This is a genomic window from Bacillus sp. EB600, assembly GCF_024494385.1.
Taxonomy (GTDB): domain Bacteria; phylum Bacillota; class Bacilli; order Bacillales; family Cytobacillaceae; genus JAEVLT01.
The window spans coordinates 57,672-273,167 of sequence record NZ_JAEVLT010000004.1 but is presented as its reverse complement, the minus strand read 5'-3'; the positions used below and the strand labels follow the sequence as shown (position 1 = coordinate 273,167).

General features: G+C 38.4%; 217 protein-coding genes, 1 other RNA gene, 2 pseudogenes and 5 riboswitches (1 of these 225 cut by a window edge). Of the genes and pseudogenes, 180 read left to right on the top strand and 40 right to left on the bottom strand.

Features of this window, described 5'->3' with window-relative positions; genetic code table 11:
* Positions 1–176: 176 nt before the first annotated feature.
* Positions 177–1,106, bottom strand: coding sequence for a nuclease-related domain-containing protein (locus JN080_RS07240; protein WP_256235255.1), 930 nt, complete (start codon positions 1,104–1,106; stop codon positions 177–179).
* 152 nt (positions 1,107–1,258) lie between these two features.
* On the opposite strand from JN080_RS07240, the gene JN080_RS07235 reads away from it, so the two are divergent.
* From JN080_RS07235 to JN080_RS07170, 14 genes and pseudogenes are all read left to right on the top strand, one after another.
* Positions 1,259–2,011 carry an alpha/beta hydrolase gene (locus tag JN080_RS07235; RefSeq protein ID WP_256235253.1) on the top strand — a complete coding sequence of 251 codons (753 nt, stop codon included), beginning with the start codon at positions 1,259–1,261 and terminating at the stop codon, positions 2,009–2,011.
* Between the two features lie 57 nt (positions 2,012–2,068).
* Positions 2,069–4,372, top strand: coding sequence for a ribonuclease R (rnr, locus tag JN080_RS07230; RefSeq protein WP_375141599.1), 2,304 nt, complete (start codon positions 2,069–2,071; stop codon positions 4,370–4,372).
* Between the two features lie 141 nt (positions 4,373–4,513).
* Positions 4,514–4,981, top strand: coding sequence for an SsrA-binding protein SmpB (smpB, locus tag JN080_RS07225; RefSeq protein ID WP_256235251.1), 468 nt, complete (start codon positions 4,514–4,516; stop codon positions 4,979–4,981).
* Positions 4,982–5,136: 155 nt separating this feature from the next.
* Positions 5,137–5,496, top strand: a transfer-messenger RNA (tmRNA) gene (gene ssrA, locus JN080_RS07220).
* A gap of 196 nt (positions 5,497–5,692) precedes the next feature.
* Complete coding sequence (locus JN080_RS07215) at positions 5,693–8,014, top strand: helix-turn-helix domain-containing protein (RefSeq protein ID WP_256235250.1); 2,322 nt, start codon at positions 5,693–5,695, stop codon at positions 8,012–8,014.
* A 307-nt stretch (positions 8,015–8,321) separates the two neighbouring features.
* Positions 8,322–9,512: a glycine C-acetyltransferase gene (locus tag JN080_RS07210; protein WP_256235249.1), complete on the top strand. Its 1,191-nt coding sequence runs from the start codon at positions 8,322–8,324 to the stop codon at positions 9,510–9,512.
* Between the two features lie 102 nt (positions 9,513–9,614).
* Complete coding sequence (locus JN080_RS07205) at positions 9,615–10,604, top strand: L-threonine 3-dehydrogenase (RefSeq protein WP_256235248.1); 990 nt, start codon at positions 9,615–9,617, stop codon at positions 10,602–10,604.
* 384 nt (positions 10,605–10,988) lie between these two features.
* A complete protein-coding gene (locus JN080_RS07200; RefSeq protein WP_256235247.1) occupies positions 10,989–12,371 on the top strand; it encodes an amino acid permease in 1,383 nt (460 codons plus the stop codon).
* Positions 12,372–13,074: 703 nt separating this feature from the next.
* Positions 13,075–14,640: an L-serine ammonia-lyase, iron-sulfur-dependent, subunit alpha gene (sdaAA, locus tag JN080_RS29620; RefSeq protein ID WP_309144664.1), complete on the top strand. Its 1,566-nt coding sequence runs from the start codon at positions 13,075–13,077 to the stop codon at positions 14,638–14,640.
* A 173-nt stretch (positions 14,641–14,813) separates the two neighbouring features.
* A pseudogene (locus JN080_RS29795) lies at positions 14,814–15,011 on the top strand (EAL domain-containing protein); the annotation flags it as partial.
* Positions 15,012–15,578: 567 nt separating this feature from the next.
* The gene (locus tag JN080_RS07185) at positions 15,579–17,057 is read left to right on the top strand and encodes an ATP-binding protein (protein ID WP_256235246.1); all 1,479 of its coding nucleotides are present in this window, start codon (positions 15,579–15,581) and stop codon (positions 17,055–17,057) included.
* Between the two features lie 139 nt (positions 17,058–17,196).
* Positions 17,197–18,201 carry an AI-2E family transporter gene (locus tag JN080_RS07180; protein ID WP_256235245.1) on the top strand — a complete coding sequence of 335 codons (1,005 nt, stop codon included), beginning with the start codon at positions 17,197–17,199 and terminating at the stop codon, positions 18,199–18,201.
* 34 nt (positions 18,202–18,235) lie between these two features.
* A complete protein-coding gene (locus JN080_RS07175) occupies positions 18,236–18,469 on the top strand; it encodes a group-specific protein (protein ID WP_256235244.1) in 234 nt (77 codons plus the stop codon).
* A gap of 204 nt (positions 18,470–18,673) precedes the next feature.
* A complete protein-coding gene (locus JN080_RS07170) occupies positions 18,674–19,828 on the top strand; it encodes a serine hydrolase domain-containing protein (protein WP_256235243.1) in 1,155 nt (384 codons plus the stop codon).
* On the opposite strand, the gene JN080_RS07165 is transcribed toward JN080_RS07170, so the two are convergent.
* A complete protein-coding gene (locus tag JN080_RS07165; RefSeq protein WP_375141598.1) occupies positions 19,798–20,325 on the bottom strand; it encodes an acyl-CoA thioesterase in 528 nt (175 codons plus the stop codon). The two genes, JN080_RS07170 and JN080_RS07165, sit on opposite strands and share 31 nt — an antisense overlap.
* A 100-nt stretch (positions 20,326–20,425) precedes the next feature.
* A complete protein-coding gene (locus tag JN080_RS07160) occupies positions 20,426–20,635 on the bottom strand; it encodes a spore germination protein (protein ID WP_256235241.1) in 210 nt (69 codons plus the stop codon).
* Positions 20,636–20,838: 203 nt separating this feature from the next.
* On the opposite strand from JN080_RS07160, the gene nadE reads away from it, so the two are divergent.
* From nadE to JN080_RS07140, 4 genes are all read left to right on the top strand, one after another.
* Complete coding sequence (gene nadE, locus JN080_RS07155) at positions 20,839–21,660, top strand: ammonia-dependent NAD(+) synthetase (RefSeq protein WP_256235240.1); 822 nt, start codon at positions 20,839–20,841, stop codon at positions 21,658–21,660.
* Between the two features lie 136 nt (positions 21,661–21,796).
* The gene (locus tag JN080_RS07150; protein ID WP_256235239.1) at positions 21,797–23,008 is read left to right on the top strand and encodes a membrane-associated sensor domain-containing protein; all 1,212 of its coding nucleotides are present in this window, start codon (positions 21,797–21,799) and stop codon (positions 23,006–23,008) included.
* A 358-nt stretch (positions 23,009–23,366) separates the two neighbouring features.
* Positions 23,367–24,080, top strand: coding sequence for a response regulator transcription factor (locus tag JN080_RS07145; protein ID WP_256235238.1), 714 nt, complete (start codon positions 23,367–23,369; stop codon positions 24,078–24,080).
* Positions 24,058–25,437: a HAMP domain-containing sensor histidine kinase gene (locus JN080_RS07140; RefSeq protein WP_256235237.1), complete on the top strand. Its 1,380-nt coding sequence runs from the start codon at positions 24,058–24,060 to the stop codon at positions 25,435–25,437. The genes JN080_RS07145 and JN080_RS07140 overlap by 23 nt, the downstream gene beginning before the upstream one ends.
* A 109-nt stretch (positions 25,438–25,546) precedes the next feature.
* On the opposite strand, the gene JN080_RS07135 is transcribed toward JN080_RS07140, so the two are convergent.
* The gene (locus tag JN080_RS07135; protein ID WP_256235236.1) at positions 25,547–26,422 is read right to left on the bottom strand and encodes a LysR family transcriptional regulator; all 876 of its coding nucleotides are present in this window, start codon (positions 26,420–26,422) and stop codon (positions 25,547–25,549) included.
* Between the two features lie 222 nt (positions 26,423–26,644).
* Between JN080_RS07135 and JN080_RS07130 the strand changes: the two genes are divergently transcribed.
* Positions 26,645–27,886 (top strand): MFS transporter, encoded by a 1,242-nt coding sequence (locus tag JN080_RS07130; RefSeq protein WP_256235235.1) that lies wholly within the window; start codon positions 26,645–26,647, stop codon positions 27,884–27,886.
* A 397-nt stretch (positions 27,887–28,283) separates the two neighbouring features.
* Here JN080_RS07130 and JN080_RS07125 read toward each other — a convergent pair whose 3' ends face one another.
* The gene (locus JN080_RS07125; RefSeq protein ID WP_256235234.1) at positions 28,284–29,066 is read right to left on the bottom strand and encodes an undecaprenyl-diphosphate phosphatase; all 783 of its coding nucleotides are present in this window, start codon (positions 29,064–29,066) and stop codon (positions 28,284–28,286) included.
* 193 nt (positions 29,067–29,259) lie between these two features.
* Here JN080_RS07125 and JN080_RS07120 point away from each other — a divergent pair, with 193 nt between their 5' ends.
* The 4 genes from JN080_RS07120 to JN080_RS07105 all read left to right on the top strand — a co-directional run bounded on the left by JN080_RS07120 (position 29,260) and on the right by JN080_RS07105 (position 32,797).
* Positions 29,260–30,048, top strand: coding sequence for a DUF4931 domain-containing protein (locus JN080_RS07120; protein WP_256235233.1), 789 nt, complete (start codon positions 29,260–29,262; stop codon positions 30,046–30,048).
* 102 nt (positions 30,049–30,150) lie between these two features.
* Positions 30,151–31,323, top strand: a complete 1,173-nt coding sequence (rodA, locus tag JN080_RS07115; RefSeq protein ID WP_256235232.1) for a rod shape-determining protein RodA — start codon at positions 30,151–30,153, stop codon at positions 31,321–31,323.
* A 44-nt stretch (positions 31,324–31,367) separates the two neighbouring features.
* Positions 31,368–31,619 carry a DUF2573 family protein gene (locus JN080_RS07110; RefSeq protein WP_256235231.1) on the top strand — a complete coding sequence of 84 codons (252 nt, stop codon included), beginning with the start codon at positions 31,368–31,370 and terminating at the stop codon, positions 31,617–31,619.
* Between the two features lie 260 nt (positions 31,620–31,879).
* Positions 31,880–32,797, top strand: a complete 918-nt coding sequence (locus JN080_RS07105; RefSeq protein WP_256235230.1) for a proline dehydrogenase family protein — start codon at positions 31,880–31,882, stop codon at positions 32,795–32,797.
* 79 nt (positions 32,798–32,876) lie between these two features.
* Here the strand turns inward: JN080_RS07105 and JN080_RS07100 are convergent, their stop codons facing one another.
* Positions 32,877–33,011, bottom strand: a complete 135-nt coding sequence (locus JN080_RS07100; protein ID WP_256235229.1) for a YuzL family protein — start codon at positions 33,009–33,011, stop codon at positions 32,877–32,879.
* A gap of 202 nt (positions 33,012–33,213) precedes the next feature.
* On the opposite strand from JN080_RS07100, the gene JN080_RS07095 reads away from it, so the two are divergent.
* The 25 genes from JN080_RS07095 to yunB all read left to right on the top strand — a co-directional run bounded on the left by JN080_RS07095 (position 33,214) and on the right by yunB (position 57,274).
* Complete coding sequence (locus JN080_RS07095; RefSeq protein WP_256235268.1) at positions 33,214–35,595, top strand: 3-hydroxyacyl-CoA dehydrogenase/enoyl-CoA hydratase family protein; 2,382 nt, start codon at positions 33,214–33,216, stop codon at positions 35,593–35,595.
* Between the two features lie 273 nt (positions 35,596–35,868).
* On the top strand, positions 35,869–37,044 hold the full coding sequence (locus JN080_RS07090; RefSeq protein ID WP_256235228.1) for an acetyl-CoA C-acetyltransferase: 1,176 nt from the start codon (positions 35,869–35,871) through the stop codon (positions 37,042–37,044).
* A gap of 120 nt (positions 37,045–37,164) precedes the next feature.
* Positions 37,165–38,946, top strand: coding sequence for an acyl-CoA dehydrogenase family protein (locus tag JN080_RS07085; RefSeq protein WP_305473797.1), 1,782 nt, complete (start codon positions 37,165–37,167; stop codon positions 38,944–38,946).
* A 245-nt stretch (positions 38,947–39,191) separates the two neighbouring features.
* Positions 39,192–39,548, top strand: a complete 357-nt coding sequence (locus JN080_RS07080; RefSeq protein ID WP_256235226.1) for an arsenate reductase family protein — start codon at positions 39,192–39,194, stop codon at positions 39,546–39,548.
* Positions 39,549–39,711: 163 nt separating this feature from the next.
* Positions 39,712–40,095: a glycine cleavage system protein GcvH gene (gcvH, locus tag JN080_RS07075; protein ID WP_256235225.1), complete on the top strand. Its 384-nt coding sequence runs from the start codon at positions 39,712–39,714 to the stop codon at positions 40,093–40,095.
* Between the two features lie 68 nt (positions 40,096–40,163).
* Positions 40,164–40,550 carry a glycine cleavage system protein GcvH gene (gene gcvH / locus JN080_RS07070; RefSeq protein WP_256235267.1) on the top strand — a complete coding sequence of 129 codons (387 nt, stop codon included), beginning with the start codon at positions 40,164–40,166 and terminating at the stop codon, positions 40,548–40,550.
* Between the two features lie 190 nt (positions 40,551–40,740).
* A complete protein-coding gene (locus JN080_RS07065; protein ID WP_256235224.1) occupies positions 40,741–41,220 on the top strand; it encodes a DUF2231 domain-containing protein in 480 nt (159 codons plus the stop codon).
* A 117-nt stretch (positions 41,221–41,337) separates the two neighbouring features.
* Positions 41,338–41,577, top strand: coding sequence for a YusG family protein (locus JN080_RS07060; RefSeq protein ID WP_256235223.1), 240 nt, complete (start codon positions 41,338–41,340; stop codon positions 41,575–41,577).
* A 153-nt stretch (positions 41,578–41,730) separates the two neighbouring features.
* The gene (locus JN080_RS07055) at positions 41,731–42,087 is read left to right on the top strand and encodes a toprim domain-containing protein (protein ID WP_256235222.1); all 357 of its coding nucleotides are present in this window, start codon (positions 41,731–41,733) and stop codon (positions 42,085–42,087) included.
* Between the two features lie 4 nt (positions 42,088–42,091).
* Entirely contained in the window at positions 42,092–42,433 is a 342-nt protein-coding gene (locus tag JN080_RS07050) for a thioredoxin family protein (RefSeq protein ID WP_256235221.1), read from the top strand.
* 101 nt (positions 42,434–42,534) lie between these two features.
* Positions 42,535–42,888 (top strand): SCP2 sterol-binding domain-containing protein, encoded by a 354-nt coding sequence (locus JN080_RS07045; RefSeq protein WP_256235220.1) that lies wholly within the window; start codon positions 42,535–42,537, stop codon positions 42,886–42,888.
* Between the two features lie 76 nt (positions 42,889–42,964).
* Positions 42,965–43,066: riboswitch (SAM riboswitch) on the top strand.
* Between the two features lie 66 nt (positions 43,067–43,132).
* The gene (locus JN080_RS07040) at positions 43,133–44,449 is read left to right on the top strand and encodes an O-acetylhomoserine aminocarboxypropyltransferase/cysteine synthase family protein (RefSeq protein ID WP_256235219.1); all 1,317 of its coding nucleotides are present in this window, start codon (positions 43,133–43,135) and stop codon (positions 44,447–44,449) included.
* Positions 44,450–44,574: 125 nt separating this feature from the next.
* Positions 44,575–44,679: riboswitch (SAM riboswitch) on the top strand.
* Between the two features lie 159 nt (positions 44,680–44,838).
* Complete coding sequence (locus JN080_RS07035) at positions 44,839–45,864, top strand: methionine ABC transporter ATP-binding protein (protein ID WP_256235218.1); 1,026 nt, start codon at positions 44,839–44,841, stop codon at positions 45,862–45,864.
* A complete protein-coding gene (locus JN080_RS07030) occupies positions 45,857–46,528 on the top strand; it encodes a methionine ABC transporter permease (RefSeq protein ID WP_256235217.1) in 672 nt (223 codons plus the stop codon). Before JN080_RS07035 ends, JN080_RS07030 begins: the two co-directional genes overlap by 8 nt.
* Positions 46,529–46,598: 70 nt before the next feature.
* On the top strand, positions 46,599–47,447 hold the full coding sequence (locus JN080_RS07025; RefSeq protein WP_256235216.1) for a MetQ/NlpA family ABC transporter substrate-binding protein: 849 nt from the start codon (positions 46,599–46,601) through the stop codon (positions 47,445–47,447).
* 199 nt (positions 47,448–47,646) lie between these two features.
* On the top strand, positions 47,647–48,012 hold the full coding sequence (locus JN080_RS07020; protein ID WP_256235215.1) for a carboxymuconolactone decarboxylase family protein: 366 nt from the start codon (positions 47,647–47,649) through the stop codon (positions 48,010–48,012).
* Between the two features lie 427 nt (positions 48,013–48,439).
* Complete coding sequence (gene sufC, locus JN080_RS07015; protein WP_256235214.1) at positions 48,440–49,225, top strand: Fe-S cluster assembly ATPase SufC; 786 nt, start codon at positions 48,440–48,442, stop codon at positions 49,223–49,225.
* Positions 49,226–49,242: 17 nt separating this feature from the next.
* Positions 49,243–50,550: a Fe-S cluster assembly protein SufD gene (gene sufD / locus JN080_RS07010; RefSeq protein ID WP_256235213.1), complete on the top strand. Its 1,308-nt coding sequence runs from the start codon at positions 49,243–49,245 to the stop codon at positions 50,548–50,550.
* The gene (locus JN080_RS07005; RefSeq protein WP_256235212.1) at positions 50,550–51,779 is read left to right on the top strand and encodes a cysteine desulfurase; all 1,230 of its coding nucleotides are present in this window, start codon (positions 50,550–50,552) and stop codon (positions 51,777–51,779) included. The genes sufD and JN080_RS07005 overlap by 1 nt, the downstream gene beginning before the upstream one ends.
* Positions 51,769–52,203, top strand: a complete 435-nt coding sequence (gene sufU / locus JN080_RS07000) for a Fe-S cluster assembly sulfur transfer protein SufU (protein ID WP_256235211.1) — start codon at positions 51,769–51,771, stop codon at positions 52,201–52,203. Before JN080_RS07005 ends, sufU begins: the two co-directional genes overlap by 11 nt.
* Before the next feature lie 53 nt (positions 52,204–52,256).
* Positions 52,257–53,654, top strand: coding sequence for a Fe-S cluster assembly protein SufB (gene sufB / locus JN080_RS06995; RefSeq protein ID WP_256235210.1), 1,398 nt, complete (start codon positions 52,257–52,259; stop codon positions 53,652–53,654).
* A 209-nt stretch (positions 53,655–53,863) separates the two neighbouring features.
* Complete coding sequence (locus JN080_RS06990; RefSeq protein ID WP_256235209.1) at positions 53,864–54,685, top strand: sulfite exporter TauE/SafE family protein; 822 nt, start codon at positions 53,864–53,866, stop codon at positions 54,683–54,685.
* An 18-nt stretch (positions 54,686–54,703) separates the two neighbouring features.
* Positions 54,704–56,077 (top strand): bifunctional metallophosphatase/5'-nucleotidase, encoded by a 1,374-nt coding sequence (locus tag JN080_RS06985; RefSeq protein WP_256235208.1) that lies wholly within the window; start codon positions 54,704–54,706, stop codon positions 56,075–56,077.
* Positions 56,078–56,104: 27 nt separating this feature from the next.
* Entirely contained in the window at positions 56,105–56,407 is a 303-nt protein-coding gene (locus JN080_RS06980) for a YunC family protein (protein WP_256235207.1), read from the top strand.
* A 114-nt stretch (positions 56,408–56,521) separates the two neighbouring features.
* On the top strand, positions 56,522–57,274 hold the full coding sequence (gene yunB / locus JN080_RS06975; protein ID WP_256235206.1) for a sporulation protein YunB: 753 nt from the start codon (positions 56,522–56,524) through the stop codon (positions 57,272–57,274).
* A 47-nt stretch (positions 57,275–57,321) separates the two neighbouring features.
* Here yunB and JN080_RS06970 read toward each other — a convergent pair whose 3' ends face one another.
* Positions 57,322–58,254, bottom strand: coding sequence for a M23 family metallopeptidase (locus JN080_RS06970; protein WP_256235266.1), 933 nt, complete (start codon positions 58,252–58,254; stop codon positions 57,322–57,324).
* A 239-nt stretch (positions 58,255–58,493) separates the two neighbouring features.
* Between JN080_RS06970 and lipA the strand changes: the two genes are divergently transcribed.
* Positions 58,494–59,408, top strand: coding sequence for a lipoyl synthase (gene lipA, locus JN080_RS06965; protein WP_256235205.1), 915 nt, complete (start codon positions 58,494–58,496; stop codon positions 59,406–59,408).
* Positions 59,409–59,495: 87 nt separating this feature from the next.
* Here the strand turns inward: lipA and JN080_RS06960 are convergent, their stop codons facing one another.
* Positions 59,496–60,125 (bottom strand): YhcN/YlaJ family sporulation lipoprotein, encoded by a 630-nt coding sequence (locus JN080_RS06960; protein WP_256235204.1) that lies wholly within the window; start codon positions 60,123–60,125, stop codon positions 59,496–59,498.
* Between the two features lie 117 nt (positions 60,126–60,242).
* Between JN080_RS06960 and JN080_RS06955 the strand changes: the two genes are divergently transcribed.
* The 11 genes from JN080_RS06955 (at position 60,243) to JN080_RS06905 (ending at position 69,930) form a co-directional block, all read left to right on the top strand.
* Positions 60,243–60,518 carry a YutD family protein gene (locus JN080_RS06955; RefSeq protein ID WP_256235265.1) on the top strand — a complete coding sequence of 92 codons (276 nt, stop codon included), beginning with the start codon at positions 60,243–60,245 and terminating at the stop codon, positions 60,516–60,518.
* Between the two features lie 358 nt (positions 60,519–60,876).
* On the top strand, positions 60,877–61,791 hold the full coding sequence (locus JN080_RS06950) for a catechol 2,3-dioxygenase (RefSeq protein WP_256235203.1): 915 nt from the start codon (positions 60,877–60,879) through the stop codon (positions 61,789–61,791).
* A gap of 46 nt (positions 61,792–61,837) precedes the next feature.
* Positions 61,838–62,959 (top strand): ferritin family protein, encoded by a 1,122-nt coding sequence (locus tag JN080_RS06945; protein WP_256235202.1) that lies wholly within the window; start codon positions 61,838–61,840, stop codon positions 62,957–62,959.
* Between the two features lie 18 nt (positions 62,960–62,977).
* Positions 62,978–63,274: an MmoB/DmpM family protein gene (locus JN080_RS06940; protein ID WP_256235201.1), complete on the top strand. Its 297-nt coding sequence runs from the start codon at positions 62,978–62,980 to the stop codon at positions 63,272–63,274.
* 15 nt (positions 63,275–63,289) lie between these two features.
* A complete protein-coding gene (locus JN080_RS06935) occupies positions 63,290–64,795 on the top strand; it encodes a YHS domain-containing protein (RefSeq protein ID WP_256235200.1) in 1,506 nt (501 codons plus the stop codon).
* A 26-nt stretch (positions 64,796–64,821) separates the two neighbouring features.
* Positions 64,822–65,106 carry a hypothetical protein gene (locus JN080_RS06930; RefSeq protein ID WP_256235199.1) on the top strand — a complete coding sequence of 95 codons (285 nt, stop codon included), beginning with the start codon at positions 64,822–64,824 and terminating at the stop codon, positions 65,104–65,106.
* Positions 65,107–65,276: 170 nt separating this feature from the next.
* Positions 65,277–66,302: an NADH:ubiquinone reductase (Na(+)-transporting) subunit F gene (locus JN080_RS06925; RefSeq protein ID WP_256235198.1), complete on the top strand. Its 1,026-nt coding sequence runs from the start codon at positions 65,277–65,279 to the stop codon at positions 66,300–66,302.
* A gap of 47 nt (positions 66,303–66,349) precedes the next feature.
* Complete coding sequence (locus JN080_RS06920) at positions 66,350–67,180, top strand: alpha/beta fold hydrolase (RefSeq protein ID WP_256235197.1); 831 nt, start codon at positions 66,350–66,352, stop codon at positions 67,178–67,180.
* Between the two features lie 102 nt (positions 67,181–67,282).
* Positions 67,283–67,567: a 2Fe-2S iron-sulfur cluster-binding protein gene (locus JN080_RS06915; protein WP_256235196.1), complete on the top strand. Its 285-nt coding sequence runs from the start codon at positions 67,283–67,285 to the stop codon at positions 67,565–67,567.
* 29 nt (positions 67,568–67,596) lie between these two features.
* Positions 67,597–69,474 (top strand): XylR N-terminal domain-containing protein, encoded by a 1,878-nt coding sequence (locus JN080_RS06910; protein WP_256235195.1) that lies wholly within the window; start codon positions 67,597–67,599, stop codon positions 69,472–69,474.
* Between the two features lie 15 nt (positions 69,475–69,489).
* The gene (locus JN080_RS06905) at positions 69,490–69,930 is read left to right on the top strand and encodes a GlcG/HbpS family heme-binding protein (RefSeq protein WP_256235194.1); all 441 of its coding nucleotides are present in this window, start codon (positions 69,490–69,492) and stop codon (positions 69,928–69,930) included.
* A 218-nt stretch (positions 69,931–70,148) separates the two neighbouring features.
* Here JN080_RS06905 and JN080_RS06900 read toward each other — a convergent pair whose 3' ends face one another.
* Positions 70,149–70,439 (bottom strand): cytosolic protein, encoded by a 291-nt coding sequence (locus JN080_RS06900; protein WP_256235193.1) that lies wholly within the window; start codon positions 70,437–70,439, stop codon positions 70,149–70,151.
* Positions 70,440–70,511: 72 nt separating this feature from the next.
* Positions 70,512–70,784, bottom strand: coding sequence for a DUF3055 domain-containing protein (locus tag JN080_RS06895; protein ID WP_256235192.1), 273 nt, complete (start codon positions 70,782–70,784; stop codon positions 70,512–70,514).
* Positions 70,785–71,086: 302 nt separating this feature from the next.
* Here JN080_RS06895 and JN080_RS06890 point away from each other — a divergent pair, with 302 nt between their 5' ends.
* Positions 71,087–71,524, top strand: a complete 438-nt coding sequence (locus JN080_RS06890) for a DUF86 domain-containing protein (protein ID WP_256235191.1) — start codon at positions 71,087–71,089, stop codon at positions 71,522–71,524.
* Between the two features lie 63 nt (positions 71,525–71,587).
* Positions 71,588–72,352, top strand: coding sequence for a TIGR01457 family HAD-type hydrolase (locus JN080_RS06885; RefSeq protein WP_256235190.1), 765 nt, complete (start codon positions 71,588–71,590; stop codon positions 72,350–72,352).
* Positions 72,353–72,468: 116 nt separating this feature from the next.
* Here the strand turns inward: JN080_RS06885 and JN080_RS06880 are convergent, their stop codons facing one another.
* Positions 72,469–72,975 carry a phosphatidylglycerophosphatase A family protein gene (locus JN080_RS06880; protein WP_256235189.1) on the bottom strand — a complete coding sequence of 169 codons (507 nt, stop codon included), beginning with the start codon at positions 72,973–72,975 and terminating at the stop codon, positions 72,469–72,471.
* Positions 72,976–73,162: 187 nt separating this feature from the next.
* Between JN080_RS06880 and yutH the strand changes: the two genes are divergently transcribed.
* Positions 73,163–74,167 carry a spore coat putative kinase YutH gene (gene yutH, locus JN080_RS06875; protein ID WP_256235188.1) on the top strand — a complete coding sequence of 335 codons (1,005 nt, stop codon included), beginning with the start codon at positions 73,163–73,165 and terminating at the stop codon, positions 74,165–74,167.
* Positions 74,168–74,251: 84 nt separating this feature from the next.
* The gene (locus JN080_RS06870; RefSeq protein ID WP_256235187.1) at positions 74,252–75,241 is read left to right on the top strand and encodes a 2-hydroxyacid dehydrogenase; all 990 of its coding nucleotides are present in this window, start codon (positions 74,252–74,254) and stop codon (positions 75,239–75,241) included.
* Positions 75,242–75,281: 40 nt separating this feature from the next.
* On the opposite strand, the gene JN080_RS06865 is transcribed toward JN080_RS06870, so the two are convergent.
* A complete protein-coding gene (locus JN080_RS06865) occupies positions 75,282–75,503 on the bottom strand; it encodes a NifU family protein (RefSeq protein WP_256235264.1) in 222 nt (73 codons plus the stop codon).
* 170 nt (positions 75,504–75,673) lie between these two features.
* Between JN080_RS06865 and JN080_RS06860 the strand changes: the two genes are divergently transcribed.
* Both JN080_RS06860 and JN080_RS06855 read left to right on the top strand, forming a co-directional pair.
* Complete coding sequence (locus JN080_RS06860) at positions 75,674–75,997, top strand: YuzD family protein (protein WP_256235186.1); 324 nt, start codon at positions 75,674–75,676, stop codon at positions 75,995–75,997.
* Positions 75,998–76,414: 417 nt separating this feature from the next.
* A complete protein-coding gene (locus JN080_RS06855; RefSeq protein ID WP_256235185.1) occupies positions 76,415–76,654 on the top strand; it encodes a YuzB family protein in 240 nt (79 codons plus the stop codon).
* A 286-nt stretch (positions 76,655–76,940) separates the two neighbouring features.
* On the opposite strand, the gene JN080_RS06850 is transcribed toward JN080_RS06855, so the two are convergent.
* Entirely contained in the window at positions 76,941–77,615 is a 675-nt protein-coding gene (locus JN080_RS06850) for a DUF2225 domain-containing protein (RefSeq protein WP_256235184.1), read from the bottom strand.
* Between the two features lie 170 nt (positions 77,616–77,785).
* Between JN080_RS06850 and JN080_RS06845 the strand changes: the two genes are divergently transcribed.
* The gene (locus tag JN080_RS06845; protein ID WP_256235183.1) at positions 77,786–78,151 is read left to right on the top strand and encodes a HesB/IscA family protein; all 366 of its coding nucleotides are present in this window, start codon (positions 77,786–77,788) and stop codon (positions 78,149–78,151) included.
* Positions 78,152–78,358: 207 nt separating this feature from the next.
* Here JN080_RS06845 and JN080_RS06840 read toward each other — a convergent pair whose 3' ends face one another.
* Positions 78,359–79,357, bottom strand: a complete 999-nt coding sequence (locus JN080_RS06840) for an NAD(P)/FAD-dependent oxidoreductase (RefSeq protein WP_256235182.1) — start codon at positions 79,355–79,357, stop codon at positions 78,359–78,361.
* 461 nt (positions 79,358–79,818) lie between these two features.
* Here JN080_RS06840 and JN080_RS06835 point away from each other — a divergent pair, with 461 nt between their 5' ends.
* The 6 genes from JN080_RS06835 to JN080_RS06810 all read left to right on the top strand — a co-directional run bounded on the left by JN080_RS06835 (position 79,819) and on the right by JN080_RS06810 (position 85,046).
* Entirely contained in the window at positions 79,819–81,036 is a 1,218-nt protein-coding gene (locus tag JN080_RS06835) for an NAD(P)/FAD-dependent oxidoreductase (RefSeq protein ID WP_256235181.1), read from the top strand.
* A 280-nt stretch (positions 81,037–81,316) separates the two neighbouring features.
* Complete coding sequence (locus JN080_RS06830) at positions 81,317–81,640, top strand: YuiB family protein (RefSeq protein ID WP_256235180.1); 324 nt, start codon at positions 81,317–81,319, stop codon at positions 81,638–81,640.
* A 209-nt stretch (positions 81,641–81,849) separates the two neighbouring features.
* Complete coding sequence (locus tag JN080_RS06825) at positions 81,850–82,572, top strand: 3D domain-containing protein (protein ID WP_256235179.1); 723 nt, start codon at positions 81,850–81,852, stop codon at positions 82,570–82,572.
* Between the two features lie 154 nt (positions 82,573–82,726).
* The gene (locus tag JN080_RS06820) at positions 82,727–83,107 is read left to right on the top strand and encodes a DUF309 domain-containing protein (protein WP_256235178.1); all 381 of its coding nucleotides are present in this window, start codon (positions 82,727–82,729) and stop codon (positions 83,105–83,107) included.
* Between the two features lie 34 nt (positions 83,108–83,141).
* The gene (locus tag JN080_RS06815; RefSeq protein ID WP_256235177.1) at positions 83,142–84,650 is read left to right on the top strand and encodes a leucyl aminopeptidase; all 1,509 of its coding nucleotides are present in this window, start codon (positions 83,142–83,144) and stop codon (positions 84,648–84,650) included.
* A gap of 156 nt (positions 84,651–84,806) precedes the next feature.
* A complete protein-coding gene (locus JN080_RS06810; protein WP_256235176.1) occupies positions 84,807–85,046 on the top strand; it encodes a hypothetical protein in 240 nt (79 codons plus the stop codon).
* A 95-nt stretch (positions 85,047–85,141) separates the two neighbouring features.
* Here the strand turns inward: JN080_RS06810 and JN080_RS06805 are convergent, their stop codons facing one another.
* A complete protein-coding gene (locus JN080_RS06805) occupies positions 85,142–85,321 on the bottom strand; it encodes an asparagine synthase (RefSeq protein ID WP_256235175.1) in 180 nt (59 codons plus the stop codon).
* A 108-nt stretch (positions 85,322–85,429) separates the two neighbouring features.
* Here JN080_RS06805 and JN080_RS06800 point away from each other — a divergent pair, with 108 nt between their 5' ends.
* The gene (locus tag JN080_RS06800; RefSeq protein ID WP_256235174.1) at positions 85,430–85,819 is read left to right on the top strand and encodes a hotdog fold thioesterase; all 390 of its coding nucleotides are present in this window, start codon (positions 85,430–85,432) and stop codon (positions 85,817–85,819) included.
* 140 nt (positions 85,820–85,959) lie between these two features.
* The gene (gene kapD / locus JN080_RS06795) at positions 85,960–86,580 is read left to right on the top strand and encodes a 3'-5' exonuclease KapD (protein ID WP_256235263.1); all 621 of its coding nucleotides are present in this window, start codon (positions 85,960–85,962) and stop codon (positions 86,578–86,580) included.
* Positions 86,581–86,859: 279 nt separating this feature from the next.
* On the opposite strand, the gene kapB is transcribed toward kapD, so the two are convergent.
* Positions 86,860–87,240 carry a kinase-associated lipoprotein KapB gene (kapB, locus tag JN080_RS06790; protein WP_256235173.1) on the bottom strand — a complete coding sequence of 127 codons (381 nt, stop codon included), beginning with the start codon at positions 87,238–87,240 and terminating at the stop codon, positions 86,860–86,862.
* Positions 87,241–87,502: 262 nt separating this feature from the next.
* Here kapB and JN080_RS06785 point away from each other — a divergent pair, with 262 nt between their 5' ends.
* The 6 genes from JN080_RS06785 to gndA all read left to right on the top strand — a co-directional run bounded on the left by JN080_RS06785 (position 87,503) and on the right by gndA (position 92,617).
* Positions 87,503–88,099 (top strand): peptidylprolyl isomerase, encoded by a 597-nt coding sequence (locus JN080_RS06785; protein WP_256235172.1) that lies wholly within the window; start codon positions 87,503–87,505, stop codon positions 88,097–88,099.
* A 91-nt stretch (positions 88,100–88,190) separates the two neighbouring features.
* The gene (locus JN080_RS06780; RefSeq protein ID WP_256235171.1) at positions 88,191–88,397 is read left to right on the top strand and encodes a hypothetical protein; all 207 of its coding nucleotides are present in this window, start codon (positions 88,191–88,193) and stop codon (positions 88,395–88,397) included.
* Positions 88,398–88,642: 245 nt separating this feature from the next.
* Positions 88,643–89,194 carry a superoxide dismutase family protein gene (locus JN080_RS06775; RefSeq protein ID WP_256235170.1) on the top strand — a complete coding sequence of 184 codons (552 nt, stop codon included), beginning with the start codon at positions 88,643–88,645 and terminating at the stop codon, positions 89,192–89,194.
* 145 nt (positions 89,195–89,339) lie between these two features.
* A complete protein-coding gene (locus JN080_RS29430; RefSeq protein ID WP_305473782.1) occupies positions 89,340–89,687 on the top strand; it encodes a hypothetical protein in 348 nt (115 codons plus the stop codon).
* A 160-nt stretch (positions 89,688–89,847) separates the two neighbouring features.
* On the top strand, positions 89,848–91,062 hold the full coding sequence (locus JN080_RS06765; RefSeq protein WP_256235169.1) for an alanyl-tRNA editing protein: 1,215 nt from the start codon (positions 89,848–89,850) through the stop codon (positions 91,060–91,062).
* Positions 91,063–91,204: 142 nt separating this feature from the next.
* On the top strand, positions 91,205–92,617 hold the full coding sequence (gndA, locus tag JN080_RS06760) for an NADP-dependent phosphogluconate dehydrogenase (RefSeq protein ID WP_256235168.1): 1,413 nt from the start codon (positions 91,205–91,207) through the stop codon (positions 92,615–92,617).
* 381 nt (positions 92,618–92,998) lie between these two features.
* Here the strand turns inward: gndA and JN080_RS06755 are convergent, their stop codons facing one another.
* Positions 92,999–93,205 carry a helix-turn-helix domain-containing protein gene (locus tag JN080_RS06755; protein ID WP_256235167.1) on the bottom strand — a complete coding sequence of 69 codons (207 nt, stop codon included), beginning with the start codon at positions 93,203–93,205 and terminating at the stop codon, positions 92,999–93,001.
* 206 nt (positions 93,206–93,411) lie between these two features.
* On the opposite strand from JN080_RS06755, the gene yugI reads away from it, so the two are divergent.
* The gene (gene yugI, locus JN080_RS06750; RefSeq protein WP_256235166.1) at positions 93,412–93,813 is read left to right on the top strand and encodes a S1 domain-containing post-transcriptional regulator GSP13; all 402 of its coding nucleotides are present in this window, start codon (positions 93,412–93,414) and stop codon (positions 93,811–93,813) included.
* A gap of 352 nt (positions 93,814–94,165) precedes the next feature.
* Here the strand turns inward: yugI and JN080_RS06745 are convergent, their stop codons facing one another.
* The gene (locus JN080_RS06745; protein ID WP_256235165.1) at positions 94,166–94,399 is read right to left on the bottom strand and encodes a DUF378 domain-containing protein; all 234 of its coding nucleotides are present in this window, start codon (positions 94,397–94,399) and stop codon (positions 94,166–94,168) included.
* Between the two features lie 176 nt (positions 94,400–94,575).
* On the opposite strand from JN080_RS06745, the gene JN080_RS06740 reads away from it, so the two are divergent.
* The 3 genes from JN080_RS06740 (at position 94,576) to JN080_RS06730 (ending at position 97,965) form a co-directional block, all read left to right on the top strand.
* The gene (locus JN080_RS06740; protein ID WP_256235164.1) at positions 94,576–95,739 is read left to right on the top strand and encodes an iron-containing alcohol dehydrogenase; all 1,164 of its coding nucleotides are present in this window, start codon (positions 94,576–94,578) and stop codon (positions 95,737–95,739) included.
* 153 nt (positions 95,740–95,892) lie between these two features.
* Positions 95,893–97,245: a glucose-6-phosphate isomerase gene (locus JN080_RS06735; RefSeq protein WP_256235163.1), complete on the top strand. Its 1,353-nt coding sequence runs from the start codon at positions 95,893–95,895 to the stop codon at positions 97,243–97,245.
* A gap of 309 nt (positions 97,246–97,554) precedes the next feature.
* Entirely contained in the window at positions 97,555–97,965 is a 411-nt protein-coding gene (locus tag JN080_RS06730; RefSeq protein WP_256235162.1) for a YugN-like family protein, read from the top strand.
* Positions 97,966–98,002: 37 nt separating this feature from the next.
* On the opposite strand, the gene JN080_RS06725 is transcribed toward JN080_RS06730, so the two are convergent.
* Positions 98,003–98,995: a potassium channel family protein gene (locus JN080_RS06725; protein ID WP_309144662.1), complete on the bottom strand. Its 993-nt coding sequence runs from the start codon at positions 98,993–98,995 to the stop codon at positions 98,003–98,005.
* A gap of 209 nt (positions 98,996–99,204) precedes the next feature.
* Between JN080_RS06725 and JN080_RS06720 the strand changes: the two genes are divergently transcribed.
* The 4 genes from JN080_RS06720 to JN080_RS06705 all read left to right on the top strand — a co-directional run bounded on the left by JN080_RS06720 (position 99,205) and on the right by JN080_RS06705 (position 103,016).
* Complete coding sequence (locus JN080_RS06720) at positions 99,205–99,366, top strand: aspartyl-phosphate phosphatase Spo0E family protein (protein ID WP_256235160.1); 162 nt, start codon at positions 99,205–99,207, stop codon at positions 99,364–99,366.
* 170 nt (positions 99,367–99,536) lie between these two features.
* Positions 99,537–101,210, top strand: coding sequence for a DUF6044 family protein (locus JN080_RS06715; RefSeq protein WP_256235159.1), 1,674 nt, complete (start codon positions 99,537–99,539; stop codon positions 101,208–101,210).
* Positions 101,211–101,230: 20 nt separating this feature from the next.
* Positions 101,231–102,271 (top strand): glycosyltransferase family 2 protein, encoded by a 1,041-nt coding sequence (locus tag JN080_RS06710; RefSeq protein ID WP_256235158.1) that lies wholly within the window; start codon positions 101,231–101,233, stop codon positions 102,269–102,271.
* A 118-nt stretch (positions 102,272–102,389) separates the two neighbouring features.
* Positions 102,390–103,016 carry a LysE family transporter gene (locus tag JN080_RS06705; RefSeq protein ID WP_256235157.1) on the top strand — a complete coding sequence of 209 codons (627 nt, stop codon included), beginning with the start codon at positions 102,390–102,392 and terminating at the stop codon, positions 103,014–103,016.
* Positions 103,017–103,049: 33 nt separating this feature from the next.
* On the opposite strand, the gene JN080_RS06700 is transcribed toward JN080_RS06705, so the two are convergent.
* Positions 103,050–103,220, bottom strand: a complete 171-nt coding sequence (locus JN080_RS06700) for a hypothetical protein (RefSeq protein WP_256235156.1) — start codon at positions 103,218–103,220, stop codon at positions 103,050–103,052.
* A gap of 229 nt (positions 103,221–103,449) precedes the next feature.
* Here JN080_RS06700 and JN080_RS06695 point away from each other — a divergent pair, with 229 nt between their 5' ends.
* Entirely contained in the window at positions 103,450–104,202 is a 753-nt protein-coding gene (locus tag JN080_RS06695; RefSeq protein ID WP_256235155.1) for a TraR/DksA C4-type zinc finger protein, read from the top strand.
* A 47-nt stretch (positions 104,203–104,249) separates the two neighbouring features.
* Here the strand turns inward: JN080_RS06695 and JN080_RS06690 are convergent, their stop codons facing one another.
* Positions 104,250–104,462, bottom strand: coding sequence for a YozQ family protein (locus JN080_RS06690; RefSeq protein WP_256235154.1), 213 nt, complete (start codon positions 104,460–104,462; stop codon positions 104,250–104,252).
* A gap of 95 nt (positions 104,463–104,557) precedes the next feature.
* Here JN080_RS06690 and JN080_RS06685 point away from each other — a divergent pair, with 95 nt between their 5' ends.
* The 7 genes from JN080_RS06685 to JN080_RS06655 all read left to right on the top strand — a co-directional run bounded on the left by JN080_RS06685 (position 104,558) and on the right by JN080_RS06655 (position 109,208).
* Positions 104,558–104,701, top strand: a complete 144-nt coding sequence (locus JN080_RS06685) for a hypothetical protein (RefSeq protein ID WP_256235153.1) — start codon at positions 104,558–104,560, stop codon at positions 104,699–104,701.
* Between the two features lie 101 nt (positions 104,702–104,802).
* A complete protein-coding gene (locus JN080_RS06680; RefSeq protein WP_305473779.1) occupies positions 104,803–105,696 on the top strand; it encodes a cation diffusion facilitator family transporter in 894 nt (297 codons plus the stop codon).
* A gap of 263 nt (positions 105,697–105,959) precedes the next feature.
* On the top strand, positions 105,960–106,898 hold the full coding sequence (locus JN080_RS06675) for a magnesium transporter CorA family protein (protein WP_256235152.1): 939 nt from the start codon (positions 105,960–105,962) through the stop codon (positions 106,896–106,898).
* Between the two features lie 244 nt (positions 106,899–107,142).
* Positions 107,143–107,319: a hypothetical protein gene (locus JN080_RS06670; protein WP_256235151.1), complete on the top strand. Its 177-nt coding sequence runs from the start codon at positions 107,143–107,145 to the stop codon at positions 107,317–107,319.
* Between the two features lie 134 nt (positions 107,320–107,453).
* Positions 107,454–107,861 (top strand): cytosolic protein, encoded by a 408-nt coding sequence (locus JN080_RS06665; protein WP_256235150.1) that lies wholly within the window; start codon positions 107,454–107,456, stop codon positions 107,859–107,861.
* A gap of 136 nt (positions 107,862–107,997) precedes the next feature.
* Positions 107,998–108,714 carry a VC0807 family protein gene (locus JN080_RS06660; RefSeq protein ID WP_256235149.1) on the top strand — a complete coding sequence of 239 codons (717 nt, stop codon included), beginning with the start codon at positions 107,998–108,000 and terminating at the stop codon, positions 108,712–108,714.
* Between the two features lie 362 nt (positions 108,715–109,076).
* On the top strand, positions 109,077–109,208 hold the full coding sequence (locus tag JN080_RS06655; RefSeq protein WP_256235148.1) for a DUF4023 domain-containing protein: 132 nt from the start codon (positions 109,077–109,079) through the stop codon (positions 109,206–109,208).
* A gap of 216 nt (positions 109,209–109,424) precedes the next feature.
* On the opposite strand, the gene JN080_RS06650 is transcribed toward JN080_RS06655, so the two are convergent.
* From JN080_RS06650 to JN080_RS06620, 7 genes are all read right to left on the bottom strand, one after another.
* On the bottom strand, positions 109,425–109,988 hold the full coding sequence (locus tag JN080_RS06650; RefSeq protein WP_256235147.1) for an FAD-dependent oxidoreductase: 564 nt from the start codon (positions 109,986–109,988) through the stop codon (positions 109,425–109,427).
* Between the two features lie 203 nt (positions 109,989–110,191).
* Positions 110,192–111,418: an MFS transporter gene (locus JN080_RS06645; RefSeq protein ID WP_256235146.1), complete on the bottom strand. Its 1,227-nt coding sequence runs from the start codon at positions 111,416–111,418 to the stop codon at positions 110,192–110,194.
* Positions 111,419–111,434: 16 nt separating this feature from the next.
* Positions 111,435–111,848, bottom strand: coding sequence for a MarR family winged helix-turn-helix transcriptional regulator (locus JN080_RS06640; RefSeq protein ID WP_256235145.1), 414 nt, complete (start codon positions 111,846–111,848; stop codon positions 111,435–111,437).
* Between the two features lie 203 nt (positions 111,849–112,051).
* The gene (gene metH / locus JN080_RS06635; protein WP_256235144.1) at positions 112,052–115,501 is read right to left on the bottom strand and encodes a methionine synthase; all 3,450 of its coding nucleotides are present in this window, start codon (positions 115,499–115,501) and stop codon (positions 112,052–112,054) included.
* Complete coding sequence (locus tag JN080_RS06630) at positions 115,479–117,341, bottom strand: bifunctional homocysteine S-methyltransferase/methylenetetrahydrofolate reductase (protein WP_256235143.1); 1,863 nt, start codon at positions 117,339–117,341, stop codon at positions 115,479–115,481. The genes metH and JN080_RS06630 overlap by 23 nt, the downstream gene beginning before the upstream one ends.
* Before the next feature lie 10 nt (positions 117,342–117,351).
* On the bottom strand, positions 117,352–118,524 hold the full coding sequence (metC, locus tag JN080_RS06625; protein ID WP_256235142.1) for a cystathionine beta-lyase: 1,173 nt from the start codon (positions 118,522–118,524) through the stop codon (positions 117,352–117,354).
* Complete coding sequence (locus JN080_RS06620) at positions 118,524–119,636, bottom strand: methionine biosynthesis PLP-dependent protein (protein WP_256235141.1); 1,113 nt, start codon at positions 119,634–119,636, stop codon at positions 118,524–118,526. The genes metC and JN080_RS06620 overlap by 1 nt, the downstream gene beginning before the upstream one ends.
* 110 nt (positions 119,637–119,746) lie before the next feature.
* Positions 119,747–119,862, bottom strand: a riboswitch (SAM riboswitch).
* Positions 119,863–120,261: 399 nt separating this feature from the next.
* Here JN080_RS06620 and JN080_RS06615 point away from each other — a divergent pair.
* The 34 genes and pseudogenes from JN080_RS06615 (at position 120,262) to JN080_RS06450 (ending at position 155,538) form a co-directional block, all read left to right on the top strand.
* A complete protein-coding gene (locus tag JN080_RS06615; protein WP_256235140.1) occupies positions 120,262–122,196 on the top strand; it encodes a lasso peptide isopeptide bond-forming cyclase in 1,935 nt (644 codons plus the stop codon).
* Between the two features lie 18 nt (positions 122,197–122,214).
* Positions 122,215–122,340 carry a paeninodin family lasso peptide gene (locus tag JN080_RS06610; RefSeq protein ID WP_256235139.1) on the top strand — a complete coding sequence of 42 codons (126 nt, stop codon included), beginning with the start codon at positions 122,215–122,217 and terminating at the stop codon, positions 122,338–122,340.
* Positions 122,341–122,433: 93 nt separating this feature from the next.
* The gene (locus tag JN080_RS06605; RefSeq protein WP_256235261.1) at positions 122,434–123,372 is read left to right on the top strand and encodes an aldolase; all 939 of its coding nucleotides are present in this window, start codon (positions 122,434–122,436) and stop codon (positions 123,370–123,372) included.
* Complete coding sequence (locus JN080_RS06600) at positions 123,366–123,671, top strand: lasso peptide biosynthesis PqqD family chaperone (protein WP_256235138.1); 306 nt, start codon at positions 123,366–123,368, stop codon at positions 123,669–123,671. The genes JN080_RS06605 and JN080_RS06600 overlap by 7 nt, the downstream gene beginning before the upstream one ends.
* Positions 123,672–123,689: 18 nt before the next feature.
* Positions 123,690–124,160, top strand: coding sequence for a lasso peptide biosynthesis B2 protein (locus tag JN080_RS06595; protein WP_256235137.1), 471 nt, complete (start codon positions 123,690–123,692; stop codon positions 124,158–124,160).
* A 1-nt stretch (position 124,161) separates the two neighbouring features.
* A complete protein-coding gene (locus JN080_RS06590) occupies positions 124,162–125,370 on the top strand; it encodes a nucleotidyltransferase domain-containing protein (RefSeq protein WP_256235136.1) in 1,209 nt (402 codons plus the stop codon).
* Positions 125,367–127,172 (top strand): ABC transporter ATP-binding protein, encoded by a 1,806-nt coding sequence (locus JN080_RS06585; RefSeq protein WP_256235134.1) that lies wholly within the window; start codon positions 125,367–125,369, stop codon positions 127,170–127,172. The genes JN080_RS06590 and JN080_RS06585 overlap by 4 nt, the downstream gene beginning before the upstream one ends.
* Before the next feature lie 209 nt (positions 127,173–127,381).
* Positions 127,382–128,110 carry a YveK family protein gene (locus JN080_RS06580; RefSeq protein ID WP_256235133.1) on the top strand — a complete coding sequence of 243 codons (729 nt, stop codon included), beginning with the start codon at positions 127,382–127,384 and terminating at the stop codon, positions 128,108–128,110.
* The gene (locus tag JN080_RS06575; protein WP_256235132.1) at positions 128,100–128,756 is read left to right on the top strand and encodes a CpsD/CapB family tyrosine-protein kinase; all 657 of its coding nucleotides are present in this window, start codon (positions 128,100–128,102) and stop codon (positions 128,754–128,756) included. The genes JN080_RS06580 and JN080_RS06575 overlap by 11 nt, the downstream gene beginning before the upstream one ends.
* A 251-nt stretch (positions 128,757–129,007) precedes the next feature.
* Positions 129,008–129,148, top strand: a complete 141-nt coding sequence (locus tag JN080_RS06570) for a hypothetical protein (protein WP_256235131.1) — start codon at positions 129,008–129,010, stop codon at positions 129,146–129,148.
* A gap of 45 nt (positions 129,149–129,193) precedes the next feature.
* A complete protein-coding gene (locus tag JN080_RS06565) occupies positions 129,194–131,020 on the top strand; it encodes a polysaccharide biosynthesis protein (protein ID WP_256235130.1) in 1,827 nt (608 codons plus the stop codon).
* Between the two features lie 11 nt (positions 131,021–131,031).
* Positions 131,032–132,198, top strand: a complete 1,167-nt coding sequence (locus JN080_RS06560) for a glycosyltransferase family 4 protein (RefSeq protein WP_256235129.1) — start codon at positions 131,032–131,034, stop codon at positions 132,196–132,198.
* Positions 132,161–133,228, top strand: a complete 1,068-nt coding sequence (locus JN080_RS06555; RefSeq protein ID WP_256235127.1) for a glycosyltransferase family 2 protein — start codon at positions 132,161–132,163, stop codon at positions 133,226–133,228. The genes JN080_RS06560 and JN080_RS06555 overlap by 38 nt, the downstream gene beginning before the upstream one ends.
* 12 nt (positions 133,229–133,240) lie before the next feature.
* Entirely contained in the window at positions 133,241–134,374 is a 1,134-nt protein-coding gene (locus tag JN080_RS06550; RefSeq protein ID WP_256235125.1) for a glycosyltransferase family 1 protein, read from the top strand.
* Positions 134,375–134,383: 9 nt separating this feature from the next.
* Positions 134,384–135,298, top strand: a complete 915-nt coding sequence (locus JN080_RS06545) for a glycosyltransferase family 2 protein (protein ID WP_256235124.1) — start codon at positions 134,384–134,386, stop codon at positions 135,296–135,298.
* Positions 135,299–135,326: 28 nt separating this feature from the next.
* Positions 135,327–136,394: an EpsG family protein gene (locus JN080_RS06540; protein ID WP_256235123.1), complete on the top strand. Its 1,068-nt coding sequence runs from the start codon at positions 135,327–135,329 to the stop codon at positions 136,392–136,394.
* Positions 136,395–136,469: 75 nt separating this feature from the next.
* Positions 136,470–137,624 carry a glycosyltransferase family 1 protein gene (locus JN080_RS06535; RefSeq protein ID WP_256235122.1) on the top strand — a complete coding sequence of 385 codons (1,155 nt, stop codon included), beginning with the start codon at positions 136,470–136,472 and terminating at the stop codon, positions 137,622–137,624.
* Between the two features lie 4 nt (positions 137,625–137,628).
* Positions 137,629–138,825, top strand: a complete 1,197-nt coding sequence (locus JN080_RS06530; protein WP_256235121.1) for a glycosyltransferase — start codon at positions 137,629–137,631, stop codon at positions 138,823–138,825.
* Positions 138,826–138,858: 33 nt separating this feature from the next.
* A complete protein-coding gene (gene galE / locus JN080_RS06525; RefSeq protein WP_256235120.1) occupies positions 138,859–139,932 on the top strand; it encodes a UDP-glucose 4-epimerase GalE in 1,074 nt (357 codons plus the stop codon).
* A 22-nt stretch (positions 139,933–139,954) separates the two neighbouring features.
* A complete protein-coding gene (locus JN080_RS06520; RefSeq protein ID WP_256235119.1) occupies positions 139,955–140,098 on the top strand; it encodes a YwzD family small protein in 144 nt (47 codons plus the stop codon).
* On the top strand, positions 140,095–140,703 hold the full coding sequence (locus tag JN080_RS06515; protein ID WP_256235118.1) for a sugar transferase: 609 nt from the start codon (positions 140,095–140,097) through the stop codon (positions 140,701–140,703). Before JN080_RS06520 ends, JN080_RS06515 begins: the two co-directional genes overlap by 4 nt.
* On the top strand, positions 140,690–141,694 hold the full coding sequence (locus tag JN080_RS06510) for an ATP-grasp domain-containing protein (RefSeq protein WP_256235117.1): 1,005 nt from the start codon (positions 140,690–140,692) through the stop codon (positions 141,692–141,694). Before JN080_RS06515 ends, JN080_RS06510 begins: the two co-directional genes overlap by 14 nt.
* Positions 141,669–142,400: an HAD family hydrolase gene (locus JN080_RS06505; RefSeq protein ID WP_256235116.1), complete on the top strand. Its 732-nt coding sequence runs from the start codon at positions 141,669–141,671 to the stop codon at positions 142,398–142,400. The genes JN080_RS06510 and JN080_RS06505 overlap by 26 nt, the downstream gene beginning before the upstream one ends.
* Positions 142,387–143,565 carry an aminotransferase class I/II-fold pyridoxal phosphate-dependent enzyme gene (locus JN080_RS06500; RefSeq protein WP_256235115.1) on the top strand — a complete coding sequence of 393 codons (1,179 nt, stop codon included), beginning with the start codon at positions 142,387–142,389 and terminating at the stop codon, positions 143,563–143,565. The genes JN080_RS06505 and JN080_RS06500 overlap by 14 nt, the downstream gene beginning before the upstream one ends.
* 35 nt (positions 143,566–143,600) lie before the next feature.
* The gene (locus JN080_RS06495) at positions 143,601–143,939 is read left to right on the top strand and encodes an XRE family transcriptional regulator (protein WP_256235114.1); all 339 of its coding nucleotides are present in this window, start codon (positions 143,601–143,603) and stop codon (positions 143,937–143,939) included.
* A 322-nt stretch (positions 143,940–144,261) separates the two neighbouring features.
* Positions 144,262–145,625, top strand: a pseudogene (locus tag JN080_RS06490) (IS4 family transposase).
* 134 nt (positions 145,626–145,759) lie between these two features.
* Positions 145,760–146,797, top strand: coding sequence for a glycosyltransferase family 2 protein (locus JN080_RS06485; protein WP_256235113.1), 1,038 nt, complete (start codon positions 145,760–145,762; stop codon positions 146,795–146,797).
* On the top strand, positions 146,794–147,978 hold the full coding sequence (locus JN080_RS06480) for a glycosyltransferase (RefSeq protein ID WP_256235112.1): 1,185 nt from the start codon (positions 146,794–146,796) through the stop codon (positions 147,976–147,978). The genes JN080_RS06485 and JN080_RS06480 overlap by 4 nt, the downstream gene beginning before the upstream one ends.
* Positions 147,979–148,004: 26 nt before the next feature.
* A complete protein-coding gene (locus tag JN080_RS06475; RefSeq protein WP_256235111.1) occupies positions 148,005–149,126 on the top strand; it encodes a polysaccharide pyruvyl transferase family protein in 1,122 nt (373 codons plus the stop codon).
* Positions 149,123–150,316 (top strand): glycosyltransferase, encoded by a 1,194-nt coding sequence (locus tag JN080_RS06470; protein ID WP_256235110.1) that lies wholly within the window; start codon positions 149,123–149,125, stop codon positions 150,314–150,316. Before JN080_RS06475 ends, JN080_RS06470 begins: the two co-directional genes overlap by 4 nt.
* Before the next feature lie 4 nt (positions 150,317–150,320).
* Positions 150,321–151,856: an oligosaccharide flippase family protein gene (locus JN080_RS06465; protein WP_256235109.1), complete on the top strand. Its 1,536-nt coding sequence runs from the start codon at positions 150,321–150,323 to the stop codon at positions 151,854–151,856.
* A 100-nt stretch (positions 151,857–151,956) separates the two neighbouring features.
* Positions 151,957–153,045, top strand: coding sequence for an acyltransferase family protein (locus JN080_RS06460; protein WP_256235107.1), 1,089 nt, complete (start codon positions 151,957–151,959; stop codon positions 153,043–153,045).
* An 84-nt stretch (positions 153,046–153,129) separates the two neighbouring features.
* Positions 153,130–154,206, top strand: coding sequence for an acyltransferase family protein (locus JN080_RS06455; RefSeq protein ID WP_256235105.1), 1,077 nt, complete (start codon positions 153,130–153,132; stop codon positions 154,204–154,206).
* Positions 154,207–154,482: 276 nt separating this feature from the next.
* Positions 154,483–155,538 carry a glycosyltransferase family 2 protein gene (locus JN080_RS06450; protein WP_256235104.1) on the top strand — a complete coding sequence of 352 codons (1,056 nt, stop codon included), beginning with the start codon at positions 154,483–154,485 and terminating at the stop codon, positions 155,536–155,538.
* Between the two features lie 327 nt (positions 155,539–155,865).
* Here the strand turns inward: JN080_RS06450 and JN080_RS06445 are convergent, their stop codons facing one another.
* A complete protein-coding gene (locus JN080_RS06445; protein ID WP_256235103.1) occupies positions 155,866–158,298 on the bottom strand; it encodes a right-handed parallel beta-helix repeat-containing protein in 2,433 nt (810 codons plus the stop codon).
* Positions 158,299–158,599: 301 nt separating this feature from the next.
* On the opposite strand from JN080_RS06445, the gene JN080_RS06440 reads away from it, so the two are divergent.
* From JN080_RS06440 to JN080_RS06410, 7 genes are all read left to right on the top strand, one after another.
* Positions 158,600–159,316 carry a metallophosphoesterase family protein gene (locus tag JN080_RS06440; protein WP_256235102.1) on the top strand — a complete coding sequence of 239 codons (717 nt, stop codon included), beginning with the start codon at positions 158,600–158,602 and terminating at the stop codon, positions 159,314–159,316.
* A gap of 222 nt (positions 159,317–159,538) precedes the next feature.
* Complete coding sequence (locus JN080_RS06435; RefSeq protein WP_256235101.1) at positions 159,539–159,790, top strand: hypothetical protein; 252 nt, start codon at positions 159,539–159,541, stop codon at positions 159,788–159,790.
* Between the two features lie 84 nt (positions 159,791–159,874).
* Positions 159,875–160,660: a hypothetical protein gene (locus tag JN080_RS06430; protein WP_256235100.1), complete on the top strand. Its 786-nt coding sequence runs from the start codon at positions 159,875–159,877 to the stop codon at positions 160,658–160,660.
* Positions 160,657–160,932 carry a PqqD family protein gene (locus tag JN080_RS06425; protein WP_256235099.1) on the top strand — a complete coding sequence of 92 codons (276 nt, stop codon included), beginning with the start codon at positions 160,657–160,659 and terminating at the stop codon, positions 160,930–160,932. The genes JN080_RS06430 and JN080_RS06425 overlap by 4 nt, the downstream gene beginning before the upstream one ends.
* Entirely contained in the window at positions 160,922–161,377 is a 456-nt protein-coding gene (locus tag JN080_RS06420; protein ID WP_256235098.1) for a signal peptidase I, read from the top strand. The genes JN080_RS06425 and JN080_RS06420 overlap by 11 nt, the downstream gene beginning before the upstream one ends.
* Positions 161,378–161,396: 19 nt before the next feature.
* Positions 161,397–163,202, top strand: a complete 1,806-nt coding sequence (locus tag JN080_RS06415) for an ABC transporter ATP-binding protein (protein ID WP_256235097.1) — start codon at positions 161,397–161,399, stop codon at positions 163,200–163,202.
* Positions 163,203–163,220: 18 nt separating this feature from the next.
* A complete protein-coding gene (locus JN080_RS06410) occupies positions 163,221–164,303 on the top strand; it encodes a nucleotidyltransferase family protein (RefSeq protein ID WP_256235096.1) in 1,083 nt (360 codons plus the stop codon).
* Positions 164,304–164,358: 55 nt separating this feature from the next.
* Here JN080_RS06410 and JN080_RS06405 read toward each other — a convergent pair whose 3' ends face one another.
* The gene (locus JN080_RS06405) at positions 164,359–165,225 is read right to left on the bottom strand and encodes a metallophosphoesterase (RefSeq protein ID WP_256235095.1); all 867 of its coding nucleotides are present in this window, start codon (positions 165,223–165,225) and stop codon (positions 164,359–164,361) included.
* 396 nt (positions 165,226–165,621) lie between these two features.
* Positions 165,622–165,705, top strand: a riboswitch (cyclic di-GMP riboswitch).
* A 31-nt stretch (positions 165,706–165,736) separates the two neighbouring features.
* Between JN080_RS06405 and JN080_RS06400 the strand changes: the two genes are divergently transcribed.
* Positions 165,737–165,850: an anti-repressor SinI family protein gene (locus tag JN080_RS06400; protein WP_309144661.1), complete on the top strand. Its 114-nt coding sequence runs from the start codon at positions 165,737–165,739 to the stop codon at positions 165,848–165,850.
* Positions 165,851–166,169: 319 nt separating this feature from the next.
* On the top strand, positions 166,170–167,069 hold the full coding sequence (locus JN080_RS06395) for a chemotaxis protein (RefSeq protein WP_256235094.1): 900 nt from the start codon (positions 166,170–166,172) through the stop codon (positions 167,067–167,069).
* An 824-nt stretch (positions 167,070–167,893) separates the two neighbouring features.
* Here JN080_RS06395 and JN080_RS06390 read toward each other — a convergent pair.
* Both JN080_RS06390 and JN080_RS06385 read right to left on the bottom strand, forming a co-directional pair.
* On the bottom strand, positions 167,894–168,952 hold the full coding sequence (locus tag JN080_RS06390) for a lactonase family protein (protein WP_256235093.1): 1,059 nt from the start codon (positions 168,950–168,952) through the stop codon (positions 167,894–167,896).
* Positions 168,953–169,339: 387 nt separating this feature from the next.
* Positions 169,340–169,798 carry a PaaI family thioesterase gene (locus JN080_RS06385; RefSeq protein ID WP_256235092.1) on the bottom strand — a complete coding sequence of 153 codons (459 nt, stop codon included), beginning with the start codon at positions 169,796–169,798 and terminating at the stop codon, positions 169,340–169,342.
* 334 nt (positions 169,799–170,132) lie between these two features.
* On the opposite strand from JN080_RS06385, the gene JN080_RS06380 reads away from it, so the two are divergent.
* From JN080_RS06380 to JN080_RS06310, 15 genes are all read left to right on the top strand, one after another.
* Positions 170,133–171,461, top strand: coding sequence for a phenylacetate--CoA ligase family protein (locus JN080_RS06380; RefSeq protein WP_256235091.1), 1,329 nt, complete (start codon positions 170,133–170,135; stop codon positions 171,459–171,461).
* A 228-nt stretch (positions 171,462–171,689) separates the two neighbouring features.
* A complete protein-coding gene (gene paaA / locus JN080_RS06375; protein ID WP_256235090.1) occupies positions 171,690–172,646 on the top strand; it encodes a 1,2-phenylacetyl-CoA epoxidase subunit PaaA in 957 nt (318 codons plus the stop codon).
* A gap of 18 nt (positions 172,647–172,664) precedes the next feature.
* Complete coding sequence (paaB, locus tag JN080_RS06370; protein WP_256235089.1) at positions 172,665–173,015, top strand: 1,2-phenylacetyl-CoA epoxidase subunit PaaB; 351 nt, start codon at positions 172,665–172,667, stop codon at positions 173,013–173,015.
* Entirely contained in the window at positions 173,012–173,824 is an 813-nt protein-coding gene (gene paaC, locus JN080_RS06365; RefSeq protein WP_256235088.1) for a 1,2-phenylacetyl-CoA epoxidase subunit PaaC, read from the top strand. The genes paaB and paaC overlap by 4 nt, the downstream gene beginning before the upstream one ends.
* 27 nt (positions 173,825–173,851) lie before the next feature.
* Positions 173,852–174,352 (top strand): 1,2-phenylacetyl-CoA epoxidase subunit PaaD, encoded by a 501-nt coding sequence (gene paaD, locus JN080_RS06360; protein WP_256235087.1) that lies wholly within the window; start codon positions 173,852–173,854, stop codon positions 174,350–174,352.
* A gap of 17 nt (positions 174,353–174,369) precedes the next feature.
* Positions 174,370–174,672 (top strand): EthD family reductase, encoded by a 303-nt coding sequence (locus JN080_RS06355; protein ID WP_256235086.1) that lies wholly within the window; start codon positions 174,370–174,372, stop codon positions 174,670–174,672.
* Positions 174,672–175,448 carry an enoyl-CoA hydratase/isomerase family protein gene (locus JN080_RS06350; protein WP_256235085.1) on the top strand — a complete coding sequence of 259 codons (777 nt, stop codon included), beginning with the start codon at positions 174,672–174,674 and terminating at the stop codon, positions 175,446–175,448. Before JN080_RS06355 ends, JN080_RS06350 begins: the two co-directional genes overlap by 1 nt.
* 5 nt (positions 175,449–175,453) lie before the next feature.
* Positions 175,454–176,227, top strand: a complete 774-nt coding sequence (locus tag JN080_RS06345) for an enoyl-CoA hydratase-related protein (protein WP_256235084.1) — start codon at positions 175,454–175,456, stop codon at positions 176,225–176,227.
* 14 nt (positions 176,228–176,241) lie between these two features.
* The gene (locus JN080_RS06340; protein WP_256235083.1) at positions 176,242–177,753 is read left to right on the top strand and encodes an aldehyde dehydrogenase family protein; all 1,512 of its coding nucleotides are present in this window, start codon (positions 176,242–176,244) and stop codon (positions 177,751–177,753) included.
* Positions 177,754–177,824: 71 nt separating this feature from the next.
* Entirely contained in the window at positions 177,825–178,694 is an 870-nt protein-coding gene (locus tag JN080_RS06335) for a 3-hydroxyacyl-CoA dehydrogenase (RefSeq protein ID WP_256235082.1), read from the top strand.
* The gene (locus tag JN080_RS06330; RefSeq protein WP_256235081.1) at positions 178,691–179,896 is read left to right on the top strand and encodes an acetyl-CoA C-acyltransferase; all 1,206 of its coding nucleotides are present in this window, start codon (positions 178,691–178,693) and stop codon (positions 179,894–179,896) included. Before JN080_RS06335 ends, JN080_RS06330 begins: the two co-directional genes overlap by 4 nt.
* Positions 179,897–179,966: 70 nt before the next feature.
* Entirely contained in the window at positions 179,967–180,743 is a 777-nt protein-coding gene (locus tag JN080_RS06325; protein ID WP_256235080.1) for an enoyl-CoA hydratase-related protein, read from the top strand.
* Between the two features lie 87 nt (positions 180,744–180,830).
* Entirely contained in the window at positions 180,831–181,712 is an 882-nt protein-coding gene (gene paaX, locus JN080_RS06320; protein WP_256235079.1) for a phenylacetic acid degradation operon negative regulatory protein PaaX, read from the top strand.
* A 118-nt stretch (positions 181,713–181,830) separates the two neighbouring features.
* A complete protein-coding gene (locus JN080_RS06315) occupies positions 181,831–182,784 on the top strand; it encodes an NAD(P)H-dependent flavin oxidoreductase (protein ID WP_256235260.1) in 954 nt (317 codons plus the stop codon).
* Between the two features lie 48 nt (positions 182,785–182,832).
* Complete coding sequence (locus tag JN080_RS06310; protein WP_256235078.1) at positions 182,833–183,255, top strand: PaaI family thioesterase; 423 nt, start codon at positions 182,833–182,835, stop codon at positions 183,253–183,255.
* Positions 183,256–183,326: 71 nt separating this feature from the next.
* Here JN080_RS06310 and JN080_RS06305 read toward each other — a convergent pair whose 3' ends face one another.
* Positions 183,327–184,316, bottom strand: coding sequence for an MBL fold metallo-hydrolase (locus tag JN080_RS06305; protein ID WP_256235077.1), 990 nt, complete (start codon positions 184,314–184,316; stop codon positions 183,327–183,329).
* Between the two features lie 361 nt (positions 184,317–184,677).
* On the opposite strand from JN080_RS06305, the gene JN080_RS06300 reads away from it, so the two are divergent.
* The 6 genes from JN080_RS06300 to JN080_RS06275 all read left to right on the top strand — a co-directional run bounded on the left by JN080_RS06300 (position 184,678) and on the right by JN080_RS06275 (position 190,770).
* Positions 184,678–185,562: a cation diffusion facilitator family transporter gene (locus tag JN080_RS06300; protein WP_256235076.1), complete on the top strand. Its 885-nt coding sequence runs from the start codon at positions 184,678–184,680 to the stop codon at positions 185,560–185,562.
* Positions 185,563–185,648: 86 nt separating this feature from the next.
* Positions 185,649–186,353 carry a DsbA family protein gene (locus JN080_RS06295; protein WP_256235075.1) on the top strand — a complete coding sequence of 235 codons (705 nt, stop codon included), beginning with the start codon at positions 185,649–185,651 and terminating at the stop codon, positions 186,351–186,353.
* A 1-nt stretch (position 186,354) separates the two neighbouring features.
* Positions 186,355–186,765 carry a disulfide oxidoreductase gene (locus JN080_RS06290; RefSeq protein WP_256235074.1) on the top strand — a complete coding sequence of 137 codons (411 nt, stop codon included), beginning with the start codon at positions 186,355–186,357 and terminating at the stop codon, positions 186,763–186,765.
* A gap of 160 nt (positions 186,766–186,925) precedes the next feature.
* Complete coding sequence (locus JN080_RS06285) at positions 186,926–188,566, top strand: copper resistance protein CopC (protein WP_256235073.1); 1,641 nt, start codon at positions 186,926–186,928, stop codon at positions 188,564–188,566.
* A 225-nt stretch (positions 188,567–188,791) separates the two neighbouring features.
* Positions 188,792–189,394, top strand: a complete 603-nt coding sequence (locus JN080_RS06280; protein WP_256235072.1) for a cell wall hydrolase — start codon at positions 188,792–188,794, stop codon at positions 189,392–189,394.
* Between the two features lie 233 nt (positions 189,395–189,627).
* Complete coding sequence (locus tag JN080_RS06275; protein WP_256235071.1) at positions 189,628–190,770, top strand: HAD family hydrolase; 1,143 nt, start codon at positions 189,628–189,630, stop codon at positions 190,768–190,770.
* A 73-nt stretch (positions 190,771–190,843) separates the two neighbouring features.
* On the opposite strand, the gene serA is transcribed toward JN080_RS06275, so the two are convergent.
* Entirely contained in the window at positions 190,844–192,454 is a 1,611-nt protein-coding gene (gene serA / locus JN080_RS06270) for a phosphoglycerate dehydrogenase (protein ID WP_256235070.1), read from the bottom strand.
* Between the two features lie 371 nt (positions 192,455–192,825).
* Here serA and JN080_RS06265 point away from each other — a divergent pair, with 371 nt between their 5' ends.
* The 15 genes from JN080_RS06265 to JN080_RS06195 all read left to right on the top strand — a co-directional run bounded on the left by JN080_RS06265 (position 192,826) and on the right by JN080_RS06195 (position 209,265).
* Positions 192,826–194,124, top strand: a complete 1,299-nt coding sequence (locus JN080_RS06265; protein ID WP_256235069.1) for a homoserine dehydrogenase — start codon at positions 192,826–192,828, stop codon at positions 194,122–194,124.
* 86 nt (positions 194,125–194,210) lie between these two features.
* Positions 194,211–195,125: a homoserine kinase gene (gene thrB, locus JN080_RS06260; protein ID WP_256235068.1), complete on the top strand. Its 915-nt coding sequence runs from the start codon at positions 194,211–194,213 to the stop codon at positions 195,123–195,125.
* Positions 195,126–195,293: 168 nt separating this feature from the next.
* Positions 195,294–198,545, top strand: a complete 3,252-nt coding sequence (locus JN080_RS06255) for a winged helix-turn-helix domain-containing protein (RefSeq protein WP_256235067.1) — start codon at positions 195,294–195,296, stop codon at positions 198,543–198,545.
* 157 nt (positions 198,546–198,702) lie between these two features.
* Positions 198,703–199,941, top strand: coding sequence for a substrate-binding domain-containing protein (locus JN080_RS06250; RefSeq protein WP_256235066.1), 1,239 nt, complete (start codon positions 198,703–198,705; stop codon positions 199,939–199,941).
* Positions 199,942–200,154: 213 nt separating this feature from the next.
* Entirely contained in the window at positions 200,155–200,913 is a 759-nt protein-coding gene (locus JN080_RS06245; RefSeq protein WP_256235065.1) for an ABC transporter ATP-binding protein, read from the top strand.
* On the top strand, positions 200,906–201,613 hold the full coding sequence (locus JN080_RS06240; RefSeq protein WP_256235064.1) for an ABC transporter ATP-binding protein: 708 nt from the start codon (positions 200,906–200,908) through the stop codon (positions 201,611–201,613). The genes JN080_RS06245 and JN080_RS06240 overlap by 8 nt, the downstream gene beginning before the upstream one ends.
* A gap of 16 nt (positions 201,614–201,629) precedes the next feature.
* Complete coding sequence (locus JN080_RS06235) at positions 201,630–202,490, top strand: branched-chain amino acid ABC transporter permease (RefSeq protein ID WP_256235063.1); 861 nt, start codon at positions 201,630–201,632, stop codon at positions 202,488–202,490.
* Positions 202,491–202,497: 7 nt separating this feature from the next.
* A complete protein-coding gene (locus JN080_RS06230; RefSeq protein WP_256235062.1) occupies positions 202,498–203,499 on the top strand; it encodes a branched-chain amino acid ABC transporter permease in 1,002 nt (333 codons plus the stop codon).
* A 12-nt stretch (positions 203,500–203,511) separates the two neighbouring features.
* Positions 203,512–203,691 (top strand): hypothetical protein, encoded by a 180-nt coding sequence (locus JN080_RS06225; protein WP_256235061.1) that lies wholly within the window; start codon positions 203,512–203,514, stop codon positions 203,689–203,691.
* A gap of 96 nt (positions 203,692–203,787) precedes the next feature.
* Positions 203,788–204,690 (top strand): intracellular short-chain-length polyhydroxyalkanoate depolymerase, encoded by a 903-nt coding sequence (gene phaZ, locus JN080_RS06220; protein ID WP_256235060.1) that lies wholly within the window; start codon positions 203,788–203,790, stop codon positions 204,688–204,690.
* Entirely contained in the window at positions 204,687–205,427 is a 741-nt protein-coding gene (gene fabG, locus JN080_RS06215; RefSeq protein ID WP_256235059.1) for a 3-oxoacyl-ACP reductase FabG, read from the top strand. Before phaZ ends, fabG begins: the two co-directional genes overlap by 4 nt.
* Positions 205,428–205,665: 238 nt before the next feature.
* Positions 205,666–206,166, top strand: a complete 501-nt coding sequence (locus JN080_RS06210) for an Lrp/AsnC family transcriptional regulator (protein WP_256235058.1) — start codon at positions 205,666–205,668, stop codon at positions 206,164–206,166.
* Positions 206,163–207,329, top strand: coding sequence for an aminotransferase (locus JN080_RS06205; RefSeq protein ID WP_256235057.1), 1,167 nt, complete (start codon positions 206,163–206,165; stop codon positions 207,327–207,329). Before JN080_RS06210 ends, JN080_RS06205 begins: the two co-directional genes overlap by 4 nt.
* A 221-nt stretch (positions 207,330–207,550) precedes the next feature.
* On the top strand, positions 207,551–208,723 hold the full coding sequence (locus tag JN080_RS06200; RefSeq protein WP_256235056.1) for an LL-diaminopimelate aminotransferase: 1,173 nt from the start codon (positions 207,551–207,553) through the stop codon (positions 208,721–208,723).
* 86 nt (positions 208,724–208,809) lie between these two features.
* The gene (locus JN080_RS06195) at positions 208,810–209,265 is read left to right on the top strand and encodes an SRPBCC family protein (protein WP_256235055.1); all 456 of its coding nucleotides are present in this window, start codon (positions 208,810–208,812) and stop codon (positions 209,263–209,265) included.
* 234 nt (positions 209,266–209,499) lie between these two features.
* Here the strand turns inward: JN080_RS06195 and JN080_RS06190 are convergent, their stop codons facing one another.
* From JN080_RS06190 to JN080_RS06175, 4 genes are all read right to left on the bottom strand, one after another.
* Positions 209,500–210,861 carry a PFL family protein gene (locus JN080_RS06190; RefSeq protein WP_256235054.1) on the bottom strand — a complete coding sequence of 454 codons (1,362 nt, stop codon included), beginning with the start codon at positions 210,859–210,861 and terminating at the stop codon, positions 209,500–209,502.
* A 17-nt stretch (positions 210,862–210,878) separates the two neighbouring features.
* Positions 210,879–211,154, bottom strand: coding sequence for an ACT domain-containing protein (locus tag JN080_RS06185; protein WP_256235053.1), 276 nt, complete (start codon positions 211,152–211,154; stop codon positions 210,879–210,881).
* A gap of 84 nt (positions 211,155–211,238) precedes the next feature.
* Positions 211,239–211,316: riboswitch (glycine riboswitch) on the bottom strand.
* Positions 211,317–211,502: 186 nt separating this feature from the next.
* Positions 211,503–211,802: a spore coat protein gene (locus tag JN080_RS06180; RefSeq protein WP_256235052.1), complete on the bottom strand. Its 300-nt coding sequence runs from the start codon at positions 211,800–211,802 to the stop codon at positions 211,503–211,505.
* Positions 211,799–212,005, bottom strand: coding sequence for a hypothetical protein (locus JN080_RS06175; protein WP_256235051.1), 207 nt, complete (start codon positions 212,003–212,005; stop codon positions 211,799–211,801). The genes JN080_RS06180 and JN080_RS06175 overlap by 4 nt, the downstream gene beginning before the upstream one ends.
* A 130-nt stretch (positions 212,006–212,135) precedes the next feature.
* Between JN080_RS06175 and JN080_RS06170 the strand changes: the two genes are divergently transcribed.
* The 3 genes from JN080_RS06170 to JN080_RS06160 are packed head-to-tail and all read left to right on the top strand — an operon-like array spanning position 212,136 to position 213,871.
* The gene (locus tag JN080_RS06170; RefSeq protein ID WP_256235050.1) at positions 212,136–212,345 is read left to right on the top strand and encodes a spore coat protein; all 210 of its coding nucleotides are present in this window, start codon (positions 212,136–212,138) and stop codon (positions 212,343–212,345) included.
* A gap of 11 nt (positions 212,346–212,356) precedes the next feature.
* Positions 212,357–212,716 (top strand): spore coat protein, encoded by a 360-nt coding sequence (locus JN080_RS06165; RefSeq protein ID WP_256235049.1) that lies wholly within the window; start codon positions 212,357–212,359, stop codon positions 212,714–212,716.
* A gap of 18 nt (positions 212,717–212,734) precedes the next feature.
* A complete protein-coding gene (locus JN080_RS06160) occupies positions 212,735–213,871 on the top strand; it encodes a zinc-dependent alcohol dehydrogenase (RefSeq protein ID WP_256235048.1) in 1,137 nt (378 codons plus the stop codon).
* A 65-nt stretch (positions 213,872–213,936) separates the two neighbouring features.
* Here the strand turns inward: JN080_RS06160 and JN080_RS06155 are convergent, their stop codons facing one another.
* Positions 213,937–214,518, bottom strand: a complete 582-nt coding sequence (locus tag JN080_RS06155; protein WP_256235047.1) for an RBBP9/YdeN family alpha/beta hydrolase — start codon at positions 214,516–214,518, stop codon at positions 213,937–213,939.
* A gap of 207 nt (positions 214,519–214,725) precedes the next feature.
* On the bottom strand, positions 214,726–214,911 hold the full coding sequence (locus JN080_RS06150; protein WP_256235046.1) for a DUF3896 family protein: 186 nt from the start codon (positions 214,909–214,911) through the stop codon (positions 214,726–214,728).
* Between the two features lie 460 nt (positions 214,912–215,371).
* Here JN080_RS06150 and JN080_RS06145 point away from each other — a divergent pair, with 460 nt between their 5' ends.
* Positions 215,372–215,496, top strand: the 5' portion of a protein-coding gene (locus JN080_RS06145; protein ID WP_256235045.1) for a shikimate kinase. The gene runs 424 nt beyond the window's last position; the window shows 125 of its 549 coding nt (coding positions 1–125); its start codon is at positions 215,372–215,374; the stop codon falls past the right edge of the window.

The window sequence follows — 215,496 nt, the reverse complement described above, 5'->3', positions numbered from 1 at the left end:
CATGCGAACTCATGCGAAAAAGAGAAGAACGGGAAACAAAGCAGCAGTATGATTCCCGAACTCATGCAAAAAAGAGAAGAACGGGAAACAAAGCAGCAGTATGATTCCCGAACTCATGCGAAAAAGAGAAGAACGGGAAACAAAGTAGCAGTATGATTCCTATACTCATAAAAAGTTTAATTAAATTTACTAACTAAATCTACGAAATGAGCTGTTTTCCCATGCCCCTGATACTTGAAATTCTTCGCAAGAATCCTCCAGATTGTTTTTTTAGGAATAATCTTACACCATTTATATATAGAATTCGTAGTAATCTTCTGATCCGGAAACAGCAGTCTAAATACTGCTACATTCCGTAAAATGGCAGACTCCACATCTTCATGGCAACCGCACTCGTTACAGACTAATGTATGTTTATTGTAGGTATTCATAAATGCTTTCCCGGTTCGACATGCAATCCCTTTTTCCAATTGCTCATACCGAAACTCAGGTACCCTGCTAAAAACTGACGTCTGTTTATTCAAAGAAACTAATTTGTGCGCTACTTTAAATTGGCGCCCATCTAATTTGCCTGACTTCATTTTTAATTGGTTCATAAAGCGATTCAGCTGTGGAAAAAAGATCATCTGTGTACTCAGAGGAGCATGATAGAGATAAAATTCGGGGTTAATGAACACAAGGCGGGATTCGATCGGAAGAGTAAAACCAAGATGATGGAGCAAACGTCTGAGCAACGACTCACATCTTTTTAATTGATCCAATGGATCGCTGACTTCATTTCCGGAAACTGTAAACCATTTACCATCTTTGATAATAAAGTCACCATCATAATTTTTCACATCATTTACAAAAATAATCCCATAACCAATCAGCAAAGAATCAATCTGAAAAATCGTGTTGTTGCATTCAAGCAGCAAATCATTGATAGCCAGCCAATCATCGGGCAACTGTGACTCCACCAGCTGATCAAATTGACATTCACCCTCATATCCTTTCTCTAAATTAGAATAATAATATGCATCATTTCTAGTTAATTCCATCCGCAAGTTCAAACTGCGAAACATCAATAATTCTTCTGATTCACAACGCGCCTTCACAACAATCATCGTCCACCTCCAATTTATCTTCATTCTATGAAAAATTACCTATTTTAACAAGAATCGAAATAGTGAACTTTTCCGGAACTAAGCCTTTTTTCTGGAATGTTGCCCCATTCTTTGCTTAAACTAAGAGAAGTGAATAGGAAAAGAGGATTACAATGAAAGTAAAGATCACAAAGCCGTTTACGTTTGAAGCTGGAAAAAGAGCGGTACTTTTATTACATGGATTTACAGGGAATTCTGCCGATGTGCGGATGCTGGGGCGTTTTTTAGAAAAGAAAGGCTATACATGCCATGCCCCACATTATAAAGGCCATGGTGTTCCGCCGGAGGAGCTCGTCCATACAGGCCCTGAGGATTGGTGGAAAGATGTCATAAATGGGTATGAATTTTTAAAAAAGAAGGGCCATAATGAAATAGCGGTAGCCGGACTGTCACTTGGCGGGGTATTTTCTTTAAAATTAGGTTACACTGTTCCTATAAAGGGTATTATTCCTATGTGTGCGCCAATGTATATAAAAAGTGAAGAGGTCATGTATAAAGGTATTCTTGATTATGCCCGGGAATATAAGAAACATGAAGGAAAAACCATTGAGCAAATTGAAGTAGAAATGAGAGACTTTGAAAAGACACCAATGCAAACATTAACAGCACTACAAGCATTAATTGCAGATGTCCGGGACCATGTGGATTTGGTTTATGCTCCGACATTTGTTGTCCAGGCCCGGCAGGATCGGATGATTAACACTGATAGTGCGAACATTATTTACAATCGAGTAGAATCTGATTTTAAAGAAATAAAATGGTATGAACAGTCAGGACATGTTATTACGCTTGATAAAGAACGTGCGCAGCTTCATGAAGATGTTTATGCCTTTTTAGAAAAACTAGATTGGAATGATGACTTATAAGGAGGAATTTATTTGGAAGATGCTATTGAAAAGCATGTTGAAAAGCTTTTACATTATATGAAGGATGAGGCCTATAAACCATTAACTGTTCAAGAGCTTGAACAGGCGTTTGGGATTGAAGACTCCAGTGATTTTAAGGAGTTTGTCAAGGCGCTTGTCCATATGGAGGAAAAAGGGCTTGTTGTTCGGACTAGGAGTAATCGTTACGGCTTACCGGAAAAAATGAATCTAGTACGCGGCAGGCTGATCGGGCATGCGAAAGGATTTGCGTTTGTAGCCCCTGATGAGCCGGGGATGGATGATATTTTTATCCCACCGACGGAAACCAATAATGCGATGCATGGCGATACCGTTATGGTCCGTGTGTCCGGGGAAAGCAATGGGCAGCGCCGTGAAGGAAGCGTGATCCGGATCCTTGAGAGAGGCATCCAGCAAATCGTTGGAACGTATTCAGAAAGCAAGCATTTTGGCTTTGTCATTCCTGATGATAAAAAATTTGCCAGCGATATTTTTATACCAAAATCGGCTTCAAAGGGTGCGGTCGAGGGACATAAGGTTGTAGTTAAGCTGACGACCTACCCGGAAGGGCGAAAAAGTGCAGAAGGCGAAATTGTTGAAATACTAGGCCATAAAAATGATCCTGGCGTAGACATCCTGTCCGTTATTCATAAGCACGGCTTGCCGCTTGGATTCGAGGATGAAGTGCTCAAACAAGCAGAAGACACGCCTGATACGATTGATGAAAGTGAATTGGCTAATCGCCGTGATCTTAGAAATGAGGTCATTGTCACGATTGATGGCGCCGATGCAAAGGATCTCGATGATGCCGTAACGGTGACAAAGCTTGAAAATGGCAATTATAAATTAGGCGTCCATATTGCCGATGTCAGCCATTATGTTAAAGAAGGATCGCCAATCGATCGGGAAGCAGAAGAACGTGGAACAAGCGTTTATTTGGTCGACAGGGTTATTCCGATGATCCCGCACCGACTATCCAACGGAATATGTTCGTTAAATCCAAAGGTGGATCGGTTAACATTGTCTTGCAGCATGGAAATAGATGCTGAAGGTGTCGTGGTTGATCATGATATTTTTCAAAGTGTCATTAAAACGACGGAGCGGATGACTTATTCTGATGTGAATCGAATCCTTGTTGATCACGATGAGGAGACGCGGAATCGCTATGAAGCGATTGTGCCAATGTTTGAATTGATGGAAGAGCTCGCAGCAATTTTACGAAATAAACGGATGAATCGCGGTGCAATTGATTTTGATTTTAAAGAATCGAAGGTACTTGTCGATGAGGATGGGAAACCGACAGATGTCGTACTGCGTGAACGTTCAGTTGCGGAGAAATTGATTGAAGAATTCATGTTGGCCGCCAATGAAACGGTTGCCGAACATTTTCATTGGATGGAGGTACCGTTCATCTACCGAATTCACGAGGAACCAAAGGAAGATAAGCTGCGGAGATTTTTCGAGTTTATCACAAACTTTGGCTATATTGTGAAAGGCACAGCAAATGACGTTCATCCAAGAGCCCTGCAGGAGATCATTGAAGAGGTGCAAGGCAAGCCAGAAGAAATGGTCGTATCAACCGTCATGCTGCGCTCGATGCAGCAGGCAAAGTATTATCCTGAGTGCCTTGGTCATTTTGGATTATCAACAAAGTTTTATACCCACTTTACATCGCCAATCCGCCGTTATCCGGATACGATTGTTCATCGCTTAATTCGGACGTATCTAATCGAAGGAAAGCTTGATGAAACAACGCGGGAAAAATGGAATGCCCGCCTGCCAGAAATCGCTGACCATACATCGAAAATGGAACGCCGCGCTGTCGAGGCTGAGCGTGAAACAGATGAATTGAAGAAAACGGAATACATGGAAGACAAAATTGGCGAAGAATATGACGGGATTATCAGCTCGGTCACCAATTTCGGTCTGTTTGTTGAACTGGCAAATACGATTGAAGGCCTTGTCCATGTCAGTTACATGACTGATGATTACTACCGCTACGATGAACGTCACTATGCGATGATTGGTGAACGGACAGGCAATGTGTTCCGCATTGGAGACGAAATTACGATTCGTGTCGTTAAGGTTAACAAAGATGAAAGAGCCATAGATTTTGAAATCGTTGGGATGAAGGGGACACCTCGCAGAGATCGTCCCACAGTTCCGAAGGTCTTTAAAACAGGCAGCAATGAGAAAAAACCGCGGCGCGGAAAAACGGATGACAACCGGAATAAGCAAGGGGGAACGGCAACGGCCGGTCAAGACGGCAAGCCGAAAAAGAAACGAAAGTATTATGATAATGTTCCAAAAGCAAAAAGCACAAAACGGAAGAAGAAACGTTAAAAGTAATGAAAGAGAGTGACAACGGTCCATCAAAAGATTCGTTTGTTGCCCAACGATGATGTGTGAGAGCCTTATAGTAAGGCTCTCTTTCGGTTTTGACTAAAGTCTGTTAAAATAGAGAGACATAAAAGAGGTGAGATTATGCCAAAGGGTGAAGGAAAGGTTGTTTCACAGAATAAAAAGGCCTACCATGATTATTTTATTGAGGAAACGTATGAAGCGGGGATTGTTTTGCAGGGCACGGAAATAAAGTCAATTCGGGCTGGCAAATGTAATTTAAAAGACTCTTATGCACGAATCCAAAATGGTGAGGCATGGTTATATAGTATGCACATTAGTCCATATGAGCAGGGAAACCGGTTTAACCATGATCCATTGAGGCCGCGGAAACTTTTGCTCCATAACAAGGAAATTGCTAAGCTGTATGGTGAAGCAAAAGAAGCAGGTTTTGCGCTTATACCACTAAAGGTTTATTTGAAGAATGGCTTTGCAAAAGTATTGCTTGGCTTAGCAAAAGGTAAAAAGAATTACGATAAACGTGAGACGTTGAAGAAAAAAGAAGCAAATCGTGAAATTGAGCGTGCGTTTCGTGACCGTCAGAAGATATAGATTCTAGTTAACTTACAAATACTTACAATTGCAATTTACTGTGACTATGTTATAATTACTTATGTCGCAAGGGATTGCGGCGATAACTTAAAGCTCAGCACATCTGAGTTTCCTGAACGTCAAACTTGCCTAATCGGCGGTTGACCATTTTATATGGGGACGCTACGGATTCGACAGGGGTAGTTCGAGCTTAGGTTGCGAGTCGAGGGGATCGGCCTCGTTAAAACGTCAAAGCCAATAACTGGCAAAACACAAAACTCTTTCGCTTTAGCAGCTTAATAGCGCTTTAGCGGTTCCTCCCTCCATTGCCCATGTGGTAGGGTAAGGGACTCACTCTTAGTGGGCTACGCCGGATTCCACCGCCTGAGGATGAAGGAAGAGAACAACCAGGCTAGCTGACCGGCCGCCTGTCGGCAGGCAAAAGGATCAGCGAAGCGCCAATATGTCGACTACACTCGTAGAAGCTTAAGTGCCGATATCTTTGGACGTGGGTTCGATTCCCACCGTCTCCACCAATACATAGGTGGAACAAAATTAATATTCAATAGTGACTTAAAGCATAAGTTTTCCAAAATGGAAGACTTATGCTTTATTTTATTTTAGGATTTATATGGTATAAATAATAAAATACTAATTGAAAAGGGATGTATGGCCTGAAAAAAATTAACAATAATTATCGTATTATAAGTACTCAGTTTGAGGTGAATGTTCATGTATCAACCAGCAAAAGAGGATTCATATGAAATCAGTTTACAAAACATTCAATATTATTCACAGCACATTCATTTAGGTATAGAAATTCTCCTCGTAATAAAAGGAGAAATTAAGGTGACGGTTAATCAAAATTCATACCATTTGGCTGAAAATGACCTTCTGCTTATAAATGCAAATCATGTTCATTCATTTAAAGGGGATAAAGAAAATGTCGTTTTAACATTAAAAATTCCTTTTAGTCTTATCGAGCAGCATTATCAAAATATTCATGACTGTTATTTTGACCTCAATTCATCCAAAGCAGATAACGGACTTTATCTGCTTTTTGATCAAATCCGCCAACTATTGGCAGAAATCTTGATTGCTTATTATCAAAAGAGGGATGGAAGGGAAATCGAGATCTACAGCTTGATATATCAATTTTTGACACTGTTAATCCGTAACTTTAAAACAACCCATTTCGGACGGGATAAGTTGGCTGACACTGAGGATGAAAGAATTTCGGAGATTCTTACGTTTATCGAAAAAAATTACCGCAAACCGATCTCATTAGAGGAAATCGCCAAGCGGCAATATTTATCTTTATACTATTTATCTCGTTATTTCAAGCAGGCCGTTGGCGTCAGTTTTTCACAATACTTAAAACAAGTACGTTTGCGATCAGCTGTCCATGAGCTAATTTACACGAATCATAACATTATGCAAGTTGCGCTAAATAACGGTTTTCCTAATGTAAAAGCCTTTAACAAAGCATTCAAGGATATGTACAATCAAACTCCTGTTGAATACCGCAGCATTCACAAAAATGAGGTGACGGGTCTGCAGGAAATTAATAGTGTTAGTGAACAATTTACATTAGTGAATTCACCCCATTTTTTAATTGAACTAAGTAAGTATATATCGCCGCAAAACCGAAGTTTAACGATAAAAGAATCAGCGACTTCAGCGTTAAACATTGATCTTAAGCAAGATCCAATTCTTATGATGGAAAACACAAATCGCATTCTAGTGATTGGCCGGCTGGACTATTCCCTGAGCGAAGAAGTCCAAGCAGAACTGAAGCTCATCCAGGATTCACTTCAGTTTGACTATATCTATTTCAAGGACTTGTTTTCGATCACGATTGCAAAACCAACACCGCTTTTGCAAAATAATGGGCTATTTTATTTGATTGACGGGTTATTTAGCCGGTTTCAAAAGCTGGGATTAGTTCCATTTATCAGTGTGGAGTTTGAAAAAGAAGTAGCGGGTAACCCTGATTACTTTGTGAAGTTAAATGAGTTTTTGCAGCATAGTGTCAGTTATTTTGGCAAGGAATACGTCGGGAAATGGCAGTTTGAATGGGTATGCTCAGATTGGAATCAAACAGCCGCCTATCACCTTTTTTACGAAACAGTAAAGAAATGGGTTTCCCCTGCAAAAGTCGGTCTTCATCTGCCTTTTTCTTTGGAAAAAGGCTTACCTATTTCTGTTACTGATTTTTTAAAAAATACCACAATGGAATGTGACCATATCTGTTTTACCTGTAATCCCAATGAACAGCTGGATTTTACCGATATGAATAACAGCTCCTTTGAAAGTGTAAAGAATTATGTAAAGAAATCATGTGCGAAATTGAAAGCAGCGCTGCAGATAGCAGGCATGGCAGGAATTCCGATCTATCTGACGAATTGGAATACGCTTTACGGAAATACATTAAATTTAAGTGGAAGTTTTTTTCGTTCAGCTCTTATTTTTAAAGATATGCTGGATGCAATGAAGGAAATTTCAGGTTTGGGATTCTGGATCGATACTGACTGTTTAGAAAAAAATAATGGCGATCATGAAATGATTGGAATGAATGGAATTTCCCTTCTTTATTATTATCAACTGAAACGCCCGGCTTTTTTCAACATTCAATTTGCTACAAAGATAGGCTCAAAAATAATGGCTGAAGGAGAAGACTTTTTACTAACCAGCAGTGAACATGGATACCAATTAGCTATCTATAACAGCGCCTATGTAAATCCTTCGTACTCAGTCGAGAATTTCTTTTTGCGCTCCTTAACAAAGGAAAAGAAAATCGTGATTTCAGGGTTGCCGTCCGGTCATTATCAGATTCGCAGGCATATCCTTGACCGAGATAACGGTGCAATCTTTTTTAATTGGTTAAATTTTGACAACCAGGATATTTATGACGAAGAAATTATTACTTATCTAAAGCAGCGAACCTGCCCTGATTTGCAGATTTATAGGGAAAAAATTGAGTCAGAGCTCTTTTTACAATCTACCCTGACGATAAATGCGGTTCATCTCTTTGAAATTCAGCCATTAAGTTAAAAATTAATGGCCCTTTTTTGTTGTATGATCTGGTAGAAAAATGAAAGTGGGCAAATGAAGAGACGTCTTTCGACAATATTTGCACTTCCCTTTTCACCAAAAAAATTTATAATAAAGTAGGAAAACGTTTTCAAAAAACATTTTTCATGAAGGGAGCCTTTATTTGTCTGTTTCGTTTAAAAGTATAAATGAGTAACGATTGCAGAAAAAATTTTACAAAAACTTGAAAGCGATTACAATGGTTACTAATTTATACCGGAAGATTTTTAAAGGAAAAATACTTGTATAAAAAAGGAGGAAGTTAGTTTTGGGCAATAAGGTTTTAGAGGATTTTTTAACGCCACGGTTAAATGAACTACGGGAACAAGGCCTTTACAATGTGATTGATACACTTGAAGGACCAAATGGCCCTAAAGTAAAGATCAACGGCAAATCACTCATCAACATGTCTTCCAATAACTATCTCGGTCTGGCAAATCATGAAAGACTGAAACAAAAGGCAATGGAAGCCATTCAGCAGTATGGTGTTGGTGCCGGTGCAGTTCGTACCATTAATGGAACCATTAACATTCATAATGAATTAGAAAAAAGAATAGCTGATTTAAAACATACAGAAGCAGCTATCGCTTTCCAATCCGGATTTAATTGTAATATGGGTGCTATTTCAGCTGTTATGACAAAGAAAGACGCAATTATATCGGATGAATTGAATCATGCTTCCATTATTGATGGCTGCCGCTTATCTGGTGCAAAAATTCTTCGTGCGAAGCATCAGGATATGGACGATTTACGCCGCGTAGCGAAAGAAGCAACAGAAAGTGGAAACTATGAAAAAGTAATGTATATCACAGATGGTGTCTTTTCAATGGATGGGGATGTGGCAAAGCTTCCTGAAATCGTTGAGATTGCTGAAGAGTTTGGATTAATTACCTATGTAGATGATGCGCATGGATCTGGTGTAATGGGTAAAGGTGCAGGTACAGTTAAACATTTTGGTCTTTCAGACAAGATCGATTTCCAGATTGGGACTCTTTCTAAAGCCATTGGTGTAGTTGGCGGATATGTTGCCGGTACACAGCAATTGATTGATTGGTTAAAAGTTCGTGCTCGTCCATTCCTTTTTTCAACATCCATGACACCAGGTGATGCCGCCGCATGTATTGAAGCAATCGGTATGATGATGGAATCAACAGATTTAGTTGAAAAACTTTGGGAAAACGGAAAATATCTTAAAGAAGGCTTGAAAAACTTAGGCTTTAATATTGGACATTCTGAAACACCTATTACGCCGTGTATCATTGGTGAGGAAAATTTAACACAACAATTCTCGCGCCGTCTAATGGAAGAAGGTGTCTATGCCAAATCGATCACTTTCCCTACCGTACCAAAAGGAACCGGAAGAGTGAGGAATATGCCAACTGCAGCCCATACAAAAGAAATGTTGGATGAAGCTCTGTTGATTTATGGAAAAATAGGCAAAGAATTAGAGATTATCTAAACTATGAAAGTAGTATTTCCATAGTTTTAAAAAAACATCCTTTTAAAAGGTTTAGTCTTCTACAGAACTTGTTAACAACGAACCTAGGAGGTATTAGGCGGAATGAAAAAAATACTTATAACGGGTTGTTTGGGCCAAATTGGTTCCGAATTAACTATGCGTCTTAGAGAAATCTACGGAACAGAGAACGTAATTGCAACAGATATTCGCCATGTAGAAAAGAACATTGTAATTGAAAGCGGTCCATTTGAAATATTAGACGTAATGGATTATGAATCCATGTTGGGACTCGCAAAAAAATATGAAGTAGATACATTCATTCATTTAGCAGCTTTATTGTCAGCTGTAGCAGAAAAGAAAACAAAGTTGGCATGGGATTTAAATATGGGCGGCTTGGTGAATGCACTTGAGGTAGCACGTGAACTAAATCTAAAATTTTTCACACCTAGCTCAATCGGTTCTTTTGGACCTAGCACACCGGCCAATTTTACTCCACAAGACACAATTCAACGACCTGCAACAATGTATGGTGTTACCAAAGTAGCCGGTGAATTACTGTGCGACTACTATTTCACAAAATTTGGCGTCGATACTCGCGGAGTTCGCTTCCCGGGACTGATTTCGTATAAAACTCTGCCAGGCGGCGGAACAACGGATTACGCAGTTGATATCTATTATGAAGCACTAAAAAACAAAAAGTATACGTCATTCATTGGAAAGGGCACTTACATGGATATGATGTATATGCCTGATGCAATCGAAGCGATCATTAAATTAATGGAAGCCGACCCTTCGAGATTGAAACATCGTAACGCATTTAACATTACTGCCATGAGTTTTGAACCTGAGGAAATAGCTGCTTCTATCAGAAAGTTTATTCCGGAGTTCGAAATGGACTATGATGTTGATCCTATACGTCAAAGTATAGCCGACTCTTGGCCAAACAGCTTGGACGCATCTGCTGCGTATCAAGAATGGGATTTTGACCCAAAATATGATTTAGACAGCATGACTAAAGATATGTTAGAAAATTTATCAGAGAAATTAGGAATTCCTTTCAGAGAACTTGCCCTGGCCATAGAACAAGACTGAAGAGAATCCCTCATGTGACAACAAGCTCCATTACGGATAACCATTTAGAGGATGGTTTCGTAATTGAACTAAATTGATGAAATTGGAAATTCAATACAGACGCTTACCTGATATAGCGGGTAAGTGTCTGGAACAGGGCCTAACTGAATAGACCTATTTTTATAAGACAAAATTCCTATTTAATTCTAATAATCAAATAAAGGAATCTTTACCTCTAACTCTATCTCTATTATAATAGTTCCGTGCGAAAAAAACAATTGTATTTTTAAGGAGGACTACACCATTGTAAATGCTTGAAATTTCATGCCTCATTTTGTACATGCCCTCATTAACTTTTATTAGTTCTACCATTAACTGTTTCGATTTCAAGAGGAGGAAATATATATGCCAAAAGAAGAATTGAAAAGAGGCTTGTCGAGCCGTCATATACAAATGATAGCCGTAGGCGGTACGATAGGCGTAGGTTTATTCATGGGTTCAAAAAGCACAATTTCCTGGACGGGCCCATCAGTTATGTTGGCTTATGCAATCGTAGGTGTCTTTATCTTTTTAATTATGCGTGCCATGGGAGAAATGCTATATGTAGAGCCGAGCACAGGTTCCTTTGCAACATTTGGTAACAAATATATTCACCCATTAGCGGGGTATTTAACTGCATGGAGTAACTGGTTCCAATGGGTAATTGTTGGTATGTCTGAAATTATTGCTGTTGGTACGTACATGCAATACTGGTTCCCGCATCTTCCTACTTGGATTCCAGGTTTAGTTGCAATGGTTATACTTGCAGCAGCGAATTTAGTTTCTGTTAAATCATTTGGTGAATTTGAATTTTGGTTTGCACTTATTAAAATTGTTACGATTGGATTAATGATTGTTGCTGGATTTGGTCTGATTTTCTTCGGATTGGGCAACGGCCATGCAATCGGTTTATCAAACCTCTGGAAAAACGGCGGTTTCTTTACAGGTGGTTTTAAAGGCTTCTTCTTTGCCCTGGCACTGGTTATTGGGGCTTACCAAGGGGTTGAGCTAGTTGGGATTACAGCAGGAGAAGCAAAAGATCCGCAAACAACCTTAGTAAAAGCAATTCAAAGTCTGATCGGCCGTATTTTGATTTTCTATATTGGAGCAATTTTTGTTATTGTAACTGTTTATCCTTGGGATCAATTGGGAGATATCGGAAGCCCGTTTGTAGCCACTTTTGCGAAAATTGGAATTACAGCAGCAGCCGGTATTATTAACTTCGTTGTTATCACAGCTGCCCTTTCTGGGTGTAATAGCGGAATTTACAGTGCAGGACGTATGCTTTATACATTGGGAGCAAATGGACAAGGTCCAAAGTTTTTTGCAAAAATAACAAAAAATGGCGTACCGCTGGTTGGTACTCTTGGTGTGGTAGTTGGTCTTTTATTAGGAGTAATTTTAAGTTACCTTGCACCTAAAAATTTATTCGTATATGTATATGCTGCAAGTGTACTCCCTGGTATGATTCCTTGGTTTGTAATTCTGATCAGCCATTTCCAATTCAGAAAGACTCAAGGATCTGCAATGGATAGCCATCCGTTCAAAATGCCTTTTGCCCCGGTTTCAAACTATTTGACAATCGGTTTCCTAGTGATGGTTTTAGTTGGTATGTGGTTTAACGATGACACTCGTGTATCTCTTATTGCGGGGATTGTTTTCTTAGGTCTGATGACAGTAAGCTATTATGCATTTGGAATCAACAAGCGCATCCCGACAGATGCCGAAAAGGACAAAGAAATAGCCTAATACAAAAATCCAAAAATAGGGATAAAACTTAGTTTATCCCTATTTTTTTATGTTGAAGCCAAGGGGACGGTTCTCTTGCTTCCAAATGTAATATGAAAAAGTTTAATTTTTATCCTACGTGGGCACTATCTTGATTTTAATAAAAGGATTTAGTTGACTTTAATGAAGTCAATTATATGACAACTATTTTACCGCGGCGTATAATTAATATCAGCCATGTAGTATCCATGAAAGACAAAGGCGATACGGCGATTATTGTCATCGAGGTCGATGGAAAATTTTATGATTACAAAATAGAAGAGTAGTTCTTTCTATTTCCCCGAAAAGAGTAAGGAGATTAGGGGGAGGGAGGCTTCCCATAAATTGAATTACAGCTTTGGAAATTGCCTTTTTTCTATGTTTGGGATCGTATTTGATGGATTGAATAAATCGGTTAAAAATTAATGGTTATTTTTTGTTGTTTGTATGCAAGGAAAAGTGGAAGTAAGCAAATGAAAGGAAAACTTTCAACAATGATTGGGATGCTGTCTCCATTTCAAAAATTTATAATGATGGTAGAAAATATTTTCAGAAGAAATGGCGGAAGGAGCCTTAGTCAGTTTCCGTGTTTCTAAAAATACCTGAATGGATATAATACGGAGGGCGGTTTGCATGCATGCATAGATGTATGTATGCGAACTTCCGTGTGAAGGGAGTAATGAGCATGTCTTTTACGAGTTTACAGGGACTAATTGAACTTGCAGAAAAAGAAAATACAAAGATTTTTGAGTTGATGATAAAAACAGAAACAGAACAAAGGGGTTATTCGAGGCAGATACTCCTTGATAAAATGGCTGAGCAATTTACGGTAATGGAGGAAGCAGTCCGCAAAGGGACAAGCAGCGATGTTATGTCCCGTACCGGCTTAACTGGAGGAGATGGACACCGTCTTTACCAATACGCCCAAACGGGGAATTCTTTTGTCAATCCAACATCATTGATGGTTACGGCAAATGCGCTCGCTGTATCAGAAGTAAACGCAGCAATGGGGCGGATTGTTGCAACACCAACAGCCGGGTCTGCAGGTATTTTACCTGCTGTTCTTGTGCACGCCCTTGACAGTGGAAGATTTACAAGGGAACAGATTGTGCAGTCAATGTTCACTGCTTCAGCTCTTGGCTTGGTGATTGCGAATAAGGCATCTATTTCAGGCGCTGCCGGCGGCTGCCAAGCCGAAGTCGGATCAGCGACAGCGATGGCGGCAGGCACTCTTGTGGAGCTTGCCGGTGGAACACCAATGCAGGTAGGAAATGCAGTCGGTATCGCGTTAAAAAATTCACTGGGCTTGGTTTGTGACCCGGTTGCCGGACTGGTTGAAATTCCATGTATCATTCGTAACGGATTACATGCGCTTACTGCTCAAGCGGCAGCAGACATGGCTCTAGCTGGAGTAAATAGCATCATTCCACCAGATGAAGTCATTCAGGTGATGCATGAAGTTGGACAGCAAATGCCCGAATCACTAAGAGAAACAGGAACGGGCGGCCTAGCTGGAACCCCGACTGGCAAAAAAATAAAAGAAAAGATTTTTGGCGGAGTGGGCAGCAATGCCTGTGCACCGGCAAAATATCAAAGTGCATATGAAATTATCGGTCCAGTAATGGTGGGGCCTTCCAGCTCCCATACAGCAGGAGCGGTAAGAATTGGCAATATCGCCCGCCAGCTTTTAAACGAAAAACCACTCTTTGCGAAATTCTCGCTGATGGGCTCTTTTGCCGAAACCTATCAGGGGCACGGAACAGACTTAGCTCTGTTAGCAGGTGTTCTTGGGTTAGCCACAATGGATGACAATATTCCGAACGCGAAAAAAGTAGCAGAAGAAACTGGGTTACAATATGAATTTACGAAGCGGGTTCTTGGAAGCTACCACCCGAATACGGTTCTGATTGAACTGGCAGGGGAAACGAAAAGAATTAAAGTGTTAGCCAGCTCTTTAGGTGGTGGTAAAGTAGAGGTCCAGGAATTTGAGGATTATCCATTAAAATTTAGCGGTGAACGTCCAACCATTGTTATCCGCCATACAGACCGAAAAGGGGTCATTGCTGAATTATCGGAGATTCTCCAGGAAAATGGATTAAACATCGCCCGAATGGCAAATGAGCGTTCAAAAATCAATGGTCCAGCAATCACGGTTTTTGAAGTTGACAATCAAATCGAAGAAAATCTCTTAGACTTGCTAAAAAAAGAGATTCCAATTATTGATGAAATTCTTTTGGTGCAAACCATTTAAGCATTTTTCAATGGCAGGATCTAGCCGCTTCGTTACTATCTGAAAGACCAGCAGAAAAATTGCTGGTCTTTTTTTAAAAAAAAAATCAGCATTTTTTTTATATTATTCCTACGACTATTATTGTATTAAAAAAGGGTGGTAAAGCCGACAAAGGTTAGAATAATCAAGACGCAGCGATCATCGATTCAATTATTTCCTTAGCACATTCTTTAGATTTTCGGGTTGTCGCGGAAGGTGTTGTGGATGAAAGACAGTTGCAAATTTTAACAAGTAAAAATTGTGATGAGATTCAGGGCTTTTGCTTAGCTAAACCAATGTCATCTAGTTATTTCCCACAATTTTTGGATGAGATAACTGAAAGGGGTCACTAAATTTGTTAGCGACTCCTTTCATTTTAATGTGTGTGGATGTATGCAAAAAAAAAAGAACCAGCCAAGGGCCGGTCCAAAAAGGGGTCTTAAAAAAGGGGGGTTAGTTAGTTAGGATTACAACTGAACCTGTTTTTAGTCTAATAGATGGATATTAACAAAATATGAATAAAGAATGAAGTTTGTAGTAAAAGTATTAGAATTTAGAGCTCTGAACATAGATCACGGTCTTACTTCGACGCACAGGAAGTGTGCTTTCACTTTTCTAATTTTGGGCTATTTTTTAAGGTTTCTGTCATCATGCAGGTAAGAAACGAAATAAGTATAAAAAAAGTACCGGCCATCTGTACGGCCGGTAAAGATTATATTTATGGGGGTCAAGTTAATAGGCTTGCAACCTACGATTATCATACATAACAGATATGAACAAACTATGAATAAAATGAAAAATTTCATAAATTATTTGCAATCACATTCAGGAAATTCTAGTTGGAATTTGGATTTAACAATAGCGAAAGCAAAGATTTAAAGTATAATGATAGTAGAATATTTAAGGGGGTGTGGGTTCTTGTGAGTCATCCACTACAAAACTTGGGTAATACTTTTAATTTAGACCATTTAGTAACAATATTTAACTACTTAGAGGATATGGTTTTTTTAATAGATGTGGAAGAAAATGATAAATTCCGATGTCTTGAGGTCAATCCCGCTTATCTTAAAGGGACCGGATTACAGTTACATCAAATAAAGAATAAACGAATTGAAGAAATATTTTGTGCTGATGAAGCAGCGGGAGTTAATGAAAATTATCTCAAAGCTATTTTTAATAAACAATCATTAACATTTGAAGAGAATTTGATTATTAATCACATCGATAAAACATTTGAAACAACAATTATCCCAATTTTTATAGAGGATCAACAGGATTGTCGATACATATTAGGTGTTTCAAGAGATATTAGCGATCGGAAAACATACGAAAGAACACTTCTTGAGGCAAAAAGTGAACTGGAATCGATTATCAAGCAGCAGCAGGCTCTTATTCTTAGGATTGAAAAAGAAAATGAAGACTTTTATCATACCTTAAGTGAAGGGCGATTATTCAATCAACTGGGACTCACTTCTAATGATTTAATTGGAAAACGTCCAGAGGACATGTTTCCCAAAGAAATTGCTGCTATTGTCACCCATCATTATCAGCTTTGTTGGGAGTCACAGGAAAAGGTAATCTTTGAATTTTTCGATCCAACCAAACAGTATGAGGTCTATTGGCTGACTGTGGTTAGTCCGATTATTGAAAACGGGCAGACAACCTCCTTACTGGTTTATGCGGTTGATATTCTTGACCGTAAAAAATCGGAAGAATCGATGATGCAAACTGAAAAGCTGGCTTTGATTGGGGAATTAGCTGCCGGGATTGGTCATGAGCTTCGTAACCCACTTACAGCAATAAAGGGCTTCATCCAATTGATGAGGGAAAATAAACAGACAGTCAAGGATGAATTTCTGGATGTCATTGATGCAGAGCTAGAAAGCTTAAACCATATAGCTGGTGAGTTAATGATTTTAGCAAAACCTCAAGTCCAGAATTTCAGTGAATTAAATGTGATCCAGTTATTAAATGAAGTTGTGTTTTTACTGGAGCCAGAGGCCTTTAGACAAGGTATAAAAGTAACAAAGAAATTTGAGTCCCAATTCGCGCCAGTTTATGGAGAAAAGTACCAGCTGAAACAGGTGTTTATTAATCTCATCAAAAATGCGCTGGATGCCCTTAATGGCCGATCAAATGAAGAAATTACTATTAAATGTGAGCTATTAACAACTGAGACAATCGTGACGATCTCTGATAATGGCTGTGGTATTCCAAAAGAAATTCTTGATAAAATCGGAGAACCATTTTATACAACAAAGGAAAAGGGGAATGGATTAGGCCTGCTCGTATCCTATCGGATTATAAAGAATCATAATGGAACGATCGAATGCACAAGCGAAGAGGGAAATGGCACTTCATTTATCATCCATTTTCCGAATAGTTCTGAAAATACCTAAAAGCAGTATAAAGAAGGAACTTTTCAAACGGATGGTTCTTTCTTTGCTTTGGATATAATTGAGAATAGAAATTGTAAAAAGTCAGTTAGGTTTGTTTTATATTGATACAAATTGAAAATAATGAGGTTGATAATACTATATGATTAATAAAATCCTCCAAAGCAGTGGGTTTAAACGAATTGTCATATTTGCTTTAATGATTCTTGTTTTATATCTGCTTAGAGATATGATCAACTTGATTTTGCTTACGTTTATTTTTACGTTTCTCATGGACCGGTTAGTGAAATTTGTTTCGGAGCGTATTCCATTAAATCGAAGGCTAGTTGTTGTTATTCTATATGCTGTCATAGTTGGTTTGTTTTCGTGGGCAATGGTCAATTATTTACCAATGATTATTAGAGAAATCAAAGACTTAATTAAACAGCTTTCCGCTTTTTACACAGCTAAACATGATAATATCATTTTGACCTATATCTTCAATCGGATTGCAAAAATCCAAGTACAAACTTACTTTGAACAGGGTTTCACCTATGTCATCAGATACTTTACTGATATTAGTCGGATCGGATTGCAAATTCTGCTTGCGTTACTTCTAAGCTTATTTTGTTTGTTGGAAAAACCGAGCTTGATCAAGTTTACGAGGAAGTTTAAAACGAGTAAGGTTGCCTCTATTTACAATGAACTTGAATTTTTTGCACAGAAATTTGCCGGAACGTTTGGTAAGGTAATTGAAGCACAATTGATTATTGCGCTTGTCAACTGCACACTGACAACCATTTCATTGTGGATATTAGGATTTCCGCAGCTGGGCGGGTTATCAATCATGATTTTCCTATTGGGGCTCATCCCAGTGGCAGGTGTTATCTTATCGTTAATTCCGTTGGCGGTTATTGCTTACAGTATCGGCGGCTTTATAAAGGTTCTATATATCGGGATTGCCATTTTAATTATTCACGGAATTGAAGCCTATATTCTGAACCCAAATTTAATGTCATCGAAAACAAACCTGCCTGTTTTTTACACGTTCATTATTTTGATTTTTTCAGAGCACTTTTTTGGTGTGTGGGGATTGATTGTCGGCATACCGATTTTTGTTTTTCTTTTAGATGTTTTAGAAGTAACCGAGCATAAGAAAAAGGAGTAGTTAACTTAATAGAAAAACCAATGGAGGTACTACGATGGGCGAATGCAAGCTAAATCATTCACAAGAAGATGTCCAAAATAAATATGAAGCACAGTCTGAGTTCTTACCTGACGATTTAAAGGAATTATTCACAGCGTTTTTTCAAAAACAACATACGCAGGATTTGTTAAATGAGATCTTTCATCTATTAAAAAAATATGATCTAGCTTCAGGTGAAGAACAAAAAGAAAGAAATAACCGAATGTATCTTCTTCTTCAAAATATATAATAAAAAGGCAGCCTTGTGGATTGGAGGGCTGCCTTTCTTGATTCATAAAATTACCCAACCTTGGTAAAAATACTAAGGGATATTTCCTAAAAACGATCTCTGAAAAAAAGTTATTAATGGTATGATTGAATTTGGTGAAGAAGATGATTGTCGGGGAGACAAGTTGTCGTGTCCCTTTAAAAACAAGGTAAGGTGAAGGACTAGATGATATACAAACGTATTATCGGCTATCTGTTTCTCTCCCTTTTATTAGTGGGTCAAGCCGGTTGTCAGCCTAAAGTGGGCCCGATAAAAACGAAGCAGGCCGTTTCTGCACATTTTGAACAAGCATCTGTAAAGGAATCCGTCCAAGCTAAAATAAAAAACTATTTGCTTGCCAAGAATATTAATGGAAATATCGCTATTATAAAGGATGGGAAAGTGATTTTTAACGAAGGAGTCGGGTATGCCAATTTTCAAACGGGTCAGTTAAATAAAAAATTAACGACCTATCCAATTGGCTCGATCACAAAGTCGATTGTGGCGACATCTATTATGCAACTGCAGGAAAAAGGCATGCTGAACATTCAAGATCCTGTTGCAAAATATCTGCCCGGCTTTCCAAATGGAAATAATATTAAGCTAGTTCATTTATTAAATCACACATCAGGGATTCGTTCTCCTCTTTTCCATTTTCAGAAGAAGACACCTGAAGCTTTCATAAAGGGGGTTGAAAATCGCTCTGTCCAGTTTCCTGCAGGAACCAAATGGAATTATAAGGACGCGAACTATGTCATCCTTGGCTCAATTGTTGAAAAGGTAACAGGGATATCCCTGCATCAGTATATTCAAAAGAACATTTTTGCAAAAGCAGGGATGCAACATTCAGGATTTATTACAAAAAAGAATCCCGTTCCATATACGTCTGTGGGCTATATACGGAATAAGGACCAGAAGCTTTCAATCAAGGGGATTAAGGGAATTAAAAGCCAAACCTTATTTGGGTATGCCGATATTTACTCAACAGCATATGATCTTTGTATGTATGATACGGCATTAATGAACGGGAAGCTGGTTTCTAAGAAAAGCTTGCAACAAATCCTAACACCAGGTTCCGAGTCAGGCTATGGGCTGGGACTTTACAATTTTGATTACGCTGTGCACAGCCGTGGTGTCATTGGCGGCTGGGAATCTCTCCATGTTTATTATAAGGATAAAACAACGATTACTGTCCTGTTAAATGTTCGTGATAAAAGCATGGACATTCATCAGGTTAGTAAGGATCTGTTTCAGATATTAGATGCAGACACAGCAAATCCCCGCTTTCATAAAGTGGGGATTGGAGACGCTTATTCCCAAGGTCTGCTGGTTGTAAGATAACTAGCCAATTCTTTACTGCTTTTTCGATGCAATTTCCTGTACTCAGCCCGGTCTTTTCCAGTTTCATGCAGTTTCTTTTCTTCTACCGTTTCCGGAATGATTTTCGGTACTTTTGTCGGCTTTCCATCATCATCCAGGGCTACAAAGGTTAAAAAAGCTGTCGCAGCAATCCTCCGGAGACCGGTTCTCATATTTTCAGCAATGATTTTGACGAAGACCTCCATTGATGAGGATCCGGTCCAGGTCACAAATGATTCACAGCATACAGAATCCTGTGGTGTGATCGGGCAAAGAAAATCAACTGAGTCCGTTGAGGCGGTAACCACCTCTGCCCTTGAATGTCTTTGTGCTGAAATGGATGCAATGATATCCATATCACTCATTAATTTACCGCCAAACATTGTGTTATGGTTATTTACATCATTAGGAAATATTCTGCTCGTCCGAATGACTCTTGATTCCTTACATGTTTTTGCTTCCAACTGTAATCCCTCCATACTTAAAGAATAGCCTATGATGATGAAAAACCGCAAATATTTCTCCTATTTTGAGCTTTAAATTGGAAAGCTAAACAGACTGGAATAATGTGAGCGAAAATTAATTGTCCTCATTACCGTTGGTATCATCTGGAGGACATTGATTGGTCTGGGTACACGAAAAAGAGGAATTGTCTCCAAAGTTAAAACAGCCGCCGCAGAATTTTGAATTGGCAGTATGACTGTTTTGAAGAGTTGCTTCAAAATTAATATTGGCATTGTTTGAGAGTGAGTTTACAGTAAAATGACCAATATTGATGGAGTATTCCATAAAAAACACCTTCCTTCGTATATTTTATTAGTGTCATTGGTTTCGGATATGGTCTATCACCTAACCAGCAATGATTTGGGCAGGATAGCCCTGCTTTTGGCATAAAATAGCCTGAATACGAGTAGAATAGCGGTAGAATTAAAGCGCTTGCCCCGAGTTTGTGGTACATTACATATAGGTAAGTGAGACGGGAGGTTTGCATAATGAGTCTGCAAAAACAGATTATGGAAGACTTACATATTAACCCTGAGATTAACCCGAAAGATGAAATTCGGAAACGCATTGATTTTTTGAAAGGTTACCTTTTAAAAACAAATGCAAAAGGCTTTGTATTGGGAATTAGCGGCGGACAAGATTCTTCTTTGGCAGGCAGACTTGCTCAGCTGGCAGTTGAAGAGTTGCGCGGGGATAGTCATGATGTGTTATTTATCGCTGTCCGGCTTCCTTATGGTGTCCAACATGATGAAGAGGATGCGCAAGCGTCATTAGCCTTTATTAAAGCGGACCGGGAATACATTTATAATGTAAAGGAACCTGTTGATGCGGTTCAAAACGAATATAATCGCATTGCCCAAGGGGAACCGTTACGCGATTATCATAAAGGGAATGTGAAGGCAAGAATGCGAATGATTGCCCAGTATGCAATCGGCGGAATGGAAGGTCTTCTCGTAGTCGGAACTGATCACGCTGCTGAAGCGGTTACCGGATTTTATACCAAGTACGGTGATGGCGGAGCGGATATTCTGCCATTGTCCGGCTTAACGAAACGGCAGGGAAAAGCTCTTCTTAAAGAGCTAGGTGCAGAAGACCGGATTTATTTAAAGATTCCAACTGCTGATTTGCTTGATCAAAAGCCCGGTCAGGCAGACGAAACAGAGCTGGGCATTTCCTATGATGTTCTTGATGACTATCTTGAAGGGAAAGCTGTTCCAGCAGAAGCGGCTGCAAAAATTGAGCAGCGGTATCTAGCAACTGAACATAAGCGGAGAATGCCGGCGACGGTGTTTGACAGCTGGTGGAAATAATGGTTCGTTTAACGAGGAGGCATGGCCTTCCTCGTTTTTTTTTGTTAGAAAGTATTCACAACATTTAGATAAAAAAGATAGGATTTTTAGCTATAATTGGAAAAAAGACAATGAATCTGAAAAGGAGGGGAAGAAAGTGAAAACCTCATTAACGGAAGGGAAATTTTTGATGCTTACAGTTGGAGCAATCTTTTTGTTAATGGCGCTTTACATTTTCCAACCTCAATTATACCAGTACTATAATCCGAAAGATTTTTTAGGAATTCATATGATCTTAGAGTTTTTTAGTATTTCAATCTCGGCGACAATCTTTTTATATGGTTTAAAAAGCTTTGGTACGACGAGATCAAGCAAAATGCTCTACCTTTCGTTTATTTTCTTCCTCATTGGTACAATCGACTTGCTGCATACACTTTCCTTTAAAGGTATGCCTCACTTTATCACGGATAGCTCGATTGCAAAAGCGACATGGTTTTGGGTGATTGCCAGAGTAATGGAGTCTGTTTTTATGCTGGTATTAATCATTTTCCCTAATCGAAAACTGAAAAGAGATTATCGGGGATTGGTGTTTGTGTCCGCAGTCACCCTTGCATTCCTTGCAGCAACCTTCGTTTTTCACTATGAAAAGAGTCTCCCCCTGCTTGTAATCGAAGGAACGGGAACCACTTTTCTGAAAAATGTGATTGAGTATAGTGTTAGTTTTCTGCAATTCCTCTCGATCATCATCATGCTCTATCAATATTTCATCGAAAAAGAAGGAGAAAAACTGTCGATAACGTTAGCTTTTGTCTTTTTGTTGTTCTCAGAGCTGATTTTTACAACCTATCAAAGTGTTTATGATCTTGAAAACCTCACAGGCCACCTTTTTAAAGCAATCGGCTACTATTTTATTCTAAAAAGTTTTTACTTTACTGAACCAATATCTGAAATTGATAAATTAACGCAATTGGTCTCCGAACACCCCGGCTTTATTTTTAAATTAGAGGTAAGGAGAAATGACTGTATTTGTACCTTTTGTGAAGGAGAACTTTTAGCTAATCTTGGTTACGCTTCGAAGGAGGTAATCCCGAATGCACCGCAAAAAGATATTTTTAAAATCTTAGGTCATTCTGTTGAGGATTATTGTTTATCGAAAGGAACCACGCAGGATCATAAAATATTCAAGATCAATTACAAGAATAAAACCTTGCTCGTATCCGTTAAACGATTGTCTGCATCTGAAGGGATACGGACGATAATAGGAACTGTTATGGAACTGCATTCTATTCAAAACACAGAAGCGTATGTAATCGAAACCAAACAAGCTGACAGTATTAGAACAGAAAACATATCACAATTTCTTTATTAACATACGAAAAACCTATCAGTTGTCTGATAGGTTTTTCAAATCGTACCTAATGCGATATACATAGTGGGAATCCGATTGTTTTTCCAAAAAAAATGAGTGCCAATTGTCCTAGGCACTCGTAAAATATATTATTATGGAGGTTAATTAAGGGTTGAGCAAGATCATCAAACCTTATACTACAAAAATGAAATGAGTAGATAGTGAGTGAGTTTTCACTTCGTTTATCTCCTCGTTTGTTCCTACATTTATATCCTACGGAAAAAGATTGAAGATGTTATGAAGAACTTGTGGGGAATTTGTGAAGACGAAAACAGAACATAGGTTGGAATGGTATAGTAATGGTGAGGGGTGGTCAAAAATGCAGAAAATTTTAATCGTTGATGATGAAAAAAGGATAACTGAAGTCCTTGAGGCCTACCTTGTAAGAGAAGGATATGAAATACATACTGCTGATAATGGGATTGATGCTTTGAAAAAAGCGAAGTCGTTAAGCCCCGATTTAATGATTCTTGACTTAATGCTGCCGGATATTTCCGGGGAGGAAGTATGCCGTTTGGTTAGAAAGGATTCAGATCTTCCTATCCTAATGCTGACCGCTAAATCTTCAGAGGATGATCGAATCAATGGAATCGTAATGGGTGCCGACGATTATGTTACAAAACCATTTAGTCCGCGCGAAGTGGTTGTCCGTGTCCAAGCCATTTTAAGACGAGTAAAGAAGTCAGAAAAAATTGACCGCCTAGAATTTAATGAAAAACAATTGGTCGTTGATTTAGATAAAAAGGAAGTAACTGTCAACGGACAGTATGTAAATTTAACGCCCATTGAGTATAAGCTGTTAACCAATATGGCGACAAATCCTGGACGAGTATACAGCAGGATGGATTTACTTGAAAAAATCCAGAATGAAGGGATGTTCTATGAAGGGTACGAAAGAAGCGTTGATACCCATATAAAAAACCTTCGTAAAAAAATCGAGATTGATCCAAAACAGCCTTCCATTATCCTGACAGTCTTTGGGATGGGTTATAAATTTGGAGGGGTCTTGAATGCTGCAAACACTCCGGTCTAGAATTTTATTTTACTTTTTAATCGTATCTTTAATTGGGATTTTGTCATTAAGCATATTTATCCAATATGGATTTAATTCCAGCTTTAAAAGCTACTTAGACCATAATCGGGAGAAGAAGATTGAACGGGTTATCGGTGAAGTCCAAAAGGATTATAAGCAGAACGGTCTTTTCTCAAGTGACCCAATCTACGGGATCTTGCACGAGTATGCGATGTCCGATCAGCTTTATTTTCAGCTTTTTGATCAGATGGATCATCTGCAAATGGATTCATCAAGAATCAGAGGGATGATGAATAGCCTCGGATTAACGGAGCCTGTTACAAAAGGGGAGCAGTGGCTCTCCAAAACATATATTCTAAAGGTGGATAACATAGTCATTGGTAAATTAACGGCAATCTACCCTGAAGGATTGATTGACGATGAATATACGTTTTTACAAACCATTCAATTATACATTTATGCCTCTGTTTGTTTGACGATTGTGCTGGCAGTTATCTTCAGTTTGATTTTTTCAAAAAAGCTAACCTCAGGGCTAAAAAAGCTCTCCTTTGCAACAAAAGAATTAAGACAGCATAACTTGAACATCCGGATTCCGTTATCAGGTCTGCCAACAGAAGTGAAGGAGTTGGCAATATCCTTTAATAAATTAGCTGAATCGTTGGCAAAGGAAGAAATGCTTAGAAAGCAATTTACGGGTGATTTAGCCCATGAGCTGCGGACACCGCTTGCTACATTAAGAAGCCAAATTGAAGCCTTTCAGGACGAGATTTGGGAACCAACACCGCAGCGGCTCCAGCAATGTCATGAAGAATTAATGCGGCTTGTTCGGTTCGTTAATGAAATGGAAAAGCTGTTAGCTGCAGAGAATCCACAAATTAGGCTTGAAAAGGTGGACTTAGAAGCAGGGGGTGTTGTTACAGCTTTATGGGAAATGTTTATACCCCTATGTAAGCAGAAGGGCGTTGATTTATTGTTACGGGAGCCGCTTCAGGAGGAGTGGTTTAAAGCTGATAAAGACCGCTTAATGCAAGTTCTAACAAATGTTCTTAATAATGCATTGAAATATACACCCGAAGGGAAAAGTGTGACACTGTCCGTTTTGTCGGAAGAGGATGATTATGTTGGGTTTATGATTGAAGATGAGGGACCTGGAATCAGTGAAGATGATATTCCCCATATTTTCGAGCGCTTTTACCGCGGTGACAAGTCGCGTGATCGTAAAACGGGTGGAGTCGGCATCGGTCTATCCATTGTAAAAGCCTTAATGGATGCCCATAATGGTGTTATCAAGGTAAAAAGTAAGCTAAACAAAGGAACCAGCATGATTCTGTGGTTCCCAAAAGAAGAGAGTATTTAAATAGTTTCATAGTGTATTAAAGGAAAACTGCGGCTCAAAATCGGGCCGCATTTTTTCAGTATTCTTATGTTGTCAAGAGAACATCGGTTTCTTAACCGGTAAGCCCTCATCATTTGAAATAATCAATGACAAATTCTTTAAACTGTTTTACTGCGGGTGACAGGTACCTTCCTTCAACCCACGCGATCCCAATTGCCCGTTCACATTTAGGCCAACGTACACGAATTCGAGCTATTTTACTGCGGTCTAAATCTTTGATATCAGGTATTATGGAAACACCAAGCCCGGAAGCGACGAGCCCGGCTATAGTATGCAGTTCTTCTCCTTCAAACACAATTCTGGGAACAATGTCAGCTTTAAGGAATAATTGGTCAGTAATTTGCCGAAGGGCATTTCTTTTTTTTACTAAGATAAAGCTCTCATCCCTAATCTCATCTAACATAATGCTTTCACGGTGTTCTAACGGGTGTCCGGCTGGTACGATCACAAAGAGTTCCTCACTCCATAGTTTGACCCACTGAACCTCCAACTTTGTTTCAGGAGGTGTAATCAAACACAGATCAAATTCCCCCAACTCGATCTGTTTAATTAGCATGTAAGAGTTATTTTGATTAAGTTGAAATTTCATTTTTGGATAGTGACTGCGAAAAGCTCCAATTAAATTTGGTATGATTTCCGGGCCAAGCGTATGCAGGAATCCAAGTGATACCACACCATATTCCGGATCAAGCAAATCTTTCAGTTCCTGTTTTCCTTCTTGGAATTCTTTTATCATGCGATTGACCCGATTTAAAAAAAGCTGGCCATAGTGATTTAAGATAATCGATCGACCTCGCCTTTCAAATAAAGGGACACCTAGTTCGGCTTCCAATCGGGCAATAGACCGGCTTAGAGCGGGTTGCGAGATAGACAAGATCTCTGCAGCATGTGTCATGTGCTGTACACGGGCAACGGTTTGAAAATATTCTAATTGATTCCACTCCACCTTCGGACACTCCTTGTTTGCCTTGACTGTGATTCATAACTGTCATGCATGAAAATGATGAAAATAATAAATTGGACACATCTGTTTGTTAGCCTTTATGATAAACCATGAAGATATTTTTGAAAATATGTGGTTTGATAAAACACTGGATTTACGAAGATTTATTTGAAAAACTTTGACCAAATCACCATGTATAAAATTCATCATCGGAGTGATCAAAATATGAATTATATCAAAAAAGGTACACCTGCCTTCCGCAAAACAAATATTGCTTTAATTGCGGCTGGTTTCAGTACATTTGCTAACTTATATTGTGTACAGCCATTGCTGCCGGCATTTTCCAAGGAATTCCATATTTCCCCAGCAACGTCAAGTTTGTCATTGTCTTTGACTACGATCACTTTAGCTGTTAGTATGCTGATTATTGGGTCTTTGTCGGAGTCATGGGGGCGTAAACCCGTTATGACATTTTCTATGTTTTCCGTTTCTGTGCTGGCTGTCGTGGCTGCATTTGTTCCAAATTTTCATTTACTATTGGTCTCAAGGATTCTCGAAGGTATCGTTTTTGCAGGGTTGCCTGCGATTGCAATGGCTTATCTTGGTGAAGAGATTGACCCGACCAGCCTGGGAGTGGCAATGGGTTTGTATATTAGCGGAAATACGTTTGGCGGTTTAGGCGGCAGGGTCATTGTCGGGATGATCAGCGACTACTTTAATTGGCGAGTTGCGATCGCTGGCATTGGCGTTTTAAGCGTAATATCCAGCTTGATATTTTGGTTTAGTCTTCCGCCTTCGCAAAACTTTAAACCGCGCAAACTGGAATTAGGGAAGCTGATGAAGTCGATGATCAGTCATCTTAAAGACCCGGGGCTGCTTTGCTTATATGGCATTGGCTTTTTGCTAATGGGCAGTTTTGTTACATTATACAATTATATCGGCTTTCAATTGATTGCACCGCCCTATTCCCTCAGCCAGACGTTGGTTGGCTGGATCTTTGTCATTTATCTTGTTGGGACGTTCAGCTCTACCTGGTTTGGAAGTTTAGCGGATAAATACGGCCGGCGTACAATGCTGTTGATTGCAATTTTCATTATGTTTATAGGTGCAGTTATCACCTTGAATGCGAACCTGCTGATTAAAATTGTTGGGATTGGAATCTTTACCTTTGGTTTTTTTGGCGGTCATTCCATTGCCTCAAGCTGGGTTGGACGCCGTGTTACACATGATAAAGCACAAGCCTCGTCGCTTTATCTGTTTTTCTACTACTTCGGTTCAAGCGTGGGTGGCACGGCTGGAGGGGTGTTTTGGACGAATTTTGGCTGGACGGGTGTTGTTAGTATGATTATCGGTTTCTTGGCACTATCCCTTGTCCTCTCGGTCTGTCTGTACATGATTTCATTGCATGCAGCGGTGAAGGATCAAAAGTATACCGTACAAATTACGAATAGGCATAGGCATATCTAACTGAGAAAATCCCTGCTGACACATTCATTCAGCAGGGATTTTTTCAGTATATTAGAATAAAACTTCGAACATAGACAATTGTCTAGCTCCAGCGTCCAACGCCTAGTAGACCTCGCCCACCTCCCTACGATAAGTCAAGCACGAATGCGCTAACGCTTTTCGTGTTTCCTTTGCCGCGTATTAACGGGCAGTAGATTCTCAACTGCCCGTAAAAACCCGATTGGCTCAACTAACAATCAGCGAGAAAAGCACTCGCTGATTGAAGGTTCGCCTTATCTCAGTCGGTGTGCTCCAGTCCATACGGACTTGCACAGGATGTGCTGACGTCGACGTTCGCCACAGGACGTGGCGGGTTTTAGTCGACGTTCCTTAATTCGGACGCTTCCGCTTTTCGTTTTTAAAATTTTCCTGTAGACTGGAAAAGGAGAACCACCAGCCCTAAAACCCAAACGTAAACAGCGAAGGGCTTTAAGGAGTGCTTTTTCAAATAATTGACCATCCATTTGACAGCAACATAACCGAAGACCGCAGAGGAGACAATTCCTACTAGTAAAGCAGATAAGGTAATTTCCTCACCTTTGCCACCAGCTAAGTCGAGCGATTGAAGGACAACAGCGCCGGCAATGGCTGGTGTTGACAGCAGGAAGGAAAAATAAGCGGCCGTTTCCCTGTCTAACTTTCTCCACAGGGCTGCTACGATTGTTAAACCTGAGCGTGAAATCGCCGGGAAGATCGCCGCTGCCTGAAAGGTCCCAATAATAAAGGCATCCTTATAGCTGATTTGATCCATTTTTTTATAGCCATTTTTAATAGAATCTGCAAACCAGAGGAAAATCCCCGTAACTAAGAATTCCCAGCCAATCGTTACTCCTGTTTTAGAAATCTCATCGAAAAAATCTTTAAAGAGGAGCCCAATTACCACAGCAGGAATCGTCCCGACGATTAATAAATACGTTAATTTGCTGAAGGGCTTTTTAATAATTTCAACAAATTCATCCTTATAAAAAACAAAAACAGCCACAAGTGTGCCAAGATGGAGCATCGTGTCTAGCATCAGACCAGCTTCCTGCAAACCAAATAAATTTCTTCCCAAATAGAGATGGCCTGTACTACTGATTGGCAAAAACTCTGTTAAACCTTGAATCATCCCCAAAATCAAAGCCTCTAATTTTGTAAGCATGGAATACCTCTTTCTTTTTAAGTTATCACTGTTATATAGTATATAAGCTTGTATGAAGTAGCATTCTAACTTATTTTTCGAAATGTCATATAATTGCGATAATTATTTTCTAAGGAAAAGTAGATCAAATTAGTGTAAAAGAAATAGAACTTGCCATAAAATAGTAGTATTACAAAGGAAGAGGGGGAGCAGTTTGAAGAATCGGCATTTGCACTTTAATACATCGATTGGTGTTCAAAAACCGGAAAATATCCGAAATAAAGAGCAGGCATGTCCTTTTTGTGCCAGAGAGCAGCTGACAGATATTCTAGCGGTAGAAGGCCCGATCATTTTTTTGAAAAATAAATACCCTGTCCTTGAGAATGCTTATCAAACAGTCCTCATTGAAACAGATGACTGTCATGCTGAATTGTCTACTTATCCTGCTGATCATTTACATAAATTACTGAAATTTGGCTTGAAGAATTGGTTGGAAATGGAGAATAGCGGCCGCTATGAATCGGTGATTTTTTTCAAAAATTATGGTCCGTTTTCAGGGGGAACAATTGCCCATCCACATATGCAAATTATTGGATTATACGATCTTGATTATAAAGAGAATATCGATGAAGAAGCTTTTAAAGGTATAGTGATTAAGAAAAGTAATGGGGTTTGTTTTAGTTTATCGACAAGGCCGAGAATTGGTTTTTATGAATTTAACGTTCAAATGAATGAAATCGGATACGCAGAAGAGTTTGGGGAATATATCCAAACGGCAGCCCATTATATCCTTCATCATTTTCCATTCAAATCAACAAGCTATAATGTATTTTTCTATCATTTCAATGAAAATGTCTATGCAAAGATTGTCCCGCGTTTTGTTACAACCCCGATCTACATTGGGTACGGTCTGCCACAGGTGCCGAATAACCTTGAGTGGATGGCGGAGCAAGTAAGTAGTATTTATTTTGAAACAAGTACTGCAGGGGAAATTTTAGGATAATAAACCAATGAATAAAAGTTGTGCTTTACGCTCATAAAAAATATAATGAATGAATGTACAGATTCCTTTTCCAGGTTCTGATTCAAAGGAGAATGAATGAGCATGACTTCAAATAGAAATACAACTTCAAAGCTTGATTATAATCTTGTTTTCACCTTATTATTGCTATTTCTAATCAGTTGTTTGGCCATCTACAGTGCTCAAACGACCGGACAATATAAAGAGAACTTCTTACTTAAGCAGATTATTTGGTATGCGGTGGGAACTGGGATTATTGCCGGTGTGATCACGTTGGATTCAGATCAATTAAAAAAACTCACATGGTATGTCTATGGATTTGGCCTATTTCTGCTTATTTTGGTTAGAGTAGCACCAGAGAGTATCGCCCCGCACATCAATGGTGCAAAAAGCTGGTTTAAGGTGCCTGCATTGGGTTCCCTGCAGCCGTCTGAATTTGTTAAAATTTTTCTTATACTGGCTCTTGCTAAAGTAATAGAAGATCACCACCAAAAAAATCCGGTAAAAACGGTTCAAACAGATTTTTGGCTACTTATTAAAATGGCAATCTTCACCATTGTACCTGTCATGTTGATTATGTTGCAGCCTGACCTTGGGACCGCACTTGTTTTTTTGGCGATTTTACTTGGAATGATTTTTATTTCCGGAATTTCATGGAAAATTTTGGTTCCGTTGTTTGTCGGAGGTGCCGTGCTAATTGGGATCATTTTTTACTTTGTATTAGTCCAGCCGAATCTGCTGGAAAAATATTTACATGTGAAGCAATACCAATTTGGGCGTATTTATTCATGGCTCGATCCCTATAACTATCAAAGCTCTGAAGGATATCAGCTGACCCAGTCGCTATTGTCAATTGGTTCCGGACAGACGTCAGGAAAAGGCTATGGAAATCGTGATATTTACATGCCTGAGAGCCAAACCGATTTTATTTTTAGTATTGTCGGTGAGGAATTTGGTTTTATTGGAGCAAGTGTCTTGATTAGTATATTTTTCTTGTTAATTTACCATATTACAAAGGTTGGCATGGAAACGAAAAATAACTTTTATACCTATCTTTGTGTAGGCGTCATCAGCATGATTACCTTCCACGTTTTCCAAAATATTGGCATGACAATCGGACTTTTGCCAATAACCGGGATACCGCTGCCGTTTATCAGCTACGGAGGAAGCTCGTTGATGGGAAATATGCTTGGCCTGGGTTTGATTTTTTCGATCCGCTATCATTATAAAAAATATATGTTTTCCACAGATGCATAATAGGTTGGCAACTCCAGCCGCGCTTTTGAAGGACGGTGCTTATAATGGAAAAAGAATTTCTTCAACAATTTGATGCATTAGTAGAAAAGTATAGTGAGCTTCTCGTTGGTAACAGCCAGGAGGCTGTGAAGGAAAAAGTAAAGATCTATTCACTCTACAGCCATATTGCGAAATCGATGCCGGCGCTCGCTAAGCACTGGAACGGATTGTACCCCGACGCAAAGAATGAAATCATCGAGATTATGAATGAAGTTAAATCACTAAACGAACAGCATCGGAAATCAAAGTTGAAATAGAAAAGCTTGCCGACTAAAAGCGCCGCCGTCCTGGCGGCAACGCCGGCACTAGCACTTTCTGTGCGTCGAAGCTAGACAGTTATCAAAGTTAAAAGATAGAAACTCTTATAGAAAAGCGGGAGCCAATAGGCTTCCGCTTTTCTATTTAAGGTATTATTCAAACAACAGTAATGGTGATAAAGTGAATGTAAGGACAAAGTTAATCCATTAGAAAATAGGCATATAGTAAACTAGGAACGTTTACAAAAGGGGGAAGCAGGATGGAGCAGACGATGAAGAACCTTTTCCTTTTTTTATCAAAAAATAAAATGTTGACGAACCTTGCGAAGAAATATGGATTGCGATTTGGAGCATCAAGATTTGTAGCCGGTGAGACAATTGACCAGGCTGTTGCGGTCATTAAAGACCTTAATCGGGAGGGCTTGGATGTCACACTTGATTATTTAGGCGAGTTTGTTGAGAGTGAGCAGGAGGCAAACCTGCGAACGGAGCATTCGATTGAAGTCATTAAGAGGCTAGGCGCTGAAGGGCTTACTTCACAGCTTTCCTTAAAATTGACAGCTGTAGGACTAGATATTTCTGATGAGCTTGTCATGAAAAATATGCGCCTGATCCTCACTGCAGCAAAAGAAAACAACGTGTTTGTCACGATTGATATGGAGGATTTTACGCGCTGCCAAAAAACGTTGGATCTCTTTAAAACGTTAAGAATAGAATACGATAATATCGGCACTGTGCTGCAGGCATATCTCTTCCGAGTAATGAGCGATATTGAGGATTTAAATGATTATAATGCCTGCCTGCGTCTTGTAAAAGGTGCCTATATGGAATCAGTAGAGGTTGCTTTCCCTGAAAAAAAGGATGTTAATGAAAATTACAAAAAGATCATCGAGAGACATTTACTAAATGGAAATTATACAGCGGTTGCATCCCATGATGAAGCGATTATCGAGTATACAAAGGAACTCGTGAAAAAACATCAGATTTTGAATGATCAATTTGAATTTCAAATGCTCTACGGGATTCGTCCCGAAAGGCAGCTAGAATTAGTAAAAGAAGGCTATAAGATGAGGGTGTACGTTCCGTTCGGTACAGATTGGTTTGGTTATTTTATGCGCCGTCTGGCAGAACGGCCTGCAAATGTGGCTTTTGCATTAAAAGGGATCTTCAAAAAATAGAAATGGCAGACCCCTCTAGCTAGAATGAGGGGTCAAAGGTTTGAGTTTATGTTCCTTCATTTGGTTGCTTTTAGCTTTTCTATTTTCTTTTATATTGGTTATTCTGGCTGTTTCTTTTTCCGCCGCCATCGCCCTCAACGGTTGGGCCGGCATTACCTTTTACACTTGCAGCACTTACGCCTGCTGTGGAGGGGTCTTTTTTCACTCTCGCCATTTTTCATCACCTCGAACATTAGAATACCCAGGTAAGGAAATTCATATGACAAACACAATAAATGATTTTTTAGTTTTAAAAATTTTCAATTGCACAAATATTACAAATCTTTTATAGTAATAATAGCAAGCAACCATAGATCTTTTTGTTAGCAGAAAATGAATGAGTATTCATTCAATACAACGAAGGAGGAGAAAATTTGATCCAATCCATTCGAAAAGCTGCTGTTTTGGGATCTGGAGTAATGGGCTCAGGAATTGCTGCCCATCTAGCAAATGTGGGAATCCCAACATTATTATTGGATATCGTCCCTAAGGAATTAACCGAAGAAGAGAAAGCAATGGGGTTAACACTTACTGACAAACAAGTACGCAATCGGATCAGTACAATGTCATTACAAAGGCTTTTAAAACAAAAGCCGGCCCCACTTACAGTAAAAGGAAACATTGCACTCGTTGAAGCGGGAAATTTGGAGGATGATTTAAATAGATTAAAGGACGTTGACTGGGTAATTGAAGTGGTTGTTGAAAATCTAGCTGTCAAAAAACAAATCTTTGAGAAGGTGGATCAATACCGCAAGCCAGGCAGTATTGTCAGCTCAAATACCTCGGGTATTTCAGTAGAGGCTATGGTGGAGGGAAGATCAGCGGATTTTCAAAAGCATTTTCTTGGGACTCATTTTTTCAATCCGCCGCGCTATCTTAAATTGCTTGAAGTAATTCCCACGCAATATACAGCCTCTGAGGTACTTTCCTTTATAAGGAAATTCGGTGAAGATATTCTCGGTAAAGGTGTAGTGGTTGCTAAAGACACGCCGAACTTTATTGCCAACCGGATAGGTACTTATGGTCTGTTAGTGACACTTCGGGAAATGATCAAAGGTGGGTTCAGTGTTGGCGAGGTTGATTCAGTTACCGGCCCGCTGATTGGCCGCCCAAAAAGTGCCACGTTCCGGACGCTTGACGTCGTAGGGCTCGATACCTTTATCCATGTAGCCGGTAATGTATATGAACAGGTTGAGGGTCACGAAAAAGAAATCTTTGAGGTTCCGGCCTTTATGAAAACAATGCTTGAAAAAGGCTGGCTGGGCAGTAAAGCTGGTCAAGGCTTCTTTATAAAAAAGGGGAAAGAAATTCTTGAACTTGATCCACATACATTAGAATATGGGCCGCGTAAAAAGCTGAAATCTCCAGCAATTGAGGCCAGCAAGCAGGAAAAGGGTCTTGCCAATAAAATGAAAGCGCTGATTTATGCGGATGACAGGGCAGGCAATCTGCTTTGGAAGATTTTCAGTCCGGTTCTCCTTTATTCCGCCGGACTTTTAGGAACAATTGCGGATGATTTGGTTGCGATTGACCGTGCCATGAAATGGGGCTTCGGCTGGGAAATGGGGCCATTTGAAGCATGGGATGCGCTTGGCTTAGAACGGACTGTACAAAGAATGACGGAAGAGGGGGAGGAAATCCCGGCCTGGATTTCGGATATGCAGTGTAAAGGGTTTACTTCCTTCTATAAAGAAGAGCAGGGTCAGCTTTATTTTTACAAAAATGGAGAATATAAACCGGTTGAAGTAAATCCAAAGGTTATCAATATCAACCAATTGAAGAACCAAAAAGGTGTAATTAAAAAGAACAGCGGTGCCAGCTTACTTGATCTTGGCGATGGGGTAGCGCTCTTAGAATTTCATTCACCGAATAATGCGATTGGCTTAGATATTATTCAAATGATTAACTTTGCGGTTGATGAAGTTGAAAAAAATTTCAAAGGGCTCGTGATTGGGAATCAGGGGAAAAACTTCTGTGTCGGTGCAAATCTTGCGCTCATTTTAATGGAGGCACAGGACGATAATATTTTTGAGCTTGAGCTCGTTGTCCGTCATTTTCAGCAGGCCATGATGAAAATAAAATACAGTTCAAAACCGATTGTAGCAGCACCATTTGCAATGACGCTAGGCGGCGGTGCGGAGGTTTGCCTTCCAGCTGCCTATGTGCAGGCGGCCTCAGAAACCTATATGGGGCTTGTAGAAACGGGTGTTGGCGTTATTCCAGGCGGCGGTGGAAATAAAGAGCTTTATTGTAGGCATATTGAGAGGATAGCTAACGGTGTCGAGGTTGATCTTCAAAAGGTCGCAAATAAGGTATTTGAAACGATCGCGCTGGCAAAGGTTTCTGGGTCAGGTGATGAGGCTCGTGAAAATAATTTTCTGGGAGCTGCTGATGGAATCAGCGTGAATGGTGATCACCTCTTGTACGATGCCAAGCAAGCTGTTCTTGCCTTACATGAAAAGGGCTATAAGCCAAGGGTTCGTAAAAAAATCCCTGTTGTTGGGGATACAGGCTATGCAACGTTGTTACTGGGTGCGGAAGCGATGTTTCTATCCGGCTATATTTCCGAATATGATTTAAAGATTGCAAAAAAACTTGCCTTTGTGCTTGCAGGCGGGAATGTTCCATATGGAACAGAAGTCGATGAACAATACTTGTTAGATTTAGAGAGAGAAGCATTTTTAAGCCTTGTTGCTGAACCTAAAACACAGCAACGTATGCAGCATATGCTTGTGAAAGGCAAGCCGCTTCGTAATTAGAGATTTGGTTGCAAGCGAGATCAGCAAGGAGATCAAATTTAGTCGTTGGCGGAATAAACTTTAGTTTTGGCGGAATAATCGTGAATTTGGCGAAATAAATTTCTGTTTGGCGCAATTAATGGTTAGTTTGGCGGTATTATCATCGATATTGGCGGAATCATTCCAAAAGCATCGGAGTCAGCTTGCACTTCTTCAAAAATAAATGTAAAAATCGATGAAATAAAATTGAAATCACGCCATTTACTAAATTGATAGAGAAAGAGAGGGAACGAAATGAGAGAAGCTGTCATTGTCGCAGGTGCCAGAACCCCTGTCGGGAAAGCAAAAAAGGGTACACTTGCCCACATGCGCCCAGATGACTTAGGGGCAATAGCAGTAAAGGAAACACTGAGGCGAGCGGGGAACTACGAAGGAAATATTGATGATTTAATCTTTGGCTGCGCGATGCCGGAAGCTGAGCAGGGGATGAACATGGCTCGCAACATTGGGGCTTTGTCCGGTCTGCCCTATACAGTTCCGGCAATTACCATTAATCGCTACTGTTCTTCCGGTCTTCAATCAATCGCCTACGCGGCACAGGGAATTATCACTGGGCAAATGGATACTGCAATCGCCGGCGGGGCTGAATCAATGAGCCTTGTGCCAATGATGGGTCATGTCGTTCGGCCAAACATCAAATTAGCGGAAAGTGCGCCTCAGTATTATATGAGTATGGGGCATACAGCTGAACAAGTGGCCAAAAAATACGGCATTTCCCGAGAAGACCAGGATGCGTTTGCCGTCCGCAGTCATCAGCGAGCTGCAAAGGCTATTCAGGAAGGAAAATTTGTTGATGAAATTGTTCCTGTAGACGTAACAAACCGTACCATCGGAAAAGACAATAAAGTAGTGGAAAGAACAATTCGATTTTCTGAGGATGAAGGGGTCCGTCCAGACACAAATCCGCAGACGCTCGCTAAGCTCCGTCCGGCATTTTCAGTGACGGGCAGTGTGACTGCCGGCAACGCTTCGCAAACAAGTGATGGTGCTGCCGCAGTAATGGTCATGGACCGGGAAAAAGCGGAATCGCTTGGTCTTGCGCCAATGGCAAAATTCAGGTCGTTTGCTGTCGGAGGAGTGCCACCGGAAATTATGGGCGTTGGTCCAGTCGTTGCTGTTCCCAAGGCGTTAAAGCAGGCAGGTTTAGACATTTCGGATATCGGCTTATTTGAACTCAATGAAGCCTTTGCATCACAATCGATCCAAGTAATCCGTGAGCTAGGGCTTGATGAGGAAAAAGTCAATGTCAATGGCGGCGCAATTGCCCTTGGGCACCCACTTGGCTGCACCGGTACAAAGCTGACCTTAACCTTGCTGCATGAAATGAAACGCCGCAATGTGCAATTTGGTGTCGTGACGATGTGTATCGGCGGTGGGATGGGGGCCGCCGGAGTATTTGAACTTCTGTAAGTAAGCAAAAGCAGGGAAAAATTCCCTTGGTGTCTAGCTCCAGCACCCAGCGACTAGTAAACGTCGCTAAACGGTACGCTTTTTGTTGTTTATTTTTGAAAAATGATCGGAGGAAAGGTCATGAAGCAAACTGAAAACGTCATTAAAGGCGGAAGCTTTTTAATCGAGGATATTTCCTATCAACAAATGTTCACTCCTGAAGATTATACGGATGAGCAAAAAATGATTGCAAAGCTGACTGAGGATTTTATTGAAAAAGAAGTTATGCCTCAGGTTGAGTACATTGAAAATCATGAATTTGATCGTTCGGTAAAACTATTAAAACAAGCAGGTGAGCTTGGTTTATTATGTGCTGATGTGCCTGAAGAGTATGGCGGTTTAGGTTTAGATAAAATCAGCTCTGCCTTAATTACTGAAAAAATGGCCCGCGCCGGAGGCTTCTCGATTACACACGGAGCACATGTTGGAATCGGTTCACTGCCGATCATTTTATTTGGCACTGAACAGCAGAAGCAAAAGTATTTACCCTTTTTAGCTACAGGAGAAAAAATAGCTGCTTATGCGCTTACTGAACCAGGTTCCGGGTCGGATGCATTAGGAGCAAAGGCCACAGCAAAGCTAAATGCCGAGGGAACACATTATCTATTAAATGGTGAAAAACAGTGGATTACGAATTCGGGGTTTGCAGATATATTTATTGTGTACGCAAAAATTGATGGCCAGCATTTTTCTACATTTATTGTTGAGAGGGAATGTAAAGGGGTTTCCACCGGAGCAGAAGAAAAGAAAATGGGGCTTAAGGGTTCGTCGACAAGAACGTTGGTTCTCGAAGATGTTCCCGTACCTGTTGAAAATCTTCTTGGTGAAGCTGGGCGGGGGCATGTTATTGCCTTTAATATTTTAAATATCGGCCGCTATAAACTGGGGGTAGGCGCCGTTGGGGCAGCTAAATATGCTTTTGATTTAACTGTAAAATATGCCAACGTCCGGCAGCAATTTAACACCCCAATTTCCCAATTTAATTTAACAAAAGAAAAATTAGCAACAATGGCTGCAAAAATTTATGCAACTGAAAGTTCCGTTTATCGTACCGTTGGATTATTCGAAGACCGGATGAGCCGGCTTACCGATGAAGATCTCAAAAACCGCAAGGAAGTGGCGAATTCGATTGCAGAATATGCCATTGAATGTTCGTTGAATAAGTTTTTTGCTTCGGAGACGCTTGATTATGTGGTTGATGAGGGAGTACAAATTCATGGCGGTTATGGCTATATGGAGGACTACGCGATAGAAAGAGCCTACCGCGATTCCCGAATTAATCGTATTTTTGAAGGGACGAATGAAATTAACCGTCTGCTTGTGCCTGGCACCTATATTCGTAAAGCATTAAAGGGTGAGCTCCCATTACTCCAAAAAGCGCAAAGCCTGCAGGAGGAACTGATGATGCTGATACCGGAGGATCCCAGTGATGAGCCTTTGGCACAAGAAAAGCACCTTGTCAGGAATGCAAAGAAGATTGGCTTATTGGCATTGGGCTTAGCAGTCCAAAAATATGGTAAAGCACTTGATCAGGAACAGGAAATTTTGGCGAATATTGCTGATATTGTCTCCAACGCTTATGCAATGGAATCGGTGGTAGTGCGGACGGAAAAAGCGATTAAAAAAGCAGGCTTTGAAAAGAGTAAACAAAAGCTTCTTTATACGCAAATTTTTTGCCAGGAGTCTTTCAATGAAATTGAACAGCATGCAAAAGAAACGCTGGTGGCTACAGAACAAGGAGATACGTTAAGAATGCTACTCTCTGCGCTTCGTAAATTTACCCGACACACTCCAATTAATGTTATTGCAAAGAAAAGAGAGGCTGCCAATCAACTTATTGCTGCCGAACGCTTTATAGGATAAATTTAAAAGAGGATATAAACAGGGTCTAAACTCCGAAAGCAATGAGCAAATCAATTGCTAAGGGGGGTAGATCCTTTCTTTTTAAATTTTTCGATGAGAAAGAAGGAATTTGCACTAAAAAGGTCGAAAGTTTTTTCTATGTGGTTTTTCATTATTGTTTAAGACACTGCATGTTAGGAAAAAATTTCTAGTACGGTACTATTTCTTTGAAATGCTAGATAGTGGGAGTGAAGGTGATAAAAGGGATGAAAGTAACGTTTTATTGGTATCCTAAATGTGGTACCTGCCGAAAAGCGAAAAAATGGCTGGATGAACATCAGGTTTCTTATCAAGAAATACATATTGTTGAAAATCCTCCGTCTCGGGAGGAACTTGAGAATTTTCACCAAAAGAGCGGGCTCAGTCTAAATAAATTTTTTAATACAAGTGGTCAAAAGTATCGGGAGCTGGGATTAAAGGATAAAATGAAGACTGCTTCAGAGCAGGAGCTGCTTGACTTGCTTGCAAGTGATGGCATGTTAATGAAAAGACCTATTTTGACGGATGGTGAAAAAGTTACCGTCGGTTTTAACGAGGAAAGCTTCGAAAAAATGTGGTTGTAAACTTGAATTTGTATTTAGATTAAGATAATGTGAAACTACTGGCAGTAAGATCTTTTGCCGCCTTAGTTGATCTTATCGGGGGCGCTGTTTGAATCTTCATGATCGCTGCTGGATAGGATACATACAGAGTGGAATTACTAATTTACTATTGGAGGGATTTTTAATGAACACACCAAAAGATTTAAAGTATACTGAAGAACATGAATGGGTAAAAGTCGAAGGAGAAAAGGTTCGTGTCGGGATCACTCATTTTGCTCAGCATGAATTAGGAGATATCGTTTTTGTTGAGCTTCCGGAAGTAGGCACTGAAGTAACAATTGACCAGCCGTTTGGCAGTGTAGAATCAGTTAAAACTGTTTCAGAGCTTTATGCTCCTGTAAGCGGAAAAGTGGTTGAAATAAATGAAGATTTAAATGACAACCCGGAATCTGTCAATGAGTCTCCATATGAAAAGGCTTGGATGATTGCCATTGAATTAACAGATTCCAGCGAGGTGGATAAACTTTTAACACCTGAACAATATGATGACATAATAAAAGAAGATTAGTTACTAGCTATTTCCACAGGAATAATTATAGATAAGCGGTAAGTTTTTACGGGGGATTGATTGTGATGATATCAACAGATTTGCGGTACTCCGATAAGCATGTATGGGTAAAAGTTGAAGGGGAAAAGATTCGAGTTGGGATCACCAATTTTGCTCAAGCAAAGTTAGGAGATATCGTTTTTGTTGAGCTTCCTGAGCCTGGCGACGAAGTAACCGCGGATGAACAGTTTGGAGAAATTGAAACTGATAAACGGGATTTAAAGATTTTGAAGCTTATTGCTCCAGTCGGTGGCAAGATTGCCGATGTAAACGGGGATTTTTATGACCACCCGGAATTTGTCAATGAGTCACCCTATGAAAAGGGGTGGCTGGTTGTCATTGAACCATTAGATCATAGTAGGATAGAGAAATTACTGACCGCAGAACAATATGAAGCAATAATCAACAAAGACTAGGAAGAATTCAAAAACCACATCTGAAGAGCAGCAGTTTAGCTGTTCTTTTTTTTGCAGGATAAAGGAGTATTTCAGATAGGTTTCAGACTTATAAACTAGAATAACTTTGTTTTTAAAGAATTTTTAAAAGTTCAATGGTATTGTTACTGTGGAGTAAGCAGAACAAGCTTTTAAGAAGGAGTGTCCATTTATGTTTCAAGAGGTTTTCTCACACATCCATCCAATTATGGTCCATTTTCCGATTGCACTGATCATCATTGCCACCTGCTACGACATCATTTTAATGATCACAAAACGAAAGGTATCGCCAAAACAGGGGCTGTGGCTCTGGATCCTTGCCTTTTTGAGTGCGTGGATTGCCGTTGGGACAGGCCCTGAGGAGGATGCAAGAGGTAACACTAATGTACTTCATTATCATTCACAATTAGCAGATGTTACGACATTAATTGCTTTTCTCGTCGTGGCAGTAAGAGTATTCTTCATGGTTAAGAAGAAAGAGCTCGTCCGTTTCTCATTGATAGTCTATTGTATCCTTGCGTTGCTATGTACGGTTAGCGTTTTGTCTGTCGGATATTTTGGCGGAAAAATGGTTTATGATCAGGGCGTTGGCGTAAAAATGGATGGAAAATATGTGAACCCTCCAAAAGCAGGATTCCACGAACACGATTAATTTTTTAAAACGTCTCGACCAGGTCAGGGCGTTTTCTTTTTCCTTGCTTTTCCTAATTTTTTAAGTCTGTCGATGGATAAACTATGAAAAATACTAGTAAAGAAAGGCTGAAAAGAAATGACATTAACGCAAAAGAAAATTGATGTAACCGACCGTGTCATTGGTAAATTAAAAAATGGGGAGATTGAACTGTTTTTGGGAAATTCACCGATTGGAAAAATAACACTCCCTGAAGGTAGCAAATATACGCTTGAACATCATTTTGAAGCAGATCAGCAGAAAATATATCAAAGTGTCTCTGTTCCTGACAAAACAGACCCCCGCTATACAGACTGTGATGAAGGCGGCTGGTGCTGAGTATTGGTCAAAAATCCGAAAAATTATGAGCAATCACCAACTTGTTTACACAGAAATGATGGTATAGTTATTTTTATACAGTAGGACACGTTATTGTCCGAAAGGGAATATGATAATTTAGAACCATCAACTTACTTTAATAGGTGATTTTGCATGAATGATGTATACGCTGATAAGGTCATTATTGTCGAGGGAAAATCGGATAAGAAAAAGGTAGAGACTATTATTAGGGAACCTGTTGAAATCATTTGTACAAATGGAACAATCAGCATCACTAAACTCGATGAGTTAGTGGAGCTGCTTGAAAATAAACAGGTTTATATTCTCGCTGATGCTGATGCGGCCGGAGAAAAGCTGCGCAGGCATTTTAAAAGGGAACTGCCGGAAGCAGAGCATTTATATATCGATAAAATGTACCGGGAAGTAGCAACAGCACCGAAAAAGCATCTGGCTACTGTCTTGCTTAGTGCAAATATTGATGTCCATAAAGAGTATTTAGAGAAGAGCTGAGTGAATGATGAGGGAATGGAATCACGACGAGCTGTTAGCTTTCTTGACAGCAAAAGCTACAGGGATTGTTTATATTTATACTCCATTATGCGGTACCTGTCAGGTCGCTTCCAAGATGATGCGGGTTGTAGCGGAAATGAGCGATTTGGATATGGGAATGATGAATCTAAATTTCTATCCTGAGCTTGCTGTTAACATGGCAGTGGAAAGTGTTCCATGCCTGCTGCTGATAAAAGAGGGCATCGTTGTCGATAAAATTTATGCTTTTCACTCGGTTCCTTTTTTGCTTGAAAAAATAAATGAACTAAAGCTTACAGTCGATATAGACCCTGCTTCGACAATTTAGATAACAACAGCAAAAAAATAAAATGTCGAAAGGTTCTAAAAGGATTTTTGAACTGGTTTACGGAATATATGGGTAAAGCCATATAGACCGGAGTGATGAAGATGATCGAAACGGTTCAAGCCTTTATTCAGTCGGTAAGCAACCGGCCGCATGTATTGCTGCTAATCGAAAACGTTGAGTTAACGATTGATTTTATCATGAAGGAAGAAAGTATCACCCTCTTATTGAAAAACGGAGAGATTTTTCTTGCTGATAATGGAAATCAAAACAGTAATAAGTACAGTATGCGGGGAGAACCTGGCTCTCTAAAAGACTTAGTTGAAGGAAGAGAAAAGCTAAGAACACTTATCATTAGAGGAGAACTGCAATTTTCAGCTCCAATTCGGACCCTCTTATTACTGGAGGCGTTTTTTTATCTCGGAAAAACAGAGCCGTTATTTGCGAAAATAAGTTAAATCCTATTGACTCGATAAAATTAATAGGATAAACTTTTTTTATAAATATTTTATTAATAATGACAATTCGATAAATTTCTTATCAAGAGTGGTGGAGGGACTGGCCCTGTGAAACCCAGCAACCGGAGATCAGCACGGTGCTAATTCCAGCAGAACAATATGTTCTGAAAGATAAGAAGAGAACCCCCTCTTCTTAGAATAGGGGGTTTTATTTCATTGTCGATAATAGGAGGAGAGAAGTGTAATGGGAGAAAAGAAAAAGAACTACCGTATTGAAACATTAAGTGTTCATGGAGGTTTGAACGCTGATCCTCTTACAGGTGCCCGGGCCGTGCCGATTTATCAAAACAATGCCTATCAGTTTAAAAGTACAGAGCATGCCGCAAACCTGTTTGGACTAAAGGAAGCAGGATACATATATACACGGATTGGCAATCCAACTGTTGCCGTTTTTGAGGAGCGTGTGTCCCTGCTTGAAGGTGGGATCGGGGCTTTAGCAACTGCCAGTGGGATGGCTGCGATTACTTTAGCAATCCTAAATATTGCTCAAGCTGGCGATGAAATTGTCTCAGCCTCAACACTTTATGGTGGAACATATAATTTATTTGCAGTTACTCTCCCTAAATATGGAATCAACGTAAAGTTTGTTGACCCGACAGATCCCGAAAACTTCCGTCAGGCTATCACGGATAAGACAAAAGCAGTTTTTGCAGAAACACTTGGTAATCCAGCCTTAAACGTATTAGATATTGAAAAAGTAGCTAACATTGCTCACGAGGCAGGGGTTCCCTTACTTATTGATAATACATTTGCGACTCCGTATTTGTGCAGACCAATCGAATTTGGTGCTGATATTGTGATTCACTCTGCAACAAAATGGCTGCTCGGCAATGGAACAACAATGGGCGGAATCATTGTTGACGGAGGGAAATTTGATTGGAATTCTCCTAAGTTCCCTGGATTTACCGAACCTGACGCAAGCTACCATGACATTGTCTACTCAAGAGATATCGGGGCTGCTGCGTTTATTACCAAGGCACGTGTTCAGTTGCTTCGTGATCTTGGACCGGCCCTTAGCCCGCAAAGTGCATTCCAATTTACCTTAGGGCTTGAAACATTGCATGTCAGGATGAAAGAGCATGTTGCCAATGCCAAAAAGGTTGTAGACTATTTAGTGAAGCATCCTGCAGTCGCTTGGGTTACCTACCCAGGACATGAGTCGCATCCTGATTACGAATTAGCTAAGAAATATTTGCCAAAGGGTGCCGGTTCAATGGTGATCTTTGGTATTAAAGGCGGCAGAGAAGCTGGTGCTAAACTGATTGATTCGATTCAATTATGGGCGCACGTTGCCAATGTTGGAGACTCAAGAAGCTTAATTATCCATCCTGCAAGCACCACCCATCAGCAGTTAGATGAAGAAGGATTAAAGGCATCTGGCGTTTCTGAGGATTTAATTCGTCTTTCAATTGGGATTGAGAACGTTGATGATATTATCGAGGAACTCGAAGCAGCAATTAAAGCGGCTACAGACTTAACTTCTCTGACTCTTGAAGCGTAAACTTTTCCTATTTAAAATTTTACTGCAATAACGTTGACACCTGTTTTTTTCCGTGATACGATTGCTTTTGTAATTTAAGTTTACCGATTTTTGAAAATTAAATTTAATATAGGTTTTGCTTGATATGCCTATCAAGAGAGGTGGAGGGATGTGCCCGATGAAGCCCGGCAACCGTCAATTTATTGATATGGTGCCAATTCACACAAAGCGATTGCTTTGGGAGATGGGAGAGAGGGATTAAATCATTATGCCTTTCTGCCATTTTGGCAGAAGGGCTTTTTCTTTTATCCTTAAAAGAATGTTTTTGCTATACCTTTCAAATCCTATAGATAAGAATTTGATGGCTGGTACTCTACAAATGAAATTTTGGATAAAAAGCAGGTGATGAAATGATTTCAATTAAAAATGTCCAAAAGATCTTCCCTACCAAACAAGGAAAATTAACAGCTGTTGATGATGTTAACCTTGAAATCAACGATGGGGAAATTTTTGGAGTGATTGGCTATAGCGGTGCTGGAAAAAGTACCTTGATCCGTATGCTGAATGGGCTCGAGCTCCCTACTGAAGGGTCAATTACCGTTGCTGGAAGGGTCGTTTCGAAGATCAGAGGCAGTGAGCTTCGGAAAGCACGTCAGGAAATCAGCATGATTTTTCAACATTTTAATTTACTTTGGTCTAGAACAGTGAGTGAAAATATTGCTTTTCCATTAGAGATTGCCGGAGTAAAAGGATCGGAAAAAGCAAAAAAGGTAAATGAGCTGATCAAGCTGGTTGGCCTTGAAGGGCGGGAAACTGCTTATCCCTCTCAACTGAGCGGCGGCCAGAAGCAGCGGGTTGGGATTGCAAGAGCACTTGCCAACAACCCTAAGGTGCTTCTTTGCGATGAAGCAACATCAGCACTTGATCCGCAAACAACGGATTCGATTCTAGATTTATTGGTGGATATCAATAAGCGATTAGGATTAACAATTGTGTTAATCACACATGAAATGCATGTGATCCGGAAAATCTGTCATCGGGTCGCTGTTATGGAGAGCGGTCACATCGTTGAACTGGGGCCTGTACTGGATGTCTTTAAAAACCCGCAGCAGAAGATTACAAAGCGATTTGTCCAGCAGGTAACCGAGCCTGAAGATACAAAGGAAACGATCGGGCATTTACTGGAGCGCTATCCTTCCGGGAAAATTGTTCAATTGACGTTTATTGGTGAATCAGCCGAACAGCCTGTCATCACAGAGCTGATTCGTCATCATGATGTGACAGTCAATATCCTGCAAGGCAAAATCTCACAAACGCAGAATGGTTCATATGGAACCCTGATCATTCATATCGATGGGGACGATGATAAGGTGAATAAAGCCGTTGGATTTATTCGTTCGCAGCAGGTAGGAGTGGAGGTGGTTACAAATGAATAGTCATCAATACTTCAAGGATATTGATTGGCAGGCAATGTGGGATGCGACTGTTCAAACTCTTTATATGACTGGTATTTCTGTTCTTGCAACCTTTATACTGGGAATTTTACTTGGCTTATTGCTTTTTCTTTCCTCACCAGGAAACATGTGGGAGAATAAGCCGGTTAACACAGTTATTAGTGCCATTGTTAATATTTTTCGGTCTATTCCGTTTATCATTTTGATTGTGTTATTAATACCGTTTACTACTATATTGTTTGGAACCATGATTGGGGAGCAGGCGGCATTGCCGGCCTTAATTATCGGAGCTGCTCCATTTTATGCAAGGATGGTAGAAATTGGCTTGAGAGAAATTGATAAGGGTGTTATAGAAGCAGCTAAATCAATGGGAGCAACGACGTGGACGATTATTTGGAAGGTGCTTCTGCCTGAATCGATGCCGGCGCTTGTTTCGGGGATAACGGTTACAGCGATTGCTCTTGTTGGGTACACAGCGATGGCCGGAGTGATCGGAGCAGGCGGTCTCGGAAACCTGGCCTATCTCGAAGGGTTTCAGCGGAACCAAAACGACGTTACACTTGTCGCAACAGTTATCATTCTAATTATCGTATTTATAATTCAGTTTATTGGTGATACTATCACTACTAAAATAGATAAAAGGTAAAAGGAAAAGCGGAAGCGCCCGTTTAGCGACGTACACTAGTCGCTGGGTGCAAAGAAAAGGAGAGACAAACATGAAAAGATGGTTAGGTTTATTTTTAGCATTGTCACTTGCCCTTGTATTAGCTGCATGCGGTTCATCCACATCAACTGATAAATCAAAAGATAGTGCGAAAAAAGAGGTAACAAAATTAACGGTTGGGGCTTCAAACGTACCACACGCAGAGATTTTAAAACAGGCACAGCCCATTTTAAAAGAAAAAGGTATTGATTTAAAAATCGTTACATTCCAAGATTATATTTTGCCAAATAAAGCACTAGCTTCAAAAGAATTAGATGCAAACTACTTCCAGACTATTCCTTACTTCAACTTACAAATGAAGGAAAATGGCTATAAGTTTGCCAATGCCGGCGGCGTTCATATCGAGCCAATTGGTGTTTACTCAAAAAAATATAAAAACTTAAAAGATCTTCCAGATGGCGCACATATCATTATGAGTAACTCTGTATCTGATCACGCACGTCTTATGTTAATGCTTCAAAATTTAGGCTTGATCAAACTTAAAGAGGGTGTTAACCCGCAGGAGTATGATATAAAGGATATTGTCTCCAACCCCAAAAATTTAAAATTTGATGCGAATTATGAAGCAGCGCTATTACCAAAAATCTTCAAAAACGGTGAAGGGGATGCCGTTCTTATTAACTCAAACTATGCAATTGACAATGGACTAGACCCAATGAAAGACGCTATCGCTCATGAACCTGCTGATCCAAAATCACCATATGTCAATATTATTGCTGTACGTCAAGGTGATGAAAACAAACCGGCAATTAAAACACTTGTTAAAGTGCTTCAATCAAAAGAAATCCAAGACTGGATTACGAAACAATACAAAGGAGCCGTTTTACCGGTTTCTAAGTAATCTTTACAAAAAACAGGCGAAAGCCTGTTTTTTTTGTGCTATGAGCTAATCATTCCACTTCGGAGGAAGAATGAAATTGAAGTGGAATGATTAGAAGTTAGTGGTTTCCTTAAATCAAAAAAAATACTGCCTCATTACATAGTTCCATTCACATTTCTCCATACTAAAGATGACTTTACTGAAATGGAGTGAAAAAATAATGGAACATTTAGAGCCTCGTAATTCAACTGAGGAAGCACTATATGAATATAAAGCAGGTCTTGGGGTCTTTACGCAAAGGATGCCTTCCCTTGCCCAATATTACAATGCATTCACCGAGGAGTGCTTTAAAGAAGGCGCCCTGTCCAAAAAAGATAAACAGCTGATCGCTTTAGGAATCAGCCTATATTCTCAGGATGAATACTGCATCATTTATCATGTTAAAGGCTGCCTTGATGAAGGCGCCAGTGAGCAAGAAATATTAGAGGCGGTTGGAGTAACTGCAGCCTTTGGCGGCGGAGCTGCAATGAGTCAGGCTGTCACCCTTGTCCAGGAATGCATGACAGAACTAAATCAACTGCATTAAGGAATAGGAAAAGCCAGTGAAACGCTTTACTGGCTTTTTTCTTGTTTATAAAGGTTATCGTTTAAATATAGATTAAAACCGCATACCTGGGAAAAAGTAGTTAAAATAAATCTTCGTGTGGACTTGGCAAAGTAAAATTATAGGGGTATCATTTTAATCGTATTAATACATTTTGTCGAAAGATAACGATTCTTTTTTCTATTACCCGGTTTACATAATTGTTCATAAATATCTCATTTAGTGATTCTCATTCTCTCTATGCTTACTGAAAAAAACAATCTCCACGTTTTGTGACAATTATCACTACTTAAGGGTTGCTATAAGATTTTATTTGGTATAAGATTGTAATGAGAATAGATTGAGAATGAAATATAGGGTTCTCCCTATTTAACACAATTTTACTTTTTAACTTTGCGGAGGTATATATATGAGTGGGTCAACTTTGACGATCAAAGATCTACATGTTGCAATCGAAGGCAAGGAAATTTTAAAGGGTGTAAACCTTGAAATAAAAGGTGGAGAAATCCATGCGATCATGGGACCAAATGGTACTGGTAAATCAACTTTATCATCTGCCATTATGGGCCATCCTAAATACCAAGTAACAAGCGGAAGTATTACATTAGATGGAAAAAACGTTCTTGAAATGGCGGTTGATGAGCGTGCACGTGCCGGCCTGTTTCTGGCGATGCAATATCCAAGCGAAATAAACGGAGTTACAAATGCTGACTTTTTACGTTCAGCTCTTAACAGCCGTCGCGGCGAGGGTAATGAAATTTCGCTAATGAAATTCATCCGCGAAATGGATAAAAAAATGGAATATCTTGAGATGGATCTTGATATGGCACAGCGCTATTTAAACGAAGGCTTCTCCGGCGGTGAGAAAAAGCGAAATGAAATTTTACAATTAATGATGCTTCAACCAAAAATCGCCATTCTCGATGAAATTGACTCCGGTTTAGATATCGATGCATTGAAAACAGTATCAAAAGGTATTAATGCGATGCGGAACGAAGATTTCGGCTGCATCATGATTACTCACTATCAACGACTTTTAAACTATATTACTCCTGACTTTGTGCATGTCATGATGCAAGGCCGCGTCGTTAAAAATGGCGGTCCAGAGCTTGCACAGCGCTTAGAAGCAGAAGGATATGACTGGATCAAGAAAGAGCTCGGAATTGAAGACGAAACAGTTGAGCAAGAAGCGTAAGCGTTAGGAGGATCAAAATGACAATTGAAACGAAGCTACCCTTTGACATGGATTTTGTTAACTCCTTTTCAAAAGAAAATGGAGAACCTGCTTGGCTTTTAGAATTTCGCCAAAAAGCATTAAGCCTTGCCGATACATTGCCAATGCCAAGACCAGATAAAACAAAGATTGATAAATGGAATTTTACGCAATTTAAACAGCATACTGTAAAGAGTGTGCCATTTACATCTCTTACTGAATTGCCAGAGGATGTTAAGGCATTAGTTGACCTGGAAGCGGGAAATAAAAGTTTATATATTCAACGGAACCAGACACCGGCTATATTATCTCTAACAGATGAATTAAAAAATAATGGCGTTATTTTCACTGATATTTTCACAGCAGCACGTGAGCATGGCGATCTTGTGCAAAAATATTTAATGACACAAGGTGTAAAAGTGGATGAACACCGGTTAGCGGCTCTCCATGCGGCATTATTTAATGGTGGAACTTTCTTATACATTCCGAAAAATGTTGAAGTAAAGGAACCAATTCAAGCAGTATATGTACTGGATGATGAGCAAACAGCCCTCTTTAACCACGTCATTGTCGTGGCAGAGGATAATAGTTCAGTGACATATGTGGAAAACTACATTTCTACAGTTGAATCCAATAGTGTTGTCAATATTATTACTGAAGTAATCGCAGGTCCGAACGCAAAGGTTCTATATGGTGCGGTTGATACGTTAGCAAAGGGAATTACCACCTATGTTAACCGCCGCGGTATTGCTGCCAGGGATGCTAGGATTGAATGGGCCCTGGGATTAATGAATGAAGGAAACACTATTTCTGAAAATACCACCAATCTTATTGGCGATGGTTCCTTTGGGGACACGAAATCAGTGGTCGTTGGGAGCGGTGAACAGACCCAGAACTTCACGACACAGGTTATCCATCATGGTAAGCGGACAGAAGGATTTATTTTACAGCATGGTGTAATGAAAGAAAGCGCAACAGCCATTTTTAATGGAATTGGTAAAATTGAACATGGTGCCTCCAAATCAAATGCAGAGCAAGAATCACGCGTTCTCATGCTTAGTGAAAAAGCACGCGGCGACGCAAACCCGATGCTGTTGATTGATGAAGACGATGTCATGGCCGGTCATGCTGCCTCGGTAGGACGAGTTGACCCGGTGCAGATGTATTATTTAATGAGCCGGGGTATTTCTAAACACGAGGCTGAACGATTAATTATCCATGGTTTCCTTGCACCAGTAGTAAATCAGCTGCCGATTGAAGGCGTGAAAAAACAATTAACAGAAGTAATTGAAAGGAAAGTCCGCTAATGAATATCAAAGATATTCGCAACCAGTTCCCAATACTAGACCAAGATGTAAATGATCATCCACTTGTTTATTTAGATAGCTCAGCTACATCTCAAAAACCAATCCAAGTGATTGAGGCCCTTGAGAAGTATTATCGGGAAATAAATTCCAATGTCCACCGCGGTGTCCATACGCTTGGAACGAGGGCAACTGATGCCTACGAAGGGTCTCGCGAAAAGGTTCGGAAGTTTATTAATGCAAAATCAACCCAAGAAGTCATTTTCACAAGGGGAACGACTACTTCACTCAATTGGGTGGCCGCAAGCTACGGTGCAGCCAATCTAAAAGAGGGCGATGAAATTGTCATTACTTACATGGAACATCACAGCAATATTATTCCGTGGCAGCAGGTTGCAAAAAAGACGGGTGCAACACTGAAATATATTCCACTTCTGGAAGACGGCACACTGTCGCTTGAGGATGTCCGGGCAACAGTTACAGCCAATACGAAAATTGTATCGGTTACACACGTTTCAAATGTACTTGGCACAATCAACCCTATCAAAGAAATTGCCAAAATTGCTCATGAAAATGGAGCAATTATGGTAGTGGACGGTGCACAAAGTGTTCCACATTTGAAAGTGGATGTACAAGATTTGGACTGTGACTTTCTTGCTTTTTCCGGTCATAAAATGTGCGGGCCAACCGGGATCGGCATACTATATGGTAAGAAGGATTTGCTCGAAAACATGGAGCCGGTGGAATTTGGCGGCGAAATGATCGACTTTGTGGAATTGTATGATTCTACCTGGAAAGAGCTTCCTTGGAAGTTTGAAGGCGGTACACCGACAATTGCGGGGGCCATCGGGTTAGGTGCTGCCGTTGACTTTTTAAATGAGGTTGGACTAGACAAGATTGTAGAACATGAGCATAAGCTTACAGTATATGCTCTTGAGAAACTATCGTCGATTGAAGGAATAACGATTTATGGACCGATGGATCCAGCAAAGCGTTCCGGTCTCGTTACCTTTAATATAGAGGATGTTCATCCGCATGATGTTGCGACTGTACTTGATGCGGAAGGAATTGCGGTCCGTGCCGGACATCATTGTGCACAACCGCTGATGAAAAAGCTTTGTGCCAGTGCTACGGCAAGGGCAAGCTATTATTTATATAACACGGAAGAGGATATTAACAGGCTTGTTGAAGGTCTTCTTAAAACGAAGGAGTATTTTAGCGATGTCTTCTAATAATTTAGATATGCTTTACCGTCGGGTTATTATGGATCATTATAAAAAACCTCGTAATCGTGGGGTTCTCGAAGAGAGCAACCTAACGATAAATATGAATAACCCAACGTGTGGAGATAGAATTCAATTGACGATGAAAGTCGAAGATGGAATTGTTACGGACGTAAAGTACGAAGGGGAAGGCTGCTCGATTTCCATGTCCTCCGCATCGATGATGACCCAGGCTATTAAAGGAAAAAAAGCGGAAGATGCGCTCCGATTAGCGGAAATTTTTTCGAAAATGATGCAGGGTAAAGAATATGATGATGACCTTGATCTTGGGGATATTGAAGCATTGCAAGGTGTTTCTAAATTTCCAGCTCGTATTAAATGTGCAACGCTTGCCTGGAAGGCAATGGAAAAGGGCTTGAGCCAAGAAAAATAACTTACGAAGGGTGTCAAAACCCGTAATCTTTTATGAATGGGAGGAACACGACAATGGCTAAAAAGATGCCAGAAATCGGTGATTATAAGTATGGGTTTGCCGATAAAGACGTTTCCATTTTCCGGTCAAAACGTGGTTTGACACGTGAAATCGTTGAGGAAATCTCCAGAATGAAGCACGAGCCACAATGGATGCTCGACTTCCGTTTGAAATCATTAGAGTATTTTTATAGCAAGCCAATGCCACAATGGGGCGGAGATTTGGGCTCGTTAAACTTTGATGAAATAACTTATTATGTTAAGCCATCAGAAAAATCCGAAAAGTCATGGGACGAAGTGCCTGAAGAAATTAAAGCAACATTTGATAAACTTGGGATTCCTGAAGCGGAGCAAAAGTATCTTGCCGGAGTTTCAGCCCAATACGAGTCAGAGGTTGTTTATCACAATATGAAAGAAGAACTTGAAGAATTAGGCATTGTTTTTAAGGATACCGATTCTGCACTAAGGGAAAATGAAGACATTTTCCGTGAACATTTTGGAAAGGTTATTCCGCCAACCGATAATAAATTTGCTGCCTTAAACTCAGCTGTTTGGTCCGGGGGCTCGTTTATCTATGTTCCACCTGGTGTAAAAGTAGATACTCCATTACAAGCGTATTTCCGGATTAACTCAGAAAATATGGGTCAATTTGAACGTACCCTGATTATTGTTGACGAAGGCGCGTCCGTACACTATGTAGAAGGATGTACAGCACCAGTCTATACAACAAACTCCTTACACAGTGCCGTAGTTGAAATTATTATTAAGAAGGATGCCTATTGCCGTTATACAACGATTCAAAACTGGGCTAATAACGTATTCAACCTTGTTACGAAGCGTGCGGTTTGTGATGCAAATGCGACAATGGAATGGATTGACGGAAATATTGGTTCTAAGTTAACAATGAAGTATCCGGCAGTTATTCTAAAGGGTGAGGGTGCCCGTGGACTGACTTTATCGATTGCAATTGCCGGTAAGGGTCAGCACCAGGATGCTGGAGCGAAAATGATTCACTTAGCCCCAAATACTTCTTCAACCATTGTTTCTAAATCAATTTCAAAGCATGGTGGAAAAGTAACGTATCGCGGACAGGTGCACTTCGGGCGTAAAGCCGATGGTGCCCGTTCAAACGTTGAATGTGATACGCTGATTATGGATAATAAATCCACTTCTGATACAGTTCCATATAATGAAATATTAAATGACAATATTTCACTAGAACATGAAGCAAAGGTTTCCAAGGTTTCTGAGGAGCAGCTCTTCTATTTAATGAGCCGCGGTGTTTCAGAGCAGGAAGCAACTGAAATGATTGTCATGGGCTTTATTGAACCATTTACAAAAGAACTGCCAATGGAATATGCCGTTGAAATGAACCGTCTTATCAAGTTCGAGATGGAAGGGTCTATTGGATAATATAAGATAAACAAATCCGCTTTCCTTAGAGGAAGGCGGATTTGTTTATAAAAAAGAAAATTTCAACGTATGCTATGATGAAGAAATAAAGGATAACTGTAAACCAATACATATTTCGGAAGAGATGACCAAGGAAAACGTTTCCATAGCCCTTGGTTTTACAACAATCGGATTATATTTATATCAGGAAAGGGCAGGAGACTAGAATCGTGGAATGGATCGTCTTATTATTAATTGGAATTGCAGCTAGCTCGTTAGGGTCACTAATTGGTTTGGGTGGAGGGATTATTGTTGTTCCCGCATTGCTGTATTTGGCAGCTGTTCCAGGGTTCGCGCATATAACCCCGCAGGTGGCCGTCGGTACGTCACTGTTTACGATGATTTTTACCGGACTATCTTCAACATTGGCATATATGAAGCATAAAACCGTAGATTATAAAAGCGGGTTACTTTTTTTAATCGGCAGCGGTCCAGGAAGTATTCTTGGAGCCTGGGTTACCGAATCATTAGACCTGCATTCCTTTAATCTCTTTTTTGGGATTTTCATTTTGCTTGTTTCTGTAGTCTTAACACTAAAAAACAAGTTGAAACCGCTGCCATTCCGAAAAGAAAAGGGAGTTGTTCGCACATTTACTGATAATACAGGGCAGACATTTGAATTTGGGTTTAACCTGGTGGCGGGCATTACGATCTCCTTTATTGTCGGGTTTATCTCAGGAGTTTTTGGGGTAGGCGGGGGATCCTTAATGGTGCCGACAATGATTCTAGTATTTTTCTTCCCGCCGCATGTGGCTGTTGCAACCTCAATGTTTATGATTTTTCCGACATCGATTATAAGCTCAATTACGCATATTACCCTTGGTAATGTGAATTGGCTTTTGGCACTGGCATTAGTACCCGGCGCTTGGATTGGGGCAAATATTGGTGTATATTTAAACTCAAAATTAAAAAGTAAAACAATCGTGTTACTTTTAAGGACAATATTGGTGGTCGTTGGAATTCGTCTTATTTATCAAGGAATTACCGGCTAAATTAAAGGACTGAGTCAATTGGAAACCATTCATATTTATCATACAAATGATGTGCATAGTCACTTAGAACACTGGCCTCGTATTCATCAGTTTCTGGCAGAAAGGAAAAAAGGCCATCTAAAGCAAGCGGAAGATGTGTTTCTCTTTGATATTGGGGATTTTGTCGATCGCTGGCATCCTTTTTCCGAAGCAACAAAAGGAAAAGGAAATACCCGGCTGCTAAATGAATCCGGCTATACGGCAGTAACAATCGGTAATAACGAAGGAATTAATCTTTCCTATCAGGATTTAGACCATCTGTACGATGAAGCAAGCTTCGATGTCCTAGTGGCCAATTTTTATAAAAAAGACCTGATACAGCCTAGCTGGGTCAAGCCTTTTAAGTTGTATTCTACACAGGAAGGAACGAGAATTGCTGTAATCGGTCTAACTGCTTATTTTTCTCAGCCCTTTGAACTGCTCGGCTGGCAATTGACGGAGCCTTTTTTAGAGTTGAAAAGACAGGTGGAAGCTATTAAAGGAAATGCCGATGTAATTATTTTGCTGAGCCACCTTGGTATTAACATGGATGAGGAAATTGCTGAACAGTTTCCCGCTATTGATGTGATTTTAGGCGGTCATACTCACCATGTTCTGCAAGAGGGAAAAGTAGTAAATCAAACCCTGATCGGTGCGGCTGGAAAATTTGGGAATTACGTTGGGTACACTACATTAGAAATATCTGAGCAAAAAGAGGTCATCCACAAACAGGCAATTCTTTATGATGTAAACGAGCTGCCGGTTATAAACGGAGAAGCGGATAAAGCAGATGCTCTTTATAGGAAAGGTAAAAAGATGCTGAGTCAAAAAATAACGGTCTTGCCGGAACCGTTAGAGAACAACTATTTCCAGGCAACGAACTTTTCGCGGTTGTTATGTGAGGCTTTGCGTGAATGGTGCGATGCGGATTGTGCATTTTTAAATGCAGGTCTGCTATTAGGTCCATTGTCAGGCAATGTAACGAATTTTCATCTACTTACCGTTTGTCCGCATCCTATCAATCCTTGTAAAGTAGAACTCAGTGGGAAAGAGCTAGCAAGCGTTCTTTTCCAAACAAGGGCGGAAAAATGGCCACAGCAAAAAATTTACGGTCTTGGCTTTAGGGGAACGGTAATGGGGACATTTGTATATGATCAAATTGATTTTAACCAACGAGAAATTCTTATCGATAACCAAGAGATTGATCCAGCTAAGCGCTACAGCCTGGCAATCCCAGATATGTTCGCGTTTGGCCGCTTCTTTCAAGAGCTTTATCATTGTCAGAAAAAAAGGTATTATCTGCCCGAATTTCTTCGTGACCTATTAAAATGGAAACTGCAAAACGGGCGGAACTCATTTCCTTCCCTGTCATAAATTGATAGGGAAAGGAGTGTTGCTAAATTGATTGATCTTTCACCAATCGAATTGGGCGGTCATACCTTTTTGGCTGTTACTGTTTTATTACCTAAAACAACGCTACTGGCTGTCGCAAATGATAAGGGGTATATCATGTGTGGTGCACTGGATGTGAGCTTGTTAAACGATAGATTAAAGGATCGCAAAATCATTGCAGGCCGGGCAGTTGGGGTTAAAACGATTCAGCAGCTGCTGGATGCTCCGTTGGAATCAGTTACCCTTGAGGCTGAAAGCTTAGGCATCCACAAAGGGATGATTGGAACAGAGGCCTTATTAAAAATGATTTAAAAGCCTGCGTATGCGTCAGGCTTTTATTTATAAATATTGTATAGATTTTTGACTTTAAGAATTGTCTAGTTTCCCTCTTTCCAGCATACATATAGCTTGTAAGGGGGGATTTTTTTGGTAAAGTTCCGCAGAAGGCTTACGCGCAAGGGACCTTTGCCTTTCCGCTATGTGTTATTACTTTCACTAGTTTTTTTTCTTTTTTCCACTGCCGCAGGGTTATGGATTATTAACAAAAGTATTGAGCCGACACTAATGAAGTATGCTGAATCCCAAACCCGTAAAATTGCCGCCCTCGTCATAAGCAAATCGATCAAAAAAGTAAATACCGGCGGAATAGAAGCGATTCAAGTTGTCAAAGGGCCAGATGGAAAACCCACTGCTAAATTAAATCCGGATGTGATTAACCGCTTTTTAGCTGAAACAACAACCGAAATCCAAAATAATTTAAAAACAGCTGAAAACGGGGATTTATCATCACTCGAGCAATTGACTAATGTAAAAATGGAAACAGACCCTAAAAAAACGGAAAATGGACTTCAGTGGTATATACCGATCGGCCAAGTGACCAAAAGTGCTTTGTTTGGCAACTTGGGACCGAACATTCCGGTTCGCTTTTTTGCAATTGGTGATGTTCGTCCAGATATAAAAACCACTTTTAAGCCAATGGGAATAAATAATACATGGATCGATGTATCGATTCATTTAATCGTATCGGTTCAAATTATTCTTCCTTTTGCAACAAAAGTAACAGAGCTTGAACAAACCATACCCGTAGGCGGGACGCTAATTCAAGGAGATGTACCACAATTTTATAATGGCGGAGGCGGTTCAGCCCCATCCATTCAATTGCCTGATAAAAAAAATTAATAAAAAGGGCTGCTTTAATCTATCCAGGCAGCCTCTTCCTGTTTATCTTATTTCCGTCTTGCTTCAATTCTTTCTTGTCTTTCCCATGCAGCTAGGTGTACATAGGGATCGAAGGACCATTCCGTTATGCCATTATCTTTGTACATGCCGTAATGCAAATGAGGCGGAAATTTACCAGAGGTTCCTGGAGGACCATAGCCGGAGCTGCCAACCCCGCCAATGAGTTGTCCTGGTTCCACTACCTGACCGACATGAATGTCCTTGGCAAACCCACTTAAGTGCGCGAAATAGTGGTAGGTATTATTGATGTCGCGAATTCCGATCCTCCAGCCCCCGTATCGATTCCAACCCTTCATTTCAATAATCCCATAATTTGTGGCTCGAACAGGAACACCATACCCAGCAAAAATATCTGTTCCTTCATGGATTCTACGCCCGCCCCAACCTCTTGCAACTCCCCAAGTTGACCGATAGCTATGATTGGAGCGTAACGGAAGTGGAAAGGCGTGTGCGTCCAAATCCAGCCGGCCAAAATGGCGATACACTGTTGCTTTGTCGGCGATAATTCCAACTGTTTTATCACGGTGATAATAATTCCATAAGCCAATCTTAATATTATCGGGATCAACCCCGTAAGAAAGAAGAAAATTGGCAAATGCAAATATGACATCTTCGTCATTGTTTAAACTTGCCTTTCCATCTCCATTCCCATCTACACCCATTCCATCAAAAAATTGAATAGTGACCGGATTTTCATCAGAAAGATTCGGATTTGTCAGGCCTGCCCATACTTCCGGCTGAAAATAAATGCCAACCGTCCCTTCAGCTTTTGGTAGATCCCTGCGGACTGCGCGGATGCTTCTTTCATATTGATCAATAGCAGCTAAATAATACCAAGGGATCTGGGTGATGGTTTCGACTTTTTTATACAAATCCATTCTCTTTTGATAGATATCAGTCTCCTCGGCATGAACATCAATCGCTGTAAAAAAAAGAAGAAGACAGGTGCTTATTATCCAAATTGTCCGCACGGGAATCCTCCCTTTCCAAAAAATAATTTACAGAAGTAGTTTATGATATCCCGGTCAAATCATGATGGTTAATAATTGGTAATATGGTGTGTACGACTTGTCGTTCATTTTTCAGTATGGTAAAGTGACAAGGAAGCAACAATACAATTTATTAGAAGTATTTTTATTAACATACACGGGGTGGAAATATGAGCAGAAAAGAAGAACATTTAAAAAAACCTGATTGGTTAAAAATAAAACTAAATACAAACGAGAGTTATACAGGCTTAAAGAAAATGATGCGGGAAAAAAGCCTTCACACTGTTTGTGAGGAAGCAAGATGTCCAAACATCCACGAATGCTGGGGTGCCAGAAGAACAGCTACTTTTATGATTTTGGGTGATGTTTGTACGAGGGCCTGCCGTTTTTGTGCTGTAAAAACAGGCTTACCAACTGAATTGGATTTGAAAGAACCAGAAAGAGTTGCGGATTCCGTTCAGTTAATGAATTTAAAGCATGTCGTTGTCACTGCTGTCGCTCGTGATGATTTAAAGGATGGCGGTGCTGCAGTCTTTGCGGAAACAGTTAGGGCGATTCGCCGCAAAAATCCGTTTACAACGATTGAAGTTCTTCCGTCTGATATGGGTGGAGTGGAAGAAAACCTAAGAATTTTAATGGAAGCCAAGCCGGATATTTTAAATCATAATATCGAGACAACCCGTAGGTTGACGCCAAATGTTAGAGCAAGGGCACGCTATGATCGTTCCCTTGAATTTTTGCGCCGTGCAAAAGAAATGCAGCCAACGATCCCGACCAAATCCAGCTTAATGATTGGTCTTGGAGAAACAAAAGAGGAAATTCTTGAGGTCATGGACGACTTAAGGACAAATCAAGTCGACATCATGACAATTGGCCAATATTTGCAGCCAACAAAAAAACATTTGAAGGTGCAAAAATATTATAGTCCTGACGAATTCCAAGAGCTCAAGGAAATAGCTTTAGAAAAAGGGTTCAGCCATTGTGAGGCAGGGCCGCTTGTTCGCTCTTCTTATCATGCTGATGAGCAGGTACATGCCGCTGCAAATCATAAAAAACTTGTTGATGAAAGTGCAAAGGAAGCGTAAAACAAATTAAAAGGGTCTGACCCCTCGTTCTAAACTCAATATTTAGCAAAGTATTGTAGTAGAGAGGTCAGACCCTTTGTTTTCGCTTTATTTAGTTCTGTACATTTTGTCATCTGCTGTCTCGCCATTGGCATTTTCACTATTGTTCATTGGTGCACCCTGAGGAGATTTTTTCATTTGCGTAATTAAATGATTTACAGAGTTACGTGCGTTTCTGCTGGTTGAATCGAGATGGGACAAGTTCTCTACATCCCTTAGTAAGCTTTGCTGATCTGTAACATAGACATGGTAATAACGAGGTACTACAGACATTGCAGTTCTTTTGACCTGATCAGCGGTTAAATTCCTGTCCTTTGAATCGGTTTGATAGGCAATTAATACTTCTTGGTCAGTGACAAGTGTAGCTACATCATTTACATTTGGAATATTTGTGCTGTACCGGCTTATGATATTGGCAACCTGCTCACGGTTGAGTGAAGCATAGTGGTTGTTGTTATCATTCATAATTGGACTTTTCTGATGGCGTACATATCCATAGTTGGTGCTGATATTACGGACATCGCTTGCTCCACCCTCATTGTATAGCTCTGTCCGCTTATTATTCACATTTAATGTATTACCGCTCTTTTCATAAATGCCGCGGTTATTCGTATCATTTGCACAGCCAGTCAAGGCTGTAATCATGCATAGACCGGCAATACAGGCTAACTTTTTCACTAACAACACCTCCCTTACCCATTAGGTTGACCAAGTGTGAGGATATTTTTCTTAGTAATTGATGGTGAATCGGTTATAATGGTAGTATTGATTCGCTGGAAAATAGAGGTGATATGGATGGTTACTGTTAATAACGTTACTTATGAAATAGTCGGGGAGTATCGAGATGGGTTCAACGAAGAGGCATTTCTGGCAAGATATAGTGATATTTTATCAAGATATGACTACATTGTAGGGGATTGGGGCTACGGTCAGCTCCGTTTAAAGGGATTTTTTGATGATCAAAATCAAAAAGCTTCCTTTGATACTAAAATTAGCACATTAAGTGAATATTTGTATGAATATTGTAATTTTGGCTGTTCCTATTTTGTTTTGAAAAAGGTCAAAAAATAGCTGATTGGCCAGATACCGTCTCGTTCTGGCCTTTATTAATTTACAACGCTAGTCCACAGCCTCTCAATCATCTTGTGATTATACCGCATAGTTCACCCAATTTATAAAAAACAACTGTTTTACTCTATGCTGTTGAACAGCACTATTTATTTAGTGATGTTCATCAGCATTTTTTTATACCTAGAATTTATATCTTTGATGTCTAGGTATGTCGCTAAACGATCGCTTCCGCTTTTGCTTTTTCGTACGATTCGTACGAAAAATCTCACAAATATAAGCGGAATCAATTGTATACTATTAATTCAGAAAATTCTAAAATGAGAATACGCTTACAAATCAAACAAAAGAGGTGTCGTTAATGTCTATTATGCGAATTGGAAGAGCAGAAATAAAAGTTTTGGATCTTGAACAATCGGTTGATTATTACACCAATGTTATTGGTTTAGATGTAGTGGGGAGCAGCGAAGGAAAGGTTTATTTAAAAGCATGGGATGAATTTGATCATCATAGCCTCATTCTTCAAGAAGCAGATTCTGCTGGACTCGATCACGTTGCTTTTAAAGTGGAATCAGAAGAGGATTTGGCACATTTCGAAAAGAAAGTTGAGCAATTTGGGTTAACACTGAAACGTATTTCCAAAGGAACAAGATTGGCAGAAGGAGAAGCAATCCGTTTCGAGCTGCCTACAGGTCACCAAATGGAATTGTATTGTGATATTAAGCAACTAGGGACACGGACCGGAAACTTGAACCCTCATCCATGGCCGGAGGGCTTACGGGGAATCGCCCCGCATCGTCTTGACCACCTGCTGCTAACAGGGGACGATGTTGAAAATGTAACGCGCTTTTTCACTGAAGCATTGGATCTCCACCAAAGTGAAAAGATCACGACAGTAGATGGAGAAACGATGATTGGAAGCTTTATGCATGCTAGAAATGGAAAGCCTCATGATATTGCCTTTATTAAAGGACCGGATAAGAAGCTCCACCATGCTGCGTTCCAGGTTGACAACTGGTATGACGTTTTAAAAGCAGCTGATATTTTAAGTAGAAATGATGTTCAAATTGAGGTAACACCAACTCGTCATGGAATCACAAGAGGCGAAACAGTTTATTTCTTTGACCCATCAGGAAACCGTAACGAAGCATTTGCGAGCGGATACATTACCTATCAGGATTTCCCAACCATTACGTGGACAGAGGACAAAATTGGACAAGGTATCTTTTATCATAGAAGAGAATTAATAGAATCCTTTGGAAAAGCGTTAACCTAATTCAATCGAAATAAGAAACCTTGGATGTTAATAAGGAGGAAAAAAGATGTCAAATGAACCTGCATTCAAAAAAACAATCCGTGATCAGTCATGGGATTACAAAACAAAAAATGAATATGAAGATGTAACAGTAAGACAACAGCCATATGTGCATATGCATTACCGTCATATTTTTGATGAACGTGACTATGATATTTTTGATCCACGTTATACACGATTAAAGTGTGCTGATTGGGAAGCCTTCCGTGACCCCAAAAAGTTCTGGTATACAACTTATGTAAATAATAGAAAGAAAATGGCTGAAGAAGTGGAAAATGGATTCGCTTATGCCGAACAACTTGGTGTCATTAAAAACTTATCACCACAGTGGGCAGATGCATTAAGAGATCTTTACACGCCGCTTAGACATCTTGAATACGGTGAGAATGTCCAAATGCAACATGTTATCCGTTATGCATTAGGAACATCGATTGAGCAATGTGCCACGTACCAAGCATATGACAAAACAGGACGAGCTCAGTGGATCTCTCAATGGGCAATGAATATGCAAGAGCATCATGGTGAGTTTCTAGCACATGGCAAAGAGGTGCTACTAAACGAACCGGCTTTTCAACCATTACGTCGTTATGTAGAAGAGATTCTTGTGACAGATGACTGGGCAGAAGTTCTTGTAGCAGAAAACTTAACATTAGACCTTCTATTAGGAAATTTGATGTATCGCGAATTTAATCAAGAAGCAACCAAACATGGTGATACACATTTATCCATTATGAACTTGGTGATTGCAAAGCAGTTGGATTGGCATCGTGACTGGGCGTTCTCTCTTTTCAAAATGTTGACAGAGGATAAAGCAGAAAGCCGTTGGGATTATTTAAAATCTTTAGGCTATGAAGATTGGGAAGGGGACTATCGCTGGGGCAGAATCTTAAGCGACCCGCGGGAGACACCGGAAGAAACACTTTCTAATATCGAAATTACTCAAGAATGGATCGATAAATGGTATCCGAAGGCATTCGAGGCAGTTCTTGCCTTAGCTCCTTTATTTGCAAAGCATGGAATATCGATCAATCTTCCAGAGACACTGAAAAAAATCGAGGAAGAAGCAATTATTCCAATCTATAAGAAATACAAACTACCATTTAAACAATACGAAATTGCTCTTAACTAAGAGAGGGGAACGAATACGATGACAGTAAAACAAGCCTATGTTGGAATAGATTTAGATACAAGCGGCGGCGGTGTTGTAACAGCGATTATCGCAGCGATTGAAGAAGATAACGAAGGGGTTATCGTCGAAGACTTTTCCGTTTATAAAAAAGTAAAAGTGCCCGGAAAGTTGGTACTAAATCGGGAAACAGTAGAGGAACACCTTGGCGCAGACTTTGAAATGGACCAATTACACATTTTCATGAGCTCATATTTCGGTTTTATTACAGACTGGGATGAAGAGCACTTAACGATCGAGTGGGAAAACGCAGAATAAGGAGGGAAAGAACAAATGGCTAAATTAGGAATGAAAGAAAAATACCATGCAATGACAAGAGATTTAATGTGGGAACCAAAAGACTTTGATATGAATAAAGTGTATCCTTTGATTGAAAAAGAAGGCATCATTCTGAAAGACCCAAGCAGATGGGAAGACCCTTTCCGCATGGCCTACAACCAATACGTGAAGATTCAATCCGAGAAAGATGGGATCTACCATGCCGTTCGAAATGCCTTTGAAGCAAATGATGGCCATGCGAAAGTCGTTGATTCACGTTGGTATGAAGGGGTAAAAGTATTCGCGACAGCCGTTCAGCCTGCTGAATATTCTGCCCACCGCTTAATGGCATATGTCGGACGTAACATTCCAATTGAAGCGATTCGCTTTGCTACATTCAATCAGGCAATTGATGAACTGCGTCATGCTCAAATTGAAATTAAACACTATGCTCATATGAGTAAAGAAATTGATGGAATTCATAACTTTGCGAATACGACGCAAAATCTATGGTTTAATACGGTACCAAGATCATTTTTTGATGATGCAATGACAGCTGGTCCGTTCGAAGCGCTAATGGCGATTTCATTCTCATTCGAGTACGTGTTTACCAATATTCTATTCTTACCGTTTGCTTCATCTGCGGGTGCGGTGGGCGATGATAACTTTGCTGCTGTTGGGAAAACAGTACAATCAGATGAATCACGACATATGGCTTTAGGAATGTCTGCCTTGAAAATGTTGCTGGAAGAAGATGATCGCAATATTCCGATTATTCAAGGATGGCTGGATAAGTGGTATTGGAGAGCTTATCGCCTGTTTTCAGTAATTGCGACACTTGTTGATTATTATCCACGTATACGTCCAATTTCCTGGAAAAAAGCGTTTGAAATTTATGTAGAAGAACAAGTGTTTAACGGGTTGTTTAAAGATTTACGAAAATACGGCATTCGCCTGCCAAAGCACGCCGAAGACAGCATAAAAGAAAAAGAACATTATTCTCATGCGGTTATGCGTATCCTTGATCACTATAAGCACGCGAACCTTTTTAGAGGATTCAAATTGCAGCCTGATGATTATCAATGGTTATCAAAAGAATATCCAGATACATTTGATCGATATTATTCGCCATACTTCCGCCGTATGGATGATCACGTATTGGCTGGGGCAAGCCCTGGAATTCCATCTGTATGCAGTGTATGTCAAATTCCTGCTGAGTTTCCGGATCCGGATAATCCATCGAAAATGTGGACGCAATACAGCGAATATAACAATAAAACCTATATGACCTGTTCACCAGGCTGTAAGCATATTTTTGATAGTGAACCACAGAAATATGTGCAAATCTGGTGGCCGGCAGAAGCTTATTTAAGTGGAGAATTTGGGGAAGATCCAATAGCTGGAATATTTAAATATACAGGTTTATCTCCAGAAGAAGCGGGTGAACATTATTCTTCAAGAGAACATGCCCGCTGGTTGGAGCATAGAAAACATTTAGGGTTAGATAAGAAATTTTTCTAGAGCGAATTGAAATAGGAGTGAACAAAATGGCGAACTATTTGAAGCAGGAAAATCAATTGATCGTTTGGCCAGTACTAAAAGAAGTCACAGAAAATGATTTGTTTCAGGGGAATATTGGAATAAGAACCCACCATCATATGTCAACGAAAGAATTGTTACAGGTTTGTTTAAAGGCATGGAAGGTTAATATGGAAGGAAACTATCGTTTATTCTTGATTCGGGCGGATGGTCAAATAGAAATCTCTTTAGATGAGACCGTTAAAGAAGCAGGAATTCGCAATGGAGATTATTTAGAAATTATCACAGCGTAAGTTCCATGTAAGACTCTGCTTAACAACTTTATAGACTCTTTCTCCTTCATGTGAAAATAACGATTTTACATGAAGGAGAAAAAGCAGTTTTATGAACAAGCTTTTTTTTACAAAGATTTCTTACGTTTGCACAAAGTAATTATGCAGATTACGGGAGGAGAGATCGAAAGATGGGCCAATCAAAAACAGCGGTTGAAACATATGAAATCACATTAGAACCAAGTGGAAAAACAATTACAGTTAAGGAAGGCCAAACCATTTTAGATGCAGCGATTCGTAATGGTGTACAGGTAGCGTACGGTTGTCGTCACGGTAGTTGCTCCGCTTGTAAGTGCCAAGTCCTTGATGGTGAATATGAAATCATGGATCGTGTTTCTGAATACTCTTTAATGAGTTTTGAAAGAGAAGAAGGCTTTACCCTAATGTGCAGTACGTTAGCAGAAAGTGATCTAGTCATTGAAGTGGATGAAGAAGAAAGTGATCTCCCTTTCTATGCAGTTCATGATTTCGAAGCTGAGGTTGTGGAAAATAAAGCCTGTACGCATGATATTCACATCGTCAAGTTAAAATTACAAGAACCAGAAAGTATAGAATATGCTTCAGGTCAGTTTTTTGAATTTGATATCCCTGGTTTAAAGGATACACGTGCCTATTCATTGGCAAATAAATATCGAGATGGCAATATTTTAGAGTTTCATATCAAACGTGTTCCAGATGGTAAAGGTTCTAATTATATGTGTGACCTACAAGCAGGAGATGTCGTGTCAGGATCAGGTCCTTATGGAAACATGCAGCTTCGTAACAGAGATAAAGATTTAATCTTCATCGCGGGTGGTTCCGGAATGGCGCCAATTAAGTCACTATTAGAAGATTTATTTTCGCAATCCTTCGAAAAAGAAGCGTGGTTCTTTTATGGGGCAAGAACAAAAAATGATTTGTACCTGACGGAGGAATGGCAGGAGTTGGCCAAACGTCATCCAAATTTCCATTTCGTTCCAGCCTTATCAAATCATGATCCTTCAGAAGAGTGGGATGGCGAAGTTGGTTTTATTGCTGATGTAATCGGGCGCAAGCTTGACAACATGCAAGACATGGACGCATATCTTTGTGGTCCGCCGATAATGATTGAAACAGCCTGTGATGTTCTCTATAAAGGCGGAGTGAAGGGCAACAATATCTCTTTTGATGAATTCTAAGTTTATAAAACATTACTTTCATTTGCTCTAAAATTAGGAGGATAATAATGGACAATTCAAAATACATTGATGTGAATGGTATCTCAACACATTATCATGAAAGCGGGCAAGGGGAAGCTGTCCTATTGATACATGGTTCAGGGCCAGGAGTTACTGCTTGGGCAAACTGGAGATTGATTATTCCAGAACTATCAGAAAATTTCCATGTGTTTGCGCCTGATATTGTTGGGTTTGGCTATACGGAAAGGCATGAAAATGTTGAATTTGGCGTTGAAACATGGACAAACCACCTCATTCATTTTATTGAAGAAGTTGTTCAAAGCAGGGTGCATATTATTGGTAACTCTCTTGGCGGAGCGCTGGCATTGCAAATCGCCAATAAAAGACCCGATTTGGTTGGAAAGATGGTATTAATGGGGGCTGCTGCTTTACCTTTTCAGATGACGTATGGTTTAGATAAAGTATGGGGATACGAGCCAAGTATTGAAAATATGAAAAAATTATTAGAAATCTTTGCTTACAGCCAAGAATTTGCCACTGACGAATTAGCAGAGTTACGCTATCAAGCAAGTATCCAACCAGGTCTTCAAGAAGCTTTTTCAAAAATGTTTGCTGAACCACGCCAGGAAAAATTGAATCAATTAGCCCTGCCAGAAGAAGAAATCAAAAAAATAGAAAATGATGTGTTAATGGTTCACGGAAGAGATGATCTCGTCATCCCTTATAAAGAAACTAGTTTAAGGCTTCTAGATCTGCTGCCAAACTCAGAGTTGCATCTATTCTCGAAATGTGGACATTGGACTCAAATTGAGAAAAAGGATGAATTTGCCCAACTTTGTAAAAATTTCTTTCTTCGTAAAACACCCATCAATGTATAAACATGATAGCAAGATCAAGTTGATATAGGTTCATTTATCCTAAGTGAACCTATATTTTACAGTAAATAAAATTAAATTTGGTTGCTTTGGAGGAGCATGCTAATGTTTAAAGTAAAAGTAAAAGATGACCATGATAACCAGCCTGAATTTACATGTAATGATAATGAAACAATCCTCGATGCTGCACGGAGTCAAGGAATTGTTATACAATATGCTTGTAAGGGTGGCGGATGTGGAATGTGTAAGATCCAGATCAAGACAGGTGACTTCGAAAGAGGCAAAAGCTCGAAGGCTGTCCTTCCCGATTCGGAAAGAGAGCTAAATTACACACTTGCGTGTAAAACCTATCCAAAGAGTGACTTAGAGGTTCGAATTCAGCCATCCTAAACAATTCTTTTCTGGGGCGGTGATATCGGTTGAAGCATGTTGAATTAAACGATGACAGGTTAGGCTCATTAAATTTTCAGGAATTTGAACGAATGATTTCGGTTCCCAGCTCTGCCTTCGGGGTCCTACGGCAGGAACTGATTAATACGTTAGGACTAACTAGGGCTAAAGGGTTTCTTCTTCGTTATGGATGGAATTGTGGGGTAAGTGATAGCTTAAAGGCAAAGGAAATGGAATGGGAGAACGATCTTGACATTTTATTGGTCGGTCCTAAAATGCATGCACTAAATGGTACTGTAGAAGTAGAAGTAGGTGTCTGTGATGCTGACTTTGATAAGGGAAACTTACATTTTGAAGGAGACTGGAAAAATTCCTATGAGGCAAAGGAACACCTAAAACTTTTTGGCCAGAGTGATCATACTGTATGCCACACGTTAGTTGGCTATGCAAGCGGTTACCTGTCTACGGTGATGGGGAAACGAGTGATCGTGAAGGAAACTCAATGTGAGGGAATGGGAGATAACCATTGTCATTGGATTTGCAAAACAGAAGACGAATGGAATGAAGATATCGACATCAAGAATGAAATCAGTTTCTATGAAGCCGACCGAATCATCGACGAATTGGATGAAACATACGAAAAGCTTAGAATTGAGAGAGATAATTTAAGTAAGACCTATCATGTACATCACAAGTTAGTTAAGGAAGTACTTCGAGAAAAAGGCATGAAATCAATTGCTGATGTCTTATCCCAAACGATGAAAATGCCAGTCATTATTGAAGACCGCTATTTAACAATTTTAGCAGCTGGAGGGTTACCGACTAAAAAGGCACAGGAATATTCAGAGGAATTAAAAAAGTGGGTAGACAATCAGCAAAGTAAGAAAGCATCTACATGGAGAGACAGCAAAAAAACATTGTTGCTTGATATATCTGAGAGCCATAGACGAGTGATTACACCAATTTATTTAGGCCAAAGTGTCTATGGATACTGTTCATTTCTTTATAATGGAACGATGTTAAAAGAAGTTGATAAGATGGTCTTAGAACAAGCTGCATTAGCATGTTCTCTTAATGTACTAAATGAGAAGACCCGTTTCAATACAGAGCAGCGCATGAAAGGAAGTTTTTTAGAGGATATTTTGAACAAAAGATTAACCATGTCCGAAATTGTTAAACGGGCACACTATATCGATTTCAAATTAGACAATCCCTATTTTATGATTGTCATTAATCACCGATTTAAAGAACCATCCCTTATTCATAAGTTAGAATTTAACGATCCATTCATAAATAATTTGCTAACCTTTTTTAAGAACAAACAGGTAAACGCTTTAATCGATCAAAGATCTGAAAATGTGATTATATTGTTATCAGAAAGAACAATTCTGAAAACTCATCTAAATAAAGAAGAATTTTGTAAGCACTTACTTGAGTATTGTTCAAACCTTTCTCCTGAGTTTTTAGTAAAAATGGGAGTTAGTTCAAATTCCCCTTCAATTGAAAACGCTGCAAACTTATATGATGAAAGTATTGCCTCAGTGAAAGTAGCCAATCGCCATCAAAATTTAGTCTATTTCGATACCCTGGGACTTGTAGGGATTTTGCTTCAAGCAAATAATTTGGATACCATAGAAAAGTTTGCCTATAAAGTATTAGGTAATTTAATTGAAGAAGATAAAAACAAGAATATGGAATTAACCAAAACGCTCTATTATTACTTGGAAAATGGATCAAACGTTCATAAGACAGCACGTGCCATGAATTTATCCATCAGTGGGTTACGATATCGCTTGGGACGCATTAATGAAATTTTGCAAATGGAAATTAGCACTCCATATATTAGACATGAAATTTATGTAGCAATGCAGTGTCTATTTGTTTTGGGAGAACTAGAGATCGATTAAGAGAGGACAATAAGAATGAAAGTATTCTATGAAAAGCCAGCAATCACGAGAGAAATTGTAATGGAGATGCTGGAGGCAGCTTGTGAACAAGCCAATCAATTAGGAATTGCCGTGAATGTTGCGATTGCGGATGATGGCGGAAATTTAAAAGGATTTGTTCGTATGGATGGGGCTCCATTATTAAGTTCTGAAATTGCTCAAAATAAAGCCTATACTGCAGCCGCTTTTGGAATACCTACGTCTGAGTGGTATCCATTAATTGAAAAAGAACCGCCCCTTCTGCACGGAATTGTACATACGAATCGCTTGACTGTATTTGAGGGGGGAATCCCGATCTATATTGGCAAACAATTAGCAGGAGGAGTCGGTGTGTCCGGCGGATCTGCTGAGGAAGACGGCAAGTGTGCTGCAAAAGCACTGGAAGTATTGAACCAGTCCCTTTCAATTGAATCGTAAATAACCCCAACTTTTAAGGGATGTCCCAAGAGCAAGCATGAGACACCCCTTAATTTTGTAATTTATTTACGTCCAGCTCCAGCGCCCAGCGACTAGTGTACTTCGCCCACTTCCCTACGATAAGTCAACATCGAATCGCTACCGCTCTTCGTGTTTCCTTTATCTCAGTCAGTGTGCTCCAGTCCATACGTCGCTAAACGAGCGCTTGCGCTTTTGTTTTATCCCATTGGTTTATAAGGCGGCTGCTCATTTGTATCCGGATCATCGTGCGGTAGGTGCGCACCAGGCATTTGCCTTGGAATATCCTGATGTAGTGATTTAAATTCATAATTAAAAGCACTATAGTGGCGCTGCCCTTCTTCCCAGGGAGTGCTTTTGTTTTGAACGGGTTCATTCTTTCTAATTGGCGACCCAAATGGGCCTTCTGGAAATTCTTCTGCTGTTAGATAATTCCGCTGTTTTTCGACATTTGAGAAGTCTGAATATTGTTCAGTATCTTTTTCAACCATGTTTTTTCACTCCTTTACGGTTTTAGTATAGCTAAAGAAGAAAAAAACATGTCCTTTATTAAATGAGTTCTGTTAAAAAGAAATGGCCTCAGTTAAAAATGAGCGCAGCTCCTTTGCGTCTTCTTCATTAAGTTGAAAGGCATACTCCAGATAGCCTTCTTCATTTAAATCGTCAGGACCAACGATCGCAAAGCGATTGCCTTGAATGTCTAAGACAAGCTCTTTTCCAAAATGTCGTTCCGTCTTAATGATCGCTAAGTCAAAGCGCTGATGCTCGCCAACGAAACTAACAAATCTTGTTTTCGTATCTTCTGTATCATCATATAAAAAAAAGCGTTCTGTCATAATTTTACCCCTTTATTCGCAATTTAAAGTAAACTCCATTTTATCTTACCAAAACCAGCTAAGAAATGGGAAATAATTAAGAAATATTCTAATCGAACATAAAAATGAAAAATATGCAGTAGAGCGTTTTGTGATACAATACAAGTATATTTTCTGGTGACTTCTGGGAGGGATAAAATCAATGGTCCGTCGATCCATGGGAAGGCTAAAATTCACATGGTGATGATATTTCCTTATTTCTTTAGGATGATTCATTGATTACTCATATGCTATCTTAAAAAATGTTGAAAGAAGGGAATAGAATGTATTTTGTTGATCGTCAAAAAATTGAAGAAACATTAGTATACATAGAGAAGCTGATCGAGCTTTTTTCTAAAGAGAAGGAGTGGTCAACACCGATTCAAAAGGCTGCATTAGAGCGAATTGTCCAAATGCTGCTTGAAGCTGTCATCGATGTTGGAAACGCGATGATTGACGGTTTTATCATGCGGGATCCGGGCAGTTACGAAGATATTGTTGATATCTTAATGGATGAAAAAGTTGTTTCAGAAGAAACTGGCAATACCCTAAAAAGGCTTATTTCCTATCGTAAAGTGCTTGTTCAGTCGTATACGCAAATCAACCACCTTGAATTACAAACACAATTCGCAGCAAACCTTCAAATTTTCTCTCTTTTTACAAGCAATGTTAGGGAATACCTCATAAATGAATTAGGTCCGGTATCTGCTTTTAGAAATTAATTGGTGAGACTGCACATGCAGTCTCTTTATTTTTGGTAATATACATCCATGAGGAGTGATAGGATGAAACCGTATAAAGGCTATTTAATTGATTTAGATGGAACGATGTATAAAGGCACAGAGCGAATAGAAGCTGCCAGTGATTTCGTAAGAAGGTTGAATGAACAAAAAGTTCCCTATTTATTTGTGACTAACAATTCTTCACGGACTCCTGCTCAAGTTGCAGAAAAATTACGCGGGTTTGATATTCCAGCAGAGAAGGAGCTTGTTTTTACAACAGGTCAGGCAACAGCTAATTACATCTATGACAGGAAAAAGAACGCCTCTATCTATTTGATTGGGGAGGAAGGGATTCGAACTGCACTTGAAGAAAAAGGGTTTCAATTTGCAGGAGAGAATGCAGATCTTGTTGTTGTCGGGATTGACCGGGAGCTCACCTACGAAAAGTTAGCGGTAGCTTGTTTAGCTGTCCGTAACGGTGCTGTTTTTGTGTCTACCAATGCAGATATCGCACTGCCTACGGAACGAGGCTTTATGCCTGGCAATGGGTCAATTACAGCAGTGATTACCGTTTCTACTCAAATAAACCCCATCTTTATTGGCAAGCCAGAAAGCATTATTATGGAGCAGGCTCTAAAGGTGCTGGGAACTAGAAAAGAAGAGACGTTAATGGTCGGTGATTATTATGATACCGACATTCTTGCTGGCATGAATGCTGGAATGGACACGCTTTTGGTTCACACTGGTGTAACGACAAAGGAAATGCTTGCGGAATATAATCGCAAACCAACCTATTCCATCGATTCCTTAGATCAGTGGGAAATATAAAGGCGGAAGCGCCCTGTTGCGAAGTGCACTAGTCGCTGATGCTAGATAATTGAAAAAAGGATGGATACCCCATCCTTTTTGCTAGTGCGCTTAAAAACCTTAAACTAGATTAACTATTATAATCCATTTTCTCTTGCTGCACGATGGGCAAGTCTGCTTGAAGCCGCAGCCGCAATCGCACCAACAATATCATCTAAAAATGTATGGACCTCCCCTGTTGACTTATCATTTAAGTGCGCTAGTATACCAGGTTTTTGCTTATCAATATATCCATAGTTTGTAAAACCAATTGATCCATAAACATTGACAATCGAAAGAGCCAATATTTCATCAACTCCATATAGGCTTTCATCCGTTTTAATAATCTCTTGAAGTGGTTCCTCCAGCATGCCTTTTTCGGCAAGTACATCAAGCTGAATACCAGTTATGATGGCATTTTGTACCTCCCGCTTGGACAGAACTCGTTCAACATTAGCAAGACAGTCCTCCATCTTTAAGTTTTCGTGATATTTTTCTTGTAGGTAAAAAACTAAATCGGCGATATCCTGAACCGTGACACCTCTCTCCTTAAGCCATCTACGGGCAGTTTCTTCCGTCAATCCTATTTTTTTGTCATCTGCCATTTCCTCATATCACCCATTCTATATATTTTACAAATATTATATCTTTGCCATAAAATATGCGTTTTTTTGGAAAAGGGAACAAGTTTACTTTCTCCATTTTCTTCGCTATTTACTAAAGGATCTAACAAGTTTTTTACCTTTAAACATATATATTACATAAGAAAAGGTGTGGAAGAGAGGCGTGCAAATGCTTGAAAAAATGCTGGAACAGCAATATGGTGTAAAGGCGCAGGAACATGTGATGGTTAATTCTTATGAGGCTCTTAGAGGGAATGGCTGGGTATATTTGTGTCCACAGCCAGGCAATCGTGAAGAGGATGAAATTAGCGAATTAGAACAGATTGCCGAGCACATGAGAAATTATGGTGACAGTTATGTCCCCGTTTTTCTTCCTTCAAAGGAGGGAAAGCTACTGACAGAGTGGGAAAACAATCAGTATTGTGTTCTGGCCTTGCGGCAAACAGATAAACGGCGACCGCTAAAATTGGGGAGAAAGCTGGCAAAGTTTCATGAACGAGGGAGAATGGTTCCGTTTCAGATCCAGCGTTTAAGTCGAATAGGTCAATGGAAAGGACTTTGGGAGCAGCGTTTGGAGCAAATGGAACGGGTGTGGAATGGACTGCTATTTCAAACACCCGAAGATGAATTTGAAAGACTGTTTATTGATTCCTTTCCCTATTATATGGGTTTAACTGAAAATGCTATCCAATATTTAGTTGATACCGAGATCGATGATAATCCAACAGAGGTGGATAATGGAACAGTCTGCCATGAACGATTCTCTACTATGTCCTGGGGTACGGACTATTTAATCAAGAATCCCTTTGATTGGGTTTTCGATCATCGGAGCCGTGATTTGGCGGAATGGACAAGGGAACGCTATTTTCACAATAACCAAACCTACCAGCTTGATGTTAAGAATTTTTTTCAAGAGTACCTTCGAGTTGCACCACTTTCACCATTTTCATGGAAATTGCTTTATTCGAGAATTCTGTTTCCGCTTCATTATTTTGAATGCGTTGAAAATTACTATATTACTCGTTCAGAACAAGAAAAAAAAGTATTAGAGGAGCAATTGACCAAAATCTTGCGGCAAACTGGCGAATATGAACGTTTTCTAGGGAGCTTTTATGAATTGGCTGGGGCTCCAATAAAGAGAGTAAACCTTTCAAAACCAGAGTGGTTGTACTAATTATGTCACTGGAAAGTGATTGTTATTATGCTAAAATAACAATGTAATGATATTAGTCAATTTAGGCGAAGAAGGGAATACCGAATGAAACCAACTATTTTTATTACAAGAAAGCTTCCTGAAGCTGTCATCGAAGTGATTCAAGAGCAATATCAAGTTAAAATGTGGGATTATGAAGATGTTCAAGTCCCAAGAGAAATGTTACTAAATGAAGCCAAAACCGCGGATGCCTTATTAACAATGCTGTCTGATTCTATTGACGAAACTGTTCTATCGGCAGGGAATCAATTAAAAGTAGTGGCCAATTTGGCCGTAGGCTTTGATAATATAGATCTTGAAACCGCTACAAAAAGAGGAATAGCTGTTTGTAATACACCCGATGTTTTAACCGACACTACAGCAGACCTAGCATTTGCATTATTAATGGCAACAGCGCGTAGAGTTGTTGAAGCAGCAGAGCTTGTCAAAAAAAATGAATGGAAAAGCTGGAGTCCACTATTGCTAGCAGGTCACGATGTTCACCATAAAACTATTGGAATTTTCGGAATGGGGAAAATTGGTGAAACCGTTGCGAAACGGGCAACAGGATTTGATATGGAAATTCTTTATCATAACCGGACAAGAAAACCTGAAGCAGAAAAAGAGTTGGGAGCGGTTTATTGCTCATTTGATGAATTAGTGGAAAAATCCGATTTTCTTGTTTGTTTGACGCCACTTACAAATGAAACAAGAAATATATTTACACGTGAGACGTTTAAGAAAATGAAAAAGACCGCTATATTTATTAATGCAGGAAGAGGCCCAGTTGTTGACGAAGTCGCCTTGTATGACGCCCTTTTGGCTAAGGATATCGCCGGTGCAGGATTGGATGTATTTGTGAAGGAACCTATTAGTGAAGAACATCCATTACTAAGCCTTCCAAATGTAGTAGCCCTTCCGCATATTGGCAGCTCGAGTTTCGAAACACGGATAACGATGATGAAGCTGTGTATCGATAATATCCAAGCAGTTTTGACTGGTAAGGAACCACTTACGCTTGTAAATAAAGAGTGGAAACCCATTCAATTGGTGTAATAAATTAAAGAAAAAAAGCGGTTGCCAAATGGCAATCGCTTTAAAATACTTGTTCAACTTCAAGCACACCTGGAACTTCTTCTAAAAGTGCGCGTTCAATACCAGCTTTAAGAGTGATAGTTGAGCTTGGGCAGCTGCCACAAGCGCCAAGCAAACGTAGTTTTACAATGCCGTCTTCCACATCAACTAACTGGCAATCCCCACCGTCCCGAAGAAGAAAGGGACGCAATTTATCTAATACTTCCTGAACTTGTTCCTTCATTTCTAACTCTGCCAAACAAATCGACTCCTTTCCTAACCCTTATTATAATGTCATTGCTAGTAAAAATCCATCCTGTAGTTCTGCTAATTGAGAATTAATTGCAAATTAATTTTCTGGTTAATAACTTATATATAGTATAAAATAAAAGGAAAAGTGGGGAATAGATTATCATGGAAAATAATGTTGAAATAATTGTTTACGGTGCTGAACAGGTATGTGCAAGTTGTGTCAATTTACCTTCTTCAAAGGATACATGTGAGTGGCTTCAAGCAGCTATTGCAAGAAAGTTCCCGGATCAGCCCTTTCTAATTTCCTATGTAGACATATATAATCCGCCTGAAGTGGCATCAAAACAAAAATTTGCAGTAAAGGTTATTGAAGAGGATATGTTCTATCCGGTCATCGTTATTAACGATAAAGTAGTCGGGGAAGGGAACCCGCGTTTAAAAACAATTTTTTCAGAGCTTGAACAATATGGTTATAAGGAAAAATAGGTATTCCAATTAATGGAGTGCCTTTTTTATGTGGGTAGGAAATTTTGAATGTTCAATAACTGTCTAACTAAATGTACAGAACAGGCAGATTTTAGTTGTACCAACGCTTTTCTTACAGAATAGTATAATATTTTGAATTTAGATAACTGTCTAGCTCCAGCACCCAGCGACTAGTGTATTTCGCCCACCTCCCTACGATAAGTCAAGCACGAATGCGCTTACGCTCTTCGTGTTTCCTTTATCTCAGTCGGTGTGCACCACAAGGAACGCTTCGGCAGCATAAGCATCGCACGAAGAAAAAGCGTTAGCTTTTTCGAGGAGTCCGTACGTCGCTAAACGGGCGCTTCCGCTTTTCTTACATTTATTGACGAAATTTTGATAAAAGAGTAGGATTGTGAGTTAGTAGAGGTGAAATAGATGTTTAAGCCAATCATTGAGTTTTGTATAAGTAATTTGGCAAGCGGCTCCCAAAAGGCCCGTGAGATATTAGAGAAGGACCCTAATCTTGACATAATCGAATATGGATGTCTTGGGTACTGTGGGAAGTGTGCAGCAAATCTTTTCGCATTGGTGAATGGTGAAGTTGTAATGGGTAAATCCCCAGAAGAACTTGTCGAAAACATTTATCAATATTTAGATGAAAACCCAATGTTTTAATATAGAAAGCGGAAGAAAAAGGGAACAGGTTAGCCGAGGGCACTGAAAAAGTCCTCTTAAATGTATGGGTTCTTTGAAACTTGCCTGTTGATTTGCGCTCCAGGTGCGAGCGGTTCGCGGGCGGTCCGGGGAGCCTCCTCGGCGCTATCGCGCCTTCCGCTCCAATCAACAGGGTGGCAATATCATTAATTGGAGCTTTAACATAGTTCATGAAAAAAAGGTATAATACCCTATATTGAGGGAATTATACCTTTTTGCTGTATAATTATAATATCAATCTCTTTTGTTACTCCCTCATTTCCCGCCAGCGTTCTCGAGCCATTTCAATAATTTTCGGTTCAACGGATTGCCTTTGTTTCTCAATTACTTTCGAAAAATATTGAACGGCGTTTTGGCGGTCGTTTAATCTTCGTGATAGTTCGCCAATTAAATAAAGGAGTTTTACCTCGGAAACTTGAGTTCCAATGTAATCACCAGTATACAATGAATCGTTATATTCTTTTACAGCAAGCCTCATAAACCGTTGTTCTTGATCTTGAATCTTGAGTGTTCGGTAAAGCCAACCGATCCTTATGTATATTCCGGCCAGGATAATATGTTTTTCTTTCTTTAAAGTGCCACAATAACTGGCAAGCTTATAGGTTTGAATTGTTTGGTGAATGGTCCTTTTCCCACTGAAGTCATGTGGAATCCACCGACTGACAACTGCCGTTTTTATTGCTGTTTCTGCTCCTGGGGGAAAAGCCTTTGAAAAATCATCTGAAAATGAGAAACCACAATAAGGGCAAACCTGAATATGATAATATAGAGGATTTGATTCCTCTGATTCATATAAAGGGAAAAAGTCTGTATCAAATTCGGATATTTTTATAAACCGGCTTCGGACCTTTTTGCTAAGAAATGGTTTCTTGCAAAACAAACATTCATATTTTTTGTCATAGATAGGCTCAATGGTGGGCATGATTGTTTTTTCCTTTTTTATTAATTAAGTTGTTTTATCTCATTATAACTTAGTTTGCAGAATTTAGAGTGATGACATAGGGTTTAATTTGTTGAGTACCTGACTTGAAGTGTTTATACTAAAAGAAAGCAATGGATTCATAGTGGAATAAAAAATAAGGAGGAAAAAAAATGAGTAATGATGTAATTTTGCTGACAGAAGCAGCAGCACTTCAAATAAAAGAAATGATTAAGCAGAATGAGGAAGAGGGTGCTTTTTTACGTGTGGCCGTTCAAGGCGGTGGCTGCAGTGGATTATCTTACGGTGTGGGCTTTGACCACGAGGTAAAGGATGGGGATATCAAGTTTGAACAGCATGGGATTCAAATTCTAGTGGATAAAGAAAGTGCACCAGTTTTGCAGGGTACAAAAATTGATTTCAAGCAATCGATGATGGGCGGCGGCTTTACCATCGATAATCCGAATGCAATTGCCTCATGCGGTTGTGGGTCATCATTCAAAACCGCTACAAATGCCGGAACACCTGAAGAATGTTAATCCATCATAAAAGGCGGCTTTAGAGGCCGCCTTTTTGCATATTATTGATAACTTTGGTAACTGCCTAGCTCTAGCGCCCAGCGACTAGTGTACTTCGCCCACCTCCCTACGATAAGTCAACATCGAATCGCTAACGTCTTCGTGTTTCCTTTATCTCAGTCGGTGTGCTCCAGTCCATACGTCGCTAAACGGGCGCTTCCGCTTTTCTTATTTATCAAACATAGAAGAACTATGCAATGGCTGTACTTTTGATTTTGGATCGATGAAGGATTTTGCATTGTTAATAGCAGTTGGAGCTTCACCAAAACCGCAGGCAATTAATTTTACCTTTCCATCATAGCTGCAAATATCACCGGCAGCGTAGACTCCAGGCACATTCGTTTCCATTTTGGAGTTAACAACAATGGAATTTTTCTCAATTTCAAGCCCCCATTCTTTAATGGGTCCTAGAGAAGACACGAAACCATAGTTAACGATTACATCATCAACATCAATTGTTACTTTGCCTTCACCATTTACTTCCTTAATCACAACTTGGTTGATGCCATTTTCGTCACCAACTAAATCGGCTGGAACATATGGCGTTTTAATATCTACTTTAGAGTTATTTAAATTTTCTACACTATGCTCGTGGGCACGGAACTTATCTCTACGGTGAACAATGGTTACTTGCTCAGCAATTGGCTCAAGCATTAACGCCCAATCGACAGCTGAATCGCCACCGCCGAATACAACAACTTTTTTACCAGCAAATTTATTTAAATCTTCAATGAAATAATGCAAATTTTGACGTTCATACTTTGCAGCGTCTTCTAATTCTAGGCGGCGTGGCTGAAACGCACCGTTTCCAGCAGTAACAATAACAGTTTTAGAATAATGCACTTCTTTGTCAGTTGTTAATTTAAAAGAGCCATCCGGTTGTTTCTCAAGCTTTTCGACAGATTGTTCTAGGGCAATAACTGGGTCGAATTTTGCCATTTGCGCTTTTAAATTATTCACCAGTTCCTGGGCACGGATTTTTGGGAAACCCGCAACATCATATATATATTTTTCTGGATAAAGCGCTGACAATTGACCTCCTAGTTGTGGCAGGCTTTCAATGATTTTAACAGATGCTTGTCTCATTCCTCCATAAAAAGCAGTAAATAAGCCAACAGGGCCCCCACCGATAATCGTAATGTCGTAAACAGTTTGATCTTCTTGCAATCCGAATCCCCCCAACTGTGTAGTTACAAGTTACAAATTCCAAAATATAAAATATATCATATCACAATTTTAGTTTATACCACATATAATACTGAAGAATAGTACGACTTTTTTGAAATTTTAAATAAGTTAAAGAAAAACCACTATTTAAATTTTCTAATTCTTTTTAAATTAAATTGCTTGAAAAATATAGTAAAAAATATTAAGATAAGTTATGGATATATTGTTACTATTTTGTGACAAAAAAGGTACATTTATTTATCTAACATTAGTTTGTCTGACATCGTGAAATTCATCACAAACTTTTTCTTATCTTTTGAAACAAAGAAAGAATATTTATTTGTCTATCATCGTGAAATTCATCACAAACTTTTTTGCCATCTACAAAATAATATTTAATAAAGATGTGGAAGATAAGGGAAAGCAACTAGTAAAAAAATATAAAGGCGGAAGTGATCACTTTGAGAAAGAATAAAATTGTTATTTTAGGGGCGGGCTACGGCGGATTAATGACAGCTGTTCGTTTGCAAAAATTAGTAGGTGTAAATGAAGCAGATATCGTTTTAGTCAATAAAAATGATTACCATTATGAAACAACATGGTTACATGAGGCATCTGCTGGAACATTACATCATGACCGTGTACGTTATGAGATTCGTGATGTTATTGATCGCAATAAGGTTGAATTTGTCCAAGACACAGCAGTTGAAATTAAAACCGAAGAGAAGAAAGTGATCTTGGAAAATGGAGAAATCACTTATGATTATCTTGTCATTGCTTTAGGCGGGGAGCCTGAAACGTTCGGAATTAAGGGCTTAAAGGAATTTGCTTTCGGAATCACGAATGTCAATTCTTCCCGACAATTGCGTGAACATATTGAATACCAATTTGCTACTTACAATACGGAGGAAGAAAAAAACGACGAAAGATTATCGATAGTTGTTGGGGGAGCGGGCTTTACTGGAATTGAATTTCTAGGTGAATTAACAAACCGGATTCCTGAACTTTGTCATGAATATGATGTTGACTTTAATAAGGTGAAAATTACTTGTGTAGAAGCTGCGCCAACAGTTCTTCCAGGCTTTGACGAAGATCTTGTTAAATACGCTGTCTCTCACTTAGAAAAAAAAGGCGTTGAATTTTTAATTGGTACTGCCATTAAGGAATGTACTCCTGATGGGATCATTGCCGGGAAAAAAGATGAAGAACCGATTGAAATTAAAGCAGCAACTGTTGTCTGGGCTGCAGGTATCCGTGGAAATTCAATTATTGAAAAATCCGGTTTTGAAGCAATGAGAGGCCGTGTTAAGGTTCAGAAGGATTTACGAGCACCTGGTTACGATGATCTATTTATTATTGGAGATTCCTCATTATTTATTAATGAAGAAATCAACCGCCCGTATCCGCCGACAGCACAGATTGCTATGCAGCAGGGTGAAGTTTGCGCCCGTAATATTGCTGCTCTTATAAGAGATAAACATGAGCTTGAAGAATTTAAGCCTGATATTAAGGGTACTGTTTGCTCCCTTGGTGAGGACGATGCCATTGGTGTTGTTTATGGTAAAAAGCTTAGAGGCGGCAAAGCATCATTTATGAAAAAAGTCGTCGACAACCGTTCACTATTTATGATTGGCGGCGCATCTCTTGTTATGAAAAAAGGAAAGTTTAAAGTATTTTAATAACTTAGCTTTTACCAAATAAACAACGGCGTGAAGGGGCAGAGAAATCTGCTCTTTTTTTACTTTAATAACCTTAAAAATGGGGAGAATGCGTTTTAAATGAGTAGGTTTGGAGTGTGCTCCAGTCACTTGCAAAGGATGTGCTGATGTCGACGTTTACCACAGGACGTGGAGTTTTTAGTCGATGATCCTTAAACGGGCGCTTTCGTTTTCTTTTTCTATTGCTCCTTTTTTGACATTCAGTTACACTTATTGGTGATGTGAAAGGGGGAATTTTCAGGTGCAGATGAGCATTGTGGTTTTGATCATTTCAATTTTGCTATTTTTTGTGCTATTTTTTGGAATTGGCTTTTTACTTAATATGCTATTGAGAATGTCCTGGATCATGGCTATTGTTTACCCAATTATTGCAATATTAATTGTCGATAAAGTGCGTTTTATCGAGTATTTTACAAATAGTCAGTCAGCATTTAGCCAGCTAGGACACCGATTTGCCTCATTAGGTATTGCAGATATTATCATTCTTATTAGTGGACTAGCAGGAGCAATCGCTGCTGGAATTACCATCAAGCTGTTAAGAAAAAATGGATACGCCATGTTTTAAAATCGTAATTGAAAAAAGACAACCCTTACATTGCGTAAAGGTTGTTTTTTTTATGTACCACCAGAATTTCTATCTTTGAACATAGAGAATTGACTAGTTCCAGTCCTGTCGCTAAACGGTCGCATCCGCTTTTCTATTTTTTTCATCTCTCTTTGTATATTTCCGTTAACGTCGGGAAAAGACTATTTGAGGGAGGAATGAAAAATAGTATGAGTAAATTAGATGATTTTCTAAGGCGTTTGGTGATGACATGTCTTTTTATAACAGCTCTTTTTATGACATTTCAATCCTTTTCCGGAGTAAAAACACAAACGCTTTTAGCCTTTGCTAATTTATCAATGAAAGCTGAACACCAACTAGCGGAAAAATTAAGCTCACAAATTACACATAAATTGAACACAATCGGGCTTTCCTATAAAAAGCTAAAGCAAACTGTTAAACTGGATTCTTTCCTATTTTCAGGCCATGCTTCTGCTAAGGAAATCCCAACTTTAGAGGATTCCATTGATTGGACAAAGTACCCTAAGCAAACCGTTGTGGCAACGGGATATACAGCTGGGTATGAATCGACAGGTAAAAATAAGAATCATCCTGAATATGGAATAACCTTTTCTGGTGTAAAGGTGAAGCGGGATTTATATTCAACGATTGCCGCTGATTTAACTATTTTTCCAATTGGGACCATTCTATTTATTCCTGGTTATGGATATGGTGTGGTGGCTGATAAAGGCGGGGCCATAAAAGGAAATGAACTTGACCTTTATTATGAGACTGTAAATGATGTGTATCAATCATGGGGAAAAAAGAAATTAGATGTATACATTATCCAAAAGGGAAGTGGCAAGCTGACAGAGAAGGAATTATTAGGATTAAATGAAGATGAATCCATGCAGGTCTTTCGTCAGCAGTATGTCAAATCTGAAAGAAGATAAAGCAGGCCTAGGCCTGTTTTTTGTGTTTTATCCCGCATTAACGGGCAGTAAGACTCCCGCTGATTGAAGTTTCACTTTAAAGACCTACTTTTAAGAAATTCAGCTATATAATAGATAGTAGTAATAAATTCATTAAAAAAGGGGGAACTTTACTTTGGATGATTATCCACTTGAGTATTATGAGTTTTTCGTGAAATTCAACGAAGGTGATTATTATTCTTGCCACGATTTGCTCGAAGAAATGTGGATGACGGATAAAGGAAATTTATTTTTAAAAGGACTACTGCAAATGAGTGTGGCAATTTACCATTATGGATATGGCAATGTAAAAGGGGCTAGATCTATGATGCAGACTGCCCATGAATATTTGCAGTCCTACCGGCCGAAGCATTGGGGATTGGATTTAGAAAAAGTATATCTGTTTGTGGAGCAGGCGCTGTCTATTTTTCCAATTGATATTGACCGGTTATCATATGAAGAAATAAATAAGCTTCCCAAGTTGCCGAAGCTGTACTTATATTTGGAAGATTGTTAGTAGCTGAATTTGAAAAAAATCTGGGGGGGCAAATATGTTTCAAATTGATAATAATTTTCAATTATCTAATCAACATGAAAGTATTATTATAGGTCTGTTTGACAAGCAGGAAAAGTTTGCAGGTGATTTAGCAAGGTTTGATGAGGCATTTGGAGATCAATTAACAGAACTTGTCAAAAGCGGTGATTTATCAGCGAAGTATAAAAATATTAATAAGATACATAGCTTAGGCAAGATAGGCTCGAAGCGAATTTGGTTTGTCGGGCTAGGAAAAGAAAAGGATTTAACCTTTGAAAAACTTCGCAATGCGTTTGGTAAATTGTTTAAGTCGATAAAGACAACTAGGCTGGAGGAGACAGCAGTTTTGTTAGGGTCCTTCCTTTCTGAAAAAATAGATGGCATAGACGCTGCCCATGCATTAAGCGAGGCCTTCACCTTAGCCGTCTACCAATTTGAGGGATATAAGCAAAAGTCAAATGAACCAGAAAAAAGCCTGAGAAGCATAACCATTTATCATGATGCATGTGACAAAGAGGAGTATCTGGCAGCATTAGAAGTAGGCCAGGCTTTTGGAAATGGAGTTAATTCAGCACGGACGCTTGTCAATATTCCTGGGAATTTGCTTACAGCAACAGATATTGCCGATTACGCCAGCGGCTTAGCTGATCGATATGGGTTTGAACTTGAAATCTTGGGGAAAGAAGAGATTGAAAAGCTTGGGATGGGGGCGTTTCTTGCTGTGAACCAAGGGTCAGCAGAACCCCCTAAAATGATCGTTCTTAAATATCAAGGAAAAGAACAATGGACAGATGTGATTGGTCTAGTCGGAAAAGGGATCACGTTTGACACAGGAGGCTACTCGCTTAAAACAAAGGCTGGAATCGTTGGAATGAAGACAGATATGGGCGGAGCAGCAGCTGTTCTTGGGGCGATGGAAATCATTGGACAATTAAGGCCTGAACAAAATGTTGTGGCTGTGATCCCCTCAACAGATAATGTGATCAGCGGTTCAGCGTTCAAACCGGACGATGTCATCACATCGATGAGTGGTAAGACGATCGAAGTATTAAATACCGATGCGGAAGGCCGTCTCGTGTTGGCGGATGCCATAACCTATGCCAAACATCATGGAGCTGAATATCTTGTTGATGTCGCAACTCTAACAGGCGGGGTCATTACTGCACTTGGATTATATACAACAGGTGCGATGACGAATAATGAGGCATTGTATAAACAAATCCAAGAAGCGTCACTGGAATCCTGTGAACCGATTTGGCTATTGCCGTTATTCGAGCGGGATAAGGAAAGAGTCCGCAGCAGTAAAATAGCTGATTTGAATAATTCACCAGGACGTGAAGGACATGCGATTGTTGCTGGTGCCTTTATTGGGGAATTTGCTGAGAATACACCATGGGTTCATCTCGATATTGCCGGAACGGCTACTACTGCAAAAGATTATGACCTTGGTCCAGCTGGTGCTACCGGTGTAATGACACGGACACTTGCACTGTTTGCAGAACGATTTGAGCCATTCGGCAAATAATGATTAATCCTGATTACTTAAAATTTACAAAAGGCTTGGATGGAAAACAAAAGTCGATTCCAGTGAGAAGTCCTTCCCGGAAGCCCACTCCAAATTCTTTATGTTTGCATATGAAATAGTGTAGGCAAGTATAGATGAAAAGGAGGTTCAGCCCAATTGTACCCATATTATAGAGGCGCATATCCAATACCTGATCAAAGATTTCTTGGCTGGGGGCTGGGATGGCCGCTGGCGGCTGGAGGACTTGGTTTTTTAGGAGGATTAATTGGCGGCGGACTTATCGGCGGTGCGTTAGCAAGCCGCCCATTTTATGGAGGATTCGGATACCCGGGGTTTGGTTGCCCGGGAATGGGTTATCCAGGCATGGGCTTCGGCGGTTATCCTTATTTTTATTGAAAAAAACGAAGAAACAGCTTCTATCGAAGAAGCTGTTTCTTTCTTTTTTTTGCAAAAAAAGGTTAAAATGGTAAGTAGTGTGTGTAACTTGAAAGCTAAAATTTGTTGCGATGTTCGTATAAATCAATGGCACCTAACACAATATGAGCGAGGCCAAATCCAAATATGGTATTGGAGTACATTTTATCAATTTTACGGTTTTGTTTCATTGCAATCCCCGCCGTAGTTACCGCGGTTCCAAGGATCGTTGGAATTAAGCCTTCTCTAATTTCCATGGCTGTCCCACCTCAACTTTTTTATAAATTGTCCTTAGGGACATTAAATAGTTTTTCACAAAATTAGTTAATTAATGATGTTATCATTTTACAGATGGAGGAATTGAAATGGCTAAAAAAACTTCTTTGGTGGATGTGCTGGGGATCAAATTTACTCTTTTGGAAAAAGGAAAAGTAATCGCAACAATGCCTGTTGATGAACGAACACATCAACCGTTTGGGTTATTGCACGGAGGGGCTTCCGTTGCTTTGGCGGAAACAGTTGCAAGTATGGGGGCATATGAGCTTGTTGATAAACAAACCCAAGTGGTAGTCGGACTTGAAATTAACGCGAATCATATCCGTTCCAAAAAGGATGGGGTTGTAACTGCAAAAGGAACCGTACTGCATCAAGGAAAAACAACAATGGTTTGGGATATAAAAATTACCGATGAACAAGATCGCTTGATTTGCGTATCAAGATGTACAATTGCTGTTTTGAATATCAATAATGATTGAACTTCAAAAGGGTGGAATAACTTACCATCCTTTTTTATTTTGAATAAAATTTTTTTGAAATTCATGATATAATAAAAAATATCAAAGTCGAAAAGGAATACAAATTAGTATATTGGAAATGGTGAGAAGGTGGTGGAATGATGAAAGAACGCCGGCAGCATTTATTTATAGATTTTGAGTTTACCATGCCCGAAAAATATGTTCGTGCGAAAAACTTTTTTCCTGAAATCATCGAGATTGGTCTTGTTTCGGTAATAAACGATAAAATTGTGGATCAGTTTTCATCGTTTGTGACGCCAATTAAATTCCCAATTCTTTCTGAACGCTGCAAATCTTTTCTACATATTTCACAAGAGCAAGTCGACAAAGGGATCCCTTTTATGGAACTTGTTCGGAGAATGATGGATTATGATCGGAATTATGAAAATGTCATTGTTACATGGGGAAATATGGATATGAAAGTATTAAGGCATAATTGTCACCAGGCAAATGCTCCATTTCCGTTAAAAGCGGTTGAAATCGATCTATCGATGGAATATAAACGATTCTTTGGTGACCAAAACCAAACTGGTTTGTGGAAGGCTGTCCAAGAATATGGAAAAGAAGGAACTGGCAGGCATCACCGCGCCCTTGATGATGCATTGACGACCTATAATATTTTCCGATTGGTTGAAAAAGATAAACAATATCTTGAAAAGCCGAAACCAACAACCATTGGTGATCGTATTGATTTTTCTAAGCTGTTAAATGAATTTGCGTAAAAGGACCAAATCTGTAAATAGGATTTGGTCTTTTGTTTTTATTTAGGCTGTTTTCGTAAACATTGTTGCTAGTAGAGAAGTGGTTGATTTCCGCTCCAGAATGCTCGCTTTCCGCGGGGTGGGCGGTGAGCCTCCTCGGCGCTTAAGCGCCTGTGGGGTCTCGCCTGTCCCACTGCTCCCGCAGGAGTCTCGCACCTTCCACTCCAATCAACTTTTTTTTCAATGGTTTATTTTCACAAGACCTATTTATAAAAACAACAATCTTTTATAAAAGAGCCTTTATTTAAAATAGTCTTGCTCTAAACCTTTAATTATTTCTAAGCTTTTATCCGCCCACGGTGAGGCTGCTTCAACTAAGTCCTTTTTTAGTTTATCCACTGCAATCCGTAATGATTCTTGGTATTCAGGAATTTCTTCAACATAATGCTTGACCATTTGTTTTGGTACGTTTGTTTGTTCCCGATAGGCAAGAGATCGTCGCTCATGAAAAATCCCTACATCAGCACTCTTTGGATGGTGCAGGTCCCCCTGCATGGGATGGGTGAGGACGGCCAAAACTCTGACTAAATAATGCTGGGGACGCTCCTCAGTTATTTCCCCAATATACTTCCCTGTTTTATATATCGCTGTTACTTTATCGCCTATCTGAAATTCAGACATTTATTGGCCTCCTTGTTTTACGGCTTTTTCTTTATTATGAAGGATGATTATAAAAAAACAAAGTGTTAAAATGGCAATATCATATAAATGAACAAAGCCGGAGGGATGATAATTGCTAACAAAAATGAAGATACTTATGTCTATAGCAGCCATAATGCTTTTTCTAGCTGCCTGTGGGACAAGCAATTCAAACCAAGAATCAAAAAAAGACAACACTAAACCAAATTCACCGAAAGTAACTGAGAAAGAAGGGGGAAAAACAATGACTAACTCTTTTCCACAATTAACATCTGAAGTGACTCCTGACGAAAAAGTAATTGAAATGGAAACATCAATGGGCTCAATTAAGATCAAACTTTTTCCTGAATATGCACCTAAGGCAGTTGAAAACTTTGTGAAACATAGTGAGGAAGGCTATTATAATGGGCTTCTTTTTCACAGGGTAATCAAAGACTTTATGATCCAAGGTGGAGATCCTAACGGCAACGGGACTGGTGGCGAAAGCATTTACGGCAAGCCGTTTGAAGATGAATTTTCAAACCATTTATTTAATATTCGAGGGGCACTGTCAATGGCTAATTCAGGTGAAAATACTAATGGAAGTCAGTTTTTTATCGTCCAAAATCCAAAAGTTGACCCATCCATGAAGGAACAAATGGAAAAGGCTGGATACCCTCATGAAATTATTGATGCTTACGCAAAAAATGGCGGTACACCTTGGCTTGACCATCGGCATACCGTTTTTGGACAAGTTATTGATGGAATGGATGTAGTCGATAAAATTACCAATACTCCTGTTGGTGCACAGGATAAACCAAAGGAAGATGTCATTATTCAAAAAATTACTGTTATCAAATAAATAGACAGACTGAGGGTTAAAAACTTGGAACAATAGATGACCATTGCTATAATTACCTTTAAAGGACTCCTTTTTAGAAAGGAAGAACAAAATGATTCAATGGTACGTGCTTTCCTTGTTTTTATACTTTCCTAAAGATAAACGAGAATATATTCCGGCAGTAATTAGTTTAACAATTTTTATGATTGCTGCGTTCATAACAATGAGACTTATTATCTCCTATTCGAAACGAGAAGCCCAAAAGGCAAAAGAGCTCGAAGAAAAATTAAAACAGGATCGAAAAAATTGGAACAGTTAATACTTAACTGTTCTTTATTTTTTTTATGCTGAACTTTGAGAATTGTCTAGCTCCAGGCATCTCCCTACGATAATTCAAGCACGAATGCGCTTACGCTCTTCGTGTTTCCTTTGCCGTGTATTAACGGGCAGTAGATTCTCAACTGCCCGCAAATGTCGCTGACCGGCACTTTCGCTTTTTGATGAATACAAACCCAAGTTACGGTCATACTAACCGGAAATTGCTCTTTTTGGAGGGTTACTAGTATGAAGAAAAGCTGGGTAATCATCCCGCTGCTTTTGCTGTCTGGATGTACACAACAGAACCCCATGAAGGTCAGTGTAGAAATGTATAATACGGTGGGCGACTCTTTAGGAAATATAAACTTGGCAGAACAAGCAAGTGGTGTGAAACTTAAAGTAAAGTTAAAAGGTTTGCCGCCTGGTGTACACGCCATTCATATTCATGAAAAAGGAAAATGTACAGCACCAGATTTTAAATCAGCGGGTAACCACTTTAATCCTGAAAAGAAGGAACACGGACTCTTACATCCAAAAGGTGCACATGCAGGAGATCTTCCAAACCTAATTGTCGAGGATACTGGGAGCGTTAGTGCTGATATTATGGCACCGAACGTTACGTTAAAAAGTGGGAAAAAATCATTGATGACCAAAGAGGGAACATCCATCGTAATTGATGAAGATAAGGACGACGGAATGACGCAGCCATCAGGTGACTCAGGAAAACGAATTGCCTGCGGAAAAATTTCTAATAATAAACAAGCAGGGCAGAAAAAAGCCCAAGATGAAAAAGAATAGTGATTGCTCCTGAACGATAAGGTGAGAAAAAATTTTCTGTAAAAAAGAACATTCATAAAAATTTAAAATACTTAGGTTTATCGTCTAATCCTTCTTTTACAAATGGACATACACTATGGTGTACAATTTGGAAGGGGAGATTAGTTTGGAAAAAGAAAATAGACAATTTGGCGGTGGCTATCCACAAATGGGCGGTTATCCACAAATGGGCGGTTATCCACAAATGGGTGGCTATCCACAAATGGGTGGCTATCCACAAATGGGCGGTTATCCACAAATGGGTGGCTATCCGCATATGGGTGGTTACCCGCAAATGGGCGGTTACCCGCAAATGGGCGGTTATCCAGGCATGATGGGCGGACATCATCATCACCACCATCATGGAGGTTATCCACAAATGGGTTACCCTAAAAAACCAGGTGGTTACCAGCAAATGGGTGGTTATCCACAAACTGGTTTGCAAGGCTATGGTCAGCGCTCCAAACAGAAATAGCAGTTGTGCAAGCCAGCATCATTTCTATAAAAAGCACTAATTCTAAAATTGACTACCTATCTTAACAGACGGGTAGTATTTGTTTTTTTTGGAAATGTATACTAAGTTTGAATGAGCACCGTTACTTAAAAAGGACTTACATAAGGGAGAGCATTGCGGGATGAAAAATAAAATATTTTATCAGGATGCATACATCCAAACGTTTTCAGCAAAGGTTGTAAAAGAAGCCGAGGACTCAGCGGGAAACTTGTTCGTCGTATTAGACCAAACTGCCTTTTATCCGACCGGCGGAGGCCAGCCGCATGATACCGGCACGATTGGTGATGTAAATGTGCTAAATGTTGAAGAAATTGATGGTGAAATTCTCCATTTTATCGAAAAACCGTTGCAAATATCAAAAGGTGAAGTGGTGGGGAGGATTGATTGGCAAAGACGTTTTGATCACATGCAGCAGCATGCTGGCCAACATATTTTATCGGCTGCCTTTGATAACCTATTTCACTATAAGACAATCAGCTTTCATCTTGGAAATGAAGTGCTAACGATCGATCTTGATACAGACACCTTATTAGATGCGGAAGCAGACCAAGCAGAACGGCTTGCAAACCAAATCATTCTTGAAAACAGAAGCATTGAAACAAAATGGCTGACAGAAGCCGAATTGTCCCAATATCCGCTCCGAAAAGCAACTAAGGTAAAGGATGATATTCGGCTTGTTATTATTCCAGACTTTGATTATAACGGCTGTGGTGGAACACATCCAAAATCAACAGGTGAAGTACGCGCCATTAAACTATTGGATTGGGAAAAGCAAAAGAAGAAAATCCGACTTCAATTTGTTTGTGGTGATCGCGTTCTTGACCAATTCCAGCAAAAACAAACAGTCCTTTTGGGATTGACCAAGCTTTTAAATGCCCCTGAAAAAGACATGTGTGGTGCCGTATTGAGGATGCTTCAATCGGAAAAGAAGTTGGAAAAATCGCTGGAACAAGCACAGGAAAAACTTTTCACCTACGAGGCAGCTGAATTAATAGCGGAGAGCAGCTCACTACGTGAAGAAAAACTTGTCAGCAAAGTCTTTCAGGGAAGAACCATTCAAGAGCTGCAAAAGCTTGCTCGCCTTGTAACCGCAAAAGAGCAAAATTGCAATGTACTGTTTATATCCGAAAATGATAATCGGCTGCAAGTAGTTTGTGCTCGAGGCTCGAATGCTACCGAAAATATGAAGAGTTTGATCGGAGATGCACTAAAACTAATAAATGGAAAAGGTGGAGGAAATGAAGCCTTTGCTCAAGGAGGAGGGGAAGCACTTATTTCAGGAGATGAACTACTAAAAAACTTGCTAGGGAAAATATTTGCGAAGGTTAATGGATAAACCTGCAAATTTAGGAAAATAATATTTTTTGTTAGTCCCCTTTTTTATACAGTTAATCAAAAGGTTTGTTTGAAAAAATATTACGAACTATAATAAAAAGGTTGAAAATTTATTTTATCGTTTTTTGAAGGGATGTTTTAGTTTGGAAAAACAAAATATCGGCGTAGTTGGCGTTGGTGTAATGGGAAGAAGCCTCGCCTTAAATTTTGAAAGTAAGGGTTTCACTGTTTCAATGTATGACCTTTCAGCTGAAAAAGTTAATCAAATAATTGAACATAATCAAGGAAAAAGACTATTTGGCACAGCAAATATTGAAGAATTTGTTCAATCATTGGAAAGCCCCCGAAAAATACTAGTAATGGTAAATGCAGGGGTTATTACCGATAAAGCGATTGAATCGCTTCTGCCTTATTTAGAGAAAGGAGATATCCTCATTGACGGCGGAAACAGTTTTTACAAGGATACAATCCGTAGGAACCAAGAGTTGGCTGAGAAAGGATTCCTTTTTATTGGTGCAGGAGTGTCCGGAGGAGAGGAAGGAGCTCTTAAGGGACCTGCGATCATGCCAAGCGGCCAAAAAGAGGCATATGAAGCTGTTGAGCCTTTATTAACTTCCATTTCAGCAAAAGTGAATGGTGATCCATGCTGTACATATATCGGGCCTAACGGTGCAGGACATTACGTTAAAATGGTACATAATGGAATTGAATATTCGGATATGCAATTGATATGTGAAACGTATCACTTAATGAAAGAATTTCTGGGGCTGTCAACAGACGAGCTTCATGAAGTATTTGCAGAATGGAACAAAGGTGAACTGGACAGCTATCTTATCGAGATTACTTCAGATATTTTTACGAAAAAAGATCCTGAAACAGGGAAGCCGATAGTTGATGTTATTTTAGATACTGCCGGACAAAAAGGAACAGGAAAGTGGACCAGCCAAAGTGCGCTTGATCTTGGTGTTCCGCTTTCGATTATTACGGAGTCTGTCTTTGCACGTTATATTTCCGCAATGAAGTCAGAGCGTGTAAGGGCAAGTAATATTTTACAGGGTCCTACTAAACAAGAATTTTCAGGCGATAAAAAAGATTTTATTGAACTCATTCGTAAATCGTTGTATCTAAGTAAAATCGTTTCGTATGCCCAAGGCTTTGCCCAACTGAAGGTTGCTTCTGTGGAGTATGATTGGGATTTAAGACCAGGTGAAATCGCCATGATCTTCCGTGGTGGATGTATCATTCGGGCACAGTTCCTACAAAATATTAAAGATGCTTATGACCGTAATCCGAATTTAGATAATCTTTTATTGGATGAATATTTCCGTTCAATTGTCGAAAATTATCAAGACGCTGCTAGGGAAGTCGTTACAATGGCTATTAAAGCTGGAATTCCGGTTCCAGGTCTATCCAGTGCCCTTGCTTATTATGATAGCTACAGGTCAGCAGTGCTCCCTGCGAATTTATTACAGGCCCAGAGAGATTATTTTGGTGCTCATACGTACCAAAGAGTTGACCGTGAAGGAACGTTCCATACGGATTGGCTTACCATATAGAGATTTCTTTAAAACAGGTGGTGTTTTCTCGCCTGTTTTTTTATGTTAACCTAAAAACTAGTTGTCCGGAAGTGGTATAATTCGTACATGTTTTCCGATCTGTTGAGTGCAGTGGAAGGCGCGCAGGAGTTCGGAGCAGGGGAGATCCCCGAAGGAGCGAAAGCGACGGGGAGGCTCCGCTGCACGCCCGCAGAAAGCAAAGCGCCTGGAACGGAAATCAACAGACAAGGTTCAGAGCGATATACAAAAAAGGGGTGCCCCTAAAAGTTATACTTTTGGGACACCCTCATCAAAAAGGGGGAATACTAGAAAGCCTTATAATCAAAGCTTTGACAGTATTCCCTCTTTTTATACCAAAAAAATTAAAACTTGATTTTCAGCTTAAGAACGGGATTCTGATAATAACTCGGATGTAGGAATATCTAAAACCGTTGATAACTTTAATAGTGTCTCATTACTTGGAATTTGTATGCCGGATTCATAATCCTCAATCCTTTTAGCTCCCATTCTCAATTTCTGAGCAAGTTCTTCTTGAGACAAGTTTCGTCTTTCTCGTACAGCTTTAATATTTTTGCCAAGTGAACTCATTTTTTTCCACCTCACTTTAGATATCTACACACTATCATTTTACCACTTTTTCTTCATTTCTTTACTTATTATTTCGAACATTTTGTTAATTTCTCTTTTTCCATTTCTTTTTTCACTATAGATCTTTGATAAATCGTGCCCACTGTGATATAATTTCTTATTGCATATATAAATGGATAAAAATAGTGAGATATAGGAGTGTTTACATGTCAGAAAATATTGAAGTAGGAAGTATTATAACAGGAAAGGTAACAGGAATTCAGCCATACGGTGCATTCGTTGCACTTGACGATAAAACACAAGGCCTCGTTCATATTTCTGAAATTACACACGGCTACGTCAAGGATATTAATGATCATTTAAAAGTCGGTGACGAAGTCAAGGTTAAGGTATTATCCATTGATGAAGCAGCCGGCAAAATTGGCCTTTCAATTCGCGCTACGGAAGAAGCACCAGCTCAAACAACTGTTAAACCAAAGAAGGCACGGAAACGCCAGGCAGCTACTATTTTGCCTGAAGCCGAAGAGCAGCAAGGATTTAATACATTAAAAGATAAGCTTCAAGAGTGGATTGATCAGTCACAAAAAGAAGATTTAATAAAAAAATAATTACCATTCAAGCCTAACCATACCATTTGGTTAGGCTTTTTTTTGGTTTAGGAAAAATTATAAAATATTAACTTTTTGATGACTTTGAATCAAGTTAATTTACGTCTAGCTCCGACGCACAGAAGTGCTAGTGCCGACGTTGCCGCCAGGACGGCGGCGCTCTTAGTCGGCCAGCGCCCAGCGTCTAGTGTACTTCGCCCACTTCCCTACGATAAGTCAAGCACAAATGCGCTAACGCTCTTCGTGTTTCCTTTATCTCAGTCAGTGTGCTCCAGTCCTGTCGTGCGTTAAACGGGCGCTTCCGCTTTTGTTTTTAAAAAAACCTTGCAGCCATTTTAGGCTGCAAGGTTCTTTATCTCGTTGGTCTGGCTTCGGGCTCTCGTTCCATTTGTTCATTTGGCTTGAAAAGAAGTCCAAGATTAATGAGACCGGCAATCCCTACTAGTCCATAAATTATTCTTGAGAGCGCGGTATTCTGTCCGCCAAAGATACTGGCAACAAGATCAAATTGGAAAAACCCAATTAGTCCCCAGTTAATAGCCCCAATAATAGTAAGTACCAGTGCAATACGTTGAATAGAACTCATATTCTTTCCTCCTTTAATCATATGTTCATTTTATAGAATGAAGCAGCCTTTAGAAAAATATACATGTATGAAAGGCTTTAGATTTATTTTTCTGAAATAGAAAAAATAAGCTGCAATCTTTGCAAATGACTGCAAAATAAATAATAATTATGAAAGAAAAGGGAGGCATTCTTACTATGCAGAATTTTACTTACTATAACCCTACAAAATTAATTTTTGGACAAGGGCAGCTTGAACAATTGAAAACGGAAGTTCCTCCATACGGAAAAAAGGTTTTGCTTGTCTATGGTGGCGGGAGCGTTAAACGTAGTGGTTTATACGATAACGTGGTCAACACGTTAAAGGAAATTGATTCAGAAGTGTTCGAGCTCTCAGGTGTTGAACCCAATCCTCGTTTGACAACAGCAAAGAAGGGGATTGAGATTTGTCATAAAGAAGGTATTGAATTTATACTAGCCGTTGGCGGCGGAAGTGTGATTGATTGTACGAAACTTATCGCAGCAGGGGCAAAATATGATGGCGATGCCTGGAATATAGTGACAAAGAAGGTTTTTGCTACTGAAGCTCTTCCATTTGGTGTAGTGCTCACCCTTGCGGCAACCGGCTCAGAAATGAACTCAGGTTCTGTTATTACCAATTGGGAAACAAATGAAAAATACGGATGGGGAAGCCCGGTTACCTACCCGAAATTCTCGATTTTAGATCCTGTTCATACATATACAGTTCCAAAAAAACAAACTGTTTATGGAATGGTTGATATGATGGTCCATACTTTAGAACATTACTTTCACCTTGAGGAAAATACTTTATTGCAGGATCGGATGTGTGAGGGGCTGCTGCTTACCGTTATTGAAACAGCTCCAAAGTTGATTAACGATCTTGAAAATTATGACTATCGAGCAACAATCTTATATAACGGAACGATGGCCTTAAATGGCATGATCTCAATGGGCTTCCAGGGTGATTGGGCGACACATAATCTCGAACATGCTGTTTCTGCTGTATATGACATTCCACATGGGGGCGGACTGGCAATTCTATATCCTAACTGGATGAAGCATAACATAAAGGTGAAGCCTGAACGTTTTAAACAGCTTGCTGTTAGGGTATTTGGCGTAAACCCAGAAGGAAAGAGTGCGGAAGAAGCTGGTCTTGAAGGAATCGAAAGACTGCGTGAATTCTGGAATAAGATCGGTGCACCTTCCCGTTTGGCAGATTACGACATCAATGACAGTCAGATTGATTTAATGGCGGACAAAGCGATGGTAAACGGGGAGTTTGGAGGCTTCAATAAGCTAAACAGAGAAGACTGCATTGCTATTTACAAAGCTTCGCTTTAAAAGAAAGCGGCAGCTTCCGTCTGGCTTTTTTTAAAGAAGGTCTCAGTAAAAATGTTGTTGGCAAAGGGTACGCCTACAAATGAGGCAGTTTCTTGAAAGTCAGAGCAGAATTGGTTAAAGTGATTAATGAATCTAAAGTGATGGAGGTTTTTCATGACACACGTTCGTTTTGATTATTCAAAAGCATTAACATTTTTTGGTGAGCATGAACTTACAAATATACGCGACCTTGTTAAGGTTGCACATCATTCTCTTCATGAAAAAACAGGAGCAGGCAGTGATTTCTTAGGCTGGATCGACCTTCCTGTCGATTATGATAAGGAAGAGTTTGCACGGGTCCAAAAAGCAGCAGATAAGATTAAAGCAGATTCAGATGTATTACTTGTCATTGGGATTGGCGGGTCCTATTTAGGGGCACGTGCCGCGGTTGAAATGCTTAATCACAGCTTCTATAATGCTCTTTCAAAGGAAAAACGGACCACGCCACAAATTATTTTTGTTGGTAATAACATTAGTTCTACTTACATAAAAGATGTCATCGATCTTCTAGATGGAAAAGATTTTTCGATCAACGTAATCTCCAAATCCGGAACAACAACAGAACCGGCAATCGCCTTCCGGATTTTCCGTAAACTACTTCAGGAAAAATATGGCCAAGAGGAAGCATGCAAACGGATTTATACCACAACCGATAAAGCACGGGGTGCATTAAAAACATTAGCCACCGAAAAAGGCTACGAATCTTTTGTTATTCCGGATGATGTCGGCGGTAGGTACTCTGTGTTAACACCAGTAGGTCTACTTCCGATCGCGGTCAGCGGGGCAAATATTGAAGAAATGATGGAAGGTGCTGCTTCAGCGCGTGAAGATTTCAGTCAGTCGGAAATAGAGGAAAATGCTGCTTATCAGTATGCTGCAATAAGAAATGTACTTTATAACAAAGGAAAAACAATTGAGATGCTCATCAATTATGAGCCTGGCCTTCAGTATTTCTCCGAATGGTGGAAGCAATTATTTGGCGAAAGTGAAGGGAAAGACCAAAAAGGGATTTATCCTTCGTCTGCTAATTTTTCAACTGATCTGCATTCAATGGGGCAATATGTTCAGGAAGGGCGCCGTGATTTATTTGAAACGATCATTAAGGTCGATCAACCTCGTCATGAGCTGAAAATTGCCAAAGAGGAAAATGATCTGGACGGCTTGAATTACCTTGCTGGTCAGACGATTGATTTTGTAAATAATAAAGCTTTTGAAGGAGCAATGCTTGCCCATACAGATGGCGATGTACCAAATTTAATTGTTCATATTCCTGCCCTTGATGAGTATACATTTGGTTATCTTGTTTACTTTTTTGAAAAAGCTTGTGCGATGAGCGGTTATCTATTGGGAGTTAACCCATTTGATCAGCCCGGGGTCGAGGCCTATAAGGTCAACATGTTTGCTTTATTAGGCAAGCCAGGCTATGAAGAGAAGAAAGCAGAACTTGAAAAACGTTTGAATAATTAATTCTTGTGGGAGTGCTGTGCGCAGCACTTCTATTTTTTTTTTCTTAGCAATGGTAAATCAAGTGCTCTTCGGGTATTTTTACTTTTTTTGCAATTGTGTGGATAAATAACCTGGTAAAGTTGATAAATCCTACTGAATTGTGGATTTATGACAACAACCTGTTAGTAACATTGTGAATTCTGTTGATAAGTTTAGCCAATAGTGGATAAATTCTGATAAATTTGTTTACAATGTTAATAATCTGTGGAAAACTAAAGTCTCATTTTATCCCCATGTCTTGGGAACGCTAATGAAAAAGGGGGTCTAATAATGATTGAATTACCGTCAAAATTGGAAGGCAGGCAATTTGATTTGTTTAAGCTTGAGCAAAAATTAAAGCCAATTGGTTATTCAATTGGCGGCGGATGGGATTATGATCACGGCGCCTTCGATTATAAAATAGACGATAATGAGGAAGGGTATCAATTCCTTAGGCTGCCATTTACATCAGTTGATGGGCAATTGGACAGCCCCAATTGCACAGTGCAATTAGGAAGACCTTTTTTGTTGTCCCACCAATTTCAGGGCGGGCTGGATGATATGGCAGGTTCGGGTAATTTTTCCGGGACATTTGATCAGTTTGCTGAGCCGGTTGAACCTGACGCCCGTTTTCCAGAAGAATATATTGACAATGGTAAACGGCATGTCGTAGAGTTAGAATCAGTTCTGTTAGCGGATTAAGCTAATTAAGCAAAAATTCTTAAGCAGCCTAAGACTGTCATTTAATGACCAAAAATTGATCTTTATCATCGATCTGAAAGGTGGGGGAGGGATTCAAGATAGTTTCTTCCCCTCTTTTAATTCCAATCAATAAATACTTCTGTTTATAAAATTCAACATGTGCAGTGGCAAAGCTTTTTCCTGAGAAGGTCTCCCTGGAAAGAGCCACAAGCCTGCTTTCCTGCAAGTGATATACAATGTCCGATAAAAGTCCATCATGGATAGAATGAAGGCTGTTTTCCATAAACATACTCGTCAATTTATTTGATTGGATGACTTCATCTGCACCCGCTCTTTTTGCATTTGTGACTTGCTCTGCTGTTAGAATTTCAATGATGCATTTTACTTGTGGACAAATGCCTTTGATCGTCAGCATTGTTAGGATACTGTTCATATCTGCTTGAAGCTCATCATTGCCGCGGTCTGCGGTGATAAGGACCTTGTCGGCCTGGCTAATATCACTTTTTAAAATCGTCTCATCCATGTGGGATTTCCCTTGAATAAAATGAACATACCTGGAAGCTACAGGGTTTGTTTCTAAGGTTTCATCAATTAAGACAATTGTTGGCGGAGGATTGGAGGCTGTCAGTTTACTGATAAGCTCACGAGACCTTTCGTTCCAGCCTATGATAATAATATGACCGTTGCCTTTAAAGGCTATTTTCCCCTCTGAAAGAGCGTTCTGCTTCGTAACAGCTGTTGTCGCAAGGGTAATAAAGTAGGATGAAACAAAGCCTGCCCCAAGTAAAATAAGCGTAACAGCAGTGATCCTGCCTAATAGCGATTGTGGGACATAATCGCCATAGCCAACTGTGGAAGCAGTAATAATCGACCACCAAATGCCATCAAAAATAGTTGGAAAAGTAGTAGGCTCTAATAAATGAATTAAAATTCCAAAGCTAAGAAACACAAATAGGGCAATAAATAAGATTCGAATTAAGAGCGGCATCCGTAAAAAAGTAATATAAAGTCGGTTTTGCAACAAAAACACCTCGATTAATCAATCATTCTTTCAATCATTATTTACGAAAAACATCCACCTCATAATCAAAATAAGCTGAATTCAGCGTAAATAGAAAATTTATTAAATGTTCACAAAATGTTATGAATTTTTGTACAAATGGTACTTGTGTTATAGCCGGACAGAGTTTATTGTAGGATTAATGAACTATTAAGAACATTTGAAAAGAGGATGGAGCAATGAACTTTCATTTGGAGGATCTGTTAAAGAATATCGAAAGAACAAGGTTGGAAATGGTTGCGTTAGCACATCAATATGGATATTCTAACCCAACAGTAGTTCAATGCAGTCAAAAGCTAGATCTCCTTTTAAATGCTTACAGTACGAAGCTTAGCCAATGACTTTCCTTAAATAAATTACCACAAATGCCTTCTTGTTTTCCAGAAGGCATTTTTTTACGTAGCGTCTTTAGGTTACAATCCTAATTTGGGTGCCTCCGCCTTTTTTGAATATTTTTCTATCTGGAAGGTAACCTTATAGATAAATTGATTGTGTTTTGAGGTGTCCAGCTTTGTTCATTGATTTTTTGAAAGAGCGAAGATTGCTAGCCTTCTCCTTGCTGATTCTTGGCATTTATCTAGCACCGCTATTTATCCTGCAGGAAAATGCTCATATTCGGGTTCATGATAATCTGGATTCAAACATTGCCTGGTACAAAGTTTTAGCAAGAAGCGGTGAGATGTTTGGACCGCTTCAAGGGGTTATTCCACAAATTATTAATGGACTGCCAAGAAACTCTCTTGGGACTGAGTACAGTGGGATTGTCTGGTTGTATGCACTCTTTCCAACCATGATCGCGTATGGGGTAAGCCAAGCAGTAACAAGGGTCTTTGCATTTTTAGGAATGTATTTATTATTAAAAAATCATTTGCTTAAAGGGGAACAGTGGCATTTTTATCAAGCTGTCACTGCACTCGCATTTTCATTAACTCCATTTTGGCCATCCGGAATGCTTAGCACACTTGGTATGCCGCTTGCACTTTGGGCATTTTTAAACATCCGAAAAGGGGAGAAAATAGGAAAAAGCTATTTGACTCTTACTCTTTTACCGCTTTACTCAAGCTTTGTTTTGGGATTCTTCTTTTTTTTAAGTGCAATGTGTTTTTTTTGGCTTTGTGATGTGCTAAGAGGAAAAGGCTGGAATTTCCGTTTCTTAACCGCTATTTTTTATATGACTCTTATCTTTATGTTTGTAGAGTATCGGCTTGTCTTTTCTTTTCTATATAAAGGGGAGCCAAACAGCAGGGATGAGTATTTTCATGCCCAATTGCCTTTTTGGAGAGCTGTGCGTTTAACCTTTAAAAACTACTTTTTAGGTCATACCCATGACCTGACCGTACATGGCTTGGTGATCTTGCCAGTCACCTTTATGGCCTTGTACTATGTGTATTCAAAAAGGCTTTGGAAGCAGGAAAAAATGTTTGTGGTTCTATTTATACTGAATTTTTTACTCTCACTTTGGTATGCTTTTTGGTTTTATAAAGGCTGGGTTCCGTTAACAAAGCGTTTTCATTTTTTGGATACATTTAATTTTGCCCGTTACCACTTTTTGAGTCCGCTTATCATTTATGCGGATTTTGCGCTTGCTTTAAAAATCCTTGCAATGCAGGGGAAAAGCTGGAGAGATACGGCTAAAGCGATGGTGGTTTTTCAGATTGCTATTCTTTGCATGTATAATGATGAAATTATTTACCATCAAAAACCAACAGTGAAAGAATTTTACGCGGAAGATTTGTTCACTGAGATCAAGCAGTACATTTCACTGCCGCAAAAAGAGTATCGGGTTGCGAGCATTGGAATCCACCCGGCTATTTCTCAATATAACGGCTTTTACACAATTGATACCTACAATAATTTTTACCCTTTAAGCTATAAGCATCAGTTTAGGCGGATTATTGAAAAAGAACTCGAAGTCAATCCAATTGTCCGTCACTATTTTGATCAATGGGGCGGGCGCTGCTATCTATTCACTGGCCAGCTAGGGAAGCATTATATGATCAAAAAAAACTCAAATCGGCATCTTCGGCAGCTTCAACTGAATACAAAACAATTTAAACAAATGGGCGGTCAGTTTCTTTTTTCAGCTTTGCCAATAGACAATGCAGCTGAAAATCAGCTTAGGCTGGTAAAAGTTTTTGTTCAAAAGCAATCTATTTGGAAAATATATCTATATAAGGTTTTGTAGCATCAGGAGGTTTTGTGCAAATGATAGAACCAATTCTAACGATTGTAATTCCTTGTTATAATGAGGAAGAAGTGTTACCAGAAACAATTACGGAATTACATAATTTAATGACTGACATGGTAAGTGCGGGGCAGATTTCCAACCGAAGTAAACTACTTTTTGTCGATGATGGCAGCAAGGATGAAACATGGGAAATCATTTATAAAGAAGGTCTAAGAAAGGAGTATGTCCGTGGTTTAAAGCTGTCACGTAATGTTGGGCATCAAAATGCATTATTGGCTGGTTTATTTACTGCCAAGGATTATTCCGATTGTGTTGTATCGATTGATGCCGATTTGCAGGATGATATCCAAGTCATTCCAGAGTTTATTCAAAAGTTTTGCGAGGGAAATGAGATTGTCTACGGGGTGCGTAAGCGTCGTGAAACAGATACCTTTTTTAAACGGACTACAGCCCACGGCTTTTATAAGGTAATGAGACAGCTTGGCGTTGATCTTATCCACAATCATGCTGACTTTAGGCTTATGAGCAAGCGTGCCATCCTGGAACTGGAACGTTTTAAGGAAGCAAATTTGTTCTTAAGAGGAATTGTGCCGCTGATTGGCTTCAATTCAGCGCAGGTATATTACGATCGCAGAGTAAGAAAAGCAGGTCAATCAAAATATCCATTGAAAAAAATGCTTGCTTTTGCCTTTGATGGAATTACCTCCTTTTCGGTTACCCCGATACGGGCAGTGCTCTTGGTTGGCCTTGCTTCATTTTTTGCAAGTCTTTTGTTTGGGGTGTATTTTTTAACTTTAAAATATTCTGGTGAAACTCAAACAGGCTGGACCTCTTTGATTATTTCAATCTGGCTGATTGGCGGTCTGCAATTGATTGCCATAGGCTTAATTGGGGAATACATCGGTAAAATCTATAAAGAATCAAAGCAGCGGCCAAAGTATACAATTGATATTGATACATCTAGCTTGGCTATGCCTCCCCATTTAAGAAAAAACATATCCCATGGGGATGAATTGTTCAAACTTAATGAGCTTCGAGAGGCATCTGAAACAAACTAATCACCTACGAACAAGAGCTTTCAATAACTTTTGAAGGCTCTTTCATCTTTTTGTAGTACAAACTCCCCTTTGTGAATAAAAATTTGTAGACAGGCTTTTTATGGCGGGGGGAAACTATATGAACGTATTTTTAAGCTATATTTTATTGGGATTGTCGTTAGCAGCTCCAATCGGGCCTATAAATGCTGCCCAAATTGACAGAGGAATTCGAAATGGATTTTTGCATGCGTGGTTTGTCGGTGTTGGGGCAGTACTTGCCGATGCCATCTATATGTTAGTTGTATACATAGGTGTTGTCCAGTTTCTTGATACCCCTTTTATGAAAACTTTTCTCTGGTCATTTGGCAGTTTTGTTCTGCTTTATACGGGTGTAGAAAGCCTGATTAATGCCGGAAAACTAAGCTTAGAACCCAATCGCAACAAAGAGCCCTTAGTAAGATCATTATTATCGGGTTTTTTTATGTCAATTTCCAATCCGTTAACAATACTTTTCTGGTTGGGGATTTATGGATCGATTTTAGCGAAAACAGCGGCTGCCTATGAAAGCAGTCAGCTAGTCCTTTATAGCAGTGCTATTTTTATCGGTTTATTGCTTTGGGATTTTACGATGGCCGGAATCTCAAGCAGCTTTAAAAAGTATTTAACCCCAAGCTTGCTTATCTTTATCTCATTTCTTTCAGGGCTTTCTTTGATTGGTTTTGGCATTTATTTTGGAATTCAGGCCATACATGCAATATTTGGATAAAGGAGAAAGCTGGATGGAGCCAGCTTTCTTCAATTATTTGAGTTTACTGTTTCTTCCTGTAGCCCCGATTGCTTTGTCGGTAATTTCCTGGTTATTATACTCTTGATCGTTTATTCCTGGCGGCTGCTTTCGATCAGATCCAAGATATTCCCCTTGATGCTTAAGCTGTACTTTATTAAATTCATCGAAATTTTCATTTACCATAGGATCTCCTCTTTTCTTCAAAATAAAGAACTACATTTTTAAGATACACTCTGCGACCCAACTTATACCGATCTGTCGAAGCTCCAATTAGGATTTTGATGGAATTGACGATTTCTTACATAAACGATCGTGAAAAACATGAAAATAGAAAGGTACAAGATAAAAAACAAACATGCTGCCATTCACATAAAACCAATTTGTAAAGCCTTTTTGAAGGGAGTAATGACGGATGCTGTCGACGCAGAAACTAGCTGAGCTCCGCTTACAGCTGCTTAAGGATAAACAGGAGTTAGAGGAACATTTTAAACAAAATGATCATTTTGGGTTAGACCGAGGTCATTATCATGAATCAATGGGGGAATTATCGAGTTATGATAATCATCCAGCCGATGAGGGAACAGATCTTTATGAACGGGAAAAGGATATTGCATTGGATGAGCATTACGAGCTTGAGTTAGGAAACATTGATCAGGCCTTAACAGCAATGGAAAATGGAACGTACGGCAAATGTAAAACTTGTGGAAAAGAGATTTCTTTGGAGAGGTTAGAGGCTTTGCCTAATACGATTTACTGTAAGGAACATAGTCCAGACCAAATTACCTCCCATGAACGTCCGTTAGAGGAAGGTGTGTTGATGCCTCCGTTTGGAAAGTTTGATATGGATGAACAACATGAAACTGTGGCGTTTGATGCAGAGGACTCCTGGCAAACCGTTGCCCAATGGGGAACATCTGATACGCCATCCGATTTAGCCTTTCCGCAGGATGATTACCAGGATATCTATTCAGAGGCGGATGAGAATATTAGCTATGTCGAGGATTATGAGAACTTCGTTGGAAACGATTTGTATGGGAAAAATATAACGGTTTATCCGAATCCGCAGCATGAACATTATGAAGATGCACTCGATGAAGAGGGGATTATGACCAGCTTTGGCGACTTACCTGCCTATGAACACGATCCATACGTAGACCATGATTAAAAGAGAAGCGCAAGCGCCCTACACGGGCGTTTACGCTTCTCTATCTATTACTTCTGAGTGTCGCCCTTTTTACCGATGGGAATGTCTTTACCGTTTTCATTATCGATTACAGCACCAATTTCGCCTTCCATGTAGGTATCACTAAACTGTTCATGTGTTTTGGCGAGTCCAGATGATAATTCATCCTTTTTTTGATAATCGCTTGGTTCATAAACTCTACCTGCAAGATTCTGGCTGTCCTTTGGAACCTTTTGATCCATTTGGAAACACTCCTTCTTTCGTTAGATTTTTACAAACGTATTTTTACCAATTGACAAGGGATTACTCATTTCAATAAATAAAGGGGCATGAGAATATGAATAAAAAAAGAGAATTTCCTTCAAGAGATGAATTAAACGAGGCTTTTCATTTGCTTCAAGACCAAATAACCAAAATTACCGTGGAAGAGGAGCAAGAGATGGTAAACTATGAGTTGAATGGGAAAAATATGCGGGATTAAGGTAGAATGAATAGAAAACAGAACCAAATAAGTTTAGCGGGTAGTACATAGAAACACCTATACTTTACTTGGGGAAAGATTGTTTCTGGGGTGGTTATATAATGGAACAGCGGGAGGCTATTGCTAATAAAATTGCGTGGATTAGTTTGGTATGCAATGTTTTATTAACAGTAGGAAAAATTACTATTGGATTGATTGGAAATAGTGATGCTGTGTTTGCAGATGGAATTCACTCTGCGGCAGATGTATTTGCATCGATTATTGTATTACTGGTTATTAGGATTTCTAATAAGCCTGCAGATAAAGAACATCCATATGGTCATGGAAAAGCAGAAGTGATTGTATCCGGTATCATTGGGATTCTGCTTTTTATGGTAGCACTTTATGTGGTGTTCGAAGGGGTAAGCGGTTTCTTCTATAAAGTTGAACCACCAACCTTTTTGGCGATGTGGGTGGCATTTTTTTCTTTTATTACAAAGATTATCTTATACCGTACATCTCTAAAGGTTGCTAAACAAAACAGTAGCAAAGCGATTGAAGCCATTGCGATCGATCATAAAGCAGATATTGTCGCATCCATTGCTGCTTCAATTGGGGTTTTAATTTCGATCATTGGGGAAAAGTTTGACTTGGCCTTCCTGCTTTATGGCGATAAAGTGGCCAGTATTTTTGTGGCCTTCTTGATTTTTAGAATTTCAAAAATGATGCTGACAGAAGCATTTAATATATTATTGGAGCGTAGTATAAATCAGGAAACGCTTCAAGAATATGTTGCGCTCATTTTAACATTTCCGGAGGTAAAGCGAATTGACCGCCTTAGGGCAAGAGAACATGGACATTATGTTCTCGTTGATTTACGGATTGCCATTAATCATTCTATGACCATAAAGGAAGGACATGATCTTTCTAAAAAAATAAAGGAAACATTAATGGGGAAATACGATAATATAAAAGAAGTGCTCATCCACTTGAACCCTTATTACCCAAAAGAATAGCAAAATTCCATAAAAAAATAGGTTTGTGCTTTCATGTATTTGGGTTTATGATAAAGAAGGATTTGTTCGCACTCCAGCGGACAGCAACGAAGGTTGCCTTCAAAAAGGAGAGGAGTTGATATTGTTGAGTTTTCCCATAGACCCAGACCCTAGTAGGCGAGGGGAAGTCAATATCTTTCAATTGATTGAATTGGATTCTACAAGAATATCAGCTCTGGTAAAGGTAAGCTGACTTCCTCTCAAACAGTGAGGAGGTTTTATGCATGTTGGAGATTTATAAAAGCAATGAGGGGAAAGCATTAGAATCAGTTGATGTTATTTCAAAAGGCTGCTGGGTAAACATGTATTCCCCAACAGAAGCAGAAATTAATCGGGTCGCACAGGATGCAGATATATCGGTTGACTTGATCAAAGATGCGTTGGACGATGAAGAACGTCCGCGTATTGAGAGAGAAGACGGACAGGTCTATATTATCGTCGACTATCCGTATATTACCCATGATGATTCTGGTTTTCCCATTTATGAAACAATCCCGGTCGGAATTGTCGTAACAGATGAGTGCGTCATTACTGTTTCCTTAAAGGATTCACCGATTATGGAGGATTTTAGAAAAAATAGAATCAAAGAATTTTTTACGTTTAAAAAGACAAGATTTGCCTTGCAATTCTTGTTTGTGATTTCTTCCTATTATCTCCGTTATTTAAAACAAATTAATAAGAAAACAAATGATATTGAACGTGAAGTTCACCAATCATTAAAAAATAAGGAATTATATGCATTTTTAGCTTTAGAAAAGAGTCTTGTTTATTTTACAACCTCACTGAAATCCAATAAAGTTGTATTGGATAAAATTCTTCGTTTTAATTATTTGAAAATGTATGAGGAAGATAAGGACTTATTAGAAGATGTTATTATTGAAAACACCCAGGCAATTGAAATGGCGGAAACCTACCGCTCGATTTTAAGCGGAATGATGAACGCTTTTGCCTCAATTATTTCTAACAACTTAAATATTGTCATGAAATTCTTAACGTCCATTACGATTATTTTATCGTTTCCAACGATGGTGGCCAGCTTTTACGGAATGAACGTTGATATCCCATTTCAGCATGCTCACCATTCATATATTGCGCCGCTAATCATTTCCGGATTTTTAACCACCTTAACAGCCTTTATATTTTGGAAAAAGAAATATTTTTGAAGGTGATAAACAGCCTGATCTCTTCTAACTATTTAGCCTTAGTTTGCTAAATATTGATAAGAGATCAGGCTGTTTTTTGCAAAAAGGTATTGAGATGAAATACTAGTACCAGCGCACACAGCCAATCAGCTGTTTCGGTTTTTGTAGGAAAAATGAGAAACCAATGGAAAATATATGAGGTGAGGATAAAAAATGATGAATCACAAAAGCTAGAGAAAAGAATTTTACGGAAGGGGTAATAAACTTGGCAAAGGAGAAAAAAGAACCGATGTTTCAAAGCGGAGAAATGGTTGATAAACTTGCTAAAGGACTTTATGGCTTAAATCCGGAAATGAGCTTATTGTCAGTCAATTTTGCACCTGATGAAAATAAATATTTGAATGAACATTATCAAAATGATTCGCAGGATGAAGAGAACTAGACCTTTAGGAGATCAACTATGTGTCCTTTCGAAGGACGAAGTAAAAGAAAAATTTGAGATTATTGAAAAAAAGGCAACTATATAGGGTATCCTAATACTAAATGCTTAAAAGCTGGGTTTGGAGGAGGAAAAAGATGCAATCATTTGTAGTTAGCTTTCACCAAGAAGATCATGTTGACGCAATGCAAATACAAAAATTAAACCAAGAGGATTTTGGAAAAGCTACAGAGGGTGGAACAAGACAGTTATTTGAATTGGATACAAATATTGGATACTTTGTGTTTTTTGATGCAGAGGATGTTGATGGGGTCGTTTCCTATCTTGTTTTACAATATGAGGAAGACAATGAAGATCCAACTGCATGCTATGCTTTCCGGTTGGAGGATTTTTACGAATTCACTGCCCTCTATTTGAATGATCTGGAGTTTAATGATGAAGACAATGACGAGGAAAATGAAGAGGAAGAGGAATACGGGCCAATTCATCATCTCGCCCATCTTCTTTTTCACATTGTTGAAGAAGGAAAGGATCTTGAAGCATAAAGAGCAGAGTACTCTGCTTTTTTTTTTGGCTTTTTCATGCAGGGACTGAACATTGTTTTGGAGACATCCTATTTTTGTGTTCATATTTTTAAAGAAAAATTAATAAATTGTACAACAAACAAAAATAGGAGTACCTATGATAAAACAAGTAAACTTACTATATGATATTGTATTTTACTTTGCACTGCCCATTCTTTTTTGGGAAATCAGCAGAGTTTATTTTTCTGACTATGTATCGATCCTTATTTCCTCCTTACCGGGTATTTCTTATAGCATCTATCGGTTTCTGCAAACAAATGGTGCTAATTTCACCCGAATATTTTTATTTTTAAATATCCTCGTCGGTTTGTTCATCGACATATGCTCACAGACCGCACTACAGCTATTGTGGAATGATGCCTATTATTCGTTGGGATTATGTATTGTTTATTTAACTAGCTGCTTGTTTAGGAAGCCGCTGTTTTTTTACTTTGCGCTAGACATCCTCGAACTGCAAGGATATGACCGTCAAATGACAAAAGAAATATTGTTGAAAAAGGGGGCATTATTGACGCTCAGAATCATTAGCCTTGTCAACGGCATGAAGGAGCTTCTTTTTGCAATCCTGTTAATGGGCCTTCTTCCACGCTACGGAGTCGAAATTTACACATTCTTTCTTTTGCTCGATCAACTGATTAGTTTCATCATGTCAGGTGTATCCTTAATTGGCTATTTATATCTATATAAACTCATTAACGAAATAGTGTTTGTAAATAAAATATCGGCGCGAAAAAAACCACTGTCGTTACCTGCAAAGTGGTATCATGTCTTTTTGGAAAGCAGCTATTTTTTTCTGAGAAAACATTTTTTCTAGGCAGCAGAGAATATAGGAATGAAAAAATCTTTGATTATTCAAGAATACTAATTCTTGTAATGGAAATAATTTCTGTATAATAGGAATAAATACCTAGATTAAAAATGGAGAAATATTTTGAGGGGGTTTTCTTATGATGGTTGAGATGCAGAAAGATCAAATGGGAAATTTCCATTAATGTTTATTCTTGTTGCATTGTAAGAAGTAGTAATGGCTGATGTACTAATGGCTACAAAACAAATGACAGTGAACCCGCTCCTAACCATTCTAACAAGGAGAATATCTAGTTACTATGTACATGTTCTCACCCTGAAATGGAGATAGTAACAAAATGATACTACTAAATACAAGGAGGGTACAAAATGGAGAGTACACATGAATTTGTGCAAAAATTACATGAAAAGCAAAAGAAGGATGAGGAAAATAGAAAACGTCAAGGCCATGGACATCCAGACAACAAGCTGCCAAATAATCAGCGCCATCCTGGGCCATAAATGGGTCTTTGTGAATTCATTAAGGTTCTGGCAGAGCAGCAAATAAGTCATTGAATGAGCATTGCCAAAAGAAAAAGAGGATGTCTCCAAAATGGTCAGACCCATTTGAGACATCCTTTTTTGTATGGGAGTTTCTAAAAGTATAGGCTTTTTAGTTATTTTCCAAAAAAGTGCGCCTTGCAAAAGCATTACAAGGGGCACCTGGGTAGTTTTAAATTACGCTTTTAATACATCATGGTCAACGTAGCGTTCACCATTGATTTCACTGATAACATTGACAGCAACTTTTGCACCATCACCAGCTGTAATAATCGTATGTACACTAACACCTGCAACCGTACCAGCTGCCCATATTCCATCCACATTTGTTTTACCATTGGCATCAACATCAATGATGGTTTTAACACGTGGCTCTGTTCCTGCTTTTGTAGTTAAACCAATTTTTTCTGCAAGATCAACGGCAAAGCCTGTTGCAAGAATAACATGTGAGGCTTCATATTCACCTTGATCTGTTTCTACTTTTAAACCAGTTTCTGATTTGCTAACGTTTGTGACAGTTGCTTGAACAATCTCTGCTCCAAATTTACTTGCTTGTTTTTTACCTGTTTCAATCAAATCAGGTCCCGAAATTTCTGCTACACCATAATGGTTTTCCATCCAAGCACGTTTCGTTACACTTTTATCATTTTCAATCACTAATGTTTTTTTGCCAGATTTTGCGGCAAACAAAGCAGCACTTCCACCAGCAGGTCCGGCACCAACTACAACAACATCATACATATGAAATTCCTCCTATATTAAAATTACTTTTATATAAGAATTATAACTTAAGAAAAAAGACAAGTAAAATCATCGACCTTCATGAATATGAAAAGTTTGGTATTAAAGAACGAAGACAGATTAGTTATTTGTTGGACAACCACAAAGTATACAAGTGCAAAAGAAAAAAGCTTCCAGTCAAAAAACGGCAGGAAGCTTTCTTTTTATAATTTTTGATCACTTATCTCAAAACTAGTTTGTTGCTTGGCTTTCTGCAGCTTCCTTTTGGCAGCTCGTTTGCGTGCATGTAGAAAGTAATAAAGAACGACCCCAAGCAGCACATAGAAAGAACTAATAAAATAAAAGGAACGAAAGCCAGTATTTGTGGCGATTAACCCATCAATATAAGAGCCAAAGCCCATTCCACTATCATAAATCGATAAGAAGGTAGCTGTAGCAACGCCCTTCCGGTGCGGCAATGCATCTTGGATAGCAATGGTTTGAAAAATAGGAAATATGGTCCCCCACCCTAAACCAATCAGCCCTGCAGAGGTTAGAAAGCCACCTGCACCCTGTGTTTGGCTTAAAATAAAAATGCCTAAGGCATATAAAATAATTGAAGGAAAAATGATTTTGTTCGCTCCATATAGATCGAACCATCTTCCTGTAAAAGGTCTTGAAGCAACAAGAATGATTGCATAAACGACAAAGAAAAGGCTTGAAACTCCTGCTAAATGAATTTCACTCGCGTATACCGACACGAAGGAGAGGAGAGATGAATAAATAATCGCAAAAAACGCTCCAGCAATGGAAATAGGGACTGCAGAGGCTTCAAATAAGCTTTTGAATGAAAACCCTTGCGCTGGATTTGGCTTCTTTTGTTCAATTTTAGGAAGCTTGATGACAAGCCCTGTAATAAATGCTGCTAAAGCAAAAACTGCACTAAGGGCAAATAAGGCATTAGCACCCCAGTGTTGAATGGTCGTTAAGCCAATAAATGGTCCCAGGACCATCGACAAATTGGTGGACATAATAAAATATCCCATTCCCTCACCACGTCGTGAAGTTGGAATAATGTTGGCTACTATTCCTCCAACTGCTGTTGTTGCCATTCCAAATCCAATCCCATGTAAAAAACGAAGCACTAAAAAGGTAGTCATTGATTTGGGAAAGAAATAGAGCAATGATGAAAAAAGAAAAATAAGAAAGGCCGTTATAAGTACTTTTCGATAACCTGATTGTTCAATCCATTTACCGGTAAACGGGCGGGAAATGATTGCTGAAATTAAAAATACAGTTGTCATTAGCCCTGCTTGGGAAGCATTGCTGTGAAACTGCTGGATCGAAAAAACAGGAAGAGTTACAAGTAAAAAATAAAATGTGCTAAAAAGAAAAAAATTACTTAAGGAAACACTAATAAAATCTTTTGTCCAAAGCTTTTGTTTGTTCATGTTGGACTCCTTTCTACTATTGCAGCTTTTTTAGCCACTTATGTAACGTTTCAAAAAGTTCTTCTTGGGTTGGTTCCGACAGTGGTTCTAGCAAAGAAAGATTTAAATCACTAACGGCTTTTTCCCATATTGGATATTCATTAAGGGCTTTTTCTGTTAATTGAATGTGTTTTTCACGTTTATCTTGACCTTGGACCTGTCTTACATAGTCCTGTTTTACCAGCCTTTGAATCGTTCTGGTTATGGGTGGTGCTTCGACAGACAAATAGTTACAAAGCTGTTTTTGTGTTAAGGAGCCTTCTTTCTCTAAAATATAGATTACAGCCCATTGTGCATTATACAAGCCATGCTGCTTCAATACTTCGTTTAAATTGTTTGTAAGTTGACGAGAAACCTGATGAAGTGTATGAATTAATTTATGTCGATCCATGAAGGGAATCCTCCCAAAACGAAATAGTTACCTAGGTAACTATATAGGAATGTAACTAAATTGTCAATAAATGTTCACAATTTAAACGTGGGGACCATAGAGGAGAGTATAACTAGTCAACAGCTAAAAGCTGAGGCACGATCATCAAAAGAAACCGCTTGGAGTAATTTCCCAAGCGGTTTTGAATGTAACATTGTATTTTTCTATTTTAAAACGTTAAAATAGCGTGCCTCAGGATGTGCAAAGACCATTGCAGTAACAGACGCTTCCGGCTCCATCATAAAGCCCTCTGTTAACTCGATGCCAATTTCCTCTGGCTGAATCAACCGGAACAGTTTCGCTTGATCCTCAAGTTCCGGACAGGCCGGGTATCCAAAGGAATAACGCTGTCCTTGGTAGTGGGCTGAAAACCGATCCTGCATCGTAAATTCGATTGGATCAGGGAATCCCCAGCGGTCACGGATTTGGCGGTGAATTAATTCAGCAAAGCCTTCAGCAGACTCAAGAGCCAATGACATAAGTGCATGACTTTCAAGGAAATGGCCCTCATGCTTGAATTGATCTGCTCTTTCACGAATACCTCTTCCAGCTGTAACCGCAAAGAAGCAAACATAATCCTTCACACCGCTGTCAACAGACTTGATAAAGTCAGCTAAACATAAATAAGGCTCCGATTCCTGACGAGGAAAATCAAATGTTTCAATGACCTTATCAGGCTGTTCCGGATCGTAAATATAAATTTTATTTCCTTCAGAATTAGCCGGGAAAAATTGATAAACCGCATTCGGATCTATCCATTGATTTTGACTGGCTTCACGAATAAGTCCGTTAACGATATCATTTACTTTTACCGCCTTGTCGTCTTTTTCTGCTAATAGTTTAGAAATCTTTCCCTTTACACCAAGGTGATGCCCGATCAGCATCTGCCTATTAATATATGGCTCAATATGGGAAAGAGAGTACGTTTTTAGCACATGTCGCTTAGTATCCTTTGGAACGAATACAGGAACATCAGTTGAAATGGTTATCTTTGGTTTCACTGCAACCGAAACAGCAGAATGACTTTGAAGATTGGTTGGAACTGCAAGAGAAGCGAGTTTTTCCTGTTTTTCCGCTACTAGCTGCTCATATTCCTCGGGCTTTTGGACCTGATTTGCAAGCGTTAATCCATACATTGCGTCTTTTGCATAAAGAACAAGCCCGTCGTATTCCTTCGAAATTTTCGTTTCAGTGAATTTCCGAGAAAGGGCAGCTCCGCCAACGAGGATCGGCAAGGAAATGCCAGCTTCCTTCATATCTTGGGCGGTAAGCACCATTTGTTGAGCGGATTTTACGAGCAAGCCTGACAGGCCGACGATATCCGGTTTTTCCTTGCGAATCGCTTGGATAAGATCATTTGGTGTTACTTTAATTCCAAGGTCGACTACGTTATAGCCATTGTTGCTTAGAATAATATCGACAAGGTTTTTCCCGATATCATGAACATCGCCTTTTACCGTTGCTAAAATTACTTTACCTTTTGAGGCGGCAACATCGCCTTTTTCCATATATGGCTCTAAAAATGCAACAGATGCTTTCATGACTTCCGCACTTTGCAGAACCTCAGCAACAATCAGCTGATTATCATTAAAAAGACGGCCGACTTCTTTCATACCATCCATTAATGGACCATTAATAATGTCAAGTGGTGCTGGATACGACTCAAGCGCTTTTTCAAGGTCAGGAATTAAACCTTCTTTTGTCCCTTCGATCACATAGTAGGAAAGCCGCTCTTCTAGGCTCATATCAAGAGTAGTGCTTTTCGCTTCTTTCTTTTTCCCACGGTAAAATTCCGTAAAGGTTGCTAATGTATCATCTGTCGTTTTAAAAAGCAGATCTTCTGCCATTGCTATTTCCTCTTTCGAAATAGAAGCGAACCGTTCCAGCTTTTCAGTGTTAACAATCGCATAATCAAGTCCCGCCTGTGTGCAATGGTAGAGGAACACGGAATTTAAGATTTCTCTGCCAACAGGAGGCAGTCCAAAAGACACATTGCTTACGCCAAGAATTGTTTGTGTTTCCGGAAGATGTTGCTTGATTAGTCTGATCCCTTCAACCGTTGCCTTTGCAGAGCCGATATATTGCTCATCACCTGTGCCCACAGGGAAAACCAATGGATCAAATATGAGATCCTGTGGATGAAGACCGTATTTATGAACTAACAGATCGTACGAACGTTTGGCAATCTCAAGCTTGCGTTCTGCTGTAACACCCATTCCTTTTTCGTCAATGGTTCCGACAACAACGGCGGCACCGTAGCGATGAATCAACGGAACAATAGCCTTAAAGCGGTCTTCGCCATCTTCCATATTAATCGAATTGATGATTGCTTTTCCTTGTGAGAATTTGAGCGCTGCTTCAATTACTTTTTCATCCGTTGAATCAATGACCAACGGAACCTTTACCTTTTTGACCACTTCTTTAATAAAGTTTTCCATATCAACAATCTCTTCACGGTCAGGGTCGGCTAAGCATATATCGATGACATGGGCGCCGCCTTTAACCTGGGCTCTGGCAACTTCAGCTGCTTCCTCAAATTTACCCTCTGTTATTAATCTTTTAAATTTTCGTGATCCGATAACATTTGTCCGCTCACCAACCATGATTGGCCTTAGGGTTGGATCGTCGTACACAAATGGTTCGATCCCGGAAACCATATGAACAGGGTCTATCTTTCGTTCCCGCGGCTGATAGTTTTTCATCACCTGGGAAATAGCCTTAATATGCTCAGGGGTTGTTCCACAGCAGCCGCCAACAATGTTCAACCAACCGTGACCAGCAAAATCAGCCAGCTTTTTCGCAAGCGTATCGGGTGTTTCATGATAATGTCCTTCTTCATCAGGAAGGCCTGCGTTCGGATAGCAGATTACGGCAGTGGTGGCCATGTCTGCAAGCGAGCGGATATGATCCTGCATAAACTCCGGTCCCGTTGCACAGTTTAGACCAACAGCAGTCGGATTCATATGCTCGACGGAAATGTAGAAGGCTTCAATCGACTGACCAGCAAGCGTGGTCCCCATTGGCTCAATTGTTCCGGATATGATTAACGGCAAGGTTTTGCCGGTTTTTTCAAATGCTCTTTCGATCCCAACAAAGCCAGCTTTTACATTCAACATATCCTGACTCGTTTCAAGCAGCAGCAGATCAACACCGCCGTCAATTAAACCAATCGCTTGCTCCTCATAGGAAGAAGCAAGCTGGTCGAATGTAGCTCCGCCGGTGACGCTCAATGTTTTCGTAGTTGGACCCATTGAACCGGCAACATAGCGCGGCCAATCGCTCGTTGAAGCTTCCTGTGCTGCCTTCACGGCAATTTGGGCGCCTACTTTATTAATTTCATAGGCTTTATAGCCCAGAGCATATTCATCCAAAACAATGCTTGTTCCACCAAAGGTATTTGATTCAATGATATCAGCACCTGCTTGTAAATATTCTTGATGGATCCTTGCAATGACCGAAGGAGCGGTTAAATTAAGATTTTCATTGCAGCCTTCATATTGCTCGCCTCCAAAGTCAGAAGCGGTAAGGTTTGCATTTTGCAGCATTGTGCCCATAGCACCGTCCATCACAAGGATGCGTTTTTTTAGTTGATCAGTTAATGATGTTTTCGGCATAGCTGCTCCTCCTCAATTTGCTTGCACGCTGACGGGTATAAGTGGCTAACTCAGCCGTTAACTCATAGCGTAAAAATGGTGTAATTAAATAAATTCCGTTGAATAAGTCCAGTGCTGCGTCAATTAATGATTTGGTAATTTCGATTCCTTCTCGGCTTGCTTGGATTGGATCATCTTTAAATTTGGCCATCCGGTCGCGGATCGTATCAGCAATTTTGATGCCAGGTACTTCATTATGAAGAAATTCAGTGTTTTTACCGCTAAGCAAAGGCATTAAGCCAATATAAATCGGCGCTTTAAGCTGCTTTGTGTGTTCATAAACCTCGACTAATTTTTCCTCTGAAAAAACAGGCTGGGTAATGAAATAATCAGCCCCATATTCGATTTTCTTTTCGAGTCGTTTGACCGCTTTATCAAGGGTACGGACATTTGGATTAAAGGCTGCAGCAATACTGAAGTCGGTTTTTTGGCCTAAGTCCTTTCCGGAAAATGACAAGCCTTCATTTAACTGCTTCATCATCTGAATCAATTCAAACGAAGAAACATCATAAACAGATGATGCCCCAGGAAAATCGCCAACCCGCGCCGGGTCACCGGTAATTGCCAGCACATCATGCAATCCCAATGTATGCAATCCCATTAAATGTGATTGCAAGCCGATAATATTGCGGTCTCGGCAGGCAATATGAATGAGCGGCCTCATCGCTAATTTTGACTTTACGAGGTAGCCTAGGGATTCATTTGAAATCCTGACGGAAGCGAGTGAATTATCAGCCATTGTAATCGCGTCAATTCCAGCTTCCTTCAGTACTTTTGCCCCTTCGAAAAATTTTGTTGTATCCAGCTTTCGGGGCGGATCTAATTCGACAATAACGGATGGTCTCTCTTTAACTTTCTCCTCAAGTCGAGGAAATTCTCTTTTTACACTGGATGTTTCGATAACAATTTTCTCTGGTACTAATTTTACAGTCTTTTCAGTTGTTGGAGCAACATTTTTGAGTTCCGCTGCAAATGCACGAATATGCTCCGGCGTCGTTCCACAGCAGCCGCCTAATAAGCGAACCCCTTGCTCTCGAAAGTCTTGCGCTGCTTTTCGGAAATACTCTGAGTCACTCTCATAGTGGAATTTTCCATCTGTATAGGTTGGCAGACTTGCGTTTGGAAAAGCTGACAGATAAGCATGCTTTGGCAGTTCAACCTGTTCAAGGGTCTTTAACATATGATGAGGGCCAAGCCGGCAGTTTAACCCGACAACATCGGCTCCGAGCGCTTCCAGCCGCTTAAACTCTTCATTAATCAGTGTTTGATCCTGTAATATTCCTATTTCTAAGAGGGATACTTGTGCAATAATCGGCAGCGTTGTTTCCTTGCGGGCGATCGTTAGCACTGTTTCCAGTTCGGTCCGGTCATAGTACGTTTCGAGAATAATCCCGTCAACTTCTTCTAGTAAAAGACAATATAATTGTTCACGGAAGCTCCGTTTTATGTCTTCTATTGTTATCGAATTTGGTTTTATGCCCCGGTTTCCGCCGATTGTTCCAAGAATATAGGCATTGTCCTGGGCAGCTTTTTTAGCATTTTTTACAGCGGCGCTATTAATCTCTTTAACTGAGTCCTCCAAGCCATATCGTTGCAGCTTCAAATAGTTGGCGGCATATGTGTTTGTCTGGATCACATCCGCACCGGCCTCGATATAGGCCGAGTGGATGCTTTGGATTTGTTCAGAATGTGATAGATTTAGCTCCTCAAAGCAGCTGTCCTTACCAAAGGAATAGAGAAGAGTGCCCATGGCTCCATCGCCGATTAAAATTTGTTTTTCCAGCTTTTTTAGAAAATTCATTTCCATTCTCCTAAACTAATTGTTTGGCTTGAACAAACTTTAACGCGTCTGAAAAATCCTTAATAAGATCATCTGGATTCTCTAGGCCGACAGAAAGTCTTAGCAGGCTATTGGTAATGCCGCGTTGTTCTCTTTCTGCCTGTGGCATAGCCGCATGTGACATTGTTTTCGGATAGGACAAAATGGATTCCACTGCCCCAAGGCTTACCGCAAAAACAGGGATTTTTACTTCCGATACAAATAAACGAAGGGTTTCTTCATCCTTTAATTCAAAAGATAATACAGCACCTGCTCCTGTTGCCTGTTCCTTTTGGATTTGGTACTGCGGGTGGTTTACAAGTCCAGGGTAAAAAACCTTGTTGACAAGCGGATGAGAATTTAAAAACTCAGCTATTTTGAGGGCTGATTTTTGTGCGTGCTCCAAGCGAACATGCAGTGTTTTGATTCCTCTCATCACAAGCCAAGCATCTTGAACACCAAGAACGGCACCAAATGAATTTTGCAGGAAGTATAGGCGCTTCGCTAAATCTTCATCCTTTACAACGGCAAGTCCAGCGAGAACGTCGCTATGGCCTGCTAAAAATTTAGTCGCACTATGCAGGACAATGTCAGCGCCCAGATCAAGCGGCCTTTGCAATGCCGGAGTTAAGAAAGTATTATCAACAAATGTCAGCGCTCCAACCTCTTTGGCAATCTGGCTGACGGCTTTGATGTCTGTAACCTTTAACGTCGGGTTTGATGGTGTTTCAACATAAAAGAGCTTCGTATTTGGTTTGATTGCTGCTTTTACTTGTTCTAGATCGGTCATGTCAACAAATGTATGGTCAATTCCTAAGCGGGGAAGCACTTCCGTCACCAGACGGAATGTTCCGCCGTAAACATCCTCCGTTATGACCACATGGTCCCCAGCGGAAAGAAGCAGAAATGCCATTGAAATGGCAGCCATTCCTGATGCAAAGGCAAAACCTCTTGTGCCGCCTTCTAATTCAGCAATGACATCTTCAAGTGCTTCCCTTGTAGGATTTAAACTGCGGCTGTAATCGTATTTTCCAAATTGGTCGATATCAGATTGATGAAAGGTGGTTGCATGTTGAATCGGTACACTGACAGCCCCAGTAGCCTCATCAATTTTATGCCGATTGTGCAGTAATCTCGTTTCAAAACTAAATTCTTCGTTTTCCATTATGCATTCACTCCTTCTTTAATGTTAGCAAAAGCTTGTTCTAGATCGGCGATTAGATCCTCTGCATCTTCAATTCCTACCGAAAAACGTAATAAGCGGTTATCAACGCCAGCAGCTATCCTTTTTTCCTCGGGAATATCTGCATGTGTTTGTGTTGCTGGATAAGTAATCAAGCTCTCTACGCCGCCAAGGCTTTCCGCGAAAGAGACAAGTGATAGACCTTGTAAAAATGGATTAATCCATGTTTCTTCCTTTAAACGGAAGGAAATCATCCCGCCTCTGCCGGGATAAAGTACATCTGTAACACCCTCATGGTCAGTAAGATAGCTGACAATTGCTTTGGCATTTTTCTCGTGCTGCTGCATTCTAAGCGATAAAGTTTTCATTCCGCGAATCAGCAACCATGAGTCAAATGGACTTAGAACAGCACCGGCGCCGTTATGATGCAGGGCCAAACCATCACAAATTTCTTTCCCCTTTGCAACAATGAGACCGGCAAGAACATCATTATGTCCGCCAAGGTATTTTGTTGCGCTATGGATGACAATATCTGCGCCAAGCTTGATCGGCTGCTGCAAAATCGGGGTATAAAATGTATTATCAACAATAAGCAATACACCGTGTTTCTTAGCAATTTCAGCAACGGCTGTAATGTCTGTTTGCTGCATAAGTGGGTTTGTCGGAGTTTCAAGGAAGATCGCCTTTGTTTGATGGGTAATCTTACTTTCAATCTCTTCCGGACAACATGTGTTTATATAATTAGCACTTAATCCCCATTTTTTATAGCCTTGTTCTAATAAGCGGTACGTTCCGCCATATAAATCCTCGCTTACTAACCATTCATCACCTGATTGAAATAAGGAAAGGACGGTAAAAATAGCTGCCATACCGGAGCTGCAGGCAAAGCCTTGATCGCCGCATTCTAAATCGGCAATAGCTTGTTCAAGGATCTGTCTTGTTGGATTCCCTGTTCGAACATAATCAAAGCCAGTTGATTGCCCAATTCCTGCATGACGGTAAGCAGTAGAAAAATAAACAGGCGGGTTTACTGTTCCTGTAGCTGTATCACTTCGATTTCCAATTTGCGCAAGTTTTGTGTCAATTTTCACCATGATGACATCTCCTTATGATAGTTTAAAAGGTTTCAATCCTATAAGAGGTAATAAAAAAAGTCCTCCCACTGAAGAAGAAGACTTTTGTTAGCAAATTCACATAGTCATTCTTCTTATCTCCCAAGTTAGTAAAAAACTTGTAGGACTTAGCACCTTTTCAATGAAAACACCATTGAAGGTTGCTGAGGCGTCTTCGGGCCATTCCCTCAACCTCTCTTGATAAGAAATTAATATTTCGATTATTTATAAAATTTACTACAATGACAGGTAATTGTCAATATAAAATTAAACCTATGTTTTAAGTGGGCTTTTTTATAAATTGGCTAATTGAATGGAAATGTAAAGCTTGGGTAAAAAGTAATGTTATTTTTCAGAATATTATTGACAGCTGATTTAATAGATGATAATTTATATTTACAAGATGTTCTTTATAAAGAACCAACGGAACCTAAATAAAGCTAATTTGAAAATACCATGTATTTTGTTTGTATAAAGCAAAATTTTATAAAGGAAATGAAAATGGATGATTCCCTTCGGTTAATCATGCCTGGATCGTTCTATTTACCGAACTATTATTCGAAATAGTAAACATTCTTCATATATATATATACTGCGGGAGGAAAACATGAGCGCAATTGCCGGTATTTACCACTTAAATGATGAACCGATTAATCTTGAACATGGCAGACGAATAATGAAAGCTCTGGAGAAGTTCCCCGCAGATGATATTCAAACATGGCATAACGACAAAGTGTTCCTTGGCTGCCATGCTCAGTGGATCACGCCAGAATCGATCGGCGAGAAGCTTCCATATTATGACTATGAAAGACAGTTAGCGATCACAGCCGATGCCATCATTGATAACCGGGACGAGCTATTTGATAGATTACAAGTGGACCGGGGCCGCAGAAAAGTCATAACCGACAGTGAGCTCATTTTACTAGCTTACTATAAATGGGGAGAAGAAACTCCCAAGTTTCTCGTCGGTGACTTTGCTTTTATGATTTGGGATGAAAAAAAAGGGAAACTATTTGGTGCAAGGGACTTTTCAGGCAGCAGGACATTATATTATTTTTTTAATGGTCAAAAAATGGCCTTTTGCACTGCGATAAAACCACTGCTCTCATTACCATACATTGAGAAAAAACTTAATGAAAATTGGTTGGCTGAATTTTTGGCTATACCGGTTAACTTTGAATCTGTGGATCCTTCCACAACAATCTACCAAAATATTGAACAGGTACCTCCTTCACATTCAATATCAATCGTAAATAATAGGATGTCGATTTCAAGATATTCTACATTAACAGATGGAGTAAAAATAAACCTTAAGTCAGATCAAGAATATGAAGAAGCATTTCGTGATGTTTTTGGAGCTGCCGTAAAATCTAGAATACGAACCTATCACAATGTTGGGGCGCATTTAAGCGGGGGACTAGATTCAGGATCTGTTGCAAGCTTTGCTGCAAAAGAATTAAAAAAAGAAAATAAAAAGTTACATACATTTAGTTATGTTCCTGTCGATGATTTTATTGACTTTACGCATAAAAGCAGAATAGCAAATGAGAAATCTTATATAAAATCAACTGTTGAATTTGTAGGAAATATCAACGACCAATATTTAAGCTTTGAAGAAAAAAACCCATTTACAGAAATAAACGAATGGCTTGATATTCATGAAATGCCCTATAAGTTTTTTGAAAACACTTTTTGGTTAAAAGGAATTTATGAGCAGGCTCATTCGCAAGGTATAGGAGTATTACTTAATGGACAAAGGGGCAATTGGACAATATCTTGGGGACCTGTTCTTGATTACTATGCTGTTTTATTAAAAAAGATGAATTGGATCCGATTATTTCATGAATTAAGCCTATATAGCAAAAACATATCCGTAAAGAAATCAAGGATTATGACTGAAGTCCGAAAAAAGGCATTTCCAGCTGTCTATAAATTAATTAACACAAATGATCATTTTCACTTTCCAATGATCATTAATCCCGAATTCGCTGAAAAAACACATGTGTTAGAGAACCTTCAAGAACACGGTATTGATATTTCAGCGTCTGAATTTCCAAGTGCTTATGAGGTAAGAAAAAGGCAATTTGAAAAATTGTATTATTGGAATACAACGGGTACTTACGGTTCAAAGTTATCACTGCGCTATTCCCTTTTGGACCGTGACCCAACCAATGATTTACGCGTTATTAATTTTTGCTTATCAGTTCCTGAACATCAATTTGTTCGAAATGGATTAGATAGATCACTTGTGAGAAGAGCTACGAAGGATTATTTACCAGATAAAGTGCGATTAAATCTTAGAACTAGAGGGGTACAGGGTGCAGACGGTGTTCATCGTATGACTAAGTACTGGGACGATTTTATAAATGAACTTGAACAGTTAAGTGCAGATTCGCTAATAGGAGAGTTTTTAAACTTAAAAGTAATTAAAGAGGCAATTTCAAAGTTAGGGAGAGAGGCAAAACCTGAATACGCTTTTGATTTTGATTTTAGAATTCTAATGCGTTTTTTAATCGTTTCTCGCTTTATCAAAACATTTTAATTGAAGGGAGGTGACAACATGAAAAAGGAATGGCAAAAGCTAGAGTTAGAAGTACTTAATATCAGCATGACAATGGCAGGACCAGGAATTAAAACTCCTGATGCAGTACAACCTGACATCGATGAAGTAGTCCACTATAGTTAATTTACCAAGTTAGTTCATCCTGCCCTTATACAATGAAACATAGTATGAGGGCTTTTCAAATTAATGAATGGGGTTGGAGGGAGATATTTGTCAATAGGGATTGCAGAAGGAACAATTTATAAAGCGTTTGGTTTAGTAATTCTTAGTGAAATTCCTCTTCCTGAATTAGTAGAATCGGAAGAAAATGGTGAGCAAGTCGATATCTCTATTAATATAGATAATAACTTATCGCATATGTGGAATAAATCTGAATATGAACCAGGGAAGTTTGCTGTTGAAGAAAACTCCGTGATGTTTCAAATACCCAATACGGCCACCTTTTGTATAAAAGATGGGAAATCAATCATTGTTTTGCCGATGAAAGGATCAGAGGCAGCCAAGATTCGATTATATATACTAGGAACGTGTATAGGTGTGCTGCTGATGCAAAGAAGGATCCTTCCTTTGCATGGTAGTGCTGTTGCTATTGATGGAAAGGCGTATGCGTTTATCGGTGAATCTGGAGCAGGAAAATCAACCTTAGCGTCGGCTTTTATAAGTAAGGGATACAGACTCCTTAGTGATGATGTCATAGCTATTGACTTCAAAGATGGTAGTAATGTTCCCTCTGTGATGCCATCATACCCTCAACAGAAATTATGGCAAGAAAGTTTGAGAGAATTTGGAATGGAGACAAAGAATTATCACCCATTATTCGAGCGTGAAACAAAGTATTCCATTCCTGTTAAATCTAACTTTTTTCCGAATCCTTTACCCCTTGCAGGTGTCTTTGAACTTAGCAAATCAGAGAATCCAAGTATTTCACTTTGTAAAATTGAAGGATTGGTAAGGTTTCGTACAATACTTAACCAAACGTTTCGCAGTTCATTAATCAATCGATTAGGGTTATCAGAATGGCATTTTAAAGCTTCATCAAAATTCATAAACAAAATAGATATATACCAGTTGCAGCGCCCAACCTCAAGATTTACTGCAGATGATTTAGTATCAACTATTTTAAAGTCGATAGCCATGGAGGAAAGCAAATGTTGAACACACATAAAATATCTTTAGAATGTCTTATTATTCAGAGTCCAGGAAACATAGTAAGTGATATGGATGGAGAAAAAGTAATGATGAGCATTTATAATGGAAAGTATTACAATCTTGGTGAAATAGGTGGGGTTATTTGGGATTTAATAGAGAAACCAGCTCTTGGAAATCAATTAATAGCTAAATTAATAACTGAATACAATATTGAAAAAGCTGATTGTGAAGAGCAAGTATCCAATTTTCTGGAATCATTGTACAAGGAAGGACTTATTCAAATTGTTGAAGATTCCAACTCTTAGATTAGTTTTGAAAGGATCATGATCATGGTGAAGAAGGTCAAAGCCTTTTTTTTATTCGATACAACAACAAAGCTATTGTTTGTTGAAGCCTTCTTTTTACTCGCATGGGCTCGCTTTCTAAAAAGCTTGCCATTTTCTAAAGTCGTACCTCTATTAGGGAAACAAATGTGTGAAACATCCTTATCGTATAATGAATCCCATTTGAAATTAATTAGAAGTGTTTCTCTTGCAGTAAACGTAATGAGTCGATATACATTTTGGGAAAGTATGTGTTTGGTAAAGGCAATTACTGCAATGAAAATGTTAGAAAGACGTAAAATCGAAAGTACCCTTTATTTGGGAACTGGGAAAGATGACGCTGGAAAAATGATCGCCCATGCTTGGTTACGTAGTGGACCTTTCTATCTTACCGGAGCTGAGGAAAAGAACAATTTTACGATTATCGGGAAATTTGCAAAACAAATAAGCTTAACGAATAAAGGGGATTAAGATGGCTGCCAATTTCAAACTCGATGTATCTAACTTTTCAAGAGAATTAAGTTTGTTGCTTGAACTGATAAAGTTAGATGAGGCTGGAAATACTCATTTAATTAAAAAAGAAGCTTTTACCGATATAGAATGGGACCAATTCCTGCTACTGGCTAAACACCACAGAGTATACCCGATCATTTATAAGAATCTAAAAAAAGTACCCGAAGATTGGTTCCCCCTATATGTTGGTTCGGAATTATCCCGATTATATCAAAATAATACGATTCAGATGCTGCATTTAACTGGTGAAATGGAGCAGGTAAATAAGGTGTTTTTTGAAAATGGTGTCCGCGTGCTTTTTCTAAAAGGACCAGTACTAGGCACTGCTCTTTATGGTGATGTATCACTAAGAACATCTTCCGATTTAGACGTTCTTATCCCAATGAATAAATTAAAGAAAGCGGAAGAAGTTTTGTTAGAGAAAGGTTATATAAAGGATGATTACATACAGTCCATTTTACATGACTGGAAATGGAGACACCACCATATAACCTTTTTTCATCCTGAAAAAAGGATCAAACTTGAAATTCATTGGAGAATGAATCCCGGCCCTGCAAAAGAACCAAAATTTAATGAGTTATGGGGAAGAAAAATTGCAAGAACTAGCTCACTGACTAGTTACCCCACTTATTATTTAGGTTATGAGGATTTATTTTTATTTCTCGTAACACATGGTGCCCGGCATGGGTGGTCAAGAATTCGCTGGCTGGTTGATATAGTAAAAATGACAAAGAAAGATATAAAGTGGGAGGAACTCATTAAATTACTACGAAAATATCATTACCTTCATTTAGGCGGTCAGTCATTAATCTTAAGTGCCCAATTATTAAATGTAAAAGTTGAAAAAGAGATGAATGACTTAGTAGAAGGAAAGAGGCCCAAGCAATTAGCTCAAGATGCCCTGTACTATATCAGGCAAATAGTTAATCTACATACAGAACCCGTGCCCCAAGAAATAGCGGACTATCATAAACGGCATTTATTCAAATTAATGTCTATTAGGCAAAAACTTTTATTTAGTTTAAGTTTCCTTTACCCCTTTGCAATTGATGCTGACACATTACCATTACCAAAGGTACTTCATATTTTATATTTTCCCTTACGTCCAATGTTAATGCTGTGGAGAAAAACGAAGAACCGCGCAATTCCTAGGAGGGCACAAAATTGATTCAAGTTCTTTATTTTATTAAGCGATTATATTCGTACTCCGGCAGTATATTATATATAAACCTTCTAGGAATGGGGTTAGTTAGTTTTCTTGAAGGAATCGGAATATTTCTATTAATCCCGATGATTAGCTATAGTGGAATAGTCAATATGAATGTTGGCGATAAACATTTTGTTAAGTTTTTTAGTTTCATGCAGGAATATCCTAAAACATATGTACTCATGTTTATCTTAGGATCCTACATCTTATTAGTAATTGGCCAGAATCTTTTACAAAGAAATCTTTCAATTAGAAATGTGAAAATTTCAAATGGCTTTATTCGCCAATTAAGGTTGGAGACGTATAGTTCACTATTAAAAGCAAATTGGAGTTTTTACACAAAGGAAAGAAAATCAGATTTGATTAATATCATGACAATGGAACTAGCGCGAGTCGCAGGGGGAATTAACCAATTTTTATTATTTTTAACATCACTTGTGTTTTCTTTGATACAAGTTATTATCGCTTTTTATTTATCAACGAAGCTGACACTTTTCGTCTTACTATCGGGTCTAATCCTAGCCTTCTTATCACGAAAATTTATTAAACAATCAAAAATTATTGGAACAAAAACTTCAGTATTAGCACAAGAATATCTTGCAGGGATAACGGATCAATTAAATGGCATTAAAGATATTAAAAGCAATACCTTAGAAGAGTCCCGATTAAATTGGTTCCGTTCATTGACTAGAGGAATGATAGATGAGCAAATTGAATATATAAAGTTAAAAACTACTTCCCAGATGTTTTACAAAATCGCATCAGCAAGTTTAATTGCCTTGTTCATTTTTATTTATATCATGGTATTTGAAGCTAAAACAGAGCAATTTTTATTAATTTTTATTATTTTTTCTAGACTTTGGCCAAAAATTACAGAAATTCAATCCAGTTTTGAGCAGATTGCCACAACAATTCCAGCTTTTGAATCATTAATAGAATTGCAGGAAAAATGTAAGAACGCTACCGAAATTCCAGACGGTAATAAAATAAATTACTTAAATATAAAACCATTATGTATTAATGAAGGAATAGAATGCCAAAATATTTATTTTCGCTATAATAAATCAGAATCACTCTATGCTCTTCGCAATATTAACTTAAAAATTCCTGTAAATAGCGTCACAGCTATTGTGGGTCAATCTGGTGCCGGAAAAAGTACATTAATTGATTTATTAATGGGGCTTAATAAACCGGAACAGGGAAATGTGCTAGTAGATCGAAATATACTTACTGATGATAGGTTATTGTCCTGGAGACGTTCAATTAGCTATGTTCCACAGGAACCTTTCTTGTTTAATGCAAGTATTAGAGAAAATTTACTTTTGATCGCTCCCAATTCAAGTGATAAGCAGATTTGGGGGGCACTTGAGTTTTCTGCGGCTGCTGAATTTGTGAATAATCTTCCAATGGGACTTGATACAATTGTAGGGGATAGGGGAATAAGACTTTCAGGCGGAGAACGTCAAAGACTGGTTCTTGCTCGAGCTATACTACGCAAACCATCTGTGCTCGTTTTAGATGAGGCTACAAGTGCCTTAGATTCAGACAATGAGGCAAAGATTCAAGATGCACTAGAAAGAATTAAGGGAACAATGACAATTATCATCATTGCCCACCGCTTGTCTACTATACGCAATGCCGATCAAGTGATTGTAATGGAGCAAGGTGAAATTATTCAACAAGGAAAATTTGGGCAATTGGCGAGTGATCAAAGCGGTGTATTTAGTAATTTGTTAAAGAAACAAATGGTGGTAAATGTTTGAGGAAAAAAGTATTTTATATGAGACAATATTTCGTTGACACGTTCTTTATAATGAACTAAAATAAAGGAAGAGAAGTAAGCAGTAGTACTTATAGGTTATTATTGATAGAAATTTTAAAGAAAAAACAAGGAAATCTAAGTTGAGGCTATTTTTTTGGTTTATGTGTTCTTTATCTAGAACGTCTAAAAGTCTAACGAAAAGGTGGTTTCATGAATCAATTTGATCAAATAAGCAGTTTTGACAAGAAAAAAGCGAAAGAAATCAATTTAAGCGAATTATATAAAGTATTGAAAAGACGCATTTGGGCTGTTTTGATTTTAACCGTTCTTGGAGCTGCCATAGGTTTTATTCAAAACACTGTAACGGTTACTCCATTGTATCAATCTTCTGCGAGAGTAATTATTGGTGCGGATGAACAATCTAGAACAACACTACAGGTAATTGTGAAAGATTCTACGATTTTGGATAAAGTCGTTACAGAGTTGCATTTACCAATGAATTCTGATGCTTTAGCAAAACAAATTACGGTGGCAAGCATTGATCAATCTCAAGTTGTAAGTATAACCGTAGTCAATCAGGATCCAAGAATGGCTGCTCAAATAGCAAATACAACAGCCGCAGTTTTTAAAGCGGAAGTACCAAATATTGTTGGACAAGACTATATTCGGATTTTATCGAATGCAAAAGTAAATCCAGTCCCTACTAACCCTAAAAATTATAATAAAACTATAACAGCCATTGTGATTGGATTAGTTCTTGGAATAGGGCTGGCATTTTTACTAGATTCTATGGACAGCACTGTCAGATCTGAGCAAGAGGTAGAAAAGATACTTGGACTCACTGTCCTAGGAAAGGTTTCTAAAATGAACAAAAGGAATATAAAAAGGAAAAAGGTGCAATCGAATTTAGATTTAAGAGGTGAGACGGTTGATTCTTAGTAAACGAAAGAGCAGTGTCAATGCCAAAAGAAATATAATTGCCAACACTTACCCTGATTCGATTATATCCGAGCAATTTCGGATGATTCAAACCAATATTAAGTTTTCTGTAGCTGACCAAAAAAATCGGATTTTTTTAATTACCTCGCCTGGCACTGGTGAAGGAAAGTCTACTTCTGCAGCCAATCTTGCTGTCTCTATGGCACAGCAGAAGAAAAAGGTTCTACTGATTGATGCGAACCTAAGAAATCCAGTTCTTCATACCATTTTTAATATCCCAAATTCAGATGGTTTGACAGATGTTTTAAAAGGAAGAATCACATTTGAAGAAGCCGTTTGTCATACCGAAATCGGAAGACTAGACGTTTTAGCTAGTGGGATAAATCTAGTAAATCCAGTTGAATTATTGGGGTCACAGTTGATGCGGGATTTATTAAAAGTGGCCTTGCAAAGGTATGATATCGTGTTAATCGATTCTTACAGTGTGATAGACGTGACAGATACAAAGCTTTTAGCAAACCAAAGTGATGGAGTGATTTTGGTTATTCAAAGTGGTAAAACACTTCTCGAAAAAGCGGCGGAAGCCAAAAAAGAAATCGAGTTTGCAAAATCAAAGGTAGTCGGGGTTATTCTGAATGAAAATTAGTATTTGATTTTTTTTAATCCTTATGTTCTTTATTACGAATATTAAAACCTTAGTAAAGAAATGTTGGTGATGTCTCCTTTCCAATATCAACGGAGGCACTCGGTCATGCTGTGGGTTGAGAGACCTTAGACGCTAGTCGTCGAGAGTGTGATGTGAGGGCGGGTTAGATGCCCCTATTTTAATAAAAAATTTCCTTATGTGATCTTTTCAGAGAACATATAATGAAATTTTTTATAAGGAGTGGAAAAGTTTTGAGAGAGTTTGATAATTACCCAAAGTCAATCAAAAAGGCGATTCGCTACATTAAACAAGATGCAAAGAAGGATGAACTAAAAGAGATTAAAATAATGTTAGAGCGTGCTATTGAATTAAGATCCGTAAGAATAGATTAATCCTCATTTTTGTTATTAACATTTTTAAATAAAGGGGGACAGGCTATGACGTATCGCCAAAGGCTGCCAGTATTTATCTTTCTTGATTCCTGTATTGTATTAACAGCCATATTCTTCGGGATGTTCTTAGTCAATGCTACCTACAACGTTGTTACGGTACCAATTGCTACAAGTTCTTTCGTGATCTTACTGAGTCATCTCTTTTTTTCAGTCATATTTAGACTTTACAAGAAAGCATGGGAATATGCGAGCATTGGAGAGTTAGCTATTATTGCAAAAACGGTTACTGTTTCCATTCTTGTTGCCGGAATTGTGGAACTGCTTCTATTTCAAGATATATACTTTAGGCTTCTCGCTGTTACATGGCTGTTAAATATATTATTTATTGGTGGTTCGCGCTTTTGCTGGAGGATTTATCGAAGTGCTGTACTCGATAAAGCTGATAACAAAAATAGGACGCTTATTGTTGGCGCAGGTTCCGCCGGAACGATGGTGGCAAGACAATTGTCAAAAAATAATGACGCGGACTTACTGCCAGTTGGGTTTATTGATGATGATGTAAAAAAGCAAAAGCTTGATATTTTAGGTATTCCTGTGTTAGGCGGCGTAGTGGACATCCAACAGGTTGTCGAAAAATTCAGCATTAACAACATCATCATTGCGGTTCCATCCCTTAGTAAACGTCAATTAAATACAATTTTTCAGGAATGTGCGAAGACAAGGGCAAAAACACAAATTCTCCCTATGTTAGAGGATTTGGTAACAGGAAAAGTATCGGTCAAGCAGTTTCGAGATATTAAAGTAGAAGATCTATTAGGCAGAGAGCCGGTAGAATTACACCTTGAAAGTATCTCAGAGTATGTCACCGATAAAGTGGTGTTAGTAACGGGTGCTGGGGGATCAATTGGATCAGAAATTTGCCGTCAGATTTCAGCGTTTAACCCAAAAAAATTAGTGTTGTTGGGCCACGGTGAAAATAGTATTTATACAATAGAGATGGAATTGAAAGAAAAGCTAAAAAATACAGAAATAGAATACATTCCAGTGATTGCTGATCTGCAAGACGCCAAGAAAATGATGAGCGTAATGGGTGAGTATCAACCCGATGTTGTTTATCATGCAGCTGCCCATAAGCATGTACCGCTTATGGAGGGGAATCCCGAAGAAGCTGTAAAAAATAATTTAATTGGAACAAGGAATGCAGCCAATGCAGCAAGTTGGAACGGGGTTAAAACATTTGTCATGGTCTCTACCGATAAAGCCGTTAATCCAACAAGCGTAATGGGGGCAACGAAACATCTTGCTGAAATGATTGTTCAATCTATGGATCAACAGAGCGAAACAAAATTTGTTGCTGTCCGTTTTGGTAATGTACTTGGCAGCCGCGGCAGTGTCATTCCTTTGTTCAAAAAGCAGATTGAAAAAGGCGGTCCTGTTACCGTTACCCATCCGGACATGGTCCGCTATTTTATGACGATTCCTGAAGCATCAAGGCTTGTGATTCAAGCGGGAGCTCTTGCTAAAGGTGGAGAGATCTTTGTGCTGGACATGGGCGATCCTGTGAAAATTGTTGATCTTGCCAAGAACATTATCAAACTATCAGGAAATTCTATTGAAGAGATCGGAATTGAATTTACTGGAATTAGGCCGGGTGAAAAGTTATTTGAAGAATTACTTAACAAAGATGAGATTCATGAGGAGCAAATCTATCCAAAAATTTACGTTGGAAAAACGGCTGCACTGTATTTGACGGAAATCGATGAAATCATCTCTACATACGAAAGTTTAGATAAAGAGGAGCTTCGTAAAAGATTGCTAGATCTCGCAAATCACCGGGTGGCCAATCCACAACACCTGTCTGTTACGGTGTAAAGGAGAAAAATATGGACAAAAAAGTATTGTTTTGTGCAACCGTGGATTATCATTTCAAAGCTTTTCATCTGCCGTATTTACAATGGTTTAAAGAACAAGGCTGGGAGGTTCATGTAGCCGCCTCGGGAAAAATAGAGCTACCCTATGTGGATCTAAAATATGATATTCCAATTCAACGGTCCCCTTTCAATAGAGACAATCTTTCGGCTTACAAGGATCTTAAAAAGATTATTGAAAAAAATCAGTACAAAATCATTCACAGCCATACACCAATGGGCGGGGTCTTAGCAAGGCTTGCAGCTAAGAAAGCTAGAAAAAATGGAACAAAGGTAATCTACACAGCCCACGGCTTTCATTTTTGTAAAGGTGCACCACTCGTCAATTGGCTGATTTACTATCCGATTGAGAAAGTTCTGTCAAAATCTACAGATACTTTAATCACGATAAATCAAGAGGATTATGAGTTGGCAAAAAATCACCGTTTTAAGGCTGAGACCATTCATCATGTTCATGGGGTTGGAGTGAATACCGATCGATTCCAACCAGTTATTGTCCAACAAAAGAGCCAGCTGAGGAAACAATACGGATATAAAGACGATGAATTCTTACTTTTTTATGCAGCAGAATTTAATAAAAATAAAAACCAACAATTGATAATCCGATCACTGGAATTGATGAAGGATCAAGTGCCAAATGCGAAGCTATTGCTTGCCGGAGAAGGGCAGCTTTTACGAGAATGCCGGGAGCTTGCAGTTCAATTAGGCGTTGATAAGATGATTGATTTTCTCGGCTATCGGACAGACATTGAAACGCTCTTAAAAATAAGTGATGTTGCTGTTGCATCAAGCATCAGGGAAGGACTTCCGGTCAATATCATGGAAGCAATGGCCTGCGGCCTGCCGATTGTGGCAAGCGTGAATCGGGGCCATTCAGAACTAATTAAAGAAGGAATCAATGGGTATCTGATAGCGCCGGATAATTACCAGAAGTTTAGCTTCAGGTTAATCAGTCTCTATCATTCTAATAGTCTTTGCCAACAGATGGGGCTGGCTAATCAGGAAAAAATGAAAAGATACTCATATTCTAAAGTTCTCTTAGAATTAATGGGAATCTACTCAAGATATATGGTGGAGGAAATAAATGAAACCAACAGTAAGCATAATCGTGCCTATCTATAATGTAGAAAAATATTTAGGCAGATGCTTAGATAGTTTATTATCACAAAACTTAAAAAATATTGAAATTATTGCTGTTAATGATGGATCCACGGATTTAAGTTTAAAGATTCTCAAAGAGTATTCGATAAAGGATTCTAGAATTAAGGTCGTTAATAAGTCAAACGGCGGTGTTTCTTCTGCAAGAAATAAAGGAATCCAATTGGCCAGCGGTGAATTTATCGGATTTGTTGACCCTGATGACTGGGTTGAACCAGAAATGTATGAAGACATGGTTAATCATGCTAAAAATGAAAAAGTAGATATTGTCATGTGCGCGTATATGAGAGAATTCGCAAGTCATTCTAAAATGAAAAATTTTGAACTTCCCAACAAAGTAATCTATGAAGGTGAAGAGGTTAGAACCAACGTAATGAGACGTTTAATAGGCCCATTAGATAATGAAATAGCCAATCCAGAATTATTGGATGCATGGGGGACGGTATGGTCAAAACTATATCGTTCAGAAATTATAAAAAATCACGGAATAAGATTTGTAGATTTAAAAAATATTGGTACAAACGAGGATACACTATTTAATATTGAAACAAGCTATTTTGCAAAGTCTTTTTTGTTTTTAAATAATCCTTATTATCATTATTGGAAAGAAAATAGTTCTTCTGTTACTTCCGGATATAAACCAAACTTAATGAACCAGTGGTTTTATCTATTTACGTATATTGAAAATTTTTTAAATGAAAAAAATATGGATAAGACCTATTTTTCAGCTTTAAATAATCGTATTTGTCTAAATACATTAGGCCTTGGCTTGAATACAATAAGTCATGATAATCAGTCTTCTATTTTTAATAAAATTAAAAAAATCCAAACGTTTTTAAAAAACAAACGTATCAAACATTCTTTTAAACAATTGGAATTATCAAAGTTTCCGATTGTTTGGAGAGTGTTTTATTTTTGTGCTAAAGCACGTTTTGCAGCAGGATTTTATCTTATGTTAATTTGTATTAACACACTAAGGAAAGTGATCAAATAGGGGGTGATGAAATTGACACCAGTTCGGGTTCTTCAAGTAGTTACCATTATGAATCGCGGTGGGCTTGAAACAATGCTAATGAATTATTATCGTCAGATCGACCGGGAAAAAATTCAATTTGATTTTATGGTTCATCGTGCTGATGAAGGTCATTATGATAAAGAAATCGAGGAGCTTGGCGGCAAAATTTATCGAATGCCTCCAATTAAACCAGGAAACTATCATCAGTACTTTAAATTGCTTGATGAATTTTTTGAAAAACATCAGGAATACAAAGTGGTTCATTCACATATTAACGAAAACAGCAGTTTTGTTTTAAGAGCTGCAAAAAAGGCAAATATTCCATGCCGAATTGCTCACAGTCATTTGAGCGATTTGGGGTTAGATTGGAAGCTGCCATTTCGTTTATATGCTAGATATTTAATGAAAGATCATCCCAATTATTATTTTGCTTGTTCTAAGAATGCGGGCAAATGGCTGTTTGGGAAAAAACACACAAAATTCAATGATGTAATGATTCTTAATAATGCAGTTAACGCTGGAGATTTTAAATTCAATGAAACGATTAGAAATAAAATAAAAGCTGAACTTGGTATTACAAATGAGCTAGTCCTTGGACATATTGGCAGGTTTAATAAACAAAAGAATCACGAGTTTCTTATTGATATTTTTAAAGCTGTTCACCAGAAAAATTCGGATGCAATTTTACTTATGATAGGGGATGGGCATTTACGACCTTCCATAGAAAAAAAGGTTGAGAAGCTCGGATTAACTTCGCATGTGAAGTTTTTAGGAGTTCGGAGTGATATACCTGAACTTATGCAAGCAATGGATATTTTTCTTTTTCCATCTTTGTTTGAAGGCTTACCAGTAGTACTCGTAGAGGCACAGGCTGCCGGTTTAAAATGTATCGTTTCAAATACGATTACAATGGAAAGTGATGTGACGGGGAGAGTTGAATTTATTGATCTTAACCAATCCCCGGGGTATTGGGCGGAACAGATCTCATCTTCGCCTTTTGAACATGTGGATACATCCAAAGAGTTACAAAAGAAAGGCTATGATGCTGCCACAATGGCTCAATGGTTAGCTGATTTTTATATGAATTATTACCCAGTTGAAACTAAAAAATTCAGTGTGCTTTGAGGTGTTTAAATGATCCCAACATTAACAGTTTTTACTCCAACGTTTAATCGAGCGTATACCCTTCACTTATGCTATGAAAGTTTGAAAAGACAGACCTCTAAAGATTTTGTATGGTTAATCGTTGATGATGGTTCGACGGATAATACGAGAGAAGTAGTAGAAAGCTGGATCTCAGAAAATGAGGTAGCAATTCGATATCATTATCAAGAAAATCAAGGAATGCATGGAGCACATAATACGGCGTATAAACTAATCGAAACGGAGCTTAATGTTTGTATCGATTCTGATGATTATATGCCAGACGATGCAGTTGAAAAAATCGTCTCGTTTTGGAATGAATTTGGCAGTGAAAAATATGCCGGCATTGTTGGATTAGATGCAAGCCCAAATGGAAGCGTAATTGGAACGAAAATGCCTATTGATATAAAGGATTCTACGCTAACACATCTCTATTCAAAGTATAGAGTGAAGGGTGATAAGAAACTGGTATATCGTTCAGAGTTAACGAGAAAAACACCGCCATATCCATTATTTCCAGGGGAAAAGTATTGCCCGCTAAGTTTTAAATATATTCTCATCGATCAAAAATATCCGTTGCTGGTCATGAACGAAATTCTTTGTCATGTTGAGTACCTGCCAGATGGATCAAGCATGAACATTATTAATCAATACAAAAGAAACCCAAGAAGCTTTTCCTTTTTTCGAAAGGTAGCAATGCAGTATGCCCCATCTTTCAAGGAAAGGTTTAGAGAATCTGTTCATTACATTTCTAGTAGTATTATGATAAGAAATTCAAAATTTTTATTGGAATCTCCAAGTAAATCAACTACTTTTTTGGCAATGCCTTTGGGTATTGGATTATATTTTTATATTCAAAATACCAGTAAAAAAACCGTATTGAAAAGTAATCAAAAGTCAACTTAAGATGGTATTTTTTGAAAGGATTTCTGAAATGGAAATTTTATGGATTAATTTTTTTGCTGTTTATATATCTTCCTTTTTGGCAAGGTTTTTTTCTAAACCTTTATACACAGAAACTCCTTTTATTAAACCAAATAAACTGATAATATTTTTAACTATTTTATCTTTAGTATTAATATCAGGGCTCCGAAATAATATAGGTGATACTTATTTTTATATGCATAGTTATAAAACTCAAGATTTTAGTTTACAAGATATTAAATTTTCAGGCGACTTTGGGTTTAACATTTTACAATCTCTTTTACAAAAAATTTCTCGTGATCCACAAATATTAATTTTTACAGTAGCTCTTATTACCAATTTATTTATCGTAATGGTTTTATACAAATATTCCAGAATGATTGAATTAAGTTTATTTGTTTATATAGCCTCAGGTATGTACACAGTTTCTATGAATGGAATAAGGCAATTTTTAGCAGCAGCTATATTATTTACAGCAACTAAATATATTTTTGATGGAAACTTGAAAAAATATATGTTAATCGTATTATTAGCATCTACCGTTCATCAGACTGCACTAATTTTTCTCCCAATTTATTTTGTTGTTAGAAGGGAGGCGTGGTCAAAAGTAACATTTATTCTTTTAGGACTTGCTATCCTGTTAGCAGCGGGATTTAACCAGTTTTCAGGAATATTGTTCAAGGCTCTTGATGATACACAATATGGACATTATAGTAATTTCTCCGAAGGAGGTGCCAATATACTAAGAGTTACAGTGACGGGTGCTCCCTTAATTGTGGCCTTCATTGGCAGGGAAAGACTCAGAGAACTATGGCCAAAAAGTGATTATATAGTTAATTTGTCCATTTTGGGTTTTGTCTTTATGGTAATTTCATCAAAAAATTGGATATTTGCTAGATTTGATATTTACTTTGGACTTTATAGTCTAATTTTAATTTCTTGGATTGTTAATTTATTTTCCAATCAGGATAGAAGAGTTATTTATTACGTAATTTTAGGCTGTTATTTTATTTATTTTTACTATGAGCAAGTCATATCACTTAATATTATCTATAAAAGTATCTACATTCACTTATAAAATTTAAATAGGTATGGGTAACTTGTTGTTTAACTTCAAATAATATTTAAATTGATTAGCATGGTGGTGAATTTAATGAATACAAAAGTTCCAACAAGAGTATTACATATAGTCAGCGCAATGAATCGTGGAGGGACCGAAACTTTACTAATGAGTTTATACCGAAACATAGATAAAAAAAAGGTCCAGTTTGATTTTGTTTCACATAGAAAAGAAAAATGTGATTATGATGATGAAATTAAAGCTATGGGTGGTAAGGTATACCATATTGCGAGCCTTGGACAAGCAGGTCCCGTTCCCTATATTCGTGAATTAAAAAAGATTATGAGATCAAGACCATACATTGCAGTGCACTCCCATACTGATTATCAGTCGGGATTTCCAGCTTTAGCTGCTAAACTATCTGGAATAAATAAAAGGATTTGTCATTCACATAGCAACCAATGGACAAGAAAAAATGGTTTTAAGGAAAGGCTATCCTTAGTAGTTCTCCAAAAGGTAATTACATTTTCAGCAACTGAGCTTTGTGCTTGCAGCGAAGAAGCTGCAAGTTTTTTATTTGGAGAAAAAAAGGTGAAACATGGGAAAGTCCATATTTTAAAAAATGGTATAGAGGTTGAAAGGTTTACACAATTAATTGACAATCATACTGAAAGTGTAAGGAACGAGCTGGGTATCCCAGAGGAGGCAAAGCTAATAGGCCATGTTGGTAGCCTTTCTTATATTAAAAATCATAGCTTTATACTAAGAATCTTAAAACAAATGTTGATGGAAGGCCAAAATATATTTGCGGTATTTGTAGGTGATGGTTCATTAAGAAAATCAATAGAGAAAGAAGCCAAAGAACTTGGAATAAGTGAATATGTAAGAATTACTGGTGTTAGAGAAGATATTTCCAGAATGATGAAGGCTTTTGATGTATTTGTTTTTCCGTCGTTATCTGAAGGATTTGGTATCGTTACGTTAGAAGCACAGTGCGCGGGAACACCATGTGTTGTTTCTGATACCATACCTAAGTCAACAGATATAGGTCTCGGTTTAATCTCCTATTTAAATTTAGAAGAGGATATAAGAAATTGGTCAAAGGAGATAAAAAAGGCATTTTCAATAAAAAAGCCTGATAATCAAACTATCTCTCAATCATTTTTAAAAATGGGGTTTAATATTCGGGAGAATATTGATAAATGGTTAACATTATATGGAATTCAATCTTCATTAACAAGGAGTTAAAAAGGTGAGAAAGAAATTGTTATTTGTAACCCAATACCTGCAAACGGGTGGAGTAGAAAGAAGCTTATTAACCCTACTTTCAGATTTAGACTATGATAGGTATGAAGTTGATTTACTATTATTTGATCACAGTGGAGTTTTATTTGAAGAAATACCAAAAAAAGTGAATATTCTCCCTCCTCTCTTTGAAAGCTTTTCGACCCCGCTTTCAAAAGCTTTACCACAGCTTATAAAGAAGGGGCGTTTTCGTTTATTGTTAGGCAAATTACTTGCTGCATTACTAGGAAGATTATCAAAAGGAATGGGTACAGGGTTGAGATGGGGAGTTTATCGACATTCACTTCCAAATATAAAAAAACACTATGATGTGGCTATTAGTTATCTAGATTTCTTTTGCAATTATTATGTAATTGAAAAGATAAATGCTGATAAGAAAATAGTTTATAACCACATGGATTATGTCTACAGCCAAAAACATGGGTGGCCTTCTCCAAAACTTGATAAAGAAATTTTTTCGAGAAGCAACTATATTGTTTCAGTGGCCGAATCTTCAAAAGAATCTTTAAAAACTGTTTTTCCAGAATTAGAAGAAAAGATACAAGTGATCCATAATCGAATACAACCTGAATCAGTTCGTTCATTGTCAAAAGAAGTAATAAAGGAAAATAAAATAAATAAAAGTAAAAAATTTAAAATTGTTTCTGTAGCAAGACTTGTTGAGGAGAAGGGAGTTTTACTTGCTCTCAAAGCGTGTAAAATACTTGTAGATCAGGGCTTTGACATTGTTTGGTATTTGGTTGGAAATGGTCCTCTACTTGAAACTCTTGAAAGAAAATCAAAAGAACTGGGACTAAATGAACATTTTATTTTATTAGGAGAACAGCCCAACCCTTATCCGTATATGGGAATTTGTGATGTATATGTTCAGCCGTCATTAACAGAGGCTCATTGTGTAGCCGTTGAAGAAGCACTTGCATTGTATCGTCCAATCGTTGTAACAAACATTCCATCCTTCTCCAATCAAATTAAAAATGAAGAGACAGGGATACTAGTTAAATCAAGTCCGGAAGGAATTGCTGAAGGAATAAAGAGATTATTCCTTTCTTGTGATTTAAGAGATAAATTATCCAATAACTTATTAAATTCAAATGATAGAAACCAAGAAGAAATGAAGAAGTTTTATCAATTAATTGAAGGATAATCCTTTAACAAATTTAAAGTGAGGTGAACAAAGATGGCGATATTAATAACAGGAGGAGCAGGCTACATCGGCAGCCATACTTGTGTTGAACTGTTAAATGCAGGATATGAGATTGTGGTATTAGATAACTTTATTAATAGCAAATCAGAATCACTTAACCGAATCCGTAGGATTACAGGTCGAAAATTTAAATTCTATGATGTTGACTTGTTGGACAAGGAAAAAGTCGATCGTGTATTTATTGAAAATGAAATTGAAGCAGTCATACACTTTGCAGGCCTTAAAGCGGTTGGTGAATCAGTCAGACTACCGCTTAGCTATTATTATAATAATATTACTAGTACGATCATTTTATGTGAGGTAATGAAAAGGCACGACGTCAAAAAATTAGTATTTAGTTCATCAGCAACTGTATATGGAATGCCTGAGCGAGTTCCAATTTCGGAAGAATCTCCGTTATTTACCTTGAATCCATATGGACGGACGAAATTGATGATTGAAGAGATTTTACAAGATCTCTATATTTCTGACCAAACTTGGAGCATAGCACTTTTGCGATATTTTAATCCAATTGGTGCCCATTATAGCGGTCTGATTGGTGAAGATCCAAATGGAATCCCCAATAATCTCATGCCATACATCACTCAAGTTGCCGTTGGAAAATTAAAGGAACTTAATATTTTTGGAAGTAACTATCCAACGAAAGATGGTACGGGTGTCCGTGATTATATCCATGTTGTCGATTTGGCAGTGGGTCATTTACGAGCACTAGAAAAAGTTTCAACCTTAACCGGTATTGACGCATATAATCTGGGTACAGGCCAAGGTTATAGTGTATTGGAAATGGTTTCTGCTTTTGAAAAGGCATCAGAGATGAAAATTCCGTACAGAATAGTAGACCCAAGACCCGGCGATGCAGCTGTTTGCTTCGCAGATCCATTAAAGGCGAAAAGAGAATTAGGCTGGCAGGCAGAGAAAAACATTGTTGAGATGTGCGAGGATGCGTGGCGATGGCAGAAACAGAATCCAAATGGATATGAAAATAAAATGAATAGCATAAAAGATCCTCACTATTTCAATAGTGAGGATTTTTTAGTGGAAATTTAATTTGTTTAGCGGGGTTTGATAAATGAGTATTTCTGAAAAACTCACTCAGAAAAGATTTCAAGAGATTCTTTTTCATGCTTATTTAAAGGGTGAAAAATCAGAAGACATAAAAGTGGCGGAATTAATCCAGGAAATTATCCAAGAAGTTTTGGTGACGAATAAATGAAACGTTTGTTTGATTTATTCGTTTCCATGATTTTATTAATCTGTCTTTCTCCGGTTATTTTGCTGGTGGCACTGGCAGTAAGAATCAAATTAGGAACTCCGTTTCTGTTTAAACAACAACGTCCTGGATTATACGGCAAGCCATTTTACCTCTATAAGTTTAGGACGATGACAAATGAAAAAGATCAAAATGGAGTGCTTTTGCCAGATCATATCAGGTTGACTTCTTTTGGAAAATTTTTAAGGAAATTTAGTTTAGATGAATTACCGCAGCTTTTCAATGTGTTAAAAGGGGATATCAGTTTGGTTGGACCAAGACCATTGTTAATGGAATACCTGCCACTTTATTCAGTAGAACAATATAGACGCCATCAAGTCAGGCCAGGTATAACCGGCTGGGCCCAGATAAATGGGCGGAATGCAATCTCTTGGGAAGAAAAATTTGAACATGATATATGGTATGTAGAAAATCATAATTTCTATTTAGATTTAAAGATATTATTTTTGACAGTGCTAAAAGTAATTAAAACGGAAGGAATCAGGCATGAAAACCATGCTACTATGCCGGAATTTAAAGGGAGCTTAGATAGACATGAAAGAATATGATATTAATATTTTATTTACAAGTTCAGGCAGAAGGGTTTCTTTGATAAAAAAATTTAGGGAAACTTATCTTGAGAAAAACCTAAAAGGTAGGATTATAACTGCTGATCTTAAACATAATGCTCCGTCAGCATTTTATAGTAACAAACATTATTTAGTACCAAGAGTTACTGACGATAATTATTTAGCGGAACTACTAAATATATGTGAAATAGAGGAAATTGATTTAGTCATTCCTTTAATAGATACAGAATTGGTGCTTTTGGCAAACAATAAAGATCTATTTGAACAAATTGGTGTAAAATTGTTGATTTCTAGTAAAAAATTAAATGAAATAGCAAATGATAAGTTAGAGACTTATAAGTTCTTTTCCAAGAATGGAATAGCAACTCCAAAAGTATTTAGTGAAGAAGATCTAACAATTGAGAATTTTAAATTTCCATTGTTAATAAAGCCTCGGCATGGCAGTTCAAGTAAGGGTGTAATAAAAATTAATAATAAAAGGGAATTAGACTTTTTTAAAGACTATATTCCTAATCCTATAATACAAGAATTTATTATGGGAATAGAGTATACAGTTGATGTAATGACAGATTTTAATGGGAATATAAAAACAATTGTGCCACGGCAAAGAATCGAAACTAGAGCTGGTGAGGTAAGTAAGGGTATAACAAAAAAGGATATTGAAATTATTAATGCTGTAGAAAGTGTTGTTACAAAATTACCAGGTGCAGCGGGATGCATTACCTTACAGTGTTTTAAAAAGGAAGATGGGACGATTACATTTATTGAAATAAATCCACGTTTTGGAGGTGGAATACCACTCTCAATTGAGGCCGGTGCAAATTTTCCATTATGGACAATAGAGTTATGTCTGGGAGCTACATTTAATAAATATGAACTTGATTGGAAAGAAAATTTAATAATGCTTCGTTTTGATGATGCAGTTTTTTCGGAGAGTATAGGTTATGAAGATAAAAGCGTTAATATTTGACATGGACGATACTCTATTTAATGAAATTGATTATATTTTTAGTGGATATAAGGCTGTAGATAAGTGGCTTAGAGAGAACTTTGAAATTGTTGGGTTCTATAATATAGCCACTTTTTTATTTAATAATGGTATTAGAAAAAATATTTTTAATAAATCACTAGAATTATTAAAAATGAATTTTAATGAGGGCATGATTATTGACATGGTTAATGTATATCGAGGACATGAACCAACTATTCAATTACTAGAAGATGCAAGATGGGTATTACAACATTTGCTAGGATCAACAAAGTTAGGCCTGATATCCGATGGTTATCTGATATCACAAGAAAAAAAAGTAAATGCTTTAAAGATAGAGGAGCAGTTTCATTCAATTATTCTAACCGATAAATTAGGTAGAAAAAACTGGAAGCCAAGTCCTATTCCGTATATTCAAGCAAGTAAGGAATTAAATTGCCAACACCATGAATGTATATACATTGGTGATAATGTGTCTAAAGATTTTATTACTGCTAAACGCTTAGGGTGGAAAACAGTTCATATTTGTAGGGAAAATGGAATATATTCAGCGGTAAATAATATTAATGAGTACAGTGCTCATTATCAAATTCGAGATTTACGAGAACTTTATAATATTCAAGAATTAGAGCATGTGTTTGTTTATCCTATAGATAACAAGGATGTGGTAATTTATGACCATAATTGAAACTAAAAAGAGAATTTTTCTCTCCTCACCACATATGAGTGGGAATGAAAAGAAATATATTAATGAAGCTTTTGAATCTAATTGGATTGCCCCGCTTGGTCCAAATGTGGATCAGTTTGAAAGAGAATTAGCCCAATATGTAGGAGCCAATGAAGCTGTAGCTGTTAGTTCGGGAACAGCAGCGATTCATTTGGCTCTTTCTTTATTAGACGTAAAAAAAGGGGATAAGGTATTTTGTTCGACCTTAACGTTTATCGCAAGTGCTAACCCCATCATCTATCAAGGAGCTGAACCGGTATTTATTGATTCGGAACCGGAAACATGGAATATGTCACCAGATGCCTTGGAAAGGGCATTTCAAGATGCAATAAAAGAAGGGAAGCTGCCAAAGGCAGTGATTGTGGTCAACCTGTATGGCCAGAGTGCCAAAATGGATGAGATCCTTGCCATTTGCAAACATTATGATGTTCCAATTATTGAAGATGCAGCTGAATCGCTAGGATCTACTTATAAAGGAAAAGCAAGCGGCACTTTTGGAAAGTTTGGTATTTATTCTTTTAATGGAAATAAGATCATTACTACTTCCGGCGGTGGCATGCTGATATCAGATGACAGGGAAGCATTGCAGAAAGCACGTTTTTTAGCTACGCAGGCACGTGACCCAGCACCACATTACCAGCATAGCCAAATTGGTTTTAATTACAGATTAAGCAATATTTTGGCTGGCGTTGGCAGGGCCCAGTTAGAAATATTAGAAGATCGGGTGGAAACAAGAAGAACGATATTTGATCGGTATTACGATGAGTTGACCCATTTATCTGGAATACATTTCATGCCTGAATTAGTAGATACTCGTTCCAACCGCTGGTTAACCGCTCTTACGATTAATGAGAAAGAAGCAGGAGTTTCGGTCAAAGAGCTATTGGGTGCGTTGAATGCAGATAATATTGAAGCCAGGCCTGTGTGGAAGCCGCTTCATCTACAGCCGCTATTTAAAGGTGGTAGATATTATTCACATAGTTATAAGCAAAGTGTATCTGATCAGCTTTTTACAAACGGTGTTTGTTTGCCATCCGGGTCCAATATGACAGAGGAGGATCAAATGAGAGTGATTCGTTGCATAAGTGAAATGTTCCAACGAAAGATGATAAAGGAAATAAACTAAAGTTATACAAAAAAGGGCAAACGGGGTATTTAGTAATGATTGGTAATAATATATATGAAATACGAAAACAAAGGGGTTTAACATTATCAGAGCTTGCTGAACGAGCGAAAATTTCGAAATCTTATTTAAGTAATATTGAACGGAATATAAATAAGAATCCCTCTATTCAAGTCATCAATAAAATTGCCATGGTTTTAAGGATAGATTTAAAAGCCTTGTTAACAACAGAACTAATAGAAGAAACTCAGAAAATACCTGATAAAGAGTGGATAGACTTGGCTAGGGAATTAAAAAATTCAGGAATTGAAAAAGAAGAAATTTCAGATTATAAAATGCTGCTTGAATTTATTAAATGGAAGAACCAGTCAGAATAAAAAAATTGATAGAGTAATAAAAAATATACAATGTCTAAGAAATAGTTTAACTGATGGAAAGGGACTAAAGCTTAAAATCTTAAAAAGGTATATATAAGGTACAAATGTTTATGTAAATACTAACAATCAATAGTAGGAAACTATTTAATTAACTCAACTTTCGCACCTAAAAAAAAATATGATGAGTTTAAATGGCAGTAAAGTTCAGAGTCGTTGAAATATAGTGCTTGACCTTAAAAATAGGCATGAAAAAACACCTCATCGTTTGTTATAGTTGATTTGTCGAGAATCACAATAACCATACAAAAGAGGTGCCTCCTATATGATATCGAATAATGGTCAAAATAAGCAACTTCCAATGAACTAACATCAACATTTAAAGAATTACAGGTGCTAAAACATCTAAGAAAAGCTGGTATTACAAAGTCTTTTGGCTTTTCTTGTGGTTTTCTTTTTCAACTGATTTTTTGTTTGATCTTTGAAAATAAGAACTGGTTTCGGACACTTGAAAGTAAAAAATCTTCCGATTTTCCTGCTAAAGATGCAGTGTATCGTTATTTAAATAAGTCCACCTTTGCATGGCGTAGATTTTTACTTTTTCTTAGTGCTCACACGATTGGCAAAGTTACCAGACTTTCGAATCATGACAGACCGAAGGTCTTGGTGTTAGATGATTCTTCGTATGATCGAAATCGTAGCAAATCAGTGGAGTTGCTAGCTCGGTGTTTTGATCATGCTTCTCAAAAAATGCGATTTTATAAAGGCTTTCGCATGCTGACCCTTGGCTGGTCAGATGGTGCCACCTTCATTCCTGTGGACTTTTCTTTATTAAGCTCAAAAACAGGCCAAATTAACGGAATAACAAGTAAAATCGATAAGCGCAGTTCAGGTTACAAACGACGCCTTGAAGTATTACAATCTGCGCCAGAACAAATTCCAGACATGATTCAATGGCTCTAAATGCTGGAATAGATGCCTCTTATGTGTTAATGGATACTTGGTTTACCCATCAACCACTTATTAAGAACATCAAAGAACAAGGGCTAGATGTAATTGGCATGGTTAAGAATTTAAAGCAATGTTATTTTGTAGATGGTAAGCGGGTGAGCTTGAATGATCTTTATCGTTTAGCAGCACCTATTCAAGGAAAAAAAGGGCTGGCTTCTTCGCTCCATTCAAACTACCCAAGCCAACGAAGTAACAGTCAAAATTGTCTTCGTTCGTAACCGTAATAAAAAGAGCGAGTGGCTAGCTATTTTGAGTACAGATTGTACGTTAAATGACCAAGAAATCATCAAAATATACGGCATGAGATGGGACATTGAAGTCTTTTTCAAGACAACGGATTCCTTATTAAAACTCCAAAAGGAGTTTCAAGGTCGTTCCTATGATTCCTTAATTAGTCGTACAACGATTGTTTTTACGCGATATATTGTACTGTCATGGCAAAACCGATGTAGCACGGACGAAAGAACACTAGGCGGTATGTTTTATGAACTCTGTGATGAAATCAGTGACCTCGATTGGGCAATTGCACTTCAGCAATTAATCGAGCTTCTTGAAGATACCCTTAAAAAGAGTAACAAAAAAATTCAAAAGTTAATCAAAAGTCAACTACAACAATGGATCGCTGACTTACCCAACTATATCAAGGCATACCTGCCTATTTCAGTCTGCGAAAGTTGAGTAATTAAAATTATAATTTCTATATGTTATTGAAACTGATCATTTCAAGAAATTAACCTTTTTAAAAGATTCATTAGAGTTTTATCTTTTATACATTTTGCTGGACAGCCTAATTGATTAATTTGGAGGTAAGGATGGTTCCGAAAGTAAGTGTAATTATACCTGTATATAATTGTGAAAAGTACCTTTCAAAATGTTTAGATAGTGTACTAGAACAAACGCATCCAAATCTTGAAATAATAATTGTGAATGACGGCTCCACAGATGAAAGTGAAAGTATAATTATTGAATACAAAAAAAAGCATAAAGAAATAATATATTTTTACCAAGAGAATAAAGGACCATCCGAAGCTCGTAATAAAGCAATTGCCAATGCAAATGGTGAATATATAGTGTTTGTTGATGCAGATGATACAGTTAATGAATATTATATAGAAAAATTATTAAAAGAAATGGTAAGTACGAATTCGGATTTGGTTTGCTGTGGCTATAAAGATATTTCAATTTATGGGGTACATTATCATACAGATTTTAATTTTAAAAGAAAAATTTCATTACACTATTTTTTAGAAATGGTTTGTGAAGGTACTGGGGGAGTTTTATGGGGTAAAATTTATAAAAGAGAAATTATTCAGAATAATAATATAAGATTGGATAAAAATATATTTATGTCAGAGGATTTGATATTTGTACTAAAATATGCAATTCACAGTAAATCCTTTTCTACAGTCCAAGAGTATTTATATATTTACAATAGATTGAATCAGACTAGTATAAGTTCTAATATCTCAATTGATTATTTAGAAAACTATATTTCAGTGTGCAGATTTATAGAGAAAATATTAAACTCTACGGGATTAAATAAAAATAGAATAAAAAAATTAATGACTAAGAAAATTCAAGATGTAGTTTTTACTTTAGTTGATCAACAAGGTAAAAATCTAAAAGTAATCGGACTAGAGGCAGCAATTGAAAATGTAAAGATAATCTTATCTATTTCATATATACAGAAGTACAAAGAGGATTTTACCTCAAATGATTTATACTCTATTCCTTATTTGTTTTTAATAAAAGGCAACTTTGTTAAGATATGCATTTTTTATGCAGCTTTTATTAACACTTTAAAATCTTTTAAAAATAAATTAACGAGAAGAAAGAAAGTGGGTCTATGAAAAAAATTTTATTATTTGTTATTGATTCACTAACCATTGGGGGAGCAGAAAAAAGTTTAGTGTCTTTATTGAATTTAATTGATTACACAAAATATGATGTGGACCTATTATTATTTAGAAAGGGAGGTGAATTAGAGAAATACCTTCCACAATCTGTTAATATCCTTCCAGTTCCGGAATATTATCGATTTAATAACAAAGAAAGATTCTTATTTCATGAAAAGTTGAAATTTTATTATTACAGACTTAAAACATTGTTAAATTTAAGATTAAATAACTATCGAATGCAATCATTACATACTGAACAAATAGTATTTAAAAATATAAAAAAAATCTTGGTACCTATACAAAAAAAGTATGATGTTGCAATTGCATATAGTCAAGGAATGCCCACATACTTTGTAGCTAATAAAGTTACCGCGTCAAAAAAACTTGCCTGGATTAATACAGATTATACTAACTCACTATATAATAAAGAGATTGATTTTGAATCATATAAGGAAATACAAAAAATCATTACTGTTTCTAAGCACATCAATAAATCTGTGTCCCAAATAAGAGAAGAATACAATAAAAAGGTTGAACTAATTTTAGATATAATAAACCCCTCATTAATTTATAAAATGTCTAATGAACATGTAGTTCATGAATTTGATAAGTCAGTAATAAATATATTAACAGTTGGAAGACTTGTAACGGCTAAAGGATATGATATGGCAATTGAAGTAGCAAAACTGCTTAAGAGTTCAGGATATAAGTTTAAATGGTTCGTTATTGGAGAAGGTCCAGAAAGAAACAAACTCCAAAATATAATAGATAAATTTGAATTAAATTCCCATTTTACTCTTCTTGGTAAAAAAATAAATCCTTATCCATATATGAAAAATTGTGATTTATATGTACAAACTTCAATTAAGGAAGGGTTTGGTCTTACAGTAAGTGAAGCTAAAATTTTAAAAAGGCCAATTGTATGTACTAACTTTCCTACTGCAAAAGAAATAATTAATAATAATGTTGATGGATTAATAGTCGAGTGTGATATTCACAATATTTATAAAGGAATAAAAAAATATCTCGATGATCAGAGTTTTAAAATCAAAATAATTCAGGAATTGAATACTATTGAAGCATATAATTCTGTAAATCAATTAAATAAGTTTTATCAATTGGTGCAAAATTAATAAATGGTGATGATGGTGATGATTTTATGAAGAAAATTTTTGTTGATATTTATTTAATGTTTAACTTAGGGGATGATCTTTTTTTAGATGTTCTAGTAAAGAAATTTCCTAATTGTGAATTTACTGTTAACTACCTGGGAGAAAATTATGATCGGTTTCTTTCTGCCTATCCTAATGTAAAAAAAAGAAAATATTCATTGCTAAATAAAATAGGGCAACGACTTAAAATTACTGATTCAATAACCAATTTTCATAAAGTAGCAGAGGAACATGATGCTCTATTATTTTTGGGAGGTTCCATTTTTAGGGAAGAAGATTATCATCATTCCTTATATAAAGAAAGGATGGAAATAGCCAAAGAATTTAAAAAAAGGCAAAAGCCTATATTTATTCTTGGTGCAAATTTTGGTCCATATAAGACAGAGAAATTCTTAAACGATTATTATCAATTTTTTAAATTATGCAATGACGTTTGTTTTCGAGATCTATATTCTTATGAATTATTTAAAAACCTACCTCAAGTTAGGTATGCACCTGATATTATTTTCCAAAAAAATGTAGAAAAGTATAAAGGATTAACCATTAACAATAGAGTTGGTTTTTCGATTATAGATGTCCGGCATAAACATGGATTATCAAGTTATTTTAATGAATATATTAGTAGTACGATTAAAACAATAGAATTACTAGTAAACAGAGGTTATGAATGTTATTTAATGTCTTTTTGTAAGAATGAGGGAGACCTTGAGATCATAAATATAATCCAATCACAGTTATCAAAACAGGCTCTTCAAAAAGTGGCAACGTACGAATATCAAGGGAAATTAGAAGAAGCTATTAATTTAATAGCTTCTTTTAAATTGTTTGTGGCTGCTAGATTTCATGCCAATATATTAGCATTAATACTGGGTATAGGTGTCATGCCTGTTATCTATAGCAAAAAAACATCTAATATGTTAATAGACATTAACCTTAATGAAATTCTAATTACCATGGATAAACTTTATTTACAATATGATGATACTACTATAGACAAATCGTTTAATAATAAAAATAATTTGAAGTCGGTAATATCTGGAGCAAATAATCAATTTGTGAAATTAAGCGAATTCTTGGGAGTTAACTTAATAGTGCAGGAGGAAGTATGAAGAAAAAAATTATTTTTATGATTATAAATATGAATGTAGGTGGAACGGAAAAAGCATTACTTAACATGATATCCGAAATGCCAAAAGATAAGTTTGATATTTCAATCCTACTGTTAGAGGAGTATGGAGACTTCCAAGATTCAATCCCTGATTATGTTCATGTAGAGTACTTACAAGGATATAACCAGATTAAAGATATTATAAATCAGCCACTTCACTTAACAGTAATAAAACTTCTCAAATCAGGCATGTGGATAAAAGCTATAAATTTCATGTGTCTTCTCTTTTATACTAAAATTATAGGGGAAAAAAGTCCATTTATTAAATATGTTTTAAAGGATTTTCCTAGTTTTAAAACTGAATATGATATTGCTGTTGCATATGCAGGACCAATGGAATTAATAAGCTATTATGTTATAAACAAAATAAAATCAAAGCAAAAGGTACAATGGATTCATTTCGATGTCACCAAAATTGGTTTTAATAAAAGTTTTGCAACAAAAATATATAAAAAGTTTGATAGAATATTTGTTGTTTCTTACGAAGCGAAGATAAAACTAATAAATTTGTTACCTGAAATAAGTAAAAAAGTAGAAGTGTTTTTTAATATTGTTCCTTCAGACCTTATTAAAGAATATGCTAAAAGAGGTAGTGGGTTTAAGGATGATTTTGATGGTCTAAGAATTTTAACAATTGGAAGGTTATCAAAAGAAAAAGGGCAAGACATAGCAATTCGTGCTTTTTCTCAATTAATAAATGATGGATACAATATAAGATGGTACTGTTTAGGAGAAGGAAATTCTAGAAAAGAATATGAAAAATTAATAATTGAAAATAAATTAGAGGATAAATTCATTTTGTTAGGATCAGATACTAATCCATACCCTTACTTAGAACAGTGTGATATATACGTACAACCTTCAAGATATGAAGGCTATTGCATTACATTAATTGAAGCTAAACAGTTTTTCAAACCTATTGTAACAACAAATGTAAATGGAGCTAATGAACAAATATCTAATGGAAAAACAGGGCTAATTGTAAATATTGATGAAAATGAAATTTACTTAGCCTTAAAAAAATTAATCGAAAATAAGTTTTTACGAAGTAATTTCTCTAGTACTTTAGCTAAAGAGAACTATGGAACATCCAGAGAGATGAATAAATTATTCAATATTTTGGAAGGATAATATGATGAAAAATCAGTTAAAAGCAGGTGCATTATTATCTTATTTAGCATTATTTATAAATAGTGCTATTTCGATAATTTATACTCCTATCATGCTAAATCTGCTTGGGCAATCTGAATATGGCTTATACAGTTTGGCTAACTCTGCTGCAGGCTATATAGGGGTATTAAACTTTGGATTAGGTAATGCAGTAATTAGATATACATCTAAGTATACAGCACTAAATGATAAAGAAAGTTGTTCGAAAATTTATGGCATGTTCTTTATCATGTACGGGATATTAGGAATAATAGCATTTATTGCAGGCACAGTTTTGACATTAAACTCAAACTTGCTTTTTTCAAATTCATTAAGTGTAGATGAGCTTGAAAAGCTTAAAGTTTTAATGGGAATAGTAACATTAAATTTATCTCTTGGTATTGGATTTGGGTTGTTTAGCGTTATTGTACTTGCACATGAAAAATTTATTTTTCAGAGATTAACCGTTATTGTTAGTTCCATAGTTAGTCCGCTCGTTATGTTACCATTATTATTACTAGGTTACAGATCTATAACTATGGCGATATTTACAGCAAGTATTACGATACTGTCTATTATAATAAATATTTACTATTGTTTTAGTGTCTTAAAAATAAAAATAGTTTTTAAAAAAATTGAAAAAAGTTTATTAAAAGAAATTATAATTTTTTCGTCATATATATTTTTAAATTTGGTGATTAATAAACTATATGATTCAACAGACCAAGTTATTTTAGGAATATATAGTGGTACAATTGCAATTTCAATCTATACAATTGGAACTACTTTTACTGGGTACTTCTCCGGTTTTTCATCTTCAATCTCCAATGTGTTTTTAAGTAAAGTCACTGGTATGGTTACAAAAGATGCAGTTGATTTCGAATTGTCAGATTTATTTATTAAGATAGGTAGAATTCAATATCTTATTATTTCATTTGCCTTAAGCGGCTTTGTTGTTTTTGGGCAAGAGTTTATTCTCTTATGGGTTGGAAAGAAATATTTAATTTCATTTATTGTAGCATTAGTAGTTTTAATACCGATGGTTGTTTCATTGGTTCAGAGCATGGGTGGCGTAATATTACAAGCAAAAAATAAGCAAAAATTTGTAACAATAATAAATGCTTCAGTTGCGATTTTAAATGTGCCATTGAGTATTATTTTTGCCCAATTATGGGGTGCATTAGGTTGTGCAATTGGAACTGCAATAGCAGTAACTATTGGGAATATAGTTGTAATAAATGTATATTATTGGAGAAGCATAAATATAAATATACCTAAATTTTGGATGAATATTTGTTATATGAGTCTTCCTTTAATTATCAGTATATTTTATGGTTTGACAATAAATAAGATAATACCTGCCCATTCTTGGGTGTTCTTGGTAATAAAAATTATAATTTTTTCGATTGTATTTGTAGTCCTAATGTGGTTTACTGCTATGAATAAATATGAAAAGAACCTATTTTTTAATCCAATAAAGAATTTATCCCAAAAGGTGAAAATTAAGGATAATATTGCTTAAGAAATCTACATTTAATAAACTTAATAGAACCCCTGCCAAGGTTTTTTTTTAATCTTGTTTTTGACAATATGGATATTTTATTTAAGGGAGAAGATATTGATTGAAAAACCTTTCTCTTCATGTAATAGAAGAAACTAGCGTTGCCTCCAATATGTTAGATATAATAAGGTTTTTATCTGCATTAGTTGTTTTCTTGTTTCATTTTTATGTTCCACTACCTGGATATCAAGCTGTTATGGTTTTCTTTGTTTTAAGTGGCTACTTTATATCTGGAACAATATTAAAATCAATTAAAGAAAATAAATGGAAGTGGTCAGAGTACTTAATAAAAAGAATAATCCGATTATGGGTAGTACTTCTACCCTGCCTATTTTTAACTTATCTTTGGGCAAATTTACAACTAAACATCTTTGGGCCTAACCAAAAAATAGCTAACTATTTAGATGTTAAAACCTTTTTAGGAAATTTATTTTTTCTTCAAGGGATATTAGTAAAGACTTATGGTTTAAATGGTCCATTATGGAGTTTAAGCTACGAATTTTGGTATTACATTTTATTTCCATGTTTGGTACTAACATTTGTATCAAGAAAGAAAAAGTTTAAATTATTATATGCATTCTTGTTTATCTTGATTTCACTTTTTGTGGGAAAGCGTATTATGATATATTTTTTAATTTGGTTAATGGGTGCAGTTATACCTTTTATAAAACCATTAAAAATACAACCAAAATTTTTAAAAAATGTAATTCTAATATTAACTTCTCTAGTTGCAATATTTTCAACACAATATAATAGCGGTGATTGGGAGGTAAAGTGGACAAATTTTGCTCGGGATTTAGGTGTTGCAGTGTCGTTTTGTTTCCTAATATATTTAATAATTTCCTTTCATAATAATAAATCGATTAATTTAAAAATAAATATTTCTAAACACTTAGCAGGGTTCTCGTATACTTTATATTTAGCACACTATCCTCTAGCAAATTTTATTTTAACTTGGTTAATGACCCCATTATGGCCGTTTGGAAAAACTACACTAGCTCTTAAGTTAGTTATAGCAGTGTTAGTTATACTATATTCTTGGTGCTTTGCTCTTTTAACTGAAAGGCAAACCGAAAAAGTTCGAAAATTTATTTTTACAATTATATTTAAAAATTATTCAGAAAGGACAAAAACTCATAGTCTTTCGTAATATAGAGGTTCTATGCTTTTTATTATAAAAATTGATAAGATAAAGCGACAAAAACAATTCTAATTACGAAAGGGGTCATTACTGTTGGAATTCACTAAAAATGATATGAAAATGAGCAAAGGAGTGGCGATTTTGTTGATGCTACTCCTTCATCTTTTTTGTCGAAAAGAGGTTAATGGACTTTATGAAACATCACCATTAATTAATGGTGTTCCTTTAATGTATTATATTGGTTTGTTTGGAGATGCCTGTGTACCAATTTATTGCTTTGCAAGTGGATATGGCTTATTTTTAAGTATTAAAAACGCACAAGGGGAAATTCTAAAAAAGAATGTTAAACGAATTTTAAAATTACTAATAAACTACTGGATCATACTAGTACTTTTTGTGTCTTTAGGTTTTTTTGTTGGTGACACACAGGTATATCCAGGGAGCCTAACAAAATTTCTTCTTAATTTTTTTGTGATATCAAGTTCCTATAATGGTGCATGGTGGTTTATGCAAACATATATTATTCTCGTTATTTTGTCCCCTGTTCTGACAAAAATTATTAACAAATATAATTCTTATTTTATCATATTTATTTCAGGAATCATTTACTTGTTTGCATATATACAACGAATTAAACATACAATAAATTTTGGAGATAATTCAGTAATTAGCATGATTATAAATTCAATTGTGTTGGTTGGGACTTCTCAACTTCCCTATATTGTTGGTTCTATTTTTGCAAAGGAAAGGATTTATTCGAAGATATTTAATGCGTTCAGTCGTTTGACCTTAAAAAATTATATTTGCCTAGCTATTATATTACTTTTGTTATTGTTCCATTCATTTTATGAATCAATGATCATTGCCCCTATTACCGGTATAACTTTTATTTGTGTTTTTATTCTTATAGATAAAAAAGTATTAATCAATAAAATTTTCAAATTCTTTGGTGATCATTCAACGAATATTTGGTTGACCCATATGTTCTTTTATTTGACGATTTTTCCAAAGATGACTTTTGAACCCTATTTCCCAATTCTTATCTTTTGCTGGTTACTTATTATGTGTTTAATTTCATCATTTATTATTCATTTAATCTATAAACCAATTATTCACTATATAGATAATAAAATTAATAATGTTCATTATATTAAAAAGGATGTTATTTAGAATAAAGAAAAAAGATAGGTAGAGTAATATGAGTTGTGTAAAAAAACAAATCATGGAAGTTGTTAAATATTAAATTGCATTCCTGTGACAGAAGAAGGCAGAGGGTCCTAGGTATTGGGAAAATGCTTTTGTCTAAAATAATAGAATAATATTCAACTCAATGTTAGATATTTTTAACAAGCTTTTCTAGAAAATAGTTACGTTCACTATTAAGAACATGTTATAATTCTGTATAGATCTAATACATAACTAAAAATTCTATTCGGAGGTGTCTATTTGAGTAAGGTAAGCGTAGTTGTACCTATTTATAATGCAGGAAAGAAGTTAGAAAAATGTATAAAATCTATACTAAACCAAACATTCAGGGATATAGAAATAGTTTTAGTGAATGATGGCTCAACCGATAATAGTTTAGAAATTTGTAACAACTTTAGGAAGAAAGACAAAAGAATCATCTTGATAAACAAAAATAATGAAGGATGTATTGTTACTAGGAGGAAAGGTGTTGAATCTTCTAGTTCTGAATATGTAATGTTTGTTGATGCTGATGATTGGATTGATAAAAATACTATTGAAATTTTATATAATGAAGCTATTAAAAACAATATTGATATCACAGTGTGTAATATGTATAAAGTAATAGGAGATAGATCTTTAGTAAAACACAAGAATGAAAGTGTATATTTTAAAGAAGATAGAATATTCACTGCTAATGAAATAAAAGATAAACTAGTAGTTGCATACTTTCATGGACATCCATTTCCATCAAATCTAGTTGCAAAGTTATACAAAAGAGAGTTGTTATTAACTAGTGGGAAATATTTAGACAGAATAAGTTTTCTTGGAGAGGATCTTTATTATAACTTGGAAATGTTTTTAAAAGCAAACAATGTAAAAGTTATTGATAAGCCGTTATATTATTATAGAGTAGGTGGAAATACAAGCAAATACATGTCATATATGTTTGATGATATGGTTAACGGTTATAAGATACAAAAAGAGGTAATTGATGAACATTATCAAGATAGTAAACAAAGTAGATATAACGGAATTAGTATAATGCTACTTAATACATTTAAAACATGCCTAGCTAACATGTTTGAAAGTAATTTAGATAAGGCAGAAATAAAAAACAAAATCAATGGATTTATTGTAAATGATTGTATTCAAGAATCTTTATTAAATGAAGGATCCCGAAAGTATTTTGAAAAAGATTATTTAGATGCAATAGCATCTAGAAATACAGAGTTTTTATATAATCTGGGCGAGAAAGCCTATACTAGGGGCAAACCTAGAAAATTGCTTATCAATATATTATCAAAGGTTTGTTAAAATATGATTTGTGTATTGGCAATTAAGAAATGTATCAACCGTCAATTAAAAAAATTTATCCAATTGAATAAATTTTCAGTCTAGACCGCTTGACATGGAGTCACTGCAGGGATAAGTTATAACAATATAACTAGTCTTAGATCTGTGTAGGGAAAACGATGGATACACAATTTACTGCGTATACTCTTAATTGCCAAACACTAAATTTTTAGTTTCTTAGGTTAATTTGCTGATAATTGAACAATTAATATTCGGTCTTTAAGGATTATCTCATAAATAAAAAGTGCCAAACTAGGAGGAAACAGTTTGACGCTTACTTATTAACTGTTAATTTAGAGCAATCCAATCTGATAATGCAGACGTACCCGCTGCTTGGTATATTTTTTTGGCAGAAGTATCGACATACACTTGTCCTATATATTGTGGTAATGCACCTGGTGCAGAATTACCTGTTATTGGTATTCTTATATATGGTTCAGAACTGTCATATGTTATAACTTTAGCAGGTTGATTCGTTAAGGAGAAACTTGTAAATGTATTATCCACCAATACAAGGGTAGGCGAACTAACCGAATATGAAGCTTGGGCAGGTGACGCACTAATAGTTGAATTTCTTATTTTTAATGTATTTTTAATGATTCCATAAAAATCAGCTAGAACACTTGAATAATTGGTCACTAAATTAAAGTTTATTGTAGAATTTTCAATGTCTAATTCTCCCCAATAAAAAGCATAAATAAGTGGTACTTTTGCTATAGGGTATACATTCCATTTAGCAGTTCCATCAACGGTTACTGATCCTGCGATTGTACTCCATGTAGGTTCATTTGTTCCAGACTTGCCAGCTGTAAAACATTGATAATAGTAACCATTGGGTTTTGAAGGAATTACGGTATCCCCTATTTTGTAACTATGAGATGCTTGCCAATTTGGTGGGGCAATGCCTAAAGATATGTTACAATTTTTAAGTTGCAAAACGTTAGTTGTTGTATATGCATTAGGTTTGGGATTAGTAATTAGAGGTCTAGAAATGTTGTTCACTGTGCAATTAATAAGTGTATATGTGCCAGTCTGAGTACTGTAATAAACATATCCATCATTGAACACTGAACCCCTTATAATAACCTGGGGACTATTTTGCATTCTTATATAACTGCCATTATTAAAGGTGCATCGTATGATCTTATCAAAAGGGTTTACTAAGCTATACATTTCAATATAACCTCCATTAACAAAAGAGCAACCGTCAATAAGAGTTTGAGTTTCTGTTACAGTATAATGCGAATTGTCGAATGTATTATTTTTAAAACTCAACGAGGCAACACTATTGCTAACATAAGACCCCGAATGGAAATGGTTATTATTAATGGTTGCAATTGTTCCAGAACCAGCGAAAGTCATTTGCGAAGCATTGAAAATATTATCAGTAATAATCCAATCTCTATCAAAATTATAGTAATTAAAACACTGGAAATTACTATAATAAAAATAGTTTTTCGTTACAGTAATATGACGTTGATAATATAATTGTATTCCAATCGGACAGTTTCGAAATTCATTAGAAGAAACTTCGTTGTATTCCCCTCGTAGAGCTATTGCAATCCGAGAATTATCAAAGATATTCTCAACAATATGGCAGTTTTGTCCAACATTATCTTCTGTATTAATGGCATAACGAGTGAAGTCTGGAAACTGTGGCAATCCATCAATATCCATCCCGTCAGGAGCGCCAGTATCATGGAAATAATTATTTCTTATTAAGGCGTTGTTGGTTCCAAGAGTTAACCCCCCACGATGACAGCGGTGGATTTCGTTGTTTTCCACCATAACATGATCCGCGACACCGTTTTTTATTAATATAGCCCAATAAGGCGGATTATTTGGTAAAAGTCCATCATCAACTGTCCCATTACCTTCCCATGTCAGTTTTAATTGAGTCGCATTTTTAGGGATTTGAATAATATCTCTGGTTCTAACGTTTACTTTTTTCATAATAAACGAATTATCAGTCTTATAAAAATATACGTTAAAAGTACCAGAAGGAATGGAAGTGGCAGGAGCGTACCCTAATCCAATCATAGAAAAACTGGTAATGCCGCTAGGAAATTGTATAAAATTGACACTTCTAACAGTATTAGATGTTGTACCCGTGGTAGGTGCTCCCGTTGTGTTATCTAATCCCCCAAACTCAGTTTTACCAATGCTAAAGCTGTTGTATGGTGAATAAGACAAACTTATGGCGTCGCCCATATAGTAAGAAATATTACAGTTTCTAATAGTCGAATAATGGGCCCCTGCTCCAAATATAACCCCATAAGTAGACTCCGTCGATCTTTCGGATGAATTTGACCAACTTCTGTCGATTCGGTCCCCTATTAAAATCAAATTAATAATATGAGTTTGTGGAGTTGTACATTGAATGCTGTTTCCTCCAAATTTATAAATTGGATTTCCAGTATTATCATATGGAGAACGGTTGTCCGAATCGTATATGACCTTTAATGTGGAATAGTTAAAATCTATTGTCATGTTAGGCTGTGTATTAATCGGATTCGGATAACAAATTGCATAACTTCCTTTTGGCAATACTACATAATCATATCCATTTTGATAAGCCCACGATAACGCATTATTAATACCAGAAACATTATTATTAGCCATTTTATAATTGTCGATTGTATATGGTTTAGAAGGAATCCCCTGTGTAATCCCCCAGTTGGATAAATCTATTATATAAGCATTAGTACTGTTAATAGTCATTATATTTCCTCCAATTAATTATTTTTCAAATAAGTTTTAATATCATATTCATTTCGGGGAGTATTTGATTGTATAATAGTCTATTAACGCGCTATGTTAACCCTAAATAAAAGAGAAGTATAAAAGACTGGGTTGAATATCCAGACATGTCCTTTTTCTTTGGTTTTAATGATTAATTTAAACAAGGTTAAATAAAGGCTTTGAGAACATCTTTTTCTCCAAAAATGGGTTGTTAGTTGATGAAAAAAAATCCAGAGGCTAAAATGAAGATACATTTTTTCAAAAAGGAGGGTTTTCTATTATGAGGATTGCTTTCATTTCCGATATCCACGGCAATGCTGTTGCCCTAGATGCTGTGTTAGCAGACATTGAAAAGAAACAAGTTGATAAAATTTATGTCCTTGGAGATATTTCATATCGGGGTCCGGAACCAAAAAGAGCACTCGACTTGGTGCGCTCACTAAATACCGATGTCATTAAAGGAAATGCAGATGAATGGGTTGTCAGAGGAGTTAAAGAAGGAGAAGTAGCGGCAAGTGCGTTTGAAATGATGAATAAAGAGCGTGATTGGATATTTTCCCAATTAGATGAAGAAAGCATTCGATATTTGGACGAGCTACCGACAGAATTGAACCCACAGTTTGGAAAAATAAAAATTCACGCTTTCCACGCCACACCGAACAGTCTTTTTGATGTTGTCCAGCCGTTTGAGAGTGATGATGCACTAATAGAAAAAATGATGGGCAATAACGCGGACATTTTCATTTATGCTCATATTCATAAACCATTCATTCGATATATCGAAGGGAAATGTCTCATTAATATTGGAAGTGTGGGTCTTCCGTTTGATGGCTTAGCCAAATCATCTTATGCAATTGTTGATGTTAATGAAGAAAGCTTTCAAACATCGATTGTTAGAGTGAATTATGACGTAAGTAAGGTGATTAAACAATATAAGGAAGCAAATTATCCGAATTCCGAACAAATGGTGAAGGTTATTGAAAATGGCAGGATTTAGCGGGATAGAAGGTTTTATACCTTCTTTTTTTACATTCCAAGAATAGAATAAAAATTTTGTCAAAAAATAGTTCTTTAAAAAGAACTATTTATATTTTACAATTCTTAATAAAGAATGATAAAATTACATTATATATATCAAAATGACTAAAAAGAGAAAATCAGCAATTTTTTTTGCATAGATTGTTCTTTATAATGAACATATCAGGAAGGAGGTGAAAAAATGATTGCAGAAAAAGTTTATCAAAGACCGGTTGTCTTAAGTCATCAACCAATCCAGTTTGAAACCAGACATTGTTGGAACCCTGGTACAGGAAACAACCCTGATGCCAATGGAAATGGTGGTATTAATTTCCCGGTGGATTCTAACCCTAATCCACAACCATGTGGAGCTGGTACTGCTAGCAATGGGAATGGGAACGGTACTGGTGGAAATAGTGGCGGAATAGGACAATGTAATCCTACTGTTAACTAATTAATCAGGAATGGGAAGACCAATGGGCATCATTCATTGACTTCCCTTCTACAAAATTCACTCATATTTTCTTAGGAGGCCAATATGAAAGAAATAACAACAAAAATTGGCGACCACTTCATTCAAATCATTTGTAAATCAAAAGATCTAGATAATTTCTTTGCAAAAAATTACTTTTCCTATACAGGTACTGAAGAACAGCAACCCGATCTAGTCATCAATATTGAAGATGGCTACGGCATTCCCTTTAAGGATTATGAAGTGGAAATCGTCAAACAATCAGACAAACTTATATACCGTAGAGCGGATTATCTCATTGAGGTTGATACAGATTACCAAACTGCGAAGATGTCCGTTTACGATCAACTAGCCTTAAAACACGCACTTACAAACTTATACAGTTCTTTTATTGTCCATCATCATTGGGGGCTGCTAATCCATTCTTCGTGTGCAATCGAAAAAGGAAAGGCACATATTTTTTCCGGGCACTCTGGTGCCGGTAAATCAACTGCTGCAAAACTTTCGTACCCGAGGGAACTTCTTTCCGATGAGGCGGCGCTGGTAAAAATTACACCAGAGGGGATAACCGTATTTAACTCTCCATTCCGTAGCGAGCTTGAAGCGGATCAATTCGAAGGGAATGTCGAATTGGCGAGTGTCCAAATTCTTTATCAGGCATTGCAAAATAAACGAATCAAGATTGGAAAATCCGATGCACTTCTTCATTTAATGGATAAAGTGTTTTTTTGGCCGCATAGTCAAGAAGAAACTAGAACAATATTAAAATTAATGACCATGTTGGTGAAACAGGTGCCTGTTTATGAACTCCATTTTCAAAAAAATAATACATTTTGGGAGTTAATATCATGATGAAACAATATATTCAAAAAGGAAATGTTGAAGCGTCTGAACTTGATGGAGAATGGATTATCTTGAATACCGATCATTATACGATTACCAAGTTAAATGATGTTGGCGGTCATTGCTGGTCATTACTAAACGAAGTTCAGACCGCTGACACGCTTATACAATCGTTGGTGGAAAAATTTTCAGCACATGAAAACAAGGAGCAGATCAAAGAAGATATAGAAGACTTTTTAGCCAATCTTGTAGAGTGCGGGCTGATTCAATATGTTGATTGATGCTCTGACCTTTACCTTTCTTAAAAATAGGATTAAGAAGGATGGATGGTTAGAGCTGCCGGCGTCCGGAAATAGCATGTTTCCTTTGATTCAGCAAGGAAACATTTGTCAATTTGTTCCTTTTGCACCTTCTTTAGTGAAAAAAGGTGATGTCATCTTATTTTGTTCACTAGAAAGTCAATTAATTGCCCATCGATTTGTCGGGATCAAAAAAGAACAAAATCAAACGTTCTATTATTTAAAGGGAGATACGAACCTCGGTTTAGATCAACCGATTGAAGAAGAACAGATTCTCGGGAAACTTGTTAGTGTGCAAAAACACCGGCTAAAAATTGAAGCAGATCACTTTATTGCTCATTTTTGGGGGAGCATGATCCTTTCGTTTCCTGTTCTATCAGGTATACTAAGAAAACATTTAAATCGAAAAATGAATCTACAATTTTGATCCAATATGGAGTGTCCACATGAAAGATCGGATTGAATCGCTCATAAAACAATATTTTAATATGAAGGATATTCGCAAGACCTTTTCTTTTGTGCTGCCGTTTATCTTGAAGCGCTGGAAGGCCTATATCGTTATCCTAATGCTGTTAGGATTGGATATCTACTTAACCATCGCCTTTGCGAAGTTCTATGGTGAGATTACTGATACCGCTATTCATGGTGGCTACCAACAGATTTTATCATTCATCCCTTATGGTGGATTGCTCATTCTCATGAGTATTGCATCAAGTGTTGCTTATACTTACTTTAATCTGATAGCGACGAATGGGGTAAAAATGGATCTGAAAAATTATTTTTTTCACCATGTATTAAGACTGCCGGCAGGAGATGCAGCAAATTTTCGCTCCGGAGAATTAATGTCTTACTTTTCCAATGACATCCATGGAGTGGACGGACTGATTGGAAGCAGCCTCCTTAGTCTGATCAGATTGCCGGTTATTTATATTGTAGTATTTGTATATTTAGTTCATATTAATCTAACTTTATGTTTGCTAAGTCTTATCATTGCACCGATTGCGGCATTGTCTGGGGTTGTATTTGGCTTATTACTTCGGAAAAATAGTAGATTGATTCACCATTTAATTGGAAATATTAATAGTCTCTTAAATGAGACTTTTCATGGCTTTAACGTTATTCGCTCTTTTACACTTGAAAAACTTCAATATAAAAAGTACGTAAAACAAAATCAAGAATTACTGCAATTGGAATTAGAAAATGCGAAGCTTCAGAGCTGGTATAATACGGGCGGTCAGATTATTGGGTCGATTACTTTCATTATTAATCTATCTGTTGGGGCTCTTTTCGTTTCAAAAGGAATCCTAACCGTTGGAGCATTGTTAACCTTTCTTAACTTGGTTAATCATTTATTTTATCCGATCACGGGAATGGCCAGTGTTTGGGCCGGGTTTCAACGATCCGTTGCCGCACTTGAGAGAGTTCTAGATGTATTGGAAAAACCAGCCGATTTCAAAGAGCTTCCTTCCTTTACGCATTCAGCGCATGTTTCGGGAGCCATTGAGTTTCAAAACATTTCTTTTAACTATGTAAAAAATAAACCTGTGTTTGAAAACCTTCATTTAGAAATACCCGCCGGGAAAGTAACAGCACTTGTCGGACCAAGCGGGGCCGGGAAGAGTACCCTGTTTAATTTATTGCAGGGATTCTATCGGCCGCAATCAGGCAATATTCTAGTTGCTGGTAAACCGATTCAAGAGCTTTCAGCTTCAGCATTAAGGAGTTCGATTGCCCATGTTCCCCAGGAAACGTTCCTATTTGCGGGGACTGTACGAGAAAACCTATTGATTGCCCGCCCGAATGTAACGGAGAAAGAAATGGTCGAAGCGGCGATCAGTGCGGAGATTCATGATTTCATTCTTTCACTGCCAAAAGGATACGACACGGAGATTGGTGAAAATGGAATGAAGTTATCCGGCGGTCAAAAACAAAGGATGGCAATTGCCCGGGCTATTTTAAAGGATGCCCCGATCCTATTATTGGATGAAGCAACATCTGCCTTAGATGGCGAAACGGAATACTATGTGAAAGAAGCGCTCGATGAATTAATGAAAGGCAGAACGACGATCGTTATTGCTCATCGGTTAACAACGATCCAAAATGCAGACCACATCATGGTGATGGATCAAGGAAGTATTGTGCAACAGGGAACACATGAGGAGTTAATCAGGCAAAGAGGTTTATATCAGAATCTCAATGAAACATCCTTTAATCCTAAAAAAGCGAGACCTATAGCGGTTGTTTCAAAATAGTGAAGGGAGGACGTGGCTATGAGTATTGAGTTAATTAGAGCTATCTATGATTCACAGACACCGCTGCCTGATGACGTAAACTTTTATCATAAATCCCTCCAGGATATAGAGCATGATGGCGTCGAATCTCAGGTTTATTTTCTACTAAAGCAGCAGGACCGGCTCAAACAAACACCTTCCTTTTTTCAGGATTTGCTAAAAGAAAGCTATGAAAAGGGGCTATATCAAAACCTTTTTATTAAAAATCAAACCGATCAGATTTTAAAATTGTTTGAAGGTAATAAGATTGATGTCATTGCACTGAAAGGTGTTTATTTTGCAGAAGAATTCTTTGGCCATATCGGTGCCAGGGTTTCTACAGATATCGATTTACTAATAAGAGACCAGGATCTTGCAAAAGCCATTCATTTAACTAACTCATTAGGCTTTACCATCGAAGAGGAGATGATACCTGGGCATTTCCATTGCAGTTATAGCAAAGCATTACCTCAATCAGAAGTACCATTAGTCGTGGAATTGCATTGGAGTATTGTTAAAGAAAACACATCTAGCTTTGATATCAATGACCTATGGGATCAGGCAAAGCCAGTTGGTCACTTTTCACATATTAAGGAACTGTCCCCCAACCATACCTTTTACATGATCTGTCTGCATGGCTGGCGGCATAATTTAGATTTGATGAGATACTTTTTAGATATTATTCAAGTCATAAACAAATACAGTTTAGTGCTTGATTATCAAGTGATCTTTGCACTTGCTGCTGATCACCAGACGCTAAAAAGAATGATTCGAACATTATCGATTGTCTATCAGGTGTTTCCGCACTTAAATAATACGTTGAGACTTCCAATTAAAAAGAAAAGAAATCTTTGGGAATACCGTCCTGTTAAAGGCTTAAAGCAATATGTCGATTTTCTTGATTATCAATTTTTTAGTTTTGATTCTATTAAACACAGTTTTATTGAAGTGGGAAACTGGATTTGGCCATCTAAATATGAATTATCATCACAGGTGGAAAATGATTCTAGAGGCTTTGCCATGTATTTGCTGTTATATAAAAAGAGGGTAGCCAGTATGGTTAAGGCCATTTTCCTCCATTAAAAATGCACCTGTCTCACAGACTAGGTGCATTTTTAATGAAGGAACTTTTACTACATCATGATAAATGAAACACTGTGATTTCTGGCCTGCACAAAAAGCGAATAGCTAAGTTGGTAGTGCCAATTCCCCGGTTAACGTACAAAGGCATGTTATTTTCCCCAACGTGATAGAGGCCATCAGTATATTTCTTCGCTAATACTTGTCTGATAATCGGCCCATATAAAGGGAGTCGCACTTGACCCCCATGTGAGTGCCCCGAAAATTGGGCGCTAATTGGGTAGTTACTGCTTTCATCCGCTATATCAGGTTCGTGAGCAAGTAACAATACACAATCATCATCCCTGAGACCTTCGACTGCTTTTCCGATATTTGGCTCACCATACATGACATCATCAATGCCAGCAATATAAAGCTTCTGCTGGTTATATTCGATAAAATCATGAGAGTTTTTGAGCATTTTAAACTGTGCGCTTTCGAAGACTTGTGTGATTTGATCCTTTGTATAAAAATCATGGTTTCCAATGATGGCCCATTTTCCTCCCCTTTGTGTTTTCAATTCTTGGAGTAACGGAATGGAGACCTCCGGATTGTTATTGCCAATCTGAATGAGATCACCTGTAAAGAAAATAATATCTGGCATTAAACTGTTAATCATTTTGATAACAGGATTTAAATCCTCAACTCCGTAGTGGAATCCTAAGTGAATATCACTGAATTGGACGATTTTCCAATCTTTAAAAGCACTTGGCAGGTTGCTAACCTTTAACCGAACCTCTTTTATTTGATAACAAAATCTTTCTATCTTGTAGGAGTAGGTACCCGTGAGCATTCCGGCAGCAATTAGCCCCAAATAAATTTTTCCTGTCTTTTTTAAAAAAGAACGACGATTGATCGGTTTTTGATTCATTATCATTTTAGTCATTGATTACCTCTATTTAAATAGTTTGATTATATTGATTGAAAACTCTGCTACACCAAACAAATTCGCTATTTCCTGCAGATTTTCCTGTATTGACACTAACAACCTCGTTTTTTCCTAAAAAAGCACTTAAAGATTCTATCATTTAATCTGAAATAACTATTGTGGAGAAGTAGACTAATAAAAATTAACATCTTTCGCAATATGAGTAAAAGACACGCTATTATCGTACTACGACATATTTTTTGTGTTCTAGTTTATCCACTTTGTTTGATAGCGGAACTTCCTAATTTTGTCCCTACAATTCATATATGTCATTAAGTGTCGAACTATTTAGAATTATATTTATTTAATTATTGGGAAACTATGGTAAAATTGACCTATGAGTTTAATCCTTTAATTAGTTAAAGGCAAACCTTTTGAAAGAATGGGACGCAAAGCTACAGGTCTAAGGTTTTAAACTATGATGGCTGAGTTGCCTAAAATTGTATAAGAGATTTTAGGAGGATATGTTGTGATTGCTTTAACTAGTGAAAATGAATTAGATAATGAATGGGTGGAACTTATTAAGGAAGCTCTAGAGCTGGGAATATCAGTTGATGAAATAAGAGATTTTCTTAATAAATAATTTGAGACCATAGTATGGCCTACAGGCTGTCGAAAAACCTTCGACAGCTTTTTATTTATTCACTTTCCTTCATGATTCACCGCATAAATTTTCTATAATATAAATTAACAAATACTATAAAAGCAGTGAATTGAATGTTTAAACTAGGAGTCATTCTAAAGTGAATATTAGTTTATATCGCTTGATGAATTTGTCCCTGATAGAAAAATACTTAAAAATCTAATCGTTTAATCCGAAATACCTATTGAGGAGAAGTAGATATTTTATTCTAAAAATGAGTTAATAATTTAAATCTTAAAAAGTGTTGGAGGTTAGCATTATGGAAGAAAAAGGGGTCTTACTTGAAAGCGGTACGAATGAACTTGAAATTGTTGAATTTATGGTCGCTACTAACCGATTTGGAATCAATGTGATTAAGGTTAGGGAAATTATTAATCCTGCGCCAATTGTGACAATTCCTCATGCCCATCGAAATATTGAAGGGATTATGGAAATTAGAGGTGAGATCCTTCCTGTCATAAATATGGCAAGAGTATTGGGATACCCGGATTCTGACAATCCTGCCCATGATAAATTAATTGTTTCTGAATTTAATAAGCAAAAAGTTGTTTTCCATGTCCACGGTGTGGATAAAATTAATCGTATTTCATGGGAGCAAATTGAGAAGCCGACAAATTTATATCAAAATGCAGAAAATCAAATCATTGGGGTCGTCCGCAGAGAAGATGGAATGATTCTCCTGCTCGACTTTGAAAAGATCTTAGTTGATATTAATCCAGCGACAGGAATCAATCATGACCGCTTAAAAGAAATTGAGAACAAAGACCGGTCAAGTTATCGGATCGTCGTTGCTGAGGATTCAGCATTATTAAGAAAATTGATATCAGATACATTAATGGAAGCTGGCTTTCAAAAAATAGATTTCTTTGAAAATGGAAAGGATGCCTTAGATTATTTAGAAGATGCGATTAAAGATGATGGCGATATAAATAAAGTTGTCGACCTCGTTATTACCGATATTGAAATGCCGGTAATGGACGGGCTGTTTTTGACAAAACAAATAAAACAGAATCCGTTACTTTCAAAGGTACCAGTCATTATTTTCTCTTCGCTGATCACAGACGATCTCCGCCATAAAGGGCAAACAGTTGGTGCTGATGCCCAAGTCAGCAAGCCGGAGATTGTTGAATTAATAAAATTGATGGATGGGCTTTTGTAAATTGCCGTTTTATTCATTATTTAATAAAAGGGCGTTGTTAACGTTCATTGTTGATAACTTAAACAATTCATTTAATCATAAACGGGATACGGACAGTTTTCTGATTTTGGTGGTGGAATTTGTTCGTCTTGCCGGCTCTTACGGACAGTTACGATAATTGGAGACTTGATTTTGTCCATCATCAAGGTTATGACGGACAGTTTTGCCAGTGAGAGACCGTTTTTTGTCCATCATCGAGGTTATGAAGGACAGTTTTGCCAGTGAGAGACCGTTTTTTGTCCATCATCAAGGTTATGAAGGACAGTTTTGCCAAGGAGAGACCGTTTTTTGTCCGTCATCGAGGTTATGAAGGACAGTTTTGCCAAGGAGAGACCGTTTTTTGTCCATCATCGAGGTTATGAAGGACAGCTTTGCCAGTGAGAGACCGTTTTTTGTCCGTCATCGAGGTTATGACGGACAGCTTTGCCAGTGAGAGACCGTTTTTTGTCCGTCATCGAGGTTATGAAGGACAGTTTTGCCAGTGAGAGACCGTTTTTTGTCCGTCATCGAGGTCATGACGGACAGCTTTGCCAGTGAGAGACCGGTTTTTGTCCGTCATCAAGGTTATGAAGGACAGTTTTGCCAGTGAGAGGCCGTTTTTTGTCCGTCATCGAGGTTATGAAGGACAGCTTTCCCAGTGAGAGACCGTTTTTTGTCCGTCATAAACGGCTCTTACGGATATCCCCGGTCTTGGACGCAATGTTTATTCAATATCAACAACAAAGAATAACAAAGCCAATAAAAAAGGCAGATGACCGTATACAGTTATCTGTCTTTTATTCTAACTACATATGAAGAAACTTAATACAAATCGGATCGGGGACATTAACATCGGATTGTAAAAGGGTAAGTTTTCCTGTTTCAGTATTTCTCGCATATAGCACAAGGTTACTGGAATTTTGATTGGAGGCGACGATAAATTTTTCGGTCGGGTCTAAACTGAAGTCCCTCGGCCAATCTCCTTCTGTTGAGACACGCTCGACAAACTCCAGCTTTCCTGTATTACTGTCAACTTGAAAAACAGCAATACTGTTATGGCCCCGGTTTCCGGCATAAACAAACCGGCCGTCTGAAGAAATATGAATCGCACTGCCCTGATTATTTTCTTTGAAAACCTCCGGCAGGGTAGAGATGGTTTGAATATCCTTAAAGATCCCATTTTCCTGATTAAAAGCTAAGGCGATCACCTCAGAACTAAACTCTGTCATGATGTAAGCAAATTTATGATTAGGATGGAAGGTAAGATGTCTCGGCCCGCTGCCTGGACGGATGGCCAACCGGCTTGCTTCCGTCAATTTCCCATCTTGCCCTATTTGGTAAGTAATAAGCTGGTCAATTCCTAATTCCACAACGGCAAGAAACTTTTCGCCCGGTGTCACCCCGGCAAAATGGGTATGGGCTTTTTCTTGGCGCGGATCCGGACCTGATCCTTCAAACTTCACTACCGATACCGGCGGCGTAAGGGTTCCGTCTGCGTTAATTAAATAAGAAACAACTTCCCCTTTATGATAATTCGTACTGAACGCAAACCTGGTATTGCTGTCTATGCTGACATGGCAGGGAGGAGAGCCTGCCAACACCTGTGTATTAAGCTGTGTAAGCTTTTCCGACTGATCGCTGACTGCCAATGCTGCTATGCCGCCTAATTCCCCTTCTTTCACGATGGAATAAAGGTAACGGTTATCCTTGCTGATCGTAAGGTATGTAGGACTGTCTATTTCCGCGGCCACTTTAATGTCGGTTATTTGGCCTGCTTGGGTGTCTAGTGTAAAGGAGTAAATACCTTCACTTTCCCCTTTTGTATAAGTTCCCACAAACCCAATGAATTGTGTATTCGTAGTCATGATTTAAGCTCCTTGGGAAGAATTTGTTCTGTTTAGTTTATCATAATTTGGTTATTTTACTTATTATTGAGATCGTAAAGATAATTCCTTTAAATTTACAAAATATCCTCCATAAGGGCAGAAATCAACGTAAATTAAGATGAAATGGAGAACTTCAGCTAAACTTGATACAGCGGGGTCTGGTCCTTTATTATTATTTCACTCCAAACAGCCCACCGTTTGATCACAGTGGGCTGTTTTCTATACTAAAAAGTGTACAACTAAAATTTATCTCAGTCGGTGTGCTCCATTCCACAGGATGTGCTGACGTCGACGTTCGCCACAGGACGTGGCGGCCTTTAATCGACATTCCTTAATTTGGATGCTTCCACTTTTCTAATGCTATCTTTATACTTCCTTTTCAAGAGTCTCAACAAAGGAATGACTTTTACGATAAACCATTGCTTCCATGGATGCTATCAGTTCTTCGTCGCTGTAAACATGGATGCTATACCAGGCGAGCCGGTTGGATTTCTTTATTTCCTGAGCAGTTGCTTTAAGCGTTTGTCCTAGTTTTCCAGCAGACATAAAGTTAACATTGGTGGTTACGCCCACCGCAGTTCTCCCGTAAGAGTTACTTGCTGCCGCAAATACGTAATCAGCTAAAGAAAAAATAATCCCCCCATGAATTGTTCCATGGGCATTGATCATGTTTTCATCTGGAGTCAATTCTGCTACTGCGCTCCCAGGGCCAATTTCAATTAATTTTATCCCTAAAAATCGAGCAAATGGTTCATTTTCCATCGTATTGAAGATCTTATCATAATACATTTCGTGAGTGGTTTGATCGCTTAAATTGGTAGTCATAATAGCCCCCTTCTTTCTATCACATAATTGTTGGTAAACATTCTAATTCGATAAAACTAATTCATTGTAAAAAAATAAAACAGTTTTTAAACGTTCGACGAAGTTTTGATATATATCTATTTAAAAAAGTATCACAGCCTAAACTTTATGTAAATAATTAAGTAGCTATTTATTTAATTATTTTTTATTATTACAATTTTCAGATAAAACTATTGACATAGTGGAAACTCGCTATTATTCTATTCATATATTACAATATTGTAATCAGCGTTGAATTACCGTTATACATTATTGGCGTTATGACAATGATCAACACTACAAGGGGGATTTTTTAATGTACAATCCGGAAATTGAAACAGCAACTCATAGTGAAATGGAAAGCTTACAGTTAACTCGACTTCAGCAAACAGTAAAAAGAGTTTTTGAAAATGTTCCATTTTATCAGGAAAAGTTTAAGGAACTTGGTATAACACCTGAAGATATTAAGTCATTGGAGGATGTAAACAAGCTTCCTTTTACAAAGAAAAAGGATTTACGAGACAATTATCCGTTTGGATTATTCGCGGTTCCGATGGAAGAAGTAACCCGGATTCATGGCTCGTCTGGGACAAGCGGCAAACCAACCGTTGTTGGTTACACTGCAAATGATACGAAAACCTGGGCTAAAATTGTAGCTCGTGCTCTTGTTACTGCAGGTGGAAGAAGTTCAGATATTTTTCATAATGCCTACGGTTATGGACTATTTACTGGTGGCCTTGGACTTCATTATGGAGCAGAAGAGATGGGCGCTGCTACTGTTCCTATTTCGGGTGGAAATACAGAAAGGCAAATTACGCTTATTAACGATTTTAAACCAAGAGGAATTAGCGGTACACCATCCTACATTTTAAACATCGTTGAGAAAATGGAGCAAATGGGAATGGATCCGCGAGAAACCTCTATTGAATATGGAATCTTTGGGGCAGAACCTTGGTCCGAGGAAATGCGTGCAACACTAGAAAGTAAGTTAAATTTGAAAGCGGTTGATATTTACGGATTGAGTGAACTTATGGGACCTGGTATTGCCATTGAGTGCCATGAAGCTCAAGATGGTTTACACATTGCAGATGACCACTTTTTAGTCGAGGTCCTTGATCCTGAGACACTGGAACCGGTTGAAGACGGTCAGGACGGTGAACTTGTGTTTACAAGCCTTACAAAGGAAGCGCTTCCGGTTCTTCGTTATCGTACCGGAGATATTGCATCGATTACCCGTGAAAAATGTAAATGTGGAAGAACCACTACACGGATGTCCCGTATTAAAGGAAGAACGGATGATATGATTATCATTCGCGGTGTAAACGTTTTCCCTTCGGAAATTGAACATGAACTATTGAAAATCGAAGGGGTTATTCCTAATTACCAAATTCACTTAATCAAAAAGGGCAGCTTAGACAGTGTTGAGCTCCATGTTGAACTAGATCCGAAACTTCATCACGAAGTTGGACAAGATTTAAGTGACAAAAAAATTGTTCAATTAAAGCGGTTTATCCAACATCAAATGAAATCCGCTTGTTTAGTAACAATGGACGTGATTGTTCATGGACTGGGCGGTCTTCCGCGTTCTGATGGCAAAGCTACTCGAATTGTCGACAAAAGGAAGAGCGATCCCGTAAATGTGTAATTAAATTAGCATAACGTAAATAGCACGTAATATATTTACGGTGGTGTTCAAAAATGAAATGAAAGCGGTTCAACCTCTGCTTGCCTAAGGAATAGAGGCAAGCAGGGTGGTTACATAAAATGAAAATTAAAAAAATAATTAAAATATAGAAAATTCTTGCTTTTTATATAACAACAAAATATAATAACGTTATAGAAACGTTATATAACTTGGAGAGGTGATAAAACAATGAGTATTCTAGAAAGAGAATTAACGGAACAACAGCATTTAGAACAATTTATCGGACGGATTGAAGCTGGAGAAAAAATTGAGGCGGATGACTGGATGCCGGAAGAATACCGGACAACACTCATCAAATTAATATCGATGCATGGTATAAGCGAGATCATGGGAGCCCTGCCAGAGAAAGAGTGGGTACCGAAAGCACCTTCACTAAGACGAAAATTAGGAATTATGGCCAAAGTTCAAGATGAAATGGGACATGGACAATTGCTTCTGCGGGTTGCCGAGGATTTGTTGAAGCCATATGGAAAAGACCGCGGTGACCTGATGATCGATTTATTTAATGGAGATTTAAAGTTTCATAATGTATTCCATATGGAAACAAAAACTTGGGCTGATGCCGGATTAATTGGCTGGCTGGTAGACGGAGCAGCAATTATTACGCAGACCAACATGCTTGGTGCCTCTTACGGACCATATGCAAGAGCACTGCAGCGAATTTGTGCAGAGGAAGTTTTCCATGCCCAGCATGGTGAAGCGATTATTATGGCACTTGCAGAAGGAACAGAAGAACAAAAAGCAATGATTCAAGAAGCATTAAATGGCTGGTGGGAAGCGCTTCTGATGTTTTTTGGACCGGCCAGCAGCAATACCACGGGGTCAAGTAAACAGGATGTAACAATTAAATATAAAATTCGTACAAGTACGAACGAAGAGCTTAGACAAAGCTTCTTTACAAAATATATTCCTCGGATCCTGTCATTAGGTTTAACAATTCCGGATCCAACGTTCCATTTTGACGAAGAACAGCAGCTCTGGGTATATCAGCAGCCTGATTGGAATTATTTCAAACAAATTACCAGAAATAATGGACCGCGTTCACAAGCACGTTTGAACTTAAGAAGAGTCTCATATGAAACAAACGCGTGGGTACGTGATGCGTTAAGTGCAACAGCTGACTAAATGGGAGGGGAAGGGAAAATGGATCAAAAGAAAACATTTTATCAGGAATTTGAAGTTTTTAGTAAACGGACACCATCATCACAATTCCAGCATCAATTTAGTTTATTAGCGCCAAATGCTGAAATGGCGATCGTAATGGCTCAAGAAAATTTTATGCGCCGTGAACCAGTTGCCGATATATGGGTTGTCAATCGTGAACATATTAAAGGCCTGAGCAGTGAGGAAAAAGTAATCTTAAACAGGTTGGATAATAAGGATTACCGGACAACAAAAGGTTATGGCTACTTAAAGAAAAAATGGCGGCACTACGAACAAAAAATGTTTGATGAAAAAGAGATTCTTTCATGGTCGGGAGGTAATGAAAAATGACAGAAGCAAATGTAATATTAGCGCCTGAATATAAAGAAGCAGTGACTGACTTATTATTTCAACTTGCCGATGATGATTTCTTCTATTCCTACAGAGGTTCAGAATGGCTGGGACTAGCACCACATATCGAAGAGGACGTTGCCTCATCATCGATTACCCAGGACAGCATGGGGCATGCGGCGATGTTTTATCAATTGTTAGAAGACTTAGGTGCAGGCAGTGCTGATGCATTAGCCCATTTACGTCCAGCAAATGAAAGAAAGAATTGTTTATTAGTAGAAAGACCGAACGGTGAAGGGTATTACATGGATGTTCCGACATATGACTGGGCAAATGCTGTTGTTCGCAATTACTTTTACACCGTAGCAAAAAAGGTTAAGATTGATTCCTTAAAAAACAGCTCCTATGAGACTTTGGCACAGGCTGCTATAAAAGTGAATATGGAATTGTATTACCATATGCTGCATTGGAAAACGTGGTTTGTTCAATTACTAAGTTCAACAGACGAAGCCAAACAAAAAATGCTGGCAGCGATCGAAAAAGTGGTGGACGATTTTGGTGATGTTTTCTCATTTGGCAACAACGGTGAAAAAATTAATGAATTTGGGTTAATTGAAGAAGAAAGCATTTTAATTCAAAGATGGAAAGATCAGTTGGAACCAGTTTTCCAATCTATTCATCTCACAGTACCAGAAATACCGGCTGCGCAATTATTAAGTGGAAGAAATTCAGAGCATACAGAAGATCTAGATGCAGCGATTGCCACTCTTTCGGAAGTATATCGTTTAGATACAGCTGCTTCTTGGTAATCGATAAATAGAAAAGAGGTGGTTATCATGCAAGCAACTATAAATTCATTGGAAACGAAAGTATTAGGAGCATTAGAACATGTAAATGATCCTGAAATTGATACAGTGAGTATTATTGACCTTGGTATGGTAGAGGGAATATCCGCTGAAGACGGTGTGATTACAATTAAGCTGCTGCCAACGTTTCTCGGCTGTCCAGCGCTTAACATTATTCAAAAGAATATTGAAAACGCAGTCAAGGATATACAGGATGTCCGTGAAGTAAACGTTCAATTTATCCACCACCCGGCATGGACATCCGATCGGATCTCGGAAAAAGGGAGGGCTGGCTTAAAGGCATTCGGAATTGCCCCGCCGCCCCGCTTAATGGAAAGTGACGGTTCCTGGCATGTAGATTGCCCGTATTGCGGTTCAACCTATGTCACGATGGATAATATTTTCGGACCTACGGCTTGCAGGAGTATCTTATACTGTAAATCTTGTAAAAATCCGTTTGAAGCAATGAAACCAATCTCAACATTAATGTAAATAAAGGAGTTTTGAATATGGCAAAATTAATCGCTCTTTATAAACAACCTGAAGATAAGGCAGCATTTGATGAGCATTATTATAACGTACACGTTCCTGTTACGGAAAAAATTCCGGGTTTACGTGAGATGAAAGTAACGAAGTTTACGGGATCACCAATGGGTGGCGAACCTCCCTATTATTTAATGTGTGAAATGCGTTATGACAGCTATGAGGATTTACAAAACGGTTTACGTTCAGAGGAAGGAAAAGCTTCCGGGAAAGATCTGATGAAGTTTGCTGGGAAACTAGTAACCCTGGTCATCGGAGAAGACGAATAATGAAAGCGTATGAATTTATTGAAGCTTCCCTTCAAAATGGGATCGGCCTTATTGAACTAAATAGGCCGGCCCAATATAATGCCTTAAATCGAACCATGGTACAGGAAATTATTGAGGCAGTCGTGAACTTCGATAGGAACGAAGAAGTACTTGTTATCGTAGTGACCGGTAAAGGCCGTGCTTTTTCGGCAGGTGCCGATATTGATGAAATGGCCGCGGATGGCCCGATCAGGCTGGAACTGTTGAATCAATTCGCCCAATGGGACCGTCTGTCGCTTGTTAAAAAACCGATTATCGGTGCTGTAAAAGGGTTTGTATTTGGCGGCGGATTTGAATTAGCGCTAAGCTGTGATTTATTAATTGCGGCCGAAGGGACGGAATTTTCGTTTCCGGAAGTAAACCTCGGCGTTATGCCAGGTGCAGGCGGTACCCAGCGCTTAACAAAAATCGTCGGCAGAACGAAAGCATTGGAATGGCTATGGAGCGGAAGCAGAATTACAACTGCAGATGCCCTTCATCATGGACTGATTAACAGAGTGGTGTCACCGGAATTATTAATGGAAGAAACAATGAAAACAGCTGGACAACTTGCAAAGCAGGCACCGCTTGCGATTCGCTTAATAAAGGATTCTGTCAATAAAGCAGTTGATTATTCACTTTATGAAGGAATGCAATACGAACGAAAAAATTTCTATTTATTGTTTGCATCCGAGGACCAAAAAGAAGGAATGAATGCGTTCATCGAAAAACGCAAGCCAAACTTTAAAGGGAGATAACAAACATGTTTGAAACGATTCAATATTCGGCAGAAAACGGTATCGCCCGGATTACATTAAATCGCCCCAATACTTTAAATGCCTTCACGGCACAAATGAATAGAGAAATCATTAAGGCACTAAAAGCTGCTTCCTCTTCAGAAGATGTCCGCTGCATTGTGATTACCGGTGCCGGACGGGCTTTTTGTTCAGGACAAGACTTATCGGATGTAGATGAAAACATGGATCATGGACAGGTTTTAAGAGAGAACTATGGTCCAATGATCAAGCAAATTCGCCAGGTTGAAAAGCCAATCATTGCGGCCGTCAATGGAATTGCGGCCGGAGCCGGCTTCAGCCTCGCACTTGCCTGTGACTTCCGGATTTTGTCAGATAAGGGAAGCTTCCTAAATGCCTTTATAAATATAGGTTTAATTCCTGACTCAGGGAATAGCTACTATCTTACTAGATTAGTAGGAGAAGCAAAAGCATTAGAAATCTCTGTGCTGGGTGAAAAAATACCAGCAGATCAGGCCCTTTCACTTGGCCTGGCGACAAGAGTATTTACATTAGACAATTTTGCAGCGGAAGTAAACCAATTTGCCGAGCGGATTGCTGCACTGCCAACAAAAGCTATCGGCTTAATGAAGCGAACAATTAGAGCAGCGGGAGAACTTCCATTGCCGGAATATTTAGAACAAGAGGCTCAAGGCCAGCGAATTGCTGGTTTAACAATCGATCACCGCGAAGGTGTCCAAGCATTTATAGAAAAAAGAAAACCGGCTTTTATCGGTAAATAAGAGGAGGAATACAGATGTCAACACAACAAATCGTCGAATCAACAGGTCTAAAAAGAGACTTTTATCATTTAATCATTAACGGTGAAAAAGTAGAAAGCTCGAGTGGTCAAACCATTAAGACATATAACCCTGCTACTGGAGAATTGGTTGCCGAAGTGGCGAAAGCTACAAAGGAAGATGCTGAAAAGGCTGTCCAAGCAGCACGCGAAGCTTTTGACCATGGTAAATGGCGTAAATATCCAGTGAACCGCCGTTCACAGGTTTTAAATAAAATCGCTTCCATTATGCGTTCCCGCTTTAAGGAACTTGTTGAGCTTGAAATCTCAGATACAGGTAAATCTTTAGATGCTGCTCAGGGTCAAGTTTCCCAGGCCATCGAAGACTTTGAATTCTATGCCGGTGCAATTGTGGGACATCGCGGTACAGTGAACAATATGCCTGGTCAGTTTCAGAATTACACAGAAAAAGAGCCTGTCGGTGTTTGTGCACAAATTATTCCATGGAACTACCCACTAATGATGGCAGCTTGGAAAATTGCTCCGGCAATTGCCGTTGGTTGTTCCGTGATCGTAAAACCTGCAAGTTTAACACCACTTACAGCAATTATCCTTGGTGAAATCTGCTTAGAAGCGGGCGTACCTGCAGGGGTTGTCAACATTGTTCCAGGTTCTGGTGCCGAAGTGGGCGATTACTTAGTACAGCATCCAAAAGTAAATAAGGTAGCTTTCACTGGCTCTACTCCGATCGGAAAAGATATCATGGGCAAAGCCTCTGAAACATTGAAACGTGTCACGCTTGAACTTGGCGGGAAGTCTCCAAACCTTGTATTTGAAGATGCCGATATCGATGCAGCTGTTGATGGATCACTTTATGGCATTTTCTACAACTCAGGTCAATCTTGTGAAGCACGTTCCCGTTTATATGTACACGAAGATATTTATGATGAATTTATCACTAAATTTGTCGAAAAGACGAAGAAACTCGTTCTTGGCAACCCATTGGATAAAGGGACACATGTTGGGGCAATCATTGACCAAGGACAATTAAATGTCATTGATGGCTTTGTGAAGTCCGCTATTGAGGAAGGCGCTGAAATTTTAGCGGGTGGTAAGCCGGCTAAAGTGGAAGGATTTGAAGGTGGTTACTGGTACGAACCAACTGTTATTGCAAATGTAAACCATAGCATGACTGTCGTGAAAGAAGAAATCTTTGGTCCAGTTGTTGTTGTGATGAAATTTAAAGATGAAAAAGAAGCTGTTAAACTGGCAAATGATACAGAATTTGGCTTAGGATCTGCTGTTTGGACAAAAGATGGCGCCCGTGGTACCCGTGTTGCCAATCAAATTGAAGCAGGGATCGTGATGTTAAACTGCCCATTCTCGGCAATGCCAGGAACACCATTCGGCGGATATAAACAATCTGGTTTCGGCCGTGAGTTATGTATTGAAACACTTGATCTTTATACCGAAACAAAAAGCATTGTGTCCTATTATGGCAGCCGTCCATTAAATCCATTCGGAGTTTAATAGTTTACTGGTACGAATGGGGCTTTACGGCTCATTCGTACTCTTTTTACCTTAAAAGGAGGGACAGGAGAATGAAAAATATCGTTGTTGTCGGTTCCGGCGTAATGGGACGCGGGATTGCATATGTCGGAGCACTTGGTGGATTTTCCGTTACATTGGTGGATGTGAATGAAAATGCGCTAAAGAGTGCTGAAGGGGAACTAAATATAATTATTGCAAAAGGACGCGAGCGCGGAAAAATTACTGCTGAACAAGAATTACTTATCCAAACCAATCTAACCTATTTAAGTGATTTACCAAAGGCTTCATCTTCAGCTGATCTGATTATTGAGGCTGTGCCTGAAAAGGCTGAAATTAAAAAACAGGTATTTGAAACGATTGAGCAATTTGCTCCTGCTCACTGCCTGTTTGCTACCAATACATCCACGATGAGTCCGACCGAGATTGCTTCTTACGGAAAACGGGCTGAACAGACGATTGCGATGCACTTTTTTAATCCGGTACATAAAATGCCGCTTGTTGAAATTGTCCGTGGTTTGGAAACTAGTGACGAAACAGCGGCAACGGTTAGAAACGTAGCGGAGCAGATGGGTAAAGAAACGGTTGTAATCAACGAATTTCCAGGCTTCGTCACAAGCCGAATCAGCTGTTTAGTTGGGAATGAAGCTTTTTACATGCTGCAGGAGGGACTTGGAACACCGGAGGAAATTGATAAAGCCATCAAGCTTGGCTTGAATTATCCAATGGGGCCATTTGAACTGGTTGACCTTGTCGGGTTAGATGCACGCTTAAATAATTTACGCTATTTGCACGAAAAGCTCGGAGAAAAATACCGTCCGGCTCCATTACTTGAGCAGTATGTTGCTGCAGGAAGATTAGGACGTAAATCAGGTAAAGGTGTTTATGACTATACAAAAAAAGAAGAGCTGGTGAAAAAATGAACGAAGTAGTAATCGTAGATGCTGTTAGAACTCCAATTGGCAGGTATAAGGGTGCTCTAAAAACTGTACGACCGGATGATCTGGGGGCAATCGTTATTAAAGCTCTTCTTGAAAGAAATCCGCAGCTTCCGCCCGAGCAAATTGAAGATGTTATTTTTGGCAACGCCAACCAAGCTGGGGAAGATAATCGGAATGTGGCCAGAATGTCCGGACTGCTTGCTGGCTTACCAGTAAGTGTCGGCGGAACGACGATCAACCGGCTTTGTGGATCAGGTCTTGATGCTGTTATTTATGCGGCTAGATCGATTGCAGTCGGCGAAGGAGATATTTATATTGCCGGTGGAACGGAAAGCATGACAAGAGCACCTTTCGTCATGGCGAAGCCGGAAGCAGATTTTCCAAGAGGGTCAATGGAACTTCAGGATACAACGATTGGCTGGCGCTTTACAAACAAAGTGCTAGAAAAAATGTACGGTGCTGAAACGATGCCGAAAACAGCAGAAAATGTCGCACAGCGCTGTTCCGTTTCCCGGGAAGAACAAGATGAGTTTGCCGTTCAAAGCCAGCAAAAAGCGGCAAAGGCAATGGAAAATGAGCGCTTTGCAAATGAAATTGTCCCTGTTAAGTTTAAAGATCGGAAGGGCAATGAGATCGTGATTCGTCAAGATGAGCATCCCCGTCCGGATACGACTTTAGAAAAGCTAGCAAAATTAAGACCAATATTTGAAGGCGGTACCGTTACTGCGGGAAATGCCTCTGGTGTAAATGATGGCGCTTCTGCTTTGCTGTTAATGAGTGCAGAAAAAGCAAAAGAATTAGGCTTAAAGCCTCTAGCAAAATATGTTGTTGGAGCCGTGGCAGGTCTTGAGCCGACAGTCATGGGCCTTGGTCCGATTTATGCTACAAGGAAAGCACTCAGCAGGGCGAATCTGACAGTTGACGATCTTGGCCTGATCGAGTTAAATGAAGCCTTTGCGTCCCAATCAATTGAATGCATGCGCCAATTAAAGCTTGATCAGGAAAAGGTCAATGTCAATGGCGGTGCGATTGCATTTGGACATCCATTGGGTGCCAGCGGTGCTCGAATTTTAACCACGCTTGTCCATGAAATGAAAAAGAGAAATGTACAATATGGGCTTGCAACAATGTGTGTTGGTGTCGGTCAGGGAATAGCCGCCATCATTGAAAATATCGAAGAGTAATTTTAAAGCCCTTATTTAGTTCTATCTAAATAGGGGCTATTCTTTAAAAAATGAAGGTGAGGTTTTTTTTATGGCAAACGTTTTATTTCAAGTTGAGAATCATATTGGTTACGTAACAGTGAATCGTCCTGATGTTTTAAATTGTTTTAATTATGATACACTATTTGAACTTCAAGAAATCGTTCATGCTATATCCTTAAACCAAGATGTTCACGTGGTTATTTTTACAGGAGCAGGCAGCAAAGCATTTAGTGCCGGAGCCGATTTAAAAGAAAGAAAAACATTATCTGAAACAGAAACAAAAAGGAATGTGAAAGCGATACGGGATGTATTTAACAGCATTGCCCTGCTGCCGCAGCCGACAATTGCAGCGGTAAATGGATATGCACTTGGCGGAGGTTTTGAGTGGCTTTTATCATGCGATTTTGCCATCGCCGCCCAAGGGGTCTCAATGGGACTAACAGAAACAAGCTGGGCAATTATCCCAGGAGCGGGTGGTACGCAGAGATTGCCAAGATTAATTGGTGAAATGAAGGCAAAAGAATTGATTTTTACTGCAAAAAAATTGTCAGCTGAGGAAGCACTTGATTTAGGGATTGTCCTGAAGGTCGTTCACCAAGATGAACTGATTCCTGCCTGCCAGCAATTTGCTGCGGAAATGATGAAAAATGGCCCGGTTGCCATTAAACAAGCGAAATACGCCATAACAAGAGGTATTAATACCGATTTGCAAACAGGTCTGGAAATTGAAGCAAAGGCCTATGAGCTTACGATCCCGACAGAAGATAGACTTGAGGCACTTAATGCATTTAGTGAACGCAGAAAACCAAAATTTTCAGGTAAATAGTCTTGCGTACCTATAGGAAAATATATAATATATTATTAACTAACGTTTGAATAATGTTATATCCAATCAAAAATGGAGGTGAGAAATATGGGGGAAAAAACCCGTTCGATGATCTTTACGATCTACGGTGATTATATTCGCCACTACGGAAATAAAATCTGGATTGGCAGTTTGATCAGTTTGCTAAAGGAATTTGGCCACAATGAACAGGCTGTACGTGTAGCTGTTTCACGAATGTTAAAGCAAGGCTGGATTCAATCGGAAAAACAGGGAAATAAGAGCTATTATTTTCTTACGGACCAAGGTGTAGCCCGTATTGAGGAAGCAGCCAACCGAATCTTTAAATTAAAACCAAATGACTGGGACGGAAAATGGCGGATTTTAATGTATACGATTCCTGAAGAAAAGCGGCACATTCGTGATGAACTGCGGCAAGAATTATTGTGGAGCGGTTTTGGCAGTTTTTCAAACGGCTGCTGGATTTCACCAAACAGCTTAAAAAAAGAAGTGAAGCTTCTCATTGAAAAATATAATATTAGCGAGTATGTTGACTTGTTTCTTTCAGAATATATAGGTCCAAAGGACAATAAAACACTTGTTGAAAAAAGCTGGCCCTTAGATCAAATTATCGATAAATATGAAGAATTTATTGTAAGGTGCAGCAAAAAGTATATCGCCCACCAAAGCATTATTAACCAAGGGAAAATGACGGATGCTGAATGCTTTGTGGAACGGACAAAGCTTGTTCATCATTATCGGAAATTTTTATTTATTGATCCAGGGCTTCCTAAAGAACTTTTACCGGATAATTGGAATGGAACGCTTGCAGCCACATTATTTAACCAATATTATCAGATTCTCGCAGAACCAGCCAGTCGCTTTTTCGAAAGCGTTTTTCAAGAAAATAATGATTTATGGAAGAAAGATGAATCATACGATGCTAAACAGCATCCATATATTACTCAATAAAACAAGCAGCTTTCGTCATTTCTAACCGAGAGCTGCTTTGTTCTAGATTGGAATAATTGCGAAAAAGTCCGAATTATCTTAATGCTAATAATCAATGATTAAGAGGTGAATGAACATGATGTACGATCTCTGTAAACTCCTTTCTATCAAATATCCAATTATTCAAGGCGGAATGGGAAATATAAGCAATTCCCAGCTAACTGCGGCAGTATCTGAGGCAGGGGGCCTTGGCACGATTGGGTGTGGAACAATGACACCCTCCCAAGTGGAAAAAATTATATTGGAAACGAAAGAAAAAACGGGAAATAACTTTGCAGTGAATATCCCGATTACGGTCAGTCCGTATACGAATGAATTAATTGAGCTTATCATAAAACATGAAATCCCAGTGGTGTCATTATCCGCGGGTAATCCGGCTCCATATATCCCGCTTTTGCACGCCAACAACATCGTAGTGATTGCCATTGTTGCATCAGTCAAACATGCTCAAAAAGCCGAAGCAGCAGGGGCAGATGTGTTAGTTGCAGAAGGATTTGAAGCGGCGGGTATAAATTCCAATCTAGAATTAACAACATTTACGCTTATTCCACAAATCAGTCAACACGTGTCTGTTCCCGTACTGGCTGCAGGGGGAATAGCTGATGGAAAGGGATTGGCAGCAGCACTTATGCTTGGTGCGGCAGGCGTGCAGCTTGGCACCCGCTTGATCGCAACAAAGGAAGCACCATTTCACGCTGACTATAAACAAAGATTGGTTGAGGCAGCTGACAATGAAACAGTCATTTTAGGCCGTTCCGTGGGGCAGGTACGTAGAGTATTAAAGTCAGCCTATGCGAGACAAATTATTGAACAGGAGCGGGCTGGCCTGCCGCTGGAAAAATATCGTGAGATGACATCGGAAGACTATCATATTAATGGAGCAATTCGAGGTAATAGTGACAATGGATTTATGAATAGCGGGCAAATTGCAGGGCTCATTGAAGATATTCCTACTGTAAAGGAATTATTCGACGGAATGATTCATCATGCACGAAAGGTTATGGAGGATCGTTTAAATCATTTCACATATTAATTCCTGCTAATTACCGGGACAATTATCCAAGACATGGGGGCTTTCGTAATGGGGGAAATAAACAAAAAAATAGATCTAATGAAAATTGTTACAGACGGGGAACAGCCACCAAATTGTGATTTGACTTTACAGATTAAGGCAACCTATGCTCATAATGGCGTGGCGCGCGGCATATGGACAGTTGATGAAAAGTTTATAAATGGAATTGGTGTTGCGATGGGGGGGTTTGTTGCTTCTGCCGCTGACATCATGATGGCATATGCGATTGCTTCTAAACTGGATGCAGAACAAATGTTTACCTCTATTGATTTACACACTACCTTTCATAGACCGGTTTTAACAGGAGAGGTAGTAGTTGAGGCTAAGGTTGAAAGAATGGGAAAGAAAGTAGTATATGTACTTGCTGATTTATTTCAAAATGAGAAAAAAGCAGCAAGTGTCGTTTCTACAGTGATGATAATTAATGAATAAGTGTTAATAAGTAAAATGGATCATGTATATTCATGATCCATATTTAATTGAAAATTGACTTTTTCGGGTTCCTACTTTTGCAGTACCTTATAGTGCCAGACCCCTTTTACAAGCTCCTTTTCAATTCTTCTTTTTGATTCTAAATAATCCAAATGACCGATAATTTCAGACATTACAAGATCAAATTGCTCATAGTAGATATTTTTGTAATTGACGAACGCTATTTCACTCGCCGTTGTAATTCCAGATTGGATAAGCTGGGTCAGCCGATCTCCTTTTGCCTCGATACGTTCCAGTCTTTTCAGTGTTAAGGCACTTGGATTTTTAATCGGCTCCCCATGACCGGAAAAAACCAAATTAACATCTAATTCCAAGAGTTTCGTTAAGGAGTCAATATGCTGGGAAAGCGAAGGAATTCTGTTTCCAAGTGAGTCGGGTTCAACCAGGGCATTACTTGATATATGTTCAATTAATAAATCACCACCAAACAGCCTATTTTCCCTTTGATCCAAAAAGGCGAGCTGGTCCGGAGCATGTCCTGGGACATTAATAACCTGAAAGTTTAACAACGTATTATCCCTAATCGCTGAGATATCCCCTTCAATAGCTTCATCCTTTTTTGTAACAATTGCTTTCCTTAAATACGCAACCCTTGCTTCACCAACTTGGCCGCAGCCCATCTGATGGTACAGCTTTGCATAAAATTCTGCGCGCATTTCAAGGAAGTCTTTATCCCTTTTTAAGCGGGGAATGGAATCAGGGTGGGTATAAACGGGAATAGGATGCTCTGAAACAATCCTGTTAACCAATCCGATATGGTCAATATGGTGATGGGTTAAAATAATTTCCGTTAAATCACTTAGTTTGAATCCGTTTTTCTTCAGTGTAGTGTTTAAAGCTTCCCAGCATGCCGTATTGTTCCAGCCGGCATCAATGAGTGAAAGGGAATTTTCCTGTTTAACTAAATAGAAATTGACAGTTTTTAATGAGAATGAGGCATTAGGAACAATAATCGGAAAAACCTCACAGCATTCTTTTTTTAGTCCAATCAATAAAGGCACCTCGCAAAAAGTAATATAGTAATCAATAAGATTTATGATAAAAAAAAGGAGGCATACAGCTTATATAAACGTAATATTATAAAAATTCGGAATTGAATTATATTATATTATAACAATCCATTAATCAGGGGGCAAACAGAATGCAATAGAAATGAAGAATGATTTGTCAAAAAAGGTCGCATTTTTCTCAAAACCAACTTATTTGCCAGAATATAAAATAGTTTTAAATGGTCTAAAATCCTTTATTCGGTAAAAAATTTTTCCCTAGACTCACCCAACTTTTGTTTGTTAAGATCTTTAAGTATGGTTTAAGGTTAGAAGAACCTTCTATTTTTGTGTGCTTTTCTTGAGGTGAGTGAATGTGGAAACGCGTGAAGCTATATCGAAAAAGGTATTATTGATTAGTGCTTACAGTAACGCTGTATTGGCAATTGGAAAGATCATCATAGGCTGGTTTGGAAATAGTGATGCCGTTTTTGCTGACGGTATTCATTCGGGTACGGATGTTTTTACTTCAGTCATTGCCTTGTTTATCATCAAGATTTCAAATAAACCTGCGGATGAGGACCATCCATACGGTCATGGGAAGGCTGAGGTAATATCCTCAGGAATCGTCGGGATATTGTTAATCCTTGTTTCCTTTTATTTAGGCTATGAGGGACTAATCGGCTTGATTGAACCGTTTCAGGCTCCGAGCATCCTAACTTTATACGTAGCAATTCTGTCGTTTGGAATTAAGCAATACCTTTACCGGTTTTCACTGAAAAAGGCAAAGCAATTTAAGAGTAAAGCGATCGAAGCAATCGCTCTGGATCATAAAGCGGACATTGCTGCATCGTTTACAGCAGCAATCGGAGTTGTTCTTGCTCATATTGGTTTAACGATGAATAGCAGCTGGTTACTTTATAGCGACAAAGTCGCTAGTATAATAGTCGCAGTATTAATTTTGAAAATGGGGGTCGGGATATTGGTGGAATCATTTAATATTTTGCTTGAGCGGAATATAAATGGAGATGTTCTCGCCGACCTTAACAAAATAATCGCTCAATTTAAAGAAGTAAAAAGGGTTGATAAAGTCCGGGCAAGAGAACATGGACACTACATAATGGTTGATGTGAGAATATCCATTGATCATGACAAAACGATAAAGGAAGGACACGATCTTGCCACAGAAATAAAATTTACACTAATGAAAAAGTATACTAATATTGAAGAAGTGTTAATTCATTTAAATCCCTATTATTAAGAGCAAAAGCGCGAGCGCCTGTTTAGAAAACCCATGGACTGGAGCTGGACGCAAAATAACAGTAAAATATTGAGGTGTTGAAAGGTATGGCAAATAGCAACAATCATTCTAAAAAAGCTTCTAATTCATCCTCGAAGTTTGTTTTCTGGATGATCGGTTTAGTAGCTGTGATTATCATTGGCTTCATTTTTTTAGGCAACCATCAAAAACAAGACAATACAACCCAGCAGGCAAAGATTGATTACACCAATCAGCCATATCAAGGTAAAAGTTCAGCACCCGTTTCGATTATTGAGTTTGGGGACTACAAATGTCCAAACTGCAAAAATTTCAACGAGACAGTTATCCCAATCGTTAAACAAGAGCTTGTCGATACAGGTAAGGCGAAATTATATTTTTTCAATGATTCCTTCATTTATAATGATTCAATCCGTTCAGCAAAATTTGCTGAGTCCGTTTATGCAGTACTTGGAAATCAAACATTTTGGAAATTCCATGATCTTTTGTATAAAAAACAGCCTGAAGACAGCAAATATGAAAAAATGGATGTTTATGACGAGAAATTTCTTACCGACACTTTAAAAGAAGTTGCTAGTGATGAAGATGTGAACAAGGTCGTTCAGGACTTCAATGCAAAAAAATCCGATGCCGCCTGGCAAAAGGATATGGACCTTGCTGCGAAGCTAAATGTCACGGGAACACCAACCATTTTTGTAAATGGAAAACTGTTTGATGGAAAGACGATTGATGACTTAAAAAATATGGTGGATCAAGCAGCAAAGGAGAAATAACATGAATAAATCTTTAGTACTCTCCTGGCTTGCAGCCATCATCGCAACTTTGGGCAGCTTGTACTTTAGTGAGGTACTTAATTTTATCCCTTGTACACTTTGCTGGTATCAGCGGATTTTTATGTACCCATTAGCAATTATTCTTGGGATTGCTTTTTATCGAAACGATCAGGGGATATTCAGATACACGTTGCCGCTCTCTATTATCGGAATGATTATCTCTGGGTATCATATTGCCTTGCAAAAAATACCCTATCTCCAACAGTTTGAAATGTGTAAATCAGGAGTGCCTTGCTCAAAGGATTACCTGAATTGGCTCGGCTTTATTACGATTCCGATGATGGCCTTTACTGCTTTCACCATTATTACAATCTGTCTAGTTATTCTTGCAAGGAATAACAGAAAAAACTAAAACAAAACAGAAAACATCATCCAGTTTCTACTGGGTGGTGTTTTTTTAGGCTTATTAGATATAACTAACAATATTATGTTGTTTATATTGCTGGAATTTCGTATGATGAGAAAAAAGATAGAGAATTCTATGAAACTGCTCTTACGTAGAAGGGTGAGAAATGAAATTTTATAAGCAAATATTCCTGTTTATACTAACAATCATAATCGTGGTCTTTTCCTTCCCAGCCTTATCTTCAGCACATGCTTATATAATAAAATCTTTCCCCGCTGACAACCAGAATCTTAACCAGCCTCCGAAGAAAATAAGCATTGAGTTCAATGAGGAAATTCAACCAGCCTTTTATTCTTTTCATGTCTTCGATCGGAATGGAAAACGAGTTGACAAAGGGAACGGTCATATTCGCAATAATAATTCAAGAGTTATTGAAGCGAGTTTAAAACCTGGCCTGCCGGCTGGAATTTACAATATAAGCTGGAAAGTAGTGTCCGGCGATGGACATCCAGTCGATGGTGTGATTCCGTTTGAAATCGGAAGTGCTAGTAAGAATAATCCAGTCCTAAAGTCAAAAACAACAGGATATATCCCACATCTTGATCTCATTATCATTCGGTGGGCTCAGTATATTAGCAGCTCGATTTATGTAGGTATGCTCTTTTTTTATCTATGCATTTTACCAAGAGGGAGCTTACGGAGCGCTTCGATAGAGAAGCGTTACCGAAAAATAGTCAACTTTGCATACATTTTGTTATGTTTAAGTATTTTAGTAAGTTTACCATTACAAGCTGTGATCCAAGTTAATTTGTCCTGGATGGAAGTATGGAATCCTTCCATATTAAAGGCTCTATTACTAAATTCTTCGTTTGGAAAGGTTTGGCTGGTTCAATTTACGGTGCTTGTTTTATTAGCCATCTTATCCTCTCGTTCTTTTGCTAAAAAAAGTCCATTATCCTTATGGATATCTTTTGTCCTAGGCATTAGTTTACTAGCAGGAAAGGCGATAACTAGCCACGCATCTACGGCAACAAATAAGTATCTAGCGATCACAATGGACACATTACATTTGGTAAGTGCATCTATTTGGATCGGAAGCATCATAGCAATGGTGACCTTACTACCTTTGCGGAAGAAAGAGGAAGGAAAAGTTTTCTTCAGGGGCTTGATTCATTTATATTTTCCGTGGGGAGTGTTAACGGTACTTGTTTTAGCGGCTACCGGTGTTTATAGCAGCTTTTTGTATGTCCCAACCTTCAACTCGCTCTTTCATACGAATTATGGGAGGCTGTTAGTTGGAAAGGTGATCCTCTTTGTTATCTTGCTTGTATTTGCATTCCGGAATTCTTTAAAAGGAAGAAAAGGCAGTGGATATGGCTGGAAGGCTTTACTATGGGGGGAAGTTATAACGGGTTTCGTTGTTTTAGCGGTAGCTGTTATTTTAACAAATCTACCAACAGCCATGTCAGCCCCTGGTCCATTTAATGGAACAAAAACGGTGGAAAATAATCATACCATTTCCTTAAAGATCGGGCCAAATGTTAGCGGGCCAAATAGGTTTAATGTTATCGTAAAAGATAATAATGGAAAGCCAATAACGAATATTGAACAAGCGTCCCTTACGTTCACTTCAAAAGAGATGGACATGGGTGAAAATACGATTACGATCCAAAAAGTGAAAAATGGTCAATTTCAAATTCAAGGAATGTATCTTAACATGGCTGGTCGCTGGAATGTTCATGTACACGTTCTAACTAGGTCGTTAGACAGTTTAGATACTGATTTTTCGGTTCCTGTAGGTACGTAATCTTCCTGAAATGTTGTGTAATAAAGCAGTTGTAATCTGGTATGTTTACTATTTTTTAGGGAAAAATGCAAGAGCGGTAGAAAATCCCATTTGCTAGAGAAATAGCTTAGTAGCAATATATCCAGCAATCTCCTTTTTTCATTCCATATTTTGGTCAATGAAAGAGTATGTTACAGCTGATAGCCTAGTAGTATAGACAACAGGACAACTACTAGGAGGTAACACATGAATAAATTTAAAAAACTAGTAATTGCTACTGGGTTAATTTTATCAATGTCAGCATTAACGTTGAATATTAAATCAGAAGCAGCAACAACAACACACAAAGTACAATATGGTGAAACATACTGGAAGGTTGCAACAAATTACGGAGTACCTGTAAATACTTTAATGGCAGCAAATAATGCAACTAGTTCTGCACTCAATGCAGGAGCAAATCTAGTAATCCCTAATTCTCCTATTTCAGCAGCAGATAAAGAACTAATGGCACGACTTGTTCATGCAGAGGCAGTAGGAGAACCTTACGCTGGGAAAGTCGCAGTTGCAACGGTCATTTTAAATCGAGTAAAAAGTCCCGACTTCCCGAACTCAATCTCTGGAGTCATCTATCAAATTTCGAATGGACATTATGCATTCACGCCCGTCCAGGACGGTCGGATTAATCAGCCAGCAGATGCTGCTTCCAAAAAAGCAGTTAATGAAGCAATAGCTTTTAGTGGAAGAGGTAATGGATCTTTATTTTTCTATAATCCTCGAACTTCAACAAGCTCTTGGATCTTATCCCGTCATGTGGTAGTTACAATTGGAAATCACCGTTTCGCAAGATAATGGTTAAGGAAGTTAGTCCAGAAAAGGGCTAGCTTTTTTCTATATTATAAACTGAAACCTTTATTTCACTTCTCAAAAAGATGTCAATTATTCTCAACTTACAGCAACCGGAATTTTCGGAAATTTTTTTTCTTCTCATCGAGGATTATTTCATTTATAGTAATAGTATTAAATAGAAGCGAATTTCTATAGTGAATGAAAGTGTGAAAGCAATAGAAGAAATGAGGAAGACTATGATTAAGACAATCTTGTTTGATGTAGATGGTGTTCTGCTTAGTGAGGAACATTATTTTGATGCGTCCGCACTGACAGTTTGGGAAATGTTGATTAGTAAAAATTACTTAGGATTGATGCCAGACCAGTTCAAAACGAACTATAGTGAAACTGAAATTGCCGCAATTAGGGAGAATGTATTTAACAATGATACTGTTTTAGAGCTGCAAAAATCACGCGGCCTTAATGCAAATTGGGATATGATCTATTTAACGTTTTGTTATCAGCTCATCCATCTATTATCACAAGTAAAAGAATCAGAATCCAAGCAAATTGAACAGTGGCTGGGGAAAGAAATTAATCGAAAAGCTTTGTTAGAAATAGCAGCAGTTTTAAGTAAATATACTGTGACATTAAACTTTGGGTTATTTAATGAAGATTTTCAAAAGTCAGCAGAAACAAAGCAGGGCTTAATGGACCATCTTAACGTTCTAGCTTATGAAAAATTAGGAATTGAGACGACTGTTTTTTCCGGAAAAGGTGCGCTCTGGTCTGAATGTGAGCATGCTTCCCAGGAATGGTATGTTGGTGATGAACACATAGTGGCATCAACAGGCAGACCATCCGTGCAGCTTGGCAAAAAAGGTTTCTTGGCCAATGAAGCGACGACATGTCCTTCACAAGAAATGGGCAAATTATTTCAATACCTGATTAATATGGGGATTTCAATTGGGATTGGGACGGGCCGCCCAGAGCTTGAAACCGTTCAGCCATTCATCCATTTAGATTGGCTAAAATATTTTGATGGTAATCATATTGTTACTGCGGATGACGTATTGAAGGCAGAAAATGAAGTTCCAAAGGGTATGTCCCTTTCCAAACCAAACCCATTTACGTATGTGATGGCATTGCTGGGTAAACAACATACTTCTTCAGAGTGTATTCAAACAAAATTACCTCTTGAAAAGGGTAATGAAGTTTTAATTGTTGGTGATTCATTAGCAGATTTATTGGCGGCAAGAGAAATGGGTTGCCTGTTTGCAGCGGTATTAACAGGTTTATCCGGACAGGATGCCAGGAGTGAGTTTGAAGAGAATGGCGCGGAATATATACTTGATACAGTAGTAGAGGTTAAAGATTTGGTTGACTCATTTAAGGATTAAAAAAGGGATTGCGAATTTGTTCGCAATCCCTTTTTTGGAACATAACAAAATAGATTTTTTACAGCTACCTGTCTTAATCCGGAAAGACTGAATCAGCGTTTTCTAATTCAAGAACTTGCGCTTCTTCTAAGCCTTTGATTTTCGTAAGAGCGTCAATGACTCCAGCATCTAACGTTTTATCAAGAGTTAATACCATGAGTGCTTCCCCGCCAACTATCGTTCTGCCTACCTGCATTGTACCAATATTGATTTGGTAATCGCCTAAAAGTGACCCAACTTTACCAATCATGCCCGGTATATCTTGGTGTTTAATATATAACATGAATTTCTCAGGTCTTACATCAATGCGGTAGCTGTTAATTTTCACAATTCTTGCTCCATAACCATTTAGGACGGTTGCGCCAATAGTGGCAGTATGGCTTCCACTTGATACGGTTAACTCCATATAATTGGCAAAACCTATATTAGAGGCATTCTTTTGAACATTGTAGGATACCCCCTGCTCTTTTAAAAGGTGGAAAGCATTAATAAGATTGACAGAGTCGCTTAAATGGTGGGATAGGACTCCTTTAACCATTGTCCGGGTTAATAAATCTGTATCTTCTTCGATCAGTTCACCGAAATAATTTATTTCAATCTTCTTAGGCGCCATTTTCAATAATGGAACAACCAGCTTTCCAATCTGTTCACCAAGAAGTAAATATGGCTTCATTTTTTGTTGTGTCTCACCTGACATTTGCGGCATATTGACTGCATTTGTCACTGATTTGGTTTCAAAAATGTCAATAATTTCTGCACTAACCTCTTGTGCTACCTTTTCCTGTGCTTCAATCGTTGAGGCACCGAGGTGGGGTGTCACGATAATGTTAGGATTTTCAAGTAATTCCGGATCTGTAACAGGTTCCTTAGAGAAAACATCAAGCGCTGCTCCAGCGACATGTCCCGACTGGATTGCGTTAACCAAGGCTTTCTCGTCAATAATTCCACCGCGGGCACAATTGATAAAGCGCACGCCTTTTTTCGTTTTGTTCAGATAGTCTTCATTGATTAAATTTCTTGTCTCATTTGTTAATGGAGTATGAAGGGTAATAAAGTCAGATTCGCGGGCAATCGTATCCAGGTTTGCTTTTTGGATACCTAATTTCTTTGCCCTTTCTGAAGAAAGATAAGGATCATATCCCAAAATGTTCATACCAAAGCTTTTCGCCCGTTTTGCAACCTCTGTTCCGATTTTACCCATCCCGATAATACCCAGGTATTTTTTGTACAATTCAACACCTTTAAAGGAGTTGCGGTCCCAGACCCCGCCCACTGTAACTTTATAAGCCTGGGGGATTTTTCTTGCCAGGGCAAGCATCATCGCCAGCGTATGTTCCGTAGCGGCAATCGTGTTGGCCCCTGGTGCATTAATAACAATAATTCCTTTTTTTGTTGCCGCATTTACATCAATATTATCGACACCAACACCAGCTCTGGCAATCACATGGAGCCGGCCAGCGGTTTCGAGAAGCTCACTTGTTACTTTGGTTTGGCTGCGGACAATCAGGGCATCATACTCACCAATAATCTTTGCAAGCTCTTCTATTGGCAAAGTTGGCTGCCGTACAATAATAAAGTTTGGATGGTTATAAAGACTTTTTAAACCGGAATCGCTAATTCCGTCGGTTACTAACACTTTATACATAGTAAAATCCTGCCCCCCTTGGCCCGCTTTGTTATAGTAGTGATAAATCATTTTGATTTGTGAAAAGTTTCTAAACTTATTATAATATACTTGATATTTTGAAAAAAGTAACTCAGTATTTTAGTTGAATATACAGGATTTTCTACAACCAGCCTTTCGAGATTGTAAATACTTACAAAGAAGTAATTCAATAAAGCTTATTCAAAATATTTTTAAAAATGGTAAATCTACTTATATTAATATAGTAAGCGATTGCACGTTCTTTAGATGATTAAATTGACTATTGAAAAAAAACAAAGAGAGTCATATAATGTCTACTATATATAAACAATTGTTCATGTTGGATAGACAAATAGTTTGGAGGGAAATTTGTGAAAGCTATTTCGATTGGTTTACTTGGATTAGGAACGGTTGGTACTGGAGTAGTGAAAATCATTAACGATCACCAGGATAAATTAATGCATCAGGTAGGTTGTCCTGTTGTAATAAAAAAAGTACTTGTTCAAAGCTTGAATAAATCGCGTAGTGTGGATGTGGACCCAAACATCCTAACAACTAGCTCTGAGGAGATTTTAGATGATCCAGATATCGAGGTTGTTATCGAAGTAATGGGTGGTGTGGGGATTACGAAAGAATACTTATTAAAAGCTCTAAGCAAGGGAAAACATGTTGTAACAGCCAATAAGGATTTAATGGCACTTCACGGCTCAGAGTTATTAAGGGTTGCTTCGGAAAATGGCTGTGATCTATTTTATGAAGCAAGTGTTGCAGGCGGAATCCCTATTCTGAGAAGTCTCGTCGATGGCTTGGCATCTGATCATATAACAAAAATGATGGGGATTGTAAACGGGACAACAAACTATATCTTAACAAAGATGAGCAAAGAGGGCCGTGCTTATGAAGAAGTTCTAAAAGAAGCTCAAGAACTTGGATTTGCTGAGGCTGATCCAACTTCAGACGTTGAAGGCTTAGATGCTGCACGAAAAATGACGATTTTAGCGACATTAGGCTTTTCGATGCATATTGATTTAGCAGATGTCCGAGTAAGCGGAATTTCTCAGGTTACTGCAGAGGATATCAGCTATGGAAAACAGCTTGGCTATACAATGAAACTAATTGGCTATGCCAATCGTAAAGGTGAAAAGGTAGAGGTTAGTGTTCAGCCAACATTTTTAGCTGATGACCATCCGCTCGCATCTGTTCAAAATGAATATAATGCGGTTTACGTCTATGGCGAAGCAGTCGGTGAAACAATGTTTTACGGTCCCGGAGCCGGCAGCCTGCCAACGGCAACATCAGTCGTTTCCGATGTTGTAGCCGTCATGAAAAATTTGCGATTAGGAGTGAACGGTCGCAGCGCAGTCACACCGCAATATCCGAAGCAGCTAAAAGATGATTCAGAGAAATATGCGAAATACTTTATCCGCCTCCATGTACAGGATGAAGTGGGTGTATTTTCCGACATTACAACTGTTTTTGCCAAGTATGGTGTCAGCTTCGAAAAAATACTGCAGCTTCCGGTTAAGAAAAATGAGGTAGCTGAAATTGTTCTAGTTACACACCATGCTTCCTTTACGAATTACCAGGCCATTTTACAGGAACTTAGGGATATGAACGCAGTGAAGCAAATCAAAAGTTCGTACCGGGTAGAACGAGGAATTAAGTTATGAGATGATTAGGGCAAGTAGAAGTATTGCTCAGCTGGTTTAAATAGCAAATAATAAGTTATCGAATATATAAGGGGAGTTGTCAAGCATTGAACCCGAATGAACGATATTTAATAAAGGTACCTGCCAGCAGCGCCAACCTGGGACCTGGCTTTGATTCAGTAGGGATCGCAGTCAATCTGTTTTTAACTCTAGAAATAGAGTTAAACGATAAATGGCTTATCCGCTCTTTAAATGAGGAACTAAGCCACTTTCCAACGGATGAGAATCATTTTATCTGCAAGGTGGCCAAAAAGACAGCTGAAAAGTATCAGAAAACCTTACCAGCCTGCAAAATAACGATGGAAAGTGAAATTCCATTGGCAAGGGGGCTTGGATCCAGTGCTGCAGCGATCATTGCTGGGATTGAACTGGCCGATTTAGTGGGGGGACTCGGATTAACAAAGCAGGAAAAGCTTGAGCTTGCAACTGAAATGGAAGGACATCCGGATAATGTGGGTGCTTCTCTTTATGGTGGACTGGTCGTTGGCTGCTATCAAAACAACGAGGTTGACCTCATCTCATTTTCCACACTATCCTTTGAAATGGTGGCAATGATTCCGCACGAAACATTATTAACAAAGGTTTCCCGCCAGGTTTTACCTGAAACATTTGCCTATAAAGAGGCGGTCCGGGCTTCAGCAACGAGCAATTTATTAATTGCCGCCCTTCTAAAAGAAAATTGGACTCTTGCTGGAAAAATGATGAAGTTAGATCTTTTTCACCAGCCGTATCGTCGTTCACTGATTCCTTTTTATCAGGGAATTGAGGAAGCAGCGAAAGGCCATGGGGCATTTGGTATTGCGTTAAGTGGTGCGGGTCCTACTGTTCTGTGCTTTACTGAAAAGGGCAGTGGGGAAAACCTAGCACGATCCCTGCAACAGGAATTTAAAGAAATGACCGCAAAAATGGTGAGAATTGAGAATAACGGCAGCAGTGTTTGTAAACTGGAAAAAGTTTTATAGCAGAACAGGGTATAGAGTAGCAAAAAATACGAATTGAACCGGATCTTCTTGAGGATTCGGTTTTTATTTTGACGAAACCAACATAAATATAGTAATAAGATTACTTTCTATTCTGACATATGGTAAAATAATCTAAAAATTAGGAATATTTAGGAGAGGAATTATTCCATGATGCTGCCGATTATCCAGTCAAAACTGCAAATTCCAGTTGTTAAAGACGAGTATATTAGGCGCTTGATGCTGACAAAAAAAATGAAAAAAATCCCCGAATACCCATTGACGATTGTTCATTCCGGGGCGGGTTATGGAAAAAGCACCGCACTCGCACTATTTATGAGGGATGAAAAAATAGCAGGATGCTGGTATTCTGTCTCATCAATGGATGATGACATTCTACCTTTTTTAGCCTATTTCATTCATGCGATTCGAAAAGTAGTCCCTGACTTTGGAAGAGAGCTATCGGCTTATATTGAGACAATGGACAAGTATATTCGCGATGAGGAAATCAATCTGCTATGTTCGTTATTTATTAATGAGGTTCTGACTGTCCAGACTAAGATTATCTTAATTGTAGATGATTTTCACCAAATTGAGCACTCCTATACGGTTAACAGCTGGATGGAGCAATTGCTTACTCATATTCCTTCGAATTTACATCTTGTGATTTTAAGCCGGAGCCGTCCTAAATGGCGGGAACTATCAAAAATGAAGGTATCCGGACAATTATTAGAAATTGTCAGAGAGGATTTGGTGTTAACCATTGAAGAAGTGGATTTACTGTTAACTGATCTATTTATGTTAACGGTTAATCCCGCCCAGTTGCAAATTATCTATCAAAAGACAGAAGGATGGATTATTGCACTTTGCATGCTTGCCCAGCAAATGCCATTTGTAAAAGGCATGGCCAATCTTTCCGAATATTCCTCCCATTCACTCCAAGATTTATTCCAATACTTAGTAATGGAAGTGTTTTCAAAACAGCCTCCAATGATCCAGCAGTTTTTAGAGCAAACCTCCATTTTTGAGGAAATTGATGAAGAAATGTGTAGTCAAGTAATTGGAATCAGTGGAGTTTCTAGTATGCTTGAACAACTAAAGGAACGTAACCTATTTCTCCAAAAGGTGGGAATGAAGAACTACCGGTACCATGCATTATTTAAAGAGTTTTTAGAAAACCAATTCGAGAATAACCATCCAAGTCTTTTTGCTGCTCTCCATGAGAAATGCGCACGTATTTTTGAGAAAAAGGAAAAGTGGGAAGAGGCTCTTTATCACTATCGAAAAATCAATCATTATATGGCGATTGGTTCCATTCTCCAGCAACAAGGAAGTAAGCTGATTAAAAGCGGCAAGCTGGAAAGCTTATTTGAGCATTTAAAGTTGATTCCCGAAGCAGATATGGAAGTGGATGATCAGCTTTTGTACTTGAAGGCGGAAGTTTATCGTTATCGGTCAAACTATTTAGAGGCTGAGGAATGTTATCAGAAAGCTTATATTGGTGCGAAAAGAAATGATGATGATCTGGGAATGAGTAAGGCACTTGAGGGAAAAGCAAAGATTTATTTGGATACCATTCAGCCTCATACAGCAGAAAAACTGTTGTATGAAGCAATTTCACACCGGGAAAAAAGTTTAGAAGGCTCAGATGAAGAAATGGGTAGATTATATCAACTCCTGTCTGAAAATCTACTAAACTTAGGGAAATCCTCAAATGCAGAGAAATGGCTGCAAAAAGCAAAGCTGTTAAATCGACATGATATCGATGGAAATTTAGAGGCAAGATTATATTTAAGAACCGGTCGATTTAGCACAGCCAAGAAAATCCTTCAAGCGAAGACTCAGGAAGTAAAGGAAAGCAATCTAACTTTATTGCCGCAATCCCATCGGGAAACAGAGCTATTATTATCATTAATCGAAGCGTTTACTGGCGAAGGGGTTAATGCAAAAGCTCTGGCACAGGAGGGAATTCAGCAGGGTATCCGGTTAAAGGCTCCCATGGTAGAGGCCTGCGGGTGGATTCGAATGGGTCATGCTGTTCAGCTTTTGCACCAATATGAATCAGATTTGGCAAAAAAATGCTATGAAACAGCACTGGGAATTATGGATCAGCTTAGTATCAGTCGAGGGAAAGCAGAACCATTAATGGGCTTATCGATTCTTTATGGTATGAAGGGAGACTATGAACGGGCGATGGAAGCAGGGAACAAAGCGCTTCAGGAGACAGAAAAGGTTAGCGATATGTGGCTTTCCGGTTTGATCACCCTATCGATGGGAATCACGTCTATTTACCATGATCAATGGCCGAAAGCATTTACCCTGCTAGAAAAAACCGAGTCATTGTTTCAGCTTTGTGAAGATACGTTCGGTCAAATGCTTAGTAAATTTTGGTTAGCCTATCTTTTTTATTTGGAAAAGGAGCAAGCCTTGTTTAAAGTAGCAGCGGGTTCCTTTTTAAAGCTGGTACAGGTCTATGAGTATGAATTCTTTTTCTCGAAGCGGTCTTTGTTTGGTCCACGGGATCTCCAAGCTTTTATCCCACTATTGATTGAATGTACAAAGGCAGATGTTGAAAAATCATATGTCATAAAGATCCTACAGGATAGGGGAATCACTACCTTTGATACTCATCCGGGCTACTCGATTAGAGTTCAGACATTAGGCGAATTCAAAATCTGGCTGGGTGATAGGGAGGTTGCTGATAAGGCCTGGCAAAGAGAGAAAGCAAAAGAATTGTTTCAATTATTGATTACACAGAATACGTTTATTCTCAAAGATGAAATTACGCAAATGCTGTGGCCCGAACAAGAAAAACAAAGTGCCGATCGAGACTTTAAAGTAGCATTAAATACGCTTCAGCATGTTTTGGAACCAATGAGGAAGGCCAGAGCTGCCCCTTTCTTTGTGATCAGGGAGGGAATGTTCTATGGACTAAATCCTCTTGCTGTCATAGAGTTGGATACGTTTCATTTCCATGAATTGATTCAAAACGGTCTAAATGAAACCGAGCAGGAAGCGGCAATTACTTATTTACAAAAAGGCCTTTCCCTCTATCATGGAGAATATTTGCCAGAGCGGCGTTATGATGACTGGTGCATCAGTAAACGTGAGAGCATGCTTGTTTATTTCTTACGGGGAGCAGAAAAAATGGCTCACTTAAGTGTTCGGAGTGAGAATTATGAGCAGGCAATTTATTGGTGTGAAAAAATTATCGAGCGTGACCGGACCTGGGAGGAAGCCTACCGATTGATCATGTATTGCTATTACAGGAAGAACAATCGTCCCCAGGCAATGAAATGGTACAAAAAATGTACAGATGTTTTGGAGGAGGAGTTGGGTGTGACACCGCTTGAGCCGACAAGGCATATGTACGAAATGATTATTGAAGCAAGGGAATATATAGATCAAGTTGAACAGCCTTAAATTAATAGGGCTGTTTTTTTTAATGTCTAGCACCCGCGCTGTACTTCGCTAAACGGATGCTTCAGCCTTTTGTAACTTTTTTGTAACTTGACTCTCTTATGATGAATTCAAAGCTTTGATAGATTTTTTAACAAACATTTTAAAAGGGGGAAAAAGGGTGAAGGTCTATACACGAAAAGCAGTTTTATTCTGTTTACTTATTTTTACAATTGTTTTAGCTAGTGCTTGCGGTACTAACAAAACGGCATCAGATCAGAAGGATGGGAGCGGAAAACAGACAGAAAACTCCCAGCCAATAAAAATTGGGGTGCTTGCCTCAAAGACAGGCGCATTAGAATCCTATGGAAAACAAACCTTGCGCGGCTTTGAGCTTGGACTCGATTATGCAACAAATAACACGATGAAGGTTGATGGCAGAAAAATTGAATACATTATTGAAGACACGGAAACGAAACCAGATGTAGCCGTTCAAAAAGCGACAAAGCTATTAGAGGAAGACAAGGTTGATTTTCTTGTCGGTTCATCCAGTTCAGCTGATACCCTGGCTGTTATGCCACTTGCCCAGGAATATAAAAAAATAATGGTCGTGGAACCAGCTGCGGCTGATAGCATTACAGGCGCCGACTTTAACAAATATATTTTCCATTCAGCCCGCAACTCTTCCCAGGATGCTGTTGCCGGTGCGGCAGCAATTGCTAAAAAGGGCGTAAAAATTGCTACCCTTGCACCCGATTATTCCTTCGGACGGGATGGAGTGGCAGCGTTTAAACAAGCTGCCGAGAAGCTTGGCGCACAGATCGTCAGGGAAGAATATGCAGCTCCTACTGCAACCGATTTCACTTCAAACATTCAAAAAATCATCGATGCCAAGCCTGATTATTTATTTGTTGTTTGGGCCGGGGCAAACTCTCCTTGGAAACAAATAGCGGATATGAAGGTTCAGGAAAAGGGTATTAAAATCTCGACAGGCGCACCGGATATCGCTGCCTTATCAACAATGGCCCCGCTTGTTGGGATGGAAGGCTTCACCGTTTATTATCATGATCTTCCTAAAAATAAAATCAATGACTGGCTTGTGAGTGAACATAAGAAACGATTTAATGGGGAAGTTCCTGACTTATTTACTCCAGGTGGTATGAGTGCTGCGATCTCGATTGTTGAGGCTCTCAAGAAAACAAATGGCGCTACCGATGCTGATCAATTGATTAAAACAATGGAAGGCATGAGCTTTGGAACACCTAAAGGGAAAATGACCTACCGCAAGGAAGACCATCAGGCATTGCAATCCTTGTACGCAATCAAGTTGGTGAAAAAGGATGGAGTGTCCTATCCGGTTCCCGTCCTCGTCAGGGAATTAACACCAGAAGAAACAGCACCGCCAATTCGTAATAAATAAGCTGGTCTATTTAAGGGAAATTTGGTTTGGCGAAATAAATGACCAGTTTGGCGAAATAAATGAAATTTTGGCGAAATTAATGTCTGGATTGGCGAAATTATTCTCAAAACGGCAAAATTCTCATCGAAATTGGCGAAATAAAGGAAAATGGGGGGCAATGGCCCCCTGTTTCCCTCCTTTAAACTATGTAAAAATCACAGGCGGTGAACGTAATTGACAGCCCTAATTGAAACAAATGATTTAACAATAACCTTCGGCGGGCACACCGCGGTCGATTCAGTTGATTTTTCTGTTCCTGAGAAACATTTCAAATCGATTATTGGACCAAATGGGGCCGGAAAAACAACCTTTTTTAATTTATTAAGCGGGCAATTAACTCCCTCAAAAGGAAAAATCTTTTTCCGTGGAAGGGATATTACCAAATTATCCGCTACGAAAAGAACGAGAGCAGGAATTGGCCGATCGTTTCAAATCACCAATGTGTTTCCAAACTTAACCGTGCTCGAGAATGTCCGGTTAGCGGTTCAATCACAGGCAGGCGTGCGCTATCAAATGCTCAAACATTATAAGCGCTACCCCTGGTTTGAAGAAAAAGCGTTGGAGTGGCTCACAATGGTACTGTTAGATGATAAAAAGGACTCCACAGCGGGCAGTCTCGCCCATGGAGAAAAGCGGAAACTGGAAATGGCAATGCTTCTAGCCCTCGAAACGGAAGTGCTGTTATTAGACGAACCAACTGCCGGGATGTCACTTGAAGAGGTACCGGCGATTTTAGAGGTGATTCGCAAAATCAAGGAGCAGGGAAAGCGAACGATTATTTTAATAGAACACAAGATGGATATGATCCTTGATTTATCGGATTCGATCATGGTTCTTTTTAATGGCAGATTGCTAGCCGATGGAACTCCGGAGAAAATTATGAAAAATGAAACTGTCCAGTCTGCTTATTTAGGAGGTTTATACAATGAGTAGCCTGCTCGAGCTTCAAGAAATCGAAACGTATATTGGGCAATACCACATATTGCAGGGTGTCACACTCCAGGTCAAAAAAGGGGAGGTGACCGTCCTTCTCGGCCGAAATGGGGCAGGGAAAACTACGACATTAAAAACGATTATGGGGCTGACACCGGCAAAAAAAGGATCAATCCTTTTTAAGGAAAAGGCGATTGGGCAGCTGCCAACCTACAAGATTGCCCAAAAAGGGATTGGTTACGTTCCTGAGGACCAAGGCATATTTGCTGGACTCACTGTTGAAGAAAATATGAAAGTAGCGATCCAAAAAGAAGATGAGCAAACCTTGGGCAGAATGGACTGGATTTTGAATCTCTTTCCTGATTTAAAGCGATTTTGGAAAAAGCAAGGCGGCTTTTTAAGTGGAGGTCAAAAGCAAATGCTTGCCATCGCCAGAGCCTATGTTAATGAAAATGAGCTGTTACTAATTGACGAACCAAGTAAGGGCTTAGCACCAATTATGGTTGAAAAGGTCATTGAATCGATTTTACAAATAAAAGAGCAAACGACGATCGTGCTAGTGGAACAAAATTTTATGATGGCAAGTACGATTGGAGATTGTTTTTACATCGTTGATGATGGCCGGACTGTGAGTCATGGCACAATGAAGCAGTTAAAAGAGGATGAGGAAATGAAGCGGAAATATCTCGGAATTGCCTAGGAAAGGGGGAAAGCAGTTGGACCTCTTAATGAACCTAACCATTAATGGATTAGCAACAGGTATGCTGATTTTTTTATTAGCAGCAGGTTTGACGCTCATTTTTGGGCTGATGGATGTCCTGAATTTTGCACATGGCGGTCTATTTGCCTGGGGAGCGTACAGCGGAATCTGGATCTTTACCAAAACAGGCAGTTTCCTAATTGGAATTGCAGGCGCGATTATCGTTGGTTTTTTATTGGGTATTTTAACAGAAAGGTGGATTATAAAACCTGTTTATGGAAATCATGTCCAACAGATCTTGATAACACTTGGATTTATGCTTGTTTTATCAGAATTACTCAAGGTTGTTTGGGGACCAAATCAAATTATTGCTTCTCCTCCGGACTATTTAAAAGGAAGCTGGGAACTAGGCGGGGTTCTCATTATTAAGTATCGGGCTTTTATTATTTTCATTGGGCTGGTTGTCTTCGGACTTGTTCAGTATATGCTGAAAAAAACAAAAATCGGTCTTGTCGTTAGAGCGGGAGTCATGAATAAAGACATGGTTCAGGCACTGGGAATCAACATTCAAAAGGTTTTTATGTATGTGTTTATGATTGGTTCTGGAATGGCTGCACTTGGCGGCGTCCTTTTCGGCCCATATTCCGGTGTAATCAATGCCGGGATGGGAATGGATTTTGCGATTCTGGCATTTATAGTCGTTGTGATCGGCGGGATGGGGAATTTCACCGGTTCCGTTCTGGCAGCCATCTTGGTTGGTTTGGCCAGTTCCTTTCTGGCTTATTACGTTCCTGATTTATCACTAGCGGTTAATATGCTTTTAATGGCAATTGTCTTAATTGTAAGACCACAAGGTTTATTTAGGGTAAAGGGGTGAGAAAACAATGTGGATGAAAAAACATCGAATTACCTCCGTCTACTTCGTTATTGTTGCTTTTCTCTTCCTTTTGCCATTCGTTTATGAGTCTAGAAGTCTATTGATTTTGTTAACGCAAATTTTTATTTTTTCCATTTTAGCAATGAGCTATGACCTGTTATTAGGCTTTACCGGAATCGTATCATTTGGCCATGCCATGTTTTTTGGAATAGGCGCCTACTCAATGGGAATTTTTATGAAGAAATTCGAACCGACGTTGTTATCCTTTACGTTTGCTGTGCTGACCACAATTGTCATCACTGCAATCGTCAGTTGGATTGTCGGTCTGCTTACACTCCGCTTGAAAAGCCACTTTTATGCCATGTTGACCTTGTCGTTATCGGGTCTAATGTTAGTCTTAGCTGAAAAATGGCGGACATTAACGTTCGGAAATGATGGTTTTACGTTCCGCGTCCCAGAATCGTTTATTGATCGCACCAATTATTATCTTCTTTGTCTTTTCGTAATGATTGCCGTATTTATTATTTTAAAGAAATTTACGAATTCTCCGCTTGGGAGAGTGCTCCAAGCCATTCGTGAAAATGAGCAAAGAACAGAATCACTCGGATTTCAGGTCCTGCACTATAAGGTTGCTGCAAGCGTCGCAGCAGGGGTTTTGGCCGGTGTTGCCGGCATCCTTTACGCGATCTCACTACGATTTGTGAATACAAGTGTTTTCTCAATGGACATCACTTTGGATGCCTTATTAATGACGATCATTGGCGGGGTCGGAACATTGGTTGGGGCAATCATTGGATCCGGTTTAATCGAATTTGCCCATTATGGGCTAACGGAATTAGCGAAAGAGCATTGGATCTTTGAACGCTGGATTATTTTCTTTGGAATTATCTATATTTTGGCTGTAATCTTTTTCCCACAGGGCATTGTCGGAACCTTTAAAAATTTGAAATGGAATCGAAAGAAGCACCAGGCTACCAAGAACAAGGAAAAGGAAAACCTAGTAGGATAGGGGGGAGTTTCAATGGAATTAATGCCTATTGTCTCCTTCGTAGTCCGTTTTCAACTAGCGGGGGAGGAACAAGGGGTGGGGAAAAAGCAGTGGCGTATTAAAGTAACCCATGTCCAACAAGAACAGGAATTTCTATTTGAATCATTCGAAGAAGCGATGGCCTACATGGGGGAAGTGATGGAAAATTCCTAGCAGGGTAGTTCAGCTTTTTACAGATTGGTAGAGTGAGTATGGAAATTTACGTGTCTAGTGGGTAGATAATGACGAAAAAGTGGAGAGGGTGAGCCCATGTTTGAGATAAGGATAAAGGAAGTACAATTACCAAACGGTGAAACAATTGCTTACCGTGAGCGAGAAGGCGGCGATAGGAAGGTATTACTCATTCATGGAAACATGACATCCTCTAAGCATTGGGATCTTGTTTATGAAAACATGGCACCTGAGTTTAAAATTTACGCTATTGATCTGCGTGGATTTGGAAACTCAAGCTATCAACAGCCAATTCAGACCATAAAGGATTTCGCAGACGATGTAAAATTATTTGTTGATGAAATTGGCCTTGAAGATTTTTCTATTATTGGCTGGTCCACCGGTGGTGCTGTTGCGATGCAATTCGTTGCCGATTATCCGGGGTATTGTAACAAATTGATCCTGCTAGGCTCTGTATCAACTAGGGGTTATCCATTTTATGGAAAAACCAGTAATAATCAAGATACACACAGAGTACAATCGTATAAAGAGATTAAAGACGATTTGACTCTAATAATACCCGTTCAAACTGCTTATGACAGGGGGGATACGGAGTTTTTATCATGGATTTGGAGTACGGTGATCTATACAAAAAATCAGCCGAAACCAGAACTCTATAACCAGTATCTCCAGGATATGCTGACACAAAGGAATTTGGCTGAGGTTTACTTTGCACTTAATACGTTTAATATCAGCCATCATCACAATGGACTTATTGAAGGAAATGGTAAAGTCGATCAGATTCATGTTCCCGTTTTAGTATTGCGAGGAGACCGGGATCTTGTTATTTCTGCTGATATGAAAAATGAAGTAATGGAAGACTTTGGTGCTAAAGCTCGTTTTGTTGAGCTAAAGGATTGTGGTCACTCACCACTTGTTGATGATTTGGATCAACTGTTAACCGTTATAACCAAATTTTTGATAGAAGAGGTGGAAAAATGAGATTACAAGATAAAGTGGCAATCATTACAGGAGCAGCAAATGGATTAGGGCTTGCAGCGGCTGGAACTTTCGCAAGGGAAGGAGCCAAGGTTGCTTTAACCGATTTTAATGTGGAACAAGGGAGGCTGCGGGCAAATGAGTTACGGGAAAAAGGCTATGATGTTACCTTTTTTCAAGTAAATGTAGCTGATCGTGCAAGCGTTGACAAAATGGTTAGCAATGTCATCAAAACATATGGTGGAATTGATATCCTTGTGAATAATGCTGGAATTACAAAGGATGCAATGCTGGCAAAGCTAACTGTTGAAGATTTTCAAAAAGTTCTTGATGTTAATCTAACAGGGGTTTTCCATTGTACCCAAGCAGTTCTACCTTCCATGCTGGAGAAGGGCTGGGGAAGAATTATTAGTACCTCCTCTGTTTCAGGAGTTTATGGAAATGTAGGTCAAACGAATTATGCTGCTACAAAAGCGGGTGTTGTTGGGATGACAAAGACATGGGCCAAGGAGCTTGGACGAAAAGGAATTAATGTCAATGCTGTAGCACCTGGCTTTATGGAAACAGCGATGACTGAGAAGGTACCTGAGAATATTCTTGATCAGATTAGAAAAACGATACCGCTCGGAAGACTAGGAAAGCCTGAGGATATCGCCAACGCCTATCTCTACTTAGCCTCTGATGAATCAAATTATGTGAATGGAACGGTTCTCCATGTTGATGGCGGTATTATGATGTGAATTAGAAAAGCGGCTGAAATTCTTGCCGCTTTATTTTTTTTGCAGGAAATTAATGCCTGTTACAGAACAGATGCATGAATTTATTTGAGGAATTGGGAATTAACTATAACAGATCAAGAACTTATTTGATATAATGGTATATGTTTATTGTCATACTTGTTACGAGGTATGTATAATACATTCAAGAATGAGTGTGTTTTACAATTAAATGCGAATTGCCACAAGGAGGATTTTCCCAATGCACTTAAACGAACAGGAATTAGAAGTGCTGAGCATTATTGAACATAACAGCCGAATTGAACTGCAGGACCTAGCAAAAATGACAAATTTATCAGAAGAGGAAATTGGCTCAACCTTAAAAAAACTTGAGGATCAGCGTATAATTGTCCGCTATTCAACGATCATTAATTGGGCAAAAGTAGACGAACATACTGGGGTAACAGCGATGATTGAAGTAAAAGTTACTCCTAAAAGAGATGTTGGCTTTGAAGAGGTTGCCAAAAGAATTTACCGTTTTAAAGAAGTACAATCTGTGAATTTAATGTCTGGTGCCTATGATTTGGCGGTGTTTGTCGAAGGAAGTTCAATGAATGAGATTGCTAAGTTTGTCTATGAGAAGCTTTCGACAATCGATTCAGTTGTCTCAACTGCAACTCATTTCATTTTGAAAAAATATAAACATGACGGTACGATTTTTGAAGAAACCGATCAAGATAAACGGATTGTGGTGTCGCCATGATTAAAACTTCTTATGTTTCCAAAAAGGTGCAAGGATTAAAGCCTTCCGGGATCCGGCGCTTTTTTGACTTGGCTGCTAACATGGAAGGGGTTATTTCCCTCGGTGTAGGCGAACCGGATTTTGTTACTTCTTGGACAATCAGAGAAGCAGCCATCCATTCGCTGGAGGAAGGCTATACTACTTATACGGCAAATGCCGGTATGCTTGAATTAAGAAAGGAAATTTCCCGCTACATGGAGCAGCGGTTTAACATTTCCTATGACCCTGATAACCAAATTATTGTCACTGTTGGAGGGAGCGAGGCATTGGATCTAGCGCTGCGGGCGATCATTGATCCGGGCGATGAAGTGATTGTCGTTGAGCCTTGTTTTGTGGCCTATGCACCGTTGGTGACGATGGCAGGAGGAAATCCTGTCACCGTACAAACACGTAAGGAAAATGATTTTAAGTTAATGCCGGAGGAACTGGAGGCAGCGATCACACCGAAAACGAAGGCGATGCTGATCTGTTCGCCAAACAATCCTACCGGAACACAGCTTGGCAAAGCAGATCTTGAGAAAATCGCTGAAATCGTCAAAAAACATGATTTGCTCGTTATTTCTGATGAAATTTATGCGGAGCTTTCTTATGATGAGGAGTTCACCTCGTTCGCAGCAATCAATGGATTGATCGAGCGAACAATTCTCATTAATGGATTTTCAAAAGCCTTTGCCATGACAGGCTGGCGCTTAGGCTTTGTGTGTGCTCCAAAGGAAATTTCTGAGGCAATTTATAAAATTCATCAATATGGAATGATGTGCGCTTCCACGATGTCTCAGTATGCGGGCATAGAAGCGTTGAAGCATGGCAGGCCGGAAGTAGAAATGATGAGACAAAGCTATCGCAGAAGAAGAAATTATATTGTTAAATCTTTCAATGAAATTGGCATGGACTGCCATAATCCTGGCGGAGCTTTTTACGCTTTCCCGTCGGTTGCAAGAACAGGCTTATCTTCGCAGGAATTTGCTGAAAAGCTTCTGATGGAAGAAAAAGTTGCCGTTGTCCCTGGAGATGTATTCGGTGAAAGCGGCGAAGGACATGTGCGCTGCTCATACGCATCCTCAATGGAACAGCTCAAAGAAGCTATCACAAGAATTGACCGGTTTTTGAAGAAATTTCAATAATAGTAATATAATGAAAAGAGGGCCGATTTAAAAGAAATCGGCCCTCTTTTCATCGTCTAGTTTCAGCACCCGACGACTAGTGTACTCCGCTAAACGGGCGTTTATGCTTTTGTTCTTTTCATCCATGATGAAAAGTAAGGTTAATAGTCACAATTTTCTATTTTAAGATATCTTTATTGTTCGAAAAGAGGTATGATTGAAAAAAAATGGAGGGAAATGCCGTGAATATCGTTGCATCAAAGAAACTTCAAGCCATGACAGGAAGTATTTTTACAGAAGTGGCTGATCGGAAGCGTGAAGCCATTAAACAAGGTATAGATGTTATTGATTTAAGTGTCGGAAGCCCAGACCTTCCACCATCACCTGTTGTCGTCAAAACACTGGTAAAATACACCGGTGACCCGACAAAATACGGGTATACTTTAACAGGTATAGCTGACTTTAATCATGCAGTTTGTTCTTTTTACAAAAATCGATATTCCGTTGAGCTGGACGCGGCCACAGAGGTACTTCAGCTTATGGGTTCACAGGACGGTCTGGCACATTTAGCCACTGCTTTTATTAATCCTGGCGATTATGTGCTTGTCCCAGACCCTGGTTATCCAATCTATGAGGATAATGTCATTCTTGCAGGGGGCATTATTTATCCAATGCCATTATTGGAAGAAAATAAATTTTTGCCTGTCCTCGATGAAATCCCATTAGAGATTTTAGAAAAGACAAAAATGATGATTATCAGTTATCCTGGGAATCCAGTAACAGCACTCGCAGATAAAGGTTTCTTCGAACAAGTTGTCCAATTTGCCAAGAAGCATAACATTTTGGTCGTGCATGATTTTGCTTATTCTGAATTGATCTTTGATGGAAATCCCCAGATCAGCTTTATGTCTGTTCAAGGGGCAAAAGAGGTTGGGGTTGAATTTAATTCACTTTCGAAAACATTTAATATGGCAGGGTGCAGGATCGGTTATGCTGTCGGAAATCCAGAAGCACTTACCATCCTGAACTCGTTGAAGAGTCATGTTGATTATGGAATTTTCTATCCTATTCAAAAAGCGGGGGAAGCAGCTCTTATGTCGGATTATTCAACACTTCAGGAACAGGTAAAGGAGTATGAGCGCCGCCGTGATGCCCTGATAATCGGACTAGAAAAAAGCGGTTGGCAGGTTGCAAAATCTCCTGCAACGATGTTTGTTTGGGCAAAAATACCGAAGGGCTGGAAGTCTCGGGAGTTTGCATTTGAATTAATTGATAAAGCAGGTGTTGCCGTTGTTCCTGGAGATGCTTTCGGAAAACTTGGTGAAGGCTATGTAAGAATTGCCTTAGTTCAGCCTGCTGAGCGGCTTACTGTGGCAGCAAAACGGATTCAGCAATTTCTTTATCTAACAAATTAAATTGATGAGGAAAGTTATTCTTCTTAAACAACCTATCATGATCATATAACATTAAAAAGGCCTTCTAATCTGGGAGGTCTTTTATATTGGGGAAAGAAGGAAATACAATGCCAAGTGGAATGCATCAGGAGATTATTGACTTGCCGATTGAAATGATATGGAGTTTTGTAAAGGATATGGATCATTGGGCACCGTTAATCCCAGGTTATATTTCACATAAAAAGTTTAATAACCGACAATCAACTTGGGAGTTTTATCAGGATCTTGGAATCATTAAAAAGAAAATCAGTTTAATGGTAACGATTAGGGAGTGGATCCCTCCCACTAAAGTAACTTTTGATTTAAAGGGATTAAATGAGAAGTTTTCCGGAAATGGATATTTCCAGGCTGAAGCGCTCGACAAAAATAAAACAAAAATAACTGGTTATCTGGAGATTTTAGCTGAAGGAGCGATGGGGAAGGTTGTGAACAAGATTTTAAAAACATCAATTCCGAAAACCGCCCAAGAAATGACAACGGCGATTGCAGAAAAATTCAAATAAAAAAGGTCAGTTCCTAGCGCTTTAGCACGGGAACTGGCCTTTTTTTTAAAAGAGAAGAATGTAGTAACTTTTGCTTTGAGAAATGTCTAGCTTCAGCTCCCAGCGACTAGTGGACTTCCCGCTCCTCCCTACGATAAGTCAACATCGAATCGCTAGCGCGCTTCGTGTTTCCTTTATCTCAGTCAGAGCGGTCCAGTCCATACTTCGCTAAACGGTCGCTTCCGCTTTTCTAATTTAATTGATTAATGCTTGCAGAGGTGCCGGTATTCTTCCGGCACGATTGATCATTTTTTCTGAGCTGTATGGATTAACGCCCATTACTGGCGCCCTGCCAAGGAGTCCGCCAAATTCAACCATTTCTCCTTCTTTTTTACCAGGGACCGGTATAACCCGAACTGCAGTTGTTTTTTTGTTTATCATTCCAATTGCTGCTTCATCTGCAATAATCGCAGAAAGGGTGGCAGGTGTAACGTCCCCCGTTAAAGCAATCATATCTAAACCAACGGAGCAAACACATGTCATCGCTTCAAGCTTGGACAAAGTTAGAGCACCGTCGACAACCCCGCGAATCATTCCGTTATCTTCACTCACAGGGATAAATGCTCCGCTTAAGCCGCCAACATAAGAGCTTGCCATTGCACCGCCTTTTTTTACTGCATCATTCATAAGAGCAAGGGCTGCAATTGTTCCGTGCGTTCCAACGCGCTCCAGGCCGATTTCCTCAAGGATATCAGCAACACTGTCATTTACAGCATTTGTTGGTGCGAGTGAAAGGTCCATAATTCCAAACGGAACACCTAGCCGTTCAGCAACCACGCGGCCAATCAGTTCGCCCGCCCGGGTAACTTTGAAGGCTGTCTTTTTGATAATGTCTGAAACTTGGCCAAGATCTACAGATGGATGGCGCTTTAACGCATTCAAGACGACACCAGGTCCGCTTACACCAACATTAATAACCACTTCTCCTTCGCCGGCACCATGAAAGGCTCCCGCCATAAAGGGATTATCTTCAACAGGGTTGCAAAAGACAACCAGCTTAGCGCAGGCAATTCCGTTTTGATCCCTAGTTAATTCAGCTGCATCCTTGATAAGAAAGCCAAGCGTCCGAACAGCATCCATATTAATTCCAGTCCTAGTGGTTCCAACAGATATGGATGAACAAACCCGCTCTGTCACACTAAGTGCAGCTGGAAGGGCTTGCAGCAAGGTTTCATCTCCTTTTGATAGACCTTTGTGAATTAACGCAGAAAAGCCACCAATAAAATCAACACCAAGATTCTTCGCAGCCTTATCAAGTGTTTTGGCTAGTTCAATTGTTTGCTCTACGGTTGCATTACCGAGAATTTGCGCAATTGGTGTAATAGAGATCCGTTTATTAATAATCGGAACTCCAAATTCCTGTGAGGTTTCTTCTGCTACTGATTTTAAATTTTTGGCGTACTTAGTGATCTTTGTATACACGTTATTCTTCATTTTTTCAAAATCAGAATCAGCACAGTCGAGAAGACTTATTCCCATCGTAACCGTGCGAATATCTAAGTTTTCCATTTGCACCATACGGATGGTTTGGAGTATTTCATCCATTGCAATCGGCATATGTATCTCTCCTTCAATTAAATTCGGTGCATTGCTTGAAAGATTTCTTCTAGCTGAATATTAATTTTTAAGCCCATATCTTCAGCTGCTGTTTTGAGATCTTCCCGAAGATTATTAAGATTTTCAACTGTTGAGACATCAATTAGCATCATCATTGTAAAAAAGTCTTGTAAAATGGTTTGACTAATGTCGAGAATGTTCATATTATTATTGGCTAAAATAGTGGTAACTCTTGAAATAATTCCAACTTGGTCTTTTCCAATCACACTTACAACTGCTCTTCTTCTTTCCATTTTTTCCACCTCATTTTTAAGAAATAAAAAAAGATTGGATAGCCCCAATCTCGATAAGTATGGAAGAGTGTGCATAATTGCACATAATCCTCCCCTGTCCTTTTGCCTGAGATTGTGAATCCTTCGGCGCCGAATATTAGCGGTCTCTCCAGAAGCTGCTCCTGCTATAGTTTTACCCATAACTTTCATCGCCTGCTCTATTCAATTAAAAAAAGCTTATCAATTGATTAATTTCCTGTCAATAACAATTGTCACTTCTAATAAAGGGGATTTATTTACTGCAAAAAATAGGGAGAAACAAGTTCTCCCTATTTGATTATGTCTTTATATAGTCTACTACATAGCCGCTTATTCTTGGGCAAGGCTTAACGCGGTATCCGTTGTGGTTAAATCAACGGTCAGCTGCTCACTTAAATGATGGGGATGATAGTAGCCTTTAGAAACCATAAAGTTGCTGACGGCTTCATGTGTATCAATGGCAGCAAATAATTGCTCCTTAAGGGCTGCGCGAAGCTCGGGTGTTGCTGCCTCTGTTAGCGCAATCGCATAGTTGTGAACGCCGGATTTTGCTGAGATTAACAAGTCTGTGGCAATGACCTGATCTGTCATACCGCCCATTCCCATCATATTTTGAATAAATTGATTCATTGACGTCCCTCCCGGTTTGTTAAAAACTGCTTCAACTGCTGAATATGTCTAGTGCCAGTAGTAACATCATTCGCAAGTAGATTTTTTAGTTCCTCATCCTGGGCAAAAGCACTCATTGTCGTTGCTTTCGTTAAACAAAGATTTTTGAAGGTTAACAGCTCATGTACATCAAGCGTTTCATGAAGGGCTAAGTATTTTGTCATTCTTCTACACTCCCTGACATTTGCATGATTTATTTTTAGGTTATCAATGACCGAGCTTCATTATTCATTTAGGAGCCTGTTTGCATAATATCATTGTGAAAACGGGGAAAATAGCCTGGAGGTGATGATGATGGACCAGGATAACTTGGCATTACATGAAACGATGGAGACACATGAAATTTTAAACTTTAAAACCGTATGTTTATTGCGTTCTAAATTGATGCAAGGTTTATGCTTTGATAATGAATTAAAAGCGTTAATGGAGAAGGACGTCCAGCAATCAATTAAAGATGTCAATGAACTGCTTGGATTTTACAAACAAATACCAAAAGGACATTAGGTGGAGATGACATGGAAGATTACTTAGATCCAAGAAATGCAGAAGGGATGCCCAATTTAGCAGATTCAGCTTTTGCATTGGATTTTCTATTATCAGTGAAAAATGGAATTAGAAACTACGGATTTGCAATAACAGAAACGGCAAATCCAGAATTAAGAATGGCTTTACGTAGACAACTGGATACTGCTATTGAACTACACGGTGAAATATCCGAATTGATGATGAAAAAAGGCTGGCTCCATCCATATGATGTTGATGAGCAATTTCCAATCGATATAAAAGCAGCTGAGACTGCGGTACAAATTGCGTCCTTAAATATCTATCCAAGTGATACGGACCGAAGGGGAATGTTCGCAACGCCAAATAAATAGAAAGGAGGTGGCTCCAGTATGAAGGCAGTTACATACCAAGGAATTAAAAATGTTCAGGTTAAAGAGGTAAAAGACCCGACAATTAAAAATGCAGATGATATTATTGTAAAAATAACAACTTCGGCCATTTGCGGTTCTGATTTGCATTTAATTCACGCGATGATTCCAAATACACCAACAGATTATGTGATTGGACACGAGCCAATGGGTATTGTTGAAGAAGTTGGTTCAGAGGTAACAAAACTAAAAAAAGGAGATCGGGTCATCATTCCGTTTAACGTTAGCTGCGGGCACTGCTGGTATTGTACGCACGACCTGACAAGCCAGTGTGATAATTCCAATCCACACGGTGAACAAGGCGGCTTTTTTGGCTACTCGGAAACAACGGGCGGATATGCCGGCGGTCAAGCCGAATATATGCGGATTCCTTTTGGAAATTTTACTCCCTTCAAAATTCCTGACGAATGTGAAATGGAAGATGAAAAGTTAGTCTTATTGGCGGATGCAGCTGGGACCGCCTATTGGAGTGTTGATCACGCAGGAGTGAAGGCTGGCGATACTGTTATCGTTTTAGGCTGCGGTCCTGTTGGCTTACTTGCTCAAAAGTTTGCCTGGCTAAAAGGGGCAAAAAGAGTGATTGCTGTTGATTATATTGATTATCGTTTGGAACATGCAAAGAAAACAAATAAAGTTGAAACCATTAATTTTGAGCAGCATGATAATACAGGTGAATATATGCGCGAGATTACCCAGGGAGGTGCAGATGTTGTCATTGACGCAGTTGGTATGGATGGGAAAATGACTCCACTGGAATTCCTGGCAACTGGCTTGAAGTTAAATGGCGGAACACTGAGTGCAATTGTGATTGCCAGTCAGGCTGTTCGCAAAGGCGGTACCATTCAGGTAACAGGTGTTTACGGCGGACGTTATAATGCTTTCCCGCTAGGCGATTTATTTCAACGAAATATTGATCTAAAAATGGGGCAGGCACCAGTAATCCCATACATGCCATTTCTTTATAATCTTTTTGCTGAGGGAAAAGTAGACCCAAGTGATATTGTTACCCATGTCCTTCCACTTGCTCAAGCAAAGCACGGCTATGAGGTGTTTGATACAAAAACAGAAGGATGTATAAAAGTAGTGCTTAAGCCGTAACGTTAGGGATCAAATTCATAAAACCCAGCTTGCTGGGTTTTATGATCAAGTAATGGGACGACAATTTAGATACACACTTCTTCATTTTTTTTAACCATTTTCATGCAAAGATCTAGAATCAAAGGCCATTTGCCATGACCTGATTGAACATTAATATGGCCATGGTTTTGTAAAATAATCGAGGGTAAATTAAAGTTGTAGTAATTACGAGCATCTTCCATGCTGCAAAACGGATCATTTGTGGAATGTATGAATAACGTTTTTTTCGAAATCCTCGTAAGATTCTTTCTGCTTAATGGGACTGGGAAAAAAGACTTTGCAGCAGGAATGACGACTGCTGGGGAAGGCGGCGCCACAAGGATCACTTGATCAGCAATTTGATAGTTTACTGCTGCAGCATAATGCTGCCACAGTAAGCCCCCGAGACTATGAGTAATGATTATCTTTTTATGGTGCTTTGGTACAGTATCCAGCGTAGATTTTAACTCTTTTAGCCAAACATCCTTATTTGGTCGGTTGAATTTTGAAAAAACAGGGTAAACTACATTGAAATTATGCTGCTTTAATGTATTTGCTAACCAAGTTTGCCAGTGGCTCAGTCCGCTTCCGCCAAGTCCATGGATAATAACAAAACTATATTCAGTCATAGAATTCTCCTTTAAATATAATTAATCCGATAAGTTAAATGGGTATTTAAAAAGATTATACCTTCTTTTGCTAAAAATGACAATAAAGAAAACTCGCCAATTGGCGAGCTTTCTGGGCGAAGATAGAGGCGAAGTTGCACTTATGCGTTGAGAATTTATGAATATACATTCTGATTAGCCAAAAAAAAGGAGCCATTCTCGCTCCTTTTAATGAACAATGGCTCCTCGTTCAAAGTGGTTCATATCGGTTAATTCAATAATATAATTGAAGTTATCAATTGATTTTTTGATGGTTTCAAATTCTTCTTTTGTCAGGTTTGGATTGTTTAATTTTTTTACTAAGGCAAGTTTAGTGGCTTCCAAATTTTCTTTTACTTCTATATAGTTCATCATTTTAACATCCCTTCCTTACTTAAAGATTTAAAACGCTGGCCTCACGAAGCAACATTTAATATAAATCTTGCAATCAATTCTGCTGCACAATCTAATGGCTGACTACATATTTAAAAATATTTTCTCTCTTTCTATATCTTTATTTTATAAAAAATAAGATGAAATGGTAGTGCAAGCTGTTGCAAATATGTGAAACCTTAGTTACAAAATTTAAAACGTTTCAAATGGTGTATTCTTTGTTAAACAAAAGAGTTTGTGTTTTTACTTAAAAACGTTTCTAACTGAATTAATAAACTACTTTTTCTTTAATAAAGGTGTTTTACGGGTTATGATTAATATCGATAATTACATATGGTATGATACATTTAAGTAAATTTATTATGACAAAAATCGAATATTGTGAATTGGACACTATTATAAAATGAATAGGTTTGTTCGTTTTTGTAGAGGGGGAATAACGTTGCGAAATGGTGAACTTCCATTAAAGGAAAGAAGTATCGTTTTTATTGGATTTATGGGTGTAGGAAAAACGACAATTGGAAAAGTTGTGGCCAAAAAGCTTTATCGTGATTTTATTGATATTGA

Bases quoted from the DNA above. Each gene is read 5' to 3' on its own strand.
- JN080_RS07240 (WP_256235255.1), bottom strand. From the start codon at position 1,106: ATGATTGTTGTGAAGGCGCGTTGTGAATCAGAAGAATTATTGATGTTT.
- JN080_RS07235 (WP_256235253.1), top strand. From the start codon at position 1,259: ATGAAAGTAAAGATCACAAAGCCGTTTACGTTTGAAGCTGGAAAAAGA.
- rnr (WP_375141599.1), top strand. From the start codon at position 2,069: ATGAAGGATGAGGCCTATAAACCATTAACTGTTCAAGAGCTTGAACAG.
- smpB (WP_256235251.1), top strand. From the start codon at position 4,514: ATGCCAAAGGGTGAAGGAAAGGTTGTTTCACAGAATAAAAAGGCCTAC.
- JN080_RS07215 (WP_256235250.1), top strand. From the start codon at position 5,693: ATGTATCAACCAGCAAAAGAGGATTCATATGAAATCAGTTTACAAAAC.
- JN080_RS07205 (WP_256235248.1), top strand. From the start codon at position 9,615: ATGAAAAAAATACTTATAACGGGTTGTTTGGGCCAAATTGGTTCCGAA.
- JN080_RS07200 (WP_256235247.1), top strand. From the start codon at position 10,989: ATGCCAAAAGAAGAATTGAAAAGAGGCTTGTCGAGCCGTCATATACAA.
- sdaAA (WP_309144664.1), top strand. From the start codon at position 13,075: ATGTCTTTTACGAGTTTACAGGGACTAATTGAACTTGCAGAAAAAGAA.
- JN080_RS07180 (WP_256235245.1), top strand. From the start codon at position 17,197: ATGATTAATAAAATCCTCCAAAGCAGTGGGTTTAAACGAATTGTCATA.
- JN080_RS07175 (WP_256235244.1), top strand. From the start codon at position 18,236: ATGGGCGAATGCAAGCTAAATCATTCACAAGAAGATGTCCAAAATAAA.
- JN080_RS07170 (WP_256235243.1), top strand. From the start codon at position 18,674: ATGATATACAAACGTATTATCGGCTATCTGTTTCTCTCCCTTTTATTA.
- JN080_RS07165 (WP_375141598.1), bottom strand. From the start codon at position 20,325: ATGGAGGGATTACAGTTGGAAGCAAAAACATGTAAGGAATCAAGAGTC.
- JN080_RS07160 (WP_256235241.1), bottom strand. From the start codon at position 20,635: ATGGAATACTCCATCAATATTGGTCATTTTACTGTAAACTCACTCTCA.
- nadE (WP_256235240.1), top strand. From the start codon at position 20,839: ATGAGTCTGCAAAAACAGATTATGGAAGACTTACATATTAACCCTGAG.
- JN080_RS07145 (WP_256235238.1), top strand. From the start codon at position 23,367: ATGCAGAAAATTTTAATCGTTGATGATGAAAAAAGGATAACTGAAGTC.
- JN080_RS07140 (WP_256235237.1), top strand. From the start codon at position 24,058: ATGCTGCAAACACTCCGGTCTAGAATTTTATTTTACTTTTTAATCGTA.
- JN080_RS07130 (WP_256235235.1), top strand. From the start codon at position 26,645: ATGAATTATATCAAAAAAGGTACACCTGCCTTCCGCAAAACAAATATT.
- JN080_RS07125 (WP_256235234.1), bottom strand. From the start codon at position 29,066: ATGCTTACAAAATTAGAGGCTTTGATTTTGGGGATGATTCAAGGTTTA.
- rodA (WP_256235232.1), top strand. From the start codon at position 30,151: ATGACTTCAAATAGAAATACAACTTCAAAGCTTGATTATAATCTTGTT.
- JN080_RS07110 (WP_256235231.1), top strand. From the start codon at position 31,368: ATGGAAAAAGAATTTCTTCAACAATTTGATGCATTAGTAGAAAAGTAT.
- JN080_RS07105 (WP_256235230.1), top strand. From the start codon at position 31,880: ATGGAGCAGACGATGAAGAACCTTTTCCTTTTTTTATCAAAAAATAAA.
- JN080_RS07100 (WP_256235229.1), bottom strand. From the start codon at position 33,011: ATGGCGAGAGTGAAAAAAGACCCCTCCACAGCAGGCGTAAGTGCTGCA.
- JN080_RS07090 (WP_256235228.1), top strand. From the start codon at position 35,869: ATGAGAGAAGCTGTCATTGTCGCAGGTGCCAGAACCCCTGTCGGGAAA.
- JN080_RS07085 (WP_305473797.1), top strand. From the start codon at position 37,165: ATGAAGCAAACTGAAAACGTCATTAAAGGCGGAAGCTTTTTAATCGAG.
- JN080_RS07080 (WP_256235226.1), top strand. From the start codon at position 39,192: ATGAAAGTAACGTTTTATTGGTATCCTAAATGTGGTACCTGCCGAAAA.
- gcvH (WP_256235225.1), top strand. From the start codon at position 39,712: ATGAACACACCAAAAGATTTAAAGTATACTGAAGAACATGAATGGGTA.
- JN080_RS07065 (WP_256235224.1), top strand. From the start codon at position 40,741: ATGTTTCAAGAGGTTTTCTCACACATCCATCCAATTATGGTCCATTTT.
- JN080_RS07060 (WP_256235223.1), top strand. From the start codon at position 41,338: ATGACATTAACGCAAAAGAAAATTGATGTAACCGACCGTGTCATTGGT.
- JN080_RS07055 (WP_256235222.1), top strand. From the start codon at position 41,731: ATGAATGATGTATACGCTGATAAGGTCATTATTGTCGAGGGAAAATCG.
- JN080_RS07050 (WP_256235221.1), top strand. From the start codon at position 42,092: ATGATGAGGGAATGGAATCACGACGAGCTGTTAGCTTTCTTGACAGCA.
- JN080_RS07045 (WP_256235220.1), top strand. From the start codon at position 42,535: ATGATCGAAACGGTTCAAGCCTTTATTCAGTCGGTAAGCAACCGGCCG.
- JN080_RS07040 (WP_256235219.1), top strand. From the start codon at position 43,133: ATGGGAGAAAAGAAAAAGAACTACCGTATTGAAACATTAAGTGTTCAT.
- JN080_RS07035 (WP_256235218.1), top strand. From the start codon at position 44,839: ATGATTTCAATTAAAAATGTCCAAAAGATCTTCCCTACCAAACAAGGA.
- JN080_RS07030 (WP_256235217.1), top strand. From the start codon at position 45,857: ATGAATAGTCATCAATACTTCAAGGATATTGATTGGCAGGCAATGTGG.
- JN080_RS07025 (WP_256235216.1), top strand. From the start codon at position 46,599: ATGAAAAGATGGTTAGGTTTATTTTTAGCATTGTCACTTGCCCTTGTA.
- JN080_RS07020 (WP_256235215.1), top strand. From the start codon at position 47,647: ATGGAACATTTAGAGCCTCGTAATTCAACTGAGGAAGCACTATATGAA.
- sufC (WP_256235214.1), top strand. From the start codon at position 48,440: ATGAGTGGGTCAACTTTGACGATCAAAGATCTACATGTTGCAATCGAA.
- sufD (WP_256235213.1), top strand. From the start codon at position 49,243: ATGACAATTGAAACGAAGCTACCCTTTGACATGGATTTTGTTAACTCC.
- JN080_RS07005 (WP_256235212.1), top strand. From the start codon at position 50,550: ATGAATATCAAAGATATTCGCAACCAGTTCCCAATACTAGACCAAGAT.
- sufU (WP_256235211.1), top strand. From the start codon at position 51,769: ATGTCTTCTAATAATTTAGATATGCTTTACCGTCGGGTTATTATGGAT.
- sufB (WP_256235210.1), top strand. From the start codon at position 52,257: ATGGCTAAAAAGATGCCAGAAATCGGTGATTATAAGTATGGGTTTGCC.
- lipA (WP_256235205.1), top strand. From the start codon at position 58,494: ATGAGCAGAAAAGAAGAACATTTAAAAAAACCTGATTGGTTAAAAATA.
- JN080_RS06955 (WP_256235265.1), top strand. From the start codon at position 60,243: ATGGTTACTGTTAATAACGTTACTTATGAAATAGTCGGGGAGTATCGA.
- JN080_RS06950 (WP_256235203.1), top strand. From the start codon at position 60,877: ATGTCTATTATGCGAATTGGAAGAGCAGAAATAAAAGTTTTGGATCTT.
- JN080_RS06945 (WP_256235202.1), top strand. From the start codon at position 61,838: ATGTCAAATGAACCTGCATTCAAAAAAACAATCCGTGATCAGTCATGG.
- JN080_RS06940 (WP_256235201.1), top strand. From the start codon at position 62,978: ATGACAGTAAAACAAGCCTATGTTGGAATAGATTTAGATACAAGCGGC.
- JN080_RS06935 (WP_256235200.1), top strand. From the start codon at position 63,290: ATGGCTAAATTAGGAATGAAAGAAAAATACCATGCAATGACAAGAGAT.
- JN080_RS06930 (WP_256235199.1), top strand. From the start codon at position 64,822: ATGGCGAACTATTTGAAGCAGGAAAATCAATTGATCGTTTGGCCAGTA.
- JN080_RS06925 (WP_256235198.1), top strand. From the start codon at position 65,277: ATGGGCCAATCAAAAACAGCGGTTGAAACATATGAAATCACATTAGAA.
- JN080_RS06920 (WP_256235197.1), top strand. From the start codon at position 66,350: ATGGACAATTCAAAATACATTGATGTGAATGGTATCTCAACACATTAT.
- JN080_RS06915 (WP_256235196.1), top strand. From the start codon at position 67,283: ATGTTTAAAGTAAAAGTAAAAGATGACCATGATAACCAGCCTGAATTT.
- JN080_RS06905 (WP_256235194.1), top strand. From the start codon at position 69,490: ATGAAAGTATTCTATGAAAAGCCAGCAATCACGAGAGAAATTGTAATG.
- JN080_RS06900 (WP_256235193.1), bottom strand. From the start codon at position 70,439: ATGGTTGAAAAAGATACTGAACAATATTCAGACTTCTCAAATGTCGAA.
- JN080_RS06895 (WP_256235192.1), bottom strand. From the start codon at position 70,784: ATGACAGAACGCTTTTTTTTATATGATGATACAGAAGATACGAAAACA.
- JN080_RS06890 (WP_256235191.1), top strand. From the start codon at position 71,087: ATGTATTTTGTTGATCGTCAAAAAATTGAAGAAACATTAGTATACATA.
- JN080_RS06885 (WP_256235190.1), top strand. From the start codon at position 71,588: ATGAAACCGTATAAAGGCTATTTAATTGATTTAGATGGAACGATGTAT.
- JN080_RS06880 (WP_256235189.1), bottom strand. From the start codon at position 72,975: ATGGCAGATGACAAAAAAATAGGATTGACGGAAGAAACTGCCCGTAGA.
- yutH (WP_256235188.1), top strand. From the start codon at position 73,163: ATGCTTGAAAAAATGCTGGAACAGCAATATGGTGTAAAGGCGCAGGAA.
- JN080_RS06870 (WP_256235187.1), top strand. From the start codon at position 74,252: ATGAAACCAACTATTTTTATTACAAGAAAGCTTCCTGAAGCTGTCATC.
- JN080_RS06865 (WP_256235264.1), bottom strand. From the start codon at position 75,503: ATGAAGGAACAAGTTCAGGAAGTATTAGATAAATTGCGTCCCTTTCTT.
- JN080_RS06860 (WP_256235186.1), top strand. From the start codon at position 75,674: ATGGAAAATAATGTTGAAATAATTGTTTACGGTGCTGAACAGGTATGT.
- JN080_RS06855 (WP_256235185.1), top strand. From the start codon at position 76,415: ATGTTTAAGCCAATCATTGAGTTTTGTATAAGTAATTTGGCAAGCGGC.
- JN080_RS06850 (WP_256235184.1), bottom strand. From the start codon at position 77,615: ATGCCCACCATTGAGCCTATCTATGACAAAAAATATGAATGTTTGTTT.
- JN080_RS06845 (WP_256235183.1), top strand. From the start codon at position 77,786: ATGAGTAATGATGTAATTTTGCTGACAGAAGCAGCAGCACTTCAAATA.
- JN080_RS06825 (WP_256235179.1), top strand. From the start codon at position 81,850: ATGAGTAAATTAGATGATTTTCTAAGGCGTTTGGTGATGACATGTCTT.
- JN080_RS06815 (WP_256235177.1), top strand. From the start codon at position 83,142: ATGTTTCAAATTGATAATAATTTTCAATTATCTAATCAACATGAAAGT.
- JN080_RS06805 (WP_256235175.1), bottom strand. From the start codon at position 85,321: ATGGAAATTAGAGAAGGCTTAATTCCAACGATCCTTGGAACCGCGGTA.
- JN080_RS06800 (WP_256235174.1), top strand. From the start codon at position 85,430: ATGGCTAAAAAAACTTCTTTGGTGGATGTGCTGGGGATCAAATTTACT.
- kapD (WP_256235263.1), top strand. From the start codon at position 85,960: ATGAAAGAACGCCGGCAGCATTTATTTATAGATTTTGAGTTTACCATG.
- kapB (WP_256235173.1), bottom strand. From the start codon at position 87,240: ATGTCTGAATTTCAGATAGGCGATAAAGTAACAGCGATATATAAAACA.
- JN080_RS06785 (WP_256235172.1), top strand. From the start codon at position 87,503: ATGACTAACTCTTTTCCACAATTAACATCTGAAGTGACTCCTGACGAA.
- JN080_RS06780 (WP_256235171.1), top strand. From the start codon at position 88,191: ATGATTCAATGGTACGTGCTTTCCTTGTTTTTATACTTTCCTAAAGAT.
- JN080_RS06775 (WP_256235170.1), top strand. From the start codon at position 88,643: ATGAAGAAAAGCTGGGTAATCATCCCGCTGCTTTTGCTGTCTGGATGT.
- JN080_RS06765 (WP_256235169.1), top strand. From the start codon at position 89,848: ATGAAAAATAAAATATTTTATCAGGATGCATACATCCAAACGTTTTCA.
- JN080_RS06755 (WP_256235167.1), bottom strand. From the start codon at position 93,205: ATGAGTTCACTTGGCAAAAATATTAAAGCTGTACGAGAAAGACGAAAC.
- yugI (WP_256235166.1), top strand. From the start codon at position 93,412: ATGTCAGAAAATATTGAAGTAGGAAGTATTATAACAGGAAAGGTAACA.
- JN080_RS06745 (WP_256235165.1), bottom strand. From the start codon at position 94,399: ATGAGTTCTATTCAACGTATTGCACTGGTACTTACTATTATTGGGGCT.
- JN080_RS06740 (WP_256235164.1), top strand. From the start codon at position 94,576: ATGCAGAATTTTACTTACTATAACCCTACAAAATTAATTTTTGGACAA.
- JN080_RS06735 (WP_256235163.1), top strand. From the start codon at position 95,893: ATGACACACGTTCGTTTTGATTATTCAAAAGCATTAACATTTTTTGGT.
- JN080_RS06730 (WP_256235162.1), top strand. From the start codon at position 97,555: ATGATTGAATTACCGTCAAAATTGGAAGGCAGGCAATTTGATTTGTTT.
- JN080_RS06720 (WP_256235160.1), top strand. From the start codon at position 99,205: ATGAACTTTCATTTGGAGGATCTGTTAAAGAATATCGAAAGAACAAGG.
- JN080_RS06710 (WP_256235158.1), top strand. From the start codon at position 101,231: ATGATAGAACCAATTCTAACGATTGTAATTCCTTGTTATAATGAGGAA.
- JN080_RS06705 (WP_256235157.1), top strand. From the start codon at position 102,390: ATGAACGTATTTTTAAGCTATATTTTATTGGGATTGTCGTTAGCAGCT.
- JN080_RS06700 (WP_256235156.1), bottom strand. From the start codon at position 103,220: ATGGTAAATGAAAATTTCGATGAATTTAATAAAGTACAGCTTAAGCAT.
- JN080_RS06695 (WP_256235155.1), top strand. From the start codon at position 103,450: ATGCTGTCGACGCAGAAACTAGCTGAGCTCCGCTTACAGCTGCTTAAG.
- JN080_RS06690 (WP_256235154.1), bottom strand. From the start codon at position 104,462: ATGGATCAAAAGGTTCCAAAGGACAGCCAGAATCTTGCAGGTAGAGTT.
- JN080_RS06685 (WP_256235153.1), top strand. From the start codon at position 104,558: ATGAATAAAAAAAGAGAATTTCCTTCAAGAGATGAATTAAACGAGGCT.
- JN080_RS06680 (WP_305473779.1), top strand. From the start codon at position 104,803: ATGGAACAGCGGGAGGCTATTGCTAATAAAATTGCGTGGATTAGTTTG.
- JN080_RS06675 (WP_256235152.1), top strand. From the start codon at position 105,960: ATGTTGGAGATTTATAAAAGCAATGAGGGGAAAGCATTAGAATCAGTT.
- JN080_RS06665 (WP_256235150.1), top strand. From the start codon at position 107,454: ATGCAATCATTTGTAGTTAGCTTTCACCAAGAAGATCATGTTGACGCA.
- JN080_RS06660 (WP_256235149.1), top strand. From the start codon at position 107,998: ATGATAAAACAAGTAAACTTACTATATGATATTGTATTTTACTTTGCA.
- JN080_RS06655 (WP_256235148.1), top strand. From the start codon at position 109,077: ATGGAGAGTACACATGAATTTGTGCAAAAATTACATGAAAAGCAAAAG.
- JN080_RS06650 (WP_256235147.1), bottom strand. From the start codon at position 109,988: ATGTATGATGTTGTTGTAGTTGGTGCCGGACCTGCTGGTGGAAGTGCT.
- JN080_RS06645 (WP_256235146.1), bottom strand. From the start codon at position 111,418: ATGAACAAACAAAAGCTTTGGACAAAAGATTTTATTAGTGTTTCCTTA.
- JN080_RS06640 (WP_256235145.1), bottom strand. From the start codon at position 111,848: ATGGATCGACATAAATTAATTCATACACTTCATCAGGTTTCTCGTCAA.
- metH (WP_256235144.1), bottom strand. From the start codon at position 115,501: ATGCCGAAAACATCATTAACTGATCAACTAAAAAAACGCATCCTTGTG.
- JN080_RS06630 (WP_256235143.1), bottom strand. From the start codon at position 117,341: ATGAATTTTCTAAAAAAGCTGGAAAAACAAATTTTAATCGGCGATGGA.
- metC (WP_256235142.1), bottom strand. From the start codon at position 118,524: ATGGAAAACGAAGAATTTAGTTTTGAAACGAGATTACTGCACAATCGG.
- JN080_RS06620 (WP_256235141.1), bottom strand. From the start codon at position 119,636: ATGGTGAAAATTGACACAAAACTTGCGCAAATTGGAAATCGAAGTGAT.
- JN080_RS06615 (WP_256235140.1), top strand. From the start codon at position 120,262: ATGAGCGCAATTGCCGGTATTTACCACTTAAATGATGAACCGATTAAT.
- JN080_RS06610 (WP_256235139.1), top strand. From the start codon at position 122,215: ATGAAAAAGGAATGGCAAAAGCTAGAGTTAGAAGTACTTAATATCAGC.
- JN080_RS06600 (WP_256235138.1), top strand. From the start codon at position 123,366: ATGTTGAACACACATAAAATATCTTTAGAATGTCTTATTATTCAGAGT.
- JN080_RS06595 (WP_256235137.1), top strand. From the start codon at position 123,690: ATGATCATGGTGAAGAAGGTCAAAGCCTTTTTTTTATTCGATACAACA.
- JN080_RS06590 (WP_256235136.1), top strand. From the start codon at position 124,162: ATGGCTGCCAATTTCAAACTCGATGTATCTAACTTTTCAAGAGAATTA.
- JN080_RS06580 (WP_256235133.1), top strand. From the start codon at position 127,382: ATGAATCAATTTGATCAAATAAGCAGTTTTGACAAGAAAAAAGCGAAA.
- JN080_RS06565 (WP_256235130.1), top strand. From the start codon at position 129,194: ATGACGTATCGCCAAAGGCTGCCAGTATTTATCTTTCTTGATTCCTGT.
- JN080_RS06560 (WP_256235129.1), top strand. From the start codon at position 131,032: ATGGACAAAAAAGTATTGTTTTGTGCAACCGTGGATTATCATTTCAAA.
- JN080_RS06555 (WP_256235127.1), top strand. From the start codon at position 132,161: ATGAAACCAACAGTAAGCATAATCGTGCCTATCTATAATGTAGAAAAA.
- JN080_RS06545 (WP_256235124.1), top strand. From the start codon at position 134,384: ATGATCCCAACATTAACAGTTTTTACTCCAACGTTTAATCGAGCGTAT.
- JN080_RS06540 (WP_256235123.1), top strand. From the start codon at position 135,327: ATGGAAATTTTATGGATTAATTTTTTTGCTGTTTATATATCTTCCTTT.
- JN080_RS06535 (WP_256235122.1), top strand. From the start codon at position 136,470: ATGAATACAAAAGTTCCAACAAGAGTATTACATATAGTCAGCGCAATG.
- galE (WP_256235120.1), top strand. From the start codon at position 138,859: ATGGCGATATTAATAACAGGAGGAGCAGGCTACATCGGCAGCCATACT.
- JN080_RS06520 (WP_256235119.1), top strand. From the start codon at position 139,955: ATGAGTATTTCTGAAAAACTCACTCAGAAAAGATTTCAAGAGATTCTT.
- JN080_RS06515 (WP_256235118.1), top strand. From the start codon at position 140,095: ATGAAACGTTTGTTTGATTTATTCGTTTCCATGATTTTATTAATCTGT.
- JN080_RS06510 (WP_256235117.1), top strand. From the start codon at position 140,690: ATGAAAGAATATGATATTAATATTTTATTTACAAGTTCAGGCAGAAGG.
- JN080_RS06505 (WP_256235116.1), top strand. From the start codon at position 141,669: ATGAAGATAAAAGCGTTAATATTTGACATGGACGATACTCTATTTAAT.
- JN080_RS06500 (WP_256235115.1), top strand. From the start codon at position 142,387: ATGACCATAATTGAAACTAAAAAGAGAATTTTTCTCTCCTCACCACAT.
- JN080_RS06495 (WP_256235114.1), top strand. From the start codon at position 143,601: ATGATTGGTAATAATATATATGAAATACGAAAACAAAGGGGTTTAACA.
- JN080_RS06485 (WP_256235113.1), top strand. From the start codon at position 145,760: ATGGTTCCGAAAGTAAGTGTAATTATACCTGTATATAATTGTGAAAAG.
- JN080_RS06480 (WP_256235112.1), top strand. From the start codon at position 146,794: ATGAAAAAAATTTTATTATTTGTTATTGATTCACTAACCATTGGGGGA.
- JN080_RS06475 (WP_256235111.1), top strand. From the start codon at position 148,005: ATGAAGAAAATTTTTGTTGATATTTATTTAATGTTTAACTTAGGGGAT.
- JN080_RS06470 (WP_256235110.1), top strand. From the start codon at position 149,123: ATGAAGAAAAAAATTATTTTTATGATTATAAATATGAATGTAGGTGGA.
- JN080_RS06465 (WP_256235109.1), top strand. From the start codon at position 150,321: ATGAAAAATCAGTTAAAAGCAGGTGCATTATTATCTTATTTAGCATTA.
- JN080_RS06445 (WP_256235103.1), bottom strand. From the start codon at position 158,298: ATGACTATTAACAGTACTAATGCTTATATAATAGATTTATCCAACTGG.
- JN080_RS06440 (WP_256235102.1), top strand. From the start codon at position 158,600: ATGAGGATTGCTTTCATTTCCGATATCCACGGCAATGCTGTTGCCCTA.
- JN080_RS06435 (WP_256235101.1), top strand. From the start codon at position 159,539: ATGATTGCAGAAAAAGTTTATCAAAGACCGGTTGTCTTAAGTCATCAA.
- JN080_RS06430 (WP_256235100.1), top strand. From the start codon at position 159,875: ATGAAAGAAATAACAACAAAAATTGGCGACCACTTCATTCAAATCATT.
- JN080_RS06425 (WP_256235099.1), top strand. From the start codon at position 160,657: ATGATGAAACAATATATTCAAAAAGGAAATGTTGAAGCGTCTGAACTT.
- JN080_RS06420 (WP_256235098.1), top strand. From the start codon at position 160,922: ATGTTGATTGATGCTCTGACCTTTACCTTTCTTAAAAATAGGATTAAG.
- JN080_RS06415 (WP_256235097.1), top strand. From the start codon at position 161,397: ATGAAAGATCGGATTGAATCGCTCATAAAACAATATTTTAATATGAAG.
- JN080_RS06410 (WP_256235096.1), top strand. From the start codon at position 163,221: ATGAGTATTGAGTTAATTAGAGCTATCTATGATTCACAGACACCGCTG.
- JN080_RS06405 (WP_256235095.1), bottom strand. From the start codon at position 165,225: ATGACTAAAATGATAATGAATCAAAAACCGATCAATCGTCGTTCTTTT.
- JN080_RS06395 (WP_256235094.1), top strand. From the start codon at position 166,170: ATGGAAGAAAAAGGGGTCTTACTTGAAAGCGGTACGAATGAACTTGAA.
- JN080_RS06390 (WP_256235093.1), bottom strand. From the start codon at position 168,952: ATGACTACGAATACACAATTCATTGGGTTTGTGGGAACTTATACAAAA.
- JN080_RS06385 (WP_256235092.1), bottom strand. From the start codon at position 169,798: ATGACTACCAATTTAAGCGATCAAACCACTCACGAAATGTATTATGAT.
- JN080_RS06380 (WP_256235091.1), top strand. From the start codon at position 170,133: ATGTACAATCCGGAAATTGAAACAGCAACTCATAGTGAAATGGAAAGC.
- paaA (WP_256235090.1), top strand. From the start codon at position 171,690: ATGAGTATTCTAGAAAGAGAATTAACGGAACAACAGCATTTAGAACAA.
- paaB (WP_256235089.1), top strand. From the start codon at position 172,665: ATGGATCAAAAGAAAACATTTTATCAGGAATTTGAAGTTTTTAGTAAA.
- paaC (WP_256235088.1), top strand. From the start codon at position 173,012: ATGACAGAAGCAAATGTAATATTAGCGCCTGAATATAAAGAAGCAGTG.
- paaD (WP_256235087.1), top strand. From the start codon at position 173,852: ATGCAAGCAACTATAAATTCATTGGAAACGAAAGTATTAGGAGCATTA.
- JN080_RS06355 (WP_256235086.1), top strand. From the start codon at position 174,370: ATGGCAAAATTAATCGCTCTTTATAAACAACCTGAAGATAAGGCAGCA.
- JN080_RS06350 (WP_256235085.1), top strand. From the start codon at position 174,672: ATGAAAGCGTATGAATTTATTGAAGCTTCCCTTCAAAATGGGATCGGC.
- JN080_RS06345 (WP_256235084.1), top strand. From the start codon at position 175,454: ATGTTTGAAACGATTCAATATTCGGCAGAAAACGGTATCGCCCGGATT.
- JN080_RS06340 (WP_256235083.1), top strand. From the start codon at position 176,242: ATGTCAACACAACAAATCGTCGAATCAACAGGTCTAAAAAGAGACTTT.
- JN080_RS06335 (WP_256235082.1), top strand. From the start codon at position 177,825: ATGAAAAATATCGTTGTTGTCGGTTCCGGCGTAATGGGACGCGGGATT.
- JN080_RS06330 (WP_256235081.1), top strand. From the start codon at position 178,691: ATGAACGAAGTAGTAATCGTAGATGCTGTTAGAACTCCAATTGGCAGG.
- JN080_RS06325 (WP_256235080.1), top strand. From the start codon at position 179,967: ATGGCAAACGTTTTATTTCAAGTTGAGAATCATATTGGTTACGTAACA.
- paaX (WP_256235079.1), top strand. From the start codon at position 180,831: ATGGGGGAAAAAACCCGTTCGATGATCTTTACGATCTACGGTGATTAT.
- JN080_RS06315 (WP_256235260.1), top strand. From the start codon at position 181,831: ATGTACGATCTCTGTAAACTCCTTTCTATCAAATATCCAATTATTCAA.
- JN080_RS06310 (WP_256235078.1), top strand. From the start codon at position 182,833: ATGGGGGAAATAAACAAAAAAATAGATCTAATGAAAATTGTTACAGAC.
- JN080_RS06295 (WP_256235075.1), top strand. From the start codon at position 185,649: ATGGCAAATAGCAACAATCATTCTAAAAAAGCTTCTAATTCATCCTCG.
- JN080_RS06290 (WP_256235074.1), top strand. From the start codon at position 186,355: ATGAATAAATCTTTAGTACTCTCCTGGCTTGCAGCCATCATCGCAACT.
- JN080_RS06285 (WP_256235073.1), top strand. From the start codon at position 186,926: ATGAAATTTTATAAGCAAATATTCCTGTTTATACTAACAATCATAATC.
- JN080_RS06280 (WP_256235072.1), top strand. From the start codon at position 188,792: ATGAATAAATTTAAAAAACTAGTAATTGCTACTGGGTTAATTTTATCA.
- JN080_RS06275 (WP_256235071.1), top strand. From the start codon at position 189,628: ATGATTAAGACAATCTTGTTTGATGTAGATGGTGTTCTGCTTAGTGAG.
- serA (WP_256235070.1), bottom strand. From the start codon at position 192,454: ATGTATAAAGTGTTAGTAACCGACGGAATTAGCGATTCCGGTTTAAAA.
- JN080_RS06255 (WP_256235067.1), top strand. From the start codon at position 195,294: ATGATGCTGCCGATTATCCAGTCAAAACTGCAAATTCCAGTTGTTAAA.
- JN080_RS06240 (WP_256235064.1), top strand. From the start codon at position 200,906: ATGAGTAGCCTGCTCGAGCTTCAAGAAATCGAAACGTATATTGGGCAA.
- JN080_RS06230 (WP_256235062.1), top strand. From the start codon at position 202,498: ATGTGGATGAAAAAACATCGAATTACCTCCGTCTACTTCGTTATTGTT.
- JN080_RS06225 (WP_256235061.1), top strand. From the start codon at position 203,512: ATGGAATTAATGCCTATTGTCTCCTTCGTAGTCCGTTTTCAACTAGCG.
- phaZ (WP_256235060.1), top strand. From the start codon at position 203,788: ATGTTTGAGATAAGGATAAAGGAAGTACAATTACCAAACGGTGAAACA.
- fabG (WP_256235059.1), top strand. From the start codon at position 204,687: ATGAGATTACAAGATAAAGTGGCAATCATTACAGGAGCAGCAAATGGA.
- JN080_RS06210 (WP_256235058.1), top strand. From the start codon at position 205,666: ATGCACTTAAACGAACAGGAATTAGAAGTGCTGAGCATTATTGAACAT.
- JN080_RS06205 (WP_256235057.1), top strand. From the start codon at position 206,163: ATGATTAAAACTTCTTATGTTTCCAAAAAGGTGCAAGGATTAAAGCCT.
- JN080_RS06190 (WP_256235054.1), bottom strand. From the start codon at position 210,861: ATGCCGATTGCAATGGATGAAATACTCCAAACCATCCGTATGGTGCAA.
- JN080_RS06185 (WP_256235053.1), bottom strand. From the start codon at position 211,154: ATGGAAAGAAGAAGAGCAGTTGTAAGTGTGATTGGAAAAGACCAAGTT.
- JN080_RS06180 (WP_256235052.1), bottom strand. From the start codon at position 211,802: ATGAATCAATTTATTCAAAATATGATGGGAATGGGCGGTATGACAGAT.
- JN080_RS06175 (WP_256235051.1), bottom strand. From the start codon at position 212,005: ATGACAAAATACTTAGCCCTTCATGAAACGCTTGATGTACATGAGCTG.
- JN080_RS06170 (WP_256235050.1), top strand. From the start codon at position 212,136: ATGGACCAGGATAACTTGGCATTACATGAAACGATGGAGACACATGAA.
- JN080_RS06165 (WP_256235049.1), top strand. From the start codon at position 212,357: ATGGAAGATTACTTAGATCCAAGAAATGCAGAAGGGATGCCCAATTTA.
- JN080_RS06160 (WP_256235048.1), top strand. From the start codon at position 212,735: ATGAAGGCAGTTACATACCAAGGAATTAAAAATGTTCAGGTTAAAGAG.
- JN080_RS06155 (WP_256235047.1), bottom strand. From the start codon at position 214,518: ATGACTGAATATAGTTTTGTTATTATCCATGGACTTGGCGGAAGCGGA.
- JN080_RS06150 (WP_256235046.1), bottom strand. From the start codon at position 214,911: ATGATGAACTATATAGAAGTAAAAGAAAATTTGGAAGCCACTAAACTT.